This window comes from Nonomuraea longicatena (assembly GCF_039525605.1).
In the GTDB taxonomy this organism is placed as follows: Bacteria; Actinomycetota; Actinomycetes; order Streptosporangiales; family Streptosporangiaceae; genus Nonomuraea; species Nonomuraea longicatena.
In genome coordinates this window covers 426,308-605,899 of the sequence record NZ_BAAAHQ010000001.1, presented here as the reverse complement: position 1 = coordinate 605,899, position 179,592 = coordinate 426,308, and the positions used below count along the sequence as shown (strand labels likewise).

Here is a 179,592-nt window from a genome sequence, read left to right as displayed (position 1 = left end):
CACCGGGTCGGCGAGGGTGCTGGTGACGGCCGCGTGGCGCGCGTCCAGCTCCCGCAGCAGTTCGCCCTTCTCCTCAAGGACGGCCGGAGCCCGCACGGCGGCCACCGCCTCCTCGACGTCCAGGAATCCTGCCGTCTCCGCCGCCTCGCGGGCCGCCTGCTCGGCCGCCTCGTGCTCGCCCTCTGCGGTGACGGCCTGCTGGGTGGCCTCGATCGCCTCCCGCAGCAGCTCGGCCTCATCGCTCAACCGGGACAGGCGCGCGGCCAGCGTGTCGTCCTCTCCCCTGGCCTCGTCGAGCTTGGCGGTCAGCCGGGCCGCGTCGCCGCCCAGTTCCTCCTGCCGGGTACGGCAGGCCGCCACCCGCGCCGCGACCCGCCGCACCCGCTCGACCACCTCGGTGCGCTCCTGCGCCAGCCGCTCGGCCTCGGCGGCCAGTGCCGGTTCACGCGCCGCCGCCCGGCGCAGCCGATCGAGATCGGCCTCGGCCTCCCGCATCATCCGCGCGACCTCGTCCACCCCTGCCTCGTCCACCCCGGCCTCGACGTCACGGCCCACCCGGCCCTCGGCCGCACCCGCGACCGCCCGTCCATCGCCGTCCGCGACCTCACCACCTGATCGGCCCTCGGCCGCACCCACTCCTTCGCCGTTCGCGACCCCACCGCCTGCTCGGCCTTCGGCCGCCCACGCGACGGCCTGTCCCTCGCCGTCCGCAGGGTCGTCCGGGGATTTCGGGTCGGTGAGGCGGGCGAGCAGGCGGGAGCGCTCTGCTCGCAACTGCCGGTGCTGGGAGCGGACGGCGGCCAGTTCCTCCCCCAGCGTGCGCACCCGGTCGGCGGCCTGCGACCGCTCGGCCTCGACCGCCTCCACGGCCGCCATCGCCGCCGGTTCCCGGGCGGCGGCCTCGGACAGCCGGGCGAGCTCCGCGTCGGCCTCGGCGACCGAGGCTTCCGCCTCTGCGACAGAGGCTCCGACCACGGTCTCGGCTGCGGCGACCGACCCGTCGCGTGCCACCCCGCCGCTGGCCTCTCCCGGTCCTTCCCCCGGGCTCTCGGCCGCAGCGACGCCTCCTGCGGCCTCGACGGCGATCGCGAGACGGGAGGTGAGTGCGGCGATGTCGCGTTCGGCCGACTCGCGGCGCGAAGCCGCCGCCTCGTGGGCGGCCTCTGCCGCCCGCTCGTCGTCGGGCGACGGCGCGCTCGGCGCCGGAGAAGCGGGATTCGGGTGCTCGGCCGAGCCGCACACCGCGCACGGTGTGCCGTCGGACAGGTCGCGGGCGAGTTCGGCGGCCATGCCGTCGAGCCGCGCCTGGCGCACGTCGAGCCAGTGTTCGCGCCGCCGATGCGCCTCGTCGACCAGCCCCGTGAGAGCCCGGGACGCGGTCGCGAGCTCGCCCGTCAACGCGTCACGCCGCCGGGCGGCCTCCAGCACGCCACGGGCGGTGTCGAGCGCGGCGACGGCGGCGGGCAGCGCGGCCGACAGGGCCTGGACGTCGGACAGGCGCGCTCTGGCCTCGGCCAGCCGGGCGGGAAGCGCCTCGGCGGCGGCCTCGGCCACGGCGTGCTGGGCGGCCGACGCGGACAGCCGGGCCGCCCGCTGGGCCAGCTCGCGGTCCGTCTCCAGGACGTCGGCGACGGTGGCGCGGACCGCCTGCGCGGCGGGGATCCGCGCGGCGGCCTGGCGGGCGTCGGCGACCTGCGCCTGGGCGCGCTCGATGAGGGCGGGCAGGTCCGCGAGGCGGGCGGCGGTGGACTCGTCCTCGGCGATGAGCCCGGTGAGCTCCTGCTCGACCCGGCCCAGGTCGCGGCGGAGCACCGACAGCCGCGCCTCTTCCGTGAGCAGGTCGGACAGCAGGGCCACTTCGGCCCGGCGCTCGCGTTCGAGCGCCTCCAGCCGTACAGACGTCTCGACCGCGACGCCCGGCCCGGGGGCGGGCACGCGAAGGGCGGCGCGGCCGAGGGCGTCGAGGGCGAGCAGGTGGGTCTTGGCGCGCGTCTCCGCACGCTGACGCGCCGCCGTGACCAGCGGGAGGACCGTGGCCGCGCGGGCGGCGTCGTCGAGGACGGCCTGCAGGTCGGCGCGCTCCTCCGCACTCTCGTCGAGGGCGCGCAGGAGGGTGCGGGCCTCGGCGTGGCGCCGCTGGTGCCCAGAGAGTACGGCGGCCGCCTCGTGGGCGGCCCGCGCCCGGCCCAGCTCGCCGTCTGCGGCCAGGAAGCGCTCGTCGGCGGCGGAGGCGGACAGCCGTGCCGCCCCCAGCAGCGCCCCCGCCCACCCGAGCGGATCGGCCTCCTGATCGGGCGCGGAGAGCTCTCCCGCGGCCTCCTCGACGCGCTGGAGCGCGAAGTCGACCCGCTGCCGCTGCTCCTGGCACTCGCGCCCGAGCAGTCTGCGCCGCTCGGCCAGCCACGTCTCGGCCTGGGTGAAGACCTTGACGGTGAACAGCCGCTCCAGCAGTCTGCGGCGGTCTTCGCCACCGGCGCGCAGGAAGCGCGCGAAGTCGCCCTGTGGCAGCATGGCCACCTGGCAGAACTGGTCGGCGTTCATGCCGAGCAACCCGCCGATCAGGTCGCCGGCCTCGTCGAGGCGCGTGGTGAGCCCCTGCCACGAGGACCCGGCCTGCTCTTGCACGACGACCTTGGCGTTCTCCTCGGTGAACCCGCTGCCGCGCCGTTTGGGCCGCTGCCAGGCGGGCGAGCGGACGATGCGCAGTCTCCGCCCCCGTACGGTCACCTCCAGCGTCACCGACGGCCCGACGCCCGGCGGCGCGTGGTCGCAGCGCAGGCTGCGGGCGCTGTCGCGCTGGGCGTTGGCCACCTTGCCGAACAGCGCGAAGCACAGCGCGTCGAGCACGGTCGTCTTGCCCGCGCCCGTCGGCCCGTGGACGAGGAAGAGCCCGGCGCCCGCGAGCGCGTCGAACGACACCGTCTCGGTCGCGGGGAAGGAGCCGAACGCGGTGAGGGTGAGCAGGTGGGGCCGCACTAGGCCGTAGCCTCCTTGATCCGGGACGCCTCGATGGCCTGCCGCAGCAGGCGTTCCTCGTCGTCGCCCGCCGGTTCGCCGCGTACCTCGCGGACGAAGTCGAGCGCGACCTCCGCCTCCGGCCGTCCGTGCAGGCGCCGGAGGGGGGCCGCGGGCGCGGCCCCCGAGGGCTCGAAGGCGAGCGCGAGGGTGTGGGGGAAGCGGGCGCGCAGCCGGTCCATGGCCGAGCGGGGCCGGACGGGGTCGGTCAGGACCACCTGCAGCCAGTGGTCCTCGTAGGGGGTGTGGCGGGGGGAGGTGAGCAGGTCGTCGAGGTCACCGCGCAGCCGGCCGACGGGGCGGGGAACGGGCGCGGTCACGAACTCGGCCCGGCCGCCGACCTCGACCAGCCACGAGCCCTTGAGCTGGCGGGTCTCGGAGAAGGAGTAGGCGAGGGGCGAACCGGAGTAGCGGACGGTCGCCGACATGCGCTGGCGGCCGTGCAGATGACCGAGGGCGACGTAGTCGACGCCGTCGAAGGCCGACAGCGGCACGTGGGCGACGCCGCCGACGCTGATGTCGCGTTCGCTGTCGCTGGCCTCGCCGCCGACGACGAAGGCGTGGGCGAGGACGACGGCGTGCCGGTGCGCGGCCCGGTCGCGGCGGATGCGCTCCATGGCGTGGGAGACGGCGGCGGTGTGACTGCGTTCGGCGAGTTGCCAGGGGCCGCGCACGAGTTCGGGTTCGAGGTAGGGGATGCCGTAGAAGGCGGTGTCGCCGACGACGACGGGCTCCCAGGCCCGGTCCGGGTCGGTGCGCAGGTGGACGCCCGCGCGGTCGAGCAGGGTCGCGGCGACGCCGAGACGGCGGGCGGAGTCGTGGTTGCCGCTGATCATGATGACCCGGGCGCCGGTGTCGACGATCCTGCGCAGCGCCTCGTCGAACAGGGCGACGGCGTCGACGGGTGGCAGCGCCCTGTCGTAGACGTCGCCGGCGACGGCCACGACCTCGACCTGTTCGGCTCTGACGGTCTCGACCAGGTGGTCGACGAAGGCGGCCTGGCCCTCCAGCAGGCTCTCGCGGTGGAAGGACCTGCCGAGGTGCCAGTCGGAGGTGTGCAGGATCCGCATGTCCCGTGAAGCTAACAGGTCTCACCGACAAATGCGGTCCCCTCCGCCACACCCGCCGGGAGTAGTCTGGGCGAGCGGCGGGCAGTCCTGTATGGGTGGGCCTGTTATGGATAGGGAGACGGATGCGCGCGGGCCGTGGCACGTTGGGAGTCGCCGCCGGATTGGTGCTGGTGGCGCTGGCGACGGTCGGATACGCACTGCCTCCGGCGTTCGACCCGCCGCCGCTGAAGGGCGACGAGGCGTTCCGGTCGATCGTGCCGCAGCCGGCCCACGAGGTGCGGCCGGTCGTGGCGTCGGGGCCGGTGCGCACGGCGGAGGTGTCGATCCCCGCGCAGCGCCAGTGGCTCCACGGCACGGTACGGCTGCCGATGACGCAGGGCGACCGTCCGGGCATGGTCTTCGTGTCGGGTTCGGGCAACGGCTCGCGCGATGAGTTCACGCCGCAGGCCGAGTTCCTGGCCAGGGCGGGTGTGGCGACGGTGGCCTTCGACAAGCGGACGGACGGCTACTCCTTCCGCGAGCGCGACTTCGCGCTGCTGGCCGACGACGCGCTGCGCTGGGTGCGGTGGCTGCGTACGCAGCCGGGCGTGGACGCCGCGCGGGTCGGGCTGTGGGGTGTGAGCGAGGGCGGCTGGGTGGTGCCGATCGCGGCGGCCGAGAGCGGCGACGTCGGCTTCGTCGTCCTGGTGTCGTCTCCGAACGTCTCCCCGCTGCGGCAGGTTGCCTGGGCGCTGAACGAGCAGTTGCTGCGGCTGCACGCGCCCGTGGGCGCGCGCGACCTGCTGACCCGCGCGATGGGCGGGGTCGGCTTCAACTTCCTGCGCCACGACGCGATGCCCGCGCTGCGCGGCATGCGCCAGCCGGTCCTCGCCCTGTACGGCACGACGGACCCGTCGATCCCGTTCGTGGAGTCGACGCGGGCGCTGACCACGGCCATGCGGGAGTCAGGCAACGAGCGGTACACGATCCGGTTCATGGACAAGGGCGACCACGCGCTGCGCGTCGGGGGCGGCCCGTTCACGCGGGGCTACCAGGAGACGCTGGCCAACTGGATCAAGGGCCTGCCAGGCACGGGCCGGCCCGCCGTGCACATGGCGGGCGCGACGCCGGTGCAGCGCTTCGAGGCCTCGGACGTGCCCGTGGCGCCGTGGTACGCGGGCGGCACGATGCTGGGGTTGACGATCTGCCTGGCCGTGGTGGGCTACGTCGCGGGTCCGGTCGCCTCCATTCTGATCAGGCTGCGCGGGCGTAACCGCGTCCTGGTGCGGGCGGATGCCGTCCTGTGGCCGCCGATCAGGTCGCGGCTCTACCGGATGGTGTGGACGGGCCTGGCCCTGCTGGTGTCGGTGGTGGGGTTCATCGGGCTGCTGGTGTCGTTCTCGATCAACCAGGCGGGTGCCTGGCCCGCGGTGCTGGCCGGGTGGCTGACGGTGCGGGCGCTGGCGGTGCTGATGCTGCTGCAGGAGGTCACGGCGGTCGCCGCGGTGGTGGCGGCGGTCCGGGAGGGGTTCCAGCCGAGCCGCTGGCAGCACGTGGCGATGGCGGGGGTGGTCGGCGGCAGCGGCCTGCTGATGGTGGCCGCCGCCTACTACGGGCTGTTCTCGTTCCCCTGGTAGGCCCACGGGTACAGGTAGACGCCGGTCCAGCGGTCGATCTCGGCGAAGACCTGCTTGCGCACCGGCTCGGCCGACAGCACCAGGTCGTGCATGCCGTCGGTGATGCGCACGCAGGAGACGTGCGTGCCGATCGAGGTCGCCCAGCGGGCGATCTGGCGGGGGTCGAGGACGATGTCGGCCGACTTCGCCTCGGGGACGAAGTCGCGTACCCGCAGCCCGTTGGAGGAGGCGAGGACGAGAACGGGCACGTCCACGTCGAGCCCGGCGTGCAGGCGGCGCTGGGCGCGGCGGACGGCGGCCAGCCAGGTGGCGTGCACGGAGAACCCGCCGAGAGGCTTGAGTTCCAGGTCGTAGTCCCATTCGCCGCCCCGCGAGCGGTGGAGGCTGTCGCCGTACGCGGTGCTGACCCCGAGCGGCAGCGGCCTGCTTGAGTACGAGAGCGGGATCTTGAGCAGGTCGGCGGCGAACCTGAGCGGGGCGGGGACGTTCAGGTCGAGGAAGGGACTGTTCAGCACCAGGCCCTGCACGAGCCCCCTGCCGCGCACCCGGTCGGCCCACAGGGCGGCGATGAGCCCGCCCGTGGAGTGGGCGTTGACCAGCACGTGGTCGTGGTCGCGGCGGATGATCCGGACCGCCTCGTCGATCTCGGGGAAGTACTCGGTGATGCTCCTGACCAGGCCCCTGGTCTGGTGGGGCAGCAGCGACCGGCCGTACTTACGCAGGTCGAGGGCGTAGAAGTCGACGCCTTGACCGACGTAGTGATCAGCGAGATGATCTTGAAAGAAGTAGTCGGTGAACCCGTGGATGTAGAGTACGGCCCTGCGCGAGCCCGCTCGCCGCGACAGCAGGGTGGCGATGACCTCGCCCTCGTAGTCGTCCGGCAGATGCAGGACAGTGCTCTCGTACATGTCTTTCACGATAGGGGGCTTTCGCGCGTTCCGCTCGGGAGACCGAACTCCCCGGCATCGTAAAGCCGTGGGCGCCCGGGAGGCCGGGGGCGCTTCAATGTGACGGTGACGACGGACTGAACCGAGTTCAGCCTCCGTCGTTCACTCACCGACAACGTCATAGTTCGCATTCCATCCATAGGCTCCCGCTCCGAAACGGCCTACGGTGGACTGCGCGGAGAAGCGGGGATGGGCGTGGCGCGGAGTAACGAGCCGATGAGCACCGCCGCGGTGCTGGGGTGGACGCTGCTGTCCGCGCTCGCCCCTGGCGCGGCCCACCTGAGGGCCGGGTGGCGGCGCACCGGGCTGGTGCTGCTCAGCCTGTACGCCGCCGGCCTGCTGGCCCTGCTCTACCTCCGCCTCACCGCCGACGGCGACACCCTCGGCAGCGCCGTCACGCAACTGACCCCGATCATGATCGGCGTGAGCGTCCTCGGCACGGCGTGGTTCGTGCTGGTCGTCCACTCGTTCGTGGTGCTGCGTCCCGGCCGCCTGTCGCAGCGCGGCCAGGTGCTCGCGGGCACCCTGGCGGGCCTGCTGGCCGTCGCGGTCATCACCCCGTTCGGGCTGGTCACGCAGATCCTGTGGCGTTCGCAGGAGGCCTTCCACAACATCTTCCCCGAGGAGAGCGGACAGGCGGGCGCCGAACGGCCCGCCGACCCGTGGAACGGGCGCCGCCGCGTCAACATCCTGCTCCTCGGCGGCGACGCCGACGGCCACCGCGTCGGGGTGCGCACCGACAGCATGAACGTGGCCAGCATCGACCTCGCCACCGGCAACACGGTGCTGATCAGCCTGCCGCGCAACCTGGAGAACGTCCGCTTCCGGCCGGGCACCCCGATGGCCGCCCGCTTCCCGAGCGGCTTCCGGCTGCCGACGGACCCCGGCGGCGGGCGCAGCGACCTGCTCAACAGCGTCTGGGAGTACTCCGACGCGCACCCGGAGATCTTCGGCGGCCGCCAGCGGCAGGGCCCGCAGGTGCTGATGGACACGATCGGCCACACGCTCGGGCTGCGGATCGACTGGTACGCCCTGGTCAACATGTGGGGCTTCGCCCGGCTCATCGACGCGATCGGCGGCGTCACGATCACGGTCGAGCGCGACGTCGTGTTCGGAAGGCACAACGAGGGCCTGGTCAAGGCGGGCCGCCGCAGACTCGACGGCGGCGACGCGATGTGGTACGCCCGCTCGCGCACCTTCTCCGACGACTACACGCGGATGCGCCGCCAGCGCTGCGTGATGGCCGCGCTGCTCGACCAGGCCGACCCGGCCACGGTGCTGACCCGCTTCAACGGCATCGCCCTGGCCACCAAGGAACTCATCAGGACCGACATCCCGCACCGGATGCTGCGCTACCTGGTGCCGCTGGCGCTCAAGGTCAAGAACGCCGAGGTCACGAGCGTGCAGTTCATGCCGCCGCTCATCCACACCGGATACCCGGACTGGCAGAAGATCCGCACCATCACCGACAGGGCTCTCAAGGACTCGGTCAAGACCCGCCAGGTGGCCGCCTCAGCCACCCCCCGGCGCACCCCGGCCGCCGCCCCGAGCCGAACCGCCACCACCACCACTACCACCACCGCCGCCCCGGACCCGTCCAGGTCGCTGACGGACGGCTGCGGACGCTCAGGCGGTGAATGAGTCCTTGGCCAGGCGCTGGACACGGCTCTCATCGACGGTGTGACCCAGGCCGGGCTGGGTGAACGGCACCGCGATCACGCCCGCGTTGGCGCCCACGATCGGGTCGACGATCTGGTTGGTGCGCGGCGGCTGGGTCACGTCGCAGGCGAGAGTGCAGCCGGGCAGGCTGGCCACGGCCACCGTGGCCGCCCGCGCCAGGCCCGCGCCCTGGCCGCCCGCGCACTGGATGTCCCATCCGGCCGCCACCGCCCGGTCGTGCGCGCGGCGGGCGTCGCTGAGCGAGGAGAACGTGCTCGGCCGCAGCAGCAGCGCACGGCCCGCCCGCAGGGCGAGGTAGTCGTCGAGGTCGGCGCCCGCCTCGACCGCGACCGTCGCCGCCACCTGGTCCTGGAGGGTGGCGTGCAGATAGGGGTCGCCGGAGTCGAACGGGCGCTCGACGACCTCCAGGCCGTAGGAGTCGAGCGCGATGAGCTGGCCGGGCTCGGTGTAGGCGCCGCCGCAGTCGACGGCCAGGGTGAGCGCCGGGAAGGCGGCGCGCACGGCCCTGACGGGCTCGACGTCCCAGCCGGGCCGTACGTCGAGGGTGACGTGTCCGTAGCCCGCGCAGACCTGCTGGTTGACCCGGGCGACCAGGCTCTCGTTGGACCGGTCGGGGCCCAGCCGGACGGTCGCCACGACCGAGGTGCGGCTGCCGCCGATCGCGTGGGCCAGCGGGACGCCGCGCATCCGGGTCCACAGGTCCCAGCAGGCCATGTCGACGGCCGGGTCGCCGCTCGGGGCGCTGTCCGGGTGCTGCCACTCGACGCCGATGAGACGGGCGCCGAGGCTTTCCTCCAGCCTGCCCCACATCTTGGGCGGCGGGTTGACGGTCTCGCCCCATCCGACCATGCCGCCTTCGTCGATGAGCTTGACGAGCAGGGTCTCAAGACGGCCGCCGTACGGCAGGACCACTCTGAAGACCTCAAGCTCACGGACCTTCGGCATGTACCCCCCTAGTCACCCACTCCTCTCCATACTGCCCCCCTTCTCCGGCTGGGCAAAACGCGGGGCCAGGAAGGCGGCCAGGAGCGCGAGAGCGAGCGTGAGGCCGAACCCGGCCAGGTAGTTCTCCCCCGTCGCCGTGAACAGGGCGCCGGTGCCCGCGACGGCCACGACGGTGATGACGGACTCGCCGACGCCGAGCGCGGCGGAGTTCTGGCCCTCCTCGCCCTGCTTGGACATCCGCAGCACCAGCACGGACACCGTCGGGTGCATGGCGCCGATGCCGAGACCGGACAGGGCCATCGCCACGTAGGCGACCGCGACCGGGACACTGTCCACGAGCACCAGCGCGACCAGCGCGAACCCGGCGGCCATCAGGAGGGCGCCGCCGCGCAGGGCCGCCAGGTCGCCGATCCTGGTGTGCCCCTTGATCCACGAGCCCGCGGACCAGCCGAGGGCGCCCACGGTGAGCACGATTCCGGCGGCGGTCGCCGACATGCCCCGGGTGGTGTACAGCATGGGCGGGATGAGCACCTGGACGGCGGTCAGCGAGCCGAAGGCCAGCCCGCGCAGCACCGGACCGGTCGGCAGGCCGCGCGCGGCCCGCAGCGCGCCCTTGGGCAGCAGCCTCGGCAGCGCCACGGCCAGCAGCACCACTCCGGCCACCAGCAGCGGCACGCCGGGGGCGCCGAGCGCCGAGCCGTACTGGATGAGTGCGGCCGAGACGGCGGTGAGGGCCGCCCACACGAGCTTGCCGCCGATCCCGGGGCCGGTCCCCGCCTCGCCGCCGCTCACGTCGGTGCCCGAGGTGCCGCGCCACAGCACCAGGGCGGCCGGGACGACGATCAGCGCGACGCCGAGGAAGACCCAGCGCCACGAGGTGGTCTCCACGATGGTCCCGGCGATCGCGGGCCCCACCATGGACGGGATCACCCACGCGGCGGAGAACAGGGCGAACACCCTGGCGTGCATGTCGGCCGGGTAGGCGCGGGCGACCAGCACGTACAGCGAGACCTGGATGAGGCCGGTGCCGAGACCCTGGATGAACCGCCCCGCGACCAGCACCTCCATGGTCGGGGCGAATCCGGCGACCAGCAGGCCGACGACGAAGGTCGCGACGCCGACGGCGACCGGCCGCATCGGCCCGCGCGCGTCGGCCCACCGGCCGCCGAGGACGGTGGCGATGACGCTGGCGGCCAGCGTCGCGCTGAAGGCCAGGTGGTACAGGTGGCTGCCGCCGAGTTCGCGGGCGACCGACGGCATGGCGGTCACCACGGCCATCGCCTCGAACGCGGTGAGCATCACCAGGGCCACCAGGCCGACGCTCAGGGCGCGATACCGGCGGGATACCACGCTTTCCGGGGGGCCGGCGGATTCGGCCAGAGTGGCAGACATGACGGGAACGTATGGCAACCGGCCGGTCCGCCACATCGGGCGCCGGTCCTAGGGATTTCGGCCTAGGGCTGAGAATCCTGCCATCGGGCCAGGTCACGGCCTTCTACGGCCGCCTCCATGAGCGAGGGGAAGGCGTCCGGCGCACAGGCGAAGGCGGGCACGCCGAGCGCCGCGAGGGCGGCCGCGCTGTCGCGGTCGAAGGCGGGGGTGCCCGTGTCCGACAACGCCAGCAGCACCACGACCCGGACGCCCGCGCGGGTCAGCGCCGCCACCCGGCGCAGCGCCTCCTCGCGCGGGCCGCCGTCGTACAGGTCGCTGACCAGCACCAGGATCGTGTCGGAGGGGCGGGTGACCAGGCCCGCGCAGTAGGCGAGCGCCCTGCCGAGGTCGGTGCCGCCGCCGAGTTGGGTGCCGAACAGCGCCTCCACCGGGTCGTGCAGGCGGTCGCTGAGGTCGGCGACCGCCGTGTCGAACACCACCAGCCGGGTCCGCAGCGCCCTGACCGAGGCCAGGGCGGCGCCGTACACCCCGGCGTAGACGACGGACTCGGCCATCGACCCGCTCTGGTCGACGCAGAGCAGCACGTCCCGCTCGACCGCGCGGCGGCGGCGGGCGAAGCCGACCAGGCGTTCGGGCACGACGGTCCGGTGCTCGGGCAGGTAGGTGCGGAGGTTGGCGCGGATCGTCCGGTCCCAGTCGATGTCGGCGGCGGTGCGCGGGCGGTGGGTGCGGGCGGCGCGGTCGAGGGCGCCGGACACCGCCGCGCGCAACCTGGTGGCCAGGCGGCGTTCAAGGTCCTCGACGACGGTCCGCACCAGCGCGCGGGCGGCCTCGCGGGCGCGCTCCGGCAGCACGTGGCGCAGCGCGAGCAGGGTCGCCGCCAGGTGCACGTCCGGTTCGACGGCGTCCAGGAGTTCGGGTTCGGCGAGGAGCCTGGTCAGATCGAGACGTTCGACCGCGTCGCGCTGCAGGAGGTGGACCACGCGGGGCGGGAACAGCTCCCTGATCTCGCCCAGCCACCGGGCCACCCTCGGGGCCGACGCGCCGAGGTCGCCCTGCCTGCCGGGCTGCCCGCCCTCGTGACCGGTGCCGCCGTACAGCGCGGTGAGCGCGGCGTCCATGCGCGCGTCCGTGCCGTCCATGCCGTCCAGGCCCTCCGGGCCCGCTGCGTCGCCGAGGACCAGCCGCCATCTGCGCAGCCGCTCATCCACGCGTCCTCCCGAGAATCGCCAGCACCGTCGCCTCGGCGGCCGACGCGCGGCGCGCGTCGAGGTCCGGTCCGGGCGAGCGTCCCCGGCCGGGTGAGCGGACCCGCTCCCCTATCGCCCTTCTCTCCGGTACGGCGAAGCCCGCGAACGTCCGCCGCAGCAGCGGCAGCACCTGCGTGAAGCCGTCGGGCGTGAGCCGGGCGAGCCAGTCGTCGAGCAGGCCCAGCAGGCGCTGGTCATGCACCAGGAGCAGGCCGCCGCCACTCAGGAAACCCTCGATCCAGGCGGCCGCCCGCGCCGGGCCGCTGCCCCGCGACATCTCCCTGGACATGCGGGCCGGTACGTCGTCGAGGGCTCCGGCGTCGAGCAGGATCCTGGTCAGACGGCCCGCGACGGTTCCCGTGGCGGCCTCCAGGGCGCTCCGCAGCGTGCGCAGCCAGTCGGCCTGCTCGTCGCGGTCGGCGTACTGGGCGAGGGCGGCGTGGACGGCGTCGACGCGGGCGAGCATCGCGGGCGCCGCGTCGTCGGCCAGGCCGGTGAGGGCGGCGGGCAGGCCGACCCTGATGCGGGCCGACATGGAGCCGATCGCCGCCGCCAGGTCGCCCGCCGGAGTGCCGCGCACGTCGCCGTAGCGGTGGGCGCGGACCATCGGGGGCAGCGCGTCCATGAGGTGGGCGACGTCCGTGTCACGGGCCGCCCGGTCGGACAGCGCGCCCAGCACCTCGGGCAGCGCCTCGGCCAGTCCGGCCAGCAGGCACTGCTCCACCAGCGCGGCCAGCCCGCCGAGCCCGTCCCCCTGGCTCGACCGTGCCTCCCGCGCCCGTTCTTCGACCCGGGCGGTCGCGGCGCCCTGGACAGTGGTGCCGAGGGCCGCCGCCTCGATCAGGGTCAGGTCGAACTCGGGCCGCCATTCCAGGCGCCACGCCTCACGGAAGGTCCCCTTGCCGCGCGCCTCCCCCGGCCTCCCCCAGGGCACGCCGAGCAGCCGCAGCCGGTGCAGCAGGTGGCTGCGCTCACGGTCGAGCGGTTCCCGCAGGTCGAGGTCGAGCTCGCGAATCGGAGCCGCACCCCCCACACCGCCCATCCGGCCCGCACCACTCACACCGCCTGTGCCACCAGCACCACCCGCACTGCCCGCACCACCCGCACCACCCGCACCGTCCGCGCTGCTGGCACCAGCCGCACCACCTCTGCCACCATCCGCACCAACCGAACCATCAGCACCAATCGAACCACCTGTGACAGTCACATCAACAGCACCAACCGAAGCGCCGACACCACCAGCACCATCTGTGCCAGCCACGCCACCGGCACCACCTGTGCCACCGGCACCTCCGGCACCACCCGCATTGCCTGCGCCACCGGCACGACCTGCGCCGGCCGTGCCGCGCCGGGCGTCGGTGCGGTCGCGCAGGTGGAGTCTGCGGCTTTGTTCGAGGAGGTCGCGCCGGAGCGGGACCATCGGGGTGTCGTCGGCGACCCGGCCGAGACGGTCGCCGACGACCAGTTGCCGCTGGACGACGGCCGCCCTCAGGTCGTCGCCATCGCACATGACCGCGCGGACCGCCTCGGTGACCTCCGCCAGGCCGGGCAGCGGCCTGCCACGCAGCGCGGCGAGCGCCTCGGCCAGCCGTACGGACTCGATGATGTGAGCGGAGGACACCGGCAGGTCCGCCTCGCGCAGCAGGTCGGCGGCGCGGGTGAGCCACCGCTCCACCGGCCGGTCGGGGGACGTGAACAGGTGCTCGTACCAGCCGGGCGAGGTGATGCCCGCGCCGTAGCCGGAGTGGAGGGCGAGCCGTTCGTGTGTCCACGGCACCCAGGTGAGCTCGACCTTCACCTTGGGCAGGCCGCGCAGCAGGGCGGTGTCACGGGCGGCGGGCGGCAGCGGGTGGGTGAGGGCGGGCACGTGCCAGGCGCCGCAGATCACCGCGATCCGCTGGTATCCGGCCTTCAGGGCCGCGCGGACGGTCCTGCGCATGTACGCCTCACGCCGGGCCTCGTGCGCGTCCGGTTCGTACCCTTCGCGCACGGCCGTCATCGCCTCGGCGACCACCTCGAACGCACTGCCGCCGCGATGCTCGACCGCGTCCTCCCACCACCGCTCAGGGTCGTCGTAGCCCGCCGCCCGCGCCAGCCCCGCGATCGGGTCACGCCCTGGCCCGGCGTACCCGGCGAGCGGGTCGCGGTCACCGCGCCCGGCCTGTCGCGCTGGACTGGTCCTGGCAGGCGCGCCGGTCGGCGCCTCCTCGGTCCGCCGATGTCCACCGCCGCGCTCCCCACGCTCGGACTGCGGGTCGCCGTCGGGTTCTCTACGCCCGACCCGATGTCCGCCGCGCCCACCGCACTCGGACTGCGGGTCGCCGTCGGGTTCTCCGTGCCCGACCTGAGGGTTCCCGCGCCCGGGGCTCTCGCCCTCGGCGGGGGCCGCGAGGGTGGTGGCTGCGGGCAGGTCGCAGAAGCGGACGGGGACGGCGTGGCCGGTGCCGTACCGGATGGCCTGCCATTCGGGGGAGAACTCCGCGAACGGCCAGAACGCCGCCCGGCCCGGCTCGCCGGGCACGTGGGCGAGCAGCGCGACGGGCGGTTCGCACCCCGCCGCCAGCGGCACGAGCGCGTCGGCCTCCGGCGGCCCCTCGACGAGGATCAGGTCGGGCCGCATCCGCTCCAGCGCCTCGCGTACGGCCCGAGCCGAACCGGGCCCATGATGGCGAACGCCGAAAACCTCGTGGCGAGCGCCGGAAACCTCGCCGCGGACGCCCAAGACCTCGCGGCGGACACCCAAGACCTCGTCGCGGACGCCCAGGACCTCGTGGCGGGCGTCGAAGTCGTCGCGGACGCCCAAGACCTCGTCGTGGGTGTCGAAGTCCTCGTGGCGCCCGGTCATGACACCTCGCGGCAGGCGCGGTAGAAATCCCGCCATTCCGGGCGCTCTCGCACCACCGTCTCCAGGTACTCGCGCCACACCACCCGATCGGAGCCCGGCTCGCGCACCACGGCGCCGACGATCCCCGCCGCCACGTCACCGGCGCGCAGCACGCCGTCGCCGAAATGCGCCGCGAGCGCGATGCCGCCGGTGAGCACCGAGATCGCCTCGGCGGTGGACAGGGTGCCGCTGGGCGACTTGACGCGGGTGCGGCCGTCCTCCGTGACGCCCTCGCGCAGTTCGCGGAAGACCGTGACCACGCGCCGGATCTCCGTCAGCGCCGCGACCGTCTCGGGCAGTTCCAGCGAGCGGCCGAGTTGCTCGACGCGGCGGGCGACGATGCCGACCTCCTCCTCGGCCGTGGCGGGCACCGGCAGCACGACCGTGTTGAAGCGGCGCCGCAGCGCGCTGGACAGCTCGTTGACCCCCCGGTCGCGGTCGTTGGCCGTGGCGATCAGGTTGAACCCCCGGCGGGCCCGCGCCTCGATGCCGAGTTCGGGGATCGGGAGCGTCTTCTCCGACAGCGCGGTGATCAGCGCGTCCTGCACGTCGGAGGGCATCCGGGTGAGCTCCTCGACGCGGGCGAGGCGCCCTTCGGCCATCGCCCGCATGACCGGGCTCGGCGTCAACGCCTGCTCCGAGGGCCCCTCGGCCAGCAGCCGCGCGTAGTTCCAGCCGTAGCGGACCGCCTCCTCCGGGGTGCCCGCCGTACCCTGGACGAGCAGCGTGGAGTCACCGCTGATCGCGGCGGCGAGGTGCTCGGACAGCCAGGTCTTCGCCGTGCCGGGCACGCCGAGCAGCAGCAGCGCCCGGTCGGTGGCGAGCGTGGCGACGGCGACCTCCACCAGGCGGCGGGCGCCGACGTACTTCGGGGTGATCCGCCCGCCGTCACCGAGAACGTAGGTCGTCACCGCCCACGGCGACAGCAGCCAGCCGGGCGGACGCGGCCGGTCGTCGTCCTTGGCCAGCAGCGCGAGCTCCTCCGCGAACTCCTCTTCGGCGTGCGCGCGCAGGACCGTCATGTGAGCTCCTTCGACATCTCCGCCCGGAAGCGGAGCAACGTGGCCACGTCCCGCAGACAGGGCGCGCTGGTGGCAAGGTAGTGCAACGACGGGTCGATGCGCTCACCGGCGAGGGTGGCGAGTTCGCCGAGGTTCCACGGCTGCGTGGCCGCCACCTTGACGATCTTGTTGAGTACGGCGGCGGCCAGCGCGTCCCGCCAGGGCCGCTCCACCCCGCCCAAAACCATGATCAACTGGCTGTCCATCTCCTTCCTCGTGACGAACCCGGCCGCGAGTTCCTGCCGTTCGCCCGCCGGGAGCACGTCGAGCAGGTCGGCGATCGGATCGAGGGCGAACAGCGCCCTGGCCCACTCCGGGTGGCGCTGCGACACCGCCGCCCGCACCCACCCGGACCGCACCTCCCCCTCCCACTCGTCGAGCGGCGCCGCCAGCACCGCGCCGGGATCGCCCCACACCGCGAGCGGCGTCCGGCTCACCACCTGTTGCAGCCACCAGGCCCGCTCCCCGACGCCGCGCGGCGGGTGCGGCCGGATCCCGTCGCGCCGCATGCCCGGGTCGCAGGTCTCCGGCGGCACCACCTCGATCGCCCGCCCGCCGCGCGGCAGCCGGACGCACGCCAGGGCGCGCTCGGCCATCCGGGCGGCCAGCCGCGACGACGGCAGCCGGGCGAGCAGCCCCGCGGCCTCCTGCCGCACCTCTCTGCGCCGGTCGTCGAGAACGGACTCAAGGAACTCCTCGTCGTCGGCGGACAACCCGTCGGCCAGCGCCCCGACGAACACCGCCCGGTCGTCCGGCGCCTCCTGCTCCCAGGAGCGCGCCAGCAGGTCGCGCGCCGCGCCGGGCCGCTCGGCGCGCAGCCGCCGCAGGTGGGCGAGCCGGTCGGCGGGACGCCCGAACTCCCAGTCCGCCCCCGTGGGCTCGTCGAGCAGGTAGCCCCAGTCGGGGTTGCACCCGGCCAGCCAACGCCCGCGCCTGCCCGCGACGACGCCCAGCCGTCCTCTGATCGACCTGTCCCTTCTGCCGCGTTCGAGGAGTTCGGGCAGCACGTGTGCGGGCACGTGCCGCCGCGCGGCGGCCGCCAGCCGCAGCCATTCGCCCAGCAACCGTTCGTGCTCACCGCCGAGGATGCGCGTCAGCCTGCGCGCCGCCGCGCCCCCCACACCCGGCAGTTCCTCCGGCTCCGCGACCTCACCGGCCACCCGCTCGGAAGTGCCTCCACCCGCCGCCCGCTCCGGCACGACCCCACCCACCGCCAACCCAGGAGCGAACCCGTCGGACGCCGGCTCGGGGGCGAACCTGTCGGCAGCCGGCTCGGGGGCGGGCCGCTGGCCCGCGCGCCGCCGCAGCACCTCGACGGCCGCGTCGGCCAGCAGGTCTCCGTCGTACGGTCGCCGGTCGGTGCCCACGAGCGCGGCCGAGACCAGTTCCTCCCACGAACCGGCGCCGCCCACCGCCGCCCCGCCCACCACCGCCTCGCTCACAGGACCACCGCCGAGCCGTCCTCGTCCCACACGGTCATGGGCCGCAGCCCGTACGGTGTCCACTCCGCCGCCACCGTCACCGGCCGCCCGCCGGAGACGGCGATCAGCCGCCACGGGTCGTGAAACGACCAGTGGAAGCCGAGCCCGCCCAGCTCTGCGACCGTGCCCGTGACGACCACGGGCCAGGAATCGGTCCACGGATCGGCCGCCAGCGCCGCCCCCACCTCGGACAGCGCCTGCTCGGCGGACACCCCCGCAGGAACTTCTCCGATCGGCGGCCCGTCGGCGCAGGCCGCCGCAGAGGACGCGCATGAGCAAGCCGTCGCGGAGGACGCGTGGGAGCAGGTCGTCGCGCAGAGCCCGCCGGAGCCACCGTCGGCGACGGAGACACCGGAGACGGGGACGCCGGGGACAGGGACGGGGACGCCGGGGACGGAGGCGTCAAGGACGGCGCCGGGGAAGGGGACGTCTGGAATGGAGGCGAGGGCCCGCAGCGGTGCCGCGCCCGGGTAGAAGCGCAGGTCGATCTCCAGGCAGGCGCCCACGGCGGGCGCGTCGGGCAACGGCCGCCCCGGGCCCACGTAGGCCAGCAGCAGGGCCGCGCGCCCGCTGTCGCGCCCCCGCAGCCACACCCGCTGGGCCGTCACCCGGTCCTCCTCCTCGACCCGCGAACCCACCACCCGCCAGTGATCGCGCACCGGCGCCGCCGCCAGCACCTCGGCCCGCGCCACCGGGAACCCCACCCGGGTCAGCACCGTGCGCGCCAGCGGCGGCGGCAGGTGCGCACGGCGCCGGTAGGCGACGGCCAGCAGGCGCAGCAGGGAGTATTCGGCGAGCAGCCGCTCCGGCCACGCGCCGGAGGCGGGCAGCCGGACCAGCCGCGACACCAGCCCGGCCGCGCCGGGAGCCTGGGCGTCGACGAGCCGCCGCGCCATCGCCGACCAGCCCTCGGGGCCCGAGGCGGCGAGGCCGCCCCGGATCTGGTCGCCCAGCCACAGCTCCAGCTCGGACAGCCCCTCGGCGACCCTTGCGTGACGCGCGTCGATCATCCGTCGCAGACTAGCTCTCGCGTACGACAGTTTCCGTCGAGGGAATGTGACGGTTTCCGCCCAGGGCATGCGACAGTTTCCGCCCAGGGCATATGGCAGTTTCCGCCCAGGGCATATGGCAGTTTCCGCCGAGGAAGGAACAGGGGCATGGAGCTGAGAAGTCACCCGGACGGCCCGCCCGTCGAGGTAGCCGACGAGGCCGAGGCGCTCAGGAGTGGCCTGGAGGGGCAACTGGTCCTCGACGGCACCCGCTTCCTGCGCCGGGACGTCACAGGCGAGCCGGTGGGGTTCGTGGAACGGCCGCCGATCGCGCAGGCCCTCGACCTGCTGCCGCACCCCGAGGGCGGCTGGTTCAGGCAGACGTGGAAGACCTCCGTGCGGTTCTCGCCCGCGGGTTACGACGGGCCCAGGGCGAGCGCGACCGGCATCTACTTCCTGCTGATGCCGGGCGAGGAGTCGGTGCCGCACGTGGTGAAGTCCGACGAGGTGTGGCTGTGGCACCGGGGCGGCCCGCTCAGCCTGACGATCGGCGGCGAGCAGGTGGTGCTGGGTCCGGACGTGGAGCGCGGCCAGGTGCCGCAGGCGCTGGTCCCCGCGAACGTCTGGCAGTCCGCGCGCCCCGCCGCCGCGCAGGAGGTGCTGGTGAGCTGCGTGGTCTCCCCCGGATTCGAGTTCGCCGACTTCCGGGCCTGATCCGGGACACTCCGGAAAGTTTCGGAGAATGTGATTGTCTTTGCGGAGGAACTACGAGGAGGTCACCGGTGACCCGTCAGATTGTCTCCGTCGTCGGCGGCAAGGACGCCGCCAGCGCGAGCACCTACGACTCGACCAATCCCGCGCGCACCAGCGAGGTCGTGGCCCAGGTCGGCCTCGCGGACGCCGCGACCTTCGCCACCGCCTGCCGGACGGCCAAGGAGGCGCAGCGGGAGTGGGCGAAGGTTCCGGCCCCGGTCAGGGGGCGGGTGATCGCCTCGATCGGACGCCTGGTGGAGGCCAACGCGGAGAGTCTTGCCCGGCTGGTGACCGAGGAGATCGGCAAGCCGTACAAGGAGGCGCTCGGCGAGGTGCGGGAGATCGTCGACACGTGCGACTTCTTCCTCGGCGAGGGCCGCAGGCTGTACGGCCAGACGGTGCCGTCGGAGATGCCGGACAAGAACCTGTTCACCTTCCGCATGCCGGTCGGCGTGGCGGCGGTGATCACGGCGGGCAACTTCCCGGTGGCCGTCCCCTCGTGGTATCTCGTGCCCGCGCTGCTGTGCGGCAACGCGGTGGTGTGGAAGCCGGCGGAGTACGCCGCGGCCTCCGCGCACGCCCTGTTCCGGTTGTTCGCGGCGGCCGGACTGCCGGACGGCGTGCTCAACGTGGTCTTCGCCGACGGCGCCGCCACCTTCGCGGGGCTGGAGCAGGCCCTGGGCGAGGGCAGCGTGCAGAAGGTGGGCTTCACCGGCTCGTCCGAGGTCGGCCGGAAGATCGGCGAGCTGACCGGCCGCCACCTGCAGTCGGCCTGCCTGGAGCTGGGCGGCAAGAACCCGATAGTGGTGATGCCGGACGCCGACCTGGACCTGGCCGTGGAGGGCGCGCTGTTCGCCGGTTTCGGTACGGCGGGGCAGCGCTGCACCAGTCTCGGCACGGTGATCGTCCACGAGAGCGTCCACGACGAGTTCCTCGAACTGTTCGCCCGCGCGGTCCGCAACGCCAAGATCGGCGACCCCATGGGCGACGTGCTGGCCGGTCCGCTGCTCGACGCCAAGTTCGCCGAGCGGTTCGAGGAGTTCCTGACCTGGATCGAGCCGCACCACCGGGTCGTCAGCGGCGCCACCGGCCGCATCACCGAGGGCAGCCCGCACCACGAGTTCACCGGCGAGGGCGGCCTGTTCTACCACCCGGTGGTCGTCGCCGGGGTCCGCGCCGACGACCGGATCTTCCTTGAGGAGACCTTCGGCCCGCTCGTGGGCGTGACCGCCTTCCAGACCATGGACGAGGCGCTGGAGCTGGCCAACCGGCCCGGCTACGGCCTGTCGAGCTCGATCTACACGACCGACCCGGCCAGTGCCTTCCGCTTCCGCGAGGGCATCTCGGCCGGGATGGTCAGCGTCAACAACTCCACCAGCGGCGCCGAGGCGCACCTGCCGTTCGGCGGCAACGGCAAGTCGGGCAACGGCAGCAGGCAGTCGGGCGTGTGGGTGCTCGACCAGTTCACCCGCTGGCAGGCGATGAACTGGGATCATTCCGGCAGGCTGCAGAAGGCCCAGATGGACGTCGCCGACATCACGCCGGACTTGGACTTCAGGCTGGCCTAGCCTGATCCCCTCCGGAGCACCACAATGTGCTCCGGAGGGGATGCCCAGTGGCTCCACGACAGCACCTCGAGGCCCTGTCCCGATCGGCGCGCTCGCTGCGCGACCTGGTCGGCGAACTGTCCTCCGCGCTGGCGGAGGACGACGACGAGGGCGCGGCCTACGCCCGCGACGGCCTGACCCGCCTGGCCCGCGACACCCTGGGCGAGGACCGGCTGGGTTTCGAACCGGCCGACGCGCCCGGCCCGGCCGACCCCGGTTTCCTGCTGGCGAGCGTCGCCCGCGACCTGGCCTTGTCGGGCGCGCTGCTGTCGGCCGAGGCCGGCGACCCCGGCCGCCTGCACGAGGCGGAGAGCGCCCTCGACCGGCTCGAAGGCGCCCTGACCGCCCCCGGCCGCCTGGGCTTCGAGGGCTCCGGCGGCCGCTCCCCCGATCTCCCGAGCGCGATCACCGCGTTGCGGCTGGAGTGCGCCGGCTGCCTCGACCACATCGCCGAGCGCACGGCCGGCGTCGCCGCCGCCGCGCTGACCGAGATCCCGTTCGTCGGCAGACTCGCCGAGCACGTCAAACGGCTCGGCGACGACCTCGGGCTCGGCGCCGCCGCCGGCACGCTGGCCCGCCTCGCCGTCCGCGTCCTCGAACGCGCGCTGACCGCCCTGCGCGGCCTCGTCACGGCCCCGCTGCTGGAGCGCGCCGGCCGGGCGGTCGCCGGGTACGCCGACGGCCTGGAGCAGAACAAGGGCGCCGGCGCCCTCCTGATGGCAGGGGTCCTCGGCGTCGAACGCACCAAGCGCGACCTGACCGCGCGGCTCGCGGCGGACGGCCTCGACTCCGCCCGACTGGATCGGGCCACGGCGGAGCTCACGGAGTTGTCGGACGGCTTCGGCCGCCGCATGGACCTGATCGCCCTCGCCGTGTCCCTGGGCGCCGCCGTGGCGGCCTGGCTGGCCTCGCCCTTGGCGGCGGGGGCGGTGGCGGCGCTGCTGCTGGCCGCCGCGGTGGTGACGGCGGCCGACCACGCCGACACCTGGCGGCGGCCGGTGCTGGTCAGAGGCGTGCGCGCGGTGGTGGAGGAAGCCACAACCCCATGATCGACACAGCATGATCGAGGCCCACGTGCGCGCCGAGATCGAGGCCCTGGAGCGTACGGCCGAGCTGGTGCTGCGCGTGGCGGGCGACACCCCGGTGGCGCAGGCGCTGCGGGCCCACGCGGGCGACCTGGTCAGGGAACTCGGCCGGGTCCGCACCTGGGCGGCGCTGGCCGACCGGCGGGCGCTGTGCCGGAAGGCGCGGGCGGAGGCGCTCTGCTACACGCAGGCCGTACTGCTGCGTGAGCACGGTCTGGACGGCGGCGCGATGGCGGCGGCGGAGGGCCTGGTGGCGCACCTGTGCCGGACGGCGGGCGTACCGCCGAACGTGGTCATCGGCGTCAGCGCGGGCCCCGAGTCGTTCACCCGTGCCTTCGACCTGGTCAGGCTCCCGCCGCACCCGACCGTCTGGCACCTGCCGGTGCTGGCCCACGAGGTCGGCCATTACGTGGTGCGCGAGCTGCGCCACGTCCGCGAACGCGACGAACGGCCGCTGCGCGAGCTGGCCGACCGGACGGGCGAGGAGGAACTGGTGGCCGACTGCTACGCCGCCTACACGATCGGTCCGGCCTACCCGCTGTCGTGCGTATGGCTGCGGATCGACCCCGAGCGCGCCGACGTCCCCGGCACCACGCACCCGTCGTGGCGAAGACGGGTGCGCACCATGGTCGCCCTGCTGCGCTCGATGACGGCGAAGTACGGCACCGGCCAGTACGCGGCCGCCGCCGAACGCATGATCCTGCCCGCCTGGAGCCGCCTGACCGGCTCGCCCCTCTGGCCGGAGGGCGATGCCCCGCCGGAGGAACCCGGGCCGGCGCGGGCGATCCTCACCCAGCTCGACCGGCATCTCGGCCCCGCGCGCTACGACGTGGGCCCGCACCTGGCCAGTGCGGCGCAGGCGCTGGCCGGGGACGGTCCGCCGGGGCCGGGCGTCACGGCGGCCCACCTGCTCAACGCCGCGTGGAGCGCCCGCCTTCGCGGCGACGGCGGACCGGACCTGGACCGCAGGGCGCTGGCCCTGCTGGCCGGAGGGGCGTGACATGGACGGACGCGCGATCCTCAGAACGCGCCTCGACACCCTCCTGTCCGACCTGGCGAAGGTGAGCCGGGCCGTGGACCTGGCGACGGCCAAACGCGAGCACATCCACGCCGCCCTGGACTCGCTCGCCCACGCCGAGGCCGGCGTCCGCGTGCTGGAGGTCACGGCGGCGGTCGTCGGCATCGAGCTGGGCGCGGGCGAGGACGGCCAGCTCGGTGCGGTCACCGAGCACCGGCTGCTGACCAGCCTGAACGACCTGGGGGCAGACGTGCGGAAGGTCCAGGAGGAGCTGGCCGCGATCAAGCGCCTGCTGGAGCCGGTCAGGGACCGGATGGTCGTCATCGGCAACCAGAAGGCGCTGGAGGCCGCGCTCCAGGACGACTGCTTCGACCTGACGGAGGAGGCCAGGGAGCTGCGGGAGCTGGCCGACGACGACGCGGCGGACCTGCCGGGGCTGTGGCGGGACTACCTGGGCTTCGTGGACACCAAGGCGCGTCCGCTGTTCGACGCCTACGTGGACTTCATCAGCGGCCTGGCCGTACGCGACAGCGATCTGGACGGGAGCGTCTGCGCGATCAGCGACCACCTGCTGACCCGGCTGCTCGGCCAGCACGAGGCGCTGTCGCTGCCCGCGCGGGAGGCGGCGCTGAGCATGCACGCCATCATCAAGCTGGGCTTCCCCGAGTGGGGCGTCTGGAGTGTGCCGCTGGCCGCCCGTGAGGCCGGGGCCAACCTGCTCAGGAACGCCAAGATCAGGACCTTGCACCGGTTCCTGAACGGCCCGCGCGGCCGGGTTCCGGGTGCCGAGCAGCTCGCCGAGGACGCGCTGGGGGCGTTCATGCTGGGCCCGGCGTACGCGCGGGCGATGTTCACCTTCCGCCTGCGGCCCGGCTGGCCCGCCCAGCCCGGCATGCCGCCGGACACGCAGCGCGCCGAGATCATCCTGGGGATCCTGCGGCGGCAGGGCGACCCCGACGGGCAGGACGCCTTCTCCGACGAGGTGGCCCGGCTGTCGGCGTTCTGGGAGAGCGCGGCCACGGACCTCGGCGCCGATCCGGCCGCGCGGCTCGACCCGGGCTTCGTCGCGGGGGTGCACGAGGCGCTGCGCATGGGCAGGCGGCGCGACTTCTCCGCCGCGAACTGGGGCGAGACCGTCCTGTGGGCCCGCCACCTGCTCGACCGGCCCGGCGGCGGGCAGCCGCCCGAACTGGTCGAGGCCGACCGGGTGGTCATCCTCCTCAACGCGGGCTGGCTGGCGCGGCTGGAGTCGCCCGAGCGCGAGCCGGCCGTCGCCGACCGCCTCATGGAGCTGATCAGGCAGAACGGCACGAGCCGCGCCTCCGGCGCCCGTCCGCTGCCGCCGCCTGCCTCTCCTCATCTGCCACCAGGGAGAAGCCGATGACGCACTACGTGGTGCTGGGCGAGCTATGGCACGACGGCCTGCGGGCCGAGCTGCACCCACCGGTCGGCGTGTACCGCGACCGGGTGGCCGAGCTGGTCGCGGCGTACTGGGAGGAGCGCGTGGACGGCCTGGCCGCCCGCTGCGCCGACGCCGAACGCGACCTCGGGCTGGCCCTGGCCGCCGGGGCACGGCACGAGCACCGGGAGCTGACCGGCCTGCTGGCGCTCACACTCTGCGTCCGAGGTCTGGTCGCCGAGGAAGGCGCGGCGATCCTGCGGCAGGCGCTGGACAGCGCGGAGGTCTGGCTGTCGCCCGCGATGCACGCGCTCGCGCTGCTGCGCACCGGGCACGCCCAGGAGGCCGCCTCGGCACTCGCGGAGGCCGACGGGCCGGAGGAGCCGTACGAAGCCTACGTCCACGCGCTGGTGGCCAGGGAGAGCGACCCGGAGACGGCGCTGGCGCTGCTGGATACGGCCTGCGGCCGCTGGGACACCGAGCTGAGGCTGGCCCTCTTCCGCCACGAGCTGGCCGCCGAGCTGGACCGGCTCACCCCGCAGAGCTGGGGCGCGCTGGCGCGGGCGCTGTCCGAGGCGGGCCGGTACGGCGAGGCGCTGGAGGCGCTGGAGCACGCCGACCCGGCGGACTCCGGCACGCTGCTGCTGTCCGCCGACGCGTTCGCGGCCCTGGGCCGGTATGTCGAGGCGGGGCGGGCCACCGCCGAGGCCGCCGGCCGGTTGCGCGAGCCGTACCTGCACATCCTGGCCGCCGACCGGTTGTCCCGCGTCGATCTGGACGACGAGGCGACGGCGGAGATCGACCTGGCCCTGCGGGCCGAAGAGCCGGGCGCGCCCGACCATCTGGTCCGGTTCGGCGCCGCGCAGATCCTCCTGTCCACAGGCGCTGCGGACCGGGCGCTCGGCCTGGTCAGGGAGATCCGCGCCGACCTGCCCGACGACCCGCGCCTGCTCGCCCTGGAGGGCCTGGCCCTGTACGGGACGGGCGACCTGCCCGCGTGCGAGCCGCTGCTGCGGCGGGCGGGCGAGCTGCTGCCCGGCGAGCCGGTCCTCGCCCGCCATCTCGGCGTGGCGTTGCTGGGCCTCGGTGAGCTGGAGGAGGCCGGGCGGCTGCTGGACGCGGCCGTGGCGCGGGAGCCCCACGACTCGTGGGTCCTCGCCGTGCGGGGTGAGCTGAGACGGCGCGTGCACGACCTGCCGGGCGCGGAGGAGGATCTGTCCGCCGCGATGGAGCTGGGCTTCGACACGCCGTGGGTACTGCTGTCCCGCGCCAGGGCGCTCGCCTCCGCCGACCCGGACCGGGCCCTTCGGCTGCTGGACGACGCGCTGGAGAACGCTCCCGACGACGCGGAGGCGTACGCGGCCCTCGGCGACGTCCACACAGTCCAGGGCCGGTACGCCGAGGCGGAGGAGGCGTTCATCAAGGCGCAGACGCTCGACCCGTACCACCCGGCGGCCGTCGCCGCCCTGGTCGCCTCGGGGCTGGAACGGTGGAGCGACGAGCAGGCGGCCGAGTCCCTCGACGTGGTGGCGGACGCGGTCGCGGTCTCCCCGTCGGACTTCCGCCTGCGCTCGGCCCTGTGCGACCTCCTCCAGCGGCTCGACCGGACCGAGGAGCTGGCGGAGCAGGTGCGCACGATCATCGGCATGCGGCCGCTCGAACCGGAGGACTTCCGCGTCTTCGGCCTCGCGCACAGCAGCCTCGACAACCACGCCGAGGCGGCGGAGGCGTTCCGGCAGGGGCTACGGCTGGCTCCCGCGCATTCGGCCCTGCACGCCAACCTGGGCGTCGAGCTGCACCGCTCAGGCGACAGGGAGGGCGCTGAGCGGGAGCTGCGCGAGGCGGTCGCCCTCGAACCCACCTCGGCGTTCGCGCTGTCACGGCTGGGGACGGTGCTGCTGTCCGCCGAGCGGCTGGAGGAGGCGGAGGAGCACCTGCGCCGGGCCTTCGCTCTGACTCCGGGCGACCCGGACCTGCTCCTCGACCTGGCGGAGGTGCTGCGGCTGACGGGACGCGCGGCGGAGGGCCTGGCGCTGGCGGAGGAGGCGGCGCGGGCGCTGCCGACGGCGTACGCGCTCGGTTCCCTGGGCCAGCTGCTACTGGCGACGGGGCGGCCGAAGGAGGCGAGGCAGACCCTGGAGCGGGCCGTCGAGCTGGATCCGAACCTGCCGTGGGCGCGCGGCACGCTGGCGGAGACCTGCCGGGTCACCGGGGACCTCGCCGAGGCGATCACCCACGCGAGCATCGCCATCGACCAGAGTGTCTCCCGCGACGGCGGCCCGGAGCGGGGCGAGCGGTGGCTGTACGCCGTGCGCGGCACCGCCCGCTTCTCGGCCGGCGACGACGTGGACGCCGAGTCCGACCTGCGCACGGCCGTCGACACGGACGATGGGCAGGCGGATCCGATCGCCCTGGGCACCCTGCGCGACCTCCTCCAGCGCACCGGGCGCGGCGAGGAGGCGGTGCAGACGCTGCGCGGCCACGCCCTGGCCGACGGCCTGCCCCGCACCGACCGCGACCCGCTGATCGTCGTCTACCTCATCGAGGCCCTGCAGACGGCCGGTCACCTGGAGGAGGCGAAGACCACGGCGGACTGGGCCGTGTCACTGCGCCCCGAGGAGGCGGTGATCCACTCGGCGCTGGCCTGGGTGGAACTGGCCCTGGGCCGCGACGAGGAGGCGCTGCGCGCGGCCGCCCAGGGGGTGGCGCTGGCGCCGGGCGACCCGGAGCGGCTGCACACCCTGGGCGCCGTCCAGCGCGCCACCGGAGACGCGGTGCAGGCGGTCGGCACGCTCGCCGAGGCGGTCCGGCTCGACCGGGAGGCGGCCTGGATCTGGGCCGAGCTGACGGCGGCGCTGTGCGACGTGGGCGCGTGGGAGAGCGCGCGGGCGGCGGGCCTGGAGGCCACAGCCGAGGGCAGGGCGCACACGGCGTACTGCTTCGAGATGCTGGGCTGGGCCCGGCGCTACGGGGAGCCGAGGGCCGACCGGGAGGCGCTGGCCGCCTACGAGCGGGCGCTGGAACTCGACCCCCGCTCGGTGGGCGGCCTCGCGGGGCGACCGTACGCGCTGGCGGCGCTGGGCGAGAGGCAGGCGTCGCTGGAGGGCTACGAGCGGCTGCTCGCCCGCCTCGATCCGAAGGAGACCGAGCATCTGGCGATCCGGGCGTGGGCGCTGTACCGGCTGGGCCGCTTCCGCGAGGCGCTCGACTTCTACCAGCGTTTCCAGGCGCTCAAGCCGGTACAGCCGGACTTCCTGCTGTTCGACATGGCGCTGCTGGCGTGGGCGGAGGGCGACGACGAGGCGGCGCGCGCCGGCTACCAGGACGCGCTGGTCACGCTGGAGGGCCGGGCGCCGGAGCGGGCGCGGGGCGTGATCGACGTGGCCGTCAGAGACCTCGAACACGACGATCGCGGCAGAGCGGACACCCGGGCCGACTTGCTGGCGTTGCTGCGGACGAGCGCGTCCAGGCTGCCCGAGTACGAACCTCACCTCGGACTCTAGATCCTTCCACCGCGGTGGAAGAAAGGCACCCCGGCTCGCGACAGCGGGCCTTTACAGGAGGTGCGGCCGTGGCACGATTACGGCGCCTTCGATTACTGGGAGAAGCCGTTGCGTGACGATACGAAGCCAGTGGCCGCCGGGCAGACCCTTCGCCTACGGGCCGGATTCCCCTGCCGCTGGAGTGTGTGGACAGAGGACGGACGCGGATGGTACCCGGCGGGCACCTCGCCCGCACGCGATCTCGACGGGCTCCCGTACTTCCACGGCGACGACATGGTACTTGAGGTGCCCGCCCAGCGCCTGACGGTGCGGGCGGCCAGGGGCATGGAGTACGGCCACGCCCAGACGACGCTGACGCCCGACACGGGCGAGACGCTGGTGGAACTTTCACCCGCGCGCATCTACGACGCGGCGGCGCGCGGCTGGTACGGCGGCGACCTCCAGGTCCACCTCAACCGGCCGCCGCAGTGGGTGGCCGACTCCCAGCACGGCGAGGACCTCCACGTGGTCAACCTGCTGGCGGGCGAAGACACCGCGGCGTTGTGGACGGGCCGCGACCTGCCGTGGTCGGACGCCACCCACGTGGCCCAGGTGGGGCTGGCGCACGACGCGCTCACCGTGTGCAGGGACTCCGTCGACAAGCTGCGCCAGCGCGGCGCGCTGATCGGCTACGCCAACGCCTTCAGGGGGCCGGTGGAGACGCCGGAGCAACTGGTGGCGGGCGGCTACCCGGTCTACGACGCGCGCATGTCGGTGGTGGACGCGGCGCTGGGGCTGGTCGACAGCTTCTCGTCGGCGATCGGCTCGGCGCGGGCCTACCGGCGCCTGATCGGCGCGGGCAACCGGGTCGCGGCGGTCGCCGGCACCTCGCAGCGGCTCGGCCCGATCGGCGGCGAGCGCACGTACGCGCACGTGGACGGCCCGCTGACGGCGGAGTCCTACGCGCGGGCGGTCCGGCAGGGCCGTACGTTCGCGACGACCGGCCCGTTCCTGGAATTAGCGGTGGACGGGCAGGGGCCGGGCGCGACGATCAATCTGAAGCCGGGCGAGCGGGTGCGGGCCACCGCCCGGGTGATCGGCCCGCAGGCGGAGCGGATCCGGCTGCTGACGGCCGACGGGGAGCTGGCCTCCGGCCCGCCCCACGAGGTCAGCGCCGAACTGCACGCGGACCGGCCGACGTACGTGGTGGCGGTGGCCGAGGACAGCGGGCTGCCGACGGCCCACACGAGCCCCGTCTACCTGGACGTCGAGCACCGCCGCGCGGCGCGAAAGGACGACGTCACGTTCTGCCTTCGCTGGCTCGACCTGCTTGAGCGGGTCGTCGAGGATCACGACGGGCGCGTGAAGGAGGCACGCAGGGTCTACCAGTCGCGCCTGGCGTGAACATGCGGGAACGCGGGTCCCTATCGGGGGTACCCGCGTTCCTCGTCCGTGCGGTCCGTCAGACCTGGCCGGCCTTCTCCAGGGCGGCGCAGCAGGTGTTGACCAGCAGGCGGGTCACCACGTACGGGTCCACGTTGGCGTTGGGGCGGCGGTCCTCGATGTAGCCCTTGCGGTCGACCTCGACCTGCCACGGGATGCGAACCGAGGCGCCTCGGTCGGAGACGCCGTAGGTGTAGCGGTTCCACGGGGCGGTCTCGTGGGCGCCGGTCAGGCGGGACTCGATGTCGGCGCCGTACTGCTTGATGTGCTCCAGCGGCTTGTCGCCCTCGCCGAGCGACTCGCAGGCGGTGATGATGGCGTCGTAGCCCTCACGCATCGCCTTGGTGGAGAAGTTGGTGTGCGCGCCGGCGCCGTTCCAGTCGCCCCGGGCGGGCTTGGCGTCGAGGGTGGCCTCGACACCGAACTCCTCGGCGGTCCGGTAGAGCAGGTAGCGGGCGACCCACAGGTGGTCGGCGACCTCGATGGGACCGGCCGGGCCTACCTGGAACTCCCACTGACCCGGCATGACCTCGGCGTTGATGCCGGAGATCTTCAGACCGGCGGCCAGGCAGCGGTCGAGGTGGAGCTCGACGATCTCGCGGCCGAAGACCGCCTCGGCGCCCACGCCGCAGTAGTAGTGCCCCTGCGGGGCGGGGAAGCCGCCCTCGGGGAAGCCCAGCGGGCGGCTGCCCTTGAAGAAGGTGTACTCCTGCTCGATGCCGAACCAGGACTCCTGCGCCGCGAACTGCTCGGCGATCGGGCGCAACCGGGCACGGGTGTTGCTCTTGTGCGGTTCGCCGTCGGTCTCCTCGACCTCGCACAGCACCAGCACGGCCGCCCCGCCCCTGATCGGGTCCGGGCAGGTGAACACGGGGCGGAGCACCCGGTCGGAGGCGTGACCCTCGGCCTGGTTGGTGCTGGAGCCGTCGAATCCCCAGACCGGCGGCTCGGCACCGTCGGCCAGGATCCTGGTCTTGGCGCGCATCATGGCGGTGGGCTCGGTGCCGTCGATCCAGATGTACTCAGCCTTGTAGCTCACAGCGCGGTCCTTTCGGGTTAGCTCAACCACGCCGAGGTTGCCAGTCGACCGTTTCCCGGTTTTTGCCCGAATGTGAACGCCGTGTTAATCCGGAGGCGATGATGGTCTGCGGCAGCAGGATGATCGCGGTGATCCCCCCGTATGCCGATTTGCCCAAAGTGACCTTGATGTTGTGGCGGCGGGCCAGCAGCGCCACCACGAGCAGGCCCAGCCGCTCACTGTCGGCCAGGTCGAACTCCGGCGGATCGGCCAGCTTGGCGTTGATCTCCTCGCGTTCGGCGTCGGAGATGCCGAGACCCCGGTCCTCCACCTCGATGGCGAACCCGCTGCCGACGAGCTGGCCGTACACGTGGACCGTGGTGTGCGGCGGGGAGAAGGACGTGGCGTTGGACAGCAGCTCGGCCAGCAGGTGGGTGACGTCCGAGGCGGCGCCCGCGTCGAGGAAGGCGTCGGCGATGGGCGGCGCGTTCACCCGCGTGTACGCCTCGACCTCGGAGACGGCCTCGCGCACCACGTCGGCGATCGGCACCGGGTCGCCGGTGGTGGGGTCGGAGGTGCCGCCGGACAGGATGATCAGGCCCTCGGACTGGCGGCGCATGCGCGTGGTCAGCCGGTCGAGGCGGAACAGCTCCTGAAGGGTCTCCGGGTCGTTGATCTGCCTGCGGATCGTGTCGAGCTGGGCGAGCTGGCGGTGGACCAGCGACTGGTTGCGCCTGGCCATGTTGCGGAAGACCCGGCCGAGGCCCCTGCGCATCTCGGCCTGGCCGACGGCGGCCTCGACGGCGGTGCGCCGTACCTCGTCGAAGGCGTGGCCGACGTCCCTGACCTCCTGGGTGGCGCCGTCCGCCGTGATGGGCGGTGCCTCGGCGGCCACGTCCACCTGCCTGCCCGCGCGCAGCCGCTCGACCACCGTCGGCAGCCGTACGTCGGCGAGGTCGGCCGCCGCGTGCCGCAGCGTGTCGAGCTCGGCGACCAGGCCCCTGCCGAGCTTCACCGACCACACCACGGCGCCGAGGATGGCGGCCAGGCCGAGCGCGGCGACGGCGGAGATCTCCAGCACGATGCCGGTCGAGGCGGAGGAGGTGCGCTCGTTGAGCAGGTCCGAGCGGCTGACCAGGAGCCGGTCGAGGCTGCTGCCGAGCCGTTCGGCGACGGGCGCCCAGGCGCTCTGCATGACGGGCAGCGAACCGGTCTTGACGATCTCGTCTTCGAGCTCCATCAGCCGCTGGTTGTCGGCTGAGGTCGCGAGCAGGTCGAACGGCCCGCGCAGCTCGGAGTCGAGGGCGCCGACGCCCTCGGTGAACAGCAGGCGGCGGGAGGGCATGAGGTGCTCGATGGCCTCGTACTCCTCGCGGGACAGCCTGCCCACGATGGTGGCCCCCGCGACCAGGGCGTCCTCCCTGGACATCATGTCGCGGGCGTGCGAGATCCGCTGCAGGCCCATGGCCTGCTGGTACAGCTTGATCTCAGGGACGCCGACGGCCTGGTCGTAGAGGCGGAAGACGTCGTCGGTGGCGTCGCCGTAGGCGCTGACCACCTCAAGTCTGCTGGTGCTGCGGTCGTCCACGGAGCGGCGGATGGCGCTCAGGCTGCCGAGGCGCTGCCGTACGGCCTGCACGGACTTGCGCAGTTCGGCGCTCGTGACGGTCTCGGCCTCCTCGGAGCCGGCCAGCGCCTCGAAGCGCTCGACGGCCGCGTCGACGCCCTTGCGCGACTCCAGCAGTTGCGAGCCGTCCGGCGGCGGCGCCGACAGGAACATGGCCGACGTCTTGCGCTCGTGCTGCAGCGCCGTGATGAGCGTGGCGGCGGGCGCGTTGATCCTCTCGTACACGGTCTGGGCCGTGCGCAGGTCGAAGTACTCTCCGACGACGTGGCCGGCGGCGAACGTCCATAACGCGATGAGCGCGACGATCGGCAGGCTGAGAAGGGAGTAGAGCTTGAACCGCAGACTCTGGGATGACATCGGCAACGGACGCTAGCACTAGTTGGGGCGACTTACAGGACCCAAACGATTTTTCCTCCCGAAACGGTGCCTACGCAGCGTCCGGCGCCGGTTTCCACGAGGGCCCGGTACGGGTCACGCGGGTCCACGTCGAAGACGGCGAAGTCGGCCCGCGCCCCGGGGCGCAGCATCCCGGCCCGGTCTTCCAGGCCGAGCGCCTGGGCGCCGCCGAGCGTCGCGGCGGCCACGAGGCGACGGTCGAGGTCGGGGGCGCGGTAGCCCTGCCGTACCGCCAGTTCCTTGACCGCCGCGAGTTCGGCGAGCAGGTCGAGGGACGGCGAGGAGGCGAGCGAGTCGGTGCCGACGGCGAGCGGGTTGCCCTCGGTCAGCAACGCGGCGACGTCCGGCCCCTCCTGCCCGAGGACCCGGTTGGAGCGCGGGCAGATCGCCAGCGTGGTGCCGCGCTCGCGCAGCAGCGCCCGGTCGTCGGCGTCCAGGTGCACGCCGTGGGCGACGTGGCAGTCGGGGCCGAGCAGTCCGAGCTTGTCGAGGTAGGCGGTGGGCGAGAGGCCGGGCGCGGGCGCGCTCTGGCCGGTGAAGTCCATGCCGAGCGAGGCGATGTAGGCCATGAGCGGGCCGGTGCCCGCCATGGTGAACTCGCGTTCGTAGGCCGACTCCGACAGGTGGACGTGCAGGCGGGCGCCGCGTTCGCGGGCGATGCCACCGAGGTCGGCGAGCACCCCGGCATCCAACGAGTACGGCGCGTGCGGCGAGATGCCCGCATCGTCCCCTCCGCCCGTGTGGAAGCCGAGGAAGCGCTCTCGGCCGCCCTCGCGCCAGCTCCGGTCGCTGTCGCCGATGGACTCCATGTAGCGCACCCCGCCGAGCGGGGTCTCGACGACCGCCTCCGGGTCGGTGACGATGTCGGCGGCCGAGGTGGTGCCGGAGCGCAGGCACTGCCAGGCGCCGTCGGCGACGCCTTGGGCCCAGTCGTGGACGCCGCGGCGGTGCTCGGCGTTCCAGCTTCCGTCGGCGCCGTCGAAGTAGACGCGGTCGAAGACGGCCGCCCACTCCTCGAAGGAGGCGTAGGCGCGGGTGCCGACCTTGGCCATGCACGTGTACTGCAGGTGTGTGTGGGCGTTGACGAGGCCGGGCATGAGCACGCCCGGCCAGTGGATCTCTCCTCTGCCGCGCCCGATCTCGACGATCACGCCGTCCTCGACGGTGACGGTGCCGCCGGTGATCGGCGGGCCGTCCATCGTGAGGACGAGCGGGGCGCTGTGGACTACGGCACCCATACGATGTCCGTCCCGAGGACCTTGTAGGCCACCAGTGCGGCGGCGAAGGCCGCGAACCCGCCGAGCAGCAGGTAGTCGGTCCTGTTGAAGATCAGTTCGCGCATCCAGGTGCGGTGCTTGGCGCCGAAGCCGCGCAGGTCCATGGCGTTGGAGGTGTCCTCCGCGTCGATGAGTGAGTTGACCGTCAGGGGGATCACCACCGGCTTGAGGGAGATCAGGCGCCTGACCGGGTTCCGGGTCCGGGGGTGAGTGTATCCGCGCACCCGCTGGGCGTCGATGATCTCCGTCAGTTTCGCGGCCGTGGACGGCACGAACCGGAAGGTCAGGTCGACGCCGAAGGCCAGCCGCTGCGACACGCGGAACCTCGCGAAGGCCACTCCGAGGTCGCCGGGCGCGACGCAGAAGGCGATGGGGAAGCCGACCATGGCCAGCGCGATGTACCTGACCAGCATGGTCGCGGAGTACGACAGCGTGGCCGCGCTGACCGGGTTGCCGGTCAGCGGCATCTCGAACAGCGGCTGCGCCTGCCGGGTCGCCTCGATCTGGAGGGCGTCGGTGAACAGGCTGTTGACCGTGACGGTCAGCAGCGCGAGCGAGAGGAAGAAGATCCAGTTGGTGCGGGCGGCCCGCCAGGGGATGCCCCCGGCCAGATAGTAGGCCAGGGCCACCCCCGCGCAGACCAGCATCACCCGCAGGTCCTCGGTGCGCGCCACCGCCACGAGATAGAACACCGGGACCAGCAGGAGCACCCGTGGATCCCGGTGTCCGAGGAAGGAGTTCCCGCCCAGGTACCGTGGCGTGACGTCCACCGGCTACCTGCCCATGCGCTTGGAGATCGGTTCCCAGATCGCGTCGAGCGCGGGCACCAGGATGAGCATGACCAGCGAGTTGCTGAGCAGGGTGGCGCCGAAGGCGGTGGCCGCCCACGCCTCCAGGGTCAGGCCCTGCAGCCACATGTCGGTGATCGTGGACAGGAACGCGAGGAACATCGCGATCCAGGAGAGCACGGCGACGAGCACCAGCCTGACGACCTCACGGTTGGCCCTGGCCAGGAGCACCGCGCCGACCAGGCCGCACAGGAAGCCGGTCAGGCCGTTGGCGACGCTCCAGTTCCAGTACGTGAGGATGCCGTAGCCCTGGATCTGGTCGATGATCATGTTGCCGACCAGGCCGGTGAACAGCCCGGCGATCGGCCCGAAGCGCAGGCCGATGAAGGCGACCAGCGCGAACGCCGGGCGGATGTCGACGTTCTGGGTACCCGGGATGCGGATGCTGATCACGCCGAGGACCGCGTAGAGCGCGGCACCGACGGCGGCGAAGACCACGACTCTGGACGAGATGGTCCATAAGGGGGCGCGCGTCTCGGCGAGTTCCTTGCTCATTGGGGGGTTTCCTTTCGAGCCAGAAGGAAGGGGTGCGGAACCTTGCCTTTCTCCGGCAGCCTGTCGCGGATCGCCCGAAGCAGGCTGGTCTCGCGCAGACCGGCGGCAGCCCACAGCATCTCGTCATGGGCGAGTTCCGCCGGTGACGCGTCGGCGACGATCCGGCCACGATCCACCACCACGACACGGTCGGCGGAGGTGAGCGCGAGGTCCACGTCGTGGGTGATGAAGTAGACGCTGTCGGTGCCGCCGAGCACCCGTTCCATGAACATGGTGGTGGACCGCAGGTCCTGCCCTGCGGTGGGCTCGTCGAGGATGAGGGTGCCCGGCCGCATCGCGAGCGCGAGGGCCACGGTGAGGCGGCGCTGCTGGCCGTGCGAGAGCGTGTGCGGGGGGCGGGCCATGATGTCCGGCTCCTGGTCGAGCAGCATCGCGGCCACGGCCTGCTCGGAGTCCCTGGCGATCTCCTCCGCCGGGCGGCCGAGGTTGCGCGGGCCGAAGGCGAGTTCTTCGGCGACGGAGGCGGAGAACAGCGCCTGACCCGGGTTCTGGAAGACGTAACCGAAGGTGGTGGCGAGGCTGAGGATGCTGCGCTCGGTGACGGGGGCGCCGTCCACGAGCACCTCGCCCGCGACCGGTTCGAGCAGCCGTACGGCGGCGCGCAGCAGCGTGGACTTGCCCGCGCCGTTGCGGCCGAGAACGGCGACCCGCTCGGTGGCGCCGAGGTCGAGGTCGGCGTCGGACAGCACCGGCTGCGCCCCGTACGCGAGGCTGACGCCCCGGTAGGTCAGGCGGGAGTCGCCGCGTCCGTCGCCGGGCGGCCGGGCGGGCGGCTCGGGAAGTTCGGCGGCCCTGGCGACCAGCGTCTCGAAGGGCAGTTTGACCTGATCGACGGGGGCCTCGCGGAGGAAGCCGGGGATGTCGCCGGCGTAGCGGGGCCGCCCGTCCTCCAGGTAGAGCGCCTGGGTCGGCCCGAACTCGAGGAGTTCCTCCAGCCGGTGCTCGACGACCACGGCGGCGCCGCCGTCGTCGACGAACCGGCGCAGCGCCGTGAGCAGCCGCCGCCCGGCGTCGAGGTCGAGGTTGGCCAGCGGCTCGTCCACGACGATCACCCTGGGCCGCATGACGAGCACCCCGGCGAAGGCCACCATCTGCAGTTCGCCGCCGCTGAGGGAGTGCGTGGGCCGCCGTAACAGGTGCTCGATGCCGACGCGGGCGACGACCTCGTCGATCCGCGCGCCGATCTCGGCGCGCGGCAGGCCGAGGTTCTCCGGCCCGAAGGCCAGTTCGGTGAAGACGGTGGTGCCGACGATCTGCTTGGCCGGGTCCTGGAGCAGGGTGCCGACGACCGTGGACAACTGCCTGATCGTCTGCTCGGCGGCGGGTCTGCCGCCGATCTCGACCCGGCCCTCGACCTCGGCCCGGTAGGCGTGCGGCACCAGGCCGTTGAGCAGGCGCAGCAGGGTGCTCTTGCCGCAGCCGGAGGGGCCGCCGACCAGGGTGAAGTCACCTTCGGAGACGGTGAGGTCCACGCCGTGGAGCACCTGGCGGCCGGTGGAACGGTATCTGACGACGGCGTCGCGGACGTCGATGATCACAGGCCCCTGCCCAGGAACTCGCGTTGCAGGTCGCTCACCGGCTCCAGTCGCAGGCCGAGCGCCTGTGCCTTCAGCCGGGCGACGCGGTCGTCCAGGCCGGCGGGCAGGAGGTGGACGGCCGGCGGCAGCGGCGTGCTCAGCAGGTGCTCCACCGCCAGGGCCTGCAGTGACAGGGACAGGTCCATGATCTCGATCGGGTTCCCTTCTGCGGCGGCGCAGTTGACGCAGTCCCCGTCGGCGAGCAGGTACCAGCCGTCGTGCTCGGTGACGCCGGGACGCACCGGCCGTCCGGCGCCAGGGTTCTCGATCTCGCCGGGCACGCCTCCGGCCACCGCGACGTACGCGCCGGGCTTGAGGACCCGCTGGTGTTCGGCGGCGACGGTGGCGGCCACGCCGGTGGCACTGAAGAGCAGGTCGGCCTCCGGGCAGGCCTCGGCCAGCGGCAGCACCCGCAGGCCGTCGTGGTGGGCGCGCAGCGCGGCGACCGGGTCCACCTCGCTGACGACGACCCGGGCACCGAGGGCGGCGGCGTGACGGGCGACGCCCTGGCCGACGTGACCGTATCCGGCGACGACGCAGGTACGTCCGTCGAGGTCGAGGCCGCTGAGGTCGAGGGCGGCCAGCACGCAGGACTGGCCGGTGCCGTACACGTTGTCGAACAAGGTCTTCGAGCGGGCGTCGTTGACCGCCATGACGGGGATCCGCAGATCGCCGCTCGCGGCCATGACGCGCAAGGGGCGCAGGCCGCTGGTGGTCTCCTCGGCGGCGCCGCTGAGGGGGCCGAGGCGGTCCTCGGCGTGGGCCAGCCTGATCACCCGGGAGCCGTCGTCGACGAGGGCGTCGAGGCCGTGGTCGAGCAGGCGGCGGGCGAGGTCGTCGTCCTGCGCGCGCGTGGTGCCCGAGCGGGCGAGGACGGGCACGCCCGCGTGGACGAGCGCGGCGGCGACGTCGTCCGAGGTCTCCCTTCCCGGGCAGTGGACGACGACCTCGGCGCCGGCGTCCTTCAATGTGAGGGCGAGGACGGCGGTCTTGGGCTCCAGAACGAGGACCAGGCCGACGCGCCGGCCGTCCAGGTCGAGGCTGCCGGACAGGGCGTCGAGGACGGGCATGTGCCGGCGCGCCCAGGCGATGCGGTCCTCGCCGTCGCGCCACAGTCCGGGGTCGGCGATGTCGCTCAGCATGCGAGGTCCACGGCGAAGATCTCGTGGCCGTGCGCGTTGCGGTGCCGGGTGACGCCGTCGCGCACGCGGGCGCCGGGTGCGGCGCCGGGTGCGAGGGTGCCCGCGACGATCGCGCCGGGCTTGAGGGAGTCGGGGTCCACGCCGTCGCCGATCACCAGGTCGGCTTCGGCGAGCGCGGTTCCCGGGTGCGCGCCCATCGCGCGCAGCCGCGAGGCGAGGGCGGGGGTGTCGGTGAGCAGGGCGACGCGTTTGCCTGCGATCAGCAGGTTCGTACGGCGTGACACGGCCTGGATGACCGCTTGCGCACTGAGGAGCCGGGTCAAAGCACTCTTCCGATCTTTACGGGATCGCACGACATTAGACCACTTTGTCGTGCTGTGCGAGAAATGCGTTTCAGTCGCCTTCGGCCCGGCGGGCCCGCGCCCTGGCCGCCGACAGGGGCTCGGCGATCTGCTCCAGCGCCACACGCTCCGCCCTGACCCCGAAGAATATCTCGACGACTCCGGCGAAGATCATCAGCCCGGCGGCGAACAGGTAGCCGACGAACAGGCCGGTGGAGTCCGGGCTGGCCGCGTCGCCGATGAGCGCGCCGAACACCACCGGGCCGAGCGAGCCGACTACCTGTCCCAGCGCGAAGAACAGCGAGATCGCCTGGGCCCGCATCTCGATCGGGAAGATCTCACTGACGGTCAGGTAGGCCGAACTCGCCGCCGCCGAGGCGATGAAGAAGATCACCGACCACAGGACCGTCTGCGTGAGAGCCGTCAGCAGGCCTTGGTGGAACAGCCAGCCGCTGATCGCCAGCAACGACCCGGAGGCGATGTACGTCCCGGCGATCATCTCCTTGCGGCCGACCGTGTCGAACAGCCGGCCGAGCGTCAGCGGGCCCAGGAAGTTGCCCAGCGTGAAGGCGAACAGGTACGTGGGGACCCGGCCGGCGGGGATGTCGTAGAAGTGCGTCAGCACCAGCGCGTACGTGAAGAAGATGGCGTTGTACAGGAACGACTGGCAGATCATCAGCGTGGCGCTCAGGAACGAGCGCCTGGGGTAGGTGCGAAACAACGTCCGCGCGACCACCGACATCGGCAGCCGCCGCTCCGGCACCACCTCGATGGCCTGATCGGGCGGCACCGGCTCCAGTTCGAGGCGGCCCTCCCTCTCGATCTCCGCCTCGATCGCGGTCACGGTACGCTCGGCCTCCTGCTGCCTGCCGTGGGTCAGCAGCCAGCGCGGGCTCTCCGGCAGGTGCCTGCGCAGTCCCCAGATGAGCACCCCGATGGCGGGGCCGACGAGGAAGCCGAGCCGCCAGGCCCAGTCGGGATCCAACGGGCCGCCGTCGCGCAGCAGGACGAAGGCGACCGAGGTGCCGAGCAGGGCGCCCAGCCAGTAGGTGCCGTTGACGGCCAGGTCCACGCGACCCCGGTACTTCGACGGGATCATCTCGTCGATGGCCGAGTTGACCGCGGCGTACTCCCCTCCGATGCCGGTGCCCGCGACGAAGCGCAGCACCAGGTAGCTGGGCAGATCCCAGGAGAAGGCGGTCAGGCCGCTGGCGATCAGGTAGACGCCCAGCGTCAGGATGAACAGCTTGCGCCTGCCCATCCGGTCGGACAGCCAGCCGAAGAACAGCGCGCCCACGACCTGGCCGATCAGGTACACGGTAGCCGACAGGCCGACCTCGGCGGAGGTGAGGCCGAGGGTGTCCTGGCGTTGCAAGAAGGCGCCGATGCTGCCGGCGATGGTGATCTCAAGGCCGTCGAGGGTCCAGGCGACGCCGAGCGCGATGACCAGCCGCGTGTGGAACGGCGCCCACGGCAGGCGGTCCAGCCTGGCGGGCACCAGGCTGCGGACGATCGCTGAGGTCATCGGGATCTCACTCCATAGCTCGAAGATCTCACCCTAAGCAATAGAGTGGCGACATTCGGTGATCACCCGTGTCGGCGCGCCCGGCCCGGGGCCGCGCCGCTCGCCGCAGCCCCGGGCCGGTTCGGCGCAACGTCGGCGCAACCCCTGTTGGTCCATCTCCCGAAGTGACGAATGATGTGAGGATCACCCGGAAAGGGAGCCGCAGCCCCATGACAGAGATGCACTTCGCCGACCTGTGGTCACGGGATTCGCTCTCCTTCAGGGACCGGCGCCTGCTGCTGCTCGGCCTGTTCGTCGGGCAGGGCGGCCTCGACGAGGAGATCGCGGTCCAGCTCGACGCCGCGCTGCGGGCGGGCGAGCTGAGCGTCGAGGAGGCGCGCGAGCTGGTCGCCTTCCTCACCCACTACGCCGGATGGGCGCGCGGCGCCCGCCTCAACGCCCAGCTTGAGAACCTGGTCGACGGGCTCAGCCAGGGCTGATGGTGGCCGCCAGCGTGGCGCCGAGCTCCCAGCAGGCGTCCAGGTCGGCCCGGTCCGCCGCGCCCACGACGCTGACGACGGCGGCGGCGCGCTCCCATCCGAGGCCGCCCGCGATCGACTCGACCGCGCGCACCGCCCCGGTCGTGTCGTCGTTGCCGTGCACGTACAGGCCGTAGGGCAGCTTCCCGGTCTCGGCGAGGCACGGGTAGTAGACGGTGTCGAGGAAGTGCTTGAGCGCGCCCGACATGTAGCCGATGTTGGCCGGGGTGCCCATGATCAGCCCGTCGGCGGCCAGCACGTCGACCGCGGTGGCGGCCAGTGCCGCCCGCGTCACCACCTCGACGCCGGTGACCTGGTCGGTGCTCGCGCCCTCGCGCACCTTCTCCAGCAGTTCGTAGGTGACCGGCGAGGCGGTGTGGTGCACGATCAGCAGCCTGCTCACGGCCATGCCCCAGATCGTCTCACGGCGTACCGGACAATGGCTGCATGGCTACTGGACTGATTACGGGAGCGACCGCCGGGATAGGCGCCGCCTTCGCCCGGCGCCTGGCCGCCGAGGGCTGCGCGCTGGTGCTCGTGGCGCGCGACGACAAGCGCCTGGCCGAGCGGGCCGAGGAGCTGCGCCTGCGGTACGGCGTCGCCGTCGAGACCCTGCCCGCCGACCTCGCGACGGAGGAGGGCCTGGCCGCCGTGGAGGCGCGGCTGCGCGAGGGCGTCGACCTGCTGGTCAACAACGCGGGCTTCGGCCACCCCGGCACCTTCCCCGACGTGCCCGTCGAGGACGAGGTGCGCATGCTCAAGGTGCACTGCGAGGCGGTGCTGCGGCTGACGCTGGCCGCGCTGCCCGGCATGACCGCGCGCGGGCGGGGCGCGATCGTCAACGTGTCGTCGGTCGCCGCCTTCTTCACCCGGGGCACCTACAGCGCCTCGAAGGCGTGGGTGGTCAGCTTCAGCCGCTCGGCCGCCGCCTCGGTCCGCGGCCCCCGGGTCAAGGTGATGGCGCTGTGCCCGGGGTTCGTGCGGACCGAGTTCCACGAGCGGGCCTCGATGGACACCTCGGGCATCCCCGGCTTCCTGTGGCTGCGGGCCGAGGACGTGGTCGACGCGGCCGTCCGCGACCTGGCGCTGGGCCGTACGGTCAGCGTGCCCGACCCGCGCTACAAGGCCATCGTCGCGGTCGGGAAGTTCGTCCCGCTCGGCCTGGCCGATCTGGTCTCGCGGCGGCTCGGCCGCTAGAGACGATTCCACCCGGGCGGGCACGTGGGGTTCCCACCCGGGTGGAAGCCGGGAAACGACTGATCCCCACCGCAGGAGGGGGTTGCGGTGGGGATCAGGGTCACTTGCCGATGTTCGCCGCGTGACCGATCGACAGGCCCGAGGCGGTGTCGAAGAAGTGCAGGTTGTGCGTGTCCAGGACCAGGTCGACGTTCTGGCCGGGGCGCACGTGGCTACGGGCGTTCACGCGGGCGGTCCACAGCGACTTGTCGCCGGCGAGCGGCAGCGCCGTCTCGTCCTCGTCGCCGGTGTCGGCGGCGGCGACGGTGTCCTTGTGCTCGACGGGCGGGGCGTCGATCAGGAACAGCACGTTGATCTCGGAGCCGAGCTCCTCGGTGACCTCCGCCTTGACCGGCAGCGTGGCCCAGCCGTTGGCGTGGTTGCCCGCCGCGGTCGCGTCCTCGAAGTCGGAGGGGCGGATACCGAGGATGATCTTCTTGCCGATGTACTGGTCGAGGCCGGGCTTGTCGGAGAAGGTGGACTCCGGGATGGCCAGGCGGATCCCGGCGAAGGTCACGGCGGCGCCGTTCGCGTCGCGGACCAGCTCGGCGGTGGCGAAGTTCATCGAGGGCGAGCCCATGAAGCCGGCGACGAACAGGTTGACCGGCTTGTCGAACAGGTTCTGCGGGGTGTCGACCTGCTGCAGGAGGCCGTCGCGCAGCACGCAGACGCGGTCGCCGAGGGTCATGGCCTCGACCTGGTCGTGCGTGACGTACACGGTGGTGACGCCGAGGCGCTCGTGCATCTGGTTGAGGGAGGCGCGCATGGAGACGCGGAGCTTGGCGTCCAGGTTCGACAGCGGCTCGTCCATGAGGAAGGCCTGCGGCTCGCGGACGATGGCGCGACCCATGGCCACACGCTGGCGCTGACCACCGGACAGAGCGGCGGGCTTGCGCTTGAGGTACTGCTCAAGGCCCAGCATCTTGGCGGCCTCGTTGACCCGCTTCTGGATCTCGGGCTTGGGCATCTTGCGGAGCTTGAGGCCGAACGCGAGGTTCTCCTCCACCGTCATGTGGGGGTAAAGCGCGTAGTTCTGGAAGACCATCGCGATGTCGCGGTCCTTCGGCGGCAGGTGGTTGACCACCTTCTCACCGATGGAGATCTCACCGCCGCTGATGTCCTCAAGACCGGCGATCATCCGGAGCGCGGTCGACTTCCCGCAACCGGAGGGGCCGACCAGCACCATGAACTCGCCGTCCCTGATCTCCAGGTTGAGGCCGTTCACGGCTTTGACGCCACCGGCGTAGATCTTGTCGACGTTCGTCAGAACGATGGAAGCCATGCGCACTCCTGCGTGGATACGTTTTCATGCATCTCACCCGAAACGGACATGCGTGTCAAGAGCCAGGGCGGATACTGGAAAGCGAACGGAAAGCATGATGGAATCGTTTCCATGAAGCGTGCGACCATCAAGGACGTGGCCGAGGCGGCGGGTGTCGGCGTGGCCACCGTGTCCCGGGTGCTGTCGGGCGGTTCGGCCAGCGCGAGCACGCGCGAACGGGTGCTGGCGGTGGCCGCGCAACTCGACTACCGGCCCAGCGCCCTCGGCCGCAATCTGCGCCAGCGGCGCACCGGCGGCATGGGGCTGCTCGTCCCCGACCTCACCGACACCTTCTACGGCCAGCTCGCCGAAGGGGTGCTGGCCTGCGCGCGGGCGGCGGGCGAGCCGGTCGTGCTCGGCTCGACCGGCGACGACCCCGAGCAGGAGGCGGAGCTGATCGGCATGCTGCTGGAGCAGAGCGTGGACCGGCTCATCGCGGTGCCGTGCGGCGGGGCCCACGCCTGGCGCCCCGCGCTGCGGGCGGGCATGACCGTGGTCTTCGCCGACCGGGTGCCCGCCGCCGACGGCGAGGACGACGACCTGCCCGCCTCCCTCACCGAACTCATGCTGCTCGACGGCGCCGGGCCCGCCCGCTCCCCCGCCCGGCCACTGGAGGTGCCGTCGGTGCTGGCCGACGACCGGGCGGGCGTCCGCACCGCGGTCCGCTACCTCACCGGCCTCGGCCACCGCCGCATCGCCTACCTCGGCGGCCCCGGCCACGGCAGGCGCGTGGACGCCTTCCGCGCCGCCCTCGGCGGGCGGACCGACGACGAACTCGTCGTCCACGCCGACGGCAGCCGCGACTCGGCGTACGCGGCCGCCTCCGGGCTGCTGCAGAGCCGTCCCGACCTGACCGCGCTGGTCGCGGGCGGCAACATGCTCGGCGAGGCCGCGGTGCTCGCCGCCCGCGAACTCGACCTGCGCCTGCCCGGCGACCTGTCGCTCGTCATGTACGACGACGTGCCCTGGGCAGAGCTGTGCCACCCACCGCTCACGGTCATCGCCCAGCCGGGGCGCGACCTCGGCTACCGGGCCGCCGAACTGGTGCTGCGCTCCGACGTGCGGCGTCCGAAGAGCGTGGTGCTGCCCACCGAACTGATCGTGCGCGGGAGCTGCGGCCCCCGCCGCTAGAGCGCCGCCTCCAGCGCGGCCAGCACGGCCGGGTCCTGCGGCTCGGTCGCGGCGCGGAACCGCGCGAGGACGGCGCCGTCGCGCCCGACGAGGAACTTCTCGAAGTTCCACTGGATGTCGCCCGCCTGGCCGTCGGCGTCGGGCGCCTCTGCCAGCTCCGCGTACAGGGGGTGGCGCGCCTCGCCGTTGACGTCGGTCTTGGCCAGCAGCGGGAAGTCCACGCCGTACGTCGCCGAGCAGAACTCCCTGATCTCCTCGGCCGTGCCGGGCTCCTGGCCCATGAACTGGTTGCACGGCACGCCGACGACGGTGAAGCCGCGCGGGCCGTACTCCTGCTGCAGTTTGACCAGGCCCGTGTACTGCGGCGTGAGGCCGCAGCGGGAGGCCACGTTGACCACGAGCAGCGCCTTGTCGCCGGCGAGTTCGGCGAGGGTCGTCGGGGCGTCGTCGAGGGTGCGGACGGGGATGTCGCGAAGGCTCATGGCCCGACCCTACCCATCCGCAAAGCGGCCGCCCAGTGTTCGGATGCCCCGGTTCACGCGGCCACCGGGCCGAGCCAACGCGCGGTCGTGAGGCGGCAAAGTCCTGTCCTGTGCAGGCCGGATGTCTCAGGTCGGTAACGGCGGCGGCGGCTACAAATCGCCTTAGGACACGTCGTGGCGCTTCCGGGCCGCCCTCCGGGGCGGAAACCAGATCCCGGCAAGCCACGCGGACCCTCCCCGCCCGAGCCACGGGCGGGGACAGGCAGGTCGGCCCGGCGCCTCGGCGCCGGGCACCCGTCCGCACGCGACCTGACAGCAAGGATCGATTTGGACAGCAAAAGCGCTCTGCGCAGCACTCTCGTCACCGTCCTCGCGTTCGCGAGCGTCACCGGCGGGACTGCGAGCGTCGCCTCGGCTCACGTCGAGGACGACAGCCTGGGCTCCTGGCGGACCGGCGCGACAGCGGCGATCACCGCAGAGGGGATCTGGACCACCGGCGCCTCGGCCATCGTGACAGGGACCTGGCACCCGGCCGTCAAGCCCGTGAAGTCCTCTCCCAGACGTCCGACCGACCGGAACAAGAGGATCGCGCTCGGCCTGGTGGTACAGCGGGCGTGGTCCATCCGCGAGTTCCGGTGCCTGGACAGCCTGTGGACCCGGGAGAGCAACTGGAATCACCGAGCGTACAACCGCTCGTCCGGCGCGTACGGGATCCCGCAGGCGCTGCCTGCGGGCAAGATGCGCGGCGCCGGGCGGGACTGGCGCTACAACCCTGCCACACAGATCCGGTGGGGCCTGATGTACATCAAGGGCAGGTACGGCAAGCCGTGCGGTGCCTGGAGTCACTTCAGGTCGCACAACTGGTACTAGGTCAGCTGCTCAGGGGAAGGGGCAGCGGCCTCGGAGAGGGCATCCGGCTCACCGGGTGCCCTCTTCGCGTGGGCGGCGGCGGCCCGGACGAGGAGTTCGAGGCCGAAGTCGAACTCCTCGTCCGGGTCACCGCCGCTGAGCAGGGGCGCGAGCTCCGCCACCGTCGGGAACAGGTCGGCGTCGACGGGCCCGGCGCGGCGCTCGGTGTGCCGGGGGGCGAACGACGGCGTCGCCCCCACCTCGCGCAGCAGGGCGCCGACGATGAAGTCGATGAACACCCGCAGCGTCTTGACCGCCTCCGGGCCGTCGAACCCGGCGCCGCGCAGCGTCGCGAGCGCGGTCTCGATCGGGATGAGCCCGACGTCCGAGTGGAGTTCGCGGCTGAGGACGAGCATCGTGCAGCGCGGGTAGTCGCGCGAGAGCTGGCGGAAGGCGCGGGCCTGCAGGCGTACGCGCTCGGTCCAGTGGGCGGTGGGGTCGTCGGTGAACTCGACCTTGCCGAGCACCGTCTGCGCCACCCCCGACAGCAGCGCGTCCTTGTTGGGGACGTGGTTGTACAGCGACATCACGCCGACCGACAGCTCGGCCGCGATCCGGCGCATGGAGACCGCGTCGGCGCCCTCGCGCTCGATCAGCTCGATCGCCGCGGCGACGATGCGCTTCTTGGACAGCGGTTCGGTGGGCATGCTCCATTCTATTGACGGACGTACGGTGTACGTGCCACCTTCGGAATGAGTCCCCCCGCGGAGGTCGCCATGTCCACGCACGATCTCTACACGACCCCTCCCGAACTCGCCACCTGGGACGTCGAGATGTCCGGGACGAGCAGGTTCACCTGGGAGTACGACGACGGCAGAGACCGGATGCTGGCCCTGTACCAAAAGGGCAAGGACAAGCAGTGGGACGCCGCCAAGCGCATCGACTGGGACCTGGAGGTCGATCCGTACGACGTGCTCGGCATCCCCGACCAGACCATCGCCATCCACGGCACCCCGTTGTGGGAGCGGATGTCCGGCGCCCAGCGCCGCGAGGTGCGGCGGCACGGGGCCGCATGGCAGTTCTCCCAGTTCCTGCACGGCGAGCAGGGCGCGATGATCTGCTCGGCGAAGATCGTGGAGTCGGTGCCCGACCTCGACTCCAAGTTCTACGCCGCCACCCAGACCATGGACGAGGCTCGCCACGCCGAGACCTACGCCCGCTTCCTCCAGGAGAAGGTCGGCCTGGTCTACCCGATCAACGAGCACCTGAAGTCGCTGCTCGACAGCACGCTCAGCGACTCGCGCTGGGACATGCCCTACCTCGGCATGCAGGTGCTCATCGAGGGGCTCGCGCTGGCGGCGTTCGGCATGCTGCGCGACGTCACCACCAAGCCGCTGCCGAAGCAGATCCTCACATACGTGATGCAGGACGAGGCCCGCCACGTCGCCTTCGGCCGCATGGCGCTGCGCGAGTACTACCGGGAGTTGTCGGACGGCGAGCGGCGCGAGCGCGAGGATTTCGTCATCGAGGGCTGCTACCTCATGCGCGACCGGCTGCGCGGGGTCGAGACCTGGGAGAACCTCGGCCTGTCCAGGAGCGAGGTCGGCGAGGCGATGGAGGCGGTGGAACACTCGGAGTACATGCGGTTGTTCCGCTCGCTGCTGTTCAGCCGGATCGTGCCGTGTGTGAAGGACATCGGGCTGTGGAGCCCGCGTCTTCAGGAGGCCTACGCCGAGATGGGCGTGCTGGAGATGGCGGGGCAGTCGCTGGACGCGCTGATGCGCCAGGACGAGGAGATCGCCGACCGCCTCGACGCCGAGCGCTTCGCCCGCGAGGACGCCGAACGGCACGCCGAGGTCGCCGAGACCGTCGCCCTGGGGGCCCGGGAAGCCGCAGAGACCCCGGAAGCCGCAGAAACCGCACCGGCCCCCGGAGCCACGCCCTGAGCCTGCCCACGCCGCTGCCCACGCTGCACGCGGACGGGCTCACGATCCGGGCCTGGGCGGACTCCGACGTGGCGGCCGTCAGGGAGGCGGCAGCGGATCCGTACATACCGCTGGTCACGTCGGTGCCGGTGCCGTACACGCACGCCGAGGGGCTGGCCTTCGTGGCGCGCCAGCACGACCGGGCGGCCCGGGGCGTGGGCTACTCCTTCGCCGTCGCCGACGGGCGCGCCGTGGGGCAGATCGGGCTGTGGCCCGCCCGGGACGGCGGCGCCGTCATCGGGTACTGGGTGGTGCGGTCGGCGCGCGGGCGCGGGGTCGCCGGGCGCGCGCTGGCCGCCGTCGCCGGCTGGGGGCTCGACGTGTTGCGGCTCGACCTGCTGACGCTCCGTGTCGAGCCGTGGAACGAGCCGTCGATCAGAGCCGCGACGCGGGTCGGCTTCGAGCGCAGCGGGTCCGTCTCGATGGAGGTCGGCGGTGTGGACAGGGAGATGTGGGTCTACACACTGCTGCCCTGAAGGACGTGGCTACGTGCCGGGGTCGCGGGTCAGGGGCAGGAGCAGGAGCAGGCGGGCGCCGACGCCCGGGGACGGGTCCTCGGCGGTGAGGGTGCCGCCGTGGGCGGTGGCGATGTCGCGGGCGATGGGCAGGCCGAGCCCGCTGCCACCGGTGTCGCGGGAGCGGCCGGTGTCGAGGCGGGTGAAGCGCTGGAAGACGCTCTCCCGCTGCTCGGCCGGGATGCCGGGGCCGTCGTCCGCGACCTCGGCGAGCGCGTGGGCGCCGTCGGCGGAGCGGGAGACGGTGACGCGCACGCGGCTCTCGCCGTACCGGTCGGCGTTGGCGAGCAGGTTGGTCAGCAGGCGCTCCAGGCGCAGGCTGTTGCCGCGCACCCGCAGGCCGGGCTCGACGAGCGTCTCGACGGGCAGTCGCATGGGGCGGCGGGAGACCTCGGCGGCGACGAGCACGCCGAGGTCGAGGACCTCCGTCGGCACCCGGGTGCCGGAGTCGAGGCGGGCCATGAGCAGCAGGTCCTGGACGATGGCCGACAGCCGGGTGGCATCGTCCAGGGCGCATCGGACGGTGTCCTCGTCCGGGTGGTCGAGGCCGTCCTCCAGCCGCACCATCATGGCCGTGAGCGGGGTGCGCAGTTCGTGGGAGGCGTCGGAGACGAAGCGGCGGTGGCGGGCGACGGCGTCCTCCAGCCGGCCGAGCGTGTCGTTGACGGTGACGGCCAGGCGGGCCACCTCGTCGCCGGTGGCGGGCACGGGCATGCGCCGGCCGAGGTCGGTGGCGCTGATCTGCTCAAGGCCGCTGCGGATGCGCTCGACCGGGGCGAGCACGCGGCCGACGATCATCCAGGCGCCCCAGGCGATCAGCGCCAGGAGCAGGAGCGAGATGCCGGTCATGACGAGGGGCAGCAGGAGCGGGCCGAGGACGATGGACTCGCGGACGGCGGCGTAGGAGACGGCGGGGCCGTACACGGTGGTCCTGTCGGCGGTGCCGACGACGATCAGGCAGCTCTCGGCGCCCTGCGGGCACACGCGGGCGCTGACCCGCGACTGGCCGGGCGCGGGCCGGGCGGCGGTGAGCGGCGGGCGGCCGCGCAGGACGGAGCTGGCCGCGACGACCTCCCCGGCCGCGTTCACGACCTGGAGGAGCAGCACCTCCGCGTGCGGCGGGATGGGGCCGGCGAACGGCCGGTCGCCGATCTGGGTGCTGACGTGGTGGCTGGCGAGTTCGGCGCGGGCGGTCAGTTCGCTGCGCACCCACGCGGGCACGCTGAGGCTGATCGCGGCCGAGACGATCAGCTGGATGACGGCGAACACCGCGACGGCGGTGACCGTCATGCGGCCCCTGATGGAGCGAGCCATGGCACCGACTGTGTCACGGCGGGTGCCGGTCACCGTCCGACCGGCGCGGGCTTTTGACCGGCTCATATATATGAGGGCTGTTATATTAGCGCTGTGACATCTGCCGACCCCACTGCGGAGCCGGGCCGCTGGGACCCGCTGCACGCCATGCTCGCCCGCATCGACGCCCAGATCCACTCCCTCTACACCGAGCGCGGCCTCGGCGGCGTCCGCCCCCGGTTCGTCTCCCCGTTGATCCGCCTCGCCCACACCGGCCCGCTCACCATCCGCGAACTGGCCGAGTCGCTGGGCCGCACCCACTCGGCCATGAGCCAGACCATCGCTGCGCTGCGCGCCGAAGGGCTCGTAGACTCCGCGCCCGGCGACGATGCCCGTACCCGTTACATCACGCTCACCCCGCGCGGGCACGACCTGATCCCCTTCCTGGAGGCCGAGTGGCGGGCCACCGAGGCCGCCGTCGCCGAACTCGACGAGGAGAGCACGCACCGCCTCAGCGCCGTGGTCGCCGAACTCGACGCGGCGCTGCGGCGGCGCCCGATGCGCGAGCGCATCCTGTCCCATCTCCGCCCGCCGTCGTGAGCTGGTTCATCGACCTGCGTCCGCTGCGCTCCGGACGCGCCTTCCGCAGCGTGTGGCTCGGCTCCACGCTCGCCGCCGTCGGCCGCCAGATCACCAACGTCGCCGTGCTCCTCCAGGTGTGGGAACTCACCCGCAGCCCCGTGTGGACCGGGGCCATCGGCCTGGCCACCGCGCTGCCGCTGCTGGTGTTCGGGCCGCTCGGCGGCGCTCTCGCCGACGCCCTCGACCGGCGCCGGCTCATCCTGCTGACGGTGGCCGGCCAGAGCGCCGGGGCCGCCGGGCTGGCGGTGCAGGCGATCGCGGGCAACCGGTCGGTCATGGTGCTGCTCGGGCTGCTCGCCGTGTACTCGACCTGCTCGGCCCTCGGCTCGGCCGCCTGGCGGACGCTGCCCGCCCGGCTGCTGCCCGGGGAGCAGGTGACGGCGGGAATCGCGCTCCACACCACGAGCTTCCAGGCCGCCATGCTCACCGGGCCCGCGCTGGCCGGGTTCGTGATCACCTGGTCGGGGGCGCAGGGCGCCTACCTGGTCCAGGCCGTGGCCTGCGGGCTCTCGCTCTCGCTGGCCCTGGCGCTGCCGCGCCTGCCCGTGACCGGCGCCCGCGCGGGACGCGGGCCCGCGCCGGGCGGCTGGTCGGTGATCCTGCGCCGGCCCGCCCTGTCCGGCTCGCTGCTGACCGACCTCGCCGCGACCGTCCTCGCCATGCCGGTCGCACTGTTCCCGCTGGTCAACGAGATCCGCTTCGGCGGCGACCCGCGCACGCTCGGGCTGTTCCTGTCGGCGATCGCCGTCGGCGGCCTGGCCGCCGGCCTGCTGTCCGGTACGGTCACCCGCCTCCCCCGCTCCGGCCTCGTCCAACTCCTGGCCGCGACCGTCTGGGGCCTGGCGCTGGCCGGGTTCGGCCTGGCCGGACCGCTGTGGGCGGCCTTGGCCTGCCTGACGGTCGCGGGCGCCGCCGACAGCGTCTCGGTGATCACCCGGGGCGCGCTGGTGCAGTTGGAGACGCCGGACGAGTACCGGGGGCGGGTCTCGTCCGTCGAGCACGTGATCGGCGTGGCGGGGCCGGAGGCGGGCAACTTCCGGGGCGGGCTGCTGGCGGCGCTGATACCCGCGCCCTCGGCGCTGGTCGTCGGCGGGCTGACGGCAGCGGCGGCGGTGGCCGCGATCGGTCTGCTGAACCGCCCGTTGCGCGCCTACCGGACCCCGGCCCCCGCGACTGTGGCCTGAAGCCTCAACACCGGCGAGAAGGTCACCACGGCGCGAAGGGCGGCGGGTGGAAATCCGGTCGCGCGGAACGTGGGCGCCCTACTACGGTGCCATACCGGTCATCTACCTTGGAGGCGCCTATGACCCCCGAATACACGAAATATGCCCAAAAAGCGATCGATTGGGCGATGGATCGCCTTGGGTCGCCCGACTACGCGACCCGGTGCCTGGCCTTCGTCGAGGACGCCTACGAGCGGGCCAACGACATCGAGATCTTCGGCGGCGACTTCGCCGCCGAGTCCGCCGAGCAGTACGGCGCCCGCGCCGACCTCGGCGAACCGCCCCTCGGCGCCTTCGTCTTCTACGACACCACCGGCACTCTCGGCGGCGAACGCCGCAACTGGGGGCACGTCGGGCTGTGCGTCGGCGCGGGCCGGGTCGTCCACGCCTGGGACGAGGTCCGCGTGGACCACTACCTCGACGTCGAGCGGCTGGAGAACGCGCCCGGGTGGGAGGCGCCCTCCTACGCCGGATGGGCGCCGGTCGAGCGCGTCTTCGAGGGCCATGCCCCGGTCAAGGACTGGAGCGCGGCCGGGGACGCGGCGGCGGCCGCCGTACGGGCTCAGGAAGAGAGGTTCGGCACGGCGGGGACCGGCCCCGCCGTGCCGTGAGACCTCAGCCCATGCCCGTGTCGGCAGTGTCGCCGTCGAGCACCGGCCCGGCGTCGTCCCCCTGATCGGTGTCGCCCGACGACTTCGGCACCGAGCGGCAGTTCTGCGAGCAGCCGCCGAAGCGCGCGGCGTCGACCGGCGTGAAGCGCCGCGCCTTCACGCCCCTCAACGCGCCGATCATCGTCTCCTTCCAGATCGGCCCGGGGATGCTCGCCCCCTGCACCGAGCCGTAAGGCACCCCGCCGATCGTCACGCCGGTCAGCTTGTTCTCCTGGGAGCCGCGCGGGTCGCCGATGCTCACCGCCGAGGCCAGGTCGGGGGTGAACCCGGCGAACCAGGCACTGGCGTAGCCGTCGGTGGTGCCCGTCTTGCCCGCCGCGTCCCGTCCGATGCCGCCGACGCCGCGCATGGTGCCCTGGGTGAAGACGCCGGACAGGACCTCGGCCGTCGCGTCGGCGACTCCGGGATCGAGCGCCTGGCCGCACTTGGGCTGGTACGACCGGGTCTTGCCGTCCTGCAGCGTGATCCGGGTGATGGCCGTGGGCTCGCAGAACTTGCCGCGCGCCCCGATGGCCGCGTAGGCGGCGGCGACCGTCACCGGGTCCATCTCGTTGGTGCCGAGGGTGAAGGTCGTGAACTCCTCCAGATCCTTGCCGTCGGAGCGGTGGATGCCCAGCGATTTGGCCGTGGTGACGGTCTCGCAGAGGCCGACCCGCTGCTGCAGTTCCATGAAGAAGGTGTTCACCGAGGCCCAGGTGCCGGTCTTCAGCGACTTCCACCCGGGCGAGCCCTCGTCGTTGGTGACCACGTGCGAAGGGTCGCCGACGTTCTTGCCCTGGCAGTTCTTGAAGGACGCGTAGCCCGGCGCCCGGTAACCCGCGCCCGCGGCCAGGCCGTCGTTGAGCTTCATGCCCTTCTTCAGGGCGGCGATCAGGGTGAACGTCTTGAACGTGGACCCGGCCTGGAACCCGGTGAGACCGCCGTGGTCGGAGTCCGCGACCAGGTTGTAGTTGATCTCGCCCTTGTCGTCGCCGTACCGCTTGCTGGCGGCCATGGCCCGGATCGCGCCCGTGCCCGGCTCGACGAGCGCCTGGGCGGCGACCGGGTTATCGGAGGGGCGGACCCGCTTCCTGATCGCCCGGTCGGCGGCGGCCTGCATCCTGCGGTTGAGCGTGGTCCTGATCGTCAGCCCGCCGTTGTTGAGGACCTTCAGCCGCTGCTTGCGGGTCTTGCCGAAGTCGGGGTTGTTGAGGATCTCGTGCCGGACGTACACACAGAAGTAGCCGTACCTGCTGGACTCGCAGCCGCCGGGCAGTTCGACGCCCTTGTAGCCGAGTTTGGCCGCCTTCGCCTGCTTGGCCTGCTCCGGAGTGATCTTGCCGAGTTCGGCCATCCGGTCCAGGACGATGTTGCGGCGCTTGAGCAGCAGCGCCTGCTGCTTCCTGCCCTCTTCGGGGTCGGTGGCGTTAGGGTCCTGTACGGCACCGGCCAGCGTGGCCGCCTGCGACAGGGTCAACTGGCTGGCCTTGACGCCGAAGAAGCGTTTGGCGGCGGCCTCGATGCCGTTGGCGCTGGCGCCGAAGTACGCGATGTTCAGATATTTCTCGAGGATCTGGTCCTTGGTGTACTTCTCCTCGACGCCCATGGCGTACCGCAGCTCTTTGAGCTTGCGCGCGTACGTGGCCTCGGTGGCGGCGCTCTTCTCCGCATCGTTCTCGGCGCTGTTGAACAGCACCTGCTTCACGTACTGCTGGGTGATGCTCGACCCGCCCTGCGCGGTCTTGCTGGAGCCGAGGTTCGTGACGAGCGCCCGGATCGTCCCCTCGATGTCGATGGCGCCGTGCTGGTAGAACCGGTTGTCCTCGATGGACACGACCGCGACCTTCATGATGTCGGCGATCTGGTCGAACGTGACGACCTCGCGGTACCTGTCCCAGAAGCGGCCGATGACCCGGCCCTGGGCGTCCTCGATGGTGGACACCTCCGACAGCGGGGGCTCGACGAGGTCGACCGGGCGCAGGTCCACCTCCTCGACCGCCGCCTTGACGCCCATGCTGCCGCCGCCGACGATGGGCAGCGCGATCCCGGCCACGAGCACCCCGCCCGCCACCGCGGAGGCGGCCAGGCGCAGCAGCATCTGTCCCCGTTGCATCAGTGGCCGCCGAACCGGCGGTCCGTGGGGAACGGGATGCTGTCCAGCGGAAAGCGGGTCGCCCGCGAATCCGCCCGAACTTCTTGGCTTCGCATGTCGTCTTTCTTTGTTGGACGTCCGATGGAGGGCAGGAGCCAAGCAGGTCGGCTCCGGCACTGTCCAATAGCAATATCACGGACATGTCGATATCCGGGTTGATATGACTGCAGTTGAGGCGAGGAATCACCAACAGTGGACGTAAAGCGACAATCCATACACAACCACCCCTAACCATCACCGCCGTCCTCGCTACCCGCTACCCGGACTCGATGTCCTACCTCCCCGGAGGCGGCTGCCCCCGTAGGCTGATACGGCAACAGGTCAGTTTGAGGGAGGTATCGTGACCAGCACGCCTGAGTGGGCTTCGCATCCGGAGTCTCTGACTCTCACCGAAGAGCAATACGACTCTCTTCCGGACCAGGTCCGCAAGATCATCGAAGTGGTGGATGGCAACGTCATCTTCTGCCAGAGCGGCACGGCAGAACACAGCGACGTCAGCAGGCGTCTTGCGAACGCTCTCGAAAGCGCCAAGCCGGGCGACCCCTGCCATCGGGTCTCCACCGATATCGATGTCTACTTCGTGAAGCGCCGGCGGCTCGACGGCAAGCTCACCTTCCGGCGTCCCGACGTCACTGTCTACCGCTGCATCGACCGCGGCGCGAAGCTGACCACCTCCGAGACCCTTCTGGTCGTGGAGGTGGTCTCCCCGGGATCCGGTTACCGCGACACCGTGGACAAGCTCGCCGAATACGCCCACGAGGGCATCGAGGTCTACTTGGTGATCACCCTGGACGACGACCTGTACGTCTCCACGATCCGCGAGTACCGCCTCGACTGGGCCAGCCGCACCTATCGCCTCGCCGCGACCCACGAGGACGTCCTCGAACTGGAACGGCCGTTCCCCGCGCAGGTCGCGTTCAAGGAACTCGACGGCTGACGACGGTCAGGGACGCTGCCCCGCGCGGTCGACGACGGCCAGGCCGGTGCGGAGCGACGAGAACCAGACCGTCCCCTTCTCGACGGTCCACAGAGCCTCGGGCGGCGCATCGGTCCAGACGCCGTTCCGCTTGACGCGCTTGCTCACCCCGGAGCCCGGCCACAGCTCGGTGTGGTCGGCGACGGCCGTCTCGCGCACACCCCGGTAGGCATGGGTGCGGGGGTCGAAGAGCACCTCGACCCGGCGCCAGCCGTCCGCGATCCGGGAGACCGACAGTACCGGGGCACCGTCGAGGCCCACCGCCGACCGGTCCACCGTCGCGCCCCGTACCAGCGACAGCGCCTTGAAGAGGGCGACCTCGTGCGCCGGGGGGACGGGGTTCCGGCGCAGGATCTCCTCCAGCTTCCGGAAGAGCCAGTCGTCCGGATCCTGGCCCGGGGTCCGGTAGTCGCGGACGGCGGCCAGCAACTTCGCGGGGGCGGTGGGCAACGCGACCAGCAGCGCGTAGGTGTTGTCAGGCTCGCGGGCCCCCGGGTTGCTCGTCGTCAGCTTGCCGTTCACCAGGTAACCGACGCGGCGGCCGTCCGCCCGCGTCCAGAACTCGAAGACCTCCGTCGGCGGAGGGGAGCCGGGGGTGAACCCCTGCCCCCTGGGCGTCCCTTTCCGGAACTGCCGCAGGACGGCGCGCGTGTAGATCCACTGGTTGTCACGCGGCGGGACGACGGTCGTCGGCACCGGCGTGGGCGTCACGTGGGCGGACGGCGTGACAACGGGCTTGACGGAGGTCGCCGGCTCCGAGCCGCCCGCCAGGGTCGTGCCCGCCACGACGACCGCCGTGACGGCGGCCACCGCCAGCGCGGGCAGCCGCCAGTTCGCCCGGGGCCGGGCGGCGGCCCGCGACAGCAGTGCCCGCCTGGCGGCCGACCTGGCCTCGGGTGTCGGCGGCGCAGGCCGCTCCCACGCCTCACGCAGTCTCTCAAGGTCGTTCACGACGTCTCCTCTCCCAGAGCGGCCTGAATCCTCTTGCGCGCCCGGTGCAGCCGCGAGCGCGCCGTACCCGCCGGAATGCCCAGCGCCTGCCCCGCCTCCTCCGACGTCAGCTCGGCCCAGGCGACGAGCAGCAGCACGTCCCTGTCGCGGCCCGCGAGTTCGGCCAGCGCGCGGGCGAGCCCCGGCCTGCGGGCGCCCGCGTCCACGGCGCGGGCGACGCGGTCGGCGTGGTCCTCCGCGCGCTCGTCGGCGCCCGTCCTGGCCAGCGCCCGGTACTGGCGGATCTCCGCCCGGCGGTGGCGGGCGATCACGTTGGAGGCGATGCCGTAGAGCCACGGCCGGGCGTCGTCGCGTGCCAGGTCGAAGCGGCGGCGCTTGTCGAAGGCGATGAGAAAGGTCTCCGCCGCGACGTCGTCGGCCAGCGTGGGGCCGAGCCTGCGCCCGGCGTAGGCGTGGATCTCCGGATAGTAGCGGTCGAAGATGCCGGCGAAACTGTCGGGCTCGCGGCGCGACCGCTCGATGATCACGGCGTCTCCGGCGTACACGGCCGCTTCCGTCCTCGGGTTCACGCCCCTCCTTCGCCGATCCCCGCAGGAGTGTTCGCGCGTTCTCACCCACGCGTCGGAGCTGGGACGTCGAGGCGCGTTACGCTTCGTGAGACACAGATTTCAGAGCCTGGAAGTGCACATTTGTCTAGGCCCGCAGTTAGAAAACGGGTTGTTGTGTCGGATTAGCATTGATTGAGTGCCTACGGATACCCCATCTTCTCCTCGGCGTTCCCTACTGGCTGACAACTCCCTGTGGCGGATGAAGAGCTACCTCCGCCCCTACGTCCCCCGGCTGGTGTTCATCTGGCTGATCACCCTGCTGGGCATCGGCACCGGCATCGCCCTCCCGCTCATCGGCAAGGAAGTGGTGGACGGCCCCGTGGCCCGGGGCGAGGCCGCCGGGCTCCTGCCCCTCGGCCTGCTGGCTCTGGGGGTCGGCGCGCTGGAGGCGTTGCTGACCTTCCTGCGGCGGCGGACGCTGATCGGCCCGGTGCTCGGGCTGGAGACGCGCATCCGCGACGACCTCTACCGGCATCTGCAGCGCCTGCCCATGGCCTTCCACAACGGCTGGCAGTCGGGCCAGCTGCTCTCGCGGGCCACCACCGACCTGTCCACGATCCGGCGTTTCCTCGGCTTCGGCATGCTGTTCCTGGTCATGAACATGCTGCAGCTCACGGTCGTGACGCTGGTGCTGCTCAACATGTACTGGCCGCTCGGCCTGCTGGTGGCCGCGTCGGCGGTGCCGATCACCCTGGTCAGCCTGCGGTTCGAGAAGAAGTACATCAGGATCTCGCGCAGGGTCCAGGACGAGCAGGGCGACCTGGCCACGCTCGTCGAGGAATCGGCCATCGGCATCCGCACGATCAAGGCGTTCGGCCGCCGCCACCACGTGTTCGACACCTACGACGTCGCGGCGCTGAAGGTACACGGCACGTCGATGGACAAGGTGCGACTGTCCTCGCGCTTCTTCACCTTCCTGGAGATGATCCCGAACTCGACCCTGGCGCTGGTGCTGCTGCTGGGCGCGCTAGCGGTGGGCGCGGGCGAGCTGTCGCTGGGCACGCTGGTGGCGTTCACGACGCTGATGCTGCAGCTCGTGTGGCCGATCGCGAGTCTCGGCTTCATCCTGGCGATGGCGCAGGAGGCGATGACCTCGGCCGACCGGGTGATGGAGGTCATGGACACCGTCCCGTCGATCCAGGACGGACCGCACGCCGCCGACCGGCCGCGCGGGCACCTGCGTTTCGAGGGGATCGAGTTCCGCTTCCCCGGCGCGAAGACCCCGGTTCTGTCCGACCTGTGGCTGGAGGTACGGCCCGGCGAGACGGTGGCGATCGTCGGCGCCACCGGCTCGGGCAAGACGACGCTGACCGCCCTGGTGCCGAGACTGCTGGACCCGACGCGGGGCCGGGTGACGATCGACGGCCGCGACATCCGCGACCTGGAGCTGTCGTCGCTGCGGCGGATCGTGGCGACCGCCTTCGAGGAGCCGACGCTGTTCTCGATGAGTGTGCGCGAGAACCTGACGCTCGGCAGCCACGACGCCTCGGAGGAGGAGCTCGAACAGGCGATCAGGACGGCGCAGGCGCAGTTCGTCCACGAGCTGCCGTGGGGCCTCGACACCCGGATCGGCGAGCAGGGCATGTCGCTGTCCGGCGGCCAGCGCCAGCGGCTGGCACTGGCGCGGGCCGTGCTGAGCAAGCCGCGGGTGCTCGTCCTCGACGACACGCTGTCGGCGCTGGACGTCGAGACGGAGGCGCTGGTCGAGGAGGCGCTGCGGCAGGTGCTGCGCGACGCCACCGGCATCGTGGTGGCGCACCGGGCCTCGACCGTCCTGCTGGCGGACAAGGTGGCGCTGCTGCGGGGCGGCACCATCACGCACGTCGGCACCCACCAGCGGCTGTTGGAAGAGGTGCCGGAGTACCGCGAGCTGCTCGCGCAGGACGCCGACCTCGACCCGACGGAAGGGGCGTTGCGATGACGGTGACGTCGCAGTCGTGGCGGGGGGGTGGCCAGCGAGGATCAGGACCAGCTCGACGAGCGGGTCTCGGTGCTGCTGCGGGAACGCTCCCGCAGGCTGCTGGGCGACCTGCTGACCCCGTACCGCAAGGCGATCGCGGCACTGACCGCGATCATCGTCGTGTCGAACCTGGCGGCGCTGTCGATCCCGTACCTGGTGAAGGTGGGCATCGACGAGGGCATCCCGCCGATGCTGAAGGGCACGGGCGCGGGGACGCTGCTGACCGTGGTCGGGGTGCTGGTGGCGGCGGCGGTCACGCAGGCGCTGACCCGGCAGGCGTTCCTGAAGCTGGCGGGCCGGATCGGGCAGGACATCCTGCTGGAGCTACGGCGCCGGGTCTTCGACCACTTCCAGCGGCTGTCGCTGTCGTTCCACGAGAAGTACACCTCCGGGCGGGTCATCTCCCGGCTGACCTCGGACGTCGAGGCCATCGCCGAGTTGCTGCAGTCGGGCTTCGACGGGCTGGTGACGGCGGTGCTGACGCTGTTCGGCACGGCGGTGCTGCTGCTGGTCCTGGATCTGGAGCTCGGGTTGGTGGCTCTGGTGCCGCTGCCGGTGCTGCTGCTGGTCACGCGCTGGTTCCGCCGGCGGTCGGCGATCGTCTACCGGCGTACCCGGGAGACGGTGGCGCTGGTCATCGTGCACTTCGTGGAGTCGATGACGGGCATCCGGGCGGTGCAGGCGTTCCAGCGCCAGGAGCGTAACCAGGAGATCTTCGCCCAGCTCAACGACGACTACCGGGCGGCCAACGCCGACAGCATGCGCCTGGTGGCGGCGTTCATGCCGGGAATCAAGCTCATCGGCAACGTGACCGTGGCGGGTGTGCTGGTGTACGGCGGCTGGCTGGCCGTCAACGAGGAGGTCACGGTCGGTGTGCTGGCGGCGTTCCTGTTGTACCTGCGGCAGTTCTACGAGCCGATGCAGGAGATCAGCCAGTTCTACAACACGCTGCAGTCGGCGGGCGCGGCGCTGGAGAAGCTGTCCGGCGTGCTGGAGGAGGAGCCCGCCGTGCCCGAGCCGCGCAAGCCGGCCGAGCTCGCGCGCTCGCGCGGCGGGGTGCGCTTCGAGGGGGTGAGCTTCGCGTACACGGCCGACCGGCCGGTGCTGCCGCATCTGGACCTGACGATCCCGGCGGGGCAGAGCGTGGCGCTGGTCGGCACGACGGGCGCGGGCAAGACGACGCTGGCCAAGCTCATCTCCCGCTTCTACGACCCGACGGCGGGCCGGGTGCTGCTCGACGGGGTGGCGCTCACCGACCTGGACGAGGCGACGCTGCGGCGAGCCGTGGTGATGGTGACGCAGGAGAACTTCCTGTTCTCGGGTACGGTCGCCGAGAACATCCGGTTCGGCCGCCCGGGAGCCTCCGACCGGGAGGTGCGGGAGGCGGCGATGGCGATCGGCGCCCACGAGTTCGTCTCGGCGCTGCCGGACGGCTACGACACCGAGGTCGGCAAGCGGGGCGGGCGTATGTCGGCGGGGCAGCGGCAGCTCGTGGCCTTCGCTCGGGCCTTCCTCGCCGACCCGGCGGTGCTCATCCTGGACGAGGCGACCTCGTCGCTGGACGTGCCGAGCGAGCGGCTGGTGCAGCGGGCGCTGCGGACGATCCTGGCCGACCGGACGGCGCTCATCATCGCGCACCGGCTGTCGACGGTGGAGATCGCCGACCGGGTGCTGGTGATGGAGCGGGGCGAGGTCGTCGAGGACGGCAGCCCCGGTGAGCTGGTCGCGGCCGCCGGCCGGTTCGCGGCCCTGCACCGGGCGTGGGTGGAGAGCCTGAGCTGACGGTGATGATGGAGACCAGGGCTCCGCCGTACCTGGGGGCGGTGCGGCGGGGCCGGGCTCAGATGAGGTGTTTGGGCACCGGGCTGAGCAGCCTGCTCTCGTCGGGGACGGCGGGCTCGCCGATGCGGCGGGCCTCGGGATGGCGGTCGAGGTAGCCCTCGGGGAAGGTGGTGACCTGGGCCGAGCCGCAGGCGGGGCAGGTCGCGGCGGTGGCGGGCGGCGCCACGTGCACGCCGTCGTGCAGCCACATCTCGCGCTGGTGGCCTCTGCCGTCGTCACCCTGTCTCACGAGGTATTCCTCGTCCCACACGTGCCAGCATCGACGGCACTCGAACTGCAGGTTCCTGAGCTCTTCTTCTTCCATGGAGGACACACCCCCTCACATCTATGGTGTGCCCACCCGGACATGGTCGCAACTTCCCTCAAAACAGGACAAAGAACACGGCACCCAGGACCACGGACAGCGTGCCGAGCCAGGCGATCAGCACGTCGGCGCCCGCTTCGAGCGGGCGCCCGTCGTGCAGGGCGCGCTGGTAGCGGCGGAAGCGGGCGCCGGTCCTGGCCAGCAGGACGGCGCCGCAGAGGACGGCGGGGGCGAAACTCGCGGCGGCGGCGGGCGGATAGCCCGCGCGCACGCTCAGCCCGGCCGCGCCCAGCCCGACGGTGGACATCACCACGCCGGTGCGGACCCAGGCGAGGCGGGTGCGCTCGCTCTGCAGTCCCGGGTCCCAGATCTCCTCAGACATGTCTGAGCGAGACGACGATGAGCACCAGTGCGACCACGGCGACGAGGGCGACGCCGTAGCCGAACAGGGCCGCGAGGGCGGGCGGGGGCAGAGGTGCCTGATTGCGCAGGGCGCGCTGGATGTTGCGCCAGCGCGGGTAGGCCATTCCTGCGGCCAGCGCCGACAGCGCGACGAGCATGATGGCGAGGACGGCCCGTATCCAAGGGACGAAGACGTCCTCGGGCAGGGCGGCGATGCCGACCCCGCCGGCGCTGAGGGCGAGAGCCGTGCTCAACCAGGTGAGAAAGGTACGTTCATTCGCAAGAGTGAATCGAGGGTCCGGCTCCATACAAACGACCGTAATTCGTACATATTTCCCCTAGAGAAGGCGGGATTCGCACTCGCCAGGGGCTACGAGCAGGCCTTGCGGATCTGGTCGAGGTAGGCGGCCGTCTCGGTGGTCACCTTCTGGGCGGCGTCGACCGCGCCGTTGACGTCGGTGACGTTGAGGCCGCCGAGGGTCTTGGCCAGGTCGTCGGTGGCTTCCTTGACCGTGGTGTTGGCGGCCTTGTCGGCCGTTTCGCCGAGCTTGGCGGCGGCGTCGTCGAGGGCCTTGCTCATGCCCTGCGGGTCGTTGGCGAACTTGGTCACGTCGGCGACCAACTGGGTGACGATCTTCGGCGCCTCAAGGCACGCCTGTGCCTTGTCGATGGTCTGGTTGATCTCGCCGCAACCGGCGAGGAACAGAGCGGAGGCGAACAATGCCAGAGGAACGAACCTGAGTCGCATGTCATCGACACTACCCAACGGTCGCCGACGTTGACGCGGAGTGCACAACCTCACACCCGGTGGCGGAGGAAGCTCCCTGCTGGTTCTACGATCACGGTATGGCTATGTGTGAGCATCTTTCCAGTGCGGACGACCCTGCCGCCCTGACTCCGGAGGGCTGCGCGGAGTGCCTGGCGGCGGGTGCCCGGTGGGTCCATCTGCGCCGCTGCCTGGAGTGCGGCCACATCGGCTGCTGCGACTCCTCGCCCAACCGGCACGCCAGCAAACACTTCCAGCGGGAGGGTCACCCGGTGATGCAGTCCTTCGAGACGGGCGAGAGCTGGCGGTGGTGCTTCGTGCACAACCAGATGGGGTGAGCCTCAGCGTTCGAGGATGGCCTCCTCGAAGTCGAGTTCGGCCATCATCCTGCGCAGCACCTCGTCGTCGATGCGCCGCTCGTCGCGCAACCGGACCAGGGTCGCGCGCTCGGCGTCCAGCATCATGAGGCGCACGCGGCGGTAGAGAGCACTCGGCGTCTCAGAGCCGCCCGCTGCGGTGCCGCCGCCGAGACGCTCCCACGCGGTCAGCGCGCGGCGCTCGCTCTTCTCCCTGACCTGGTCGAACACACTCGCCTGCAGCTCGTCCGGCTCACCCTCCAGCTCGATCACCCGGTCCAGCACCCGCAGCCCGGCGTCACGGGCGGCCTCCTGGGCGGCGGCCTCGGCGAGCGTGTCCTCGTACTCCTCCCCCGCGCTCGACACGCGCAGCCGCCTGATCAGCGCGGGGAACGACAGCCCCTGCACGAGCAGGGTCGCGATCACCGTCGTGAACGACAGGAACAGCAGCAGGTCGCGGTCGGCGACCTCCTCGGGGATGGCGAAGGCGGCGGCCAGCGACACCACGCCGCGCATGCCCGCCCAGCCGAGCACCACGACGTTCTGCGGCGGCGGCCTGAACGAGCTCTTGAACACCGCCGACGGGAGGTAGGTCGCGGGGAAGACCCACGCGAAGCGGGCCACCACCGTCACCACGAAGATGACCACGGCGTACAGGGTGACCTGGAGGATGTCGCGCTCGGAGGCGGCGACGCCCTCCAGGATGGGCAGGAGCTGCAGCCCGATCAGCGCGAAGACGATCGTCTCCAGGAAGAAGTTCGTCACCCGCCACACGCCGGCCGACAACAGGCGGGTGCCGAAGCCCTGGAGGTACATGCGGTGCCCCAGGTACAGGCCCACGAGCACCACGGAGATGACACCGGAGGCGTGCACCAGTTCGGCCGCCAGATAGGCGGCGAACGGGATCAGCAGCATGATGGTGTTCTCCACGAGCGAGTCGTGGCACATCGCCAGCAGGCGGCCGAACAGCCAGGCCAGCGCCAGGCCGATCGCGATGCCGCCCGCCGCCGCGTAGACGAACTCCAGGATGCCGTCGAACAGGTCCACGCCGCCGCCGACCAGGGCGCCGATCGCGACGCGGTAGACGGTCAGGGCGGTGGCGTCGTTGAACAGGCTCTCGCCGATCAGAATCGTGAGCAGGCGGCGGGGCAGCCCGAGCCTGCGGCCGACGGCGACGGCGGCCACGGCGTCCGGCGGGGCGATGATCGCGCCGAGCGCGAACGCGGCGGCCAGGGGGAGCTCGGGCAGCAGCAGGTGCGTCACCCAGCCGACGATCAGCGTCGTGAACAGGACCAGCCCGATCGACAGCAGCGCGACGGCGCGGGTGACGTCGCGCAGGCGGAGGTAGGAGCTCTCGATGGCGGCCGAGTAGAGCAGAGGCGGCAGGAAGACGAACAGGACGAGTTCGGGGTCGAGGGGGACGACGGGCAGCAGCGGGGAGACCAGGAGACCGGCCAGGACGAGCAGGAGGGGGGCGGGCCAGCCCTTGCGCCGCGCCAGGGCGGCGACCGCCAGCGCGCCGCCGGCCACCAGCAGCAGGTGCAGCGCCGTCTCAGCGTTCACGTGCCGTCCTCTCCGGTAGGTGTGTGGCTCGTGCGCCAATTCTGTGCCAGAGCGGGGGGATGTGCTCGTCTTTCAGCTCGTGTCGGCGACTGCGAGTCATATCCGCCTGTTACGGGCGCTCCTGTCACGACACGGCCACGGCACTCCCGCTGTCACGTGAGAAGCCCCGAACCTCCCGGCGTCACGGGAGACCCCAGAATTCAGCCGTCACGTGAGCCCCCAGTTGTTGCGTAAGAGACCCCAGAACTCCAGCCGTTACGGCAAAGCCCCCGAACCGCCCCCCGCCGCCGTGCGCCGACGGCCTCCAAGGCACGCTCCTCCTCCGGCCCCGTCCCACCGCGACGACTCCGCTCTTACCCGGGGCCCGGCCCGCGCCGGCCACCGTACGAGGCGCCGATGTTCGCCGCACCGCACCCCGCCGTCGCGGCGCCACGAAACCCGGACGCCGGGGAGCCTCGGGCGAGCACGCGGCACACGTCCAGGGGCCGGGTCATCGCTCGCTGGCGTCTACCCTGTCAGGCGCGCACCCACCCAGAGGGCCGGGTCACCACTCCCTGCGGTCGGGGCGGCCGTCCTGTTGCTGGTCGGGGCGTAGGCGCTCGCCCGTCGTGAACATCGGGTCGTGGACGTACGGGCGGGTCGTCTCCGAGTCCGACTGCTGCTGGTTGCTCAGCGCGAGCAGCGGGTCCACCGGGTTGGGCGCGGCGCCGGACGGCGGGTAGTCGGCCGGATCCGCAGCCGGGTAGGAGTCGCCGGAGGTGTACGGCTCGGCCTGGCGGCGGCCCGCGCCGGGGATACCGTGCATCGGGGTGCCCAGGCCCGCCGTGCTGCCGCCCGGTGAGCGGTAGCCGCTGGGGCGGGTGTGCTGGCCGGTGGAGTACGGGTCCGGCTGGGCGTAGGACTCGCGGGGGGCGTAGTCGCCGCTGGAGTAGTCGGGGCCGCTCGTGTAGTCGGAGCCACCTTGGGAGGAACCGCCCTGGGAGCCGTACGAGCCCTGGGAGGCGTGCGGATCGTAGGACTGACGGTGCTGCGGCGGCTGGAACGCGTCGCCGCCGCCGAGCGGATCCTGTCGGTGGTGCTGCGACAGACCGAGCGGGTCCTGCTGGCTGGGCTGAGCAGGAGTACCGAGCGGGTCCTGCCGGGACGCCGCCGGGAAGCCCAGCGGGTCGGTGCTGAGCGGGGCCTGACGGTAGCGCTGGTCGGGCTGACCGGGCAACTGGTAGACGGGCCCGTTGGCGCCGGTGGCCGGGTCGGCGGAGTACTGGGGCTCCGGGCTGTACTGCGGACCGGTGAAGGGCTGCTGGCGTGCGGGGTCGCCGTAGGACTGCTGGTCGGCGTAAGGCTGCTGGTCCTGGTAGGACTGCTGGCCGCCGTACCCGGGCTGGTCACCGTACGGGGTCTGGTCGGCGTACCCGGGCTGGTCCTGGTACGCGGGCTGGTCCTGGTACGCGGGCTGGTCCTGGTACGCGGGCTGGTCCTGGTACGCGGGCTGGTCCTGGTACGCGGGCTGGTCGCCGTACAAGGGCTGGTCGTACGGCTGACGGCTCTGGGCGGGGTCGCGCGGCTGGCCGGTCTCGTAGGAGGCGACCAGCTTGTCCTGCTGGGCGGGGGTGCCACGGGCGACCAGGACGTCGTTGGGCGACAGCGCCGCCGTGGGGCGGTCGTCCGGGGCCTGCGCGGGCTGCGCGGCCATGGGCGGGCTGGTGGGCGGGCGGTGGTACTGGCCGGTGCCGGGGATGACCTCGGGCGCACCCGCCTCGTCGGCGGGGTCCTCCAGGTGCTCGCCGGTCGCCTCGGCGTAGCCGTCGTCGAGGGTGTCGAGCAGGCGGCCGACGTCGTCCATCGGCATGCGGAAACTGCCGGTGCACATCTCCCCTCGCCACAGGCTGAGCACCAGGGTTCCCTCGTGCCAGGTCACCCGGAGACACCGCTCCTGGCCTCGGGCATCGAAGAACACTTCGCCGAACGACGGCAACGGGACAACTTCCGACATGGCAGACATACTGCTTTAACCAGCCTTTATTCGTCCACTCAACCCCGGAAACCCTACCGAGCGGGCGGTGCCAGTCCTTCCGCCGCCCCCGGCCGTCACACCGGGAAGATCTTTCTTGACCAGTTGGGATCCCGACCGCCAGTGTGCCACGCGAGATGCCCGAACGGTTCACGAACGCCGGGATGCGTCCACGCGGTCACTCCCCGATCACTCCGCCGGAGCCGGTAGCGTTGTGCCGTGCCGGACTCCCACCTCCCTCCAGTCGAAGAGCTTCTCAAAGCCGCGGTCGCCGCTCTCGGAGGGAGCGATCGGCCCGGCCAGTTGCAGATGGTCAACGCCGTCCAGCGGGCCATCGACACCGAGGAGCATCTCGCCGTGCAGGCCGGCACGGGCACCGGCAAGTCCCTGGCCTACCTCGTGCCCTCGGTCAGACACGCCATGGGCACCGACTCCCCCGTCGTGGTCTCGACGGCCACGATCGCGCTGCAGCGCCAACTCGTCGACCGCGACCTGCCGAGACTGGCCGAGACGCTGGTCAAAGAGCTGCCGCACGAGCCGACGTTCGCGATCCTGAAGGGCCGCCGCAACTACCTGTGCCGTTACAAGGCGACCGCGGGCTGGCCCGAGGAAGACGAGCACGACCAGCTCTTCGACGTCCGCGACGTGAGCGCGACCGGCCGTATGGTCCAGCGCATCCAGGAGTGGGCCGAGGAGACCGAGACCGGCGACCGCGACGAACTGGTCCCAGGCGTCAACGAGCAGGCGTGGCGGCAGTTCTCGGTCAGCGCGCAGGAGTGCCTGGGCGCCCAGCGCTGCCCGAGCGGCCCCGAGTGCTTCGCCGAACTGGCCAGGTCGCGGGCGGGCGAGGTCGACATCGTGGTGACCAACCACGCGCTGCTCGCGATCGACGCCATGGGCGACATCCCCGTGCTGCCCGAGCACGACGTCGTGATCGTGGACGAGGCCCACGAACTGGTCGACCGGGTGACCTCGGTCGTGACGAGCGAGCTGTCGGAGGGCAGCGTGTCGCTGGCGGTGCGGCGGGTCTCCCGACTGATCGAGCAGTCCGTGGCCGACCAGCTCCTGGAGTCGGGCGAAGACCTCAAGGCGCTGCTGGCGGCGGCCCCGCCGGGGCGCATCGACGAGCTGCCCGAAGTACTCGGGCTGACGCTGGCGCTGGTCAGAGACGCGGCGGCGCGCTGCGTGACCGCGCTCGGGCCGCGCGGGGCCGACAAGGACGACCCGGAACGGGCCGGGCAGCGCAAGGCCGCCTTCACCGCCCTCGACGAGGTCCACGACACGGCCGTGCGCATGCTGGAGGCCTACGGCCACGCCTCGGAGAACGACCGGGCCGAGGTGGTGTGGCTCGACGAGGGCAGCGACCGGCGCCCGCCGATGCTGCGGGTGGCGCCGCTCAACGTGGGCGGCATGCTGCGCGAGCGCCTGTTCGGCGAGCGCACGGTGGTGCTGACCTCGGCGACGCTGGCGCTGGGCGGCTCCTTCGACGGGATGGCCAAACAGTGGGGGCTGGGCGAGCCACCGGCTCCGGAGGGCGGCGAGCAGGTGACCGTCCCGGGCGGTGAGAAGGGCCGCAAGCAGAAGGTCAGAGGGTGGACGGGCATGGACGTCGGCTCGCCGTTCGACCACCAGCGCTCGGGCATCCTGTACGTGGCCAAGCACCTGCCGCAGCCGGGCCGTGACGGCCTGCCCGAGGCGTACGTGGACGAGATCGCCGAGCTGATCGAGGCGGCGGGCGGGCGCACTCTCGGGTTGTTCTCCTCGATGCGCGCGGCCAAGGCCGCGACGGAGGCGCTGCGCGAGCGGCTGGACGTGCCGCTGCTGTGCCAGGGCGACGACTCCACGATGCTGCTGGTCAAGCAGTTCGCGGAGGACGAGTCGACCTGTCTGTTCGGCACCCTGTCGCTGTGGCAGGGGGTGGACGTGCCAGGGCCGTCGCTACGGCTGGTGATCATCGACCGGGTGCCGTTCCCCCGGCCGGACGACCCGCTCACCTCGGCCCGCCAGCGGCACGTGCAGTCCAAGGGGGGCAACGGGTTCATGGCGGTGGCGGCGACGCACGCGGCGCTGCTGCTGGCGCAGGGGGTCGGGCGCCTGCTGCGGGCACAGGACGACAAGGGCGTGATCGCCGTCCTCGACCCGAGGCTGGCGACGGCCCGTTACAGCGGCTTCCTGCTGGGCTCCCTCCCCCCGTTCTGGCGCACCACGGACCCGGCTGTCGCCCGTAGTGCTCTGAAGCGCCTCTCCGTCTGATCCGGCGCTGTGGGGGCCGGGGCTAGGAGAACGGGGTCAGGTCCGGGCGTTTGGCCGACAGGCCGTCGCCGGAGGAGGCGCCCCGGATGCGGCGGGAGACCCACGGGACCAGGTGCTCGCGGATCCACACCGCGTCCTCGCGGCGCTTGGCCCTCGGATCCACCAGGCGTTCCGGCCAGGTGATCTGCCAGGAGTCCTCGACCGGGACACCCAGCATGTCGAGCACCCGGGCGGCGACCAGGCGGTGACCGTCCTCGTTCATGTGCAGGCGGTCGGTGCTCCACGCCCGCCAGTCGCGCAGCCCCTGCATCGACCACTGGTCGACCAGGCGGCAGCCGTACAGGTCGGCGATCGAGCGGACGTGCAGGTAGAAGATCGCGAACTTGCCGCGCATCCGCCGCATGAGCGGTGTGTCGCGCGGGTCCACGCCCGTGAACAGCAGTACGTCAGCGCCCGTGGCGCGCAGGTCGCGGACGGCGCGGGCGAGCTTCTTGGCCATCGCGTCCGGGTCGCTGCCTGGCCGCAGCAGGTCGTTGCCGCCCGCGCACAGGCTCACCAGGTCGGGCGACAGTTCGACCGCCACCGGCACCTGCTCGGTGACGATCTGGTCCAGGAGCTTGCCGCGCACCGCGAGGTTCGCGTAGCGGAAGGACGGGTTCTCGACGGACAGCCGCTGGGCGACCCGGTCGGCCCAGCCCCGGAACTCCTCGCCGACGCCCGGGTCGTTGAGGCCCTCGGTGAAGCTGTCGCCGAGGGCGGCGAAGGAGGCGTAGTGGCGCGTCACCCGCGGACCAGTTCGGCGACGGCGCGCAGCGCGTGGACGTACGAACGCAGCCCGAAGCCCGCGATGGTGCCGGTCGCCACCCCGGCGACGACCGAGGTGTGGCGGAACTCCTCGCGCGCGGCCGGGTTGGAGATGTGCACCTCGACCAGCGGCGCGGTGCGCTGGGCGATGGCGTCGCGCAGCGCGTAGGAGTAGTGGGTGAACGCGGCCGGGTTGAGCACGACGGGGATGCGGTGGTCGGCGGCCTCGTGCAGCCAGCCGATCATGGTGGCCTCGTCGTCGGTCTGCCGGACCTCGACCTCGATGCCGAGTTCGCGGCCGGTGTCCTCGCACAGCCGGGTCAGGTCGGCGAAGGTCTCGGCGCCGTAGACGTCGGGTTCGCGGGTGCCGAGGCGGCGCAGGTTGGGACCGTTGAGCACGTAGATCATCGCGCGATCTCCTTGTAGGCGGCCTCCAGGAGCGCCTCGGACGGGTCCTCCAGCCGGGCGGGCCTGGCGAGTTCGTCGAGGACGACGAAGCGCTGCTTGGCGCCCCGGTTCTTCTTGTCGAGGCGCATGTGCTCGCGCAGTCGCGGCCAGGCGTCGGCGCGGTAGCCGACCGGCAGTCCCACGGAGGTGAGGACGGCGCGGGTGCGCTCGACCAGGTCGGCGCGGCCGGACAGGCGCGACAACTCGGCCGCGTACGTCATGCCGATGGCGACGGCCTCGCCGTGGCGCATCTCGTAGTGCTCGTGGCGCTCGATGGCGTGGGCCAGCGTGTGGCCGTAGTTGAGGATCTCGCGCAGCCCGGCCTCGCGCAGGTCGGCGCCGACCACGTCGGCCTTGATGCGGATCTTGCGCTCGATGAGCTCGCGGGTGTGCTCGCCGTCGGGGCGGGTGGCGCCCTCGGGGTCGGCCTCGACGAGGCGCAGGATCGTCGGGTCGGCGATGAAGCCGCCCTTGATGACCTCGGCCAGCCCGGCGACGTAGTCGGCCTTCGGCAGCGTCGCCAGGGTGCGGAGGTCGCACAGGACCCCGGCGGGCGCGACGATGGTGCCGACGAGGTTCTTGCCCTCGGGCGTGTCGATGCCGTTCTTGCCGCCGACGGCGGCGTCGACCATGCCGAGCAGCGTCGTCGGCACCAGCACGGTGCGGACGCCGCGCAGCCAGGTGGCGGCGACGAACCCGGCCAGGTCGGTGGTGGCGCCGCCGCCGACGCCGACGACGGCGTCCGAGCGGGTGACGCCGTAGCGGCCGAGCGCCGACCACAGGCCGGCGGCGACCTCGACGCTCTTGGCCTGCTCGCCGTCGGGGACGGGGAGTTCGACCACGTCGTAGCCGGCCTCGGCCAGGCTCTCGCAGACCGGGCGGGTGATCTCGGGCAGCGTGGCCGGGTGGATGACGGCGACCGTGCGGGCGCCTTCGCCCACGAGGCCGGGCAGGTCGCCGAGCACGCCCTCACCGACGACCACGTCGTACGGGCTGTCGCCGCTCACGCGGATGCGGGTCGCGCTCACGCGGGCAGTCCCTTCACGATCTCCGCCACGACGTCGGCGGGCTCGCGGCCGTCGGTGGCGACGGTGAGCACGGCCAGCCGCTCGTAGATGGGACGGCGCTGCTCCATGAGGCGCTTGAGCTGGCTGCGCGGGTTGAGGACCAGCAGCGGGCGGGCGGTGCCGAGGCCGACCCGCTGGACGGCGTCGGCCAGCCCGACCTGGAGGTAGACGACGGTGTGGCCCTGAAGCAGTTCCTGGGTGGCCTCGCGCAGGATCGAGCCGCCGCCCAGGGCGAGGACGCCGTCGTGCTCGGCGAGCGCGGCGGCCACCGCGGCGGACTCCAGGTCGCGGAAGCGCTCCTCGCCGTCCTCGACGAAGATGTCGCCGACCTCCTTGCCCGCGACGGCCTCGACGTCGGCGTCGGTGTCGCGGAAGGCGGCGCCGAGGCGCTCGGCCAGCAGGCGGCCGACGGTGGACTTGCCGGATCCGGGCGGGCCGACCAGCACGGCCCTGGGCTTGACGTTCACTTGATCACCATCGACGACAGGTAGCCGGACAGGTTGCGGGCGACCTCCTCGACGGAGTCGCCGCCGAACTTCTCCAGGGCGGCGTCGGCGAGCACCAGCGCGACCATGGCCTCGGCGACGATCCCGGCGGCCGGGACCGCGCACACGTCGGAGCGCTCGTGGTGGGCCTTGGTGGCCTCGCCGGTCTTGACGTCGATCGTGGCCAGCGCCCTCGGGACGGTGGAGATCGGCTTCATCGCGGCGCTCACCCGCAGGATCTCGCCGTTGGTCATGCCGCCCTCGACGCCGCCCGCGCGGTTGGTGACGCGCCGGACGCCGTCGGCCGTGGAGTACTCGATCTCGTCGTGCGCGCGCGAGCCCGGACGGCGGGCGGTCTCGAAGCCGTCGCCGACGGCCACGCCCTTGATCGCCTGGATGCCCATGAGCGCCCCGGCCAGCCGGGAGTCGAGGCGGCGGTCCCAGTGGGTGTAGCTGCCGAGGCCGGGCGGCAGGCCGTAGGCGAGGACCTCGACGACGCCGCCGAGCGTGTCGCCGTCCTTGTGGGCGCGGTCGATGACCTCGACCATGGCCGCGCTGCCCGCCGGGTCGAAGCAGCGCACCGGGTCGTCGTCGACGCGCGCCAGGTCGCCGGGGGCGGGCAGGTGCTCGGACGGCGTGCGGGCGCCGCCGATCTCGGTGACGTGGCTGATGAGGTCGACGCCGAGCGCCTGCTTGAGGAAGCGCCTGGCGACCTCGCCGAGCGCCACCCGGGCGGCGGTCTCGCGGGCGCTGGCCCGGTCGAGCACGTTGCGGGCGTCGTCGAGGCCGTACTTCTGCATGCCCGCGAGGTCGGCGTGGCCGGGGCGGGGGCGTGAGCGCGGCGCGTTGCGGGCCAGCCCCTCCAGCTCGGCGGGATCGACCGGGTCGGCCGCCATGACCTTCTCCCACTTGGGCCACTCGGTGTTGCCGACCCGGATGGCGACCGGGCTGCCCATGGTGCGGCCGTGGCGCACGCCGCCGACGATGGCCACCTCGTCCTGCTCGAACTTCATGCGGGCGCCGCGCCCGTAACCGAGGCGGCGGCGGCGCAGGGCCTCGTCGATGGCGGCCGTGGTCACCTCGACCCCGGCCGGCAGGCCCTCCATGATGGCGACGAGTTCGGGGCCGTGTGACTCTCCGGCGGTCAACCAGCGCAACATGTGTCCAAGTCTTCCATGCGCGGCGGGGTGGTGAGGTCTGGGGTCAGCTGGTGAGACATAGCGTGGCGAACGCTCCGGCGAGCATGAAGGGGCCGAGCGGGAACTGCGTCTGCCCGCTGCCCTTCCTGCCGGCCAGCAGCCAGGCCGCGTACAGGGCGGCGGCGAACTGCCCGGCGAGCGCGGCCAGCACCCACTGCTGCCATCCGGCGGCGGCCGCGGCCATGCCGACCAGCCCGGCCAGTTTCACGTCGCCGAAGCCCATGGCGGCGGGGCGGGCGAACCACAGCAGGCCGTACAGGAGGGCGAGGGCGAGGGCGCCGAGGAGGGCGCGCGGCAGGTCCGGCCACAGCGTCAGGGCGAGGACCGGGTAGGCCGGGAGCGTGATCGCGTCGGGCAGGCGGTAGGTGCGCCAGTCGATCAGGGACAGGGTGACGGCGAGGACGGCGAAGAACGCGTACTGCGGCCCGGCCCGCCAGCACAGCAGGGCGACGGCGGCCGAGGTGGCGAGTTCGAGGTACGGGGGCCAGGCCGGGCGGGGGCGGCTCAGGTAGGCGCGGCGCGCTTCGGCGCGCGTGTCGGGCGGGTCGGGCTCGAAGGCCGCCGCGAAGGCCCTGACGTAGGAGCCGACGGCGAAGGCCAGCACGGCCGCGACGACGATCGGTACCACGCCGCCGACTCTAACCCGGACGCGCGGGGCCGGCACGGAGTTCGTCTGCGATCAGGTGGGCGGCGCCTCGTCGGGGGCGCGGCTCAGCCGCGCGACCAGGGCCAGCGGCGGCGCCTGGGGGCGGGTTCCAGCCTGGCGACCGTGGCGTGCTCGGGTGCGGTGCCCGTCGCCACGGCGGCGAGCGCGTCGAGGACCTCGCCCTCGATGACGAACGGCACCGGCCCGGCCACGTCGACGACCACGGCGGCGGCCTTCTCGCCCGCCGCCGCCCGGCACACCTGGAGGGTGTCGGCCTGGATCGGGCGGGCGTCCGGGCGCCAGCGGGCCAGCGGCTCGGCGCCGGTGAAGGCGAGCACCGCCTGCCTGCCGTCCTTGCCGACGAGCTTGGGGAGCGCCATCTCGCTCTCCTTCTCCTGCTTGAGCCCGTGTTCGCCGACCTCGGCCGAGGTCAGCAGCGCCACCACGGGCACGAGCAGGCGGGCGCCGCTGAGCGCCGTGAGCACCGAGGTGGCGTCGCCCTCTCCTGAGGCGTACGCGGCCAGGGCGGCGGCGACGGCCGTGTCGGTGCTGCCGTCGTCGTCGGGTCTCAGGGGTTGCGGAATGCTCGGCACAGCCACCGAGACTATGCCACCGGGGGCTTGAGCAGGGTCAGTACCCCTGCCTCCGCGTCCAGGCGGGCGGGGACGCCGATCGGGTAGGTCTGCATGGGGACGTTGTGGCCGATGTCGGCGCCGGCGAGGACCGGGACGCCGAGGTCGGTGAGCCGGTCGGCCAGCAGGCGGTCCACGTCCTCCTGCTCGCCGCACTCGGTGAAGGTGCCGAGCAGGATCGCGGCGACGCCGTCGGTGTACGGCGAGCGGCGCAGTTGGGTGAGGATGCGGTCGAGGCGGTAGAGGGCCTCGTCGACGTCCTCCAGGAACAGGATGGCGCCGGTCGCGGGCAGGCTCGTGTCGGTGCCGATGCCGGAAGCCAGCAGGCTGGCGTTGCCGCCGACGGTGACGCCTTCCGCGACGCCGGGCACGAGGGTCCTGGCCCCGGGGAAGCGCAGTTCGGCCACCTCGCCGGTGAGGGTGGCCATGAGGGTGTCGAAGGCGAAGTCGCCCGCGCCCCGGTGGAAGCCGTCGCAGGCGACCATCGGGCCGAAGAACGAGCACCAGCCGAGTTTGACGGCGACCGCCTCCAGGAGGGCGGTGACGTCGGAGTAGCCGACCACGATCTTGGGCTGGGCGGGGTCGATGCGCGACCAGTCCACCCGTTCGAGGGTGCGCTGGGCGCCGTACCCTCCTCCGGCCAGCATGACGGCGGCGTAGGAGGGGTCGGCGAGGGCGTCGGTCAGGTCGCGGGCGCGCAGCGCGTCGTCGCCCGCGAGGTAGTCGAAGACGGTCCCCGCCGTACGCGCGGACTCGAACACCTCGGGCCGCAGCCCGTACGCCTCAAGGGCGGCGACGCCGCCGGTGAGCTTCGCCTGGTTGCAGGGGCCGGAGGCGACGACGACGGCGACCCGGTCACCGGGACGAAGGGCGGGCGGACGGACGAACTCCATCACAGAAAACCTCTCCAAAACCTCAGAGATTCACAATCCCCCCACTCTGCCATCCTCCCGGAGGGCGGAGCCAGCCCGAGTGCCTCCGGCCGGGCCAAGCACAGGGCGGGCACAGGGGCGGGCACAGCGCGACGGCTCCGGAGCGCGCCTCAGTCCAGGCGGGCGACGGCGGCGACGGGGCCGCCTCCGGACGGGCCCTGGTGGACGGCGGCGACGGACACGAACACGGCCGGGTCGCCGGTGACGGCGGCGGCGACCCCGCCGACGGTGGCCTTGATCTGGCGGTGCCAGTGCACGTCCGAGTCGTCGAGCATGATGTTGCGGCGTCCCCGTACCCGCCCGGAGGGGTCGGCCTCGCACTTCATGAAGACGTTGACGAGCCGGTCGCCGAGGTCCGTGGGGTGGGGCCGCTCGGGCAGGTCGATGCCGCTGGAGCGGATGGCGTCCCAGATGCCGTCGGCGTCCAGGGCGTCCTTCATGACGCCGTGCCCGATCCGGTACCTGCCCCCGATGCCGCGCACGTTGCCCACCAGGACGATCTGGGCGCGGTCGAGTTCCACCCCCGACGAGCACGAGGCGACGCTGCTGTACAGCGACAGGTCGCGGAAGATCTGCTCCTCGGTGGGCATCTCGATCTCGCCGAGGGCGAGCGCGATGCCGAGGGCGGTGGTGGCGTTGGACAGGTCCATCGACGGACCGGTCTCCTCGATGGCGGTGCTCTGGCCCCGGTTCTTGGCGTCGGTGATCGTGGCCAGGGTGAGCAGGGGCGTCTTGGTCTGGACGTAGTGGACGTCGGCCGGGTCGTCGATCCCGGCGATCTTCATGGCCTCGCGGACCCCGGCGGCCACCTTCTCGACCATGGCAGGGCGGCCGATGTCCTCGGGCAGGATCACCTCGCTCATGGCCACGCCGACCGAGACGCGCGGCTCCTCCGAGGCCGGGGCGTCCGAGGTGGTGGCGAAGATCGTGGCGTGCGGGCTGAGGACGCCGTCGGTGCCGCCCGACCACACCAGCGGCACCGAGTCGGGGGCCGGGTGACCGTGCCTGGCCAGCACCTCGCGGAAGGCGCGGTCGGCGATGATGCGGGTGTAGTCGTTGACACCGCCGTTGCCCTCGGTCTTGCCGACGACCGCGAGCACCCGGTGGGCCTCGATCACCCCGTCGATGATGAGTCGTTCGAGCCCGGAGGCGTCGGTCACGCTCTCGATCGGCACCTTGCGTACTTCGATCGGTTCCGGCATCGGTCAGAGCCCCTTTTCTACCTGAGTACCGACATGTCCATGCATGGCGGCGGCGATCTCCGGCAGCGACGTGATCACCGCCCGCGTGCCTCCTGACGAGACGAACCTGATCGCCGCCTCCACCTTGGGCCCCATGGTGCCCTCCGCGAAGTGCCCGGCCGCCTGCAGGACGCGCAGTTCGGGCACCGAGACGCGGCCGATCGGGCGCGGGTCCGGGCCGCCGTACCCGATGACGACGTCAGGCACGTCCGTCGCGATGAGCAGCACCTCCGCGCCGACGGCCCGCGCCAGCAGCGCGGCGGCGAGATCCTTGTCGACGACCGCCTCGACGCCGTTCAGCCCGCCGTCCGGCAGCCTGGTCACCGGCACGCCGCCGCCGCCCGCCGCGACCACCGTGAAGCCGGCGGCCATGAGCGCGGACACGGCGTCGGCGTCGAGGATCTCCAGCGGCTCCGGCGAGGGCACGACCCGCCGCCAGCCGCGCGCGAAGCGCCGCCAGGTCTCGCCCTCGGTGCGCGGGTCCTGCGGGAAGTACCGGCCGATCGGCTTGACCGGGTCGGCGAAGGCCGGGTCGCCGGGATCGACGAGGGTGCGGGTGACGAGGGTGGCGGTCGGGGGGCCGAGGGCGTTCATGATGAGCGTCCCGACGGTGGCCTGCGTCTGGGCGCCGCACCAGTCGAGCGGCACGGGCGGGACGACGTGGGCGGCGAGCTGGTTCTTGAGCAGGAGGTTGCCGACCTGGGGGCCGTTGCCGTGGGTGAGGGTGACCTGGTGGCCGTCGGCGACGATGGCGCGGACGTGACGGACGGCGATCTCGACGGCCGCACGCTGATGGTGGGGCGCGGCGCTTCCGTCCGGCCCGGTCATCGCGTTCCCGCCCAGCGCCACCAGCACCCTCACCCGCCGAACGGTAGCGGGTCCGGATCCGGATATCTCATGTCAATGTCTGCCGAGAGAAGTGGGCGTGTACCGGCGTTTGCCGCCGAAGATCTTTTCTTCCCCCAATTACGGCAAAGCCCCCGAACCGCCCCGCACCGCCGTGCGCCGGCGGCCTCCACGACACGCTTCTCCTCTGACTCCGCCCCGCCGTGACGACTCCGTACTTGCCCAGCCGCCCGGCCTGCGTCAGCCGCCCAGCCGGTTGCGGAACGGCGGCATGAAGCGCAGCCGGGGATGCTGGTCGGCGAGCACGCCCCCGTCGACGACCAGCGTCGTGCCCGTGACATAGCGGGCGGCGGGCGAGGTCAGATACAGCACCGCCCCCGCCACGTCCGCCACCTGCCCGTACCCGCCCCGCAGCGGGATCCGCTCCTCCCACGACGCCTCGAAGGCCGCCCGGTCCAGCGGGAAGTCCCCGTCGATCGGGGTCGCGATCATCCCCGGCGCCACCGCGTTGACCGTGATCCCGTGCGCCCCGAGCTCGGCCGCCAGCGACCGCGTCAGCAGCTCCAGCGCCCCCTTGGAGGCGTTGTAGTGGGCCAGCCCGGCCTCGGCCACGAGCCCGTTCTTGGAGGAGATGTTGACGATCCGCCCCTCCACCCCGTCGGCGATCATGTGCTCGGCCACCCGCTGGCTCAGGAAGAACGGCGCGTCGCAGTTGACGCTCATGATCTGCCGCCACCCCGCCGGGGTGATCTCGTTGAAGTGCTCCAGCCGCGCCACCCCCGCGTTGTTGACCAGGACGCCGATCGGCCCGTGCCGCTCTCGGACGGTGTCGGCGAGCGCGGCCAGCCCTTCGGTGTCGGCCAGGTCGAACGGGTGGAAGCCCGGCCCCTTGCCCGTCCCCGGCAGGTCCACGGTGACGACCTCGGCGCCCGCCGCCGCCAGCGCCTCGGCGATGGCGCGGCCGATCCCCCGCGCCGCCCCCGTCACCACCGCGACCGTCATGACAGCCCCAGCAGGCCGAGCGACGGACGGTGGATGAGGCGCTCGATCTCGTCACGGTCGAGCGGCGCCAGGCCGGGGATGCCGGGCACGGCGCCGACCGCCCGCAGCCCTTCGACGGAGGCGTTCACCGTGGTGAAGGGGTAGTCGCTGCCGAACAGCAGCTTGTCCCACACGCCGTAGTCCTGCACCAGCCGCAGGCTGTGCCAGAGCTGGAAGGGCCGGTAGTGCAGGGCGGAGACGTCGGCGTACACGTGCCGGTGCTTGCGGACGACCGCGATGCACTCCCCCTCGAACGGGTGCCCCAGGTGGGCGAGCACCATGCGCAGCGACGGGTGCCGGATGGCGACCTCGTCCAGGTGCACGGGCAGCGCGTACTTCAGCGGCGCCTTCGACACGAACGTGGTCCCGGTGTGCACGAGCAGCGGCAGCCTGTGCGCGGCCGCGTACGCGTAGAGGTCGTCGAGGGCGGGGTCGGCCGGGTCGAATCCGGCGTACATCGGCATCAGCTTGATCCCGCGCAGCCCCAGGTCCCGGTGACCGTGTTCGAGTTCGTCGCGCCAGCCCGGCTGGGTGGGGTCCAGCGACAGGTAGCCGATCAGCCGGTCGGGGCGGGCGCCCGCGTAGGCGGCGACGGCGGCGTCGTCCACCCACAGCCCCGACCTGCGGGCCTTGCCGCCCACCACGATCGCGGTGGTGCCGGGCGGCGAGGTGGCGGCGTAGTCGTCCCACCGCACGGTCAGGTCGACGTGGCCGCCGTGCGCGCGGGCGGACTCCGACGCGAACGGCTCGCCCAGGTCGTCCGGGCAGCGGAACAGGTGCGAGTGCACGTCAACGAGCACGTCTCTCCCAGCCTTCGGCGAACATGTTCCAGAAGCGGTGGCTCGGCGGGTGCTCGGCGAACACCTCGTCCACCAGCTCGATGCCGAGCCCCGGCGCGCTCGGCAACCCGATACGGCCGTTCTCGACCGGCAGCGCGCCCCTGACGGCGTCGAAGACGTGCGGGTCGAGCATGCCGTCGAAGGTCTCCAGGATGCTGAAGTTGGGCATGCCGAGCACGGCGTGCACGGAGGCGGTGGTGCACACGGGCGAGTTGGAGTTGTGCGGGGCGACCAGCATCGCGTGCGTGTCGGCCTGCGCGGCCAGCTTCCTGACCTCGGTGAACCCGCCCGCCATGGACAGGTCCGGCTGGATGACGTCCACGGCGGCGGTGGCGAACAGGCGGGCGTACTCGTACCTGTTGTGGAAGTGCTCGCCGCCCGCGATCGGCATGGCGGCCCGCTGCCGCAGCTCGGCGTACCTGTCGATGTGCGTCCAGGGCAGCGGTTCCTCGAACCACCCCAGCTCGTACGGCTCCAGCTCGCGCACCAGCCGGGCGGCGGTGGCCATGGCGAACCTGGCGTGCCCTTCGACGAACAGGTCCACGCCGGGGCCGACGGCCTCGCGCACGGCGGCGACGATCGCCAGCGAGCGGCGCAGCTCGTCCCTCGACAGTTCGCCGAGCCCGGCGCCGAACGGGTCGAACTTGAGCGCGTCGTAGCCCCGGCCCACGGCCTCCTTCGCCCTGGCGGCGAAGGAGGCCGGGTCCCGCTCGCCGGTGTACCAGCCGTTGGCGTACACCCTCACGTCGGTACGGCAGGCACCGCCGGTGAGCCGGTAGGCCGGAACGCCCAGCGCCTTGCCCATGAGGTCGTACAACGCCTGGTCCACGCCCGAGACGACGATGCCGCCGATGTCTCCGCCGCGCAGGAAGTCGCCCTGGTACATGCGCAGCCAGATCTCCTCGACGTCGAACGGGTCGGCGCCGAGCAGGTGGCGTTCGGCCATCGCCTCGGTGAGCGAGCAGGTCTCGCGCCCCCGGTAGGGGTGGGTGATCTCGCCGACGCCGGTGAGTCCCTCGTCGGTGTGCAGGCGCACGTAGGAGAAATCGCGCCAGGCGGTGCCGAGGGTGAGGGTCTCGACGCGGGAGATGCGCCCGGCGGGTCCGGTGGGGCGGGTGGTGTCGACGGTGAGCATCAGCGGGCTCCACCCATGGTGCTGGCGGCGGCGACGTCCACGGGTCCGCCTTGGGCGAGTTGGGCGCGGGCGGCCTGCTCGGCCGCCTCCAGGAGGTGGTCGACGTCCGCGCCGGTGTGCGCGTAGGAGACGTGGCTGCGCTTGAGGTTGAGCGGCAGTTCGAAGACGCCGTGGCCGAGCAGCCGCCGCCGGTAGCCGATGAACATCTCCGCATCATTGCGCAGCAGGTCGGTGTAGGTGCGGGCGGGTCCGGTCATGAAGTAGGCGACGAAGACCGAGCCGTAGCCCGCGACGACCGCCGGGACACCGAGCCCGTCGAAGATCGCGGTGAGTCCTTCCCTGATACGGGCGCCGAGCGCGAACACGTGCTCGTGCACGGGTTCGGCGCGGAGTTTGCGCACGGTGGCCAGGGCGGCGGCGACCACGGCGGGGTGGCCGTTGTAGGTTCCGGCGAAGAAGGCGGGGCCGCCGGGGCGGGAGCTGAACAGGTCCATGAGGTCGGCGCGTCCGCCGAGGGCACCGACGGGGTAGCCGTTGGCGATGGCCTTGCCGAGCGTGGTCAGGTCGGGGGTGACGCCGCTGATCTGCTGCCAGCCGCCGAGCGCGTGCCGGAAGCCGGTGATCACCTCGTCGAAGACGAGCACGCTGCCCGCCTTCGTGCACTCCTCGCGCAGCGTGCGCAGGAACTCCGGCTCCGGCAGCAGGCAGCCGACGTTGTGCGGGACGGGCTCGACGATCGCCGCGGCGATGTCGGCGCCGTGCTCGGCGAAGGCCCGCCGGACGGCCTCGGCGGAGTTGAACGGCAGCACCAGCGTCGCCTCCAGCACCTCGGGCAGGATGCCGGTGGAGATGGGGTCGCGGGCGCCGACGCGGTCGGGCGCGGAGATCACGTTGAGGCTGACCGAGTCGTGCCAGCCGTGGTAGCAGCCCTGGAACTTCACCACCAGCCGCCGTCCGGTCGCTGCCCGCGCCACGCGCAGCGCGTGGAAGGTGGCCTCGCTGCCGGTGCTGGTGAGCAGGCTCTTCTCGATGCCGGGGACGAGTTCGGCGAGGGTCTCCGCGAGTTCGATCTCGCCCTGGGTGACCCCGACCCCGGCGAGGTCGAGGCTGCGTCCGGCGGCGGCGACCGCCTCGGCGACGTCGGGGTCGTTGTGGCCGAGCAGCGGCGGACCGAAGGCGGCATGGTAGTCGACGTACTCCCTGCCGTCGGCGTCGCGGATCCTGGCGCCCTCCGCATGCGCGATCACCAGGTCGGTGAGGCCGGGGACGCTGCGCTGCCCGCTGTTGACGCCGCCGGGGATGACCCGGCGGGCGCGTTCGGACAGGACACGCTGGTTCACATTCGCTCCTCGGGTGCGCAACGCCGGGGCCCAGCCCGGCCCGGGTTGCACGGTGTGTGTTCGCCGCAAATTCCGAACAGTGTTTGGCGATGCCGAACACAAGCCGGGAGTCTAAACACCGAAGATCCTGCGCGTCAACGGTCAGCCTTGCTAGACTGTTCGGCTGTGACGAACACTGCTGCTGAGAATTCGCGATATTGGGTGCGGAGCGTCGCCCGCGCCGCCGACGTGCTCGAAGCCCTCTCACGGCAAGGCGGGCTCAGCGTGACCGAGCTCGCCGCCGCCTGCGGGCTGAGCAAGAGCGCCGCCTTCGCCACCCTGTTCACGCTGCGCGAGTTCGGCCTGGTCGCCGACGACGGCGAGGGCATGAACCGGCGCTACCGGCTCGGCATGGCCCTCGCCCGGCTCGGCGCCCGCGCCCAGGATCAGGTCTCGCTGCGCGACGTGGCCCGCCCCGCCCTCGTCGAACTGACCCGGCTCACCGGCATGAACTCCCGCCTGGCCGTGCCGGACGGCGGGCAGGCCGTCGTCGTCGACCAGGTCAGCAACCGCGAGCGCATCCAGGTCGATCTGCGCATGGGCACCCGCGAACTCCCCCACTGCACCGGCCTCGGCAAGGCGCTGCTGGCCGAGATGACCGACGCCGAGGTGCTGGAGCTGGTCGGCCGCGTCGGGCTGCCCCGCCGTACCGGCCACACCATCACCGACGCCGACACCCTGCTCGCCCACCTGAAGACCGTTCGCGAACTCGGCTACGCCGTCGACGACGAGGAGGACGCCGACGGCGTCTTCTGCATCGGCAGCGCGCTGCGCGACCACACCGGCGCCTGCGCGGGCGCCGTCAGCATCACCTCGCTCAAGCGTGATCTGCCCGCCTGGAAGTACCAGGAGCTGGGACGACAGGTCCGCGAGAGCGCCGAGCAGATCTCCCGCGCGCTCGGCCACACCTCTTGACAGCCCCCGCGACGGCTGTACTAGGGTCCACGCCAATCGTCTCGGGCGAACAGCTGGCTCCCGACGCGCCGCAGCCCCGGCGCCGGTAGTTCCCGGCCGGCAGCACCGCCGCCTGCACGCCCACGCGTGTCGCCCGACCTCGTCGACCGGCCCTGTCGACCGGCCCTGTCGACCGAACCTGTCGACCGAACCTGTCGACCGAACCTGTCGACCGAACCTGTCGACCGAACCTGTCGACCGACCATGGCGACCGACCATGGCGACACAGCAAGCACCCCCACCGAGGTTGAGGCACACCCCCATGCAACGTCGCGACATCCTGCGCGTCTCCGGGCTGGCCGCAGCGGGCACGCTGCTCGCCGCGGCCCCGGCCGAGGCCGCCGACCGCCGTCCCAAGCAACCCGTCCACCACGTGGCCACCGTGGCCGACCTGCTCGCCCTCGAACCCAAGGACGCCGAACTGGCCCAGGTCGCGGGCTACCGCGCCCCCGGCGACGGCGGCGGCATGCTCACCCGCTGGGACGCCGACGCCACCGCGCCCGCCAACGGCGGCACCGTCCTCGGCGGCGGGGCGCGCGGCCGGTGGCTGATGGTCCACGACGGCACCCTCGACTTCCGGGCCTTCGGCGTCTTCGGCGACGACGAACCGGCCGACGCCGCCCTCGCCGCCATGGTGGGCGACCCGTCGGTCTCCCGCATCGAGGCCCACACCGACCTGCTGTTCGTCAAGCGGCACCGGTTCACGCGCAGCGGGCTCACCCTCGACTTCGGCGGGAACACCGTACGGACCGACGGGATCGAGCGGGCCGCCGAGAACGACCCGTTCGCGGCCGTGCTGTTCTTCCAGGGCACGGTGCGCGCCGAGACGGTCGCCCACAAGCTCACCGCGCCGGTGCCAGACCTCGCCGACGTCTTCGAGGTCGGCGACTCCGCCGCCTTCGAGGTGGGCCAGTGGTGGACGGCCGAGGTCGACGCCAGGACCGGACGGTGGGAGCGCGAGCTGCAGAAGCTCGTCCAGGTCACGCAGATCGTGGACGGCTCCCGCATCCGGGTCAACTACAAGATCGGCTGGGAGCTGGCCGCCGGGCGCACGATCACCTGGCGGCGGATCGACCCGGTCGAGCGCGTCCACGTCCGCGACCTGGTCTTCAAGGGGGTGGCGGACGGCGACCAGTTCACCGGCTCCCACCCGGTCGCCTACGAGTACGCCGTGCGCTGCGACGTCTCCGGCATCGAGGCGACGGGCACGTTCTGGCCGGTGATCATGCGCCGCTGGTGCACCTTCTACCGCACCGAGCAGTGCACGCTGGCCAACCCGGCCACGGTCACCTGGGGCGGCGCCGGATACCTCACCCAGCAGATCTCCTGCCTGTACGGACGGGTCTCGGACTGCCACACGGCCAACGCCCGCCACCTCAACGACTTCACCGGCTCGGCGTACTGCGAGGTCGAGAACTGCCACGGCGACGGCGACGACCAGGGGCCGTTCGTCACGCACGGCCAGTACGAACACGATCTCACCTACACCGGCAACTCCGGGCTGATGACCTTCGCCAACTCCGGCGCCGCCTGGGGATCCGCGGCCAAGCGCATCACCGTGCGCAGGCACGTCTGCTCGTGGTTCGTGGCCCGCGTCAAGGTCACCGACCTGACGCTGGAGGACGTCAAGGTCATCGGCAAGGAGTCGCTGAAGGACTCGGGCATGCTCTGGGTCAACGCCGACGGCCTGCAGATGCGCGGCTGCTCGGCCAGCCACACGCTCATCGTCTCCCAGGTCTCGGCGCTGTCGCAGCGCCCCAACACCATCGACGGCTGCGCCTTCGCCTTACCGGCCAGGAGCGAGATCGTACAGGCGAACGTGAAGTCGCCGCTGCACCTCAGCCGCACGGTGCTGACCGGCCTCGACGGCAACGCCGTCAACGGCGCCGACGTCCGGCTCACCGGTGTGGAGCTGCGCGGGCGCGAGAACGCCGCCCCGCTGGCCGTGTCCGGCTCGATGACGCTGACGGACTGCACGCTCACCGGCCTCGGCCTGCGCGCGGCGGGCAGGACCGACCAGCGCGTACGGATCGACGGCGGTGACCTGTCGGGCGCCGACCCGCTGCTGTCGCGCGCCGAGCCGGCCGGGATCCTCTCCCTCGACCTGCACGGCGCCCGCCTGCGGACCGACGGCGCGCACGTCCGCCTGGAGACGGGCCGCAACCGCTACCAGGCGGGCGGGTGCACCTTCACCGGCGGCTCCCTCACGGTGACCGCCTTCGACCTGGTCAGGCACACCGGCAACGTCGAGGAGGGCGTCACCCGGGCGCTCCCGGCCGACGGCCCCAAAGCCCTCACCTCCGGAAATCTGGTGATGTAGATGACCGTGTCGCTGGCGCTGGTCGGCGCGGGCAACCGGGGGCGGACCTACGCCTCCTGGATCGCCGCACACCCCGAGCGCGCCCGCCTGGTCGCGGTCGCCGACCCCGACCCGGGAAGACGCGCCGAGGTGCGGGCCGAGCGGGAGTACGACGACTGGCGGCCCCTGCTCACCGAACGGACGGCGGACGCGGTCATCCTCGCCACCCAGGACCGGCTGCACGTCGAACCCGCCCTCGCGCTCGCCGAGGCCGGGTACGCGCTGCTGGTGGAGAAGCCGCTCGCGCCCACGGAGGAGGAGACCCGACTCCTGGTCAGGGCCGTGGAGCGCAGTGGCGTGCTGTTCGCCGTCTGCCACGTGCTGCGCTACACGCCCTACACCGACCTGGTGAAGAACGTGATCGACTCCGGCGTGCTCGGCGAGGTCATGAGCGTCGAGCACCTGGAACCGGTGGGCTGGTGGCACCACGCCCACTCCTACGTGCGCGGGCCGTGGCGCAGCGAGCGGCTGGCCAGCCCCATGCTGCTGGCCAAGTCCAGCCACGACCTCGACTGGCTGGCCTACGTCACCGGGCGCACGATCGAGCGGGTCGCAAGCTTCGGCTCCCTCGGCCACTTCCGCGCCGACCGCAGACCGCAGGGCGCGGCGGAACGCTGCGTCGAGTGCCGGATCGAGGCGGCCTGCCCGTACTCCGCGCCCCGGCTCTACCTGCGCGAGGAGTTCGACTGGCCGGCGACCGTCGTCGCCGACCGGCCGCAGGACGTGCTGGAGGCGCTGCGGACCGGCCCGTACGGCAGGTGCGTGTACGCCTGCGACAACGACGTCGTGGACCACCAGGTGCTGGCCATGGAGCTGTCCGGCGGCGCGACCGCCACCTTCACCGTGACCGCCTTCACCGAGCAGACCCACCGTCAGACGCGCGTCTTCGGCAGCCACGGGCGCCTGGTCGGCGACGGGGAGACCGTACGGGTGCTGGACTTCCGCGACGCCTCGGAGCGGGTGCTGTCGGCGGGCGCCACCGGCTCCAACGCGGGAGACGGGCACGGCGGCGGCGACGCCGGCCTGATGGACGCCTTCGTCCGCGCGCTGGAGACCGGCGAGCGTGGCCACGTGCGCTCGGGAGCGGCCGAGTCCCTGCACAGCCACCTCGCGGTGTTCGCCGCCGAGCGGGCCAGACACTCCGGCACGGTGGCCGCCGTGCCGCGATCCTAGGAGGAACGATCATGCGCCTACGCGCACTCGCGGCGGCGGCGCTGGCCGCCACCGCTTTGACCGCCTGCGGCGGCTCCGGCTCGGACGGCAAGCAGACCGTCACCATGTGGATCTACCCGGTCATCCCCGACCAGACGGCCCACCAGGCGTTCTGGGACGGCCAGAGCGCCGCCTTCGAGAAGGCCAACCCGGGCATCGACGTCAAGGTCGAGATCTACCCGTGGGCCAAGCGCGACGAGGCGCTCTCGACCGCCATCGCGGGCAACAAGGCGCCCGACGTCGTGTACATGATCCCCGACCAGCTCCCCAAGTACGTCAAGACGCTCCAGCCGATCGAACTGCAGGACGCCGGCGGCCACCGCGAGGCGGCGGTCCGTTCGGTCACGGTGGACGGCAAGGTGACGGCGGCGCCGCTGCTGATGACGGCCCAGCCGCTGATCTGCAACCAGCGCGCCTTCGACGCGGCCGGGGTGAAGGACTTCCCCGCGACGTGGGAGGACCTGCTGAAACTGGCGCCGGAGTTCAAGAAGAAGGGCATCGACGTCACCAACTACTGGGCCGACCCGGCGCAGACCCTCAACATGTCGTTCTACCCGCTGCTGTGGCAGGCGGGCGGCGAGGTCTTCAGCCCCGACGGCAGGTCGGCCGCGTTCGGCGGCCCGGAGGGGGTGCGGGCGCTGACGTTCCTCAAGCAGCTCGCCGACGGCGGCTTCGTCGAGAAGGACCTGCTGACCGGACTGCCCAAGTTCGAGCAGACGCGCGCCGCCCAGAACAAGGTGGCCTGCACCTGGCAGCACCTGCCCGCCGACGTGAAGTCGTTCTGGGGGGAGGACAACATCAGGGTCCGGCCGCCGCTGACCGCCGCCAAGCAGGTCGCCTACGGCACCGTCGGCTCGCTGGCCCTGCTCAAGGGCGCGGACGACAAGGACGCGGCGGCCAAGTGGATCGCCTTCGCCACCCGCGCCGAGGCCGCCGACGCCTACGACCGGGCGGCGGGCGCCTTCTCCCCGCGCAAGACCGCCCTGTACGCCGGCGACCCGGTGCTGGGCGAGGTCGAGAAGACGCTCGACCTGACCACGGCGGGCCCGCTGCACCCCAAGGCGCGTGACGTCATGGGCGTGCTCTCCCCGGAGATCCAGGCGGCGCTGGTCGGCGGCAAGTCGCCCGAGCAGGCCCTGGCCGACGCGGCGAAGGCGGCGAACGCGCTGCTGGGTTCCTGATGGCCGCCCCGATCTCCGTACGCCGGTGGGAGGTGCGCACCGGACTGCTGTTCGTGCTGCCGTGCCTCCTGCTGTTCCTGGCCTTCCGGTTCGGCCCGTCGATCGCCGGGGTGCTGCTCGGCTTCTTCGAGTTCTCCATCGGCGACACCCCGGCCTGGAGCGGCCTGGACAACTACCGGCGGCTGGTGGACGACCCGGTGTTCTGGCAGTCGCTGCGGATCACCCTCGTCTACACGCTGCTGTACGTGCCGCTGTCCATGGCCGCCTCGGTCGGCATGGCACTGCTGGTCAGGCGCTCCTTCCGGGGCGTCGGATTCTTCCGCTCGGTCTTCTTCCTGCCGGTGGTGACCAGCCTGGTGCTCGCCGGAACGGTCTTCACCTGGCTGTTCTCCAGTGAGGGCCCGATCACGAAGCTGACCGGGCAGGCGTGGCTGGCCTCGACCACGCTGGTGATCCCGGCGCTGGTGCTGGTGTCGGTGTGGTCGAAGTTCGGCTACGGCATGCTCATCGTGCTGGCCCGGCTGCAGGACCTGCCGCGCGAGCTTGAGGAGGCCGCGCTCACCGACGGCGCGGGCACCTGGCGGCGCTTCAGGCACATCGTCGCCCCGCAGCTTCGGCCCGCGCTGTTCTTCCTCGCCGTGATCGAGACCACCGCCTCCTTCCAGGTGTTCGACCTGGTGTACGTGATGACCGGCGGCGGCCCCGCGCACGCCAGCTACACGATGGTGACGATGTTGTACGAGCAGGCGTTCAGGAACTTCGACTTCGGATACGCCAGCGCCCTCGGTGTCGCCCTGTTCGTCATGACGCTGGTGGTCGCCCTGATCCAGCGCCTGATCATCGGGAGGAACCGGTGACCCGCCCCTACCGCGCCCTGGAGCCCTCCCGCTGGGGGAAGGCCGCCAGGTTCGCGCTGCTCGCCGTCGCCACCCCGCTCACGCTGTTCCCGTTCTACGCCATGGTCGTGCTGTCGCTGAAGCCGGGCGCGGCCGTCACCTTCCCCGAGAGCATGCTGCCCTGGCCGGTGGACCCGTCGGCGTACGGGGAGGTCCTCGGCGGCCGCGACCTGCTCGGGTGGACGTTCAACACGCTCGTGTACTCGCTGGTCAGCGTGGTCCTGGTGCTGCTGCTGGCCTCCCTGGCCGGGTACGCCTTCGCCAAGAAGCGCTTCCCCGGCCGCGAACCGATGTTCTGGTCGTTCCTCGCGATGGTCATGGTCCCCTACCACGTCACGCTGATCCCGACGTTCGTGCTGATCGCCGAGATGGGCGGCGTGGGCACGTACTGGGGGCTGATCCTGCCGACGCTCGCCAACGCGCAGGCGGTCTTCCTCATGCGGCAGTTCATCATGGGGCTGCCCGACGAACTGTTCGAGGCGGCCCGGCTGGACGGCTGCTCGGAGTGGCGGGTGTTCACCACGATCGTGCTGCCGCTGTGCAAGCCGATCCTCGCGACGCTCGGCGTGTTCGTGTTCCTGTGGCACTGGAACGACCTGCTGTGGCCGCTGATCGCGGGCGGCGGTGCCGACATGCGGACGCTGACCGTCGGCATCGCCTCCCTCCAGCAGGAGAACGTGCCGCTGAGCGTCGTCCTCGCGGGCGCCACGGTGGCGTTCGTGCCGATCTTCGCCGCCTACCTCGTCGGTCAGCGGTACTTCAGGGAGGGTGTCACCATGTCGGGGATCAAGGGGTAGCGCCGATGCGGATCACGGTCAGCGTCCCGCCGGGGCTGCGGGCGCAGTTCTTCCCCGACCTCGCGCGGCTGCGGGGCCTCGGCGACGTACGGCTGCTCGACGACCACGCGGAGCTGCCCGGCGCGCTGCCGGGCAGCGAGGTGCTGGTGACGTCGTGGGGCGTGCCGCCGCTGGACGGGCGGCTGCTGGATCTGGCGCCGGAGCTGCGGCTGGTCGCGCACACGGGCGCGACCGTCAAGCCGTTCGTGACCGAGGAGCTGTGGGCGCGCGGGGTGCGGGTCACGCAGGCGGGCGCGGGCATGGCCCGGTCGGTGGCGGAGGTGGCGCTGGCGTTCACGCTGGCGCTGCTGCACCGCGTGCACCGCTTCGACCACGCGCTTCGCTCCGGTACGCCGTGGGAGGCCGCGTCGCGGGCTCCGGTCAGGCACGAGATCCTCGGCTGCCCGATCGGCGTCGTCGGCGCCTCCCGTACCGGCCGCGCCTACATCGACCTGGTCACGGCGCTCGGCGCCCGGGTGACCGTCGCCGACCCCTACCACGCGGGCGCGGTGCCGCTGGCGGAGCTGCTGGCCGCCAGCAGGGTCGTCGCGCTGCACGCGCCCGTGCTGCCGGAGACCAGGCACCTGATCGGGGCGCGTGAGCTGGCGCTGATGCCCGACGGGGCGCTGCTGGTCAACACCGCCCGCTCGTGGCTGGTGGACCAGGACGCGCTGTTCGCCGAACTGCGCACCGGCCGCCTGGACGCCGCCCTCGACGTGTACGACCTGGAGCCGCTGCCCGAGAGGCACCCGTTCAGGACGCTGCCGAACGTGCTGCTCACCCCGCACCAGGCGGCCGGCACCCGGGAGTGCCGGGCCAGGCAGGGCGACATCGTGCTGTCGGAGATCGCCGCCTACGCCTCGGGCGAACCCCTCGGGCACGCCGTCACCCCGGCCCTGCTGTCCCGGATGGGATGACACTCCCGAAACCAGGACCCCACGTGACGTTTCCGTCATCAAGATCCGTCAAAGTAGGAGGTGTGGGTAGGAAGCTCGGCAAACACCTGCGAGAGCGGCTGAGCACGTTCGGGCTGATGGCCCCGTCCGTGGCGCAGTGCGCTGTCGGCGCGGCCCTGGCCTGGGTCATCGCCACCCAGTTGCTCGGGCACGCCCGCCCCTTCTTCGCGCCCATCGCGGTGCTCATCGCCGTCGGCATCGGGCTCGGGCAGCGGTTGCGGCGGGTCGTCGAACTCGTCGTCGGCGTCAGCCTGGGCGTCGGCGTCGGCGACCTGCTCATCTCCTGGACCGGCTCGGGACCGTGGCAGATCGCGCTGGTGGTGGCGCTGGCCATGGCGGCGGCCGTACTCCTCGACAGCGGCGCGCTGCTGGTCTCCCAGGCGGGCTCGTCCGCGGTGCTCGTGGCCACGCTGATCCCGCCCGGCGACACCGGCGGGCTGGACCGCATGGTCGACGCGCTCACCGGCGGACTGGTCGGCATGGCGATGGTGGCGCTGCTGCCCGCGAGCCCCTTCCTGATCCTCGCCAAGCACGCCTCCGGGGTGCTGGACGCGCTGTCCACGGTGCTGGAGAACACGGCCGTCGCCATCGAGCGCCGCGACGTGGACCTCGCGGCCGAGGCGCTGGAGGAGGCGCGGGAGACGCACTCGGCGGTCCAGGAGTTCGAGCAGGCGCTGGACACCAGCAAGGAGATCGTCACCATCTCGCCGCTGCACTGGCACCGGAAGGGGCGGCTGGCCCGTTACCAGACGGCGGCGGTGCCGATCGACCTGGCGCTGCGCAACGCCCGCGTCATGGCGCGGCGCACGCTGACGGCGCTGGGTGAGCCGACGCCGCCGCCGCCCGAGCTGGCCGAGTCGATGCGCGAGGTGTCCGAGGCCGCGCTGCTGCTGCAACTGGAGCTGGGGGCGGGACGGGATCCGGCGCTGGCGCGGCAGGCGCTGCTGGCGGTGGCGGCCCGCCAGCGTCCGGCGGGGGTGACGTTCTCCACGGACGTGATCACCGCCCAGTTGCGCAGCATCGTGGTCGACCTGCTGCAGGCCACCGGGGTCGACCACGACGAGGCGAGCGCCTCCCTGCCGCCGCTGTGACGGGCTACATCCAGGCGTCCTTGTAGAAGACGCTGAGCCGGCGCGCGCCGCTCGCGCCGGACCCGAACCCGAAGCAGAGCCTCGGCGTGCCGTTCACGAGCTGGATCGCCATGCCCTCGGCTTCACGGCGGTCGAGCGAGATGCCCGCCTGCGAGAACGAGCGGTGGACGACCTGCGCCGTCCGCATGTCCACGCAGGTGATGTAGGTGTTGCCGGGCGCCCCGGTGAGGAGGTTGCCGTCCAGGACGTAAAGGAACTCCCTGTAGGTCGTCCAGCCCTGGAGGACGGCGTCTGCGGGGCCCAGTTGGGGCTCCACGAACCGGTAGACGGGGTTGTCGAACCGGCGGGCCTTGAAGTCCGCGAGATTGTAGACCGAGTAGTGGTAGGGCTTGGCGCCGTTGCGCCAGTACTGCACGGTGATCCGGTTCAGCGTGGGGTCGATGGACGGCGTGATGATGGTGGCGCCGGGGACCGGCGTGTACTTGTCCGTCACCTCCCTCGCTTGCAGCGTTCTCCCGTTCTGGAAGGGGAATCTGGCGATCGCCGTCCCGTAGCCGTCGCCGTTGTACAGCTGCGAGTCGGTCTCGGTCCACATGTAGGCTTGGTTGCCGACCGGCTCGACCGCCATCGACACGCCATGGCCGAATCCCTTGAGAACCATGTAGCCGAGCTCGGTCCCCGTGAGGGTCATCTTGGTGATGACGAGGTCGCCTCTCTCCACGGTGCCGTTCCCCCACTGCACCTGGATCGCGTAGATGTGGCCGTTGACGTTGTCGAAGGCGAACGACTGCGGGCCGGACACCTCGTGCAGCTTGTTCTGCCACAGGATGCTGTACGACGGGGAGGCGAGGTTGAACCGGCCCTGCTCGGCCAGGGCCGGGCGGCCCCCGGCGACCCCGGCGACGGCGGTCGCGGCGGCGAATCCCGCACCCGCCTTCAGCAGGCCCCGGCGCGACATGGCTTCTGACATGGAACGACTCCCGTCTCCCAACACGAAGATCACAGCAGTTGCAGTATCGCCGAGAAAACGTCGCGTTCTCTACAGCTGCTCAGGCAACTTGCTGCCACGGCGGGAGGCCGTCCAGATCCGGCCGGAATCGTCAAGACCACGCGACGCACCCGCCCGGAGACCCGGGCGGGTGTCGCAGCGAAGCCCCCGGCCCTGCCGCGCCTTTCGCCGGGAGGCGGTACGCCTACGGGAAAGGCGCCCGTCCGCACCTTGGGCCAGGAGGCGGCACGCCCATGGGGAAGGCCCCGGCCGTCGCGAGACGGCACGGGGCCTTCGTCGTCCGTCGGCAGGACGGGCCTGCCCGGGTCAGGCGCCGACCAGGGACTCGGCGTCCAGGGTGGCGGCCGTGGCGTTGAGGACGGCCGCGATGCGCAGGCCGTCCTGGATCTGCTCGCGCGACACACCCGCGGCGCGCAGCACCTGCTCGTGCGACTCCAGGCACCGGCCGCAGCCGTTGATCGCAGAGACGGCCAGACACCACAGCTCGAAGTCCGCTTTGTCCACGCCCGGGTTGCCGATGACGGTCATCCGGAGCCGGGCCGGGAGCGTGCTGTAGGCGTCGTCGCCGATGAGGTGCGTCGCCCGGTAGTAGACGTTGTTCATCGCCATGATCGCGGCGGCGGCCTTGGCGGCGGTGAACGCCTCCTTCGACAGATGGTCGGCGGCCTCGGCCGAGACCTCGGCCACGACCCGCGCCGACCGGGTGGCCAGCGCGCACGCGAGGACGGTGCCCCACAGCCGCTGGCCGGTCAGCGACGAGGTGGTCGTCACCGAGCCGAGGTTGAGCTTGACGTCCTTCGCGTACGGCGGGAGGGCGTCCTTCAGTGCCTGGATGCTCATGCGCCGAGCAGCGCCTTGGCGTCGAGACCCTGCTCGCCCTTGTTCCAGTTGCACGGGCACAGCTCGTCGGACTGCAACGCGTCGAGGACCCGCAGGACCTCCTTGACGTTGCGGCCGACCGAGCCCGCGGTCACCATGCTGAACTGGATCTCGTTGTTCGGGTCGACGATGAAGGTGGCGCGCTGGGAGACGCCGTCGGCGCCGAGGACGCCGAGCGCGCTCGACAGTTCGCGCTTGATGTCGCTCAGCATCGGGAAGGGCAGGTCGCGAAGGTCCTCGTGGTCCTTGCGCCAGGCGTGGTGGACGAACTCGGAGTCGACGGAGACGCCCAGCACCTGCGCGTCGCGGTCGGCGAACTCCTCGTTGAGGCGGCCGAACTCGGCGATCTCCGTCGGGCAGACGAAGGTGAAGTCCTTCGGCCAGAAGAACACCACGCGCCACTTGCCCTCGTAGGTCTTGTGGTTGATCTCCGCGAACGCCCGGTCGGGGTCGAGGTCGACGCAAGCCGTGAGTTCGTACTCCGGGAAGTGGTCACCGACGGTGAGCAAGAGCTCTCTCCTTCGCCTAAACATCGTGGTCAGGGCTCCAGGGTGCCGTACCTAGGATTGATTCGAGAAATCACTTACTCCGACCAATCTGAGAGGTGTTCCCTATCAGTGAGCCCACGCCCACGCTGGCTCAGCTGCGCGCGTTCGTCGCGGTGTCCGAACATCTCCACTTCCGGGAGGCGGCGACGGCGTTGCGCATCAGCCAACCCACCTTGTCCGGAAATATCGCGGCATTGGAGGAGGTCTTGGACACGCAGCTCGTCGAGCGGACCACCCGCCGCGTGCTGCTCACCCCGGCCGGCGAACGCGTCGCCGACCACGCCCTCCGGGTGCTGGCCGCCGTCGACGACCTGCTCGGCGAGGTGGCGCAGAACCGCGAGCCGTTCAGCGGGCCCGCGCACCTCGGGGTGATCCCCACCGTCGCGCCGTACGTGCTGCCCGCGCTGCTGCCCATGTTCGCCCGGCGCTTCCCCCACCTCAGGCTGACCGTCCACGAGGCCAGGACGGAGACCATCCTGGAGGAACTGCGCGAAGGACGCCTCGACCTGGTGCTGCTCGCGCTGCCCACCGACACGGCCGGGCTCGTCGAGGAGCCCCTGTACGACGAGGACTTCCTGCTGGCCCTGCCCGAGGACCATCCGCTGGCCGAAGGGCGCGAGCCGCTGGGGCGCGAGGTGCTCAAAGGGCTCGACATCGTCCTGCTCAACCAGGGCCACTGCCTGCGCGAGCAGGCGATCGACGTGTGCCGCGAGGTCGGCGCGCGGGCCACGGCCACCACGTACGCGACCAGCCTGCCGACGCTCGTGCAACTCGTCGCCGGCGGCCTCGGCGTGACCCTGCTGCCGGAGTCGGCGGTGCCGGTCGAGACCGGCAAGCGGGTACGGCTGGCCCTGCGCCGCTTCGCCGCCCCGGCGCCCGGCCGTACGATCGGCCTGGCCTACCGGGGCTCCTCGGCCCGCGCGGCCGAGTACACCCAGCTCGCCAAGGCGGTCCGCACGGCCGTCAGGCACCGCAGGCTCCCCGTCCAGGTCGTCACCTCGGCCCCGGCGGGGTCAGCGTGACAGGCGTTTGAGGCGGGCGACGGCCTCGTCGATGACCTCGTCCCGCTTGCAGAAGGCGAAGCGGACGAAGTGCGCGCCGCGCTCCGGATGGTCGTAGAACACCTGGGTCGGGATCGCGACGACACCCGCGAGCTCGGGCAGGCGGCGGGTGAGTTCGAGGCCGTCGGCGAAGCCGAGCGGACGGATGTCGGTCTGCACGAAGTAGGTGCCCTGGGGGCGGTAGACGGAGAATCCGGCCGCGCGCAGGCCGTCCATGAGCCGGTCCCGCTTGTCCTCCAGCGAGGCGCGCAGGGCGGCCACCCACTCCAGTTCGTGCCGCAGACCGTAGGCGACGGCGACCTGCCAGGGCGCGCTCGCCGTGAACGTCAGGAACTGCTTGACGGTCTGCACCGCCGCCACGTACTCGCGCGGCGCGCACACCCAGCCGGTCTTCCAGCCGGTGACGGAGAACGTCTTGCCCGCCGAGGAGATCATCACCGTGCGCTCGCGCATGCCGGGGAACGTGGCGAGCGGAATGTGCTCGACGCCGTCGAAGGTCAGGTGCTCGTAGACCTCGTCGGTGATCGCCACCAGGTCGCGTTCGAGGCACAGCTCGGCGATCACCGCCAGTTCCTCGCGGGTGAAGACGGTGCCGGTCGGGTTGTGCGGGGAGTTGACCAGGATCGCCCGGGTACGCGGGGTGATCGCGGCCCGCAGTTCGTCCGGGTCGAAGGTGAAGCGGCCCTGCGCGGGGCGCAGCGTCACCGCCGTGAGGCGGGCTCCGGCCAGGGCGATCGAGGCGGCGTAGGAGTCGTAGTAGGGCTCGAAGGCGACCACCTCCTCGCCGGGCTCGCACAGGGCGAGCACGGCGGCGGCGATGGCCTCGGTCGCGCCGACCGTCACCAGGACCTCGCCGTCGGCGTCGTAGCGCAGCCCGTAGTGGGCCGAGCGGTGCTCGACCACGGCCTGGCGCAGGTCGAGCACGCCGGGGCCGGGAGGGTACTGGTTGGCGCCCGCCGCGATGGCCTCGCTCGCGTGGTCGAGCATGGCGGCCGGGCCGTCCGTGTCGGGAAAGCCCTGGCCGAGATTGATGGAGCCGGTTCGCACGGCGAGCGCGCTCATCTCGGCGAAGATGGTGGTGCCGAAGGCGCGCATCCGGGAGACAAGTGGGTCCGTCACGGGGCCAGACTATTAGTCTCAAGGGGTGATCATCCGGATCGCGCTCGTAGTCGCCTTGAGCGCTCCGCCCGTCGTCAGCGTCCCAGCGGCCCCGGACGCCCCGCCCACCATGCGCCTCCCGGGCCCGCCGGGCCCGCGCGCCGCGCCCGTGCGGGGCGCGCTTCCAACGCGCGCCACACCCGTGCGACCCGCCGCGCGCGGCGGGTCGCGGGTCGCCGGAGAACCCGTGCCCGCGCGGGGAACACGCCTCGCGCGGGCCGCGCCCGGCCACGACCCACGGCCCGCTGTGAACGGCGCTCGGCCCGCCGTCGCCCATCTGACGGCGTGTCCCGTCGCCGTGCCCGCGCACACGACCTGCGGATTGCTGGAGGTCCCCGAGCGGCGCGACACGCCCGGGGGCGCCAGTGCCGGAGCATCCGGCCGGACGATCAAGGTGGGGTACGCCGTACGCCGCTCCACCGCGCCCGACCGCAAGCCGGACCCGGTCGTGTACATGAGCGGCGGCCCGGCCGCCTCCTCCCTGCACCTGACCGGCTTTGTCGGCGACCTGTTCCCCGACCGCGACGTGATCACGGTCGAGCAGCGCGGCGGCCGCTGGTCGCAGCCCCGGCTGAGCTGCCCGGAGAGCGTGCGGGTCATGCTCGACCGGCTGCGCGCCGGCCACGCGGAGGTGGGCGCGGCCGACGTGGGCGCGGCGGCCGACACCTGCCGCGGCCGCCTGAGTGAGCAGGGCGTCGACCTGCGCGGCTACACGACCAGGGAGATCGTCGCCGACCTCGCGCAGTTGCGCGCCGTGCTCGGCTACGCGTCCTGGAACCTGTTCGGCGTCAGCTACTCCACGCGCGTGATGCTGGACCTGGCCGCCGCCGACCCGGCGGGGACACGCGCGGTGGTGCTCGACTCGTTCCTGCCGGAGAGCGTCGACTGGTACGGCGACGCCGACCGCAACCTGGCCGACGCGATCCACTCGCTGGGCGCGGCCGAGCCGTTCGAGGCGCTGGTGACGCGGCTCAACCGCAGCCCGGCCCGGGTGCCGATCACCGACCCGTTGCTCGGCACGGAGTTCACCGCCCGGCTGAGCGGCGACGACGTGGCGACCGTGCTCGCCGGGGCGCTGCACCACGCCAAGACGGTGGCCGTGGCGCCCGCGCTGATCCACGCGCTGGCGGCGGGCCACGACGGGCCGCTGCGCCCGTTCGCGAACGCGGTGGGCGACGCGCTGGCCTCGTACGAGTTCGGCCTGTACCACGCCATCCAGTGCCAGGACGAGCCCGTGTTCCCCGAACGGTCGCGGCTGTTCACCGTCCACAGCGACCGGGCCGTCTGCGACACCTGGAAGCTGCCCGTCTCCGCGCCCGCCCGCTCCTCCACCGACGCGCCCGCCCTGGTGCTCGGCGGCAGGCACGATCACACGACACCCGCCCGCACCTCCAGGCCCGCCGCCGACCTGCTGCCGAACGCCACCTTCGTCGAGTTCGCCGGCGTCGGCCACTCGGTCTTCCTCGCCGAGGACACCCACTGCGGCCGGCAGACCATCGCCGCCTTCGTCGCCCGGCCCACCTCGTGGAGCCGGCCGTGCGTCCCCGACCGGGCGGCACTGCCCAGCGTGGGGCCCGGCGAGCTGGTGGTGACGGCGGCGCCGTACCGGCTGGGCCGTACTCCCTGGCTGGGCGCGCCCGCCGCGCTGTTCGCGCTGATGGCCCTGGCCCAGTTCGTCACCGGCGCGCTGCGCGGCCGGGCTCTCACGGCGTTCGCGGGCCTTTCCGGCCTGGCCGCGCTGGGGCTGACCGCCCGCTCCCTGTACGACCAGGTCCGCGTCAACGACACCGCGCTGGCCGTGGGCGTGCCCGCCGAGGTGACCGTGTACGTCTGGCCCGCGATGGCCTCGGTCGCCTTCACGCTGGTGGCGCTCGTCGTCCACCGGAAAAAGCCCTGGTTTCATGTGATTTCAGCGGTTGCTGGGGGCGGATTCCTCATATGGTGGTTCGCCTGGTTCCTATGACCCGCATCCGAGAACTCGACGCGCTCCGCGGCTTCGCGGTGTGCGGCATCATGCTGGTCAACACCTGGCAGCAGGTCGACACCGTGCCGGGCTCCGTGCTCGACACGACGATCGAGACGCTCTTCGCAGGCCGCTTCTACCCGCTGTTCTCCGTGCTGTTCGGCATGAGCTTCGTCCTGGTGCTGCGCAGCGGCTCCCGGTGGCTCACGCTGAGCAGGCTGGGGTGGCTGATGGTGTTCGGCCTGGTCCAGCACGCCTACTACGAGGGCGAGGTCCTCACCGACTACGCCTTCTACGGCCTGGTCGCGCTGCTGCCCGCCTCGTTCCTGTCGCCCGGCTGGCCGATCATGGTCCTCGGCGGCGTCGTCACCATCTGGGGCGCCGGGCAGGGCGGCGGCGCCATGCTCATCCCGGGGCTGCTCCTGGTCGGCATGGCGCTCATGCAACTGCGCCCGCCGCGCTCGCTGCTGCCGCCCGCGTTCGCGGTGAGCGCGGCCGCCGCGCTCGTCCTGCTGTCGCTCGGCGACCCCTTCCGCACCGCCGGGCAACTGGCGGGCGCCTCGGCCTACGCGACCGGACTGCTGCTGATCCTGCGCCCCCGGCTGTCGAGGGTGCTCGAACCCCTCGGCCGGATGGCGCTCACCAACTACGTCACCGGCACCCTGGTGCTCTTCCTGACCGCCCCTGCCAGGGCGTGGGTGATCCCGCTGGCCGCCGTCACAGTGCTCGCCCAGGCGCTGCTGAGCCGCTGGTGGCTGGACCGCTTCCGCTTCGGCCCCCTGGAGTGGGTGTGGCGCTGTCTGACCCGCTTCCGCCCGGTGCCGAACCGTCTACAGTCGAGGGGTGACGACCATCGCCCTGTGCCAGATCCAGGTCTCCCCTGACCCGGAGACCAACCTACGGCGGGTGCGCGACGCGCTGGCCCAGGCGGCGGACGCCGACCTGGCGATCTTCCCGGAGGCGACGCTCACCAGGTACGGCAAACGCGTCGCCGACCTCGCCGAACCCCTCGACGGCCCGTTCGTGACCGGCCTCGCACAGGCCGCCCGCGAGCACGGCACCGCGGTCATCGCCGGCGTCTTCGAACCCGGCCGCGACCGCGTCCACAACACGGCGGTCGCCCTCGACGCGACCGGCTCGGTCGTGGCCGCGTACCGGAAGATCCACCTGTTCGACTCCTTCGGCGCCAGGGAGTCCGACTTCGTCGCCCCGGGCGCCGAGCCGGTCGTCGCCACCGTGGCGGGCCTCCGGGTCGGGCTGGTGACCTGCTACGACGTCCGCTTCCCCGAGCTGACCCGGGCCCTGGTCGACCAGGGCGCCGAACTCTTCGCGGTGATCGCCGCCTGGGGCTCCGGCCCGCTGAAGGAGGAGCACTGGGTGACGCTGGTGCGCGCCAGGGCCCTGGAGAACACCATGTGGACCGCCGCCGTCGGCCAGGCGCCCAACCCGGCCGAGGCCACCGACGGCTTCGGCATCGGCCGCAGCATGCTGGTCGACCCGTTCGGCGTCGTCCGCGCCGACCTGGGCGGCACGCCCGGCGTTCAACTGGTCGAGCCCGATCTGGCCGCGACCGAGGAGATGAGGAAGACTCTTCCGTGTTTGGAACACCGGGTGCTCGGGGTCATGCGATCGTAAAGTGGAGTCGTGAGCAGAACGCAGATGCAGAAGGTCATCCCGCCGCGTCTGCTCGTGCCCTACCTGTCGGGCAAACGCAGCGTCATCTCCGGCTACGTCTACCGGGTCCAGGACTGCTCGCGCCTGGCCACGCCCAGGCAGCTCTTCCACGGCCTCGACCTGTCCTTCGAGGGCTCCGAGCTGACCGAGGACGTGCCCGAGCTGTACCTCCTGCGGTGGTACGCCCGTGACATCGACACCTACGCGGTGCCGTACGGACCGCACATGGGCGGCGACTGGAGCGACGCGGCACCGTTCGCGGGCAACGGGTTCACCACCTCCCGCGAGCACGTGGTGCCCCAGTTCCACACCGTCCCGATGCCGATACCCGCAGGCGCGCGGATCGTCCACGTGGCCGGGCCCGGCGAACGCGACTTCGCCGACTACGACGGGCTGACCTGGCGGCCCTCGGCATGAGCACCCCCATCACCTCCGGCTTCGTCGCCAGGTACGGCGAGCGCACGCTGCCCGCCGCGCTGGGCCCCGACGACGACGAGGTCGTCCTGTTCAGCGAGGAGCCGGTCGCGGGCTTCGAGGCCGCCTCCGGCTACTGGCGGCGCACGGTCAAACGCGCCGACCTGGAGTGGCTGGTGCTGGTGCGCACCGTCGGCACGTTCGGCGGCGAGCCGTGCATCGTCCTCGACGAGGACGACGACGGCCTGCACATCGCCTACGCCGGACACAGCGGCATGAAGGCCGACACGCTCGGCTACTGGATGGTCGACCACGGCGCCTACGAGGTCGTGGTCCCCCGCGAGGAGGTCCTCACCATCCGCGTCGAACGCGTCCCCGTGGCCTGAACCTGTCAACCGGCACGGCCCGCGAGGGTCTCTAGAGCGTGATCGTGACCGATACGAAGGCGGATCCGCCGACGTTCGCGGAGCTGTTCGCCGCGCACTACCAGTCGCTCGTACGGCTGGCGGGCCTGCTCGGCGCCGACGACCCCGAGGACATCGCCCAGGAGGCGTTCGCCCGCCTGCACACGCGGCGGCTGCGCGACGACGGCGCCGCCCTGCCCTACCTTCGCGCGACCGTCTGCAACCTGACCCGCAACCGCTTACGCCACCTGCGCGTCGTCCGGCTGCGCCGCCCGGACCCGCCGGAACCGGTCCGCAGCGGCGAGCAGTCGGTGATCCTCGCGGAGGAGCACAGGGAACTGCTGGCCGCGCTCGACCGGCTGCCGCGCCGCCAGCGGGAGGCGCTGGTGCTGAGGTACTGGCTCGACCTGTCGGAGCGGGAGATCGCCGAGGCGATGGGCGTGTCTCCCGGCTCGGTGAAGACCCATGCCAGCCGGGGGCTGTCCGCGCTCGGCAAGGCCCTCAAGGAGGAGTCGTGACACCGTTGGAGGAACGGCTCAAGGCCGCGCTCGACGCCCGCGCGCAGACCTTCGACGCCGACCCGAACGCCTGGACGCGGGTACGGCGCCGCATCGCGCCGCGCGCACGCTGGAAGCGGTGGGCACCGGCCGCGCTGCCGGTCGCGCTGATCGCGGCGCTGGCTCCCTTCCTGCTCGGCGGGGGCCAGCCAGGGAACCCGGCGACCGACCCGCAGGCCGTCTACGACCGGCTGATGAAGGACAAGACGCCCACGGGCGAGGTTCTCAAGGTGGAGGAGGCGCCGCTGCGGCTGTGGACGGCCAAGGGGGCGCAGGGCAGGCCGGAGCTGTGCTTCCTGACCTGGCACGACGGCGGGAACCCGTACGGGGCCTGCGACTCGGCCGTGATCACGGGGGCGATGGCGGTGCGCGGGGTGGGCGCGATCCAGACGGGGAACGAGGCCGAGATCCTCGACTTCGGGTTGGCGAGGACCACGGCGGTCAGAGGGGAGGCCACGACCAAGGACGGCCGCACGCTTCCGGTGAAGCTGCACCGGGGGCAGGGGCGTCCGGGGCCCATCTGGACGCTGCGCCACCGCAGCCGGGACCAGGTCACCGCCGTCCGCTTCTTCGACGCGGACGGCGGCCAGGCGGGCTTCATCTACACGAAGAGCGGCTTCGCGGCCACGCAGCAGCCGACCGGCGCGGAACTGTCGGCGGCCGAGGGGGTTTCGATCCGGCCCTACCGGGTTGCGGGGGCACCCCTGCCGGAAGGCGACTCGCTGCAATGGACACGGGGCGGCCGGGTCATCGGCATGCTGCCTTCCGATCCCAAGCTCCAGTTCGGCAACCAGCCGGTGCAGATCTTCGTCGACGACGGTCTGGTCGCAGGGGCGGTCCGCAAGGACATCGCCAAGGTCGAGGTCGTCATCGACGGCCGGACAGTCGTGCTGACCGCCTCGCCCGACCCGTGGAAGTGGGGTGTCGGTCTGCTGGCGCCGGTCCTCACCGGACTGGACGACACGGCGGTCATCACCGAGACGGCCGCCTTCGACGCGAAAGGCACCGAGCTGTGGCGCAAACGGCATCCCGGACTCCCCAACATGGAGCCGACCGAACCCATCGGACGGGCTGTCACCGTACCGGGCACTGAGGACTTCAGCTTCGGCCCCGTGCGCCTCTGGATGGCGAAGTCACCGACCGCCGAGCCGGGCGACAAGCTCAGGCTGTGCTCATCGGGCGGAGTGACCGACGAGGGCCGAGAGCTCCAGCAGTGCATATCCCTGATCAACCCGATGTCCCCCGACGAGGTCGAGTCGACAGCCGTGTCGTATCTTCCGGGACCGGGGGCGATCGTCGAGTTCGGGCTCTCCCGGGACTACGCCGCCGCCGCGTTCGTCTCCGAGGACGGCACCCGCCACCCCGTGCGGTTCCTCACGCTCGAAGGGGCTCCAGCACCCATCTGGTACAGCCGCCGACCGCTCGCCGCCGACCTGGCCGTCTTCGTCTACCGCAAGCGCGGACATCAGCTGGAAGAGGTCTCCGACGCGCACCTGTGCGGGCAGTCGGACACCCCTGCAAGGCCCGCGCAGTCCATGCCGTCCGGGCTCGTCTTCGACATGTCCAAGCACTGCCTTCGCGTCTGGAAGAACGGCGAGGAGCAGGGCACCGACATCAGGGCCGTGCCGGGGCAGAAGCTAAGGGACTCCCTCGGTGAGGAGCGCCCGGTGAAGTGGCACCATGTCGGCGATCGTTGGTACGGCGTCGCCCTACCGGGTACCGTCCGCATCGAGCTGAAGGTGGACAACGGCGAGACCTTGCGGGCCCAGGCCGTACCGGATCGGCTCGATCAGGACGTGGCGCTGTTCGAGGGCGCCGTCACCGGGCCGATGGCCAGGAAGCGCGCCCAGAACTGGGACCGCACGCTCACCGGGTACTCCGCCGACGGGAAGGTCCTGTGGACCCACCGGGAGTCGGCCGATCAGAGCCGGCGGTAGCGTTCCCGGCGGGCGCTGGCGCGTTCCGCCGGGTCCTGCGCGAGCAAGGCGCGGATCTCGTGCTCCAGCGCCCTGCCGACCCGCTCGCTGAAGGCCCTGGGCTCGTAGGCGGCGTCGGGACGTTCGGGGACGACCCGGTCGACAATGCCGTCGCGGCGCAGGTCGGTGGCGCGTACCCCCTGGGCCTGGGCGATCTCGGGGGCGAAGTCGACGCTGCGGTAGAGGATCGCGGAGGCGCCCTCCGGCGGCAGCGGCGACAGCCAGGCGTGCTGCGCGCACAACACCCGGTCGGCCGGCAGCAGCGCCAGCGCGGCCCCGCCCGCGCCCTCGCCGAGCAGCAGGCAGACGGTGGGGGCCTCCAGGGTGACCAGGTCGGCCATGCAGCGGGCGATCTCGGCGGCCAGCCCGCCCTCCTCGGCCGCCTTCGACAGCGCCGCGCCCGCCGTGTCGATCACGGTGACGAGCGGCAGGCCGAGGTCGGCGGCCAGGCGCATGCCGCGCCTGGCCACCCGCAGCCCGGCGGGGCCGAGCGGGGAGACGGTGCGCTGCCTGCGCCGGTCCTGGCCGAGGACGACGGCGGGCGCGGCGCCGAACCGGGCGAGCGCGAGCAGCAGGCCGGGCTCGTGCTCGCCCTCTCCGCTGCCGTTGAGCGGGGTGACGTCGGTGGCGGCCAGCTTGAGCAGGGTCCGCACGCCGGGGCGGTCGTCGCGGCGGGAGCGGGTGATCGCCTCCCACGCCTCGACCGGCCGCAGGTCCTCCTCCGGCGGCTCGGTCGTCCCGAGCGCCGAGGTGTCCGCGCAGAGCACGTTCAGGGCGCGGACGGCCACCTTGCGGGCGTCGGCCGCCGACACCACCGCGTCCAGGAGGCCGTGCGTGTACAGGTTCTCCGCGACCTGCACCCCCTCGGGGAAGGGGTAGCCGTGCAGCGACTCGAACACCCTCGGCCCGAGGAAGCCGATCAGCGCGCCCGGCTCGGCGGCCGTGACGTGCCCGAGCGAGCCCCACGAGGCGAACACCCCGCCGGTCGTCGGGTGCCGCAGGTAGACCAGGTGCGGCAGCCCGGCCGCCCGATGCTCCTGGACCGCTGCGGTGATCTTCACCATCTGCACGAACGCCCGTGCGCCCTCCTGCATCCGGGTGCCGCCCGAGGCGGGCGCGGTCAGCAGCGGCAGCCGCTCCCGGGTGGCCCGCTCCAGCGCGCTGGTCACCCGCTCGGCCGCCGCGACCCCGATCGACCCGGCCAGGAAGGCGAACTCGCTGGCCACGACCGCGACCCGGCGCCCGTCCAGCAGCCCCTCACCGGTGAGAACCGACTCGTCCGACCCCGATTTGAGCCGGGCCGCCACCAGTTCCTCCGCGTAGGAGGAGCCTGGCTCGGCCGGGTCGTCGGGCGGCACGTCCCAGGAGCGCCAGCTGCCGTCGTCGAGAACCGCGTGGATCAGCGCACGCGCGTCGGGGCGGTTCACGGGTGTCTCCTTCGCGCGGGGGTGTGCGTGCTCATCGCTCGCGCGCCTCCAGCCACGCCAGGACGACCGCGCCGTCCTGGCCGAGCGCGGGCGGAGCCGTGTGCTCCGTCCCTTCCAGCCCGTCGAAGCGTAGCGGCGGCCCCGGCAGCTCGACGCGTCCGAGCACCGGATGCTCCACCGGGATGAGCAGTCCCTGCGAGCGGGTCTGGTCCCAGCCGTAGACCTCGTCGAGCGAGCGGATCGCCCCCGCCGGGACGCCGAGGGCGGCGAGTTCGCCCAGCCAGTGGGCGCGCGGGTGGGCGATCAGCGCTGCCTCCATGTCGGCGACCAGGTCCTTGTGGTGGCGGCGGCGCTCGCGGTTGGTCGCGTAGCGGGGGTCGTCCGGGTCGAGGCCGAGCAGCTCGGCGACCTTGCGCCACTGGGTGTCGTTGGCGGCGGCGATCTGCACCATGCCGTCGGAGCATCGGAAGGCGCCGTACGGGGCGATGGAGGCGTGGTGGTTGCCCGCTGCGCGGTGCACCTGGCCGCCGACGGTCCAGGCGGTGCCGTGGTAGGAGTGCACGCCGGTGACGGCGGCCAGCAGGGAGGTGCGCACCACCCGGCCCGCGCCGGTGCGGGTGCGCTCGTACAGGGCGGCGGCGACGCCGTAGGCGCCGTGGATGCCGGCGAGCAGGTCGGCGATCGAGGCCCCCACCCGGTACGGCTCGTCGGGACCCGGGCCGGTGAGCGACATCAGCCCGGCCTCGCCCTGGGCGATCTGGTCGTAGCCGGGACGGCCGCCCTCGGGGCCGTCGTGGCCGAAGCCGGTGATCGACAGGATGACCAGGCCGGGGTTGAGCTCGTGCAGGCGCTCGGCGGACAGTCCGAGCCGGTCGAGCACGCCGGGCCGGAAGTTCTCCACCAGCACGTCGCTCTGCTTGACCAGCCGCTCGACGAGGGCGAGGCCGTCCGGGGTCTTGAAGTCGACGGCGATGGACTGTTTGTTGCGGTTGGCCGCCAGGAAATACGTGGAAATGTCGTGATCGGGGCCGACGAAGGGCGGTCCCCAGCTCCGCGACTCGTCACCGCCGTCCGGATGTTCCACCTTGATGACCTTCGCGCCCAGGTCGCCGAGCATCTGGGCGGCGTGCGGGCCCGCCAGCGCCCGGGACAGGTCGAGCACGACGACGTTGTCAAGGGGTCCGCGCAAGGTGAAACCTCCACTCCGGGGAAGACCATATTGTCAGCCCGGAAGGCAAGCCCTGTCGCCCCCCTACCCTCGACAACGTGCGAAATCTTCTCCAGGCGGTGCGCGCGGCGACCCCTTCGTGCGGTCCTGTCCGGGTGGTGGCCGTCGACGGGCCCGCCGGATCGGGCAAGTCCACGTTCGCGACGCGGCTCGGGCGGCTGCTGCCCGCGCAGGTCGTGCGGAGCGACGACTTCCCCGTGCCGTGGTCGGAGGGGCCGGAGGGCTGGTTCGCGGCGCTCGCGGAGCAGGTGCTCACGCCGCTCTCGCGCGGCGAGGACGGCGGCTTCCGCCGTTACGACTGGGTGCGCGGGGTCTACGCCGAGCGCGTCGCCGTCCCGGTCGCGCCGGTGCTGGTCGTCGAGGGCGTCGGTACGGCCCGCCGCTCCGCCGACCACCTGCTGGCCTACCGGGTCTGGGTGGAGGCGCCCCCGGAGGTGCGGTGGCGGCGGGTCCTCGACCGCGACGGCGCGGAGCTCGAACCCCGGTGGCGGGAGTGGTTCGCGGCCGAGGACGCCTGGTTCGCGGCGGACGCCACCCGCGCCCGCGCCGACCTGGTCGTCGACGGCACCCGCCCCTTCTGACGACCGGGCGGGGGTGGGGGTCAGGTCGGGGTGGCGGTCAGGTGGGCGGTGTCGTTGAAGCGGTGGACCTCCAGGCGGCCGTTCACCCGGTGCCAGGTGGAGACCGAGGCGTTGTGGACGGGCGCGTGCGCGTGGATCGCGGCCAGGTGCGCGTCGGGGGTGCCCGCCAGCACGTGGCGCAGCAGCAGCACGATCGCGTCGTGGGCGACGATGAGCACCCGCCTGCCGTCCGCGTGCCCGGCCAGGTCGGCCATGAATCGGCGCAGGCGGTCCACGACGTCGCCGAAGGACTCTCCGCCGCTGGGCCGGAAGCCGTACTCGCCGTCGCGCCGCGCCCGCTGAGCCTCCTCGGGGAACCACCGGGCGGCGGCGGCCGCGTTGTGGTCGGACAGGACGCCCATCTCCCGGTCCCTGAGGCGGGGGTCCACGGTGACGGGCGGCGGTTCGACGCCCCAGGCGCGCAGCGCGTGCGCCCAGGTGTCGAGGGCCCGGAGGTACGGCGAGCACCACACGAGCTCCGGAGCCTCGGATCCGGGCAGCCCGGCGAGGTAACGGCCCAGGTCGGACGCCTGCTGCCGGCCCCGCCCGGTGAGGGTGAACTCGTCGTCGCCGCGTGGGTAGACCAGGGGCTCGGCGCCCGCCTGCTGGTAGGCGAGGTTCTTCTCGCTCTGCCCGTGCCGTACCGCGTAGATCCGCGCAGGTCCCGTCATACCACACATCTTTACATCAACCTCCCCGCACAAATACGGTCTTGACCGTAACTATCTCCTGGGAGGCATCCCGTGCGCGCAATCCTTGCCGCCTTCTTACTCGTCCTCGCTCTCACATATCCGGCCCAGGCCGAATCCAAGGCTCCCCCCACCGGCTGCGGCTTCTCCAGCCTCGGCACCCTCCCCCTGATGGGCGCCACCACCGCGGGAACCGCCTACGACCGAGGCCGCGTCTACTCGGTCACCTCCAGCGCCTCCGGCCCCGCCCTGCTCGCCGTCAGAGACGTCAGGACCGGCAGCCTCATCGCCGAACGGCCGCTGCCGCTCGCACTCGGCTCCTGGGCCGTCACCGTCGCCCCCGACCACAACGTCTACGTGGGCAGCTACAACGCCACGGCCGGCGCCATGGGCCGCCTGTTCAAATACGACCCCGACCAGGACAAGGTCACCGAACTCGGCATCCCCGTCGCCACCGAGACCTTCGTCTGGACCCTCGCGGCCACCCGGGACGCCGTCTACGGCGGCACCTCCCCCACCGGCAGGCTCTTCCGCCACGACATCCGTACCGGCAGGACCGAGGACCTCGGCAGCCCCGTCCCCGGCGAGCAGTTCATCCGCGACCTCGCCGTCGCCCGCGACGGCACCCTCTACGCCGGAGTCGGCTCCGAGAGCATGAAGGTCGCCGTCCTGTCCCCCGACGGCAAGCTCCGCCGCGTCATCGAACCCCCCGTCCGGGGCCCCGGCTTCGCCTACGACGTGGACGTCGTAGGCCGCTACCTGCTCGTCCGGTACAGCACCAACGCGGGCGCCAACCCCATGGGCGTCTACGACCTGCGCCGGGGCACCTGGAAGCACCTCGTCGACGACGTCGACAGCCTCACCGTCGGCGGCGGCGCCAGAGGCGGGGACGTCCACCTCGTCCAGTCCGACCGGCTCGTCCGGCTCGACCTGCGCACCGGCCGGACCAAGCAGCTCGGCATGACCGAGTTCGGCGAAGGCGCTGTCCGCCCCCTCACCTGGCTCGGCGACACCCTCGCCGGCACCACCTCCTCCGGCCGCATCTGGCACTACGACGGCAACCGCGACACCGGCAGGATCCTCGACTCCACCCTCACCCGCCAGCCCGTGAGCGTCAGGTCCCTCGCCACCGGCCCCGACGGCCGCGTGTACGCCGGCGGCTTCTTCACCGGCGGCCTGGCCGCCTACGACCCCGCCACCGGCCAGACGCAGCACTGGCCCGACGTCGGACAGAGCGAGGGCATGACCACCCATAAGGGCAAGCTCTACCTCGGCGTCTACCCCGGCGCCCGCATCTACGAGTTCACCGACGACACACCCAGGCTGCTGCTGAACCTCGGCGACCAGGAGCAGGACCGGCCCTTCGCCATGGTCTCGGCCGGCGACTGGCTGGCCTTCGGCACCGTACCCAAGTCCGGCAGCATCGGCGGCGCGCTCGGCCTGCTCAACCCCGAGACCGGCCAGAAGATCATCAAGCGGAACATCCTGCCCGGACACTCCGTCGTCGGCCTGGCCTACCGCGACGGCGTCGTGTACGGCGCGACCTCCGTCTTCGGCGGCACCGCCGTCCCGCAGGACACCGCCGCCAAGGTCTTCGCCTACGACCTCGCCTCGGACACGATCAAGTGGCAGACCGCCCCCGTCGAAGGCGACCTGACGCTCGGCTCCATCACCTTCGACGACCAGGGCCGCCTCTGGGGCATCACCCCGGACGCGATCTTCGAGATCGACGCGGCCACCGGGCAGACCCTGCGCACGTCCAAGCACCAGACCTACCCCTGGGACACGCTCCGCGTCCCGGTCTGGCTCGACACCCACCTCGTGTTCCACGACGGCTACCTCTGGGGCAAGACCCAGAGCAAGGTGTACAAGATCGACCGGGCGACCATGGGAACCTCCCTGATCGCCCGGCCGATCTCGAACATGCACCAGGGCGCCGACGGGCATCTCTACCTGTCGCGCAACGAGAACTTCTCCACCTACCGCTTCTGCTGAGCGGCGCGGGCCGGAGCTAGCGGGCCTTCAGCCTGAACAGCTTCGGCCCCTCGGCGAAGTAGACGTCCCCGGACCCGTGCACCGCGAGCTGGTGCACGGGTCCTTCCCTGAGCACGGTGTGCCGCCCGCCCGGCAGCCGCATCGAGAACACCTGCTGACCGGCGTGCGCGCCGTACAGGCGGTGGTCCTTCGGGTTGAAGACGAGCTGGCCGGTCGAGCTCTTGCTGTCCGACAGCTTCACCGTCCCGGTGACCTTGCGCCGGTGGGTGTCGACCGAGAACACCGTGCCGCCCGCGATGCCCCACAGCCGCCCGGACGGGTCGAACGTCAGCGCCGGGATCGCCGGCTTGCCCGGCACGGGCACGATCTCCCACAGCAGCCGGTCGTGCCGCACCGACCAGGCGAACAGCTTGGCCTCCGGCTGCGTCGGCGGCGTGGCCGACTGGCCGCTGTAGATCGAGGTGCCGCCATAGGCGCCGATGTAGAGCTTGCCCCGGTGCGTGGTCATCTTCTCGCTCTGGGAGAAGGTGTGGAACTCCGCGAGCTCGCCGGAGCGCGGGTCGAGGGCCGCGAACCCGCCGTTGAGGAAGCCGCCCGCGTACATGCGCCCGTCCGGGCCCTCCGACAGGGCGGTGCGGACCAGCCGCTCCGCCTTTACAAAGTAGATCCGTCCTTCGTCGTCGGGCGGCGAGACGTCCAGGCCGTGGAGGGTTGCCGAGGTCTTCGGCGACCGTCGCGGCAATCCGCTTCGCCGGTGGGGGCACGGCGGATCAGGCCGGGCGGGTGGCCTCCGGGAGGACCTTGGACAGGGCCTCGGCCAGGTCGGCGGCGGCGGACGGGTCTTCCATGAGCATGGACTGGCGCACCCACACGACCTCGCGGGCGGCCGCCTCGGTGGCCGGGCAGTCCTCGACGCGGGCCCCCGCGCCCGTGAGCGCCTCCATCGTGCCGAGCGGCGGGTAGCCGCCGTCCAGCGGGACGCCCTCGGCGGCCATCGCCGAGATCAGCAGCTCACGGTCCACCGGCTCGCCCAGGCGCAGCATCAGCAGGTGGCGGGAGTCCGTGGTGGTGCCGGGCGGCGGCGGCACCTGCGCGACGGGCAGCCCGGCGGCGGCCAGTTCACGGTCGACGGCGTCGCAGAAGGCGTTCCTGCGCTCGACCTCCTCGGGCAGGCGATCGAGCCACGGCAGCAGCAGCGCGGCCTGGATCTCGGTCAGGCGCAGGTTCCAGCCGACGTTCGGGTGACCGTACCAGGCGCCGCCGAGGCTGCGGCCGAGGTTGCACACCGACCAGATCGCCTCGTGGTCGGCCTCGGAGCGGCAGACGATCAGCCCGCCCTCCCCCGCCGTCATCGCCTTGCTGGCCTGGAAGCTGTACACGCCGACGTCGCCGAGACCGCCGACCGGGCGGTCCTTGTAGGCGGCGCCGTGGGCCTGGGCGGCGTCCTCGACGACCTTCAGGCCGTGGCGGGCGGCCACCGCGTTGAGCGGGTCCATGTCGGCGGGGCTGCCCGCCAGGTGCACCGGCATGATCGCGGCGGTCCTGGGGGTGATCGCCGCCTCGACGGCGGCGGCCGACAGGTGCAGGTCGGCCGGGTCCACGTCCACGATCACCGGTACGGCCCCGGCCAGCAGCACCGAGGTGGCGGAGGCGACGAAGGTGTAGCCGGGCACGATCACCTCGTCGCCCGGCCCGACGCCGAGCCCCTTGAAGGCGGCGAACAGGCCGAGGGTGGCGTTGCCGACGGCCACGCCGTACTCGACGCCGGACAGGCGGGCGAAGGCGCGGGTGAGGTCGGCGCAGACGCCGCCGCCCTGCGTGGCCCCCCACCGGCCGCTGTCGAGGACGTCGGCGACCAGCTTGCGCTGGGCCTCGTCCATGGGGGGCGGCCAGGACGGCCAGGGCGCGGTGCGGACGGGGGTGCCGCCGTGGAGGGCGAGGGTCACGAGGGTCCTTTCGGGAGGCGGGCGCCGAGCACCCTGGCGAGGTTGCCGCCCAGCACGAGCGCGCGGTCGGCGTCCGCGAGCGGGGCGAGGGCGACGCGCCCGAGCCCCACCCGCAGATCGAGGAAGCAGGAGTCGGAGCCGAACACCACCCGGTCGGCGCCGACCAGCCCGGCGAGCCTGGCGATCCAGCGGCCGGTCATCTTGGAGCCGCAGGTCTCCAAATACAGGTTGGGGTACGGCCCGGCCAGCTCGGCGGCCCTGGCGAACCCGTGCGGCCACAGCCCGGTGTGCCCGAGCAGCAGCGGCACGTGCGGGTGCCGCCCGGCGACGGTGACGAACCGGGCCGGGTCGCTCCACGGCGAGTCGGTCTGCCCGTGGGCGAGCACGGGCAGGCCGAGTTCCCACACGGGGTCGTAGCGGCGGTCGTCGAGGCGGCACTGGTGCACGTCGGGGTGGATCTTGACGCCCCACACGCCGTCCCCGGCGGTCAGCGGGTTGCGCCGGTGGGGGTTGTAGACCTGCCAGACGCCGAAGCGCCCGGGGTGGCGGGCGGCGGCCTCGGCGGCCAGCCGGTTGCCCGCCTCGGCGTCGGGGCCGACGCCGAGCAGGTGGCTGATGCCGACGGCGGCGACGCCGAGACGGTCCATGAGCTCGACCATGCCGTCCGCGGTGGGGTCGGGGATGAGGAAGTCCGGCCAGGTGCCGAGGTGGCCGTGCGCGTCGATGATCACAGCAGGCTCCCGCCCCGGGCGATGAGGGCGATGTCGTCGGGGGGCAGGTCGAGGTGGTCGAGCAGGAAGCGGGGGCCGCAGTCGTCGAGGACGGGGGCGCCGGTGCCGAACACGAGCCGTTCGGCGCCGTGGTGCCCGGCCAGCCATTCGACGCCGCGCTGGGTGTTGATGGTGCCGATCTCCAGCCAGAGGTTGGGGATCTCGCTCATGAGCTCGCTGATCACACGCAGTCTGCGGTATCCGGGGTTGAGCAGCAGGACGCGCTGTTCCGGCAGGGCCTTCGCCAGGGCCAGGAGCCCACCGGGCGTGGTCTCGTCGAGGTCGAGGGCGACGACGACGCCGAGGGCGCGCAGCCAGCGCAGGGCGGTCGGGCCGGTCAGCTCGAAGCGGTGGCGTTCGGGGCAGAGCCTGACCATGGGCACGTCCCACGACGGGACCGGCTCGAAGGATTCGGGGAGGAGGACGGGCACGGGCACGAGCCGGGGGTCGCCGAGGGCGGCGAGCGCCTCGTTCCCGGCCCTGACGTCTGAGTAGAGGCTGAGGGAGTGGGTCACGTGGGCCCGGCGGATGCCCAGCCGGTCCATGTCGGGGCGCGGGTCCTCCGGCAGGTCGTCGAAGGGCACCGGGCCGACGATCCGGTGGGCATCCGTGACGTCGAATTTCGGCACAGACCGAAACTAACCTCCAGGCTTCGGCACGGTCAAGGGCGGACAGCGCGGGTCGAGGTCGATCCTGGCCAGGTCGCGCCCGGCCATCGCCCAGGCCCGCCACGAGCCGGGTTCGAAGTGTAGCTGCGGGTTGGTGTACCACTCGTCGCCGAGGCCGTCGGCCAGCCGCCGGGCCTGCGCGCCGAGTTCGTAGGCGACGCCGCCGCCGAAGAAGACGCTGGCGAAGACCCGGCCTCTGTGCACGCTCAGCTCGCCGTACCCGGCCAGTTTGCCCTGGTGCCTGATCGTGCGGGTGGCGAGGTCGAGGGCGATCCAGGCGCCGGAGTCCCGCTTGTAGAGGCCGTACAGCAGCCCGTCGTGGACCTTGACGTCCTGGAAGGTACGGTGGCCGGGAACCGGGTCCACCTGCCACAGCAACTTGCGCTCGCGCAGGTCGAAGGCGGCCATGGAGGCCGAGGTGCGCACCGGCGGGGTGCCGCCGCCGCCGAGGACGTCGCCGCCGAGGTAGACCACGCCCCGCCGCGCGTCGAGCGACAGGCTCATGAGCGACTGGCCGGGGAGCACGCCCACGTGGACGTCCGTCTCGCCGGTGTCGGGGTCCACAATCGACAGGGCGCCGTCGAGATTGGCGCCGAGCGGGGCCGAGGCGACCAGGAGTTTGTCGCGGACCGGGTCGTACTCGAGGTCCCACGGACGCTGCTGGCCGTGGCCGAGGTAGCCGAGGCTGCGCTGCTCGTCGGTGCGCAGGTCGATCTCCAGGATCTGGCCGCTCGGGTAGATCGCGGCGTAGATCTTGTCGCCGCGCCGTACGAGGTCCTTGGGCTCGCCGGGGACGCGGAAGCGGCGGTGCTCGCCCGTGCGCAGGTCGCGGACGTCCATGGAGAAGTGGCCGCCGATGTAGACGGCGCGGCCCGGCACCAGCAGCATGCTCTGCGGGCGCTCCGGCCCGGCGGGCAGTCCGGCCTCGATGAGGTCGGTGAAGTCCGAGCGGCCGCTCGGCACGTCCAGCCGCCACATGCCGCCGCTGCCGGAGAAGCCGACCAGCGTGGCCGGCCCGTCGAACCACAGGCGGCGGGTCTCGTCCCCGAGGGACGGCGGTTCGGCGACCTTCACCACGCCGGTGTCGCCGGGGCGGTAACGGTGGACGGCGCCGTCGGGGCGGGAGGTGCCGTAGACGCTGCCGTCGGCGGCCACCGCGAGGCCGTCCATCTGGACGGCGGCCACCCGCCGCAGGTCGGTGCCGTCCTTCCTGACGTCGAGCAGGGTGGAGCCGCTCATGGCCAGCACTCGGTCGCCGTGCTCCGTGACCACGCCGATGCCGGTCGGCCCCTGGGCGAGTTCCCTGACCGTGCCACTGGCCCGGTCGATGGCGACCAGCTTGCCCTTGTCGAGCAGCCCGGCGTAGACGTGGGTGGCGTCGGCGGCGACGGCGCGCACGTAGCGCTCGCCGGCGGCCAGCACACCGAAGTCGCGCACGGCCGAGGTGGCCGGGTCGTACTCCCACACGCGGCCGTCCGGGTAGGTGCCCGCGTAGATCTTCCCGTCGGGGGCGGTGGCGAGGCTCCAGACGAAACCGCCGTTCCTGCCGAGCGAGCGCAGGTGCCTGACCTCGCCGGTGGCGGGATCGTAGCTGTACAGGTCGGGGACGGGGTAGGTGCCGACGTACACCTTGCCGCCGGAGACGGTGACCGCCCAGCCGCCCTCCGGGGCGCCCGCGGCGGGGCCGTCCGGCAGCGTGACGCTGCGCACGACCTTGCGGGTGGCGAGATCGACGGCGGCGAGGACCGGGGGCTTCTGCCCCCGGGTGACGACGTAGGCGTGCCCCTCGTGGACGGCCGCGCCGACGATCGCGCCGGTCACCGACGCGGGCCCGAAGGTCTCCACACGGGTACGGTCACACCGCGTGCCGCCCGGCCCGAGCCGGGTGGAGGCAGGGCCGGGGGCAGGGCCGGGAACAGGGCCGGTGGCAGCGACGGCGGCAGATCCGACGGCGGTGACGGCCGGTGGCGCCGAGGCGTGCGCCGGAGCGAGCAGGGCGGGGGCGGTCGGGGCGATCAGCGCGGTGACCGCGACGACGAGCAGGGCTAAGGGACTGCGCATGGGGTCTCCCCGGGTATTGCTCAATTTTGGCCCAGACCGTAATGTTCTGAGCGCAAATAGTCAATGGAGGCGACAGTGACGGCTTTCGACGCGCGCGGACTCGTCGGCGAACTCACGGTGACACTCGACGCGGACGTGCTGATCGGAGCCTACGCCGACCGCGACGGCCCGCCCGGCGACCCGGACAGCGTCCTCGCCACGCTGCGCGCGCACCGCGTCGAGGCGGCGGCCGTGGCGTCACTGCGCGCGGCGCTGTTCGACCTCCGCTCCGGCAACGACGAGGTGCTGGCCCTCGCGGGCACCGACCCGGCCGTCGTCCCCGTCGGCGCCGTGGACCTGCGCGACCCGATCGGCTCCGCGCGCGAGATCGAGCGCCTGGCCGGCCTCGGGGTGCGGGCGATCCGCATGTTCCCCGACGAGCAGGGCGCCGAGGCGGGCTTCCCCGGCGTGCGGTACGTGGCCAGGGCCGCCGTGCAGCAGGGGCTGACCGTACTGACCGGGGGCGACGTGCGGAGGTTCTGGCAGCCGCTCGCCGGGCTCGGCGCGCAGGTCGTCTTCCTGGACACGCACTTCTACCACCTGGGCGACTTCCTGGTCGTGGCGGCCGACGAACCGGGCTTCCACACCACGACGCGGCTGCTCAACTCGCCGGACGCGCTGGAGACCGTACCGGCCGGCCGGCTGCTGTTCGGCTCGCGCACCCCGCACTACGAGCCGCTGGTGTCGCTGCTGCGCCTGGCGACCAGCGGACTGAAGCCCGAGGAGATCGCCGCCGTGGCCGGGGGCAACGCGAGGAGGCTGCTGGGATGATCATCGACGTGCACGCCCACTGGGGGCCGTGGTTCTTCACGATGGACGTGGCGGACCTCAACCACGCCGCGATGGACAGGTACGGCATCACGCACGCGATCGTCTCGGCCACCGAGGCGGTCATCTACGACCCGGCGACCGGCAACCGGGCGCTGGCACGGTGGCTGGAAGGGGCCGAGCGGCACTACGGGTACGTGACCGTCAACCCGCGCCGCCTCGCCCAGGCCGAGCGCGACCTGGCCGAGTACCTGCCCACCGGCCGCTTCAAGGGTGTCAAGATCCACACCGACTACACCAGGTCGCCCGCCACCTCGCCGCAGTTGCGCGAGGCGCTGGCGCTGGTGGCCGCGCACGGCGTACCGGCGCTGGTGCACACCTGGGGCGAGACCGTCCTCGACCTGGCGCGGACCTGCCTGGACATCCCGGGGCTGAAGGTGATCGCCGGGCATATGGGCGCCGACGGGCACCGGTTCGCGATCGAGGCGGCCGCCGCCTGCGCCCAGCTCTACCTGGAGCCCTGCTACTCGCACGCGCCCGCGCGCCGCATCGCCGAGGTCGTCGCCGGGGTGGATCCGCGCAGGCTGCTGTTCGGCACCGACTCGACCCTGATCGACCCGGCCTCCGCGTTCGGCGCCGTCGCCGCCGCGGACCTCGACGAGGAGACCTCCGAACTCATCGCCTGGCGCAACGCGGCCGAGTTGTTCGGCCTCGACGTCACGCCGTAGCACCACACGCTAGGAGTACCACCATGATCCCCCGCCGCCGCTTCCTCCAGGCCGCCGCCGTCGCCTTACCCGCCACCGCGCTGCCCGCCGTGACCCTGCCCGCAGCCGCCGCCTCGACCGCCCCGGTCCGGGAAGGGGCGATCACCGACCTCGGGCCCGCCAGCACCGCGAGCCCGCTCGGCAACGGGGAGTTCGTCGGCGACATCCTCTATATGGGCTCCCGCGGCCTGTCTCCCAACGTCGTCGGCGCCTGGGACCTGACCGGCGACACGATCACCACCCACTTCGAGATCCCGACCGGCGTCGGCATCTGGGCGATGTGCAAGGTCGGCACCGACGTGTACGCCGGCACCCACTCCCGCTCCGACCTCTACCGCATCGACACCCTGACCGGGCGGACGACCAAGGTCGCCGAGTACCCGGACCACTTCATCTGGACCATGTGCGCCTCCCCCGACGGCCTGGTCTACATGGGCATGTCGCAGCCCGGCCGGGTGGTCGAGTACGACCCCGGCACCGGCCTCAGCCGCGACCTCGGCCAGCCCGCGCCCGGCGAGGCGTACGTGCGCAGCATCCAGGCCGACGCCACCCACGTGTACGCCGGGACCGGCTCCAACGCCCACCTCGTCGCCGTCGACAGGAGGACCGGCGAGCGCCGCGAGCTGCTGCCGTCCGAACTGCTCGACCGCGACTGGGTCTCCAGCATGTCGAGCGACGCCACCCATCTGGCGGCCGGGCTCAACTCCACCGCCGAGCTGGTGGTACTGGAGAAGGCGGATCCGGCTCGCTACCGCGTGGTCAAGGCGTCGGCGCCGGGCGAGAAGTACACGGTGGCCGTGCTCGTGCACGACGGCTGGGTCTACTTCGCCGGCCGCCCCTCCGGAACCGTCTACCGGCACCGGATCGACAGCGGGGCGACCGAGGTACTCGGGGTGCCGTTCCCGGAGGCGCAGACCGTACGGATCCTGGAACACCGCGGCAAGGTGTACGGCCTGCAGGACAGCGGCGTCTTCAGGTACGACCCCGCCACCGGCACGATGGACTACCTCAGCCACACCCAGCGCGGCTTCCGCTCCGCGCCGGAGGCGCCCATGTCCGTGCACTCCGACGGCCGGACCGTGTACGTCGGCGGCAAGAGCGGCGCCGACCTGCACGACCTGGCCGGCGGCAAGGTCACCCGGCTGCCCGTCCCCGGCGAGCCCAAGACCATGGTCACCGTGGACGGCACGACGTACCTCGGCGTGTACACGCAGGCCGCCCTGTACGCGCACCGGCGCGGTGAGCCGGAGGCGAAGCTGCTGTTCCGCACCGGGCACAACCAGGACCGCCCCAAGGACCTGTGCCACGACCGGGCCACCGGCCTCATCGCCATGCCCACCCAGCCCGAGCCCGGCCACCCCGACGGCGCCCTCAACGTCTACGACCCGAGGACCGGCAGGCGCGACACCTACCGGCCGATCGTGGCGCGGCAGACGGTCTTCTCCGTGACGGCCGTGCGCGGCACGCTCTACCTCGGGACCAGCACGCAGGAGGGGCTCGGCTCGACGCCGGTCACCTCGACGGCGCGGCTGGCGGCCTTCGACCTGCGGCGGCGCCGGGTGTTGTGGGAGATCGAGCCGGTGGCGGGCGCGAGCGCGATCACCGATCTGGCGCACACGCCGCTCGCGGTCTACGGGATCACCGACACCGGGGTGCTGTTCGAGTACAGCCTGCGGCGGCGGAAGGTGACCCGCACCCTCAAGGTGAGCAGGCGCGGCGGCGACCTGGTGGTCGCGGGCCCGTCGGCGTACACGGGCGACGCGGACGCCGTCTACCGCGTCGATCTGACCGGGTTCACCGCCAGGGCGATCGTCACCGGCCTGGCCGCCGACTGGTTCGGCGGCCACCCGAAACTGAGCCTCTCCCCGGACGACCGCTCCCTGCTCACCATCAAGGGCCGTTCGCTGGTCAAGATCGCCATCACCCCGCACCGCCCCTTCTGACCCCTCCCCCAGCAGGCCGCCCGCCGCTCCTCGCTGGCGCCGGGCGGCCTGCGCGTTGTCCGGGGGTCGAACGGGAACGGGTCAGGGAGGTACGAGGGCCCGCATCGCGGGCGACGCCTGCCGGTCAGCCTGCCCAGACGATCTCGTAGACGCGTATCAACTCGATGTCGTCGTCCACCACGAAGCGCATGATCCCGAACGCGCCGAACGTCGTCTCCCGGAACTCCGTCCGGTCGGGATACACGGGCGTGGCCTCCCACGGCCCGTCGAGCGCTCCACGAGCGCGGTGAGCGCGTTCTCGGCGGTGTTGCCGAGCTTGGCCAGGGCCGCAGATCCGAGCTTGATCCGGTCGCTCACCGGTGGTGAGCCCGGCGGCGGAAGAGGCGCTGCCCGAACTCGGGGAGCACGTCCTCCAGGTAGGCGCCACCGTCGTCTGCGGCCAGTTCGGAGAGGATCACCTCTGGTGACCGGTCGAAGCCGGGGTCGGTGGAGTAGACGCCCGCCTTCAGCGACCACAGGTGCAGCAGTTCGTGGAGCCGCTGGTAGTTCTCGGGGCGGCGCGCGGCCTCCACAGCAGTCTCATAGAGGACACGGAAGTGCTCTCGCGGACCGGGTGGGAGGGCCTCCAGGATCGCCGCTGGATCGTACGGCGGTTGATACTCGACCGGCTGCCCGCTCATGGTCTGAACGTACACCTGGCAGTCGGCTGCTTGCCGGGCGTCGGCACAATGAGAGCGCCCAGCCACTTCGTCAGCGCCACGTCGAGGAATGGCGCCACAGGCGTACGTCCGCCGTTCCTCTCCGGCGCCGGGAGGTTGCGGGGAGAACACCCGGGGTTTGAACAGGCGTCGGGGCGGGCGGAGGCGGTGCGGCCAACATCGGCGCCTCGGACGGCGGCCGACGCGGGCCGGGCCGTGGGCAAGGGCGGAGTCGTCACGGCGGGACGGCGTCGGAGGAGGGGCGTGCCCCTGGAGGCCGTCGGCGCGGGGCGGCGGGTGGGGGGAACCGGGCCGGTGCCGTAACGAAGAATTCTCTACAGCGGCGGGCCGTAGAGGTCGAAGGCGTGGGAGGCGGGAAGGCGGCCCTCGGCGCGGGCCTCCCACAGCATGCGCTGCACGTAGCCCTCCATCGGCTCGGTGAACGTGCGGGTAGCCAGTTCGTCCAGTTTCGCCGACGCCTGTGCGAAGGCGGCCAGCGACTCGCCCCTGAAGGCCCGCATCACCGCCGCCGTGACCTGCACGCGCGCCGCCGCGAGCCCCACCAGAGCCGCCTCCGCGCCCCACAGCAGCGACGGCCCGAACATCCGGTCCTCGCCCGTGATCGCCAGCCGTCCCGCCGCGCGCGTGAGCGCGATCGTACGCTGGCAGCCCATCGCGTCGGACAGCAGCGCCACCTTCAGCCCCGCCACCCCGGGCAGTCGTACCACCCGTTCCAGGGTCTCGGGCCGGCACGGCAGGCTGTAGAGGTCGAAGGCGATGAGCGGCACGCCCGTCGCCTCCCACACCGCCTCGTGCTCGGCCACCCGGTCCCCCGTCGTGGGGAACGGCATCAGCGCCGAGGCCCCCAGGTCGGCCGCCGCCTTGGCCTGGCGGACGGCGTCACCGGGCCCGCCCACGCCGACGACGACGGGCACGCCGAGCGCGACCGCCCGCTCGATCACGGCCGTGCGCAGGTCCTCACCGAGGTACGGCCCGCGCCCGGTGTGGGCCAGGACCGCGAGCCCGTCGGCGCCGTCGGCGACGAGTCCGGCGAAGTAGCGCGAGACCAGGTCGAGGTCCACCTGCCCCTCGGCGGTCATGGGGGTGGCGGCGGCGGCGATCAGGGCGCCGCGCAGGCGCTCACGCAGTTCCGCCGCCCGAGGGTCGATTGCCGTACTCATGTCGCACCACCCTAGGCGATCACTTCAACCCGGTCATCGCGATGCTGTTGACCAGGTACCGCTGCAGGACGAAGAACACCACCAGGCACGGTACGACGGAGATCGCGGCGGCGGCCATCTCCATCGACTGCGGGAACTCCTCGCCGCGCAGCGACGCGAGCCCGACCGTGAGGGTGCGCACCTCGTCGCTGTTGGCGACGACCAGCGGCCACAGGAAGTCGTTCCAGTGCCACAGGAAGACGAACACGCCGAGGGTGGCGAGGATCGGCTTGGTGAGGGGCAGCACGATCTGCAGGTAGACGCGCCATTCGGGGGCGCCGTCCACCTTGGCGGCCTCGAACAGTTCGTCGGGCAGGTCGCGGATGAACTGCCGCATGAGGAAGACGGCCTGCGAGTTGGCGAGGGTGGGCACGATCAGTCCCCAGAAGGTGTCCGCGCCGTCGAGTTCGGACACCAGGATGAACAGCGGGATCAGCGTGGCCTGGAAGGGCACCATCATGGTCGCGAGGAACGCCCACATGAGGGTGTCGCGGCCGGGGAAGCGCTTCTTCGCGAACGCGTACCCGGCCATGGAGGCGGTCAGCAGGATCACCACCACGGACACGGCCGAGAAGATGAAGGAGTTGACCGTCCAGGTGAGGAACCCGGAGGAGGTCAGGTTCGTCATGATGTTGTCGAAGGTGAGCCCGTCCGGCCACCGGTGCGGCACGGTGGGTTCGTTGGCCGGGCTGAGCGCGAGCACGACCATGAGCAGGAACGGGCTCACGGTGAGCACCGACACCACGGCGAGCAGTGCCACGAGCGGCCACTGGCGCCCGCTCGCCCGCCCGCGTACGGCGGAGCGGCGCCCGACAGGCGGCGGGGCGGGACGCTTGGTCTCCGTCAGGGTCATTTCTCGCTCCGATCGAGCAGGCGGCGCTGGATCATCGACACGATGAAGACCAGGACGAACAGCGAGATGCCGATCGTGGCCGCGTATGCCAGGTTGAAATCGCCGAATCCCTGGTCGTAGAGCGCGAGGATGAGGTTGTAGCTGGCGCGGGAGGGTCCGCCGCCGGTCATCACGTAGATGAGGTCGAAGGTCTGGAAGGCCCCGATCGTCTCGATGACCATGACGAAGAACAGCGCCGGGCGCAGCAGCGGGAACACGACGCTGCGGAAGCGCTGCCAGGCGTTGGCGCCGTCCACCCGGGCGGCCTCCAGGTAGGAGCGCGGGATCGACTTCAGTCCGGCCAGCAGGATGAGCATGGAGTAGCCGAAGCCCTTCCACACCGACACGGTGGCCAGCGCGGGCAGCACCAGCGCGGTGTCGTCGAGGAAGCCGACCGGCCCCAGGTCGATCTTGGCCAGCAGGCCGTTGAGCAGGCCGTCGAACTCGTAGATCCAGCGCCAGATGACGCCGGCGAAGACGAAGCTGGTCACGTAGGGAAGGAACAGCGCGCCTCTGAAGAGCCCCTTCATGAAGATGACCGAGTTCAGCAGCAGGGCGGTGGACAGCGAGACGACGACCGTCAGCGGCACGTAGATCGCCACGTACACGACGGTGACCCGCAGAGCGCCGAGGAAGATCGGATCGTCGAGGAGCCTGGCGTAGTTGTCGACGCCGACGAAGCTCCAGTCTCCGCTGATCTTGTAGTCGGTCAGGCTCATGCCCGCAGCGCCCAGCGTCGGCACGAACCGGAAGATCACGAAGAGCACGAGCATCGGCAGGACGAACAGCAACCCGGTGATGGGGTCACGCAGCCGGTGTCGCACGGGTAAACGCCTTTCGCGAGAAGGGAGGCCGCCTCCGGCGGCCTCCCGGTGGTTCTGGCTCAGCCGGTGGCGAGCTGGTCGTTGACCAGCTTGGCGGCGTCGTCGAGCGCCTGCTTGGCGTCCTTCTTGCCCTGGAGGGCCGACTGGATCTCGGGCGACAGGGCGGTCATGACCTGGCGGGCGGAGGCGTGGCTGTCACCGGGGAAGGCGAACTCCAGCGACTGCTCGAACTCCTTGGCCAGCGGGGACGTGCTCGTCGGCGAGGCGTCGGTGCGGGCGGTGAAGTAGCCGGACTCGGTGGCCAGCTGGGTGGCGATCTCGGCGGAGCCGAGGTAGGCGGCGAACTTCTTGGCCGCGTCGGCGACCTTGGAGTGCTGGGCGAGCACGATGCCGCCGGGGATGCCGAAGGCAACCTTCGCGGAGCCTTCGAGCGGGCCGCCGACGACCACGTTCTCGTCGCCGACGCCCTTGCCGAGCTGGGTGGCGCCGAGCGGCGCGGCGGCGTGGTACATGGCGACCTTGCCCAGGGCGAGGGGGCTGCCCTCGATGGTGTTGGACAGGGTGGCGGCGTTCTCCGGCAGCCCGCCCGCCTTCTGCAGGTCGAGGAGGAACTGCAGGGACTTGACACCGGCCGGGCCGTTGAAGGCGGCCGACTTGCCGTCGGCGGAGAAGACGGTGCCGCCGTTGGCCCACAGGATCGGGTAGAAGCTGAGGTTCAGCGAGGTCTCGGGGGCGCCGGGGTACAGGAGGATGGGCGTCTTCTTGGCGGCCAGCTTGGGCGCGGCGGCCAGCACCTCGTCCCACGTCTTGGGGACCTCGGTGACGCCGGCGTCCTCCAGGAGCTTCTTGTTCCAGATCGGCGCCGTGATGGTCTGGTAGACGGGAACGCCGTAGAGCTTGCCGTCGACGCTGAGGGCGTTCAGCGCGTTGGGCCGGAAGGCGGCCTTGTCGGCGCCGACCGCGTCGTCCACGGGGGCGACGGTTCCCTGCTTCACGTACTGCGGGATCTGGTCGGGCCCGAGCAGGACCAGGTCGAACCCCTTCTTCGAGGCCAGCGCCGCGGTGATCTTCTGCTGTCTGCCGTCCCAGGGCTGCTGGTCGACCTTGACGTCGATGGTGGGGTTCTTGGCCTCGAAGTCCTTCTCTGTCTTGTCCCAGAACGCCTTGTTCTTGGCCTGGTCGTCGATGACGGGGTACATCCAGAGCGTCACCGTGCTCTTGCCGCCGTCGGATCCGCCGTCGGATCCGCCGCATGCGGCGAGGCTCACTCCCAGGGCGGCCGCGAGGCCGGCTACCGCTACCTTCCTCATCGGGCCTTCCTTTCTCCTAATACCGGTCTAGACCGAAACCTAGCGAGCGAGTGAAGTGGGGGTCAATGGCCGATACATGACCGTAATCCCGCCCTCAAAGGGCCGCGCGTACGGCCCCGGCGACCACCTCGACGTGCTCGTCGGTGTAGTTCTCGTTCCAGTCCAGAATCAACAGGGTGTCGTCCACCATGCGCTCGGCCTCCGGGCAGGGGGCGGGCACGTAGCCCTCCAGCGGATACCTGGAGCCCCCGTAGACCGGGGCGGTCAGCGCGGGAGCCCGGTTCAGCGGCTGGCTGAGGTATCCGGCCCGCGCCGGAACACCGTCGGCCCGCAGCCCCTCGGCCAGCTCGGCCGCGCCGCCGCCGGGCAGCACGATCGGGAACAGCCACCAGGCGTGCCCCTGTGTCCTCGGCAGCACCAGGGCCTCCAGGTCCGCCAGCTCCGCCACCAGCCGCTCCGCCGTACGGCGCCGCGCGGCGAGCACCCCGGGCAGCTTGACGAGCTGGGCCCGCGCCACGGCCGCCTGCAACTCGGTCATCCGGTAGTTGAGCCCGAAACTCTCGTGGTAGCGGCCGACGGAGCGGTCCCAGCCCTTGTCGGCGAACAGCCGCATGCGCCGGGCCAGTCCGTCGTCGTCGGTGAGGGTCAGGCCGCCGTCGCCGCAGGTGATGTGCTTCCACTGCTGGAGGCTGAGGGTGGCGACGTGGCCCGCCGTGCCCGCGTACCTCCCGTCGGGCAGTTCGGCCAGCCACGCCTGGGCGCAGTCCTCGATGAGGGCCAGGCCGTGCGCGTCGGCGAGGGCGCGCAGCTCCGTCACCGGGGCGGGCGCCCCGAACAGGTGCACCACCAGGATCGCCCGGGTCCTCGGCCCGATGGCCTTCGCGACCGCCGACGGGTCGAGATTCCCCGTCTCGGGGTCCACGTCCGCGAAGACAGGGACGGCGTTCTGCGCCAAGATGGGGGCGACGGTCCCGAAGTCCGTGATCGGTGTCGTGATGATCTCGTCCCCCGGATCGGGGGCGGCCGCCACGACGGACAGATGGAGGGCCGCGGTGCCGGAGCTGCACGCGACCGCGTGGCGGGAGCCGTACATCTCCGCCACCTCGCGTTCGAGCGCTCGCGTCTCCGTTCCCCAGACGGAGCTGAGCATGCCCGAGCGGATGACCCGGTCGAGCGCGGCCACCTCCTCGTCGCCGAGGGTGCGACCGTCGGCTTCGGCCATAGTTGGAAACTTCAGAGTCACGAGTTAACCTTTCGGTCTTGACCGTAATACGGGAGAAGGAGACGCGGGTGGGTATCGTCATCGGGGTCGTCGGCCCGCACGATCTGGTCGACGACGTCGCGGCCACCTGCGAGGAGCAGCCCGGCGTCAGCGCGCTGCGGCTCGACTACGACCACGAGTCGCAGGCCCCCGCCATCGTCGAGGCCCACGCCGCCTCGGTCGAGGGCTGGCTGTTCACCGGCATCGTGCCGTACATGCTCACGCGCGACGCCGAGATGCTCTCGCGGCCGGCCGCCTTCGTCGACTACACGGGCGCGACGCTGCTCAGCGCGCTCGTCCGCCTGCAGCACGAGGGCCACGACGTCACCACGCTGTCCATCGACACGCTCTCGCCCGCCGACGTCACGAGCACCTTCGCCGAGGCCGGACTGCCCACCGACCGCCTGCGCACGCTCGGCTACCGCTCGGAGATGACCTCCGGCAAGGCCATCGCCTTCCACCGGCGCGGCCCCGCGCGCGTGGCCATCACCTGCCTCAGCTCGGTGCACGAGGCGCTGCGCGGCGAGATGCACGTGCTGCGCCTGGCGCCGTCGGTCCACTCGGTGCGCGTCGCGCTGCGCCAGCTCCTGCTCACGGCGGAGGGCCAGGCGCAGGAGGACGCCCAGATCGCGCTCGGCCTGATCGAGGTCGACGGCGAGGAGGGGCTGCTGCGCGAGGCGACCGCGCTCGGCGGCACGCTCGCGGGCTTCCGGGGCGGCACCCACCTGCTGGTGACGACGCGCGGGCCGCTGTCCGACGCGACGCGCGGATTCACCGGGCTGCCGATGCTGGGACGGCTGGCCGAGCAGAGCCGCATGGTACGGGTGGGCTTCGGCCTCGGCCGCAGCGCCGCGGAGGCGGAGAGCCTGGCCCGCCGGGCGCTGGCCAGGGCCCGGCGCATCGGCGACGTGGCGGCGGTGCTGTCGCTGCGCGCCGACACCGACATCGTGCTGGAGTCCGTCGCCACCGCCCCGGCCGGGGAGCAGAACCTGAGCGTGCTGGCCCGCCGGGTGGGGCTGTCGGTGCCGACCCTGGAGCGGCTGCTGGAGGCCCGCGACGCCGCGGGCGGCGAGCCGCTGACGACCCGCGAGATCGCCGAACGCCTGGCCGTCCAGCAGCGTACGGCCCGCAGGATGCTCCACCGGCTGGAACTGGCCGGTCTCGCCGAGCGCACCGGCAACCTGACCAGCGGCAGCAGTGGCCGCCCGCTGACGCTCTACCGCCTCATGCTCTGACCCGCCGCTCCCCGGCGCCTCGGGGCACCGGGGAGTCGAGGCGTGTCTCAGGCGAGCCACCGGTCAAGGCCCTCGGCCACGAACTCGTCGTCGCGCAGCCAGGGGTAGGCGGCCCAGATCCGGTCGATCTCGGCGAGCTGGCCCGGCGACAGGTCCTCGGCCGGGTCGAGGCACCAGCGGCCCGCCAGCAGGCCCTGACGGCGCAGGATCTCGTGGATGCCGGGGATGCAGCCGTGGAAGCCGTTGGCCGAGTCGAAGATGGCGGCGTTGGCGTCGGTGAGGTGGCCGTCGAGGCTCAGCAGCCGCCGTACGGCCTCGTCGTCGCCGCCGCGCGCCCTGCGCGCCTCCTCCAGGAGGCCGACCGCCCTGCGCACCCACACGGCCCACTGGCCGAGCAGCCCGCCGACGAACTCGACCTCGACCTCGCGCCCGTCCACGACGACGCGGTGCGGGGTGATGAGGTCGGCGAGGATGTGGTCGTCGTTGCCCGTGTACAGGGCGACCTCGTCGGTGCGCCCGGCCCGCACGACGCCGTGCAGCACGTCGAGCGTGCGGTAGCGGTCGAACGGGGCGACCTTGATCCCGGCGACCGACTCGATCGAGGCCAGGCGGGTCCAGAAGTCGCGTGAGAGCGTACGGCCGCCGACGGCGGTCTGGAGGTAGAAGCCGATCACCGGCAGCACCTCGCCGACCGCGCGGGCGCGCTCGATCAGCCCGTCCTCGTCGAGTTCGCGGTCGGGGCTGAGCAACACCATGTGGTAGCCGAGCGAGCGGGCCAGCTCGGCCTCGGCGACCGCCTGCGCGGTGGGGCCGGTCGCGCCCGCGACCAGCACGACCTCGCGGCCGCTCTCGCGCGAGGTCTCCGCGGCCAGTTCGAGCACCGGGGCCAGGAGCGGGGTGCCGTGGATGGCGAACTGGGTGGTGTGGACGCCGACGGCCAGGCCGCCCGCGCCCGCCTCCACGTAGTAGCGGGTCAGCGCCCGCTGGCGGCGCTCGTCGAGCTTGCGCCCGGCGTCCAGGGCGAGCGGGTGCGCCGGGATGACCAGGCCGCGCCGGAACAGGTCGCGGATGGGCGTCGTGGCCTGCGGAACCGTGCTGAGCACGTGATTTCCCCCTCTTTCTGTGGTCATGCCGGTCAGAACCGGCCGTCGCGGCGCTCGAACTTGGTCGGTTTGCCGAGCAGCGGCCCGCCCTCGGCGACCCAGCGGGCGGTGTGCTCGACGAGTTCGGCCGGGGTGAGCTCGGGGTAGCCGAACAGGCGGTGGCACCGGGAGGCGTTCGACAGCAGCGCCGTGGGCGCCTCCTCGCCGGTGAAGACCGGCTCCCTGCCCAGCTCGCGGCCGAGCGCCTGCGCGACCTGGCGGACGGAGACCAGTTCGGGCCCGGTCAGGTTCAGCACGTACGGCGGCGCGTCCGCGTGCAGCAGCGCCCGCAGCGTGACCTCGTTGGCATACCCCTGCCAGACCACGTTGACCTGCCCGGTGGCCAGGTCGATCGGCGTGCCCGCGACGATCTTCTGGGCCAGGTCGACCAGCACGCCGTAGCGCAGCTCGACCGCGTAGTTCAGGCGGATGAGCGCGAGGCGGGTGCCGTACTCGTGGCTGAAGTGCTCCATGACCCGTTCGCGGCCGAGGCAGCTCATCGCGTACTCGCCGACGGGCTCCGGCCTGGTCTCCTCGGTGGCGCCACCGCTCGTGACGGGCAGGAGCGGGTAGACGTTGCCGGTCGAGAGGGCGGCGATCCGGCTGGCCCGGAACCGGTCGGCCACCCGGCCGGGCAGGTAGGAGTTGGTGAACCAGGTGGCGTGTTCGGCGCCCTGGGTGCCGAACTTGGCGCCGACGAGGAAGACGACGTTCTCCACGTCGGGCAGCGCCCGCAGGGCGTCCTCGTCGGCGACGTCGGCGCGCACGACGCTCGCGCCCTCCTCGGTGAGCGCTTCTCCGAGCCCCGGCTCGGAGAAGCGGGAGACGGCGACGACGCGCCGCTCGCCCTTCGTGGCGTTGAGCGCCAGCCTGACCAGGCTGGGGCCGAGTTTTCCGCCCGCGCCGAGGATCATGATGTCGCCGTCGAGCTTGGCCAGGTCTTCGACGAGCCCTGAGCTTGGCCGCGCCAGCCGCTCCTCGAGCTCGGATTCGGTCCGCACCCCTCAAACTCCTCTCATTTACGGTCCAGACCGTAACTTCGCGAGGATTGCCCTGTCAATGGGTCGGAACGGCTTCGCGGGCGGAAATCAGGATGTCGAGGACGGCACGGGTCTGTTCCCACGGCACCGGACTCGGCGCGCCGCCCACCATCGCGAGGAACGCCTCGACCGTCCCCTCGTACCCGAGGCCCTTCAGCACGTCGTCGCCGGGCTCCACGACGATGTCACGTGAGCCGCCGCGCGTGTGCACGGTCACCGTGTACGCCTCGGACTCCGACACCCCGATGATCTCCACCACACCGCTCACCCCGCTGCCCCAGCGCAGCGCCATCACCCCGGAGTCCTCGGAGCACAGCCCCTCGTAGTGGCGCACCGCCCCGGCCGCCCCCGCCAGCCGTACGTCCGGGCCCAGCAGCGCCACCAGCAGCTCGACACCGTGAACGCCCATCGTCACCATCGTGCCGCCGCCCTGTCCCGGCGTGTCCTGCCACGCGTTGTAGCCCGTCGCCCACAGGCCCACGTCATGCCGTACGGTCGCCCGCACCGACAGCACCTCGGCCGGATCCACCCGCGCCGCCGCGAACGCCGGGGCGAAACGCAGCACCGAACACGACAGCACCCGGTCGCCGATCTCCAGCCGGTCGAGCGCGTCGAGCTGCTCCCGGCTGGCGGCGGCCGGCTTGTTCATGAACACCGGCGCGCCCGTCTCCAGCACCGCCGCCAGCGCCTTCGGCGCCCCGGGGTTGGGCACGGTGAGCACCACCCCGTCGGGCCCGGCCGCCAGCAGCTCCTCAAGGGAGGCCGCGACGCGGGCCCCGGGGTGCTCGTCGGTGAAACGCCGCAGCCGCTCGGCGTCCGGCTCCCACACCGACAGCTCGGCGTGGCGCGACAGTGTGCGGGCGTCGGTGTACGGGTGGCTCGTCGCCAGCCCGGCCAGTGCGATGCGCATGGCTTCTCCTCGTTCGCTGGTGAATGGGAGAAATCATGGCACCCGCCCGCCGGTCGGTCAGAGGTCGTCCACCTCCGCCGCCGTGCGCCCGCCGGAAAGCCGGGGGTAGCCGGGGCCCCGGTCGAAGAAGGGCCGCTTCTCCGGCCGCAGGCGGGCGCGCAACTCCGCCGTCGCCGCCTCGTCGATGCGATCGCCGTCCAGCACCACGCCGTAGTCGCCGAGCGCGCCCGCGATCGAGACCTTCCCGTCGCGCACGTCGGCCGCCACCGCCCTCGGATCCCGGTCGTACGGCGAGCCCCAGCCGCCGCCGCCCGTCGTGCGGATGCGGATGATCTCACCGGCCTGCACCGGATGGTCGTCGACCAGGCCCTCCATCTCCCTGCCCGCGACCTCCACCCGGAACGGGCGGCCCGCCAGCCCGCCGTTCACGCCCCAGGACGACAGGATCGACCGGTCGGCGATCGACATGTACGACGCGTCGCGCAGCATCCGGATGTGCTTGTCGTAGCCGAGCCCGCCCCGGAAACGCCCCGGCCCGCCCGAGTCGCACGCCAGCGCCAGCCGCTCCACCCGGAACGGCCACCTGGCCTCGGCGAACTCCACCGGGATGTTGCGCGAGTCCGGCACGACGTGGATGGTGTCCTCGCCGTCGGCGTACCAGCGCCCGCCGGAGCCGCCGCCGAGGACCTCCCTCATCAGGTACGGCCGGCCCTCGGCGTCCTCGCCGTACACGCCGGTGTAGCGGATCGTCTCCTGGTCGGCGGGCATGCGCCCGCCCGTCGCCTTGGCCAGCACGCCCGCGAGCACGCCGAGCAGGCGCAGGATCACGAACGTGCGGGCGTTCGTCGGCGCCGGGAAGATCGGCGTCAGCAGCGTGCCCTTCTCGGGGAAGCGCATCTCGATCAGGGGGACGACGCCCTCGTTGACGTCCAGTTCGGCCATCCGCTCGGGCGTGTCGGCCAGGTTGCGCAGGATCGGCGCCAGCCACTTCTTCAGGAACACCCCGTCCGCGTAGTCGCCGGCGTGGTTGATCGGGCCCTTGGCCTGCGGCGAGGTGCCGGTGAAGTCGATCGTCAGCGGCGCGGGCGCGGCATGGTCCACGCTCAGGGTGATGCGCTGGGCGTGCAGGCGCGGCTCGTCCACGCCGTCGTGCTCGGCGTAGTCCTCCCACACGTAGGTGCCCTCGGGGATCTTGGCGAGCAGTTCCCTGCGGAAGGTCTCCGTGGTGTTCGTGATGATCGCCTCGAAGCAGGCTTCGACGGCGGCCCTGCCGTACCGGTGGAACAGCTCGGACAGCCGCCGCGCGCCCATGAGGCAGGCCGAGCACTCGGCGTCGAGGTCACCGGCCAGGGAGTCCGGCATGCGCGAGTTGCGGGTCATGATGCGCAGCGCGGCCGTGTTCGGCACGCCCTGGTCCCACAGCTTGATCGGCGGGACCATCAGCCCCTCCTCGAAGACGCTGCGTGCGTGCGAGGGCATGCTGCCGGGCACCGCGCCGCCGATGTCGTCGTGGTGGCCGAACGCCTGCACGAACGCCACCACCTCGCCCTCATGGAAGACCGGCACGGTCACGCACAGGTCGGGCAGGTGGCCGATGCCGCCCTCCGACAGGTAGACGTCGTTGTGGAAGTAGACGTCGCCCTCCCGCATGGTCTCCACGGGGAAGTCGCGCACGACGGGCTGCACGAGGGCGCTGTAGGAGCGGCCGGTCAGCTTGCGCAGCCGTACGTCGTGGATGCCCGCGCGGAAGTCGTGCGCGTCGCGGATCATCGGCGAGCGGGCCGTGCGGGCGATGGCGGTCTCGACCTCCTTCTCCACCGACGCCAGCGTGCCCTCGACGATCTCGACGAGGATCGGGTCCGCGTTCACCGGCGTACCTCCAGGTTGCCGAAGTCGTCCACCGTGGCCGTGAACCCGGGGTGGACGGGAATGGTGGAGCCGTACTCCTCGATGACGGCGGGGCCGGTGACGACCGTTCCAGGGGCGAGATCCGTGCGCTGGTGGATCGGCGTCTCCTCCGGCCGCTCGAAGTGGACCCGGCGGTGACCGGGCGGCACCGGGGCTTTCCCGGGCGGCAGGGGCCGGATGGCGGGCCGGGTGATGGGGCCGATGCCGGAGACGCGCAGGTTGACCCATTCGACGGCGTGGCGGGGGTCGTCGCGGTAGGCGTAGCCGTACAGCTTCTCGTGGGCGGTGTGGAAGCGGTCGAGCACCTCGGCCCGCCACTCCTCGTCGATCGCCCCCGCCGGGGCGGGCACGCGGACCTCGTAGGCCTGCCCGTAGTAGCGCAGGTCGCAAGTGCGCGCGTACACGGGCTCGTCGAAACCCTCGCGGTCGAGCGCCTGCGCCGCCGCGCTCTCCAACTCGCCGAACACGCGGGCGGCGGTGCGCGGGTCGAGCGAGCGGGTCACGTACGTGCGCACGTAGTCGTTCTTGACGTCCACCGTGAGCAGCCCGAACGCCGACACGTTGCCCGGACCGGGCGGGACGATCACCGACGGCAGGCCGAGGATGTCGATGAGGCGGCAGGCCAGCAGCGGGCCGGAGCCGCCGAAGGCCACCAGCGGGAAGTCGCGCACGTCGAGGCCGCGCCGGACGGTGATCTGGCGGATGGCGTTGCTCTGGTTGAACGCGCTGATCTCCAGGATGCCCGTGGCCGTACGCTCGGGGCTGAGGCCGAGCCGTCCCGCCAGCGCCTGGACGCCCGCCGCCGCCGCGCCCACGTCGAGCGGGATCTCGCCGCCGAGCAGGTGCGGCGGGATGCGGCCGAGGTAGACGTGGGCGTCGGTGACGGTGACCTCGGTGCCGCCCCTGCCGTAGCACAGCGGGCCGGGGTCGGCGCCCGCCGACCTGGGGCCGACCTTGAGCGTGCCTTCGGGGGAGATCCAGGCGACCGAGCCGCCGCCCGCGCCGACGGTGACGATGTCGATCATCGGGATCTTGCACGGGTAGCGGCCGATCGAGCCCTCGGTGGTCGTCGAGGGCTCGCCGTCCACGACGACGGCGACGTCGGTCGAGGTGCCGCCGCCGTCCAGGGTGATCACCGAGGGGTGCCCGGCGGTGGAGGCGATGAGGGCGGCGCCGAGCGCGCCCGCTGCGGGGCCGGACAGCACGGTGCTGATCGGCTGGTTGACGACCTCGCGGGCCGACAGGATGCCGCCGTTGGACTTCATCACGGAGAACGGCATGCCGAGCCGCTCCGACAGGTTGGCGATGTAGCGGCGCATGGTCGGCTTGACGGCGGCGTCCACGAGCGTCGTGACCGAGCGCTCGTACTCGCGGTACTCGCGCAGCACATCGCTGGACAGCGACACCGTGGCCGCAGGGTGCTCGCGGGCGAGGACCTCGCGCATGCGCCGTTCGTGCTCGGGGTTGGCGTAGGAGTGCAGGAAGCACACGCCGATCGCGCTCACCCCCTTGGCGCGGAACCAGCGCGCGGCCTCCGCCGCCTGCTCCTCGTCGAACGGGCGCACCTCGGCGCCCAGGTGGTCGAGCCGCCCGCCGACGGTCCGCACCCGATGGACGGGGACGATCCGAGGGGGCTTGACCCAGAAATACGAGTTCCCGTACCCGTCGGGCACGCTCTGCCGGGCGATCTCCAGAATGGACTCGAAGCCCTCCGTCGTGATGAAACCGAGGTCTGAGATGCGGTCTTCGAGCAGTTGGTTGGTGGCCACGGTGGTGCCGTGGACGACGGCGCTGACATCGAGCGCGCCGAGCTTGCCGATGCCCGCGATGAACCCGTCTGCCGGGTTCGCGGGCGTGGACGGGGTCTTGGTGGTGACGACCTCACCGGACTTCTCATCCACCGCCACCACATCGGTGAAGGTTCCACCGGTATCGACTCCGATACGGACACTACGCATGCCACCCATGTGTATCGGGCGCCGATAACGGTGCGATTGCCGTCACGCGCCAGCCGGGTCCAGGACTTCGTCAACGACTCTTGGTGCGGGCACTAAGCTGGCCCCCCGTGACCGAATCGTCTGCTCTGTCCCCCGTGCCCACGGCTCGGCGGGGCGCCCTGCTCAAGTTCTACTTCGGCCCCATGGACTGCGGGAAGTCCACACTGGCGCTGCAGCTCAACTACAACCACGGCAGGCAGGGGCGGCGCGGCCTGGTGCTGACCAAGCACGACCGCTCCGGCGGGGCGCGGGTCACCAGCCGCATCGGCATAGGGCACGAGGCGATCGAGGTCACCGACGACCTCGACCTGGTCAAGCTGGTGCTGTCGCGGCCCGCGATCGACTACGTGATCTGCGACGAGGCGTGCTTCTACAGCGTGCGGCAGATCGAGCAGCTGGCCGACCTGGTCGACGAGCACGGCATCGACGTGTACGCCTTCGGGCTCGCCTCCGACTTCCGCTCGGTGCTGTTCCCCGGCGCCCAGCGGCTGTTCGAACTGGCCGACGAGGTCTGCCGGCTCCAGGTGGAGGTGCTGTGCTGGTGCGGACGGCCCGGTCTGCTCAACGCGCGCGTCGTGGGCGGGGCCATGGTCCGTACGGGGGAGCAGGTCGTCATCGGCGACACCGACGTCTCCCCCGTGCGCTACCAGGTCCTGTGCCGCCGCCACCACCGCACGGGCGATCTCGGGGATCAGACCGGGCAGTAGCCGTCGTCGTCGCAGCCGTCCGCCGGGGCGGCCAGCGTGGTGACCGGCTGTTGTCCCGTGCGCTCGGCCACCTCGTCGATCACCGAGACGAAGCTCTCGTAGGGCTGCGCGCCCGACACCGAGTACTTCTCCTCGAACAGGAACAGCGGCACCCCGGTGATGCCCAGCCGCCTGGCCCTGGCCAGTTGCTCGCTCACCTCGTGCCCGCTCACCTCGGCGTCCTCACCCTGGTCGCGCACCCCGACCTCGGCCGCGAGCCCGGCCAGGACCTCGGGGTCGGCCACGTTGCGGCCCTCGGTGAAGTAGGCGCGGAACAGGCGCTGGGCCATCTCCTCGCCCAGCCCCTGCGCGGTGGCCACGGCGATCAGGCGGTGGGCCTCGGCGGTGTTGGCGCTGACGGCGGCGTCGTAGTCCAGCTTCAGGCCCTCCTGCTCGGCCGCGTTGCTGACGCGGGCGAACATCTGGGAGACGCCGGGGCCGTACTTCTCCTCCAGGAACGGCACCAGCGGCTCGCCCTCCGTGGTGGCGTCCGGGTTGAGCTGGAAGGGCCGCATGACGACCTCAAGGGTGCCGCCCTTGGCCCGGAACGCCTCGGCCGCGCGCGCGAAACGGGTATGGCCGATGTAGCACCAGGGGCAGATCACGTCCGAGAAAATTTCAACCTTCATGCATCTCGGCAACCGCCCCGCTCACGACGGCATTCCCGGCACTGACCTAGTCCTCGGCCAGTTCCTCCAGGCGGAAGGGCAGGTAGCCGGAGTCGTCCACGAGCGCGGACGCGCCGCGCCACCAGCCGAACCACTCGGCGCTGCGCCACATCCAGTCGACCCGTTCGACGGCCGCCACCACGTCGCCGACCGTCTGCCAGCGCTCGCCGAGGAGTTCGCGGCCCGCGCCGTGGCGCATCGCCCAGGTGCGCAGGATGCCCGCCGCCTTCTGGTCCACCTCGCGCGCGTACGGGTCCGGGTCCTCGCCCGGCAGCGGGTGCGGGCCGAGACCGGCCGCGACGCTCCAGCTCCACTGGGCCTCCGCCGGGCGGGCGTAGCGCAGCGACTGGAAGTCGAGGTTGGAGCCGAGCGAGCCGTCCGGGCGCCGGGTCACGACGGCGTCGAGCCTGCCTCCCGCGTCGAAGTGCACCACCAGGCGCCGGCCCGGCCGCACTTCCTCCGGCAGTTCGAACCGGTCCTCCGCGTGCCAGGAGTTGAGGTCCACCTCGGCCACCGGAGGGCCCCAGAGCTGGTCGGCGGCGTCGTCGGAGATCCAGGCGGCCAGCATCTCCAGGGCGGTCAGGTCGGTCCACGGCTCGATCGCCAGCGCGGTGCGCAGGATCTCGTCGGGGGCGGGCAGTTTGTCGCCTCTGGCACCCGTCCACCAGGGCTCGCCGAGTTCCCTGGTGCCGACCAGGAGGGCCGCGACGGCGGCGAGTTCGGCGGCGCGGCGGGTCAGCGAGGCGCCGAGGGCCAGGTCGAGGCAGCGGTGGACGCGGTCGTGGCCGAGAACCGGGACGGCGTCGCCGATCAGCGCGGCGGCGGTGGGGCGCTCCTGGCCCAGCAGGTTGCGCACGACCCGCCTGGCTTCGGTCCTCGCGTCTTCCGCGTGTGCCTGCCGCATATCTGCCACGCTACGCCGGGAGATCCTTTTCCGCGAGAGCCTTTCCCTGGTCGGCGCCAGGCGGGCGGTCCATCGCGCCAGACGGCAAAGAAATCCCTTTGAACGGTTTTCGAGCGGGTTTAGGAACTAACCCGAACCGCTACGCGCCCCACCGCACCCGGCCCAGGCCACTTCGGCCTGTACCTGCCCACGGCCCGGGTCGCTTGGCGAGGCTCGCGCCGACGAAACACCGCACGTCTCCCCGGACGCCCGCACAGCCGGCCCGTCCGAGCCCCGCTCAGCGGCGGCCGGAACGGCCCAGCAGCCAGCCGATCACCATTCCGGCCGTGGCGACGCCCGCGCCCATGCCGAAGGCGGCGAGCATCGTCCACGGGCGGGTCTGGGTGTGCTCCTTGGGCGGGCCGTCCTTGGCTGGGCGCTCGTACACGCGCGGGGCGCCCGCCTCACCGGCGAATGCCGAAATTTCCTGACCTGTGCCCGAGGCGGCCGCCCGGTCGGTCGCCCCCGGGGGACCCTCGCCCACGGCCGCTGCGGACTCTCGGGCGGCGCCCGTCATCGACGCGGGGGCCGCACCGGCGACACCGTTCGCGGATGCCTGGAGGCCGCCGGTTCTCAGGTGGTTCTCCACGGCCGTGAAGAACTCGGCCGCCGTACGCTTGGCCACCGAGCCCAGCATGCGCTGGCCCACGCCGCCGATCATGCCGCCCACCACGGCCTCGGCCTCGTAGTCGACCCGGGTGCCCGCCTCGGCCTCGCTCAGCCGTACGCGGACGGTGGCCTCGACCGTCCCCGGCGCCCCCTGCCCGCGCGCCCTGAGGACGAAGCTCTCCGGCGCCAGCGGCTCCGACAGCCCCACCTCGCCCCGGTACACGCCCTTGATCGAGGCCACCCCGGCACTGACCGTCATGCGATAGTTGCCCGGCCCGCTCTCCTCCAGGCGTTCACAGCCCGGAATGGTGCGCACGAGCACCTCGGGGTCCTGGAAGGCAGCCCAAAGCCGGTCTCTGTCGATGCCGATCACGGCACTTCCCGCAATCCTCACAGGGCCACTTTAGGCACGCGAGCCCCCGGAAAGCATGGCAACTCACGCCGACATCGGCCGACGCCGTCCGTGGCGGACGCCGAACTGGCATGATGATTCGCCATGGCCTGGGGGAGGCGCGCGGTCGGCGCGGTGGTGACGATGTCGGCGCTCGCGGCCCTTGCGGCCTGCACGACACCCATCGAATCGATCCCCGGAGACACGACATCCGGCGCCGCGAAGCCGGCGCCCGGAGCGTCCGCCACAAGCCCGCCCGGGGTGCGGCCCCGTCCCGGCGAGGTGGGCAGGATCCGGGCGACGCCCGGTGCCCCTCGGGTGATCAGCTCGATCCCCACCCGGCGCAAGGTGGTCTTCCTCACCATCGACGACGGCTGGGAGCAGGATCCGGGCTTCGTCGAACAGGTGCGCGCCGAGCGCATCCCGATCGTCGCCTTCGCGATGCGCGACGCGGTCGAGGCCAAGGGCGCGCCGGACCCTGCGGGCGGCCCCGGCAGGTACGTCGGCACCGGAAAGTGGGGATATTTCCGCTCTTTGCGTGATGCGGGGGTGCCGATCGAGAACCACACCCTCACCCACCCCGACCTCCGCACGCTCGGCCGCGACGCCCAGCGCCGGGAGATCTGCGGCGCCTCCGCGCTCATCGCCCGCCGGACCGGCGAGCGGCCGACGCTGTTCCGCCCGCCGTTCGGCGCCTACAACGCCGACACGCTCGCGGCGGCGCGCTCGTGCGGCATCACCGACGTACTGCTGTGGACGGCCACCGTGCAGCCGGGCGGGAAGATCGCCTACCAGGTGCCGGACAAACGGCTGCGGCCGGGCGACATCCTGCTGCTGCACTTCCGCCCGAACCTCGCCCGCGACTTCCGCATCCTGGTCGACAAGATCAAGCGCCGGGGTTACGAGCTGGGCGACCTGCCCGCCTACCTCCGCGCCACCCGCTGAAGAACCCCTGCTCACACGGCTGTGACCAAGGTCGCATCCGGTTCACGCCCTTTTGCTCTACAGATTGTAGTACTACTTCAGGTAGATGTACTACAACGTGTAGAGCTAGCGCCCGCGAGGGGACGATGGACGCACTAGACCTGGCACGGTGGCAATTCGGCATCACCACCGTGTACCACTTTCTGTTCGTGCCGCTGACGATCGGTCTCGGCATCTTCGTGGCCGGACTGCAGACCGCCTGGCACCGCACGGGCAAGGAGCACTACCTGCGGCTGACGAAGTTCTTCGGGAAGCTCTTCCTGATCAACTTCGCGATGGGCGTCGTCACCGGCATCGTGCAGGAGTTCCAGTTCGGCATGAACTGGAGCGAGTACTCCATCTTCGTCGGCGACGTCTTCGGCGCCCCGCTCGCCTTGGAGGCGCTGCTCGCCTTCTTCATGGAGTCCACGTTCCTCGGCCTGTGGATCTTCGGCTGGGACAAGCTCCCCAAACGCCTGCACCTGGCCACCATCTGGGCGGCCGCCATCGGTTCCAACCTCTCGGCCTACTTCATCCTGGCCGCCAACGCCTGGATGAAGCACCCGGTCGGCTACGTCGTCGAGGACGGCAAGGCCCGCATGACCGACCTGTGGGCGGTCCTCACGAACTCCACCGCGCTCGCCCAGGTCCCCCACGTGATCGCCGGGGCGTTCATCGTCGCGGGCGGCTTCATCCTCGCGATCTGCGGCTACTGGTGGCTGCGCGAGCGCAGCGACATGTGGCGCAGTACCGCGCGGGCCGCGCTGCTGATGACCGCGGTGGCCGGAGCGGTCGTGGTCGCCACCGGCGACTCCTCGGCCCGGCTCATGTACGAGCAGCAGCCGATGAAGCTGGCCGCCGCCGAGGGCCTCGAACGCGACACGCAGGGCGCGCCGTTCACGATCGTGCCCGGCCTGGAGATACCGAAGGTCCTCAGCCTGCTGTCCACGCACGACCTGGAGGCCGTCGTCCCGGGCACGGAGGACCTGCAGCGGCGCTTCGAGCAGCAGTTCGGCCCCGGCGACTACCGCCCCGACCAGGCCGTGGTGTTCTGGTCGTTCCGCGTGATGCTCTACTTCGGCATGGGCACGGTGGCGCTGTCGGTGCTCGGCCTGTGGCTCACCCGCCGCAAACGGCCGCTACCGGGCTGGTTCGCGCGGGCGCTGATGCTGGCCCTGCCCCTGCCGATCCTCGCCATCATCGCGGGCTGGCTGCTGAGCGAGGTGGGCCGCCAGCCCTGGACGGTCGCGGGCGAACTGCTCACCGCCTCCAGCGTCTCGCCCGGGGTGAGCCTGACCGAGGTCGCGATCTCGCTGTCGGTCTTCACGCTGCTGTACGGCGTGCTCGCGGTGGCCGAGGCCGTCCTGCTGGTCAGACATGTCCGCAAGGGCATGGAGGAGACCCCGAGCGTGCCCGCCGAGCGCGAGCCCGTCCTGGCGTACTGAGGAGCACACCATGATCGACCTCTGGTTCCTGATCATCGCCTTCCTGTGGACCGGCTACTTCATCCTCGAAGGCTTCGACTTCGGGGTGGGGATGCTCGCGCCGATCGTCTCGCGCGGCCCCGACCAGCGCCGGCAGGCGCTGCAGACGATCGGCCCGGTCTGGGACGGCAACGAGGTCTGGCTGATCACGGCGGTCGGCGTCATGTTCGCCGCCTTCCCCGCCTGGTACGCGGGCATGTTCAGCGGCTTCTACCTGCCGGTCGTCCTGGTGCTGGTCGGGCTCATCGTGCGCGGCGTCGGCCTGGAGTGGCGCGGCAAGGTCGAGCGCACCTTCTGGTGCGACGCGGGCATCGTCGCAGGCAGCGCCGTCCCGGCGTTCATGTGGGGGGCGGTCTTCGCCCACATGCTGCACGGGACCCTCGCCTCCGCCGTGGTCGGCGGCGTGTTCTCGCTGGCCGTGTGCCTCCTGCACGGCGCGGTCTTCCTGGCCCTGCGCACCGGCGGCCCGGTGCGCGACCGGGCCCGCAGGGCCGCCCTCGCGATCTCGGTCCTGGCGATCCCGACGGCGATCCTCGCCCTGTCGCAGATCCCCTCGACGCTTCCCGCACTGGCGGCGACGGCCGCGATCGCGGCGGCGACGGCGCTCATCTGGCGGCGTCGCGAGGGCTGGGCCTTCACGGCGACGGCGGCGGGCATCGCCCTCGCCTCCGCCGCCGTGTTCACCACCCTGCGCGCCGAGCCGCTGACCGGACTCACGCTCGCCGAGGCCGCCTCCGGCCCCTACACGCTGACCGTGCTGAGCTGGATCGGGCTGTTCACGCTGCCGTTCGTCCTCCTCTACCAGGGCTGGACGTACTGGGTGTTCCGCAAGCGGGTGCTCGTCCCCGCCTAGGAACCGCCGTTCCCGGCCGCCGCTCCCCCGAGGTACAACGCGCCGAGGCGGGGGTCGGCGGCCAGTTCGCGCGCCGGTCCGGACAGGTGCACCCGGCCCAGGTCGAGCACGCAGCCGACGTCTGCCATTTCCAGCGCCCGCCGGGCGTTCTGCTCGACCAGCAGAACCGCCACACCGGTACGGCGCATCAGGTCGATCTGATCGAAGACGGTCGCTGTCGTCTTCGGGTCCAGGCCCATCGAGGGCTCGTCCAGCAACACCACCCGGGGTTCGAGCATCAGCGCGCGGGCGAACTCCACCTGCTTCTGCTGCCCGCCGGACAGCAGCCCGGCGACGCTGTCCCACCGCTCCCCCACGACGGGGAACAACTCCTTCACCGCCTCGATGCGCGCGCGCAGCCGTACCGGGTCGCGGACGGTGTAACCGCCGAGCCGGACGTTCTCCCCGACCGTCATCTCCCTGAACACGCTGTGTCCCTGCAGCACATGGGCCATGCCCCTGCCGAGCAGGTCCTGCGGCGAGCGGCCGGTCACGTCCTCGCCCGCGAGCACCACCGTGCCCGAGCGCGGGGCCAGCAGCCCGCTGGCGACCCTGAGCACGGTGGACTTGCCCGCGCCGTTCGGGCCGACCAGGCAGACGACCTCGCCGGCGTTGACCGTGACCGACAGGCCGCGCAGCACCAGGGCCGCTCTGCCGTACCCGGCTGTGATGCCGTCGAGCGACAGCAGCGCCTCAGACCCCAAGGTAGGCCTCCAGCACCCGAGGGTCGGCCTGCACCGCCTGCGGGGTGCCCTCGCTGATGGGGGCGCCCCGGTCGAAGACGATGACGTGGTCGCACATGTTCATCACCATGTCCATGTTGTGCTCGACGACGAGGAACGTCCTGCCTTCCGCGTTCAGGTCCCTGACCAGGGCGGAGATCCGGTCGATGAGCGCCGGGTTGACGCCGCCCGCCGGTTCGTCCAGCAGCACCAGGCCGGGGTCGCCCATGAAGACCGCGGCCAGTTCCAGCAGCTTCTGCTGACCGTAGGACAGGTGGCGGGCCTCGGCCGTCTCCAGGTGGTCGATGCCCATGCGGTGCAGCCAGTGGCGGGCCCGTTCGACCTCGGCGGTCGCGCGGGTGCCCGCGAGCAGTTCGCGCAGCCGCGTCCGCCGTACCGCCACCAGCATGTTGTCGAGCACCGACATGCGCGGGAAGATCCGGCAGAGCTGGAAGGTACGGCCCAGCCCGGCGTGCGCGATGCGGTGCGGCGACCAGCCCGTGATGTCCCTACCCTGGTGGAGGACGCGGCCGGAGTCCGGCCTGATCAGGCCGGTGACCAGGTTGAAGAAGGTGGTCTTGCCGGAGCCGTTGGGCCCGATGAGCCCGTTCACCCGGCCCTCCTTGATCGCCACGTTGGCGCCCGACACGGCGCGCACGCCGCCGAACGTCTTGGTCAGTCCCTCCGTCGTGAGCGTCATCCGCGCACCTCCAGCAACCGCTGCTCGGCCGTCTCCTCCCGGATCGAGGCCCCTGCGGGCCTGCGGACGAGTTTGGGGATGATGCCCTCCGGCATGAACAGCACCACCAGCACGAGCAGCACGCCGGTGGCGGTCAGGTGGATCTGGCTCTCGCCGAGCGCGATCAGGAAGTACTCCCCGGCGGGCGCGATGATCAAGGCGCCGAGCAGCGGGCCGAGCAGGTGCCGTCCCCCGCCGAGCAGGCTCATCAGCACCATGTACGCGCCCAGGACGATCGAGAACAGGAAGATCGGGTCCAGCGAGCGGAACCACACGGCGTACAGGCCGCCCGCGAGCGTCACGAACAGCGCCGACAGCGCGAACGCCGCCACCTTGTAGGCCGCCGTCGGCACGCCGAGCATCTCGGCCTTGTCCTCGTCCTCCCTGATCGCGCGCAGGCCGTTGCCGAAGCGTGAGCGGCCGATGAACCACCAGGTCAGCAGCGCCAGCGCGAGCAACGCGAGATACAGGTAGAAGAAGACCATGTGCGTCTGGCCCCGGCTCAGTTCGGGGAAGGGCGCGGGCACCTGCACGCCCGACGAGCCGCCGGTCAGCGAGCGCCAGCCCTGCACCAGCAGGTTCATCACCGACACCAGCGCGATCGAGACGATCACGAAGGAGGCGCCGCGCACCCGGACGGCCGCGACGCCGACGATCGCCGCCCCGAGCGTCACCAGCACCGCCGACACCGCGAGCGCGAGCGGCCACGGCCAGCCTGCGCGGGTGACGAGCAGGCCGGTCCCGTACGCTCCCAGGCCGAAGAAGGCCGAGTGGCCCAGCGAGACGTAGCCGGTGAAGCCGCCGAGGATGTTCCACGAGGTGGCCGTCACCGCGTACATGACGGTGAGGACGCCCGCGTACACGAGATAGTAGTTCGGCACCAGCCACGGGTAGGCGAGGGCGGCGGCCACGCCCGCCGCCATCAGGATCCTAGAAACGATGCGCAAGCCGGCCTCCGAAGAACCCCTGCGGACGCAGCAGCAGGGTGAGGAAGAGGAAGACGTAGAACATCAGGGTCGCCCAGGTCGCGTCGTACGTGACCAGGACCAGGCCCTCGACTACGCCGAGCAGCACGGCCGCCAGGGCGGCGCCCGCCACGCTGCCGAGGCCGCCGACGACGATGATGGCCATGAGCTTGCCGATCCAGGCCCAGTGGGAGGCGGGGAAGAACGGGGTGATCAGGGCGAGGACACCGCCTCCCACGGCGGCGGTGGCGAGGCCGATGCCGAAGCCGTAGCCGGTGACGCGCTCGGTCTTGATGCCGACGAGTCTGGCGGCCTCCCGGTGCTGGACGGTGGCTCTCAGGGATCGGCCGAAACGGCTTTTGACCAGGACGGTGAACAGCACAATGAGGGTGAGGGCGGCGATGCCGAAGGCGATGATCTTGTCGTAGGGAAGGCTGACACCACCTATGTGGAGACTTTTCGTGTCATAGCCGACGGTGACGGATTTGAAGGATCCGGTGTAGATCGTCCCGAGAAGGCCCTCGACGGTGAGCGCCAGGCCGAAGGTCAGCAGGACCGACATCATCTGGATCTGGTCACTCGGCAGGCGGGCGATCAGCAGCCGCTGCACGGCGACACCCAGGACGAAGAAGACCGGCACCGTGAACGGGATCGTCAGCAGCGGGTCGAGGCCGAAGGCCGTGTGGAGGGTGTAGGTCAGGTAGGCACCGAGGAACAGGAACGCCGGGTGGGCGACCATGACCACGCGCATCACACCGAAGTACAGGGACAGACCGGATGCCAGCAGCGCGTAGAGCCCTCCCGTCAGGACCCCGAGCGCCAGCCCTTGCAGCAGCAGCGTCACCCGCCCTCCCCTCTCCGGCCACCGGACACGCCCCGCGCGCACCCACGACCAGGGGCCGGGATCGGCTTCCACGCGGCGCGCTCGGCCCAGCCACCGGACACGGCCCGCGCGCACCCGCCGCCGGTTTCCGGCGGACACCCATCACCGGGTACGGCCCGCCCACGCACCCCGCCGCTTCCCGTCCGCGGCCCGCCACCGGGCATCGCCCGACACCGCACACCACCGCGACCCAGCGGGCCTGCATCCCCGGGAGCCGCCTCACCGGTCGTCGCAAGGCGCCCGCCACCGGACACCATCCGCCGGCACTCGCCACCGCCTCCCGTCCGCCGCCCACCACGCATCACCCGGCACCGCAAGCCACCGCGACCCGGCAAGCGCACACCGCCGCCGCCCAACGGACATCCGCACCCACGAACCGCTCCCGAGCACACGCCACCGGCCACCGGGAAGCAGCCGTCACCGGGCATGGCCGGAAGGCACTCGCGGCCGGGCACCACCCGTCGGCGCGTACGTGGGACGGAACCCAGCGGCGTCCTCGACGACCGAGCCGCAGCGGGTGACCTGGCCGACGGGCAGCCGTCAGAGTCCTGGGAGCAGCCCTCGACAGACTGCTGCCCGGAGTCGGGGGGCGGGAGTGGAGACGAGGTCGGGGGCAGGGCCGATGACGACAGTCGGGGAGGGTCTGTGCGCGTGTCACGGACGCTCAGCCAGGCCGAGGTCAGGCGCCGAAGAGGGACCGTGCGAGTGTCACGGATCGGGAGCCAGGCCAGTGACAGGAGCCGGAGGGGGACTGTGCGCGTGTCACGGATCGGGAGCCAGGCCGGTGTCACGAGCCGGGAAGGGACTGGGCGCGCGTTGTGCGTCCGGGGGCGGGGGGCCGTACGGGGAGGCCGGGTGAGAGCCGGGGCGTCGGAGCGGCACCGGAGCATAATCGGAAATGTCACCATTCCTTCTTAGGGAAGACGAGCTTGGCGGTCTGCGCCTTGGACCCCTCGGGCAGGACGATCTCCACCTTGCCGTTGACGTACTGCTGGATCATGTGCGCCTGCTCGGGGCGCCCCTGATCGTCGAAGGACAGCGGGCCGACCACCGTCTCGAACGTGCTCCGCCGCAGGTGGTCGGCCAGCTTGTCCTGACACTCCTTGGTCGGCTCGACGCACTTGACCGCGTTCACCGCCGCCTCGACCACCTGCCCGACCGTGTAACCGTTGGCCGCGTCCTCGTTGGCGTCGGTCTTGAACATCTCCTTGTAGCGCGCGACCATCTCGTCGTTCCCCGTGAACCCGGACGTCGCCGACCAGCCGACCGGCGAGATGATGTGCTCGACCGCGCCCTTGACCGCCGCCGGGAACTCGGCCAGCGTCGGCCCGGTGCTGAACGCCGCGATCTTCGGCTGCGTCTTGAGCTCCTGGAGGGCACGGACCAGGCCGACGGAGTCCTCGAACTGGGTGCCGCCGACGACGATGTCGGGCTTGGCGGCTGCGATCTTCGCGGCGATGGGCGCGAAGTCGGTCGTCTCGGGCGGGTAGACCTCGTCGGCGACCGTCTTGATGCCGGCGGCGGCGAGCCGGTCTCGCAGGCCGTACGCGGTGCCCTGGGCGAACGGGTCGTCGAGGCTCGCGTACGCGGCGGTCTTCGGGCGCTGGTCGGCGGGCAGCTTGACGAGGTAGTCGGCCAGGTAGTCGTAGTGGTCGCCGGCGATTGCGGGCGCGGCGTAGAACAGCCGGGTGAAGCCCTGCTCGAAGACCTCCTTGGCGGCGCCGGCCGGCTCGACGAAGAGCATGCCGTACGACTCGGCCACCTTGCCCGCAGGGATCACCAGGCGGGAGGAGAAGGGGCCGAAGACGAGGTTGACCTTGTCCTGGGTGATGAGCGACTCGTAGTCGGAGGTGACCCGGTTCGGGTCGGAGGCGTCGTCGCGGAAGATCAGTTCGACCTTCCGGCCGAGCAGGCCGCCCTTGGCGTTGACCCGGTCGGCCCAGACCTCGTAGCCCTCCTTGATGCCCTTGCCCGGCTCGGCGAAGTCACCGGTCAACGGGAGGGAAATGCCGATCTTCACCGGGCCTGTGGTGGGTCCGGCCGAGGGCTGGTCCTCCGCCTTGGCACATGCGGAAATGCCCACGCTGGATAATGCGAGAACCACGGTTGCCTTACGCAGAGCTGACATTTCCGGTCCTCCGGCGTACGCAAGCGCTTTCGTAAGCGCTTTCGGTTACGATTGCACGGGATTCAGCGGCGGACAAGGGGGGTTGCGCGCTCATGGCACACAGTCCGGCGCCACCGCGCCTCGTCGACGTCGCGCGGGCCGCCGGTGTATCGCTGGCCACGGCCTCGCGCGCGATGACGGGCAGCACGGGGGTGAGCGCCGCCGTCGCCGCGCACGTCCAGGCGGTCGCCAGGCGCATCGGGTACGTCCCCAACAGCCACGCCCGCGCCCTCGCCGGGGGGCAGGTGTCCATCGTCGGCCTGATCGTCCACGACGTCGGCGACCCGTACTTCGGCGAGATCGCCCGTGGGGTGCTGCGCGAGATCGAGAGCCGCGGTTATATGGCGCTGATCAGCCAGACCGAGCGCGACCCCACCGCCGAACTGGCCCGCATCCGCGCGCTGCGCGCCCACCGGGTCAACTCGATCGTGCTGGCCGGCTCCGGTTACATCGACGCGAGCACCGAGGCCGACATCGCCGCCGAGGTCGACTCGTTCACCGCGGCCGGCGGCCGGGTGGCCGTGATCGGCCGCCACCATCTGCCGGTCGACGCCGTGCTCCCCGACAACCTCGCGGGCGGCGTGACGCTCATGCGCCACCTGCTCGACCTCGGCCACCGGCGCATCGGCATCCTGTCCGGACCGGCCAACCTCACGACCGTCGAAGACCGCCTCGCCGGACTCCGCCAGGCCGTCGAGTCCGCCGGCCTGCCGTGGCGGTCGATCCCGGTGGTCCCCGGCGACTTCACCCGTGAGGGCGGCGCGTCCGCCGTGGCCACGCTCATGACGTTGCACCGCGATCTGACGGCGGTCGTCGCCCTGAACGACCCGATGGCCGTCGGCGCCATGTCGTGGCTGCTGCGCTCCGGCCTCCGCGTGCCGGAGGAGATCTCAGTGGCAGGCTTCGACGACATCCCGGCGGCCGCCGCCGCCTACCCCGCGCTGACCACGATCCGCCTCCCCATGATCAGCATGGGCAGGCAGGCACTGGAACTCGTCCTCAAACCCCCCGGCTCCCGCCCGCGCCGCCGCCGCACCCCCCACGAACTCGTCCCCCGCGCCTCCACCGCCCACCCACACTGACCCCACACCCACACCCACACCCCGCACCACCTCGCTCTCCACACCTCCGCAATCCCATCCACAACCACCCGCACCATGCCCGGCACCTCCACCACCCACCCACACTGACCCCACACCCACACCCCGCACCACCTCGCTCTCCACACCTCCGCTATCCCACCCACATCCACCCGCACCATGCCCGGCACCTCCACCACCCGCCCACAACCACCGCCACCCGCACCGCCAGCTCCCCGCCACCCGCCACCCACACCGTGCCTGGCGCCTCCACCGCCCGCCCGCGATGGCCCGCCCCCGCGCGCTCACCCTCACGTCTCCACGTCTCGCCCGCGCTGACGACAGTCCCTACCCTCGAACCGTCCCCGGTCACCTCCGGTCACCTCCACCGCGCGACCGCCTTCCCCTCCGCGCGAAGCTTCCCCCTCCGCGCCTGATGAACGCGTCCCCGCGCCCTCGCATCGACTCACATCCACACCCACGAAACCGCTCTCCGCACCTCCACCGCCCGCCTACCAACCGCATCCCCGAACTCACCCTGCGCACCCTCACCTCACGGCGACGTGCTCGCGCACCCGCCAACTCGTCTTCCGCGCCGCCACCACCCGCGCGTGCCGGCCCACCCAACCCCAAGAACTCCACACGCCTCCGCCGCTCGCCAGGCATTCCCACCGCACCCGTACCTGTGCCGAGCCGCGCGTCTCTGAACCTTCGCCCACACCTGACCGCCTGCCGCCACCAGTTGGGGTGGTTCGGGTGGGAGAAGCAACGATTGGGCATTGACAGCGGGACATCGCGGGTTACGCTTCGGCCGAAGGCAAACGTAAGCGCTTTCGGAAGCGCTTACGCGAAACACCGCCGATCGCTGGAGCGAGAGGATCCCGGATGTCCGCCCTTCGTGTGCAGTTATCCGCACTGGCAATGACGGGGATGCTGGGGGTTGCGCTCGTCGCACCCTGCCAGAGTGCGAGCGCGGCAGCCGTGACGCCGGCTGCTTTCGGACCGGCCGACGCGAGAACCGCCGAGGATTCGGCCGCCGTGAGAACTTCCGCTCGTTCGGCACCCCTGAGAACTGCTGCCTCCCGCTCAAGCTGGAAGGTAGCCGACGACGGCCTTCCAGAGGGCGCGGACGGAGCCGACAATGGCCTTCCAGAGGGCCCGAAGAACGCCGACGACAGCCTTCCAAGGAGTGCCGAGAGAGCCGACAACGCCCCTCCAGGGGGTACGGAGGGAGTCGATGGGGCCTTCCGGAGGGACGGTGATTCTCACGGAGTCAGCGCAGTTGCCGAGGGTTCGGGTGGGGCGACGGATGGTGGCGCTTCAGACAGTACGGCGGGCGACACGGCGTCAGCGGGTGTGGCGGGCAAGGCGGTTCCAGACGGGGTGGCGAAGGACATACCTTCGGACGCCGTGGCAAACGACGCGCACACGGGCGGCGTGGCAACCAACGCACACACGGACAGCATCACGAACGACCCACCTTCGGACACCGTGACCAACAACACGCACACGGGCGCCGTGGCAACCAACGCACACACGGACAGCATCACGAACGACCCACCTTCGGACACCGTGACCAACGACGCACACTCGGGCGGCGTGGCAGGCAGGCAGTTTTCGAGGGGCGGGGCGGGGGCCTGTGCGACGGGCGGTACCGTCGTCGACGGTGTGAACGCGGGCGGGAACTGGGCGCCGGTCACGCCGGGCAAATGGCAATTTCCCGGCGATCAGGTCATTCTGGCGCAGGCAGGAGTGGCGCGGCCGGGGCCGAGGCGGCCGTTCGAGTACGCGGTGCTCCGTACGGGCCCGGAGTTCGCCTCGGTCGAGATCGAGGCGCAGGTCCGGCTGGACACGCCGACCAGTGTGAACAACCGGGACGTGATCATCGTGTTCGGGTACCGGTCGGACACGCGGTTCTACTACGTGCATCTGTCGCAGGACAACACGATCTACCCGCACAACGGGATCTTCGTCGTCGACAACGCCGATCGGCTGCGGCTCGACCACCAGTGGAACGGGCAGGTGGGGGCGCCGCCCGCCGTGACCGACGCGGCGTGGCACCGGGTACGGCTCACCCACTGCGTCCCCACCGGCGAGATCGCCGTGTACATGGACGGGTCCGCGACGCCGCTCATGACCGCCACAGATCGCAGGCTCGGCTCCGGCCGGGTGGGCTTCGGTTCGTTCGACAACATCGGCCGGATGCGGGACATGAAGGTGACCGGCACCCCGATCTGCGCGGGCCAGGCGGCCACGGTGACCGGGACGCCCGGTGGCGACGTCCTCACCGGCACCCAGGGGAACGATGTGATCGCCGCTCTCGGCGGTGACGACCTGGTCCGGTCGCTCGGGGGCGACGACGTGGTCTGCGCCGGGGACGGCCGGGACGTGGTGCTCGCCGGCGACGGCGACGACCGGGTGCTCGGCGAGGCGGGCCGCGACCTGCTGAACGGCCAGAATGGCGACGACAGCCTGTACGGCGGCGCCGACCCCGACCTTCTCAACGGCGGACCCGGCGACGACCGGTTGTACGGCACCGGCCCGGACGACGTCCTCGTCGGCGGCCCCGGCCGCGACACGTCGCACACCGACCACGACCAGACACCCACCCCCCGGAGCGACCCGAACGCCGAACCCCGGACGCCCACCCCCGAAGACCGGAATCCGGGCGGCACACGTCGAGGCTGAGCCCCTCCTCGACGATCCCGGCCGCATCCGCGTCCGAGATCGTCCCCAGCCCGCGCCCTCGACCGAGTAAGGAAGCAAGCCATGGCACGGCGGGCGACGACCGCCGCACCACACCCCCTGGGGCGCCCGGCTCCCCACGCCGGGCACCCACGACCTCTTGGTGATGAATCATGAGATCCAACCCGTTCCGTATCCTCACCACCGCCCTCCTCGCCCTGACCCTGGCCGCGACGCCGGCCGCCGCGGCGCCGGACGTCCCTCTGGACGACCCGATCCCCGAGAAGCCCACGCCGTCCGCCCTCACGCTGACGCTGGAGGAGTTCGCCGCCTTCCCGAAGACCGAACCGGTCCCCACCCCGACCGACCAGCGGCTGGTCCGCTGGGCCAGGATCAACTATCTGGGCCAGGTCCCCGACCACACGGGCCGTCTGTTCGTCAACGATCTCAACGGCAAGCTGTACCTGCGCGACCACACCGGCGCCTGGGTCGAGTACCTGGACGTGGGCACGGCCTTCGCCCCGGACTTCATCTCGGGCAGGGGCCTCGGCAGCGGCTTCGGCTTCGTCGCCTTCCATCCGGACTTCGCGAAGAACGGCAGGTTCTACACGGTCCACACGGAGGCGGGCGCCGCGCTGGCGAAGCCGCCCGACCTGACGCCGCAGCCGAACTCGATCGTGCACGGCGTGATCAGCGAATGGACCGCCGCGAACCCGAGGGCGAACGCCTTCGAAGGCACCCGCCGCGAGATCTTACGCCTGGGTTTCGGCACCAACATCCACGGTATCCAGCAGATCGACTTCAACCCGACGGCGAAGAGAGGCGACCCCGACCACGGCCTGCTGTACGTGGCGGCGGGTGACGGCGGCCGGGGCGTCACGACGACGTACGCCCAGGATCTGGGCCTGCCGCAGGGCAAGATCCTGCGCATCGACCCGGCGGGCACGAACAGCGCGAACGGGAAGTACGGCATCCCGTCCGGCAACCCGTTCGTCACCAGGCCGGGCGCGCTCGGCGAGATCTACGCCTACGGCATGCGCGACCCGCACCGCTTCTCGTGGGACCAGGGCGGCTCGAAGCGGCTGCTGCTCGGCCACATCGGCGAGCACGCCATCGAAGCGATCTACGACGTGCGGGCGGGCGACAACCTCGGGTGGAGCGCGCGCGAGGGTTCGTTCGTGTTCAAGCAGGAGGACCGCTGCCGCCTGTACACGCTGCCGGACAACGACGCCGAACTCGGCTACACCTACCCGGTGGCGGCCTACGACCACGACCCGCCGCCCGGCCACCGGTGCACGTCCGACAGCGGTCACGCGGTGGTCGGCGGGATGGTGTACCGGGGCCGGCGGCTGCCGTTCCTGTTCGGGAAGTACGTCTTCGGCGACATCGTGGACGGCAAGATCTGGTTCACGTACGCGCACCGGATGCGGCGCGGCGAGGAGCGGGCCGTCATGTACGAGCCGGTACTGAAGGACACGGCGGGCAACCGGGTCACGATGCGGGACCTGGCCGGGAGCAACCGCGTGGACCTGCGCTTCGGCCGTGACGCCAAGGGCGAGCTGTACGTGCTGTCGAAGGCCAACGGCAAGATCTGGAAGGTCACCAGTGCGCGCTGGGAGCCCGGGTCGTGAGGCGCGGGCATGCGGCGCTGGCCGTCGCGCTGCTCCTGACGCCCCTGTCGGCCCCACCCGCGACGGCAACGCAAGCGGGGCAAGCAGCACAGGCAGCGCAGGCAGCGCAGGCGGTGCAGGCGGTGCAGACAGGACAAGCGAGGCAGGCAGCACGAGCAGAGCAACCCGGGCAAGCAGAGCGGGCACCGCAAGCAGTGCAGGCGGAGCGAGTGGACCAGGCGGGGCAGACCGGACGGGTGCTGCCGAGCCTGCGGTCCGGCCTGGTGGCGCACTACGACTTCGAGCACCCCGCGAAGGGGGATCCCGCCGTGGAGCGTGACCAGGGGCGTTCCGGGACGGACCTCGCACTGGTCAACGGCGGCGCCGCCATGCGGGTCAAGGACGGCGCCCACGCGGGCAGCCGCAGATCACTGCAGGTCAGACAGGTCAACCCGACGACGATGGGCAACGACGACTGGAAGGCAGGTGTGTACTCGGCGACCGGAGTGCCGACGCTCAGGGCGTTCAACGGGGTGCGTGGGACCACGATCATGGGCTGGTTCAAGATGACCGGCCGGAACCCGAGCCCGAACTCGAACACGGCCGACCCGGGCGACTTCTACGGCGCGATCGGCCTGGCGGGGGTGCTCAGCGGCACCTCGCAGGGCCACGACGTACGGGCGCTGCTCGAACTGATCACGGTCGGCGGCGAGATGCGGGTGGTCGCGCTGGGGCGCAGGGTGGACGGGAGCGCTTCGCAGACGTTCGCGGCGAACCTGCCGTGGCAGAGCGTCCTGCCGCAGAACGAGTGGGTGTTCCTGACGGCGACGTCCGACTTCGACAGCGGGCGGATGCGGCTGTACAGGAACGGGCAGCCGCTGGAGGGCTTCTACACGCTCACGGGCGACCCGTGGGGGGTGGAGGGCCCACCGCACCCGGGAACGGCCTCTCCGAGCGCCACTCCTCTCACCATGCCCTCACCGTGACGCCGCCCCTCACCCACCGGGAAGGGGCGGCGCCACGCGCCGCAGAAAAGCCACGCGCCGTAGAGACCACTGGCCGCGGAAAGCCACGCGCCGCAGAAACCACTGGCCGCAAGACCACCCACGGTGAAAGCCACTCACCGCACCGACCGCTCACCGCAGGACGACACACCCCAGCGCCCGTAGCCGGTCCAGCACCGGTGGTTCCCCGGACAGTTTGTTCCACCGCAGGTCCAGCTTCCGCAATGTGAGCGGCAACGTCTCGGGCAGCGTCCGCAGCCGGTTGTTGCGCAGGTCCAGGTGCGTCAGCGGGACCCGCTCCAGCGACGGCAGTCCGGCCAGCAGATTGTTGCGCAGGTCGAGGATCCGCAGCTCGGGCAGCCCGCCCAGCGACGCGGGCAGTTCGTCGATCCGGTTGCCCTGAAGGTGCAGTTCCCGCAACCGCCCCAGCCTCCCGAAGGACGCGGGCACGGTGCGCAGCAGGTTGTTGTACAGCCGCAGTTCGACCAGACCCGCCAGGTCGCCGAGCTCGTCGGGCAGCCGTTCGAGCCGGTTGTCGGTGAGGTTGAGGTAGCCGAGCCGGTCGAGGCGTCCGAGGGACGGCGGCACGGAGGTGAGGCCGTTGTCGCTCAGGTAAAGGTAGTCGGTGAGGTCCAGGTCGCCGAGTTCGTCGGGTACGCCGGACAGCGCGTTGTGGCCGAGGTCGAGCATCCGCAGCCGCCGCAGCCCGCCGATGGCCGGGGAGATCTCGGTGATCCGGTTCTCGGCCAGGTTGAGCGACTCCAGCGCGGTGAGCCGCCACACGGCGTCGGGGACCCGGGTGAGCCGGTTGCCGCCGACGGCCAGGTGCCGCAGCGACGCGGGCAGGGTCTGCGGCAGTTCGGCGATGGCGTTGCCGTACAGGAAGAGTGATTCGAGGTGCGGCGGGCAGTCGGGCACGCGGGTGAGGCGGTTGCCGTCGAGGTGCAGTTCGCGCAGCGAGCCCCGATGGGACAGGTCGGGCAGGTCCGTGAGGTGGTTGCCGTCGAGTTGGAGCACCTCGGTGTCGCCGACGTCGGGCAGAGCGGTGAGCCCCCGCCAGGCCAGGTCGGTCATGGGGTGCGCAGGTGGAACAGCTCGGACGGGGAGATCGGCATGCGGTCGATGCCGATGCCCTCGGCGTCCTCGACGGCGGAGGCGATCACCGCGGAGACGGGGATGACCCCGGCCTCGCCGGCGCCTTTGACGCCGAGCGGGTTGAGCGGGGACGGCGTCTCCAGGTGGGCGGTCTCGATCTTCGGGATCTCGGTGGCGTAGGGCATGAGGAAGTCCATGAAGGAGGCGTTGAGCAACTGACCGTGAGGATCGTAGACCATCCGCTCGTACAGCGCGCCGCCGATACCCTGGGCGACCCCGCCGTGCACCTGTCCTTCGACGATCATGGGGTTGATGAGCCGCCCGCAGTCGTGGACGACGGCGTAGCGCACGATGCGGATCTCGGCGGTGTCCGGGTCGGTCTCGACGATGGCGGCGTGCATGCCGGAGGCGAACGTGGAGCGGATCGGCGAGTAGTAGTCGCGGCCTTCGAGCCCGGGTTCCTCGCCTTCGGCGACGGGCGGCCGGTCGGCCGGCGCGGGCGCGGCGAACTGGGTGGCGGCGGCGGTCTCGGCGTCGAAGGAGTAGCGCAGCGGGTTCGACAGCACGGCGACGGTCGACAGCGGGACGGCGGCGCCCGGCGAGCCGACCACGTGGACCACCCCGTCGGTGATGTCGAGGTCGGCGGGGTCGGCCTCCAGCGCTTCCGCGGCGATGCGCAGCGCCTTCTCACGGACCTTGCGGCAGGCGAGCGCGATGGCGTTGCCGCTCATGACGGCGGCGCGGGAGGCGAAGGTGCCGACGGCGTACCCGAACCTGCGGGTGTCGCCGGTGACGACGGAGACCCGCTCGATCGGCACGCCGAGTTCGGTGGCGGCGATCTGGGCGAAGACCGTCTGGTGGCCCTGCCCCTGGGAGGTGAGGCCGGTGGAGACGTGTACGCGGCCGTCCGAGGTGATCTGCACGTGCCCGCCCTCGTACGGCCCGACCCCGGTGCCCTCGACGTAGCAGGCCAAGCCGATGCCGAGGCCGGGGCGGCGTTCGAAGGAGTCCCAGCCGATGAGGTCCTTGAGTATGCGCAGCATCTCGGGGTAGTCGCCGCTGTCGTAGATGAGCGGGCGGCCGTCCTGGAAGATGAGGCCCTGGTCGTAGGGGAACTCGTCGGGGCCGATGAAGTTGGCGGCGCGTACGTCGGCGCGGTCCCTGCCGAGGAAGCGGGCGATCTTGTCCATCGTGCGTTCCATGCAGAAGACGCCCTGCGGGCGTCCGGCGCCCCGGTAGGGGGTGACCTGCACGGTGTTGGTGTAGACGGAGGAGAACTCCACCCGGTAGGCGCCGATCTTGTACGGTCCGAGGAGCTGTGTGGAGGTGATGATCGGCACGATGATCCCGTACGGCGTGTAGGCGCCGTGGTCGTGGACGATCGTCACGTCCAGCCCGAGCACCCGGCCGTCGTCGTCGAAGCCGACCCGCACGTACTGCACCTGGGCGCGCTCGTGGGCGCTTGCGACGAAGTGCTCGCGCCGGTCCTCGCTCCACTTGACCTCGCGGCCGAGCAGCATCGCCGCCCACGGCACCAGGATCTCCTCCGGCCACGGGTGCACGATCTTCACGCCGAAGCCGCCGCCGACGTCGGGGGCGATCACCTCGACGTGCGGCAGCGGCAGCCCGAGCTTGGCCGCGATGGCCATGCGGACGCTGGTGGAGGTCTGGGTGCTGGAGTAGACGCGCAGGTCGGTGCCGTCCCAGCGGGCGTACACGCCTCGGCCTTCGAGGGGCATGGAGGCGCTGCGCTCGATGTCGAGCCGGAAGGCGAGGGTGTGCGGCGCGGTCTCGATCGCCTCGCGGGCGCTCTGCCCGGTGGGGGCGGCGACCTCCTGCACGAGGTGGGCGCCGACGTTGCCGGGCACGTCGGCGTGCACCGGCCCCGCGCCGCTCACGGCCTGCTCGGGGCCGACGACGGGCGGGAGCGGCGCGTAGTCGACCTCGATGAGCGCGCAGGCGTCCTCCGCGAGGTAGCGGTCGGCGGCCACGACCATGACGACGGGTTCGCCGACGTGCCTGACGACGTCCTTGGCGAGGGCGTAGGCGGTGCGCCCGTGGGTGAGGGCCGGGTGCGGGATCAGCAGCGGCAGCGGCTCGGCGAGCAGGCCGGGCAGGTCCTCCCAGGTGTAGACGGCGACCAGGCCCTCGACGTCGAGGGCGGGGCCGACGTCGATGCCGAGGATGCGGGCGTGGGCGTGCGGGGAGCGGACGAAGGCGACGGCGAGGGCGTCCGGGCCGAGGTCGTCGAGGTAGCGGCCCTGGCCGGTCAGCAGGCGGGGGTCTTCGAGCCGGTGGACGCTCGCGCCGAACATCAGCCCTCCTCCGCGCTCAGTTCGGCCGCGCGGTGGACGGCCTTGACGATGTTCTGGTACCCGGTGCAGCGGCACAGGTTGCCCGAGATGCCCTCGACGACCTCCGCGTCGGTGGGCGCGGGGTTCTCGCGGAGGAGGGCGGTGACCGTGCACAGGAAGCCGGGGGTGCAGAAGCCGCACTGGAGGGCGTGGCACTCGGCGAAGGCGCGCTGCACCGGGGACGGCCCGCCGGGGCCCGCGAGCCCTTCGACGGTGGTGAGCTCGCGCCCGTCGACGGTGACGGCGAAGGTCAGGCACGAGCGGACCGGCTGCCCGTCGAGCAGCACCGTGCAGCAGCCGCATACGCCGTGCTCGCAGCCGACGTGGGTGCCGGTGAGGCCGAGGTCGTGCCGGAGGCAGTCGGACAGCAGGCGGCGGGCGGGTACGACGGCCCGTCTGGCCACCCCGTTGACGATCAGCGTGATCTCGTGCATCTAGCCGCCTTCCTGGCCCGCTTCCCGTGCCGCCTCGCGCAGCGCCCGCTCCGCGAGGACGCGGACCAGGTGGGTACGGTACTCGGCGCTGGCGTGGATGTCGGGTTCCGGCTCGGCCGCGCGGGCGATCTCCGCCGCGGCCGCCGCCCAGTCGCCGTCGGCGCAGGGCCCGGTCACGTCGGTGACGACGGGGACGGGGCCGACGCCGACGCAGGCCGTACGGGCGAGGTGGACGCGCAGGTCGTCGCCGAGGGTCACGACCGCGCAGACCCCGGCCAGCGCGTAGTCGCCGTGCCTGCGCGCCACCTCGTGGAAGGCCGAGCCGGTACGCCGGGGGCGAGCCGGGAAGCGGGCGGAGACGGCGAGCTCGCCCGGCCGCAGGTCGGACTCCAGCGGCCCGGCGAAGAACGCGGCCGCGGGCACCTCCCTGACCCCGCCTGCCGAGGCGAGCCGTACCGAACCGGAAAGGACGGCGAGCACGGCGGGCAGTTCGGCGGCGGGGTCGGCGTGCACGAGGCTGCCGACGACGGTGCCCCGGTTGCGGATCACCGGGTGGGCGACCAGCCGCAGCGCCCGGCCGATCAGCGGCTGCGCCGCGGCCACGGCGGGGTCGGCGAGGACGGCGGAGTGCCTGGCCAGCGCGCCGATCGTGACACCTTCCCGGTCGGCGGCGACGGTGTCGAGGCCGGTGATCCGGTTGATGTCCACGAGCCGTTTCGGGGCGGCCAGGCGCATGTTGAGCAGCGGGATCAGGCTCTGGCCTCCGGCGAGCACCTTGCTGTCGGCGGCGGCCAGGTCGTGCAGCGCCTCCTCGACCTCACGGGGCGCGCGGTAGTCGAAGGGCGCGGGCTTCACCGCGCCTCCGCAGGCCGGGGGGCGATGCGTCTGAGCAGGTGGTAGCCGCCCACCACCACGATGGTGCCGAGCGCGATGCCCTCCAGCCGGAACTCACCGCCGATCATCTGCTTCACCGGTCCGATCGCCAGGATGATGCCCGCACCGATCGGGACCATGTTCACGGGGTCGGAGAAATCGACCCGGTTCTCGATCCAGATCTTGGCGCCGAGCAGGCCGATCATGCCGTACAGGACGACGGTGATGCCGCCGAGCACGCCCGCCGGGGTCGCGGAGACCAGCGCGCCGAACTTCGGGCTGAACCCGAAGGAGATGGCGACGACGGCGGCGACGTAGTAGGCGGCCGTGGAGTAGACGCGGGTGGCGGCCATGACGCCGATGTTCTCGGCGTAGGTGGTGGTGGGCGAGCCGCCGACGGCGCTGGTGACCGCCGTGGCCAGGCCGTCCGCCGCGACGGCGCGGCCCATGTACGGGTCCACGTCGGTGCCGGTCATCTCGCCGACGGCCTTGACGTGGCCGACGTTCTCGGCGATGAGCGCGATCACGGCGGGCAGCACGAGCAGGACGGCGCCGAGCCGGATGTCGGGGGTGTGCAGGTCGGGCAGGCCGATCCAGGGGGCGGACTCCAGCTTGGAGAAGTCGACGCGGGCGTGCGAAGGGATCGAGAGGGCGCCGTCGCGGTAGGCGGGGACGGGACCGAAAAGGTGGTCGGCGGCCCACGACAGCAGGTAGCCCGCCACCAGCCCGAGCAGGATGCCGATACGGCCGATGAATCCCTTGAAGGCCACGACCAGCACGAACGTGATCAGCATGGTGATCAGCGCCATCCACTGGTCCTGCGGCCAGTACACGTCGGCGACGACGTAGGCGAGGCCGAAGCCGATCAGCATGACGACGGCGCCCGTGACCACCGGCGGGAAGATCCGGTGGATGATCTGCACGCCGAGCACGTGGACGGCCAGGCCGCACAGCGCCAGCACCAGGCCGGTGACGAGGATCGCGCCGGTGACGATCGCGTCGGCGGCCGGGGTGTCGCCGCCGAACAACGCCCTGATCGCGACCACGCCGCCGACGAAGGAGGCGCTGGTGCCGAGGTAGCTGGGGATGCGGCCCTTGACGATCAGCAGGAACAGGATCGTGGCGAAGCCGGACATCATGATGGCCACGTTCGGGTCCAGCCCCATGACCAGCGGGAAGACGAAGGTGGCGCCGAACATCGCGACCACGTGCTGAGCGCCGATGCCGATGGTGCGCGGCCAGGTCAGCCGTTCGTCGGGCTTGACCACCTCGCCGGGGGCCAGCCGCTTGCCGTCGCCGTGTTTCTTCCAACCCACCATGAAAGCCCCTCTTCGACCGGGCCGTCGGTTCGGTGGCCGCCCCGCAGGCTCCTCCGCGGCGATGCTTGCGCGGGTATCGGGCACTTTAGGCCCGACACCGCTGTCTCACACTGGCATGATCTGCCAGATCCTCTCGCCGGGTAAACGTCTGGAGTTGCCGATCGCGCTTTCTTTGCCTAGTGGACGTGGATGGTGAAGCCCTCCCCGCTCACCACGGCGCCGGAGCGTACCTTGCGGGTCTTGCGTAGTTCGACCTCGCCGTCCACCTCGACCAGGCCCTCGGCGATCAGGTGCTTGGCCATGCCGCCCGTCTCGGTGATCCCGCAGTACTTGAGCAGGTCGCACAGCGGGATGAAGTCGGTCTCGAGTTCGAAGTCCAGGTCCACAACGGGACAGCTTAGATGCCGCGCATGCGCAGCACGTGCAGGGCGAGGGTGAGGTTCAGCCGCAGGTGGTGGTCCTCGGTGAAGTTGCCGAGCAGGCGCTCCAGCTTGCCGATGCGGTAGCGCAGCGTGTTGTAGTGGAAGTGCAGCCTGCGGGCGGTCTCGGCCACGTTGAGGTTCGTCTCCAGGAGCACCTGGAGGGTACGCCGCAGGTCGGCGTTCTCGGTGTCGTCGTCGGTGGCGAGCGGGCCGAGCGCCTCACGGACGAAGGAGTGCAGTTCGCCGGTGTCGTTGACCAGCGATAACAAGCGGTACACGCCGAGCTGGTCGAAAGGGGCGACCGCGCCGGGCCCGTGGAGCTGGCGGCCCACCCGGGCGGCCTTGAGCGCCTGGAGGTAGGCCTCCGGCAGGCCCTGCACCCCCGGGCAGGTCCGGGACGTACCCGTCGAGAACGTGGCGGGGTGGGCGTCGGCGAGGGCCGCCGCGGCGTCCTTGGCGACCTTGGCGGTGTCGATCGTGGCGTCCACGACGGCGACGACCTCGTGGGAGAACCCGGCCACGGCCCCGCGCGGGTCGTTCCTGCGCACGGCGGCGGTCCAGGCGGCGGCCAGCCGGTCCTGGGCGGTGCGGTCGTCGCAGTCGGGGTCGAGTTCGGCCACCAGGACGGTCACCGGCCGGTCGAGGTCCCACCCGAAGGCGCGGGCGCGCGGGGTGACCCGTTCGGCGGCCCCGGTGCGGCCGGTGAGGATGTCGCGCAGGAAGTCGGCCCGGTACTTGGACTCGACGGCGTTGACCGCCTCCTGCCTGGTGACGACGAGGGCGGCGACGGTCGCGGCGCGTTCGAGGATGCCGATGTCGCCGTCGCCGATCGCCTGCGCGGGGCTGTAGGCGACGATGCGGCCGTGGTGATGGCCGCCCGCGACGACCGGCACCGCGACCAGCGCGCGTCCGTCCGGCTCTCCTCCGCCCTCCCTGGTGAGGGACTCTTGGAGGGCGGCCAGATGGTCGGGCGGACCGGCCGAGGCGAGCACCCTGGATCCCCTGTCCACGGCGGCCACGGCGACGTCGAGCAGGGCGGCGACCTCGGTGGTGACCTCGGCCAGGCCGCCGCCGCCGAGCACGACCTGCACCAGCGCCCGGTGCGCCTCCTCCCCTCTGGCCAGGGCGGCGGCCTGGCGGTTGAGGATGTCGGTCAGCACCTGGTTGAGGATGTCGTCGAAGCCGACGTTCTCGGGCAGCAGGATCAGGGGGAAGCCGAGCCGGTCGGCTTGCTCGGCCATCTCGGCCGGGAGGGTGTCGACGTACCGGCCGAGTTTGATGGCGAGGGCGGCCAGGCCGCGCTCGTCGAGGTCGGCGACCAGCCGGCCGAGGGACTGTGGGGTGTTGCGCAGGGGGTAGCCGGTGGTGAGCAGCAACTCGTGCGGTTTGACCCAGGCGAGGATGTCGGGGACTTCCATGACGTTCAGGCGTTGCACGATGCGGCCGAGACCGCGTTCCCCCGCGATCAGCCGGGCGTCGGCGAGGGTCGAGACGCCGAGAACCTCCCCCACGGACACGCCGTGGATGATCGTTCCCGTGCTGGCCAGACGGACGGGCGGTTCCATGGGGTGATTGTGGCCCCCTCGGCCCTCTGTCAGGAAGAGCCAACCTTCTCCGTGACTGTTGGCAAATTTCTCCGTACGGGGTGTCGGAGGGCCGTTCTACGGTCAGGTCCATGGTCGGAGGGGGGAATCGGTGACGGTCGGCACGCACACCGGTCCGCGCATCCGGGTGACGGGTGCTGCGGGCATGTCGGCACACGCGGTGCTGTCGGCGCCGCGACGGCGCGCCCGGGTGCTGGCCGCCTTCCCGGCAGCCGTCTACCTGCAGACTGTCTCACCGGCGGATGTCTCACCGAGAGCCGCTCCTCCGAGGGCTGCCTCTCCGGGAACTGATTCTCCTCCGGGGGAGATGGCCGGTTCGCGGCCCGCTGTGGTCGCCGTGATCACGGGGGCGGCGACGCTGCTGCCGAACGCGGTCCTGATCGCCGGCGCGCTGCCCGAGGCCGAGGTCGGGGACGAGGCTTGGGTGGGCGGCGGGGCGGTCGAGGTGGGCGGGTGGCGTGTGCGGGTGAGCCGCTGGTGGGATCCCGGCCCGCCGCTCCCCCGGGTCGCGCCGCAGGCACTGCCCGCCGTCCTGCCCGGCCTCCCCGCCGGCGGCCTCGCCGGAAACCCGGCCCTGGTACGGCTGGCCGAGGCGACCCGCACGCTCGCCGACGTGGAGTGCGCCGCCGAGGGGCTGGTCGGTCTCGGCCCGGGGCTGACCCCCAGCGGCGACGACGTGCTGGCCGGGCTGCTGGTCGCGCTCCGCGCGCTGGGCACGGCCGCCGGGGTGAGCCGGGCGGTGCCGCTGGCGGACCGGCTGGCCACCGCCGTCGTCCGCGCCGCGGCGACCAGGACGACCGCGATCTCGGCCGCGCTGCTGGACTGCGCGGCGAGGGGCGATACCTGCCCCGAGGTGACAGCGGTGTTGAGGGCGCTCACCGGACACGGCCGCCTGGGACCGGCGCTGACCGCCCTGTGCCGCCTCGGCCACACCTCGGGCGCCGACCTGGCCCAGGGCCTGTCGATCGGCCTCGCCTCGGTGCACGCACTGGCAGAAACCTCGGCACACGCACAGGCAGAAACCTTGGCAGACGTACAGGCAGAAACCTTGGCAGACGTACAGGCAGGAGCCACCGTGCACACGCCAGCGGGAGCCCCGGCACACGCACGGGCGGGAGCCAACAGGCACGCGTCGGCCGGAGGCGGCCGGTGAGCGAGCTTGTCACGCTGCGGGCGGGTGTGTACCACGACTCGGTCACCCTCATGCGGATCAGCCGGGCGCTCACCGAACTGCCCGGGGTCGAGGTGGCGATCGTGGCGATGGCCACCGAGCTGAACCGCGCCCTGGCGGCGGATCTCGGCTTCACGCTCCCGCCGGCCGACCAGGCCGACCTGCTGGTCGCCGTACGGGGACCCGACCTGTCCGGCGCGGAGGCCGAACTGGACCGGCTGCTCGCCGCCCGCCCCACGGCGGGCGCCGACCCCGGTGAGCAGCCCCCGCTCACCACCCGGTCGGCGGCCCGCCAGGGCGGCGACATCGTGCTGGTGTCGGTGCCGGGCGAGCATGCCTTCGCCGAGGCCGTGGACGCGATCGAGGCGGGCCTGCCCGTGATGGTCTTCAGCGACGGAGTGCCGGTGGAGCAGGAGATCGCGCTGAAGGAACTGGCCGAGCGCAAGGGCGTCCTGGTCATGGGGCCCGACTGCGGGACGGCCGTCATCGCCGGGGCCGGGCTCGGGTTCGCGAACGTGCTGCGCCCCGGCCCCGTCGGCGTCGTGGCCGCCTCGGGCACCGGCGCCCAGCAGCTCACCTGCCTGCTCGACCTGGCCGGTGTCGGGGTCAGCCATGTGCTCGGTGTCGGCGGCCGCGACCTGACGCCCGAGGTGGGCGGACGGTCTGCGGCGCGGGCGCTGCGCATGCTGGAGGAGGATCCGGCCACGGAGCTGATCGCGCTCGTGGCCAAGCAGCCCTCGGTCCGGCTGCCGGAGCCGGGCAAACGGTTCGTCAGAGCCGGAACCGACCTGACCGAGGCCGCGGAGGACGTGCTGCGGGCGCTGGGCCGGGCCGTACCCGAGTGGCCCTCGTGGCCCGGCTGGTCGGGGCGGGCGGGCGGCGCGTCCTCAGGCACCCTGCGCGGCCTGTACGCCGGAGGCACCCTGTGCGGCGAGGCGGCGGCGCTGGCGGGGACCGGCGAGTTCACCGACTACGGCGACGACGCCTACACGCGCGGCCGCCCCCACCCGATGATCGACCCGACGCTGCGGCTGGAGGCGCTGGCCCGGGCGGCGGCGGGCGACGTGGTGCTGATGGACGTGGTCCTCGGCCACGGTGCCGACCCCGACCCGGCGGCGGCCTACGCGCACGGCATCGCCCGCTGCCCCGCCACGGTCGTCGTCGCGCTCGTCGGCACCGAGGGCGACCCCCAGGACCTGCACCGGCAGGCCGCCGCGCTGCGTGAGGCGGGCGCGAGCGTGTTCACCTCCAACGCCCAAGCGGCCAGGTACGCGAGGAGCCTGCTGTGAGCCTGCTGTCCGGCCCGCCCCATGTGATCACGGTCGGCGCCGCCCTGCTCGGCCAGGCGCTCGACGCGCAGGCCGTCACGCGGACGGAGGTGGCCTGGCGGCCGCCGCTGCCCGGCACGGGGGACGCGGTGGCGACCGTACTGGCCGATCCGCGCCGGGCGGCGGCCAACGAGCGCGCCGTCGGCCGGCTGACGAGCGCGCGCCCGCACCTCGTCGGGGTGCGGCGGGCGCAGGAGGCGCTGGACCTGCCGCCGCGCACGTTCCTGCACGCGGGCCCGCCGATCACCTGGGAGCGCGCCTCAGGCCCGATGCGCGGCGCGCTCATCGGCGCGGCCCTGCTGGAGGGCTACGCCGCCGACGAGGCCGAGGCCGTCGAACGCCTCTCCTCCGGCCGGGTACGGCTGGAGCCCTGCCACCACCACCGCGCGGTCGGCCCGATGGCCGGGGTGGTGAGCCCGTCGATGTGGCTGTTCGAGGTGCGCGACGCCGAGCACGGCGGCACCGCGTTCTGCTCGCTGAACGAGGGCCTGGGCAAGGTCCTCAGGTACGGGGCGTACGGGAGCGAGGTGCTGGAGCGGCTGCGCTGGATGGAGGAGGTGCTCGGCCCCGCGCTGGCGGCGGCGCTGGCCGTGAGCGGTCCGCTGGACCTGCGCGCGCTGATCGCCCAGGCGCTGCAGATGGGCGACGAACTCCACAACCGCAACCGCGCCGCCACGTCGCTGCTGCTGCGCGACCTCGCGCCCGCGCTGGTGGAGGCGGCTCCGGCGACCGCCGCCGAGGTGCTGCGCTTCGCGGCGGGCAACGACCACTTCTTCCTGAACGCGGGCATGGCGGCGGCCAAGGTGAGCACCGACGCGGCGCGCGGGGTGCCCGGCTCGTCGATGGTGGTGGCGATGGCGCGCAACGGCACCGACTTCGGCGTGCAGGTCTCCGGGCTGGGCGAGCGCTGGTTCACGGGCCCCGCCGGGGTGCCGGACGGGCTGTATCTCGGCGCGTACGGCCCGGACGACGCCAATCCCGACATCGGCGACTCGACGATCACCGAGACGGCCGGGCTGGGCGGGTTCGCGATGGCGGCCTCCCCGGCGATCGTGCGGTTCGTCGGCGGCGAGGTGGGGGACGCGGTCGCGGCGACCCGGTCGATGTACGAGATCACGCTGGCCGAGCATCCGGCGTACCAGATCCCGGGTCTGGGCTTCAGGGGGACGCCGGTGGGGATCGACGTGGCCCTGGTCGCGCGGACGGGGCTGCTGCCGGTCGTCAACACCGGGATCGCGGGGCGGGTGGCGGGCACGGGGCAGGTCGGAGCAGGCTTGGTGAGCCCGCCGGCGGAGGCGTTCACGAGTGCGCTCGCGGCATTGACCGAGGCTGCGGTAAAACCGTAAGTGATCAATTCAAGAATTCCCGTTTCCCCAGCTCATAGGCCGATTTTTCATGATTTATGAGTGATTAACTTCCTATTGGGAATCTCGCGCCGTTATCGTGGCAAACCTCATAATCTAGAGGTACTGATGGTGCCGATGAGGTGGGAGATGGGGCGGGAGATGCCAACCGACCGCTTGCTCAGCGAGCCGCGCGCAGGAGGACACGCACCGCAGAGCCAGGGCCGCCTCATCGGCCGCCGCTACCGCCTTGTGTCCCCCGTCGGCCGAGGCGGCATGGGGGTGGTCTGGCACGCGCACGACGTCCTGCTCGACCGGGCCGTCGCGGTCAGGGAACTCCTCCTGCCGTTCGGGCCCGACCACGCGGGCAGGCAGGCCGCCCACCACCGGGTGACGCAGGAGGCGCGCGCGGCCGCCCGCCTCGCCCACCCGGGCATCGTGACCGTCCACGACGTGGTCGAGGAGGACGGGCGGCCGTGGATCGTCATGGAACTCGTCCGGTCGTGGTCGCTCGAACAGGCCCTACGGCAGAGCGGGCCGCTGCCCGTCCTCCAGGCCGCCGAGATCGGCATCCGCGTCCTCGACGCGCTCGGGCACGCCCACGCGGCCGGGATCCTGCACCGCGACGTCAAACCCGGCAACGTGCTGCTGACCGCCGACCGGGTGCTGCTGACCGACTTCGGTATCGCCGCCGTCGAGGGGGACGACTCCGTCACACAGGCCGGTCTGGTCATGGGCTCGCCCGCGTACGTGCCGCCGGAGCGCCTTTCCGGGCAACGGCTCACCCCGGCCGCCGACCTGTGGTCGTTCGGCGCCACGCTGTACGCGGCCGTGGAGGGGCGGCCGCCGTACGAGGGGCCGGACGCCGTCGCCGTGCTCGGCACCGTCCTCGCCCACGAACCGGCGCCCGCCCGGCGGGCCGGTGAGCTGTTGCCGGTCATCGAGGGCCTGCTGCGCAAGGAGCCCACAGCGCGGCTCACGCTGCCGCAGGTGGCGGAACTGCTGGAGCGGGTCCTGCTCGCGCACGGCTCCCGGCCGCCGAGTCACCTGGAAGGGCTGCGGGCGGGGGGCGGGTCGGCCGGTCCGCTCGAACCGCCGTCCGGGCCGATGCCGTCCCGGATCGTGGAGACCCCCACGGGGCCGGTACGGGTCCCGTCCGAGGCAGAACCGGGTTCGTCCGGCGGGTACGTGATCCCGACCACCCCCGCAGGCCCGGCGTTCGACGCCTTCACCAGCACCTCCGCCCCACCATCCACCTCGCCGTCCCCCGGATCCCATGGCGACCCGCCCTCCGGCACCACGCCGCCCGGCTCGACGCCTCCCTATTCGACGGCCCCCGCGGCCCCCGGCAGGGCGACGTCTGGCAATGCGACGTCTGGCGCCGTAGTCCAGGGCGATGCGACACCTGACGGGACGGCGGCGTTCGGCCCGTCCTCGGGGCCGCAGCCGATCCTGCCGCTGACCAGCGACAGCCGCAGCGCCCCGTGGCCGCTCACCTCCGGCGACGCCGCCAAGAGCGGAGGCCGGTCGCCCGCGAAGAAGTCCTCCGGGCGCTCGGGCCGTAAGAGACGGCGGGCGAACGGCTGGGTCCGCAACGGCCGTCCGACCCCCAGACTGCTGGTCACCACGGTCGCGGGCGTGGGGGCCGTGACGGCGGCGGTCCTGTTCGCCACCATGGGCGCAACCCCCGAAGCGGCGGCACCGGCGCCGGTCGCGAGCAGCGCGCCCCTGCCGTCGGCGGCGGCACCGATCCCGGACGGTTACACGGAACAGACCGCCTCCGGCTTCACGGCCGGGGTACCGAAGGGCTGGAAACCGGGCACCTCGGACGGCGCGGCGACCTTCACCGGCCCCAAGGACTCCGGCATGAAGATCACCGTCGAGCAGACCGCGCCGCAGGCCGACGGCGGAGTGGCGGAGCTGACCAAGGAAGAGGCGGACAGCGGCGTCGAGGACTACGCCCAGATCCACCTCCAGCCGGCCGAGTGGCGCGGCTGGAAGACCGCCGACTGGGAGTACACCCACAAGCTGGCGAGCGGTGTCCCCATGCACACGCAGACCCGGTTCGTCTCCGTGGACGCCGAGACCGCCTTCAAGATCACCATCAGCATGCCGGACCTGGCCTGGGACGACCAGACCGCCACCCGCACGACGTTCCTCGCCACCTTCCGCCCCAACTCCTGACCCTCACCGGATCCGGCGCCGCGCCAGGGCGCGAACAGCGCCGACGCCGTACCCGGTGGTTCGGGTACGGCGTCAGGGGCCGGGCCGTGTCCCGGTGGGTCAGGCGGCGAGCGAGGCGCGGTCGCGGTTGAGGCGCCAGGACAGGACCGACACCCACGACCAGCCGATCAGCGAGGCCAGCGCGAACAGCAGGCTCCACAGCTCCGGGTTCGTCTGCGGCAGGACCGTGTAGAGCACGCCGCTGACCACGCTGTAGATCGCCCAGCCCCTACGGCCCGGGACCTTCGCGCAGGGTCCGCCGCATGCCGGCGGCCGAGGCGATGAACAGCGTCCCCGCGATGACCAAGTTGGCGATCTGCAGCCAGCCGTCCTCTCCTGCCGCGAGCTGGCTGATCATGTGGCGGGTGAGGTCGAAGCCGTCCCTGGTGAAGATCTGCGCGAAGGCGACCGTGAAGAACAGGGGTGCGGCCACGGCACCGGCCGTGAGCAGGCGCTTGCGGGTCGAGGCGGCGGGGACGGACTCGGCGGGGACGGCGTGCGTCATGGTTCTTCTCTTTCGTGATCACGGGTGCCGCGCGGCACGTCGTGCTGAGGGCGCGCCGAAGAAGGCCCTCGGCGGGTGATGGGCCGTACCGGCGAGGAGGTCGACGCCTTCGAGAGGCGGGTTCGCCGGCCGGTGGCGGCGCTGGGGGCGTCCCGGCGGATGGCCGCTGACGGCGGTGTGGCCCGCAGGGCCGATCAAGGGGCGACCGGAGACATCTCGGGGTCGCGGTCGAGCGGGAAGCGAAGGAGCAGGTGGAGCAGGGGGACGGAGAATCAGGATCGCGTTCGCGAAGGGAGCGAAGGGAGCGAAGGGAGCGAAGGGAGCAGGCGGATCGGCGGTGTGGGGCGGTTCAGCCGTTCAGGAACTCCACGAGAGCGGCGGCGAGCTTCTTGGGAGCCGTGACGACGGCGCCGTGGTTGAGGCCGGGCAGGGTGCGGCGCCCGGCGTCGGGCAGGATGCCGACGACCGCGTCGGCCGCGTCCTGGAATCCGGCCGGGCTCTTGCCACCGGTCACCACCAGGGTCTTCATCGCCGCCGCCGCCCACGGACGCGCCCCCAGCGGCCGGCCCTGCTGGGTGTCGCCCATGACCGCCGCGTCGTACGGCAGGGTGTGCGCCAGCCCCTTGAGGTTCGACCAGATACCGGGCATGAGGCGCATCATCCCCACCATGACACCCGGTATGCCCTGTGTCCGGGTCATGAAGTACTTGACCGCCTCGCCGCGCCGGTCGGCCGCGAGCAGGGTGCGGACGTGCTGCGGGTAGTCCCTGGGCGGGCCGAAGCCGTCGTCGTTCACCGCGAACGGCGGCTCGTACAGCGCCAGCCTGTCGACCTTCAGCCCGGAGGCCGCGGCCCGCAGCGCGAGCACCGCCCCCGACGAACTGCCGAACAGCGAGGCGGTGCCGCCGACGTGGTCGATCAGGGCGGCGATGTCCTCGATCTCGCGCTCGACGGCGTACTCGGCGGCGTCACAGCTGGCACCCCGTCCGCGCCGGTCGTAGTTGACCACCGTGAAGTGCTCGGACAGCAGCGTCGCCAACTTGGCGGCGTCGGACCGGTCGGACAGCGCCGAGGAGACGAGGATGAGCGCGGGCCCGGTGCCGAGCAGGTCGAAGGCGATCTCGGTGCCGTCGCGGGAGACGACGGTGGTGGATTTGGCGCGGGTCGCGGTCATTTCGTGCTCCATCTGGGCTGTTCATCGTGTGTTCGGTCATATGACGGCACCCGTCGGCGAAAGGAACCGGTCTCTTCGAGATTTTTCCTGACTTCTTGAAAACCCCAGCTCAGAGCGGCCATAGCGAAGATCCGGCCCCGGTCGGCGGCGAAGAGGCAGCGATACCGGCGGCGCGATACCTTCAGGGGGTGATTGTCCGTGCTGTTCACGTTTACCCGATCAAGTCCACCCAGGGGTACGAGGTGCCGGCCGCCGACGTCGAGCCGTGGGGTCTGGTTCACGACCGCCGCTACATGGTCGTGGACGAGCACGACACGATGATGACCGCCCGCGAGCACCCCCTGCTCCTCACCTGCCGCGCCGAGGTGACCGGCACCGGCCTGACCCTGACCGGCGGGCACGCCGCCCCCGTCCGGGTCTCCCCCACGGACCGCGTCCGCACGGTCCGGCTGCGCGCGGAGCTGATGGAGTTGCGTGACTGCGGCGACGAGGCCGCCGCGTGGCTGTCCGAGCTGCTGGGCCGCCCGGTCCGGCTGGTGTGGCAGGACGACCCGACCCGCCGCCCCGTCGATCCCGACTACGGCCTGCCCGAGGACCGGGTGAGCCTGGCAGACGGCTATCCGCTGCTGCTGACGTCCACCGCCTCGCTCGACCGGTTGAACGACTGGATCGCCGAGGCCGCCGTCGAGCGCGGCGAGGAGGTCCCCGAGCCGCTGCCGATGCACCGCTTCCGGCCGAACGTGGTGGTCGACGGCGTCGAGACGGCCTTCGCCGAGGACGGCTGGCAGCGGGTCAGGATCGGCGACCTGGACTTCCGCATGTCGAAGCTGTGCGCCCGCTGCGTGCTGACCACGATCGACAACACCACCCTCGCCAAGGGCAAGGAGCCGATCCGCACGCTGGCCGTCCACCGGCGCTGGGACGGCAAGACGTGGTTCGGCGTCAACCTGATCCCGGACGGCGAGGGCCGCATCCGAACCGGCGATCCAGTCAAAGTGCTGTAAATACGATTTTGGGAGGTTATGGGACACTTCTCGGGTGACCGATACCTCTACCCGGCGGGAGACGACCACGGCCGTCCAGCGACGGACCCTCGCCGTGCTGTCCGCCGCCCAGATCGTCGGCGGCGTGGGTATCGCGATCGGCCTCGCGCTCAGCTCCGTCGTCGTGGACCAGCTCTCCGGCTCGACGGTGATCAGCGGTCTCGCCGGTACGGCCACCGTCCTCGGCGCCGCGCTGCTGGCCCTGCCGACCGCGAAGGCGTCCGGCAGGGGCGGCCGACGCGGCGGGCTGGCCGTTGCGTACACGGCCGCCCTCGCCGGGTGCGTGGTCTCGGTGCTGGCGATCACGATCGCCTCGTGGCCGCTGCTGCTGGCCGGACTGGTCCTGGTGGGCGGCGGCAGCGCGGGCAACCTCGCCGCCCGCTACTCGGCCACCGACCTGTCACCCAAGGGCCACGCGGCCAGGCACCTGTCGCTGGTCGTGTGGATGGCCACGATCGGCTCGGTCGCGGGCCCCAACCTGGCCAAGCCCACCGACCAGATGGGCGTCTCCGCCGGGCTGGCGCCGAACGCGGGGCCGTTCGCCTTCTCCGCGCTGGCCTTCGGCCTGGCGCTGCTGATCGTCGTGCTCGGGCTGCGGCCGGACCCGCTGAAGCTCGCCAGGAGCCTCGCCGGGCGGAGCACGACCGACACCGGCGGGAAGAGCCGCACGCTCAGGGACGCCTGGGCGGTGCTGCGCACCACCCCCATGGCCCGCCGCGCGCTGGTGATGATCGCGGTCAGTCACACCGCGATGGTGTCCGTCATGTCGATGACCCCCGTCCACCTGCACCACAACGGCTCGTCCCTGGAGATCATCGGGATGGTCATCAGCCTGCACATCGCCGGCATGTACGTGCTGTCGCCGGTGGTGGGGTGGCTGGCCGACAAGGCGGGCCGGGTGCCGGTGCTGGTCCTCGGCATGGCGCTGCTGCTCGTCTCGGCCGTGCTCGCGGGTACGGCGGGGCACCGCGTCTGGCAGGTGACGGTGGCCCTGGTGATCCTCGGCGTCGGCTGGTCGTGCGGCCTGGTCGCCGGCTCCGCCCTGGTGAGCGAGTCGGTGCCGATCGAACGCCGCCCGGCGGTGCAGGGCCTGTCCGACCTGCTGATGAACGTCTGCGGCGCCTCGGGCACCGTGATCGCGGGCGCCATCGTGGGCGCGCTGTCCTTCGGCGTCCTCGGCCTGGTGGTGGGCGTGATGGTGACGGCCGCCGGGGTGTGGCTCGCCGCGACCGGCCTGCGGGCGGGTCCGCTCACTTCGCGTCGGAGTAGCGGCTGACCGCCACGGCCTCCATCGGGAAGCGCACGGGGGTGCTCCCGAACAGCAGCCTGGTGGCCTCGGCGGCCGAGGCGGCGACGGCGGCCGCGACCTCCTCGACCAGGTCGAGCGGGCAGTGGACCATGACCTCGTCGTGCTGGAAGAACACCAGCCGGGCGGGCTCGGGCAACCGGCCGCGCAGCACCGCGAGCAGCGCCAGCGCCCACTCGGCGGCGGTGGCCTGGACGACGAAGTTGCGGGTGAAGCGGCCCCTGTCGCGGGCGGCCCGCGCGCCCTCGGGCCCGGAGACCAGCTCACGCCAGTGCCCGGACGGCGGCGGTGAGGTGCGGCCCAGCCACGAGCGCACGACCTTGCCGTCTTCGCCCGCCTTCGCGGCGTCCTCGACGAACCGGTACGCCTGAGGGAAGCGCTGCCGCATCACGGCCAGCACCTTGGCGGCGTCGCCGCCGGTGCCGCCGTACATGGCGGAGAGCATGGCGAGCTTGGCGTTCTCACGCTCGCCGCCGAAGGAGGCGGCGAGCGCGGAGTAGAGGTCGATCTCGCCCGCCGCCTCGGCCAGCCCGGCGTCGCCCGCCATCGCGGCCAGCACCCGGGGCTCCAGCTGGGCGGCGTCGGCGACGATGAGCGCCCAGCCGTCGTCGGCCACGACGACCTTCCGCATCACCTTGGGGATCTGCAGCGCCCCTCCCCCGCTGGTGGCCCAGCGGCCGGAGACCACGCCGGCGACGACGTACTCGGGACGGAAGCGCCCGTCGCGCACCCACTGGTCGGCCCAGGTCCAGCCGTGGAAGCTGTGGAGGCGGGCGAGTTCCTTGTAGGCGAGCAGCGGCGCGGCGGCCGGGTGGCCGAGCTTCTTGATCTCCCACGAGCGGGTGGAGCCGATCTGGAGCCCCGCCCCCTTGAACGCCTTGACGAGCTGCTGCGGCGAGTCGGGGTTGACCGGGTGGCCGAAGGCGGCGGCGACCTCGTCGGCGAGGGCCTGGAGCCGGGCCGGGCGCATGCCGTGGACCGGCCGGGGGCCGAGGAGTTCGGTGAGCAGTTCGTCGTGCGCGTCACGGCGCCAGGGCATGCCGTCGTGGGCCATCTCGGCGGCCAGCAGCGCGCCGGCCGACTCGGCGGCGACGAGGAGCCGGAAGCGGCCGGGCTCGGGCAGCGCGGCGATGCGCCTTCGCTGGTCGGCGTGGACCTCGGCCAGTTCGGCCGCGCCGAGTTCCGTCCGCTCGGGCTCGAACAGGGTGTCCTGTTTGGCGGCCGGGCCGTCGCCGGTCTCCGGCACGGGCAGGCCGTGGAGCCTGGCGAAGGCGGCCTGCGCCGAGTGCGCCTCGCCGTAGCGGCCGTCGTGGGCCAGCAGCAGCGCCTCGGTGAGCGTGAGATCGTGGCAGCGCGCGAGCCTGACCCCGGCGCGCACCAGCGCGGGGTAGACGGCACGGGTGTCGGCCCAGACCCAGCGCGGGGCGGCGCGCTCACGCTCGCGGACGCTCTCGGCGTCGAGGGAGCCGGCGACGGTCAGGACGGTGTGCACGCCCTCCAGAGTGCCACCACCCACCGACCGTTTCTCCGATGTGTCGATGTGTGCGCGCTCTCCGGAGGCTCACCACCCGCCGAGGGGCGGTTCACACGCCTTCCGAACCGACACCGACCGCCGGGCCCGCCCGGACTCAGGGCTTGAGGCTGATCTCGAAGTGGTCCTCGATCGGCGGGTTCTCCTCCTGCGGCAGGCAGCCGGTGGCCGCGAAGCAGCTGACCGTGAGTTTCTCCGGCGTCACCGTCAGCCGCAGGAACTGCTTGAACAGCGGCGGCTCGTCCCAGTCGGAGAACTCGGACAGATGGCGGTGGAAGACCCGCTTGACCGGCAGCCGCAGCGGCCACGGCCAGGCGCCGAGCATGCGGGCCGCCCACCGCATCCGCCTGGTGATCTTCAGTGACCGGTCGACCGGCCGCACCGGCGTGTTGCGGATCTGTTCGAGCATGATGCGCGAAGCCTCCGTCGGCGTGAGGTAGAGCCACTTCATGCGCAGCCGCCGCGCGTACAACTGGCTGTAGAAGGACAGCGAGTCGCCGCGCAGCGGGTAAGCGCGGAAGTCGTCCTCCTCCACCCCGGCCACGTCGATGCGCTCGATCGTGTGGGTGGCGTGCATGAAGGCGCCCGCGCCGCCGGAGACGACGTACTGGATGGTGCGGCCGTCGGCCAGCCGTACCGGGTAGCGCTGGTAGTTGTGGACGTCGCCGCCGATGGCGGCGACGTAGCGGTGGGCGGGGTCGCGCACGATGTCGTCGATAGTGCCCCCGCCCTCCAGCGGCGACGGCTTGTAGACGTTGCGGGTGTAGATGGGCTTACCGGTGACGAGGATCTTCGGGCGCGGGTCGGCGGAGACCCGGCGCAGCCAGGCGGTCTGCTGCCTGTCGATGGAGCCCTTGATGCCGGTGTCGACGCCCACGACGAGCAGGCTGTCACTCTCGATCACCCAGTACGGTGCGGGCTGCACGGCCCGCTGGGCGGGGGCGCCGCGTAATGCGCGGGCCTCGCGCAGCCGGTCCTCGTCGATGGGGTCCGGCCTGCGCCACAGCAGGCCGCGCAGCCCCTTGCGCGGCATGGGGCGCAGCGGCGGCGCGTCGCAGAAGACGCGCATGAACCCGCCGAGCCCGTCGTACCAGTCGTGGTTGCCGGGGATCGCGTAGATCGGCGCCTGGTAGTCCTTGTAGGGGCGGAAGAACTTGTCGCCGTACTCGTCGCCCGCGCCAGTCGGGTAGACGACGTCGCTGGCGACGACGGCGAAGTCGGTGCCCGCGCCGACCTTGAGGAGTCCTGGTACGACGGCGTACTGGGAGGCGTCGCCCTCGCCGGGATCGCCGAGGAGCAGGAAGCTGAAGGAGTGGCCGAGGCCGGGGTCGATGCGGTGGCCGGGGTCGACGCCGCGCGCGTGCTGGGCGGCCACCCAGCGGGCGCGCACCTCGCCGGAGGGGTCGCCGAACAGCCCGGCGAGCACCTCGTTGCGCGAACGCCACAGTGTCGAGGGATTCAGCCAGGAGAAGATGGCGTCATCGGGACGTAAATCGGTGAACCTGCCGATCTGTTCGCATCCCCACCCCGCCCCCGCCTCCGAGGTGCGTGAGGACTGCTGCTCTCCGTGCTCGATCGTGAGGTCCGCCATGCCCTACATTTTCGCGACGATCTCCGGCCGACGCATCCGAACTCTCCGTACCGTCGGGAACACGGTTGGTGTACCCTCGACCCTCAACCGTCCGAGGGGGGCTGGACAGATGGCCCGATACGGTTTCGACGACAAGGTACGGCGGGAGGCGGTGGGGGCCGCCTCCGTCGAGGGCCTGCTGGCGTACGCGATGTCCCGCCCGAGATGGGCCGCGCTGCGCGGGGCCCGGCGCGCGGTGGCGATGGCGAGGGACCTCGCGGCGGCCGACCCGCAGGCGTACACGGGGCTGCTGTCGCGGGCGCTGCGCACGACGGCGGGCCTGCTGCTCAGACGCCGCCGCCCGGAGGAGGCGCTGCCGCTGGCCGAGGAGGCGGTGGTGCTGGCCCGCCGGGCGGGCGGGGCGCCGCTGGTGGTGTCCCTCGCATGCCTGGCCCAGGTCCTGGAGGCACTCGACCGGTACGGCGAGGCCGCCGCCGCCTCCTCCCAGGCCGCGCGCGAGGCGGCGGACGACGAGGAGTGAGCGCCCGCCGGCAGCCGAGTCCGGGAGCGCTCGTCGGCTGCCGGGCCGGGTCCGGGGGAGTTGGCACCCATCGACGGCCCGGCCCTGGCCTGGCCGGGCGTTCTCACCGGCTGCCGGGCCGGGGCCGGGGGGAGTTCTCACCGGCTGCCAGGTCGGGGCCGGTGCCGGGCGTTCTCACCGGCGGCCGGGCCGGATCCTGGAGTGCTCACTTACCGGCGACGAACGGCGGACCCGGTGACTCCCGTCAGGGGACGAGCGCGCCCGGGTTCATGATCCCGGCCGGGTCGAGCCGTCCCTTGACCGCCCGCAGGATCTCCACGCCGAGCGGCCCGATCTCGGCCGCGTAGGCGTCGCGGTGGTCGCGGCCGACGCCGTGGTGGTGCGAGATGGTGCCGCCCGCCTCGACGATCGCCGCGTTGACGGACTCCTTGGCCCGCTCCCATTGCTCGACCGGGTCGCCGTGCTGGGCGGTGACGACGGTGAAGTAGAGGCAGGCGCCCGTCTCGTAGACGTGGGAGACGTGGCACATGACCAGCGGCGAGCCGAGGGAGCCGAGCAGCGACAGCCGCACGGCGTCGTACAGGCGGGGCAGGTTCGACCAGAATCCGGCGGTCTCCAGGGTCTCGACGGTGGCTCCGGCGGCGAGCAGCGCGTCGCGCAGGTAGGGCGCGGAGAAGCGGCCGTGCTCCCACGCCCGCCCGGGCTCCTCGCCGAGCGGGGTGCCGCCGTGGCCGGTGAGGACGTCGGCGACGGCCTGCCTGCGTGACAGGGTGCCGTCGTCGTATCCGGTGATGGCCAGGCAGCCGGTGTCGCCGGAGCCGATGGACTCCGGCCTGGCCAGTCCGATCATGGTCTCGGTCTCGTCGGACAGCCGCAGGACGGCGGGCAGCAGGCCGCGCTGGGCGAGTTCGCGCAGGGCGGCGCGGCCCTCGGCGAACCCGGGCAGCCGCCAGCCCTCGTACACCTGCGTGGTGGGCGCGCGGCGCACGCGCAGACGCAGCGAGGTGATGACGCCGAGGGCGCCCTCCGAGCCGAGCACGAGTTGGCGCAGGTCGGGTCCGGCCGCCGATCTGGGGGCGCGGCCGAGGTCGAGGGTGCCTTCCGGGGTGGCGAGGGTGAGGCCGACGACCATGTCGTCGAAGCGCCCGTACCCGGCGGAGGCCTGGCCGCTGGAGCGGGCGGCGGCGAACCCGCCGAGCGTCGCGTACTCGAAGGACTGCGGGAAGTGGCCGAGGGTGAGTCCGTGTTCCGCGAGCAGGCGTTCGGCCTCGGGCGCGCGCACGCCGGGCTCGAACACGGCCGTCATCGACTCGGTGTCGACCTCGACGAGCCGGTCGAGGCGGGCCAGGTCGAGGGCGATCGTGCCGACGAGGTCGTGTGACGCCGCACTCAGCCCGCCGACGAGGTCGTGAGCCGACGCGCTCAGCCCACCGGCGAGGTCATGAGGTACCTCGGTCAGCCCACCGGCGAGGTCATGAGGTACCTCGGTCAGGCCACCGGCGAGGTCGTGGGACGCCGTGGTCAGGCCGCCGACGACGGAGGTGCCGCCGCCGAAGGGAACGACGGCGACGCGTTCTGTCGCGCACAGCCGCAGCACGGCCTCGACCTCGGCGGCCGAGCCGGGCAGCACGACCGCGTCCGGCGCGCCGGAGCCGTCGCCCGCGCGCAGGCGCAGCAGGTCGGGGGTGGACTTCCCGCGCGCGTGCCGTACGCGGGCCTCGTGCCCGGTCTGGACGTGCGGCTGCCCGACGACCGCCGCGAGCGCCCGCGTGATGCGCTCGGGCAGCCTGCCCGGCGCGAGCCGGACATCGGCGAGCCCGGCGGCTGCGCGCGCAGGCTCGCGCACGCCGAGCAGGTCGCGCAGGAGGCCGAGGACGCTCTCGGGCAGGTCGCGGGCCTTGGCGGGGTCGCCCCACCCGGACCAGAGCATGGGTTCAGTCACGCTCTACACTGTGACATATGACGTCGATTCGTCACAATGCGGTGCTGGACGCGGCGCGCGACTGCGTCCTGGCCTACGGTGTGCGGCGCACGACGCTCACCGACGTGGCCAGAAGGGCCGGGGTCTCGCGCATGACCATCTACCGCCGCTGGCCCGACGTGCGGGGGCTGGTGGCGGACCTGATGACCCGCGAGTGGGTGGGCGTCATGGCGGAGCTGGACGTGGGCGATCCGGTCGCCGCCGTGGTCGAGGGGGTCAGGACGCTGCGCGCCCACCCGCTGCTGCGGAAGATCGTCGAGGCGGACCCCGAACTGCTGCTGCCGTACCTGCTGCATCGCACCGGAGCCACCCACGAGGCCGTGCTGTCGGTGCTGGAGCCCGCCGTCGGCGACCGGGCCAGGGCCAGGGCGGTGCTCCTGGTGGCACAGTCGTTCCTGCTGTCGGGTCCGACCGTGCTCGGCGAGGACGAACTCGACGCCCAGTTGACCGATCTCCTGGAGGCATACCTTGACCGGTGACTCGCTGAACGCGGCGCGCAGGGCCGCCGACCTGGACAAGACCGCCGCCGACGGGGTGGACGTGCTCGTCGTCGGCCTGGGCGCGACCGGTGCGGGCGCGGCGCTCGACGCGGCCTCTCGCGGTCTGAGTGTAGCCGCGATCGACGCGCACGACCTGGCTTTCGGCACGTCCAGGTGGAGTTCCAAGATGATCCACGGCGGGCTGCGCTACCTGGCGAAGGGGCAGGTGGACGTCGCCTACGAGAGCGCGGTCGAGCGCGGCGTGCTGCTCAGGCGGACGGCTCCGCACCTGGTCGAGTCGCATCCGTACCTGCTGCCGCTGACCCCGGCGCTCCCCCGCCGCCGGGCGGCACTGGTGATGGCCGGGCTGCGGCTCGGCGACGGGCTGCGGGCCGCCTCGCGTACCCCCCGTCACCTGCTGCCCGGCCCCTCCCGGCTGCCCGCGGACAAGGCCCGTCACCTGGCCCCCGTCCTGAGCGGGGAGGGGCTGCGCGGCGCGCTGCTGTCGTGGGACGGACGACTGTCCGACGACGCCCGCCTGGTGGTGGCGATCGCGCGGACGGCCGCCGGGTGCGGCGCGCGGATCCTGACCCGGGTCCGCGCGCTGGAGCTGCGGGCGGACGGCGCGCGCGTGCGCGACGAGCTGACCGGCGAGGAGTTCGACGTCCGGGCGCGGGCGGTGGTCAACGCCACCGGCGTGTGGGCGGGCGGGCTCGACCCGTCGGTGGAGTTGCGTCCCTCGCGCGGCACGCATCTGGTGTTCCGGGAGGAGGCGCTGCCCGGACTCCGGACCGGGCTGCACGTTCCGATCCCCGGTGAGTTCAACCGGTTCGCGCTGGTTCTCCCCCAGAGCGACGGCCGCGTCTACGTCGGCCTGACGGACGAGCCGGTCGAGGGGCCCGTCCCCGACGTGCCCGAGGCGCCCGAGAGGGACGTCAGAACGCTCCTGGAGGTGCTGAACTCGGTCCTTGAGGCTCCTGTGCCCCGTGAGGCCGTCGCGGGCGCCTACGCGGGTCTCAGACCGTTGCTGGCGGGCGGCGGGCGCACGGCCGACCTGTCGCGCAGGCACGCGGTGCTCGGCGACGGCGGCTTCGTGACGGTGGTGGGCGGCAAGCTGACCACCTACCGGCGGATGGCCCAGGACGCCGTGGACCTCGCGGTGAAGCTGCGCGACCTCGACGCGGGCCCCTCGATCACCGCGCGGCTGCCGCTCGTGGGGGCGCGCGGCGCCCCCGCGCGGGGCGCGGGCATCGCCGGGCGGGAGCTCGCGCGGCTGGCCCGCCGCTACGGCTCCGAGGCGGTCGCGGTGCTCGCCTACGTCAGGCGCGAGCCCGATCCCGTCGGCGCCGGGGTGACCAAGGGCGAGCTGCGCTGGGCCGTGGAGCACGAGGGCGCCCTCGACGAGAGCGACCTGCTCGACCGCAGGACCCGCGTCGGGCTGATCCCCGAGGACCGGGAGGCGGCGCTGGAGGCCGCCGGGGACGTGCTGAAAGGTTGACGGATCCGGACCCGGGTAAGAGATCCCTTTTCCGGCCGCACGCTCACCGTGTGTGCACTGTCGCTACCCCGTTAGGTTAGTCTTACCTAAGACAGCTCGGGGAGGGGGAGCGTGGCCAGAGGTTGTGATCATCCCGCAGGGTGCCACACCGGCGTCGTGCCCACGCTCGCCAGCGCGACCGTGGGCGCGCGGCTCTGGCTGCTGATCGAGTACTCCGGCCCCTGGCCCACCCGCATCGAGGACGGCACCCTGCCCGGCCCGATCGCCGAACTCGTCCGGCGGGCGCGCGAGCGCGGCATCAGGCCGCAGCTGATCCGCCGCCCCGGACGCCGGACCCAGACCCGGACGCGGGAGCAGGGCCTGCGTGTGCTAGCCGGGTACGCCGCGGGTGAGCACCCCTGGCTGGCCGGCGGCGTCGTCGCAGGTCCCGACGATCTTGACCTTGACGCGCTGGTGGCCGGAGTGGTCCCGGAATCCTGCATACTTGAAGACGAGCCGGTATTTCTGGTCTGCACGCACGCCAAGCGCAATGCGTGCTGCGCCCGCATTGGACTACCCCTCGCTCGTGGCCTGGCGGAAATCATGCCGGACAGAGTATGGGAAACGTCACACGTTGGCGGCGATCGTTACGCCGCCAACCTCGTGTGCTTGCCACACGGAATTTTCTACGGCAGCATGTCTCAGGCTGCTGCGATCGCAGCAGCGAACGCGTACCGGTCCGGCGAGGTGATTCTCGACCGTTTCCGGGGACGCGCAGGCATCCCTGAGCCACTGCAAGCCGTGGAGCACTTCGCCCGAGCCCATACGGGAGAGCGCACCCTCGGCGGAGTGGCCGTGGAGTCCGCCAGGACGGACGGCGACGTCACCGAGGCCATCGTGCGCATCGGCGGCGTCCGGTTCCAGGTTGTGGTCGAGCCATCGGTGTTCCAAGCACCGTGTGGCACGGTTTGCGCCGAGACGATCACCACCTACCGGCTGGTTTCGCTGGACAGGCTCGCGCCTGTGCGGTACGCCACGCCCGCCCTCACCTGATCACGGGAACATCACGGCCTACCCCTGCGTTGGACCAGTGACGCCCAAAGCGTCCAATGCGGCTCAATTACCGAAATACCTCTCACAAAGGTGGTTTTCTCATGTCTCAGGTACGTCGGCAGCTCGCCCGCCCGCGCCCCAGCTGGGGTTGGCAGGATGATGCCGCGTGCCGGGGTGAGGACCTCGTGCTCTTCTTCGGCCCCGACGGGGAGCGGCAGCCCGAGCGTGACGTACGAGAGCGGAAGGCCAAGGCGATCTGCGCCGGTTGCCCCGTTCGCACCGAGTGCCTTGACTACGCGCTGTCCCGCCCGGAGAAGTACGGCACCTGGGGCGGACTCAACGAGGACGAGCGCGCCAGCGAGCGTCGCCGTCGCATGCGCCGCGCCGCCAGCGCCGGCATCTCCGCGGCCTGAACTTCACCACGGCAGCATCTGTACTTTTCGCGCGTGATCACGCAGTTGTCCCGATGACTCGAACCCGGTCGGGACAACTGCCTGATCAGGCGGGGATGTCCCGTACGCCGATCCGGCGGCGGAACACCCAGTACGTCCAGCTCTGGTAGAGCACCACCAGCGGCAGGAAGATCACCGCGACCCACGTCATGATGCCCAGCGTCTTCGGCGTGGCCGAGGCGTTGACGACCGTGAGACTGTTGGCCGGATCCGGCAGCGACGGCAGCACATCGGGGTAGAGCACCACGAACAGGGTGACGGCCGCGACCCCCACCGCGACCGCCGACAGCGCGAACGCCCACCCCTCCCGCCCTCTCCACACCGCGCCGAGCGCCGCGACGAACGCGAGCGCGGCCAGCGCCGCGAGCACCGCCGTCGCCGCCGTGCCACCCAGGAACTGTGTCCACACCAGGAACACGACCGCGAGCACCGCGGCGGCCGCGCCGACGCGCAGCGCGACGCCCGCCGCCCGCCGCCTGATCTCGCCCGTGGTCTTCAGCGCGAGGAACATGGCGCCGTGCGCCGTGAACAGCGTGAACGTCACCAGCCCGCCGAGGATCGCGTACGGGTTCAGCAGGTCGAGTACCGAGCCCGCGTACTCGTGGCGGGCATCGAGCGGCACTCCCCTGACGATGTTGGCGAAGGCCACCCCCCACAGCAACGCCGGTACGGCGGAGCCGAACACGATGGCCCGGTCCCAGCCCGCCCGCCAGCGCGCGGAATCGCGCTTGGCCCGGTACTCGAAGGCCACCCCGCGCACGATCAGGGCCACCAGGATGACGAACAGTGGCAGGTAGAAGCCGCTGAACAGGCTCGCGTACCACTCGGGGAAGGCGGCGAAGGTCGCGCCTCCGGCGGTGATCAGCCACACCTCGTTGCCGTCCCACACGGGCCCGATCGTGTTGATCATGACGCGGCGCTCGACGCCGGTCCTGCCCAGTACCGGCAGCAGGATCCCGACCCCGAAGTCGAACCCCTCCAGCACGAAGTAGCCCGTCCACAGGACGGCGATGGCGACGAACCACAGGTCGTTGAGCGTCAAAGGTCCCCCTCGATCCGGGAAGGCTCAGTACGCGAAGGCGAGCTTGCCCTCTTCGGGCTGCTCGTCCTCCGGTGGCGGCGCCTTCCTGGCGTACTTGATCATCAGGCCCAGCTCGAGCACGGCGAGGACGCCGTACAGGAGGGTGAAGCCGATCAGCGAGACCAGGACGGTCCCCGGTGAGACCGAGGGCGAGACGCCCGCGGCCGTCTTCATCTGCGTGAACACGATCCAGGGCTGACGGCCCATCTCGGTGAAGATCCAGCCGAAGCTGTGGGCGACGACCGGCAGGACCACGGCCCACACCGCGACCCGCCAGATCCACGGCCGCTCGGGCAGCCGCCCTCTCCGGCTGAGCCACAGCAGCGCGAGGGCCAGCAGGGCGGCCAGCGCGCCCGCGCCCATCATGAGCCGGAAGCCCCAGTAGGTGATCGGGATGTAGGGGCGGTAGTCGCCGGGCCCGAACCTGGCCTGGTACTGCGCCTGGATGTCGTTGATCCCCTCGACCTTGCCGGTGAACGTGCCGGTGGCCAGGAAGGACAGCGCGCCGGGGATCTCGATGGAGAAGATCGGCCGGGATCCGTCGAGGGTGCCGATGGTGAACAGCGAGAACGGCGCGGGCTGGGCGGTCTCGTAGAGGGCCTCGGCGGCGGCCATCTTCATCGGCTGGGTCTCCGTCATGACCTTACCGAGCGTGTCGCCGGAGAAGAAGATCAGCACGAAGGCGATCAGGGACGTCCACAGGCCGAGCTTGAACGAGGGCCGGAAGACCTCGACGTCGCGTTTCCTGGCCAGGTGCCAGGCGGAGACGGCGAACAGGATGACGCCGCCGGACAGCCACGCGCCGAAGACCGTGTGCGGGAAGGTCACCAGCAGGATCTTGTTGGTGATGACGGCGCCGAAGTCCTCGAGTTCGGCGCGGCCGCTCGCGCTCGTGAACCCGACCGGCCACTGCATGAAGGAGTTGGCCGCGAGGATGAAGTAGGCCGAGACGGTGGTGCCGAAGGCCACCACCCAGATACAGGCCAGGTGGACGGCCTTCGGCAGCCGGTCCCATCCGAAGATCCACAAACCCAGGAACGTGGACTCCAGGAAGAAGGCGACCAGCGCCTCGATGGCCAGCGGGGCGCCGAAGACGTCCCCGACGAACCTCGAGTAGGAGCTCCAGTTCATGCCGAACTGGAACTCCTGCACGATGCCGGTCACCACGCCCATCGCGAAGTTGATGAGCAGCAGCTTGCCCCAGAACTTGGTGGCGCGCTTGTAGTGCGGCCTGCCGGTGCGGACCCATGCGGTCTGCAGGATCGCCACCAGCAGCGACATGCCTATCGTGATCGGCACGAACAGGAAGTGGTACACCGTGGTGATACCGAACTGCCAGCGTGCCAGATCCAACGCGTCCATGTTGGTCACTGTAGGTGTGGGTTACTCACCTACAGTGAGGACACGCCCGGGGTGCCTTGGTCAGGCGATCAGATCGTCGAACTCCCCGTCCTTGGCGCCCAGCACGAACGCGGAGATCTCCGCGCGCGTGTAGACGAGAGCCGGGTCATCGGGGAAACGGGAGTTGCGCATCGCGATCTCTCCCGTGGGCAGGGCGGCCACCTCGACGCAGTTGCCGTTGGGGTTGCTGCGCCGCCCCTTCCGCCAGGTGACGGGAAGGGTGCTGGCCTGGGTTCCGTTGCGGAACTCGTGCATGAGAATGCTCCTTGGCGTGCGTTGCAGATGCACGTGCATGCCGCACAATACGGGAGCGCGTTGATCTCCATATAGGGGATGGCCAAAAAGGCGGCTGTGCCGTGGATCACACCCGGCGGAACCGCTCCAGGAAGCTCCTGGATTCCTCCGGAAGGTCGGCCTGGACGCTCAACCGGTCCATGACCTGGAGATACTGCTCGGACTCCGCAGGCTTGTCGAGGTAAAGGGCGCTGGTCAGCTGCTCCATGTAGACGACGTCGGGCAATTCGGTCTCAGGGAAGCGCAGCAGGCTGAACGGTCCGCCGGCCGCCGCGTGCCCGCCCCGGTCGAACGGCACGACCTGCAGCGTCACGTTGGGCATCGCCGTCAGCTCCAGCAGCCGCTCGATCTGGGCGTCCATGATGCCGGGCCCGCCGATCGTGCGGCGCAGGACGGC

At 72.1% G+C, this 179,592-nt stretch carries 159 protein-coding genes (1 of these 159 running past the window's edge); 64 read left to right on the top strand and 95 right to left on the bottom strand.

The features are described from left to right. Positions 1-2,976 (bottom strand): AAA family ATPase (locus ABD120_RS02715; protein ID WP_343948036.1); only part of this gene is annotated, 2,976 nt, incomplete at its 3' end. After that, positions 2,976-4,085: an exonuclease SbcCD subunit D gene (locus tag ABD120_RS02710; RefSeq protein WP_343948035.1), complete on the bottom strand. Its 1,110-nt coding sequence runs from the start codon at positions 4,083-4,085 to the stop codon at positions 2,976-2,978. The genes ABD120_RS02710 and ABD120_RS02715, both read right to left, overlap by 1 nt. A 122-nt stretch (positions 4,086-4,207) precedes the next feature. Here ABD120_RS02710 and ABD120_RS02705 point away from each other — a divergent pair, with 122 nt between their 5' ends. Further along, positions 4,208-5,701: an alpha/beta hydrolase family protein gene (locus ABD120_RS02705; RefSeq protein WP_343948034.1), complete on the top strand. Its 1,494-nt coding sequence runs from the start codon at positions 4,208-4,210 to the stop codon at positions 5,699-5,701. Here ABD120_RS02705 and ABD120_RS02700 read toward each other — a convergent pair. Next, entirely contained in the window at positions 5,674-6,609 is a 936-nt protein-coding gene (locus ABD120_RS02700) for an alpha/beta hydrolase (RefSeq protein ID WP_343948033.1), read from the bottom strand. The two genes, ABD120_RS02705 and ABD120_RS02700, sit on opposite strands and share 28 nt — an antisense overlap. A 255-nt stretch (positions 6,610-6,864) precedes the next feature. Here ABD120_RS02700 and ABD120_RS02695 point away from each other — a divergent pair, with 255 nt between their 5' ends. Continuing rightward, the gene (locus tag ABD120_RS02695; protein WP_343948032.1) at positions 6,865-8,289 is read left to right on the top strand and encodes an LCP family protein; all 1,425 of its coding nucleotides are present in this window, start codon (positions 6,865-6,867) and stop codon (positions 8,287-8,289) included. On the opposite strand, the gene ABD120_RS02690 is transcribed toward ABD120_RS02695, so the two are convergent. From ABD120_RS02690 to ABD120_RS02660, 7 genes are all read right to left on the bottom strand, one after another. After that, positions 8,275-9,273 (bottom strand): enolase C-terminal domain-like protein, encoded by a 999-nt coding sequence (locus ABD120_RS02690; RefSeq protein ID WP_343948031.1) that lies wholly within the window; start codon positions 9,271-9,273, stop codon positions 8,275-8,277. The genes ABD120_RS02695 and ABD120_RS02690 overlap by 15 nt on opposite strands. A 12-nt stretch (positions 9,274-9,285) precedes the next feature. Continuing rightward, positions 9,286-10,665: an MFS transporter gene (locus ABD120_RS02685; RefSeq protein WP_343948030.1), complete on the bottom strand. Its 1,380-nt coding sequence runs from the start codon at positions 10,663-10,665 to the stop codon at positions 9,286-9,288. Positions 10,666-10,727: 62 nt separating this feature from the next. Next, positions 10,728-11,876 carry a VWA domain-containing protein gene (locus ABD120_RS02680; protein ID WP_343948029.1) on the bottom strand — a complete coding sequence of 383 codons (1,149 nt, stop codon included), beginning with the start codon at positions 11,874-11,876 and terminating at the stop codon, positions 10,728-10,730. Further along, on the bottom strand, positions 11,869-14,760 hold the full coding sequence (locus tag ABD120_RS02675; RefSeq protein ID WP_343948028.1) for a DUF5682 family protein: 2,892 nt from the start codon (positions 14,758-14,760) through the stop codon (positions 11,869-11,871). Before ABD120_RS02675 ends, ABD120_RS02680 begins: the two co-directional genes overlap by 8 nt. After that, complete coding sequence (locus ABD120_RS02670) at positions 14,757-15,821, bottom strand: ATP-binding protein (protein ID WP_343948027.1); 1,065 nt, start codon at positions 15,819-15,821, stop codon at positions 14,757-14,759. The genes ABD120_RS02675 and ABD120_RS02670 overlap by 4 nt, the downstream gene beginning before the upstream one ends. Further along, positions 15,818-17,302, bottom strand: coding sequence for a DUF5691 domain-containing protein (locus ABD120_RS02665; RefSeq protein WP_343948026.1), 1,485 nt, complete (start codon positions 17,300-17,302; stop codon positions 15,818-15,820). Before ABD120_RS02665 ends, ABD120_RS02670 begins: the two co-directional genes overlap by 4 nt. Further along, complete coding sequence (locus ABD120_RS02660; RefSeq protein ID WP_343948025.1) at positions 17,299-18,351, bottom strand: hypothetical protein; 1,053 nt, start codon at positions 18,349-18,351, stop codon at positions 17,299-17,301. Before ABD120_RS02660 ends, ABD120_RS02665 begins: the two co-directional genes overlap by 4 nt. Before the next feature lie 147 nt (positions 18,352-18,498). Between ABD120_RS02660 and ABD120_RS02655 the strand changes: the two genes are divergently transcribed. The 7 genes from ABD120_RS02655 to ABD120_RS02625 all read left to right on the top strand — a co-directional run bounded on the left by ABD120_RS02655 (position 18,499) and on the right by ABD120_RS02625 (position 29,078). Continuing rightward, on the top strand, positions 18,499-19,044 hold the full coding sequence (locus ABD120_RS02655; RefSeq protein WP_343948024.1) for a cupin domain-containing protein: 546 nt from the start codon (positions 18,499-18,501) through the stop codon (positions 19,042-19,044). Between the two features lie 68 nt (positions 19,045-19,112). Further along, positions 19,113-20,651: an aldehyde dehydrogenase family protein gene (locus ABD120_RS02650; protein WP_343948023.1), complete on the top strand. Its 1,539-nt coding sequence runs from the start codon at positions 19,113-19,115 to the stop codon at positions 20,649-20,651. A gap of 47 nt (positions 20,652-20,698) precedes the next feature. Further along, complete coding sequence (locus ABD120_RS02645) at positions 20,699-21,739, top strand: hypothetical protein (protein ID WP_343948022.1); 1,041 nt, start codon at positions 20,699-20,701, stop codon at positions 21,737-21,739. 10 nt (positions 21,740-21,749) lie between these two features. Then, on the top strand, positions 21,750-22,775 hold the full coding sequence (locus ABD120_RS02640) for a hypothetical protein (protein ID WP_343948021.1): 1,026 nt from the start codon (positions 21,750-21,752) through the stop codon (positions 22,773-22,775). 1 nt (position 22,776) lies between these two features. Beyond that, complete coding sequence (locus tag ABD120_RS02635; protein ID WP_343948020.1) at positions 22,777-24,177, top strand: hypothetical protein; 1,401 nt, start codon at positions 22,777-22,779, stop codon at positions 24,175-24,177. Then, complete coding sequence (locus tag ABD120_RS02630) at positions 24,174-27,695, top strand: tetratricopeptide repeat protein (protein WP_343948019.1); 3,522 nt, start codon at positions 24,174-24,176, stop codon at positions 27,693-27,695. Before ABD120_RS02635 ends, ABD120_RS02630 begins: the two co-directional genes overlap by 4 nt. A gap of 108 nt (positions 27,696-27,803) precedes the next feature. Then, a complete protein-coding gene (locus tag ABD120_RS02625; protein ID WP_343948018.1) occupies positions 27,804-29,078 on the top strand; it encodes a CehA/McbA family metallohydrolase in 1,275 nt (424 codons plus the stop codon). Between the two features lie 58 nt (positions 29,079-29,136). On the opposite strand, the gene glnII is transcribed toward ABD120_RS02625, so the two are convergent. From glnII to ABD120_RS02580, 9 genes are all read right to left on the bottom strand, one after another. Then, positions 29,137-30,156, bottom strand: coding sequence for a glutamine synthetase (glnII, locus tag ABD120_RS02620; protein ID WP_343948017.1), 1,020 nt, complete (start codon positions 30,154-30,156; stop codon positions 29,137-29,139). A 22-nt stretch (positions 30,157-30,178) separates the two neighbouring features. Next, positions 30,179-32,119 (bottom strand): sensor histidine kinase, encoded by a 1,941-nt coding sequence (locus tag ABD120_RS02615; protein WP_343948016.1) that lies wholly within the window; start codon positions 32,117-32,119, stop codon positions 30,179-30,181. A 32-nt stretch (positions 32,120-32,151) separates the two neighbouring features. Further along, positions 32,152-33,396, bottom strand: a complete 1,245-nt coding sequence (locus ABD120_RS02610; protein WP_343948015.1) for an amidohydrolase family protein — start codon at positions 33,394-33,396, stop codon at positions 32,152-32,154. Next, positions 33,384-34,205, bottom strand: a complete 822-nt coding sequence (locus ABD120_RS02605; protein ID WP_343948014.1) for an energy-coupling factor transporter transmembrane component T family protein — start codon at positions 34,203-34,205, stop codon at positions 33,384-33,386. The genes ABD120_RS02610 and ABD120_RS02605 overlap by 13 nt, the downstream gene beginning before the upstream one ends. 3 nt (positions 34,206-34,208) lie before the next feature. Then, complete coding sequence (locus tag ABD120_RS02600; RefSeq protein ID WP_343948013.1) at positions 34,209-34,778, bottom strand: ECF transporter S component; 570 nt, start codon at positions 34,776-34,778, stop codon at positions 34,209-34,211. Further along, positions 34,775-36,376, bottom strand: coding sequence for an ABC transporter ATP-binding protein (locus ABD120_RS02595; RefSeq protein ID WP_343948012.1), 1,602 nt, complete (start codon positions 36,374-36,376; stop codon positions 34,775-34,777). The genes ABD120_RS02600 and ABD120_RS02595 overlap by 4 nt, the downstream gene beginning before the upstream one ends. After that, complete coding sequence (locus ABD120_RS02590; RefSeq protein WP_343948011.1) at positions 36,373-37,557, bottom strand: adenosylhomocysteinase; 1,185 nt, start codon at positions 37,555-37,557, stop codon at positions 36,373-36,375. Before ABD120_RS02590 ends, ABD120_RS02595 begins: the two co-directional genes overlap by 4 nt. Continuing rightward, entirely contained in the window at positions 37,551-37,841 is a 291-nt protein-coding gene (locus ABD120_RS02585; RefSeq protein WP_343948010.1) for a Rossmann-fold NAD(P)-binding domain-containing protein, read from the bottom strand. The genes ABD120_RS02590 and ABD120_RS02585 overlap by 7 nt, the downstream gene beginning before the upstream one ends. Before the next feature lie 109 nt (positions 37,842-37,950). Beyond that, positions 37,951-39,423, bottom strand: a complete 1,473-nt coding sequence (locus tag ABD120_RS02580; protein WP_343948009.1) for an MFS transporter — start codon at positions 39,421-39,423, stop codon at positions 37,951-37,953. Between the two features lie 209 nt (positions 39,424-39,632). Between ABD120_RS02580 and ABD120_RS02575 the strand changes: the two genes are divergently transcribed. Further along, positions 39,633-39,902 carry a carboxymuconolactone decarboxylase family protein gene (locus ABD120_RS02575; protein WP_343948008.1) on the top strand — a complete coding sequence of 90 codons (270 nt, stop codon included), beginning with the start codon at positions 39,633-39,635 and terminating at the stop codon, positions 39,900-39,902. Here the strand turns inward: ABD120_RS02575 and ABD120_RS02570 are convergent. Further along, positions 39,889-40,350: a flavodoxin family protein gene (locus tag ABD120_RS02570; protein ID WP_343948007.1), complete on the bottom strand. Its 462-nt coding sequence runs from the start codon at positions 40,348-40,350 to the stop codon at positions 39,889-39,891. The two genes, ABD120_RS02575 and ABD120_RS02570, sit on opposite strands and share 14 nt — an antisense overlap. Before the next feature lie 38 nt (positions 40,351-40,388). On the opposite strand from ABD120_RS02570, the gene ABD120_RS02565 reads away from it, so the two are divergent. Then, positions 40,389-41,138, top strand: a complete 750-nt coding sequence (locus ABD120_RS02565; protein WP_343948006.1) for an SDR family NAD(P)-dependent oxidoreductase — start codon at positions 40,389-40,391, stop codon at positions 41,136-41,138. Positions 41,139-41,238: 100 nt separating this feature from the next. Here ABD120_RS02565 and ABD120_RS02560 read toward each other — a convergent pair whose 3' ends face one another. Beyond that, on the bottom strand, positions 41,239-42,459 hold the full coding sequence (locus ABD120_RS02560) for an ABC transporter ATP-binding protein (protein ID WP_343948005.1): 1,221 nt from the start codon (positions 42,457-42,459) through the stop codon (positions 41,239-41,241). A 111-nt stretch (positions 42,460-42,570) separates the two neighbouring features. On the opposite strand from ABD120_RS02560, the gene ABD120_RS02555 reads away from it, so the two are divergent. Then, a complete protein-coding gene (locus ABD120_RS02555; protein WP_343948004.1) occupies positions 42,571-43,629 on the top strand; it encodes a LacI family DNA-binding transcriptional regulator in 1,059 nt (352 codons plus the stop codon). Here the strand turns inward: ABD120_RS02555 and ABD120_RS02550 are convergent. After that, positions 43,626-44,111, bottom strand: a complete 486-nt coding sequence (locus tag ABD120_RS02550) for a glutathione peroxidase (protein WP_343948003.1) — start codon at positions 44,109-44,111, stop codon at positions 43,626-43,628. The two genes, ABD120_RS02555 and ABD120_RS02550, sit on opposite strands and share 4 nt — an antisense overlap. A gap of 327 nt (positions 44,112-44,438) precedes the next feature. Here ABD120_RS02550 and ABD120_RS02545 point away from each other — a divergent pair, with 327 nt between their 5' ends. Beyond that, positions 44,439-44,981, top strand: coding sequence for an aggregation-promoting factor C-terminal-like domain-containing protein (locus ABD120_RS02545; protein ID WP_343948002.1), 543 nt, complete (start codon positions 44,439-44,441; stop codon positions 44,979-44,981). Here the strand turns inward: ABD120_RS02545 and ABD120_RS02540 are convergent. Next, a complete protein-coding gene (locus ABD120_RS02540; protein ID WP_343948001.1) occupies positions 44,978-45,667 on the bottom strand; it encodes a TetR/AcrR family transcriptional regulator C-terminal domain-containing protein in 690 nt (229 codons plus the stop codon). The two genes, ABD120_RS02545 and ABD120_RS02540, sit on opposite strands and share 4 nt — an antisense overlap. A gap of 69 nt (positions 45,668-45,736) precedes the next feature. Here ABD120_RS02540 and ABD120_RS02535 point away from each other — a divergent pair, with 69 nt between their 5' ends. Together ABD120_RS02535 and ABD120_RS02530 are read left to right on the top strand one after the other, a co-directional pair. Then, positions 45,737-46,906: a ferritin-like domain-containing protein gene (locus ABD120_RS02535; protein WP_343948000.1), complete on the top strand. Its 1,170-nt coding sequence runs from the start codon at positions 45,737-45,739 to the stop codon at positions 46,904-46,906. Further along, positions 46,903-47,421, top strand: a complete 519-nt coding sequence (locus ABD120_RS02530) for a GNAT family N-acetyltransferase (protein ID WP_343948245.1) — start codon at positions 46,903-46,905, stop codon at positions 47,419-47,421. The genes ABD120_RS02535 and ABD120_RS02530 overlap by 4 nt, the downstream gene beginning before the upstream one ends. Before the next feature lie 9 nt (positions 47,422-47,430). Here ABD120_RS02530 and ABD120_RS02525 read toward each other — a convergent pair whose 3' ends face one another. After that, positions 47,431-48,774 (bottom strand): sensor histidine kinase, encoded by a 1,344-nt coding sequence (locus ABD120_RS02525; protein WP_343947999.1) that lies wholly within the window; start codon positions 48,772-48,774, stop codon positions 47,431-47,433. A 93-nt stretch (positions 48,775-48,867) separates the two neighbouring features. Between ABD120_RS02525 and ABD120_RS02520 the strand changes: the two genes are divergently transcribed. The 3 genes from ABD120_RS02520 to ABD120_RS02510 all read left to right on the top strand — a co-directional run bounded on the left by ABD120_RS02520 (position 48,868) and on the right by ABD120_RS02510 (position 51,229). Continuing rightward, complete coding sequence (locus tag ABD120_RS02520; RefSeq protein WP_343947998.1) at positions 48,868-49,353, top strand: MarR family winged helix-turn-helix transcriptional regulator; 486 nt, start codon at positions 48,868-48,870, stop codon at positions 49,351-49,353. Beyond that, positions 49,350-50,579 carry an MFS transporter gene (locus ABD120_RS02515; protein WP_343947997.1) on the top strand — a complete coding sequence of 410 codons (1,230 nt, stop codon included), beginning with the start codon at positions 49,350-49,352 and terminating at the stop codon, positions 50,577-50,579. The genes ABD120_RS02520 and ABD120_RS02515 overlap by 4 nt, the downstream gene beginning before the upstream one ends. 167 nt (positions 50,580-50,746) lie before the next feature. Next, positions 50,747-51,229 (top strand): C40 family peptidase, encoded by a 483-nt coding sequence (locus ABD120_RS02510; RefSeq protein WP_343947996.1) that lies wholly within the window; start codon positions 50,747-50,749, stop codon positions 51,227-51,229. A 4-nt stretch (positions 51,230-51,233) separates the two neighbouring features. Here the strand turns inward: ABD120_RS02510 and ABD120_RS02505 are convergent, their stop codons facing one another. Then, the gene (locus tag ABD120_RS02505; RefSeq protein ID WP_343947995.1) at positions 51,234-53,366 is read right to left on the bottom strand and encodes a transglycosylase domain-containing protein; all 2,133 of its coding nucleotides are present in this window, start codon (positions 53,364-53,366) and stop codon (positions 51,234-51,236) included. 394 nt (positions 53,367-53,760) lie between these two features. On the opposite strand from ABD120_RS02505, the gene ABD120_RS02500 reads away from it, so the two are divergent. Then, entirely contained in the window at positions 53,761-54,357 is a 597-nt protein-coding gene (locus tag ABD120_RS02500; protein WP_343947994.1) for a Uma2 family endonuclease, read from the top strand. A 6-nt stretch (positions 54,358-54,363) separates the two neighbouring features. Here ABD120_RS02500 and ABD120_RS02495 read toward each other — a convergent pair whose 3' ends face one another. Further along, positions 54,364-55,347, bottom strand: a complete 984-nt coding sequence (locus ABD120_RS02495) for a hypothetical protein (RefSeq protein WP_343947993.1) — start codon at positions 55,345-55,347, stop codon at positions 54,364-54,366. After that, positions 55,344-55,916, bottom strand: coding sequence for an RNA polymerase sigma factor (locus ABD120_RS02490; RefSeq protein ID WP_343947992.1), 573 nt, complete (start codon positions 55,914-55,916; stop codon positions 55,344-55,346). The genes ABD120_RS02495 and ABD120_RS02490 overlap by 4 nt, the downstream gene beginning before the upstream one ends. A gap of 238 nt (positions 55,917-56,154) precedes the next feature. Between ABD120_RS02490 and ABD120_RS02485 the strand changes: the two genes are divergently transcribed. Next, on the top strand, positions 56,155-57,876 hold the full coding sequence (locus ABD120_RS02485) for an ABC transporter ATP-binding protein (protein ID WP_343947991.1): 1,722 nt from the start codon (positions 56,155-56,157) through the stop codon (positions 57,874-57,876). A gap of 27 nt (positions 57,877-57,903) precedes the next feature. After that, positions 57,904-59,697: an ABC transporter ATP-binding protein gene (locus ABD120_RS02480; RefSeq protein WP_343947990.1), complete on the top strand. Its 1,794-nt coding sequence runs from the start codon at positions 57,904-57,906 to the stop codon at positions 59,695-59,697. 58 nt (positions 59,698-59,755) lie between these two features. On the opposite strand, the gene ABD120_RS02475 is transcribed toward ABD120_RS02480, so the two are convergent. From ABD120_RS02475 to ABD120_RS02460, 4 genes are all read right to left on the bottom strand, one after another. Continuing rightward, on the bottom strand, positions 59,756-59,986 hold the full coding sequence (locus ABD120_RS02475; protein ID WP_343947989.1) for a hypothetical protein: 231 nt from the start codon (positions 59,984-59,986) through the stop codon (positions 59,756-59,758). A 133-nt stretch (positions 59,987-60,119) separates the two neighbouring features. After that, complete coding sequence (locus tag ABD120_RS02470) at positions 60,120-60,443, bottom strand: DUF202 domain-containing protein (protein ID WP_343947988.1); 324 nt, start codon at positions 60,441-60,443, stop codon at positions 60,120-60,122. Continuing rightward, positions 60,436-60,771, bottom strand: coding sequence for a YidH family protein (locus ABD120_RS02465; protein WP_343947987.1), 336 nt, complete (start codon positions 60,769-60,771; stop codon positions 60,436-60,438). Before ABD120_RS02465 ends, ABD120_RS02470 begins: the two co-directional genes overlap by 8 nt. A gap of 62 nt (positions 60,772-60,833) precedes the next feature. Continuing rightward, entirely contained in the window at positions 60,834-61,211 is a 378-nt protein-coding gene (locus ABD120_RS02460; RefSeq protein ID WP_343947986.1) for a hypothetical protein, read from the bottom strand. A gap of 104 nt (positions 61,212-61,315) precedes the next feature. On the opposite strand from ABD120_RS02460, the gene ABD120_RS02455 reads away from it, so the two are divergent. Further along, positions 61,316-61,567 (top strand): UBP-type zinc finger domain-containing protein, encoded by a 252-nt coding sequence (locus ABD120_RS02455; protein WP_343947985.1) that lies wholly within the window; start codon positions 61,316-61,318, stop codon positions 61,565-61,567. A gap of 3 nt (positions 61,568-61,570) precedes the next feature. On the opposite strand, the gene ABD120_RS02450 is transcribed toward ABD120_RS02455, so the two are convergent. Both ABD120_RS02450 and ABD120_RS02445 read right to left on the bottom strand, forming a co-directional pair. After that, positions 61,571-63,148 (bottom strand): Na+/H+ antiporter, encoded by a 1,578-nt coding sequence (locus ABD120_RS02450; RefSeq protein ID WP_343947984.1) that lies wholly within the window; start codon positions 63,146-63,148, stop codon positions 61,571-61,573. A 544-nt stretch (positions 63,149-63,692) separates the two neighbouring features. Continuing rightward, positions 63,693-65,141 (bottom strand): hypothetical protein, encoded by a 1,449-nt coding sequence (locus ABD120_RS02445; RefSeq protein WP_343947983.1) that lies wholly within the window; start codon positions 65,139-65,141, stop codon positions 63,693-63,695. A gap of 237 nt (positions 65,142-65,378) precedes the next feature. Here ABD120_RS02445 and ABD120_RS02440 point away from each other — a divergent pair, with 237 nt between their 5' ends. Beyond that, positions 65,379-67,412 (top strand): ATP-dependent DNA helicase, encoded by a 2,034-nt coding sequence (locus tag ABD120_RS02440; RefSeq protein ID WP_343947982.1) that lies wholly within the window; start codon positions 65,379-65,381, stop codon positions 67,410-67,412. A 22-nt stretch (positions 67,413-67,434) separates the two neighbouring features. On the opposite strand, the gene ABD120_RS02435 is transcribed toward ABD120_RS02440, so the two are convergent. The 14 genes from ABD120_RS02435 to ABD120_RS02370 all read right to left on the bottom strand — a co-directional run bounded on the left by ABD120_RS02435 (position 67,435) and on the right by ABD120_RS02370 (position 80,066). Next, positions 67,435-68,196, bottom strand: a complete 762-nt coding sequence (locus tag ABD120_RS02435) for an SGNH/GDSL hydrolase family protein (protein ID WP_343947981.1) — start codon at positions 68,194-68,196, stop codon at positions 67,435-67,437. Then, positions 68,193-68,624: a type II 3-dehydroquinate dehydratase gene (gene aroQ / locus ABD120_RS02430; RefSeq protein WP_343947980.1), complete on the bottom strand. Its 432-nt coding sequence runs from the start codon at positions 68,622-68,624 to the stop codon at positions 68,193-68,195. The genes ABD120_RS02435 and aroQ overlap by 4 nt, the downstream gene beginning before the upstream one ends. After that, positions 68,621-69,691: a 3-dehydroquinate synthase gene (gene aroB, locus ABD120_RS02425; RefSeq protein WP_343947979.1), complete on the bottom strand. Its 1,071-nt coding sequence runs from the start codon at positions 69,689-69,691 to the stop codon at positions 68,621-68,623. Before aroB ends, aroQ begins: the two co-directional genes overlap by 4 nt. Further along, a complete protein-coding gene (locus ABD120_RS02420) occupies positions 69,688-70,197 on the bottom strand; it encodes a shikimate kinase (protein WP_343947978.1) in 510 nt (169 codons plus the stop codon). The genes aroB and ABD120_RS02420 overlap by 4 nt, the downstream gene beginning before the upstream one ends. Next, the gene (aroC, locus tag ABD120_RS02415) at positions 70,194-71,375 is read right to left on the bottom strand and encodes a chorismate synthase (RefSeq protein ID WP_343947977.1); all 1,182 of its coding nucleotides are present in this window, start codon (positions 71,373-71,375) and stop codon (positions 70,194-70,196) included. The genes ABD120_RS02420 and aroC overlap by 4 nt, the downstream gene beginning before the upstream one ends. A 43-nt stretch (positions 71,376-71,418) precedes the next feature. After that, positions 71,419-72,042: a prepilin peptidase gene (locus ABD120_RS02410; RefSeq protein ID WP_343947976.1), complete on the bottom strand. Its 624-nt coding sequence runs from the start codon at positions 72,040-72,042 to the stop codon at positions 71,419-71,421. A gap of 83 nt (positions 72,043-72,125) precedes the next feature. Continuing rightward, on the bottom strand, positions 72,126-72,653 hold the full coding sequence (locus ABD120_RS02405) for an SseB family protein (RefSeq protein WP_343947975.1): 528 nt from the start codon (positions 72,651-72,653) through the stop codon (positions 72,126-72,128). 11 nt (positions 72,654-72,664) lie between these two features. Next, complete coding sequence (locus ABD120_RS02400) at positions 72,665-73,585, bottom strand: S66 peptidase family protein (protein ID WP_343947974.1); 921 nt, start codon at positions 73,583-73,585, stop codon at positions 72,665-72,667. A 149-nt stretch (positions 73,586-73,734) separates the two neighbouring features. Beyond that, on the bottom strand, positions 73,735-74,826 hold the full coding sequence (gene bar, locus ABD120_RS02395) for a barbiturase (RefSeq protein ID WP_343947973.1): 1,092 nt from the start codon (positions 74,824-74,826) through the stop codon (positions 73,735-73,737). Positions 74,827-74,829: 3 nt separating this feature from the next. Then, on the bottom strand, positions 74,830-75,726 hold the full coding sequence (locus ABD120_RS02390) for an amino acid kinase family protein (RefSeq protein WP_343947972.1): 897 nt from the start codon (positions 75,724-75,726) through the stop codon (positions 74,830-74,832). 225 nt (positions 75,727-75,951) lie between these two features. Then, entirely contained in the window at positions 75,952-76,713 is a 762-nt protein-coding gene (locus ABD120_RS02385) for an SDR family NAD(P)-dependent oxidoreductase (protein WP_343947971.1), read from the bottom strand. Next, positions 76,710-77,552: an amidohydrolase family protein gene (locus tag ABD120_RS02380; RefSeq protein WP_343947970.1), complete on the bottom strand. Its 843-nt coding sequence runs from the start codon at positions 77,550-77,552 to the stop codon at positions 76,710-76,712. The genes ABD120_RS02385 and ABD120_RS02380 overlap by 4 nt, the downstream gene beginning before the upstream one ends. Then, positions 77,542-78,726, bottom strand: coding sequence for a mandelate racemase/muconate lactonizing enzyme family protein (locus tag ABD120_RS02375; protein ID WP_343947969.1), 1,185 nt, complete (start codon positions 78,724-78,726; stop codon positions 77,542-77,544). The genes ABD120_RS02380 and ABD120_RS02375 overlap by 11 nt, the downstream gene beginning before the upstream one ends. Continuing rightward, positions 78,726-80,066: an aspartate aminotransferase family protein gene (locus ABD120_RS02370; RefSeq protein ID WP_343947968.1), complete on the bottom strand. Its 1,341-nt coding sequence runs from the start codon at positions 80,064-80,066 to the stop codon at positions 78,726-78,728. Before ABD120_RS02370 ends, ABD120_RS02375 begins: the two co-directional genes overlap by 1 nt. Before the next feature lie 201 nt (positions 80,067-80,267). On the opposite strand from ABD120_RS02370, the gene ABD120_RS02365 reads away from it, so the two are divergent. From ABD120_RS02365 to ABD120_RS02330, 8 genes are all read left to right on the top strand, one after another. Beyond that, positions 80,268-81,020, top strand: a complete 753-nt coding sequence (locus ABD120_RS02365) for an IclR family transcriptional regulator (protein ID WP_343947967.1) — start codon at positions 80,268-80,270, stop codon at positions 81,018-81,020. Between the two features lie 301 nt (positions 81,021-81,321). Then, entirely contained in the window at positions 81,322-83,379 is a 2,058-nt protein-coding gene (locus ABD120_RS02360; protein ID WP_343947966.1) for a hypothetical protein, read from the top strand. Beyond that, on the top strand, positions 83,380-84,591 hold the full coding sequence (locus ABD120_RS02355; protein WP_343947965.1) for a Gfo/Idh/MocA family protein: 1,212 nt from the start codon (positions 83,380-83,382) through the stop codon (positions 84,589-84,591). Between the two features lie 11 nt (positions 84,592-84,602). Next, complete coding sequence (locus tag ABD120_RS02350) at positions 84,603-85,811, top strand: extracellular solute-binding protein (RefSeq protein ID WP_343947964.1); 1,209 nt, start codon at positions 84,603-84,605, stop codon at positions 85,809-85,811. Continuing rightward, positions 85,811-86,668, top strand: a complete 858-nt coding sequence (locus tag ABD120_RS02345; protein WP_343947963.1) for a carbohydrate ABC transporter permease — start codon at positions 85,811-85,813, stop codon at positions 86,666-86,668. The genes ABD120_RS02350 and ABD120_RS02345 overlap by 1 nt, the downstream gene beginning before the upstream one ends. After that, on the top strand, positions 86,665-87,504 hold the full coding sequence (locus ABD120_RS02340; protein WP_343947962.1) for a carbohydrate ABC transporter permease: 840 nt from the start codon (positions 86,665-86,667) through the stop codon (positions 87,502-87,504). Before ABD120_RS02345 ends, ABD120_RS02340 begins: the two co-directional genes overlap by 4 nt. Positions 87,505-87,509: 5 nt before the next feature. Beyond that, positions 87,510-88,460, top strand: coding sequence for a hydroxyacid dehydrogenase (locus ABD120_RS02335; RefSeq protein ID WP_343947961.1), 951 nt, complete (start codon positions 87,510-87,512; stop codon positions 88,458-88,460). A 62-nt stretch (positions 88,461-88,522) separates the two neighbouring features. Further along, positions 88,523-89,590 (top strand): FUSC family protein, encoded by a 1,068-nt coding sequence (locus ABD120_RS02330; protein ID WP_343947960.1) that lies wholly within the window; start codon positions 88,523-88,525, stop codon positions 89,588-89,590. A gap of 4 nt (positions 89,591-89,594) precedes the next feature. On the opposite strand, the gene ABD120_RS02325 is transcribed toward ABD120_RS02330, so the two are convergent. The 3 genes from ABD120_RS02325 to ABD120_RS02315 form a co-directional block, all read right to left on the bottom strand. Further along, positions 89,595-90,560 (bottom strand): phage baseplate protein, encoded by a 966-nt coding sequence (locus ABD120_RS02325; protein ID WP_343947959.1) that lies wholly within the window; start codon positions 90,558-90,560, stop codon positions 89,595-89,597. Between the two features lie 345 nt (positions 90,561-90,905). Then, positions 90,906-91,439, bottom strand: coding sequence for an alkylhydroperoxidase, AhpD family (ahpD, locus tag ABD120_RS02320; protein ID WP_343947958.1), 534 nt, complete (start codon positions 91,437-91,439; stop codon positions 90,906-90,908). Next, entirely contained in the window at positions 91,436-91,987 is a 552-nt protein-coding gene (locus tag ABD120_RS02315; protein WP_343947957.1) for a peroxiredoxin, read from the bottom strand. The genes ahpD and ABD120_RS02315 overlap by 4 nt, the downstream gene beginning before the upstream one ends. A gap of 95 nt (positions 91,988-92,082) precedes the next feature. Between ABD120_RS02315 and ABD120_RS02310 the strand changes: the two genes are divergently transcribed. Further along, positions 92,083-93,048, top strand: coding sequence for a LysR substrate-binding domain-containing protein (locus tag ABD120_RS02310; RefSeq protein WP_343947956.1), 966 nt, complete (start codon positions 92,083-92,085; stop codon positions 93,046-93,048). Here ABD120_RS02310 and ABD120_RS02305 read toward each other — a convergent pair. After that, on the bottom strand, positions 93,040-94,206 hold the full coding sequence (locus ABD120_RS02305; protein ID WP_343947955.1) for a pyridoxal phosphate-dependent aminotransferase: 1,167 nt from the start codon (positions 94,204-94,206) through the stop codon (positions 93,040-93,042). The two genes, ABD120_RS02310 and ABD120_RS02305, sit on opposite strands and share 9 nt — an antisense overlap. A gap of 286 nt (positions 94,207-94,492) precedes the next feature. Between ABD120_RS02305 and ABD120_RS02300 the strand changes: the two genes are divergently transcribed. From ABD120_RS02300 to ABD120_RS02270, 7 genes are read left to right on the top strand one after another with little or no spacing between them, the layout of a single operon-like run. Continuing rightward, positions 94,493-96,208 (top strand): alpha/beta hydrolase, encoded by a 1,716-nt coding sequence (locus tag ABD120_RS02300; protein ID WP_343947954.1) that lies wholly within the window; start codon positions 94,493-94,495, stop codon positions 96,206-96,208. After that, positions 96,205-97,092, top strand: a complete 888-nt coding sequence (locus tag ABD120_RS02295) for a DUF418 domain-containing protein (protein ID WP_343947953.1) — start codon at positions 96,205-96,207, stop codon at positions 97,090-97,092. Before ABD120_RS02300 ends, ABD120_RS02295 begins: the two co-directional genes overlap by 4 nt. Further along, positions 97,052-97,843, top strand: coding sequence for a carbon-nitrogen hydrolase family protein (locus ABD120_RS02290; RefSeq protein ID WP_343947952.1), 792 nt, complete (start codon positions 97,052-97,054; stop codon positions 97,841-97,843). Before ABD120_RS02295 ends, ABD120_RS02290 begins: the two co-directional genes overlap by 41 nt. Positions 97,844-97,852: 9 nt before the next feature. Next, positions 97,853-98,299 carry a hypothetical protein gene (locus tag ABD120_RS02285; protein WP_343947951.1) on the top strand — a complete coding sequence of 149 codons (447 nt, stop codon included), beginning with the start codon at positions 97,853-97,855 and terminating at the stop codon, positions 98,297-98,299. After that, positions 98,296-98,682 (top strand): hypothetical protein, encoded by a 387-nt coding sequence (locus ABD120_RS02280; RefSeq protein ID WP_343947950.1) that lies wholly within the window; start codon positions 98,296-98,298, stop codon positions 98,680-98,682. Before ABD120_RS02285 ends, ABD120_RS02280 begins: the two co-directional genes overlap by 4 nt. Positions 98,683-98,720: 38 nt before the next feature. After that, on the top strand, positions 98,721-99,218 hold the full coding sequence (locus tag ABD120_RS02275) for an RNA polymerase sigma factor (protein WP_343947949.1): 498 nt from the start codon (positions 98,721-98,723) through the stop codon (positions 99,216-99,218). Next, positions 99,215-101,194: a hypothetical protein gene (locus tag ABD120_RS02270; protein WP_343947948.1), complete on the top strand. Its 1,980-nt coding sequence runs from the start codon at positions 99,215-99,217 to the stop codon at positions 101,192-101,194. Before ABD120_RS02275 ends, ABD120_RS02270 begins: the two co-directional genes overlap by 4 nt. Here the strand turns inward: ABD120_RS02270 and ABD120_RS02265 are convergent. Together ABD120_RS02265 and ABD120_RS02260 are read right to left on the bottom strand one after the other, a co-directional pair. Beyond that, positions 101,179-102,660, bottom strand: coding sequence for a carboxyl transferase domain-containing protein (locus ABD120_RS02265; RefSeq protein WP_343947947.1), 1,482 nt, complete (start codon positions 102,658-102,660; stop codon positions 101,179-101,181). The two genes, ABD120_RS02270 and ABD120_RS02265, sit on opposite strands and share 16 nt — an antisense overlap. Before the next feature lie 31 nt (positions 102,661-102,691). Next, positions 102,692-103,849 (bottom strand): CaiB/BaiF CoA transferase family protein, encoded by a 1,158-nt coding sequence (locus tag ABD120_RS02260; RefSeq protein WP_343947946.1) that lies wholly within the window; start codon positions 103,847-103,849, stop codon positions 102,692-102,694. Between the two features lie 77 nt (positions 103,850-103,926). On the opposite strand from ABD120_RS02260, the gene ABD120_RS02255 reads away from it, so the two are divergent. Continuing rightward, positions 103,927-104,469 (top strand): uridine kinase family protein, encoded by a 543-nt coding sequence (locus ABD120_RS02255; protein WP_343947945.1) that lies wholly within the window; start codon positions 103,927-103,929, stop codon positions 104,467-104,469. Between the two features lie 20 nt (positions 104,470-104,489). Here ABD120_RS02255 and ABD120_RS02250 read toward each other — a convergent pair whose 3' ends face one another. Then, positions 104,490-105,179 carry a histidine phosphatase family protein gene (locus ABD120_RS02250; RefSeq protein ID WP_343947944.1) on the bottom strand — a complete coding sequence of 230 codons (690 nt, stop codon included), beginning with the start codon at positions 105,177-105,179 and terminating at the stop codon, positions 104,490-104,492. A gap of 72 nt (positions 105,180-105,251) precedes the next feature. Between ABD120_RS02250 and ABD120_RS02245 the strand changes: the two genes are divergently transcribed. Next, complete coding sequence (locus ABD120_RS02245) at positions 105,252-107,192, top strand: hypothetical protein (RefSeq protein WP_343947943.1); 1,941 nt, start codon at positions 105,252-105,254, stop codon at positions 107,190-107,192. A 16-nt stretch (positions 107,193-107,208) separates the two neighbouring features. Here the strand turns inward: ABD120_RS02245 and ABD120_RS02240 are convergent, their stop codons facing one another. From ABD120_RS02240 to ABD120_RS02220, 5 genes are read right to left on the bottom strand one after another with little or no spacing between them, the layout of a single operon-like run. Beyond that, on the bottom strand, positions 107,209-107,934 hold the full coding sequence (locus ABD120_RS02240; RefSeq protein ID WP_343947942.1) for an NHL repeat-containing protein: 726 nt from the start codon (positions 107,932-107,934) through the stop codon (positions 107,209-107,211). A gap of 28 nt (positions 107,935-107,962) precedes the next feature. Beyond that, a complete protein-coding gene (locus ABD120_RS02235) occupies positions 107,963-109,138 on the bottom strand; it encodes a DegT/DnrJ/EryC1/StrS family aminotransferase (protein ID WP_343947941.1) in 1,176 nt (391 codons plus the stop codon). After that, on the bottom strand, positions 109,135-109,869 hold the full coding sequence (locus tag ABD120_RS02230) for an amidohydrolase family protein (RefSeq protein WP_343947940.1): 735 nt from the start codon (positions 109,867-109,869) through the stop codon (positions 109,135-109,137). Before ABD120_RS02230 ends, ABD120_RS02235 begins: the two co-directional genes overlap by 4 nt. Beyond that, positions 109,866-110,537: an amidohydrolase family protein gene (locus ABD120_RS02225; RefSeq protein ID WP_343947939.1), complete on the bottom strand. Its 672-nt coding sequence runs from the start codon at positions 110,535-110,537 to the stop codon at positions 109,866-109,868. The genes ABD120_RS02230 and ABD120_RS02225 overlap by 4 nt, the downstream gene beginning before the upstream one ends. 9 nt (positions 110,538-110,546) lie before the next feature. Next, positions 110,547-112,637 (bottom strand): outer membrane protein assembly factor BamB family protein, encoded by a 2,091-nt coding sequence (locus tag ABD120_RS02220; RefSeq protein ID WP_343947938.1) that lies wholly within the window; start codon positions 112,635-112,637, stop codon positions 110,547-110,549. 75 nt (positions 112,638-112,712) lie between these two features. On the opposite strand from ABD120_RS02220, the gene ABD120_RS02215 reads away from it, so the two are divergent. The 3 genes from ABD120_RS02215 to ABD120_RS02205 are packed head-to-tail and all read left to right on the top strand — an operon-like array spanning position 112,713 to position 116,154. After that, the gene (locus ABD120_RS02215) at positions 112,713-113,447 is read left to right on the top strand and encodes an amidohydrolase family protein (protein WP_343947937.1); all 735 of its coding nucleotides are present in this window, start codon (positions 112,713-112,715) and stop codon (positions 113,445-113,447) included. Further along, positions 113,444-114,172 (top strand): amidohydrolase family protein, encoded by a 729-nt coding sequence (locus ABD120_RS02210; RefSeq protein WP_343947936.1) that lies wholly within the window; start codon positions 113,444-113,446, stop codon positions 114,170-114,172. Before ABD120_RS02215 ends, ABD120_RS02210 begins: the two co-directional genes overlap by 4 nt. Before the next feature lie 23 nt (positions 114,173-114,195). Further along, positions 114,196-116,154: a ligand-binding sensor domain-containing protein gene (locus ABD120_RS02205; protein ID WP_343947935.1), complete on the top strand. Its 1,959-nt coding sequence runs from the start codon at positions 114,196-114,198 to the stop codon at positions 116,152-116,154. Positions 116,155-116,507: 353 nt separating this feature from the next. Here ABD120_RS02205 and ABD120_RS02200 read toward each other — a convergent pair whose 3' ends face one another. The 6 genes from ABD120_RS02200 to ABD120_RS02175 all read right to left on the bottom strand — a co-directional run bounded on the left by ABD120_RS02200 (position 116,508) and on the right by ABD120_RS02175 (position 122,341). Next, positions 116,508-116,834 carry a DUF6247 family protein gene (locus ABD120_RS02200; protein ID WP_343947934.1) on the bottom strand — a complete coding sequence of 109 codons (327 nt, stop codon included), beginning with the start codon at positions 116,832-116,834 and terminating at the stop codon, positions 116,508-116,510. Between the two features lie 353 nt (positions 116,835-117,187). After that, the gene (locus ABD120_RS02195) at positions 117,188-118,033 is read right to left on the bottom strand and encodes a dihydrodipicolinate synthase family protein (RefSeq protein ID WP_343947933.1); all 846 of its coding nucleotides are present in this window, start codon (positions 118,031-118,033) and stop codon (positions 117,188-117,190) included. A 19-nt stretch (positions 118,034-118,052) separates the two neighbouring features. Beyond that, positions 118,053-118,925, bottom strand: coding sequence for a carbohydrate ABC transporter permease (locus ABD120_RS02190; protein WP_343947932.1), 873 nt, complete (start codon positions 118,923-118,925; stop codon positions 118,053-118,055). Then, the gene (locus ABD120_RS02185) at positions 118,922-119,788 is read right to left on the bottom strand and encodes a carbohydrate ABC transporter permease (RefSeq protein ID WP_343947931.1); all 867 of its coding nucleotides are present in this window, start codon (positions 119,786-119,788) and stop codon (positions 118,922-118,924) included. The genes ABD120_RS02190 and ABD120_RS02185 overlap by 4 nt, the downstream gene beginning before the upstream one ends. Positions 119,789-119,847: 59 nt before the next feature. Continuing rightward, positions 119,848-121,098, bottom strand: coding sequence for an ABC transporter substrate-binding protein (locus tag ABD120_RS02180; protein WP_343947930.1), 1,251 nt, complete (start codon positions 121,096-121,098; stop codon positions 119,848-119,850). Positions 121,099-121,192: 94 nt separating this feature from the next. Continuing rightward, the gene (locus tag ABD120_RS02175) at positions 121,193-122,341 is read right to left on the bottom strand and encodes a DegT/DnrJ/EryC1/StrS family aminotransferase (RefSeq protein ID WP_343947929.1); all 1,149 of its coding nucleotides are present in this window, start codon (positions 122,339-122,341) and stop codon (positions 121,193-121,195) included. A gap of 47 nt (positions 122,342-122,388) precedes the next feature. Here ABD120_RS02175 and ABD120_RS02170 point away from each other — a divergent pair, with 47 nt between their 5' ends. Further along, positions 122,389-123,594 carry a hypothetical protein gene (locus tag ABD120_RS02170; protein ID WP_343947928.1) on the top strand — a complete coding sequence of 402 codons (1,206 nt, stop codon included), beginning with the start codon at positions 122,389-122,391 and terminating at the stop codon, positions 123,592-123,594. Between the two features lie 47 nt (positions 123,595-123,641). Here the strand turns inward: ABD120_RS02170 and ABD120_RS02165 are convergent, their stop codons facing one another. From ABD120_RS02165 to ABD120_RS02145, 5 genes are read right to left on the bottom strand one after another with little or no spacing between them, the layout of a single operon-like run. Next, complete coding sequence (locus ABD120_RS02165) at positions 123,642-124,697, bottom strand: dihydrodipicolinate synthase family protein (protein WP_343947927.1); 1,056 nt, start codon at positions 124,695-124,697, stop codon at positions 123,642-123,644. 32 nt (positions 124,698-124,729) lie between these two features. After that, positions 124,730-125,737: an NAD-dependent epimerase/dehydratase family protein gene (locus tag ABD120_RS02160; protein WP_343947926.1), complete on the bottom strand. Its 1,008-nt coding sequence runs from the start codon at positions 125,735-125,737 to the stop codon at positions 124,730-124,732. Positions 125,738-125,792: 55 nt separating this feature from the next. Beyond that, a complete protein-coding gene (locus ABD120_RS02155) occupies positions 125,793-126,686 on the bottom strand; it encodes a Gfo/Idh/MocA family protein (protein WP_343947925.1) in 894 nt (297 codons plus the stop codon). Positions 126,687-126,743: 57 nt separating this feature from the next. Then, positions 126,744-128,555: a hydantoinase B/oxoprolinase family protein gene (locus ABD120_RS02150; RefSeq protein ID WP_343947924.1), complete on the bottom strand. Its 1,812-nt coding sequence runs from the start codon at positions 128,553-128,555 to the stop codon at positions 126,744-126,746. Beyond that, the gene (locus ABD120_RS02145) at positions 128,552-130,552 is read right to left on the bottom strand and encodes a hydantoinase/oxoprolinase family protein (protein WP_343947923.1); all 2,001 of its coding nucleotides are present in this window, start codon (positions 130,550-130,552) and stop codon (positions 128,552-128,554) included. The genes ABD120_RS02150 and ABD120_RS02145 overlap by 4 nt, the downstream gene beginning before the upstream one ends. 134 nt (positions 130,553-130,686) lie before the next feature. Between ABD120_RS02145 and ABD120_RS02140 the strand changes: the two genes are divergently transcribed. Further along, positions 130,687-131,298, top strand: coding sequence for a thymidine kinase (locus tag ABD120_RS02140; RefSeq protein WP_343947922.1), 612 nt, complete (start codon positions 130,687-130,689; stop codon positions 131,296-131,298). Here the strand turns inward: ABD120_RS02140 and ABD120_RS02135 are convergent. The 3 genes from ABD120_RS02135 to ABD120_RS02125 form a co-directional block, all read right to left on the bottom strand. Continuing rightward, on the bottom strand, positions 131,283-131,966 hold the full coding sequence (locus ABD120_RS02135; protein WP_343947921.1) for a DsbA family oxidoreductase: 684 nt from the start codon (positions 131,964-131,966) through the stop codon (positions 131,283-131,285). The two genes, ABD120_RS02140 and ABD120_RS02135, sit on opposite strands and share 16 nt — an antisense overlap. 46 nt (positions 131,967-132,012) lie before the next feature. After that, positions 132,013-132,909: a hypothetical protein gene (locus tag ABD120_RS02130; RefSeq protein WP_343947920.1), complete on the bottom strand. Its 897-nt coding sequence runs from the start codon at positions 132,907-132,909 to the stop codon at positions 132,013-132,015. A gap of 277 nt (positions 132,910-133,186) precedes the next feature. Then, positions 133,187-133,930, bottom strand: coding sequence for an SRPBCC family protein (locus ABD120_RS02125; protein WP_343947919.1), 744 nt, complete (start codon positions 133,928-133,930; stop codon positions 133,187-133,189). 123 nt (positions 133,931-134,053) lie between these two features. On the opposite strand from ABD120_RS02125, the gene ABD120_RS02120 reads away from it, so the two are divergent. The 3 genes from ABD120_RS02120 (at position 134,054) to cydB (ABD120_RS02110) (ending at position 137,248) form a co-directional block, all read left to right on the top strand. Continuing rightward, complete coding sequence (locus tag ABD120_RS02120; protein ID WP_343947918.1) at positions 134,054-134,893, top strand: polysaccharide deacetylase family protein; 840 nt, start codon at positions 134,054-134,056, stop codon at positions 134,891-134,893. Between the two features lie 125 nt (positions 134,894-135,018). Then, positions 135,019-136,356, top strand: a complete 1,338-nt coding sequence (locus ABD120_RS02115; RefSeq protein ID WP_343947917.1) for a cytochrome ubiquinol oxidase subunit I — start codon at positions 135,019-135,021, stop codon at positions 136,354-136,356. 10 nt (positions 136,357-136,366) lie between these two features. Next, complete coding sequence (gene cydB, locus ABD120_RS02110; protein ID WP_343947916.1) at positions 136,367-137,248, top strand: cytochrome d ubiquinol oxidase subunit II; 882 nt, start codon at positions 136,367-136,369, stop codon at positions 137,246-137,248. On the opposite strand, the gene ABD120_RS02105 is transcribed toward cydB (ABD120_RS02110), so the two are convergent. The 5 genes from ABD120_RS02105 to ABD120_RS02085 all read right to left on the bottom strand — a co-directional run bounded on the left by ABD120_RS02105 (position 137,245) and on the right by ABD120_RS02085 (position 142,616). Then, the gene (locus ABD120_RS02105; protein ID WP_343947915.1) at positions 137,245-137,991 is read right to left on the bottom strand and encodes an ABC transporter ATP-binding protein; all 747 of its coding nucleotides are present in this window, start codon (positions 137,989-137,991) and stop codon (positions 137,245-137,247) included. The genes cydB (ABD120_RS02110) and ABD120_RS02105 overlap by 4 nt on opposite strands. Next, positions 137,981-138,709, bottom strand: a complete 729-nt coding sequence (locus tag ABD120_RS02100) for an ABC transporter ATP-binding protein (RefSeq protein WP_343947914.1) — start codon at positions 138,707-138,709, stop codon at positions 137,981-137,983. The genes ABD120_RS02105 and ABD120_RS02100 overlap by 11 nt, the downstream gene beginning before the upstream one ends. Next, positions 138,706-139,695: a branched-chain amino acid ABC transporter permease gene (locus tag ABD120_RS02095; RefSeq protein WP_343947913.1), complete on the bottom strand. Its 990-nt coding sequence runs from the start codon at positions 139,693-139,695 to the stop codon at positions 138,706-138,708. The genes ABD120_RS02100 and ABD120_RS02095 overlap by 4 nt, the downstream gene beginning before the upstream one ends. Next, on the bottom strand, positions 139,679-140,557 hold the full coding sequence (locus ABD120_RS02090) for a branched-chain amino acid ABC transporter permease (protein WP_343947912.1): 879 nt from the start codon (positions 140,555-140,557) through the stop codon (positions 139,679-139,681). Before ABD120_RS02090 ends, ABD120_RS02095 begins: the two co-directional genes overlap by 17 nt. A 940-nt stretch (positions 140,558-141,497) precedes the next feature. Next, positions 141,498-142,616: an amino acid ABC transporter substrate-binding protein gene (locus tag ABD120_RS02085; RefSeq protein ID WP_343947911.1), complete on the bottom strand. Its 1,119-nt coding sequence runs from the start codon at positions 142,614-142,616 to the stop codon at positions 141,498-141,500. A 200-nt stretch (positions 142,617-142,816) separates the two neighbouring features. On the opposite strand from ABD120_RS02085, the gene ABD120_RS02080 reads away from it, so the two are divergent. From ABD120_RS02080 to ABD120_RS02065, 4 genes are all read left to right on the top strand, one after another. Beyond that, the gene (locus ABD120_RS02080; RefSeq protein WP_343947910.1) at positions 142,817-143,845 is read left to right on the top strand and encodes a LacI family DNA-binding transcriptional regulator; all 1,029 of its coding nucleotides are present in this window, start codon (positions 142,817-142,819) and stop codon (positions 143,843-143,845) included. 1,665 nt (positions 143,846-145,510) lie between these two features. Next, the gene (locus ABD120_RS02075; RefSeq protein ID WP_343947909.1) at positions 145,511-146,530 is read left to right on the top strand and encodes a calcium-binding protein; all 1,020 of its coding nucleotides are present in this window, start codon (positions 145,511-145,513) and stop codon (positions 146,528-146,530) included. 170 nt (positions 146,531-146,700) lie between these two features. Then, positions 146,701-148,158: a PQQ-dependent sugar dehydrogenase gene (locus ABD120_RS02070; protein WP_343947908.1), complete on the top strand. Its 1,458-nt coding sequence runs from the start codon at positions 146,701-146,703 to the stop codon at positions 148,156-148,158. Between the two features lie 194 nt (positions 148,159-148,352). After that, complete coding sequence (locus ABD120_RS02065; protein ID WP_343947907.1) at positions 148,353-149,123, top strand: hypothetical protein; 771 nt, start codon at positions 148,353-148,355, stop codon at positions 149,121-149,123. Positions 149,124-149,273: 150 nt separating this feature from the next. Here ABD120_RS02065 and ABD120_RS02060 read toward each other — a convergent pair whose 3' ends face one another. From ABD120_RS02060 to ABD120_RS02030, 7 genes are all read right to left on the bottom strand, one after another. After that, positions 149,274-150,215 (bottom strand): leucine-rich repeat domain-containing protein, encoded by a 942-nt coding sequence (locus ABD120_RS02060; RefSeq protein WP_343947906.1) that lies wholly within the window; start codon positions 150,213-150,215, stop codon positions 149,274-149,276. Next, positions 150,212-152,551, bottom strand: coding sequence for an aerobic carbon-monoxide dehydrogenase large subunit (gene cutA, locus ABD120_RS02055; protein WP_343947905.1), 2,340 nt, complete (start codon positions 152,549-152,551; stop codon positions 150,212-150,214). The genes ABD120_RS02060 and cutA overlap by 4 nt, the downstream gene beginning before the upstream one ends. Beyond that, complete coding sequence (locus tag ABD120_RS02050) at positions 152,551-153,024, bottom strand: (2Fe-2S)-binding protein (protein ID WP_343947904.1); 474 nt, start codon at positions 153,022-153,024, stop codon at positions 152,551-152,553. Before ABD120_RS02050 ends, cutA begins: the two co-directional genes overlap by 1 nt. After that, positions 153,025-153,879, bottom strand: a complete 855-nt coding sequence (locus tag ABD120_RS02045) for an FAD binding domain-containing protein (protein WP_343947903.1) — start codon at positions 153,877-153,879, stop codon at positions 153,025-153,027. Continuing rightward, entirely contained in the window at positions 153,876-155,216 is a 1,341-nt protein-coding gene (locus ABD120_RS02040) for a uracil-xanthine permease family protein (RefSeq protein ID WP_343947902.1), read from the bottom strand. The genes ABD120_RS02045 and ABD120_RS02040 overlap by 4 nt, the downstream gene beginning before the upstream one ends. A gap of 176 nt (positions 155,217-155,392) precedes the next feature. Beyond that, complete coding sequence (locus tag ABD120_RS02035; protein WP_343947901.1) at positions 155,393-155,602, bottom strand: RNA-binding S4 domain-containing protein; 210 nt, start codon at positions 155,600-155,602, stop codon at positions 155,393-155,395. Between the two features lie 11 nt (positions 155,603-155,613). Next, positions 155,614-157,203, bottom strand: a complete 1,590-nt coding sequence (locus ABD120_RS02030; RefSeq protein ID WP_343947900.1) for a PucR family transcriptional regulator — start codon at positions 157,201-157,203, stop codon at positions 155,614-155,616. A 130-nt stretch (positions 157,204-157,333) separates the two neighbouring features. Here ABD120_RS02030 and ABD120_RS02025 point away from each other — a divergent pair, with 130 nt between their 5' ends. The 4 genes from ABD120_RS02025 (at position 157,334) to ABD120_RS02010 (ending at position 163,268) form a co-directional block, all read left to right on the top strand. Next, entirely contained in the window at positions 157,334-158,395 is a 1,062-nt protein-coding gene (locus ABD120_RS02025) for an oxamate carbamoyltransferase subunit AllH family protein (protein WP_343947899.1), read from the top strand. Beyond that, on the top strand, positions 158,392-159,702 hold the full coding sequence (locus ABD120_RS02020) for an AllF/FdrA family protein (RefSeq protein WP_343947898.1): 1,311 nt from the start codon (positions 158,392-158,394) through the stop codon (positions 159,700-159,702). The genes ABD120_RS02025 and ABD120_RS02020 overlap by 4 nt, the downstream gene beginning before the upstream one ends. Beyond that, positions 159,699-161,087: a YlbE family protein gene (locus tag ABD120_RS02015; protein ID WP_343947897.1), complete on the top strand. Its 1,389-nt coding sequence runs from the start codon at positions 159,699-159,701 to the stop codon at positions 161,085-161,087. Before ABD120_RS02020 ends, ABD120_RS02015 begins: the two co-directional genes overlap by 4 nt. Before the next feature lie 159 nt (positions 161,088-161,246). Then, positions 161,247-163,268 (top strand): serine/threonine-protein kinase, encoded by a 2,022-nt coding sequence (locus ABD120_RS02010; RefSeq protein WP_343947896.1) that lies wholly within the window; start codon positions 161,247-161,249, stop codon positions 163,266-163,268. 99 nt (positions 163,269-163,367) lie between these two features. Here ABD120_RS02010 and ABD120_RS02005 read toward each other — a convergent pair whose 3' ends face one another. The 3 genes from ABD120_RS02005 to ABD120_RS01995 form a co-directional block, all read right to left on the bottom strand. Further along, the gene (locus ABD120_RS02005) at positions 163,368-163,505 is read right to left on the bottom strand and encodes a hypothetical protein (RefSeq protein ID WP_343947895.1); all 138 of its coding nucleotides are present in this window, start codon (positions 163,503-163,505) and stop codon (positions 163,368-163,370) included. Positions 163,506-163,536: 31 nt separating this feature from the next. Further along, complete coding sequence (locus ABD120_RS02000) at positions 163,537-163,812, bottom strand: DUF998 domain-containing protein (protein WP_343947894.1); 276 nt, start codon at positions 163,810-163,812, stop codon at positions 163,537-163,539. A 349-nt stretch (positions 163,813-164,161) separates the two neighbouring features. Next, on the bottom strand, positions 164,162-164,986 hold the full coding sequence (locus ABD120_RS01995) for an alpha/beta fold hydrolase (protein WP_343947893.1): 825 nt from the start codon (positions 164,984-164,986) through the stop codon (positions 164,162-164,164). Positions 164,987-165,174: 188 nt separating this feature from the next. Between ABD120_RS01995 and ABD120_RS01990 the strand changes: the two genes are divergently transcribed. Next, positions 165,175-165,990, top strand: coding sequence for an MOSC domain-containing protein (locus ABD120_RS01990; RefSeq protein ID WP_343947892.1), 816 nt, complete (start codon positions 165,175-165,177; stop codon positions 165,988-165,990). A gap of 34 nt (positions 165,991-166,024) precedes the next feature. After that, positions 166,025-167,305 carry an MFS transporter gene (locus tag ABD120_RS01985; protein ID WP_343947891.1) on the top strand — a complete coding sequence of 427 codons (1,281 nt, stop codon included), beginning with the start codon at positions 166,025-166,027 and terminating at the stop codon, positions 167,303-167,305. Here the strand turns inward: ABD120_RS01985 and ABD120_RS01980 are convergent. Both ABD120_RS01980 and ABD120_RS01975 read right to left on the bottom strand, forming a co-directional pair. Beyond that, positions 167,280-168,827, bottom strand: a complete 1,548-nt coding sequence (locus ABD120_RS01980; RefSeq protein ID WP_343947890.1) for a bifunctional 3'-5' exonuclease/DNA polymerase — start codon at positions 168,825-168,827, stop codon at positions 167,280-167,282. The two genes, ABD120_RS01985 and ABD120_RS01980, sit on opposite strands and share 26 nt — an antisense overlap. Positions 168,828-168,963: 136 nt before the next feature. Further along, entirely contained in the window at positions 168,964-170,457 is a 1,494-nt protein-coding gene (locus ABD120_RS01975) for a metallophosphoesterase family protein (RefSeq protein WP_343947889.1), read from the bottom strand. A 109-nt stretch (positions 170,458-170,566) separates the two neighbouring features. Between ABD120_RS01975 and ABD120_RS01970 the strand changes: the two genes are divergently transcribed. Then, positions 170,567-170,977 (top strand): hypothetical protein, encoded by a 411-nt coding sequence (locus ABD120_RS01970; RefSeq protein ID WP_343947888.1) that lies wholly within the window; start codon positions 170,567-170,569, stop codon positions 170,975-170,977. A 244-nt stretch (positions 170,978-171,221) separates the two neighbouring features. Here the strand turns inward: ABD120_RS01970 and ABD120_RS01965 are convergent, their stop codons facing one another. After that, positions 171,222-172,907 carry an FAD-binding oxidoreductase gene (locus tag ABD120_RS01965; protein ID WP_343948244.1) on the bottom strand — a complete coding sequence of 562 codons (1,686 nt, stop codon included), beginning with the start codon at positions 172,905-172,907 and terminating at the stop codon, positions 171,222-171,224. A gap of 29 nt (positions 172,908-172,936) precedes the next feature. Between ABD120_RS01965 and ABD120_RS01960 the strand changes: the two genes are divergently transcribed. The 4 genes from ABD120_RS01960 to ABD120_RS01945 all read left to right on the top strand — a co-directional run bounded on the left by ABD120_RS01960 (position 172,937) and on the right by ABD120_RS01945 (position 176,380). After that, entirely contained in the window at positions 172,937-173,437 is a 501-nt protein-coding gene (locus ABD120_RS01960; protein WP_343947887.1) for a TetR/AcrR family transcriptional regulator, read from the top strand. Beyond that, positions 173,427-174,935: a glycerol-3-phosphate dehydrogenase/oxidase gene (locus ABD120_RS01955; RefSeq protein ID WP_343947886.1), complete on the top strand. Its 1,509-nt coding sequence runs from the start codon at positions 173,427-173,429 to the stop codon at positions 174,933-174,935. The genes ABD120_RS01960 and ABD120_RS01955 overlap by 11 nt, the downstream gene beginning before the upstream one ends. Before the next feature lie 156 nt (positions 174,936-175,091). Continuing rightward, positions 175,092-175,967 carry a sucrase ferredoxin gene (locus tag ABD120_RS01950; protein ID WP_343947885.1) on the top strand — a complete coding sequence of 292 codons (876 nt, stop codon included), beginning with the start codon at positions 175,092-175,094 and terminating at the stop codon, positions 175,965-175,967. Between the two features lie 101 nt (positions 175,968-176,068). Further along, the gene (locus ABD120_RS01945) at positions 176,069-176,380 is read left to right on the top strand and encodes a WhiB family transcriptional regulator (RefSeq protein ID WP_270159808.1); all 312 of its coding nucleotides are present in this window, start codon (positions 176,069-176,071) and stop codon (positions 176,378-176,380) included. A gap of 85 nt (positions 176,381-176,465) precedes the next feature. Here the strand turns inward: ABD120_RS01945 and cydB (ABD120_RS01940) are convergent, their stop codons facing one another. The 4 genes from cydB (ABD120_RS01940) to ABD120_RS01925 all read right to left on the bottom strand — a co-directional run. After that, entirely contained in the window at positions 176,466-177,461 is a 996-nt protein-coding gene (cydB, locus tag ABD120_RS01940) for a cytochrome d ubiquinol oxidase subunit II (protein ID WP_343947884.1), read from the bottom strand. 24 nt (positions 177,462-177,485) lie between these two features. Beyond that, the gene (locus ABD120_RS01935; protein ID WP_343947883.1) at positions 177,486-178,862 is read right to left on the bottom strand and encodes a cytochrome ubiquinol oxidase subunit I; all 1,377 of its coding nucleotides are present in this window, start codon (positions 178,860-178,862) and stop codon (positions 177,486-177,488) included. Positions 178,863-178,922: 60 nt separating this feature from the next. Further along, on the bottom strand, positions 178,923-179,156 hold the full coding sequence (locus ABD120_RS01930; protein ID WP_343947882.1) for a DUF397 domain-containing protein: 234 nt from the start codon (positions 179,154-179,156) through the stop codon (positions 178,923-178,925). A 106-nt stretch (positions 179,157-179,262) separates the two neighbouring features. Then, on the bottom strand, positions 179,263-179,592 hold the end of the coding sequence (locus ABD120_RS01925; RefSeq protein ID WP_343947881.1) for a helix-turn-helix domain-containing protein. 546 nt of this gene lie beyond the right edge of the window; 330 of the gene's 876 nt are visible here — the last part of the coding sequence; its start codon lies off the right edge, out of view — the gene reads right to left on this strand; its stop codon occupies positions 179,263-179,265.

What these genes read in the sequence shown, in the direction of transcription:
- ABD120_RS02710 (WP_343948035.1), bottom strand. Translation starts at nt 4,085, where the DNA reads ATGCGGATCCTGCACACCTCCGACTGGCACCTCGGCAGGTCCTTCCAC.
- ABD120_RS02705 (WP_343948034.1), top strand. Translation starts at nt 4,208, where the DNA reads ATGCGCGCGGGCCGTGGCACGTTGGGAGTCGCCGCCGGATTGGTGCTG.
- ABD120_RS02700 (WP_343948033.1), bottom strand. Translation starts at nt 6,609, where the DNA reads ATGTACGAGAGCACTGTCCTGCATCTGCCGGACGACTACGAGGGCGAG.
- ABD120_RS02695 (WP_343948032.1), top strand. Translation starts at nt 6,865, where the DNA reads ATGAGCACCGCCGCGGTGCTGGGGTGGACGCTGCTGTCCGCGCTCGCC.
- ABD120_RS02690 (WP_343948031.1), bottom strand. Translation starts at nt 9,273, where the DNA reads ATGCCGAAGGTCCGTGAGCTTGAGGTCTTCAGAGTGGTCCTGCCGTAC.
- ABD120_RS02685 (WP_343948030.1), bottom strand. Translation starts at nt 10,665, where the DNA reads ATGTCTGCCACTCTGGCCGAATCCGCCGGCCCCCCGGAAAGCGTGGTA.
- ABD120_RS02675 (WP_343948028.1), bottom strand. Translation starts at nt 14,760, where the DNA reads ATGACCGGGCGCCACGAGGACTTCGACACCCACGACGAGGTCTTGGGC.
- ABD120_RS02670 (WP_343948027.1), bottom strand. Translation starts at nt 15,821, where the DNA reads ATGACGGTCCTGCGCGCGCACGCCGAAGAGGAGTTCGCGGAGGAGCTC.
- ABD120_RS02660 (WP_343948025.1), bottom strand. Translation starts at nt 18,351, where the DNA reads ATGATCGACGCGCGTCACGCAAGGGTCGCCGAGGGGCTGTCCGAGCTG.
- ABD120_RS02655 (WP_343948024.1), top strand. Translation starts at nt 18,499, where the DNA reads ATGGAGCTGAGAAGTCACCCGGACGGCCCGCCCGTCGAGGTAGCCGAC.
- ABD120_RS02640 (WP_343948021.1), top strand. Translation starts at nt 21,750, where the DNA reads ATGATCGAGGCCCACGTGCGCGCCGAGATCGAGGCCCTGGAGCGTACG.
- ABD120_RS02635 (WP_343948020.1), top strand. Translation starts at nt 22,777, where the DNA reads ATGGACGGACGCGCGATCCTCAGAACGCGCCTCGACACCCTCCTGTCC.
- ABD120_RS02630 (WP_343948019.1), top strand. Translation starts at nt 24,174, where the DNA reads ATGACGCACTACGTGGTGCTGGGCGAGCTATGGCACGACGGCCTGCGG.
- ABD120_RS02615 (WP_343948016.1), bottom strand. Translation starts at nt 32,119, where the DNA reads ATGTCATCCCAGAGTCTGCGGTTCAAGCTCTACTCCCTTCTCAGCCTG.
- ABD120_RS02610 (WP_343948015.1), bottom strand. Translation starts at nt 33,396, where the DNA reads ATGGGTGCCGTAGTCCACAGCGCCCCGCTCGTCCTCACGATGGACGGC.
- ABD120_RS02600 (WP_343948013.1), bottom strand. Translation starts at nt 34,778, where the DNA reads ATGAGCAAGGAACTCGCCGAGACGCGCGCCCCCTTATGGACCATCTCG.
- ABD120_RS02590 (WP_343948011.1), bottom strand. Translation starts at nt 37,557, where the DNA reads ATGCTGAGCGACATCGCCGACCCCGGACTGTGGCGCGACGGCGAGGAC.
- ABD120_RS02580 (WP_343948009.1), bottom strand. Translation starts at nt 39,423, where the DNA reads ATGACCTCAGCGATCGTCCGCAGCCTGGTGCCCGCCAGGCTGGACCGC.
- ABD120_RS02575 (WP_343948008.1), top strand. Translation starts at nt 39,633, where the DNA reads ATGACAGAGATGCACTTCGCCGACCTGTGGTCACGGGATTCGCTCTCC.
- ABD120_RS02570 (WP_343948007.1), bottom strand. Translation starts at nt 40,350, where the DNA reads ATGGCCGTGAGCAGGCTGCTGATCGTGCACCACACCGCCTCGCCGGTC.
- ABD120_RS02565 (WP_343948006.1), top strand. Translation starts at nt 40,389, where the DNA reads ATGGCTACTGGACTGATTACGGGAGCGACCGCCGGGATAGGCGCCGCC.
- ABD120_RS02560 (WP_343948005.1), bottom strand. Translation starts at nt 42,459, where the DNA reads ATGGCTTCCATCGTTCTGACGAACGTCGACAAGATCTACGCCGGTGGC.
- ABD120_RS02555 (WP_343948004.1), top strand. Translation starts at nt 42,571, where the DNA reads ATGAAGCGTGCGACCATCAAGGACGTGGCCGAGGCGGCGGGTGTCGGC.
- ABD120_RS02550 (WP_343948003.1), bottom strand. Translation starts at nt 44,111, where the DNA reads ATGAGCCTTCGCGACATCCCCGTCCGCACCCTCGACGACGCCCCGACG.
- ABD120_RS02540 (WP_343948001.1), bottom strand. Translation starts at nt 45,667, where the DNA reads ATGCCCACCGAACCGCTGTCCAAGAAGCGCATCGTCGCCGCGGCGATC.
- ABD120_RS02535 (WP_343948000.1), top strand. Translation starts at nt 45,737, where the DNA reads ATGTCCACGCACGATCTCTACACGACCCCTCCCGAACTCGCCACCTGG.
- ABD120_RS02525 (WP_343947999.1), bottom strand. Translation starts at nt 48,774, where the DNA reads ATGGCTCGCTCCATCAGGGGCCGCATGACGGTCACCGCCGTCGCGGTG.
- ABD120_RS02510 (WP_343947996.1), top strand. Translation starts at nt 50,747, where the DNA reads ATGGATCGCCTTGGGTCGCCCGACTACGCGACCCGGTGCCTGGCCTTC.
- ABD120_RS02505 (WP_343947995.1), bottom strand. Translation starts at nt 53,366, where the DNA reads ATGCTGCTGCGCCTGGCCGCCTCCGCGGTGGCGGGCGGGGTGCTCGTG.
- ABD120_RS02485 (WP_343947991.1), top strand. Translation starts at nt 56,155, where the DNA reads ATGAAGAGCTACCTCCGCCCCTACGTCCCCCGGCTGGTGTTCATCTGG.
- ABD120_RS02470 (WP_343947988.1), bottom strand. Translation starts at nt 60,443, where the DNA reads ATGTCTGAGGAGATCTGGGACCCGGGACTGCAGAGCGAGCGCACCCGC.
- ABD120_RS02465 (WP_343947987.1), bottom strand. Translation starts at nt 60,771, where the DNA reads ATGGAGCCGGACCCTCGATTCACTCTTGCGAATGAACGTACCTTTCTC.
- ABD120_RS02460 (WP_343947986.1), bottom strand. Translation starts at nt 61,211, where the DNA reads ATGCGACTCAGGTTCGTTCCTCTGGCATTGTTCGCCTCCGCTCTGTTC.
- ABD120_RS02455 (WP_343947985.1), top strand. Translation starts at nt 61,316, where the DNA reads ATGTGTGAGCATCTTTCCAGTGCGGACGACCCTGCCGCCCTGACTCCG.
- ABD120_RS02445 (WP_343947983.1), bottom strand. Translation starts at nt 65,141, where the DNA reads ATGTCGGAAGTTGTCCCGTTGCCGTCGTTCGGCGAAGTGTTCTTCGAT.
- aroQ (WP_343947980.1), bottom strand. Translation starts at nt 68,624, where the DNA reads ATGATCTACGTGCTCAACGGTCCCAACCTGCGCCGCCTCGGCACCCGC.
- aroC (WP_343947977.1), bottom strand. Translation starts at nt 71,375, where the DNA reads ATGTTGCGCTGGTTGACCGCCGGAGAGTCACACGGCCCCGAACTCGTC.
- ABD120_RS02400 (WP_343947974.1), bottom strand. Translation starts at nt 73,585, where the DNA reads ATGGAGTTCGTCCGTCCGCCCGCCCTTCGTCCCGGTGACCGGGTCGCC.
- bar (WP_343947973.1), bottom strand. Translation starts at nt 74,826, where the DNA reads ATGCCGGAACCGATCGAAGTACGCAAGGTGCCGATCGAGAGCGTGACC.
- ABD120_RS02385 (WP_343947971.1), bottom strand. Translation starts at nt 76,713, where the DNA reads ATGACGGTCGCGGTGGTGACGGGGGCGGCGCGGGGGATCGGCCGCGCC.
- ABD120_RS02375 (WP_343947969.1), bottom strand. Translation starts at nt 78,726, where the DNA reads ATGCTCACCGTCGACACCACCCGCCCCACCGGACCCGCCGGGCGCATC.
- ABD120_RS02360 (WP_343947966.1), top strand. Translation starts at nt 81,322, where the DNA reads ATGCAACGTCGCGACATCCTGCGCGTCTCCGGGCTGGCCGCAGCGGGC.
- ABD120_RS02355 (WP_343947965.1), top strand. Translation starts at nt 83,380, where the DNA reads ATGACCGTGTCGCTGGCGCTGGTCGGCGCGGGCAACCGGGGGCGGACC.
- ABD120_RS02350 (WP_343947964.1), top strand. Translation starts at nt 84,603, where the DNA reads ATGCGCCTACGCGCACTCGCGGCGGCGGCGCTGGCCGCCACCGCTTTG.
- ABD120_RS02345 (WP_343947963.1), top strand. Translation starts at nt 85,811, where the DNA reads ATGGCCGCCCCGATCTCCGTACGCCGGTGGGAGGTGCGCACCGGACTG.
- ABD120_RS02335 (WP_343947961.1), top strand. Translation starts at nt 87,510, where the DNA reads ATGCGGATCACGGTCAGCGTCCCGCCGGGGCTGCGGGCGCAGTTCTTC.
- ABD120_RS02325 (WP_343947959.1), bottom strand. Translation starts at nt 90,560, where the DNA reads ATGTCAGAAGCCATGTCGCGCCGGGGCCTGCTGAAGGCGGGTGCGGGA.
- ahpD (WP_343947958.1), bottom strand. Translation starts at nt 91,439, where the DNA reads ATGAGCATCCAGGCACTGAAGGACGCCCTCCCGCCGTACGCGAAGGAC.
- ABD120_RS02295 (WP_343947953.1), top strand. Translation starts at nt 96,205, where the DNA reads ATGACCCGCATCCGAGAACTCGACGCGCTCCGCGGCTTCGCGGTGTGC.
- ABD120_RS02280 (WP_343947950.1), top strand. Translation starts at nt 98,296, where the DNA reads ATGAGCACCCCCATCACCTCCGGCTTCGTCGCCAGGTACGGCGAGCGC.
- ABD120_RS02250 (WP_343947944.1), bottom strand. Translation starts at nt 105,179, where the DNA reads ATGACGGGACCTGCGCGGATCTACGCGGTACGGCACGGGCAGAGCGAG.
- ABD120_RS02220 (WP_343947938.1), bottom strand. Translation starts at nt 112,637, where the DNA reads ATGCGCAGTCCCTTAGCCCTGCTCGTCGTCGCGGTCACCGCGCTGATC.
- ABD120_RS02210 (WP_343947936.1), top strand. Translation starts at nt 113,444, where the DNA reads ATGATCATCGACGTGCACGCCCACTGGGGGCCGTGGTTCTTCACGATG.
- ABD120_RS02205 (WP_343947935.1), top strand. Translation starts at nt 114,196, where the DNA reads ATGATCCCCCGCCGCCGCTTCCTCCAGGCCGCCGCCGTCGCCTTACCC.
- ABD120_RS02200 (WP_343947934.1), bottom strand. Translation starts at nt 116,834, where the DNA reads ATGAGCGGGCAGCCGGTCGAGTATCAACCGCCGTACGATCCAGCGGCG.
- ABD120_RS02195 (WP_343947933.1), bottom strand. Translation starts at nt 118,033, where the DNA reads ATGAGTACGGCAATCGACCCTCGGGCGGCGGAACTGCGTGAGCGCCTG.
- ABD120_RS02190 (WP_343947932.1), bottom strand. Translation starts at nt 118,925, where the DNA reads ATGACCCTGACGGAGACCAAGCGTCCCGCCCCGCCGCCTGTCGGGCGC.
- ABD120_RS02180 (WP_343947930.1), bottom strand. Translation starts at nt 121,098, where the DNA reads ATGAGGAAGGTAGCGGTAGCCGGCCTCGCGGCCGCCCTGGGAGTGAGC.
- ABD120_RS02155 (WP_343947925.1), bottom strand. Translation starts at nt 126,686, where the DNA reads ATGCGCATCGCACTGGCCGGGCTGGCGACGAGCCACCCGTACACCGAC.
- ABD120_RS02145 (WP_343947923.1), bottom strand. Translation starts at nt 130,552, where the DNA reads ATGCGTAGTGTCCGTATCGGAGTCGATACCGGTGGAACCTTCACCGAT.
- ABD120_RS02135 (WP_343947921.1), bottom strand. Translation starts at nt 131,966, where the DNA reads ATGAAGGTTGAAATTTTCTCGGACGTGATCTGCCCCTGGTGCTACATC.
- ABD120_RS02130 (WP_343947920.1), bottom strand. Translation starts at nt 132,909, where the DNA reads ATGCGGCAGGCACACGCGGAAGACGCGAGGACCGAAGCCAGGCGGGTC.
- ABD120_RS02120 (WP_343947918.1), top strand. Translation starts at nt 134,054, where the DNA reads ATGGCCTGGGGGAGGCGCGCGGTCGGCGCGGTGGTGACGATGTCGGCG.
- ABD120_RS02115 (WP_343947917.1), top strand. Translation starts at nt 135,019, where the DNA reads ATGGACGCACTAGACCTGGCACGGTGGCAATTCGGCATCACCACCGTG.
- cydB (WP_343947916.1), top strand. Translation starts at nt 136,367, where the DNA reads ATGATCGACCTCTGGTTCCTGATCATCGCCTTCCTGTGGACCGGCTAC.
- ABD120_RS02100 (WP_343947914.1), bottom strand. Translation starts at nt 138,709, where the DNA reads ATGACGCTCACGACGGAGGGACTGACCAAGACGTTCGGCGGCGTGCGC.
- ABD120_RS02080 (WP_343947910.1), top strand. Translation starts at nt 142,817, where the DNA reads ATGGCACACAGTCCGGCGCCACCGCGCCTCGTCGACGTCGCGCGGGCC.
- ABD120_RS02070 (WP_343947908.1), top strand. Translation starts at nt 146,701, where the DNA reads ATGAGATCCAACCCGTTCCGTATCCTCACCACCGCCCTCCTCGCCCTG.
- ABD120_RS02060 (WP_343947906.1), bottom strand. Translation starts at nt 150,215, where the DNA reads ATGACCGACCTGGCCTGGCGGGGGCTCACCGCTCTGCCCGACGTCGGC.
- cutA (WP_343947905.1), bottom strand. Translation starts at nt 152,551, where the DNA reads ATGTTCGGCGCGAGCGTCCACCGGCTCGAAGACCCCCGCCTGCTGACC.
- ABD120_RS02050 (WP_343947904.1), bottom strand. Translation starts at nt 153,024, where the DNA reads ATGCACGAGATCACGCTGATCGTCAACGGGGTGGCCAGACGGGCCGTC.
- ABD120_RS02040 (WP_343947902.1), bottom strand. Translation starts at nt 155,216, where the DNA reads ATGGTGGGTTGGAAGAAACACGGCGACGGCAAGCGGCTGGCCCCCGGC.
- ABD120_RS02030 (WP_343947900.1), bottom strand. Translation starts at nt 157,203, where the DNA reads ATGGAACCGCCCGTCCGTCTGGCCAGCACGGGAACGATCATCCACGGC.
- ABD120_RS02010 (WP_343947896.1), top strand. Translation starts at nt 161,247, where the DNA reads ATGCCAACCGACCGCTTGCTCAGCGAGCCGCGCGCAGGAGGACACGCA.
- ABD120_RS02000 (WP_343947894.1), bottom strand. Translation starts at nt 163,812, where the DNA reads ATGACGCACGCCGTCCCCGCCGAGTCCGTCCCCGCCGCCTCGACCCGC.
- ABD120_RS01995 (WP_343947893.1), bottom strand. Translation starts at nt 164,986, where the DNA reads ATGACCGCGACCCGCGCCAAATCCACCACCGTCGTCTCCCGCGACGGC.
- ABD120_RS01975 (WP_343947889.1), bottom strand. Translation starts at nt 170,457, where the DNA reads ATGGCGGACCTCACGATCGAGCACGGAGAGCAGCAGTCCTCACGCACC.
- ABD120_RS01970 (WP_343947888.1), top strand. Translation starts at nt 170,567, where the DNA reads ATGGCCCGATACGGTTTCGACGACAAGGTACGGCGGGAGGCGGTGGGG.
- ABD120_RS01965 (WP_343948244.1), bottom strand. Translation starts at nt 172,907, where the DNA reads ATGCTCTGGTCCGGGTGGGGCGACCCCGCCAAGGCCCGCGACCTGCCC.
- ABD120_RS01960 (WP_343947887.1), top strand. Translation starts at nt 172,937, where the DNA reads ATGACGTCGATTCGTCACAATGCGGTGCTGGACGCGGCGCGCGACTGC.
- ABD120_RS01945 (WP_270159808.1), top strand. Translation starts at nt 176,069, where the DNA reads ATGTCTCAGGTACGTCGGCAGCTCGCCCGCCCGCGCCCCAGCTGGGGT.
- ABD120_RS01935 (WP_343947883.1), bottom strand. Translation starts at nt 178,862, where the DNA reads ATGGACGCGTTGGATCTGGCACGCTGGCAGTTCGGTATCACCACGGTG.
- ABD120_RS01930 (WP_343947882.1), bottom strand. Translation starts at nt 179,156, where the DNA reads ATGCACGAGTTCCGCAACGGAACCCAGGCCAGCACCCTTCCCGTCACC.